The organism is Saccharothrix sp. BKS2 (genome assembly GCF_047689505.1).
In the GTDB taxonomy this organism is placed as follows: Bacteria; Actinomycetota; Actinomycetes; order Mycobacteriales; family Pseudonocardiaceae; genus Actinosynnema; species Actinosynnema lopnurensis.
The window spans coordinates 1-230,686 of record NZ_JAUQOL010000008.1 but is presented as its reverse complement, the minus strand read 5'-3'; the positions used below and the strand labels follow the sequence as shown (position 1 = coordinate 230,686).

Below are 230,686 nucleotides of genomic sequence, written 5' to 3'. Positions count from 1 at the left end.
GGGCGTAGGCCAGGTCCTCGACGGTGGTGTCCGCGGCGGGCAGGCGCAGGGCCGTGCTGGTGACCTCGCGGTAGCGGCCGTGGGCGGCCCGCGCGCTCTCGGCCAGCAGCGGCAGCAGCGGTTCGACCTCGGGCGGGTGCGGGGAGTCCGGCAGCCACTCGACCGAGCCGACCAGGTACGGCGCGCTGTCCTCGTCCACCTCCAGCAGGCGGAACCGCCTGCCCCCCTTGGTGGTCAGGTCGAAGCGCCCGTCGGGCAGCCGCTGCGCGTCCTGGAGCACGGCGGTGCAACCGACCGGGTGCAGCGCCGCCGCGTCCCCCTCGCCGACCTCCCACCCCTGCTTGATCGACACCACGCCGAACGTGCGCTCCGGCACCGCCCCGCTCACCAGGTCGACGGTCAGCTGGCGGTACCTGGGCTCGAACACGTGCAGCGGCAGGGACGCCCCGGGCAGCAGCACGGTGCCCAGCGGGAACAGGGGGAGCGTCGTGGTCACGGTCCCAAGTTACGTGTGGAGGGTGGCCGCAGCACGGCGAACGGGTCGGTGACCCGCATTTCGCCCGAGACGAAGCGGAACAGCGCCGCGGGCCGCCCGCCCGCCGGACCGGGGGGAGCGGTGGCCCCGGTGGGTTCCAGGAGACCGCGGCGGGACAGCACGCGTTGCAGGTTCGTCGCCGAGACCTTGTAGCCCAGCGCCGCCGAGTACAGCGAGCGCAGCGCCGAGATGGTGAACTCCGGTGGCGCCAGGGCGAAGCCGAGGTTGGTGTAGGAGAGCTTGGCGGCCAGCCGGTTGCGGGCGCGGGCGCAGATGGCCTCGTGGTCGAACGCCGTGGGCGGCAGGGCGTCGACCGGGTGCCAGCAGGTGTCCGGGGGCACCACGGGGTCGATGTGCGAGGGCACCAGGCCGAGGAACGCGGTGGCGATGACGCGCGCGCCGGGCACGCGGGCCGGGTTGCTGAACGCGGCCAGCTGCTCGACGTGGGACAGCTGCCGCACGTCGACCTTCTCCGCCAGCTGCCGCCGGATGGAGGTCTCCACGTCCTCGTCGTCGCCGAGGCCGCCGCCGGGCAGTGACCAGCGGTGAGCGTGCGGTTCCCGACCGCGCTGCCACAGCATGACCTGGAGTGACCCGGCTCTCACCTGGAGCACTGCGGCCACCACCTCATGTCCCGCGAGACCCACCCGGTGATACTATCGACCCTGTTTTCGACCGATAGGCGAAAACTGGCTCAAGGAGGAAGCATGGTCGCTACCGCCTACGTGGAGCGGGCCTCGGACGGCGCTTACGACGGCATCGCGCCCGACGCCGACTGGCGGGACGAGGTGCTGGAGCTGGCGCGCCGGCGGGACGCGGTCATCCTCGCGCACAACTACCAGCTGCCCGAGATCCAGGACATCGCCCACCACACCGGTGACTCGCTGGCCCTCAGCCGCATCGCGGCCGCGAGCGACGCGTCCACCATCGTGTTCTGCGGCGTGCACTTCATGGCGGAGACCGCCAAGATCCTGGCCCCGCACAAGACCGTGCTGATCCCGGACGAGCGCGCGGGCTGCTCGCTGGCCGACTCGATCACCGGCGAGCAGCTGCGCGCCTGGAAGGCCGAGCACCCCGGCGCCGTGGTGGTGTCCTACGTGAACACCACCGCGGAGGTGAAGGCGGAGACCGACATCTGCTGCACCTCGTCGAACGCGGTGGACGTGGTGGCCTCGATCCCGGCCGACCGGGAGGTGCTGTTCCTGCCGGACCAGTTCCTCGGCGCGCACGTCAAGCGCGAGACCGGCCGGGACAACCTGCGCATCTGGGCGGGCGAGTGCCACGTGCACGCGGGCATCAACGGCCCCGAGCTGGCCGAGCGGGCGGCGGCGAACCCCGACGCCGACCTGTTCATCCACCCCGAGTGCGGCTGCGCGACCTCCGCGCTGTACCTCGCGGGCGAGGGCGCCGTGCCCGCGGACAAGGTGAAGATCCTCTCGACCGGCGACATGATCACCGCCGCCCGGCGCACCAGCGCGAAGTCCGTGCTCGTGGCGACCGAGATCGGGATGCTGCACCAGCTGCGGCGCGCCGCGCCGGAGATCGACTTCCGGGCGGTCAACGACCGGGCGTCGTGCCGGTACATGAAGATGATCACGCCCGCGGCCCTGCTGCGCTCGCTGCGCGAGAACCGCGACGAGGTGCACGTGGACCCGGGTACGGCGGAGCGCGCCCGCGGGGCCGTGCAGCGCATGATCGAGATCGGGAAGCCCGGCGGCGGCGAATGACCGGCGTCCTGTGGGAGGCCCGCGCCGACCTGGTCGTGGTGGGCACCGGGGTGGCCGGGCTGACGGCGGCGCTGCGCGCGCGTGAGCTGGGGCTGCGGGTCCTGGTGGTGACCAAGGCGTCCGGTTCGGACGGCAACACCCGGTGGGCCCAGGGCGGCGTCGCGGTGGTGCTGCCGGGCGAGCACGACGAGGACGACTCGGTGGACGCGCACGTGCGCGACACCCTCGTGGCGGGCGCGGGCCTGTGCGACGAGGACGCGGTGCGGGCGATCATCGCGGGCGGGCCCGCGGCGGTGACCCGGCTGCGCGAGCGCGGCGCGGTGTTCGACGCCGCGCCCGACGGCCGGCTGGCGCGCACGCGGGAGGGCGGGCACTCGGCGTTCCGCGTGGTGCACGCGGGCGGCGACGCGACCGGCGCGGAGGTCGAGCGGGCCCTGCTGACCGCGGCCTCGGACGGGCTGGTGCCCGTGCTGGAGGACCACGTCGCGGTGGACGCGGTGCGCACGCCGCTGGGGCAGGTGTGCGGGCTGCTGGTGCTGGACGGCAACGGCGTGCCCGGTGTGCTGACCGCCCCCGCGGTGCTGCTGGCCAGCGGCGGCCTGGGCCAGCTCTACCAGGCCACCTCCAACCCGGAGGTGGCGACCGGCGACGGGCTGGCGCTGGCGCTGCGTGCGGGCGCGGTGGCGGCCGACGTGGAGTTCGTGCAGTTCCACCCGACCGTGCTCTACACCGGGCGCGGCGCGCGCGGCCGGTGCCCGCTGGTCACCGAGGCGGTGCGCGGCGAGGGCGCGGTGCTGGTCGACGCGACCGGCGCGCGGGTCATGCGCGGCGTGCACCCGCTGGAGGACCTGGCGCCCCGCGACGTCGTCGCGGCGGCGATCACCCGGCACCTGGCGGGCGCTCCCGGCGGCGTGGACGACCACGTGTTCCTCGACGCCACCGGCGTCCCGGGGTTCGCGGAGCGGTTCCCGACCGTGCGGGCGGCGTGCGCGGCGGCCGGCGTCGACCCGGCGCGCGAGCCGATCCCGGTGGCGCCCGCGGCGCACTTCGCGTGCGGCGGCGTGGTGTCCGACGTGGACGGCCGCACCGGGGTGACCGGTCTGTACGCGGCGGGCGAGGTGGCGCGGACCGGGCTGCACGGCGCGAACCGGTTGGCGTCCAACAGCCTGCTGGAGGGCCTGGTGGTCGGCACGAGGGCGGCCGCGGCGGTCGCGGCGGACCTGGCGATGGGCGTGCTGGCGCGCTGCTCCGGCACCGCCGAACTCCCGGTCGCGCCGGTGGCGGACCGGGACTCGCTGCAACGGGTGATGTCCCGGTACGCGGCGATCGGCCGCGACGCCGAGGGACTGGCGGTGGTCGGCTCGGTGCTCGACCTGTCCACCGCGGACCGCGTGCTGGGCACGCGGGAGCTGGTGGAGGACGCGGCGCTGACGGTGGCGGCGCGGGCGCTGATCGCGGCGGCGGCCGAGCGCGAGGAGTCGCGCGGCTGCCACGTGCGCACCGACTTCCCGGCGCGGGACGACGCGCGGGGCGCGCGCAGCCAGGTGGTCCGGCTCAACCCCTCGGGTCAGCCCGTGCTGGCCGACCCGGTGGCGGCGGCGAGAGGAGTGGCATGACGGTGGACAACCCGCTCGCGGGACCGGTTCCCGGGCTCGACCCGGACGACGTGCGCCGGGTGATCGCCGCGGCGCTGGCGGAGGACCTGCGGTACGGGCCCGACGCCACGACCGAGGCGACCGTGCCCGCCGACGCGGTGGCGGTGGCGGAGGTGACGCCCCGCGCGGCGGGCGTGCTCGCCGGCCTGCCCGTGGCGCTGGAGGTGTTCCGGCAGGTCACCGAGGTGGAGGTGCTCGAGCAGCGGACCGATGGCGACAAGGCCGTGCCCGGTGAGCCCGTGCTGGTGCTGCGGGGTCCGGTGCGCGGGCTGCTCACCGCCGAGCGCACCGCGCTGAACCTGGTGTGCCACCTGTCCGGGATCGCCACGCTGACCGCCGCGTGGGTGGCGGAGGTCGCGGGCACGAAGGCGGCGATCCGGGACTCCCGCAAGACCCTGCCCGGGTTGCGGCTGCTGGAGAAGTACGCGGTGCGGTGCGGCGGCGGCGTCAACCACCGGCTGGGCCTCGGCGACGCGGTGCTGATCAAGGACAACCACGTGCGGGCGGCCGGGTCGGTGCGCGCGGCGATGGCCGCCGTGCGCGCGCACGCGCCGCGGTTGTCGTGCGAGGTCGAGGTGGACTCGCTGGCGCAGTTGGACGAGGCGGTGGCGGAGGGCGCGGAGCTGGTGCTGCTGGACAACTTCACCGTGGCCGACTGCGCCGAGGCCGTGCGGCGCGCGGGCGGGGTGCGGCTGGAGGCGTCCGGCGGGCTGACCCTGGACGTGGCCCGCGCCTACGCCGGGACGGGGGTGGACTACCTCGCCGTGGGTGGGCTGACGCACTCGGCGCCGGCCCTCGACCTGGGGCTGGACCTGCGGTGACGCGACCGCGCCCGTGCCCGTGGGGGTGCGGGCGCGGTCGGGCCTGGCCGGTCGAGGTCAGTACCGGCCCGCGTCAGGACCGGCCCGCGTCAGTACCGGCCGGGGTCGTCGGTCGCGGGCCGCTCCAGCCGGTCGTGGTCCCCGCCGCGCGGGTCGGGGGTCAGGTCGTAGTACGCGCACAGCTCGTCCTGCTGCTCCCGCGACATGTGCTGGTCGGAGACGTCGATCCGCGGCGCGCCCCGCACCGTCCGCTTGGCCAGGGGCACGGTGATGGTGCCGGTGCCCACGGTCGCGTCCCGGATCGGGACGAACGTCTCCCTGAGCCCGAGCAGGCCGGTGTGCACCGACGCCCACACGGGCCGCCCGTCGCGGTCGTCGAGCCAGATCTGCTTCACCGCGCCGATCCGCTCGCCGCGCTCGTCGATGACCTCGCACTCGTACAGGCGGTCGACTTCGGCCTGGTCGCTCATGGCCGGGTTCCCTTCGCTGTCGTGGACCTGCGACAGAGGGCTTCCCGGCCTGCTCGCGCGGTTCGCCGTGGGCCACCCGCACGGGTGATGAGCCTCCCCCGGAAGGGTCAGAGCCTGCGGTTCACCAGCACCGGCAGGGTGCGGCGCGCCTGCTCGACGCTGCCCGCGTCCACGTCGACCAGGACCATCCCGGGCTCCGCGCCCAGTTGCTCGACCACCGCGCCCAGCGGCGAGGCCACCGTGCTGAACCCGATGCCGGTCGGCGCGCCCCCGTCGCCGGTCGGCGCGCCCCCGTCGCCAGCCCCCTCGGGACCCGCCGGGGGTTCGGCCTGGCCGCACGCCAGGACCCACGACGTGCAGTCCAGCGCGCGGGCGCGGACCAGCAGCTCCCACTGCTCCCGCTTGCCCGGACCGGCGCCCCACGACGCGCACAGCAGCACGGCCGTCGCGCCCCGGTCGGCCAGGGACCGGAACAGCTCGGGGAACCGCACGTCGTAGCAGGTGGCCAGGCCGAACACGATGCCGTCCACGGCGAAGACCACCGGCTGGGCGCCGGGCGCGACGGTGCGCGACTCGGCGAAGCCGAACGCGTCGAACAGGTGGATCTTGTCGTACCCCGAGTGGTGGCCGCCGCCGGTGACCAGCAGGGTGTTGGCCACCCGGCCGTCCGGCGCCGGGGTGAACATGCCCGCCACGACGACCACGCCGTGCTCCTCGGCGATGCCGCGCACCGCGCCGGCCCACGGCCCGTCCAGCGGCTCGGCCACCGGGCCGAGCGGCACGCCGAACCGGCACATGGCGGCCTCCGGGAACACCACCACCCCCGCGCCCCGCTCGGCGGCGCGCGCGGTCTCGACGCGCACCAGGTCGAGGTTGGCCGCCGGGTCGGCGGAGGAGGTGATCTGGCACAGGGCGACGCGCATACCTCCCACTCTAGGTAGTGTCGGGTTCCGTGCGCCCCCTCCTGCCCACGCTCGTCGTCGCCGCCCTCCTCGCCGCCGCGGGGTGCACGGGCGACACCACACCGAGCGCGGCGGGCACCCCGGACGGCAGCGCGCTCGTGCTGGCCGACGCGGTCGAGCCGACCACGCTGAACCCGCTGCTCGGCTACGGCCGCGAGGGCGTGTCCAAGATCTACGACGGCCTGGTCGAGCACCGCGCGGACGGCTCCGTGGGGCCCCGGCTGGCCGCCGAGCCGCCGACCCCCGCCGCCGACGGCCTGAGCTGGACCGTCCAGCTGCGGCGGGACGTCGCGTTCACCGACGGCACGACCTTCGGGCCCGAGGACGTGGTGGCCACCTACCGGGCGCTGCTGGACCCGGCGGCCGGTTCGACCGAGCGCGCCGCCTACGACGGGCTGACCGGCGTGGAGCAGCTGGACGCGGACACCGTCCGGTTCACCCTCGCGCGGCCCCGGGCGGCGTTCCCCCACCTGCTGGTGCTCGGCATCCTGCCCAGCGAGGCCCTGGGCGTGCCGCTGGCGGACGTCACCCCGGTCGGCACCGGCCCCTACCGGCTGGTCGAGTGGGCCAGGGGCGACCGGATGGTGCTGGAGGCCAACGCCGCCCACTTCGGCGGCGAGCCGGAGATCCGCAAGCTGACCGTGGTGTTCGTGCCGGACGACAACACGCGCGCCCAGCGGATGCAGGCGGGCGAGTTCGACGGCACCGAGCTGCCGCCCCGGCTGGCCGCCGCGTTCGGCAACGCCAACGGGATGCGCGTGCTCACCCACCGCAGCGCCGACCTGCGCGCGGTGACCATGCCCGCGGGCCCGGTGACCGGCGACGGCGCCATCCGGATGGCGCTCAACCACGCGGTCAACCGCAAGGGCCTGGTGGACAACCTGCTCGGCGGCAAGGGCGCCCCGGAGAGCACGCCGGTGCCCGCCGCGCTGCCGGAGTTCGTCGAGACCGCCGCCGAGTTCACCCACGACCGGGCCCAGGCCGAGCTGCTGCTCGACCAGGCGGGCTGGTTGCGCGGCCCGGACGGCGTGCGCGCGCGCGACGGCGTGCCCGCCCGGTTCACGCTCATGTACCCGATCGGCGACGTGGTGCGCGCCGACCTGGCCACCGGGTTCGCCGCGGACGCCAAGGCGGTCGGCGTGGAGGTGCAGCTGGCCGGCCTGGGCTGGGACGCCATCCCGGCCCGGCTCGGCGCGGACGCCCTGCTGCACGGCGGCGGCAGCCCGTTCGACCCCGACCTGGCCGTGCACCAGCGGCTGCACACCGGCAACCCGTGGGGCTACGCGAACCCGCAGGTGGACGCGGCCCTGGACGCCGGGCGGTCGCTGCTGGACCCGGCCCAGCGGGCGGCGGCGTACAAGCAGCTCCAGCGGGCGTACGTGGCCGCGCCGGGCATGGTCGTGCTGGCCTCGGTGCAGCACACGTACGTGGTGCGCGAGAACTGGAACGGTTACCAGGAGGTCGTGGACCCCTACACGCGCGGCGCGCTGTCGTGGGGGCCGTGGTGGAACCTGGAGAAATGGACGCCCCGCTAGCCCACCCGGAGGACCGCACGTGATCGCTTTCCTCGACTCGGCCGGTTCGTCGCTGCCCCCGCGGGAGGTGCTGGACGAGGTCGTCGGGCACCTGCGGCGGGAAGCCGAGATCGGCGGGTACGCGGCCGCCCGGGAACGCGCGGACGACCTGGCCGCGGGGTACGGCGTGCTGGCGGAGCTGCTGGGCGCCGAACCCGACGAGATCGCCTTCACCGACAGCGCCACCCGGTCGTGGCTGGCCGCGTTCGACGCGGTGCCGCTCGGCCCCGGCGACCGGGTGCTGATCAGCGAGGCCGAGTACGCGGGCACCGCGATCCCGATCCTGCACCGCGCCCGCGAGGCCGGGTACGAGGTCGACGCGGTGCCGTCCGACGCGAGCGGCCAGCTCGACCTGGAGGCGCTGGAGGAGGCGCTCGACGAGCGGGTCAAGCTGGTGTCCCTGGTGCACGCGCCCACCAACAGCGGCCTGGTCAACCCGGTGCGCGAGGTGGTCGAGGCGGCGCACCGGGTGGGCGCGCTGGTGCTGCTGGACGCGTGCCAGTCGATCGGCCAGCTGCCCGTGCGGGCCGACGAGCTGGGCGCGGACCTGATCTCCGGCACCGGCCGCAAGTGGCTGCGGGGCCCCCGCGGCACCGGCGTGCTGGTGGTGCGGCGCGCGGCGGCCGACCGCCTCCGGCCGCGGCTGGTGGACCTGCACGGCGCCGAGTGGGTGGGGCCGCGCGAGGTGCGGCTGCGGCGGGACGCGCGGGTCTACGAGATCTGGGAGTCGAGCGTGGCCGACCGGCTGGGCCTCATCGCGGCGGCCCGGCACGCGCTGGCCCGGGGGCTGGACGGAATCGAGCGGGAGGTGGCCGAGCGCGCCGGGAGGCTGCGGGAGGGGCTGGCCGCGCTGCCCGGGGTGGCGGTGCACGACGTGGGCGTGCGGCGGTCCGGCATCGTCACGTTCACCGTGGCGGGGGTCGCGCCGCAGGAGGTGCGGGACCGGCTGGCCGCCGAGGGCGTGGTGGTGAGCACCAGCGGCGCGTCGTCCACGCTGCTGGACATGGGCCGACGCGGGCTCGACGAGGTGGTGCGGGCGTCGCCGCACTACTTCGTCGAGCCCGCCGAGCTGGATCAGGCCCTGGCGGCCGTCAGCAGGTGCGCCCGGTGATGCGCGGGACGCAGTCGGTGTAGTCCAGCAGCAGCTGGACCGCGGTGTCGTTGCGCGAGGTCTGGGCGGCGATCAGGGTGTCGCGCGGGTAGAAGCCGCTCGTGCCGCTGGCCGACCTCGGGTACATCTCGAAGGTGTAGCTCCAGATCTTGTGGGCGGCCCACATCCAGTCGTCCACCGAGCCGTCGGTGATGTAGAGGTCGCTGGCCTGCTGCGGGGTGTACCCGTTCAGCGAGGCCATCCGCCGGCCCATGGTCTGGAACACGTTGGCCTGGGTGGCGTCGAGGCCGGCCGCGGTGTCGTTGTAGGTGTAGCCGTACGGCCAGAGGATCAGCTCCGAGAACGTGTGCCAGTCGATGTGCGACTTGATCTGCTGCACACCGCCGACCACTCGGCTGTTGGTGAAGTCGCGGACCCGGGCGACCTCCGGCGCCGAGAACGCCGCCGTGCCGCGGTAGGTGTCGCTGGACCCGCTGCCGCTGGAGCCGCCGCAGCAGCCCCACTGGTGGCCCCAGTTGCGGTTGGGGTCGGTGCCGGTGGCGGTCGAGTTCGGCTGCCGGTTCTTGCGCCACGCCCGGAACGAGCCGGTCGCGATGTCGTACTCCGCGCCGTCCGGGTTGACGCTGGGGATGACCCAGATCTCCCGGCTGTCGACCGTGCTCTTGATGGCCGAGTTGGACGCGTAGTTGTCCGTGTACCGCTTGATGATGTGCAGGCACATCTCCACGGTCAGGTGCTCGCGGGCGTGCTGGTTGCAGGTGAACAGCGCCTCGGGCTCGGACTCGTCGACCGAGGGGTTGTCGCTGATCTTGACCGCCCACAGGTCGCGGCCCTGGTAGGACTTGCCGATGCTGCGCAGCGAGACCAGGTTCGGGTGGTCCGCCACGGCCTGGTTCAGCTCGGCGGTCATCTCCGCGAAGTTGTGGTAGCCGGTGTAGCCGGACGGGAAGTCCTGCGCGCCGACCTCGCCGGTCGGGTCGGTGAAGTCCGCCTTGCCCAGGTCCGCGAGCTGGGCGTCCGCGTCACCGAGGTTGTTCAGGGGCAACCCGGTGGCGCGCAGCAGCAGGTGCTGGCGTGGTTCGGCGATGACGGTGAGCTTGTCGCCGGTTTGACCGAGCACGTCGACCCCGGTCCGGGCGATCTTCGTGCGGGCCTCCGGCGTGGTCGCGGTGACCTCGAAGACGGTGCGCTGGGGTGCCTGGGCCGTCGCCGGCTGCGCGGACCCGGTGTGCAGGGGGAGCACCAGGGTTGCGCTCGCGACCAGCGCGGCGGCCACGAGGCCGCGCCGCTTGGTGAACATGGAGCCTCCATCATGGGCAGGGTTGCGACGGAGATGTGCCCACGCAGCGTTGCCCTTCGATCACGGATCGAGGTAGCCCCCGTTGGTCGGGTTCACCACATCGGTCCCGGGCTGACAGTTGACGGAATTCGCGACCGCTTACCCTTGGACCATGCTCAACCGCATCGACCTGCGAGGTCGGGTCCCGTCCGCCGCCGAACTGCGCGCCGCGCTGCCGCGTGCCGAGGTCGACGTGGACGCGGTGCTGCACCACGTGCGGCCGATCGTGGAGGACGTCCGGGACCGCGGCGTCGAGGCCGTGCTGGAGCACACCGAGCGGTTCGACCACGTCCGCCCCGCCGCCGTCCGGGTGCCCGCCGCCGAGCTGGAGCGCGCGCTGGTCGAGCTGGACCCGGCCGTGCGCGCCGCCCTGGAGGAGTCCGTCGCCCGCGCCCGCCGGGTCCACGCCGACCAGCGCCGGACCGACACGACCACCCAGGTCGTGCCCGGCGGGACGGTGACCGAGCGGTGGGTGCCGGTCGCCCGGGTCGGCCTCTACGCGCCCGGCGGCCTGGCCGTCTACCCGTCCACCGTGGTGATGAACGTGGTGCCGGCGCAGATCGCGGGGGTCGGGTCGCTGGTGGTCTGCTCGCCGCCGCAGGCGGAGTTCGGCGGCCTGCCGCACCCGACGATCCTGGCCGCCGCCGCGCTGCTCGGCGTGACCGAGGTGTGGAGCGCGGGCGGGCCCATGGCGATCGCCCTGCTGGCCTACGGCGGCACGGACACCGACGGCTCGCCCCTGGAGCCCGTCGACGTGGTGACCGGGCCCGGCAACATCTACATGACCGCGGCCAAGCGGCTGCTGCGCGGCCTGATCGGCATCGACTCCGAGGCCGGGCCCACCGAGATCGCGATCCTGGCCGACGAGACCGCCGACCCGGTGCACGTGGCCGCCGACCTGGTCAGCCAGGCCGAGCACGACACGCTGGCCGCGAGCGTGCTGGTGACCACCTCGGTGGAGCTGGCCGACGCGGTGGACGTCGAGCTGGAGCGGCAGGTCGGCGCGACCAAGCACAGCGAGCGCGTCCGCACCGCGCTGCGCGGCCGGCAGTCCGGCACCGTGCTGGTGTCGAGCGTCGACGAGGGCCTGCGGGTGGTCGACGTGTACGCGGCCGAGCACCTGGAGGTCCAGACCGCCTCCGCCCGCGAGGTGGCCGCCCGGGTGCGGGCGGCCGGCGCGGTGTTCGTGGGCGCGCACTCGCCGGTGTCGCTGGGCGACTACTGCGCGGGCTCGAACCACGTGCTGCCCACCGGCGGCTGCGCGCGGCACTCGTCCGGGCTGTCGGTGCAGACCTTCCTGCGGGGCATCCACGTCGTGGACTACAGCGAGGAGGCCCTGCGCGAGGTCGCGCCGCACGTCGTGGCGCTGGCCAACGCCGAGGACCTGCCCGCGCACGGCCAGGCGGTCACCGCGAGGTTCGGCGGATGAGGCCGGTCGGGGAGCGGGTGGAGCTGAGCGACCTCCCCCTGCGGGAGGACCTGCGCGGCCGCACGCCCTACGGCGCGCCGCAGCTCGACGTGCCCGTGCGGCTGAACACCAACGAGAACCCGTACCCGCCGTCGCCCGCCCTGGTCGAGGACGTGGCCAAGGAGGTCGCGGCGGTCGCGGCCGAGCTGCACCGCTACCCGGACCGGGACGCGGTGGCGCTGCGCGAGGACCTGGCGGCCTACCTGGCGTCGGCCACGGGTGTGCCGCTGACCGCGGCCAACCTGTGGGCGGCCAACGGGTCGAACGAGATCCTCCAGCAGGTCCTCCAGGCGTTCGGCGGGCCGGGCCGCACGGCGCTGGGCTTCGAGCCGTCGTACTCGATGCACCCGATCATCGCGGCGGGCACGCGCACCGAGTGGGCGCCCACGCCGCGCCGCGCGGACTTCTCGCTGGACGTGGCGCGGGCGGCGGAGGTCATCGCCGAGCGCGCGCCCGACGTGGTGTTCGCGACCAGCCCGAACAACCCGACCGGGCAGAGCCTGCCGCTCGACGACCTGCGCGTGCTGGTCGAGGCCGCGCCGGGCGTGGTCGTGGTGGACGAGGCGTACGCGGAGTTCTCCTCGCGACCGAGCGCGGTGGGGCTGCTGGCCGAGCACCCGGCGAAGCTGATCGTGAGCCGGACCATGAGCAAGGCGTTCGCGTTCGCGGGCGGGCGGCTGGGCTACCTGGCCGCCGCGCCCGCCGTGGTGGACGCGCTGCTGCTGGTCCGGCTGCCCTACCACCTGTCCGCGCTGACCCAAGCGGCGGCGCGCGCGGCCCTGCGCCACGCGCCGGAGACCCTGGGCTCGGTGGCGAAGCTCGCCGCCGAACGGGACCGGGTGGTGGCCGAGCTGTCCGAGCTGGGCTTCTCGGTCGTGCCGAGCGACGCGAACTTCGTGCTGTTCGGCTGGTTCACCGACACGCGGGCCGCGTGGCGGTCCTACCTGGAGCGCGGTGTGCTCATCCGGGACGTCGGCATCACCGGGCACCTGCGGGTGACGGTCGGCACCCCGGCGGAGAACGACGCGTTCCTCGCGGCGAGCAAGGAGGTTGACCGGTGAGCCGGGTCGGCAAGGTGGAGCGGACCACCAGGGAATCGTCGGTGCGCGTCGAGGTGGACCTCGACGGGACCGGGCAGGTCGAGATCGCCACGGGGGTGCCGTTCTACGACCACATGCTGACCGCGCTGGGCGTGCACGGGTCGTTCGACCTGGTGGTCCGGGCGACCGGCGACGTGGAGATCGACGCGCACCACACCGTGGAGGACGTGGCGATCGTGCTCGGGCAGGCGCTGCGCGAGGCGCTGGGCGACAAGAAGGGCATCCGCCGGTTCGGCGACGCCTGGATCCCGATGGACGAGACGCTGGCGCACGCGGCGGTGGACGTGTCCGGCCGCCCGTACTGCGTGCACGTGGGCGAGCCGGAGCAGTTCAACGCCTTCACCATCGGCGGGAACTACCCGTTCGTGCTCAACCGGCACGTGTTCGACTCGCTGGCGTTCCACGCGGGCATCGCCCTGCACGTGCGCGTCGAGTACGGCCGCGACCCGCACCACATCACCGAGGCGCAGTTCAAGGCGATCGCCAGGGCGCTGCGCGCGGCCGTAGAGCCGGACCCCCGCGTGGGCGGCGTGCCCTCCACGAAGGGTGTGCTCTAGGTGTCGAAGGAGCTGGTCGTCCTCGGCCTGCTCGCGCTGGCGGGGTTCCTGGGCGGTGGGGTCTACAGCACGTGGAAGACCGCCCGGGGCCTGTCGGTGGTGCTCGCGGTGCTGACCGCGCTGGCCCTGGGCGGCGTGCTGCTCTGGCTGCTGTAGGGGCTCACGCCGGGTGTTCGCGCAGGTAGGCGGGCGGCACCGCGGCGGCCAGCCACACGCCGTTCGCGCTCACCCGGAACTCGTGGCCGGCGGCGCGCATGGCCGCCGCGTCGACCTCCAGCACCACCGGCCTGCCCCGGCGCGACCCGACCCGCACGGCCGTCTCCACGGTCGCCGACAGGTGCACGTCGTGCCGGCTCATGGGCCGCAGCCCGTCGCGCAGGATGTCGGGCAGCGCCGCGCCCACCGTCCCGTGGTAGAGCACCGCGGGCGGCTCGGCCGCGGCCAGGCCCAGCTCCACGGGCACGCTGTGGCCCTGGCTGGCGCGGATGCGCCCGTCGACCACCTCGTAGCGCTTCTTGTCGTTGAGCGCCACGACCTCCAGCACGCGGTCCCGGCCCACGCCGAGCGCCGCCACGAACTCGTCCAGGTCCACCCAGCCGGCCGCGTCGAGCACCAGGCCGGCCCGCCCCGGGTCGTGGCGGAGCACCTTGGACATCCGCTTCGACAGGCGGGTCATCTCTTTTTCCTGCACCGACCCAGTCCAGCACGCCGCCGCAAGCGGTTTCCTACAGCCCGCCCTCGCTGGCCGGCTTGAGCTTCGGCGCGCCGGGGCCGTTCGCGGCCTGCTCGTCCTGGAAGTTGTGCAGGTAGCAGCTGCGCAGCGACAGGCACCCGCACCCGATGCACGAGGTCAGCCGGTCGCGCAGCCGCTGGAGCGCGTCGATCCGCGCGTCCAGCTCGGCCTGCCAGGTGGTGGACAGCCTGCTCCAGTCGGACTTGGTCGGCGTGCGGCCGTCCGGCAGCGCGGCCAGCGCCTGCTGCACGTCCTCCAGCGAGAGCCCCACCCGCTGGGCGGTGCGGATGAACGCCAGCCGGCGCAGCACCGACCGCGCGTACCGGCGCTGGTTGCCCGCGGTCCGCTCGGACGCGATGAGCCCCCGTTCCTCGTAGAACCTCAGGGCGGTGTGCGGCACGCCGCTGCGGTCGGCCACCTGGCCGATGGTCAACGTGTCGGGCAACTTGCTCACGTGCCCATCCTATGGGTTGACTTCGACTTAAGTCGAGGTTGTTCGCTGGGGTCATGGCAGTTCCGAGCGAGCCGGCGCACGCGCAGCTGCGCGCGTTGTTCCGGCGGATGACCGGGGACGAGAAGCACGAGTGGGCGGCCGCGTCCACCCTCGACGTGCTGTGGGTGCTCTACGACCGGGTGCTGGACGTCTCGCCGGACCGGGTGGACGACCCGGACCGCGACCGGTTCCTGCTGTCGAAGGGGCACGGGCCGATGGCCTACTACGCGGTGCTGGCGGCCAAGGGCTACCTGGAACCGTCCACCCTGGACGACTGGACGGCGTGGGACTCGCCGCTGGGGCAGCACCCGGACCGCGTGCTGGTGCCCGGCGTCGAGATCGGCAGCGGGTCGCTGGGCCACGGCCTGCCGATCGCCGTCGGCACCTCGCTGGGCCTGCGCCTCCAGGGGCGCGCCGCCCGGACGGTGGTGCTGGTCGGCGACGCCGAGCTGGACGAGGGCAGCAACCACGAGGCGATCGCGCTGGCCGGCCGGTTGGCGCTGGACCGGCTCACCACCGTGGTGGTGGACAACGAGTCCGGCACGCACGGCTGGCCCGGCGGCGTGGCGCGCCGGTTCGAGGTCGAGGGGTGGCAGTCGTCCACTGTGGATGGAAGGGACCAGGGCGCGCTGCACGCGGCGCTCACGCGGGAGCACACCGGACGGCCGCTGGTCGTGGTGGCGCGGATCGAGGAGGGGCGATGACGACCATGCGGCAGGTGTTCGTGGACACCGTCGAGGAGGTCATGCGGCACGACCCGCGCGTGGTGGTGGTGATCGCGGAGATCTCGCGCGACGCCTTCCGGCCCCAGGACCGGCTGATCAACGTCGGCATCCGCGAGCAGGCCATGGTCGGCGTGGGCGCGGGGCTGGCGCTGGCCGGGCTGCGGCCCGTGGTGCACAGCTACGCGCCGTTCCTGGTCGAGCGGCCGTTCGAGCAGGTCAAGCTGGACTTCGGGCACCAGGACGTGGGCGGGGTGCTGGTCGGCATCGGCGGCTCCTACGACGACCCGGCGTGGGGCCGCACGCACCAGGCGCCCGGCGACGTGGCGCTGCTCGACACGCTGCCCGGCTGGACCGTGCACGTGCCCGGCCACGCGGGCGAGGTGGAGCCGGTCGTGCGGGCCGCGCTGGCCGGTGACGACCGGGTCTACCTCAGGCTGTCCCTGCGGCAGAACGCCGCGCCGCTCCCGGTGGTCGAGGGGTTCACCGAGGTGCGGCGCGGCGGGCGGGGCGTGGTGGTGGCGGTCGGGCCGCTGCTCGACACCGCCCTGGCCGCCACCGAGGGGACCGACGTGACCGTGCTGTACGCCTCGCGGGTCCGCCCGTTCGACGCCGCCGGGCTGCGCGCGGCCGTCGGGCGGACCGGCCGGGCCGACGTGCTGCTGGTCGAGCCCTACCTGGAGGGCACGTCCGCGCACCACGTGGCCGAGGCGCTGGCCGACGTGCCGCACCGGCTGCGGTCGCTGGGCGTGCGGCGGGACGCCGAGCTGCGCGCCTACGGCACCGCCGAGGACCACGACTCGGCGCACGACCTCGACGTGCTCGGCGTGGCCGCGGCCGCGCGTCGGATGTTCGGCCACCCGGCGGCTGCGGCATGATCCCTACCCGTGAGCGTGCCGAGAACCCTGATCTGGACACCCGCGCCGACGGCGGAGCTCCAGCTGAACCTGCACCGCGCGGTCGTGGGCCCGGCCGCGCTGGTCCCGGTGACGTCCGGGACGGTGCTGCTGCCGCGCAGGCAGATCGGGTTCCCGGCGGCGCTGCGGTTGGCCGAGCAGGTGCGCCGGACCGGCGTGCCCGCGCTGCTGGTGCGCTGGAGCCCGGCCGGTGAGGTGTGGACGGACGGCGAGGCGGCCGGCTACACGGGGGCGCCCCGCCGGCTGGTCGGGCTCGTCCGCTGGTGGCGGCTCGACGCCCGGCCCGGCCCGGCGGACCTGCCCGGCGACGTGACCGAGGTCAGGGCCCTGGTCGACGAGGGCCGCGCGGACGCCTGGGTGACCAACCTCCCGTCCGGGGCGGGCCTGCCGATCAACACCGTGCTGCCCGTGGTGCCCGTGACGCAGGGCGGCTCACCGCTGGCCTAGTAGCCTGGACGTTGTGGCACGAGTCGTCGTTTTGGACTACGGATCCGGCAACCTCCGCTCCGCCGAGCGCGCGCTCCAGCGCGTCGGCGCCGAGGTGGAGGTCACGGCGGACCACCGGGCGGCACTCGACGCCGACGGCCTGGTGGTGCCCGGCGTGGGCGCGTACGCGGCGTGCGTGGAGGGCCTGAACGCGGTCCGGGGCGGCCGGCTGATCGGGCAGCGGCTGGCCGGCGGTCGCCCGGTGCTGGGCATCTGCGTGGGCATGCAGGTCCTGTTCGAGCGGGGCATCGAGCACGGCGTGGAGTCCGAGGGCTGCGGCGAGTGGCCGGGCACGGTCGAGCGGCTGGAGGCCCCGGTCGTGCCGCACATGGGCTGGAACACGGTCCGGGCGCCGGGAGGGACCCGGCTGTTCGCGGGCCTGGACCCGGACACCCGGTTCTACTTCGTGCACTCCTACGCGGTGCGCCGGTGGGAGCTGCCGGAGGGCGGCCCGCTCAGGGCGCCGCTGGTGACGTGGTCCTCGCACGGCGGTGACGACTTCGTCTCGGCGGTCGAGAACGGGCCGCTGTGGGCGACCCAGTTCCACCCGGAGAAGTCCGGCGACGCGGGCGCGCACCTGCTGGAGAACTGGCTCGGCACCCTCAACTAGGCTGTTCGCGTGACCTTCACGCTGCTCCCGGCCGTTGACGTGGCCGATGGCCAGGCGGTCCGGCTCGTCCAGGGCGAGGCCGGCACCGAGACCTCCTACGGCGACCCGCTGGACGCCGCGCTCGCCTGGCAGCGCGACGGCGCGGAGTGGGTCCACCTGGTGGACCTCGACGCCGCGTTCGGCCGGGGGAGCAACCGCGAGCTGCTGGCCCGGGTGATCGGGCGGCTCGACGTGAAGGCGGAGCTGTCCGGCGGCATCCGCGACGACGAGTCGCTGGCCGCCGCGCTGGCCACCGGTTGCGCGCGGGTGAACCTGGGCACGGCCGCCCTGGAGGACCCGGTGTGGTGCGCGAAGGCCATCGCCGAGCACGGCGACAAGGTCGCGGTCGGCCTGGACGTGCGCATCGGCGAGCGCGGCTACCGGGTGGCCGGGCGCGGCTGGACCACCGACGGCGGCGACCTGTGGGACGTGCTGGAGCGGCTGGACCGCGACGGCTGCGCCCGCTACGTGGTGACCGACGTGAGCAAGGACGGCACGCTCCAGGGCCCGAACGCGGACCTGCTGCGCGAGGTGTGCGCGCGCACCGACGCGCCGGTCATCGCCTCCGGCGGGGTGTCCAGCGTGGCCGACCTGGTGGCGCTGGCCGCGCTGAACCGGGACGGCGTGGAGGGCGCGATCGTGGGCAAGGCGCTCTACGCGGGTGCGTTCACGCTCCCGGACGCACTGGCCGCGGTCCGCGGCTGATCGCGGCCTCGATCGTCGCCACCACGTGGGCCTCGGCGGCCTCCCTGGTCACACCCGTGGCCAGCAGGACCTCGGCCGCCGTGCCCTCGCCGACGGCGAGCAGGCCCAGCAGCACGTGCTCGGTGCCCACGAAGCGGTGCCCGAGCCGCAGCGACTCGCGCACGGCCAGCTCCAGCACCTTCTTGCAGCGGGCGGTGAACAGCTGCTGCGCGGGTGGCTGCCTGCCGGTCGGGTCCAGCGCGTTGAGCAGCACCAGCCGCGTGGTGCCCTCGGACGCCTCCAGCGCGGCGATCGTCTTGGCGGCCAGCCCGCCGGACTCGTCGAGCAGGCCCAGCAGGAGGTGCTCGGTGCCGATGCGCTCGCTGAACCGGGCGTGGTGGCGGGCCAGCACGACGACGCGGCGGGCCCGGTCGGTGTAGCGGTCGAAGCTCGGCCTGAGCTCCGCCGACTCCTTGGGCACGAACCGCTTCTGCGCGGCCTGCTTGGTCACGCCGATGCTCTCGCCGATGTCGGTCCAGCTCGCGCCCGCCCGCCGCGCCTCGTCCACGAAGTGGCCGATGAGGTGGTCGCCCAGCTCGTCCAGCTCGCCGCTGAGCCGCACGGCGGCGGTCAGCCGGCCCAGCACGTCCCCGTGCTCCGTCGCGACCGCGACGATGAGGTCGGTGAGCTGGACCGGCGTGGTGACCATCCGTCAACCCTAGGTTGACGCTGTCGGGATCGTCAACCCGTGGTTGACGGTGTCGGATCGTCAGCCCGTGGCCGAGGGCGTGATCTCGATGCCGACCGTGCCCTCCCGGCCCCGGCGCAGGCGGCTGCCCAGCAGCGTGAGCCGCCCGAACACCCCGTACTTCTTCGCGATCAGGTCCCGCACGCGGTCGCTGTCGGCCCGGTCGAGCAGCCGCGCCCGCCCCGGCACCTGCGGACCCGTGGGGTTGCCCCGCACGTCGCAGGGCCCGACCTCGACCTCACCGCTGCGGCGGATGCGCTTGACCTTGCCCGCGTCGGCCGCCGACCAGGCGTAGACCGCCCCGCCGTCCCCGACCACCCACACGGGGGTGGGCACGGGCGTGCCGTTCTTGCGGTACGTCGTCAACAACAGGTACTTGCCGTCTCCCAGGCCCATGCCCGCACACGGTAAGGGCCCCGCCCGGACGATGCCGGACGGGGCCCTCACTGACCGATCAGGTCAGATAACCGTGACGTTGGTGGCCTGGGGGCCCTTGGCGCCCTGACCCACGTCGAAGCTCACGCGCTGGTTCTCCTCCAGGCTGCGGTAGCCGCCGCTCTGGATCTCCGAGTAGTGCACGAACACGTCCGCGCCGCCGTCCTCGGGGGAGATGAAGCCGAAGCCCTTCTCCGAGTTGAACCACTTCACGGTGCCGTTAGCCATTTTTCTCCTCATACCACTTCCAGCGGGGCGGACGCACCCACTGCGGCCGGTCCGGGCGTATGGACCTCAGAGGAGTCACACGCTCAAACGCCGTTTCGCGAGCGTGAAGACACGACACAAAACCTACGACCTCCATCAGTTAACCACACTTCGCCCAGGATTGCCGGCCCCCCGGTCTCGCGCCGCCCGATCGGGGGCGCCCCGTAGGCTTTTACCCATGTCAGTAGCGGTGCGCGTGATCCCCTGCCTGGACGTCGACCGGGGCCGGGTGGTGAAGGGCGTCAACTTCACCGACCTCGTCGACGCGGGCGACCCGGTCGAGCTGGCGCGGGTCTACGACGCCGAGGGCGCCGACGAGCTGACGTTCTTGGACGTGACGGCCTCGTCGGGCGACCGCGAGACCACGTTCGACGTGGTCCGCCGCACCGCCGAGCAGGTGTTCATCCCGCTCACCGTGGGCGGCGGCGTGCGCAGCGCCGACGACGTGGACAAGCTCCTGCGCTCGGGCGCGGACAAGGTGAGCGTGAACACAGCCGCCATCGCCCGCCCCGAGCTGCTGGGCGAGCTGTCCCGCCGGTTCGGCGCGCAGTGCATCGTGCTGTCGGTCGACGCGCGCCGCGTGCCGGGGGGCGAGCGGCCGACCCCCTCGGGCTTCGAGGTCACCACGCACGGCGGCCGTCGGGGCACCGGGATCGACGCGGTCGAGTGGGCCGCGCGCGGCCAGGAGCTGGGCGTCGGCGAGATCCTGCTGAACTCCATGGACGCCGACGGCACCAAGGCCGGGTTCGACCTGGAGCTGATCCGGCTCACCCGCGCGGCCGTCGACGTGCCGCTGATCGCCAGCGGCGGGGCCGGGCAGGTCGACCACTTCCCGCCCGCCGTGGCCGAGGGCGCGGACGCGGTGCTCGCGGCGAGCGTGTTCCACTTCGGCGCGCTGCGCATCGGCGAGGTCAAGCAGGGCCTGCGCGACGCGGGCGTGGAGGTCCGGTGATGCTGCGCGACGCACCCGTGGAGGCGCGGGTCGCCATCCTGATCGGCACGGCGGGCGCGCTGGCGTTCGTGCTCATGGGGCTGGTCCAGGCGCAGGTGGAGGCCGACTCGTCCTGGCTGCGGTTCCCGGTGATCATCGCGGTGCTGGAGCTGCTGGCCGTCGCCGGGCTGGCGGCCGGGCCGCGTCCCGCGCGGCTGGTCGCCGCCTGCCTGTTCGGCCTGGTGGGGCTCATCCACCTGCTGGCCGTGCTCAACGACGGTCCAGTGTGGTTGCGCGTGCTGTCCGGCGTGCTCTCCGCCGCCCACGTGTTCGCCGTGGTGCTGCTCAACACCCGGCCCGCCCGGCTCCACTACTCCGGAGGACAGCGGTGACCAGCGCGCTCGACCCGTCCATCGCCGCCCGGCTCAAGCGCAACGCGGACGGCCTGGTGTGCGCGGTCGCCCAGCGGCGCGGCACCGGCGAGGTGCTGATGGTGGCGTGGATGGACGACGAGGCCCTGCACCGCACGCTCACCACCCGCCGCGCCACGTACTACTCGCGCAGCCGGCAGCGGCTGTGGGTGAAGGGCGAGACGTCCGGGCACACCCAGCGGGTGCACGAGGTGCGGCTGGACTGCGACGGCGACACCGTGCTGCTGACCGTGGACCAGGAGGGCGCCGCCTGCCACACCGGCGACGCCACCTGCTTCGACGCGGACGTGCTGCTCAGCTGACGTGGCCGGTGCCGGTGCCGGCGTGGTCGGTGCCGATGTCGCCGGTCAGGTAGCGCTGGAGGGTCGGCGCGATCGCCCGGACCACGGTGTCCACGTCCGCCGAGGCGAGCGGCTCGAACCGCACCACGTACCGGACCACGCCCATGCCGAAGATCTGGCTGGCCAGCAGGGTGGCGCGCAGCTCCGCGTCCGGCGCGCCCAGGTGTGACACGAGCCGCTTGAGCAGGACCTGCACGAAGAACCGCCGCAGCACCTCGGCGACCTGCTCCTGCGAGGTGATGCTGCGCACCATGGCCGCGAACTGCCCGCCCCCGGTGGCGTCCCAGATGGCGATGAAGTTGCGCACGATCCGCTCGCCGACCTCCTCCCGCGGACCGTCGAGCAGGCGTTCCACCAGCACGTTCGGGTCGATCGGCACCTGGAGCACGGCCTTGGCGAACAGGCCCTCCTTGCTGCCGAACCAGTGGTTGACCATGGCCGCGTCCACGCCCGCCCGCGCCGCGATGGACCGCACGGTCGCGCCCTCGAAACCACGCTCGACGAACACCTCGCGGGCGGCGGTCAGCAGGGCGGCCTTGGTGTCCTCGCCGCCGGCCCGGCGGCCCCGGCGCTTGGGTTCGGTTTGTCGCGGGCTCTCGTTCACGTCACCATCATGGGCGAAACCGGACATTTTTTCAACGTGTGATGAAATAGGGCGCCCCGGGGTCGCCCCCGCCCACCGGGCCCGAGGACGCCCCGCGCCCACCGGGCACAATGGCGCCCATGGTGAGCGTCATCGGTGCAGGCACCGGTCTGGGCGAGATCAGCCCCACGCGCGAGGAGTTCCGCGAGCTCGCCGCCCAGCGGCGGGTCGTCCCGGTGGTGAGGCGGCTGCTGGCCGACGCGGAGACACCCGTCGGGCTGTACCGCAAGCTCGCGGCCGACCGGCCCGGCACGTTCCTGTTCGAATCGGCGGAGAACGGCCGGTCCTGGTCGCGCTGGTCGTTCGTCGGCGCGCGCAGCGCGGGCGCGCTGACCGCCACCGGCGGCGAGGCGTACTGGCAGGGCCAGCACCCCGTCGGCCTGCCCGAGGGCGGCGACCCGCTGGCGGCGCTGCGCGAGACCATCGAGGTGCTGCGCACCGACCCGCTGCCCGGCCTGCCCCCGCTGACCGGCGGCATGGTCGGCTACATCGGCTACGACGCCGTGCGGCGGCTGGAGCGGCTGCCGTCGCTGGCGGAGGACGACCTGCGGCTGCCCGAGCTGGTCATGATGCTGGCCACCGACCTGGCGGCGCTGGACCACCACGAGGGCACCGTCACGCTCATCGCCAACGCCATCAACTGGGACGACTCGCCGGAGCGCGTGGACGCCGCCTACGAGGACGCCGTGGCGCGCCTGGAGCGGATGACGCGGGACCTCCAGTCGCCCGCGCCGCCCACGGCCGCCGTGTTCTCGCGGCCCAAGCCGGAGTTTACCCGCCGCCGGACGCCGGAGGAGTACCGCGGCGTGGTGGAGCGGGCCAAGGAGGCGATCCGCGCCGGCGAGGCGTTCCAGGTCGTGCTGTCGCAGCGGTTCGAGATGCGGACCACCGCCGACCCGCTGGACGTCTACCGCGTGCTGCGCACGTCCAACCCCAGCCCGTACATGTACCTGCTGCGGCTGGAGGACTTCGACATCGTCGGGTGCAGCCCGGAGTCCCTGGTCACGGTGCGGGACGGGAAGGCGACCACGCACCCCATCGCGGGCACCCGGTGGCGCGGCGTGGACGAGGAGGAGGACGCGCTGCTGGAGAAGGACCTGCTGGCCGACCACAAGGAGCGGGCCGAGCACCTGATGCTCGTCGACCTGGGCCGCAACGACCTGGGCCGGGTGTGCAAGCCGGGCTCGGTGACCGTGGTCGACTTCTTCAAGGTCGAGCGCTACTCGCACGTCATGCACATCGTGTCCACGGTCAGCGGCGAGCTGGCCGAGGGGCGCACGGCGTTCGACGCGGTCGCGGCGTGCTTCCCGGCCGGCACCCTGTCCGGCGCGCCCAAGCCGCGGGCGATGGAGCTGATCGAGGAGCTGGAGCCGACCCGCCGCGGGCTCTACGGCGGGGTGGTGGGCTACCTGGACTTCGCGGGCGACGCGGACACCGCCATCGCGATCCGGACCGCGCTGATCCGCGACGGGGTGGCGTACGTGCAGGCGGGAGCGGGCATCGTGGCCGACTCGGACCCGGTGGCAGAGGACAACGAGTGCCTGAACAAGGCCGGTGCGGTGCTGTCGGCGATCGCGACGGCGGGGACCATGGCCCCGGCGGCGGAACCGGCTCGTGTCTGATCCGGAGCGGTCGGGGGCCGGGCCCCACCCCAGCGCCGCCCCCGACCCCGATCCCGCCCCCGACCAGGCCGCCAGGCGCGCCCGCGCCGCCCAACGACGTCCACTGTGGATCGTGGTGGCCCTGCTCGTGGCGGCCGCGGCCGCCCTCGGGGGCGCCTCCGGCCTGACCTGGGACGCCGCCGCCGACCTCGACGGCGGCGACGTGGTGCCCGCCCTGGTCCCCCTGGCGCTGCTGTGCCTGGCCGCCATCGCCGCCGCGGTGGCGCTCGGCGGGTGGGCGCGGCGCGCGCTGGGCGGCGTGGTGCTCCTCGCGGGCGTCGCGGCCGGGGTCCAGGGCGTCGGGGCCGACGGCCCGCTGACCGGGCGGGGCCTGGTCCTGGCGGGCGCGGCGCTGGTGGTGGCGGCCGGCGCGCTGCTGCTCGCGCGGGGCGCGGCGATGCCGAAGCTGGGCGGCGGCTACCGGGCGCCGGGCGCGGTCGAGCGCACCGCCGATCCCGAGCGCGAGCTGTGGAACGCCCTGGAGCGCGGCGACGATCCCACTGATCGGGACTGACCCCCGGGCGCCGCACGTTCGCGCACGTCGGCTCGCGAGGGCCCCGGTCAGCAGCGCGAACAGCGCGACCCCGGTGGCCCGAGCAGGTGCGTCACGGGGTTAGCATCCTCGTGGCGGGAAGGGGAGCATGACGTGCGGGAGCTTGCTACTGAACCGGAAGGTCCGACGGGGTCGAGCGAGGTGCTCGGATGACCACCGTGCTCGAATCGATCATCGAGGGAGTCCGGGAAGACCTCGCCCAGCGCGAGGCCGCGCTGCCCTTCGACGTGCTCAGGGAGCGGGCGACCAAGGTGGCCCCGCCGCAGGACGTGATGGCGGCCCTGCGCAGCCCCGGGGTGGGCGTGATCGCCGAGGTCAAGCGGCGCAGCCCGTCCAAGGGTGAGCTGGCCGACATCCCGGAGCCCGCCGACCTGGCGGTGCAGTACGAACTCGGCGGGGCGCGGTGCATCAGCGTGCTGACCGAGCAGCGCCGCTTCGGCGGGTCCCTGGCGGACTTCGACGCGGTGCGCGCGGCGGTGCGCGTCCCCCTGCTGCGCAAGGACTTCATCGTCAGCCCCTACCAGGTGCACGAGGCGCGCCTGCACGGCGCGGACCTGGTGCTGCTGATCGTGGCGGCGCTGGAGCAGAACGCCCTGGTCTCGCTGCTGGACCGGGTCGAGTCGCTGGGCATGACCGCCCTGGTCGAGGTGCACACGGCCGAGGAGGCCGACCGCGCGCTGGAGGCGGGGGCGAGCGTCATCGGCGTGAACGCCCGCAACCTGCACACCCTCCAGGTCGACAAGGACGTGTTCGGGCGGATCGCGCCGGGCCTGCCCTTCGACACCATCAAGATCGCCGAGTCCGGGGTCACCGGTCCGGGCGACCTGATGGCGTACGCGGGCGCGGGCGCCGACGCGGTGCTGGTCGGCGAGAGCCTGGTGACGAGCGGCGACCCCAAGGTCGCGGTGAACAAGCTGGTGACGGCGGGCTCCCACCCCGCCTGCCCCCGGCCCAGCCGGTAAAAGGAGAAGGCGCATGTCGCGCGGCCAGTTGGCTCCGACACCACACGACCCGGACGAGCGGGGCCACTTCGGGCCGTGGGGCGGCCGGTTCATGCCGGAAGCCCTCATCGCCGCGGTGGACGAGCTCGCCGCGTTCTACGAGGAGGCGCGGGTCGACCCGGAGTTCCTGGACGAGTTCGCCAGGCTGCTGCGCGACTTCGCCGGCCGCCCGTCGCTGCTCACCGAGGCGCCCCGGTTCGCCGAGCACGCGGGCGGCGCGCGGATCTTCCTCAAGCGCGAGGACCTGAACCACACCGGCTCGCACAAGATCAACAACGTGCTGGGCCAGGCGCTGCTGACCAAGCGCATGGGCAAGAAGCGGGTCATCGCCGAGACCGGCGCGGGCCAGCACGGCGTGGCCACGGCCACCGCCTGCGCGCTCATGGGCCTGGACTGCGTGATCTACATGGGCGAGGTCGACACCGAGCGGCAGGCGCTCAACGTGGCCCGGATGCGGCTGCTGGGCGCCCGGGTCATCCCGGTGTCCAACGGCTCGCGGACCCTCAAGGACGCGATCAACGAGGCGCTGCGCGACTGGGTCGCCAACGTCGACGACACGCACTACCTGCTGGGCACCGCGGCGGGGCCGCACCCGTTCCCGGTGCTCGTGCGCGACTTCCACCGCGTCATCGGCGTCGAGGCCCGGCAGCAGGTCCTGGAGAAGGCCGGCCGCCTGCCCGACGTGGTGGCCGCGTGCGTCGGCGGCGGGTCCAACGCCATCGGCATCTTCCACGGCTTCATCGACGACCCGTCCGTGCGGCTGGTGGGCCTGGAGCCCGGCGGCGACGGCGTCGAGACCAGCAGGCACGGCGCCACCCTCACCAAGGGCACGCCCGGCTCGCTGCACGGCGCGATGTCCTACGTGCTCCAGGACGCCGACGGGCAGATCGCCGAGGCGCACTCCATCTCGGCCGGCCTGGACTACCCGGGCGTCGGTCCCGAGCACGCCCACCTCAAGGACACCGGCCGCGCCGAGTACCGGCCGGTGACCGACGCCGAGGCCATGGACGCGTTCGCCCTGCTCTCGCGCACCGAGGGCATCATCCCGGCGGTCGAGTCGGCGCACGCGCTGGCCGGCGCGCTCAAGCTCGGCCGCGAGCTCGGGCCCGAGGGGTTGATCCTGGTGAACCTGTCGGGCCGGGGCGACAAGGACATGGACACCGCGATCAAGTGGTTCGGGCTGGGGGTGGACTCGTGAGCGGGCTGGGTTCGGTCTTCGAGACCTGTCGGGCGGAGTCGCGGGCGGCCCTGATCGGGTACCTGCCGGCGGGCTTCCCGACCGTCGAGGGCTCGCGGGACGTGCTGCGCACGATGGTGTCGGCCGGCTGCGACGTGGTCGAGGTGGGCCTGCCGTTCTCCGACCCGGTCATGGACGGCCCCACCATCCAGCGCGCCGCCGAGCAGGCGCTGCGCGGCGGGTTCCGGGTGCGCGACCTGTTCGGCGTGGTCGAGTCGGTCACCTCGGCCGGCGGGCGCGCGGTGGTCATGACCTACTGGAACCCCGTGCTGGCCTACGGGGTGGACCGGTTCGCGCGCGACCTCGCGGCGGCGGGCGGGCTGGGCGTCATCACGCCCGACCTGGTGCCGGACGAGGCCGAGGAGTGGATCGCCGCGAGCGACGCGCACGACCTGGACCGGATCTTCCTGGTCGCGCCGTCGTCCTCGGAGGAGCGCATCGCGATGACCGCGCGGTCGTCGCGGGGCTTCCTGTACGCGACCTCGGTGATGGGGGTGACCGGCGCGCGCGACGTGGTGTCGTCGGCGGCCCCGGCGCTGGTCGAGCGGGTGCGCGCGCACACCGACCTCCCGGTGGGCGTGGGGCTGGGCGTGCGCAACGGGGCGCAGGCGGCGGAGCTGGCGGCGTTCGCGGACGGGGTCATCGTGGGGTCGGCGTTCGTGTCCGCGGTGGCGGACGACTCGGTGGCGGCGCTGACCGAGGAGCTGGCCGGCGGGGTGCGCCGCGCGGCGGCGGCCGTGTAGCGCGCCCGGGTCCGGACGACCCGTCCCGGTAACAATCGAGCTGTCGCCGCGGAGCCGGTCGGAGCACCCACTACGGTGGTCCCGTGGTGACGACTTACCTGGCGACGATCCCGAGCCCGGACCAGGGCGTGTGGCAACTGGGACCGATCCCGCTCCGCGCCTACGCGTTGTGCATCATCCTCGGCATCGTCCTGGCCATCTGGTGGGGCGAGCGCCGCTGGGTGGCCAGGGGCGGGCTGAAGGGCGAGGTCACCGACATCGCCGTCTTCGCGGTCCCGTTCGGCCTGGTCGGCGGCCGGCTCTACCACGTGGCGACCGACTACCACAAGTACTTCGGCGAGGGTCGCAACCCGCTGGACGCGCTGGCCATCTGGAACGGCGGCCTCGGCATCTGGGGCGCCATCGCCCTGGGCGGCGTCGGCGCGTGGATCGGCTGCCGCCGCAAGGGCATCCCGCTGCCCGCCATGGCCGACGCGCTCGCGCCCGGCATCGTGGTCGCCCAGGCGATCGGCAGGCTCGGCAACTACTTCAACCAGGAGCTCTACGGCGGTCCCACCACGCTGCCGTGGGGCCTGGAGATCTACGAGCGGGTCGACCCGGAGACCGGGTTCAAGGACGACCTGGCCGGCGTGGCGCTGGACCACACCCCGATCGAGATCGTGCACCCCACGTTCCTCTACGAGCTGCTGTGGAACCTGGGCGTGGCGCTGCTGATCGTGTGGGCCGACCGCCGGTTCCGGCTGGGCCACGGCCGGGTGTTCGCGCTCTACGTCGCGGGCTATACAGCGGGCCGGTTCTGGATCGAGCTGATGCGCACCGACCCGGCCACCGAGGTGTTCGGGCTGCGGATCAACGTGATCACCTCCGTGGTGGTCTTCCTCGGCGCGGTCGTCTACTTCGTCCTGGCCGCCAGGCGGGGTCCGCGGGAGGTGATCGTGCGGAGCGAGTCGCCCACCGGCGACACCGGGTCCGACGGCGCGACCGACGACGGTGACGCGACCCCCTCCGACCCGGACGCCCCGAACCCCTCAGGGTCCTCCGCCGCGAGCGAGGTCAGCACGGTGCCGCGGACCGGGACCGAACCGGCGACCAGGCCCGCGGACGCCGGCGACAAGCCGGAGCAGTAGCGGGTATGCGCATCCTCGTCGTCGAGGACGACGACCGGGTGGCGCGCGGCCTGCTCACCGCCCTGCGCCACGCGGGCTACGAGGTGCACCGGGTCGCCACGGCCGCCGCGGCGCTGACGGCCCAACCGGCGGACGTCGTGCTGCTGGACCTGGGCCTGCCCGACGGCGACGGCCTGGACGTGCTGCGCGAGCTGCGCCGCCGCACCGGCACGGCGATCATCACGGTCACCGCGCGCGGCGAGGAGCGGGAACGCGTGCTGGGCCTGCGCCTGGGCGCGGACGACTACGTGGTCAAGCCGTTCGGCACGGCGGAGCTGCTGGCGCGCATCGAGGCGGTCCTGCGCCGCACCCGCGCGGCGCGGGCGGCCGAGCGCGAGCACGAGGTCACGCTGGGCCCGCTGACCCTGGACCCGGCCGGCCGGGAGGCCCGGATCGACGGCGAGCCGGTGCCGCTGACCCGCAAGGAGTTCGACCTGCTCGCCCTGCTGGTGGCGCGGGCGGGCACGGTGGTCAGCCGCGACCTGATCGTGGACCAGGTGTGGCAGGCGCACTGGGAGGCCCCGTCGCGCACGCTCGACACCCACATCGCGGCGCTGCGCGGCAAGCTCGGCGGCGCGCTGCGGATCGAGACGATCCGGGGCGTGGGCTACCGGGTGGCAGCCCACGCCTGAACCGGCGTCACCAGGTGTGGGCGACGTCCACCACGAGGCGGTCGGTCAGCACGAGCACGCGGAACGGCAGCCGGGCCCGCACCCCCATGCCCACGGTCGTGGTGCCCTCCCACGACCCGGCCCACACGACCTGCCGGAACGTGGTGTAGCCGGTCACGTCCACCAGCTCCATCGGGTCGTCGTACTCGTAGGTCGGGTCGAAGTTCTCGTCGTAGGCCGGCGAGTAGGTGGTGACCTGGATCTTCCCGCCACCCCGCACCGGGATCGGCTCGCCCGAGGCGTCGTGGGTGATCTCCGGGACGTACCTCGCGCTGTACCCGCCGGGCGTGCCGGCGATGTCGAACACCAGCCGGTCGTAGCACTCGTGCCGGCCGGCCCGGATGTCGGTCAGGTACGGGGCGTGACCCTCGTACAGGTACTTGTCGCCGGAGCCCCAGTCGACCGGCGCGCAGGCCGCCGGGGCCGCCGGGGCCGCGGGTGCGACCAGCACCAGCCCGAGCACCGCCGACAGCACCGCCGAGATCGTGCGCAACATGTGAGTTCCCCCTGACGCGGGCTCCCCTGCCCGCAGTGTGGATTGTGACACGCATCACCCGGTTGGGGGTGCCGATCGGGGAGTTCACCCGATCCGGGGCGTCACCAGGTGTGGGCGACGTCCACCACGACCCGGCCGGGCAGCGTGAACACGCGGAACGGCAGCACCGCCCGCACGCCCAGCCCCACCGTGGTCTGCCCCTCGAACGACCCGGCCCACGCGACCTGCCGGAACGTGGCGTAGCCGGTCACGTCCACCAGCTCCGACCGGTTCGCGGGCACGTAGGTCGGGCCGCCGCTGTCGTACGCGGGCGAGGCGACCGTGACCCGGAGCTTGCCGTCGCCGCGCAGCGGCACCGGCTTGCCCGAGCCCTCCTGGAGGACCTCGTCGACGTACTCCACCCAGTAGCCGTCGTTCACCCCGCCGAAGTCGAACACCAGCCGGTCGTAGCACTCGTGCTGTCCCGACCGGATGTCCGTCAGCGTGCCCTGCCCGGTCGGCCACTGCGACTTGGCCCCGCTGCCCCACCCGGTCTCGCACACCGCGGCCGAGGCGACCGCCGGGGCGACGACCGCCACGGGCACGGCGGCGGCCACGACCGCCGCGAGCACGACGGCGACTTTGCGTAACATCCCGTTTCCCCCTCCTCGGGGCCACGCGGCCCCCCGGGAGGTATGACGCGCCTCACCCCAGGGAGGTTGCCCGCGTGCTGCGCCGCCTGCTCGTCCTGATCGTGCCGCTGCTGGTGGCCCTGGTGGCGGCGCTGGGCGTGCCGCTGGCGTTCGCGGTGGCGCAGCGCGAGAGCCAGGAGACCTACCTCGACCGCCTGGGCGACGCGAGCCGCTTCGCCTCGCTGGCCGAGAACGCCCTGGCCTCCGACCGGCTGACCGCGCTGCGCGACGAGCTGATCCGCTACGACCAGCTCTACGGCATCGAGGCCGCCCTGATCGGCGCGGACGGCGACGTCGTCGCCTCGTCCCGGCAGGGGTTCGACCGGGCCGGCGACCCGCACGTGGCCACCGGCCTGGAGGCCGCGTTCAGCGGTTACCGGGGCGAGGCCGAGCAGTTCATCTGGCCGTGGGAGCGGGTGGACCTGGTCGTGGTCGAGCCGGTGGGCCGGGACAGCGAGGTGGTGGCGGCGGTGGTGACCGTCTCGCCCACGGAGGGGCTGCGGGCGGCGATCCTGCGCCAGTGGGGCGTGCTGGCCCTGATCGGCCTGGTGCCGATGCTCGCGGTGGTGGCGGTGGCCTGGCCCATGTCGCGCTGGGTGCTGCGCCCGGTCCGCAGGCTCGACGAGGCCACGGCCGCGGTCGCGGGCGGCGAGCTGGACGCGCGGGCCGACGAGGTGGGCGGCCCGCCGGAGCTGCGCCGCCTGGCGGCCAGCTTCAACGCCATGGTGGACGTGGTCGGCCGGGCCCTGCGCCGCCAGCGGGCGTTCGTCGCCGACGCCTCCCACCAGCTGCGCAACCCCCTGGCCAGCCTCCGCCTGGCGGTGGACAACCTGGCACCGCACCTCACCGACGAGGCGGGCCGCGAGGCGCAGCGCATCGCCGCCGACGAGGCCGAGGAGATGGGCCGCGTGCTGGACGCCCTGCTGGCCGCCACCCGCCTGGACAGCGCGTCGGCCGCCGAACCGGTCGACGTCGACAGCCTGCTGGCCACGCACGTCCCGGGGTGGCGGGCCCTGGCGGGGCGGGTCCGGCTGGTGGTGGACGTCCCGCCCGGCCTGCGGGTGCTGGCCCCGCCCGGCGGCCTGGGCAGCGTGCTGGACGAACTGGTCGGCAACGCGGTCCGCCTGTCCGGCGCGACGACCATCCGGCTGTGGGCCGAGCGGACCGGCGACCACACCGAACTGCACGTCACCGACGACGGCACGGGCCTGACCGCCGACGAGCGCGCCGCCGCCCTCGGCCGCTTCTGGCGCGCACCGAGGCACCAGAACGTCGCGGGCACCGGTCTGGGCCTGTCGATCTGCGCTGAACTGGTCGCCTCGGCGGGCGGCGAACTGGTGCTGCGCCCGACCGGACCGCACGGTGTGGACGCCGTGGTCCGGCTCGGTGCCGCCGGTCGGTAGGGGAGGGCACCGGGAGCGCTCCACCGCCCGGAGCGGGACGACCGCGTGGCGCGGGACGACCGCGTGGCGTGGGTCCACCGCCCGGCGGGGAACTACCGCTTGGTCGCCCGGAACCAGCGCGCCGCCCCGTGGTGCAGCGGCACCTTCCCGGTCGCGATCCCGGTGCGCACGTTGATCCGGCTCGCCTCCGGGTGCCCGGCCGCGATGCGCCCGGACTCGGTGAACACCGTCCGCGTCACCAGCTCCACCAGGTCGTCGTCCAGCGAAGTCCGCGCCAGCAGCAGGTTGGGCACGGCGAAGGTCCGGCACGGCCCCAGGTCGCCGTAGGTGGTGGCCGGGATGGTGGCCGGCACGTACGGGCCCGGGTACGCCTCGGCCAGCCGCACGGCCTCGTCGGGCAGGTTGAGCAGGCGCACCGGGACCGCGCGCAGCACGTCGTCGATGGCCGGGGTGGGGATGCCGGTCAGCGCCAGCAGGGCGTCGACCTCCCCGGCGGCCAGCCGGCGGGCGGCCTCGCTGTGCGCCATGTTCCGCGCGTCCACCCGGATGCCCAGCAGGTCGAGCAGGCGGGAGCCGGTGAACTCCGAGCCCGAGCCCACCGGCCCGAACGACACCGGCCGCCCGGCCAGGTCCGCCAGCGAGCGCACCGGCGACGAGGCGGGCACGGCCACCTGGAGGAAGCTGTCGTAGAGCCGGCCGACGGCGCTGATGCCGCCCGCGTCCTCGGCGCTGAGCGGCGCCCCCTCCAGCGGGTCCAAAGAAGACAGTCCCAGGTGGACCTCGCCCTCGCGCAGCAGCCGGACGTTCTCCACCGACGCTGCGGTCGGCCGGGCCCGGACCCGCGTCGACGGCAGCCGGTCGGCCAGGGCCGCCGCGAGCGCGCCGCCCACCTCCTGGAACACCGCGCCGTCCGGGCCGGTCGCCAGCACCAGCTCGTCGAGGGCCGGCGCGTCGGTGGACGTGCAGCCGGGCACCCCCGCCGCGAGGGCGGCGAGCAGCACCGAGCGCCGGGGGACCCGCACGCCCGCAGACTAGTCCCACCGGTGGGTGAACGGCGCGTTACGTCAGGGGGACCTGAAGTTTCCGGTGGGCTCCTTGTCCCGGGCGCGGCCTGTGCCCAGGATCACCCACCAGACCCGAGCGCCGAAGCCCCTGGAGGAGACGTGGTCAGCGCGCAAGCCCGTGAGCGCAAACCGATCTACCGGCACCTGTACTTCTGGGTCCTGGTGTCGATCGTGCTCGGCATCGTGGTCGGGTACGCCTTCCCCGCCCAGGCGTCCGGCATGAAGTGGCTGGCCGACTTCTTCGTCGCCCTGGTCAAGGTCGTCATCGCCCCGACCATCTTCTGCACGATCGTCGTCGGCATCGCGGGCCTGGGCAACCTGGCCAAGGCCGGCGGCCTGGCGCTGCGGACCATCCTGTACTTCACCGCGATGACCACGGTCGCGCTGGCCATCGGCCTGCTCGTGGTCAACGTGGTGCAGCCCGGCCACCACGGGCCGCCCATCCCGATCGACGAGGACGCGGCCTCCGGCACCCTGGAGGACGCCAAGACCGCCGAGACCGGCATCACCGGCTTCATCCTCGGCCTGGTGCCCAAGTCGTTCCTCGGCGCGTTCACCGACGGGCAGCTGATCCAGGTGCTGGTGGTCGCGGTCCTGGTCGCGGTGGCCGTGGCCGGCATGGGCAAGCGCGGCGAGCGGGTCGTGCAGGCCCTGGACACCGTCGCCAAGGTGATGTTCGGCGTCATCAAGATCGTCATGTACGCGGCGCCGATCGGCGCGTTCGGCGGCATCGCCTACACGATCGGCAAGTTCGGCGGCACGATCCTGGGCAAGCTCGCCTGGCTGATGGGGTCGTTCTACGCCACGTGCCTGCTGTTCGTCCTGGTCGTGCTCGGCGGCGTGGCCCTCTACGCCGGGTTCTCGATCTTCAAGTTCCTCCGCTACATCAAGGACGAGCTGCTGATCGTGCTGGGCACCTCGTCCAGCGAGTCGGTGCTGCCCCGGATGCTGGTCAAGCTGGAGGCCGCGGGCGCGGACAAGTCCGTGGTCGGCCTCACCATCCCGACCGGCTACTCGTTCAACCTGGACGGCACCTGCATCTACCTGACCATGGGCGCCATCTTCATCGCCCAGGCCACCGGCCACGACGTCTCGCTGGGCACCCAGATCGGCCTGCTGCTGTTCATGCTGCTGGCCAGCAAGGGCGCGGCGGGCGTCACCGGGGCCGGCCTGGTCACGCTGGCGGCCTCGCTCAGCGCGTTCGAGGCGAACAGCGCCATCCCGGCGGTCGGCATCGCCCTGATCGTGGGCATCGACCGGTTCATGTCCGAGGCGCGGGCCATCACCAACGTCATCGGCAACGGCGTGGGCGCCCTGGTCGTGGCCCGCTGGCAGGGCCAGCTCGACCGCGACCAGCTCAGGCGGGTCCTGGACAACCCCACCGAGGTCGACGTGGACGCCCTGATGGACCGCCAGCACGGTGACGACGACGGGTCCGCCGACCGCGAGCCCGCCGCCGCCGGCCACCGCTAGGCGCCGGGGTCGGGACGCACCGGGGCCGAACGGCGGTCCCGGTGCGTCCGCTCGCCGCACGCCCGTCGGGGCCGCTCAGGCGCGTTGTGCCGGACGCGCCCGGGGGTACCCGAACGGGTGCGGAGCCGTGTCAGGAGGGTCTCAGCGAAGCCCTCGGGAGGAGGGGCGGGGCGTATGCTTAACAACGCGTAACAACGCCGGCCCCACTGTCGCTCCGCGGGGTCGAATCGTTACACGTTGATGACCGAGATCACAGTAGTGGTGGTGTGGTTCGGTTTCACGACTGTTAAAGTCGCGTCAACACGCGGGCCATCGTCGTCCCGTGCCCAGCACCCGGATTCCCAGGACCTGGACACGAGGACTAGTTCGTCAGCCAGGACGACGAAGGAGGTCTGCGCAGTGATCTTCTCCGCCATCCCGTCCCCGCAGGGGCTCTACGACCCCACCGCCGAGCGCGACGCCTGCGGTGTGGCGATGGTCGCCGACATCCGGGGCCGCCGGTCGCACGACATCGTCGTCGACGCGCTCACCGCGCTGGCCAACCTGGAGCACCGCGGCGCGGCGGGCGCCGAGCCGACCAGCGGCGACGGAGCGGGCATCCTGCTCCAGACGCCCGACGCCTTCCTCCGGGAGGTGGTGGGCTTCGACCTGCCCGAGGCGGGCGCCTACGCCGCGGGCATCGCGTTCCTGCCCGCCGACGAGGGGGAGCGCGCCAGGGCGGTCGAGCTGACCGGCCGGATCGCCGCCGAGGAGGGCCTGGAGGTCCTGGGCTGGCGCGACGTGCCCACCGACCCCGACCACGCCGACGTGGGCCCCACCGCCCGCTCCGTGATGCCGCACTTCGCCATGGTCGTGGTGCGCGCCGAGGCCGACCGGCGGGGCGTCGAGCTGGACCGCCTCACCTTCGCCCTGCGCAAGCGGGTCGAGCACGAGTCCGAAGCCGCCGGCGTCGGCACCTACTTCCCGTCGCTGTCCGCCCGCACCCTGGTCTACAAGGGGATGCTGACCACGGGCCAGCTGCCCGCGTTCTTCCCGGACCTGCGCGACGAGCGCCTGGCCAGCGCCATCGCCCTGGTGCACTCGCGCTTCTCCACCAACACCTTCCCGTCGTGGCCGCTCGCCCACCCCTTCCGGTACGTGGCGCACAACGGCGAGATCAACACCGTCCGCGGCAACCGCAACCGGATGCGCGCCCGCGAGGCGCTGCTGGCCTCCGACGTCATCCCCGGCGACCTGACCAGGCTCTACCCGATCTGCGACCAGGACGGATCGGACTCGGCGAGCTTCGACGAGGTGCTGGAGCTGCTGCACCTCGGCGGCCGCAGCCTGCCCCACGCGGTGCTGATGATGATCCCCGAGGCGTGGGAGAACCACGCCTCGATGGACCCCGCGCGCCGCGCGTTCTACGAGTTCCACGCCAGCCTGATGGAGCCGTGGGACGGTCCGGCCTGCGTCACCTTCACCGACGGCACCCTGGTCGGCGCGGTGCTCGACCGCAACGGCCTGCGCCCGGCCCGCTGGTGGCAGACCGCCGACGGCCGCGTGGTGCTGGCCAGCGAGACCGGCGTGCTGGACGTCGCCCCGGAGCAGGTGGTCGCCAAGGGCCGCCTCCAGCCCGGCAAGATGTTCCTGGTCGACACCGCGCAGGGCCGCCTGGTCGACGACGACGAGGTCAAGTCGCAGCTGGCCGGCGAGCTGCCCTACGACGAGTGGCTGCACGCGGGCCTGCTGGAGCTGGACGACCTGGCCGACCGCGAGCACGTCGTGCAGAGCCACGACTCCGTGGTCCGCCGCCAGCTCACCTTCGGCTACACCGAGGAGGAGCTGCGGGTCCTGCTCGGCCCGATGGCGGTCAACGGCGCCGAGCCCCTGGGCTCGATGGGCACCGACACCCCGGTGGCCGCGCTGTCCCAGCGCTCCCGCCTGCTCTACGACTACTTCGCGCAGAGCTTCGCCCAGGTCACCAACCCGCCGCTGGACGCGATCCGCGAGGAGATCGTCACCAGCGTCTCCCGGGTGATGGGCCCCGAGCAGAACCTGCTGGAGCCGAGCGCGGCGAGCTGCCGCCACATCAAGCTCACCTACCCGGTCATCGACAACGACGAGCTGGCCAAGCTCATCCACATCAACGACGACGGCGACCTGCCGGGCTTCGCCTGCACCGTCCTGTCCGGACTGTACGAGGTGGACGGTGGCGGCCCCGCGCTGGAGGCGGCCGTCGAGCGGGTGCGCCGCGAGGCGTCCGAGGCCATCGCGAACGGCGCCCGCACCCTGGTGCTCTCCGACCGCGACTCCGACCACCGGATGGCGCCGATCCCGTCGCTGCTGCTGGTCTCCGCGGTGCACCACCACCTGGTGCGCACCAAGGAGCGCCTGCGCGTGGCGCTGGTCGTGGAGACCGGCGACGCCCGCGAGGTGCACCACATCGCCGCGCTGCTCGGCTACGGCGCCGCCGCGGTGAACCCGTACCTGGCCTTCGAGACCATCGAGGACCTGATCAACCAGGGCGCCATCACCGGCATCGAGCCGCGCAAGGCGGTCCGGAACTACGTGACGGCCCTGGTCAAGGGCACCCTGAAGATCATGTCCAAGATGGGCATCTCCACCGTCGGCGCGTACACCGCCGCCCAGGTCTTCGAGGCCGTGGGGCTGTCCAAGGACCTGCTGGCCGAGTACTTCACCGGCACGGTGTCCAAGCTCGGCGGCGCGGGCCTGGACGTGCTGGCCGAGGAGGTGGCCCTGCGCCACCGCCGCGCCTACCCGGACAACCCGGCCGCGCGCGTGCACCGCCGGCTGGAGGTGGGCGGCGAGTACGCCTACCGCCGCGAGGGCGAGCTGCACCTGTTCACGCCCGAGACGGTGTTCCTGCTCCAGCACGCCACCAGGACGGGCAAGGAGGACGTCTACCGCCGCTACACCGAGGAGGTGGAGGCGCTCGCCCGCCAGGGCGGCACGCTGCGCGGCCTGTTCACCCTCAGGACCACCGGCCGCGCGCCGGTGCCCATCGAGGAGGTCGAGCCCGTCTCCTCGATCGTCAAGCGCTTCAACACCGGTGCCATGTCCTACGGCTCGATCTCGGCCGAGGCGCACGAGACGCTGGCCATCGCGATGAACCGGCTCGGCGGCCGGTCCAACAGCGGCGAGGGCGGCGAGGACCCGGAGCGCCTGTACGACCCGGAGCGGCGCAGCGCGGTCAAGCAGGTCGCGTCCGGCCGGTTCGGCGTGACCAGCGAGTACCTGGTCAACGCCAGCGACATCCAGATCAAGATGGCGCAGGGCGCGAAGCCCGGCGAGGGCGGCCAGCTGCCCGGGTACAAGGTGTACCCGTGGATCGCGCGCACCCGGCACTCCACGCCCGGCGTGGGCCTGATCTCGCCGCCGCCGCACCACGACATCTACTCGATCGAGGACCTGGCGCAGCTCATCCACGACCTGAAGAACGCCAACGAGCAGGCCCGCGTGCACGTCAAGCTGGTCAGCGAGCTCGGCGTCGGCACGGTCGCGGCGGGCGTGGCCAAGGCCCACGCGGACGTCGTGCTGATCTCCGGCCACGACGGCGGCACCGGCGCGTCCCCGCTCAACTCGCTCAAGCACGCCGGCACGCCGTGGGAGGTCGGCCTGGCCGAGACCCAGCAGACGCTGCTGCTCAACGGCCTGCGCGACCGGATCACCGTGCAGGTGGACGGCGCCATGCGCACCGGCCGGGACGTCGTGGTCGCGGCGCTGCTGGGCGCCGAGGAGTTCGGCTTCGCCACCGCGCCGCTCATCGTCGAGGGCTGCGTGATGATGCGGGTCTGCCACCTGGACACCTGCCCGGTCGGCATCGCCACCCAGAACCCGGAGCTGCGCAAGCGCTTCACCGGCCAGGTCGACCACGTGGTCAACTTCTTCCACTTCGTCGCGCAGGAGGTCCGCGAGCTGCTGGCCGAGCTGGGCTTCCGCACCGTCGACGAGGCCGTGGGCCACGCCGAGCTGCTGGAGACCGACGCGGCCGTCGAGCACTGGAAGGCGTCGGGCCTGGACCTGACGCCGGTGTTCGCGGTGCCGCGGACGCCCTACCGGACGGCCAAGCGCAAGGTCCGCGAGCAGGACCACGGCCTCGCGCAGGCCCTGGACCGCACGCTGATCCAGCTCGCCGAGGCGGCCCTGGAGGACGCCCACCCGGTGCGGCTGGAGCTGCCGCTGCGCAACGTCAACCGCACCGTCGGCACGCTGCTCGGCGCGGAGGTGACCCGCCGGTTCGGCGGTGACGGCCTGCCGGACGACACGATCCACGTGACGTTCACCGGCTCGGCCGGCCAGTCGCTGGGCGCGTTCGTGCCGCGCGGCATCACGCTGGAGATGATCGGCGACGCCAACGACTACGTCGGCAAGGGCCTGTCCGGCGGCCGGGTCGTGGTCCGGCCCCACCCGGACGCGCCGTTCGCCGCCGAGCAGCAGGTCATCGCGGGCAACGTGATCGGCTACGGCGCCACGTCCGGCGAGATCTTCCTGCGCGGTCGCGTCGGCGAGCGGTTCTGCGTGCGCAACTCCGGCGCGCTCGCGGTGGCCGAGGGCGTGGGCGACCACGCGTTCGAGTACATGACCGGCGGCCGGGCCGTGGTGCTCGGGCCGACCGGCCGGAACCTGGCCGCGGGCATGTCCGGCGGCATCGCGTACGTGCTCGACCTCGACCCGGCGGCGGTCAACACCGCCATGGTCGAGCTCCAGCGGCCGAACGGGGACGACCTCCGCCGGCTGCGCGACGTGGTGGAGAAGCACCACAAGCTCACCGGATCCACCGTGGCCGCGTCGCTGCTCGGCGACTGGCCCCGGCGGTCCGCCGCGTTCACCAAGGTCATGCCCGGTGACTACCAGCGCGTGCTCGAGGCGATGAGGCTCGCCCGCGCGGAGGGCAGGGACGTCGACCAGGCGATCATGGAGGCTTCCCGTGGCTGACCCGTACGGTTTCCTCAAGCACCCCCGCCAGGACGCGAAGAAGCGCCCGGTCGCCGACCGGGCGGCCGACTGGCACGAGGTCTACCTCGACCCCGGCGCCGAGGCGCGCGACCAGCAGGTGCGCACCCAGGCGGCCCGCTGCATGGACTGCGGCATCCCGTTCTGCCACTCCGGGTCGGCCGGCTGCCCCCTGGGCAACCTCATCCCGGAGTGGAACGACCTGGTCCGCCGCGGCGACTGGGAGCTGGCCTCCGACCGGCTGCACGCGACGAACAACTTCCCGGAGTTCACCGGGCGGCTGTGCCCCGCGCCGTGCGAGGCGGCGTGCGTGCTGTCGATCAGCCACGACGCCGGCGGCCCGGTGGCCATCAAGCGCGTGGAGCAGACCATCGCGGACGTGTCCTGGGAGCAGGGGCTCGTGCGGCCCACCCGGGCCCACGTGTCCTCGGGCCGGAAGGTCGCGGTCGTCGGCTCCGGCCCGGCCGGCCTGGCCGCGGCCCAGCAGCTGACCCGCGCCGGCCACGAGGTCACCGTCTTCGAGCGGGACGACCGGCTCGGCGGGCTGCTGCGCTACGGCATCCCCGAGTTCAAGATGGAGAAGAAGGTCCTCGACCGGAGGCTGGCGCAGCTCCGCAACGAGGGCACCAGGTTCGTCACCGGCTGCGAGGTCGGCGTGGACGTCACCGTGGAGCAGCTGCGCGAGCGGTTCGACGCCGTGGTGCTGGCCGTGGGCGCCCTGCGGGGCCGGGACGACCGGACCACCCCGGGCCGCGACCTCGACGGCGTCCACCTGGCCATGGACCACCTGGTGCCCGCCAACCGCGCCTGCGAGGGCGACGGCGCGCCGGCGATCGACGCGGCCGGCAGGCACGTCGTCGTCATCGGCGGCGGCGACACCGGCGCCGACTGCTACGGCACGGCGGTGCGCCAGGGCGCGGCGTCGATCGTGCAGCTCGACCAGTACCCCACGCCCCCCGCCAAGCGCGACGACGAGCGCTCGCCGTGGCCGGTGTGGCCGTGGGTCCTGCGCACCTACCCCGCGCACGAGGAGGCGGGGGAGCGGCGGTTCGCCGTGGCCGTGGAGGAGTTCGTCGGCGACGAGGCGGGCCACGTGCGGCAGATCAAGCTGCGCAAGGTGCGGGTGGAGCGCGACGCCTCGGGCCGGCGCGTGGTGGTGCCGGTGACGGAGGAGGTGGAGCTCCTCCCGGCCGACCTGGTGCTGCTCGCCATCGGCTTCGAGGGCGTGGAGCACATGCCCCTGCTCGACGGCCTCGGCCTCCGGCTGACCTCGCGCGGCACCATCTCGTGCGGTTCGGACTGGCAGACGCAGGCCCCCGGCGTGTTCGTGTGCGGTGACGCCCACCGGGGCGCGTCCCTGGTGGTGTGGGCGATCGCGGAGGGCCGCTCGGTGGCCAACGCGGTGGACACCTACCTGACGGGTTCGTCCGACCTGCCGTCGCCGGTGATCCCCAACCAGCTCCCGCTCGCCGTGGTGTAGGTGTCCCGGCACCACCGATCGCCCCCGACAACGGCGTCGGGGGCGATTTTTTTTTTCGCGGTCGAGCCCGGCGATCGGGGGGCGCGGCGTTCCGGGTTCGAGTTCGGTTCCCGCCGCCGCCGCCCGAATTGCTCCGCACCGGTCCGCGCCTCATCCGAACGACGCGCGCTTGATGCCCCCGGTCGGGCCTTGAGATGCTCGCGCACATGTCCACGTTCCCGGTCGTGTCCGCCGAAGACGTCATCGACCAGCAGGTCCGGGTCCAGTTCGAGGCATTCCTCGACGAGCACCGCGGTGCGCTCAACAGGTGCCTGGACGGGCTGACCGAGGAGCAGGCGCGCCGGTCGCTGGTGCCCTCCCGGACCACGCTGCTGGGCCTGGTGAAGCACGCGACCTTCGTCGAGAGGGTCTGGTTCGACGAAGCCGTCACCCGCCGGTCCCGCGCCGAGATCGGCATCCCCGCGACACCGCACGAGTCGTTCGTCCTCGACGAGGACGACACCATCGCCACCGTCCGGCGAGCACACCGGGACGCCTGTCGGGCATCACGCCGCGCGACCGCGTCCCTCGGGCTGGACGACGTGGTCCACGGCAACCGCCGCGGCCCGCTCCCGCTGCGCTGGGTGTACCTCCACGTGCTGCGCGAACTCGCCCAGCACTGCGGGCACGCCGACATCCTGCGCGAACAGCTCGTGGGCGAGTAGCGCGGAGCACCCGCACCCGCTGCCGACCATGATCGCGCACCTGGACCAAGCGGTCTGAGCCGCTCGACGACCCGGCTCGTCAACGGCTGACCGCGCGGTCCGCCAATGCGCTCATCCCGTGCTGCCGAGCAGCGCAAATTTCCTTCACCGAGGTATCGGGACGGCCCGCGGCCCCCTCCAGCACGCCGTTGGCACCCACTCCGCAGAGGAGACCCAGTGAAGACCACCAGATCAGTCCTGCGCATCGCGACGCTCGCGTCCGGCGCGCTGCTGACCGCGTCGATCCTGGCGCCGGCGGCATCGGCCGCACCCGCCCCGGCGGGCCCCGCCAGGTCCGCCGAGCACGCGGTCAGCGACACCGGGGGCGTCACCCTGTCGGCGACCGCGCCCAGTGGGCTGCGCGGCATCGACAGCTACCGGGGCACGGGCTCGACCAGGGACGCCGTGAAGGACGGCGCCCGCGCCGTCCCCGCCGGCCACCGCATCCAGGGCTACCGGTCGCCCACCGGCGACGACTTCGGCACCCAATCCATCATCGGTGACGACAACCGGACCCGGGTCAACCCGACCACCGGCTTCCCGGCCCGCGCCACGGTCCTCATCACCCGGACCGTGAACGGCGTGGAGAACCAGCACTGCACCGGCTGGATGTTCAGCGACGACCTGGTCGTGACCGCCGGCCACTGCGTCTACAACCAGACCAGCGGCTGGTACACCGGGCAGCTCCGGTTCTACCCCGGCGCCAACGGCACCGGCAGCCGCCCGTACGGCGGCTGTTCCGCGACCACCCTCCGGTCGAACACCGGCTGGACCGTCGACGGCAGCGCCGACGCCGACTACGGCGCCGCCACCCTCGACTGCACCATCGGCAACACCGTCGGCTGGTACGGCGCCTACTGGACCACCGCCTCGCTGAACGGCACGTCCACCACCATCCAGGGCTACGGCGGCGACAAGGCCCAGCAGCAGTGGACCCACAGCGACCAGGTCCGCGTCAGCGACAGCCTGCGGCTGCGCTACGACAACGACACCGTCGGCGGCAACAGCGGCAGCGCGGTCTACACCGTCCGGGCGCCGGGCTCCTCGGGCTGCTCCGGCCAGTGCTCGCTGGCGGTCCACGCCTACGGCACCGGCGCCGACGGCCACAACAGCGGACCGCGCATCACCGAGAGCCGGTTCACCCTGATCGCCGGCTGGCGCTGAGCCGACCGGTCCGGCGCCGAGCCAACCCACCGCACCCCCGGTTCCGTCCTGGGCACGGAACCGAAGGGAGCAGAGCAATGGGACACGTCAAGGCAGTGCTGCTGGTGGGCCTCCTGGTGCTGGGCGGGTGCGGCGGTGAAGCGGGCACGTCCTCGTCCGACGGCGGGTCCCCGCGGACCCCGTCCGCCCAGGTCGCCATCACCGGCACGGTGGTGGACGACGCCGGCCGGCCCGTCGAGGGGGCGCTCGTGCAGCCGAAGTCCGTCGACGACCCGCCCCAGCCGGTACCGGAGTTGGCCGTGATCTCCGGTCCCGACGGCCGCTACGAGTGGAACCTGCCCGCCGGTCGCTACGAGTTCACCGCGACCAAGGGCGACCGGACCGGCCCGCCGGTCCAGGTCACCGCCTCGACCGGCACGATCGACGCGACCCAGGACGTACCACTCCGCCTGTCCTGAGGACGCGCCTCGGCGAGGTGTTCCAACGGTGTGCCTCGGCGAGGTGCTCCGACGACGTGGGCCCCGAACACCGCGTTCGGGGCCCACGCGCGTCCCGGCCTCACGCGCGGGCGACCACCCGCACCGAGCGGATGTCGCTGACCAGGAACTCCCGGGCCTCCCCGCGCGGCCCGCACGTCGCCGTGAGGTTCCCCGAGGCGTGGTCGACCGGCGTGATCACGTGCTTGACCGCCGTGCGCGGCCCGTTGGCCACGGCAACCTCCACCGAGGTCCGCGTGACCAGCGCCTCCGCCAGCAGCAGCACCTCCGAGTCGCGCAGCACCAGCGACTGGTCCCGCAGCAACCGCACCGCCCCCATCCGCCGCGACTCCGCGCAGGGCGGCACGTACCACTGCCGTGGCCGCTCCCGGTCCACCAGCGCCACCGCCAACCTGCTCAGGTCCTGCTCGCCCAACGGCTCGCCCCGACGCCCGTTCCCCCACCCGTCGACCACCCCGCCACCCCGGCGCACCGGCGGCGGGGTGGCCCGCTGCCGCGGCACCCGCGCCACCACCGGCGCCCCGTCCGCCCCCGCCGACGCCGGCGCGTACCCGGCCGCCCGCAGCAGCGCCAACGTCTCCGCCACGGGCTTGGCCGAGGCCAGCACGGTCGGACCGAGCGGCCGCAACCCCAGCGACGCCAACGACCGGCGCGCGGCGATCTCCGCCAGCAGCACCGGGTCCGCGGTCCGCACGCAGCACGCCACCGGCACCACCGTGATCCGCCCGTGCTGCCGCGCCACCTCCCGCACCAGGTCCGCCAGCGCGGCGGGCACCCCGTGCGCGGCCACCGCCCCCAACCGGGCCAGCAGCGCGTCCGGCTCGTGCCCGAGGTCCAGCGCCCGCCGCACCCCGGCCCCGCCGAACCTCCACACCCCGCCGGAGCCACCGGCCTCCTCGGCGACCAGCTCCAGCACCGCGCTCAACTCGCGGTCCGGCAACCCCTCCACCACGGCCGTCAGGTCCGGCCGCAGGTCCGCCGTCGACACCGAGGGCGGCACGAACCGCCCGGCCACCGCCGCCACGCCACCCGCACCCGCCGCACCACCCGCCGCCGCTACACCACTCGCACCCGCCGCACCACCCGCACCCGCCGCCGCACCCGCCCCGCCCTCCAGCAGCACCCGCCCCAACGAGGTCAACGCGCCCAGCGCCACCAGCCCCAGCGACTCGGCCTCCACCAGCACGGCCTCCGCCACCCCCGCCCCCCACACCGCAGGCCGCGACCACGCCAGCTCGGCCACCACCTCGTGCCGGTGCTCGAACGCCTCGTCCGGCCCCAGCTCCGCGTACCGCGCCAGCACACCCCGCCGCGCCCGGCCCCCGCTGTCCGACGGGGACGGCTCCACCACCGCCTGCCGCTGCCTGCCCGGCACCCCCGCCAACCGCGGCCACGCCTCGACCAGCGCGGCCAACCGCTCCGCCGTCGGCGCGGCGCGCCACGCGTCCGACCGGGTGGTGGGCAGCAGCCACCCGCCCTCCGCGGCCAGCAGCCGCACCTCCACCGCCAGCTCCACCCACAGCCGCACCCGCGCCTCCTCCGCGCGCAGCACGCCCGCGATCCGGCGCAGCTCCCGCAGGCCCAGCCCGCTGCGGCAGGCCACCGGCTCCAGGTCGCAGAACGCGAGCAGCCGCGTCATCCCGTCCACCGTGGACGTGGCGGGCGCGATGCCGGCCCGGTCGGCGTAACCCCGGTGCTGCGCGGTCCGGCGCGGCAGGCGCGGCGCGGGCGTGATCCGGCGCGCCGGCTCGTCCAGCAGCGGTCGCAGACCGGGCGAGCCGACCACGCCCCTGCCCGCCGGCCACACCAGGGCGCGGGCGCGCAGCTGCGCCAGCACCCGCTTGAGCTCCGCCCGCGCGGCCTTCCCGTTGCAGCGCAGCTGCTCGGCGACCGCCTCCACGTCCGCCCGGCCGCCCAGGCGAGCCACCGCGTCCAGCACGTCCCGGGCCCCCTGGTCCAGCCCCTCCACCGCGATCCGCAGCGACGCCGTGGCGGTCAGCTCGTCGGCCAGCGCCCGCAGCGAGTGGGGTCGGGTCCGGGCGGCGTCCTCCCGCGAGGACAGCACGTCCCGGATTCCCTGCACGTCGAGTTCCCGCAGCCAGGCCACGAGGGCCGCTTTCCTACCCACTCGGCTGATTATGCACAGAACGTGACGACCCGGTGATGCAAAGCTATAGCACTCCCCAATAAGGCACGAATGGCCGAACGTAAGCTTGGTGCCGTGGAATTCAGCGGCTTCGGCGAACACGCCATCGACTTCTACGACGGTCTCGTGGTCGACAACTCGAAAGCGTACTGGGAGGACAACAAGCACCTTTACCACGCGGACGTGCGCGTGCCCATGGAGGCGCTGCTCGCGGCCCTGGAACCGGAGTTCGGGAAGGGAAAGGTCTTCCGGCCCTACCGCGACGTGCGGTTCAGCAAGGACAAAACCCCCTACAAGGACCATTGCGGCGCGGTCGTCGAACCCGGTCGCGGCAGCGGCGCGCACTACGCGCAGATCGGCCCGGAGGGGTTGTTCGTCGCCGGCGGGTCGTTCGCCATGGCCCCCGACCAGCTCGCCCGCTACCGGGAGTCGGTCGCCGACGACCTGCGCGGCCGGGCGCTGGAGCGGGTGCTCGCCCGGCTGGTGGGCCAGGGGTGGGAGCTGCGCGGGGACAGGCTCAAGCGCGCGCCCCGGGGCACGGACCCCGAGCACCCCCGGATCGAGCTGCTCAAGCACAAGCGCCTGTACGTGGCGAAGGTCTGGCCGCCGGACGACGTGCTGCACGAGCCCGGGTGCCTGGACCGCGTGCACGAGGGGTGGCGCCAGGTGACCCCGCTGGTCGACTGGTGCAACGACCACGTCGGCCTGACCGAGGTGGGCTTCCGCCGGTGACCGGGCCGCGCCCTGCCCCCGGCCCTTGCCCTCGCGCCCTGCCCCCTACCCCCCGGGCCCGACCCTCGCCTCAGGTCCGCCCCGCGCCCGCGTCGGGCCCCGTCCCCTCTCCCTACTCCCGTCCCCTCTCCCTCCCCACCGGCAGCAGCCGGAACACCAGCAGCCCGACCCCGATCCCGGCGACGTCCACCAGCGCGTCGAGCACGTCACCCCCGCGGCCCAGCGCGGTGATGAGCCACTGCAACACTTCCGAGACCGCGGCGTAACCAACCAGCCCCGCCGCCAACCCCGCGACCGGCAGCCGCGCGTACCGCCCGGTGGCCGTGAGCAGGGCGAACAGCAGGCAGTGGACCACCTTGTCGGTGCCCGGCGGCGAGTCGGGCACTCCTGACTGGGGGGTGAACAACACGATGACGCTGAGCAACGCCGCGATCACGAACGGAAGGATTCTGGCACCCACCTGGCAGATTCTGCCCGTTCCGCGGAGATTACCCCCGGGTACATCCTGATCGGTCCAGTGACAGGGACTACTCTGCACAGACGTGAGTCGACGCGCGAAGATCGTCTGTACGCTTGGTCCCGCCACCGCGACCGAGGACAAGGTCAACGAGCTGGTGGCGGCCGGTATGGACGTGGCTCGGATGAACTTCAGCCACGGTAGCCATGCCGACCACAAGCAGGTCTACGACCTCGTCCGCGCAGCGGCCGACGTGTCGGGACGGGCGGTCGGCATCCTCGCCGACCTCCAAGGGCCGAAGATCCGCCTGGGGCGATTCGCCCACGGGCCGGTCGAGTGGCGCACCGGGGACGTCGTCCGGGTGACCGTCGAGGACGTCGCGGGCACCCACGACCGAGTCTCCACCACCTACAAGCAGCTGGCGCAGGACGCCAAGGTCGGTGACCGACTGCTGGTGGACGACGGCAAGGTCGGCCTGGTCGTGGTCGACATCGACGGACCGGACGTGGTCTGCGAGGTCACCGAGGGCGGCCCGGTCAGCAACAACAAGGGCCTCTCGCTGCCCGGCATGGACGTGTCCGTGCCGGCGCTGTCGGAGAAGGACATCGAGGACCTGGAGTTCGCGCTGCGCCTGGGCGTGGACTTCATCGCCCTGTCGTTCGTGCGCTCGCCCGCCGACATCGACCTGGTGCACCAGGTGATGGACCGGGTCGGCAACGGCCGCAAGCCGGTCATCGCCAAGATCGAGAAGCCCGAAGCGGTCGACAACCTCGAGGCCATCGTGCTGGCCTTCGACGGCGTCATGGTCGCCCGCGGCGACCTGGGCGTGGAGCTGCCGCTGGAGTACGTGCCGCTGGTGCAGAAGCGGGCGATCCAGATCGCCCGCGAGAACGCCAAGCCGGTGATCGTGGCCACCCAGATGCTGGACTCCATGATCACCAACTCCCGGCCGACCCGCGCCGAGACCTCCGACGTGGCGAACGCCGTGCTGGACGGCGCGGACGCGCTGATGCTGTCCGGCGAGACGTCGGTCGGCCGCTACGCGATCGAGTCGGTCAAGACCATGGGCCGGATCATCGAGGCCGTGGAGACCGAGTCCGTGGTGGTCCCGCCGCTGACCCACGTCCCGCGCACCAAGCGCGGCGTCATCTCCTACGCGGCGCGCGACATCGGTGAGCGGCTGAACGCGAAGGCCCTCGTGGCGTTCACCCAGTCCGGTGACACCGTGCGGCGGCTGGCCCGGCTGCACACGCACCTGCCGCTGCTGGCGTTCACGCCGGAGCCCAGCGTGCGCAGTCAGCTTGCTCTCACCTGGGGCACGGAGACGTTCCTGGTGCCTAAGGTGGACTCGACCGACGGTATGGTCCGCCAGGTCGACCAGTCGATGCTGTCCATCGGCCGCTACCAGGCCGGTGACCTGATGGTCGTCGTGGCCGGCTCGCCGCCCGGCACCATCGGCTCGACGAACCTCATCCGGGTGCACCGCCTGGGAGAGGAAGACCACGCTTAGGAGATGACGTGACCGAGGCTGCCCGCGCCGCGGCTTCCGCCGGTTTCTCGGACGTTCCGCTGGACGCCGACGGCGTGCCGCACGGGCAGCCCGTGCTCGACCGCCTCGTGGCGCTGCTCGACCTGGAGCGCATCGAGGAGAACATCTTCCGCGGGGTGTCGCCCGCCGAATCGCCCGTGCGGGTGTTCGGCGGGCAGGTGGCCGGGCAGGCCCTGGTGGCCGCCGGTCGGACCGTGGACCCGGGTCGGCGGGTGCACTCGCTGCACTCGTACTTCATCCGGGGCGGTGACCCGACCGTCCCGATCGTGTACGAAGTGGACCGCATCCGTGACGGGCGGTCGTTCACCACCCGCCGGGTGGTCGCCGTGCAGCACGGCAAGGCGATCTTCTCGCTGTCGGCGTCGTTCCAGCTCGACGAGCCGGGCCTGGACCACCAGGACCCGATGCCGTCGGTGCCGCCGCCGGACTCCCTGCCGACCTACGCCGAGTCGGCGGCCGGGTACCTGGACAAGGTGGGCATGGCCCGCCTGCCCAGGCCGGTCGACATCCGGTACGTGACCCAGCCGCCGTGGCGGGCGCGCGAGGACGGGCCGGGCGAGGCGCGCAGCCAGGTGTGGATGCGCGCGGACGGCAAGCTGCCCGACGACGACCTGCTGCACGTGTGCGTGCTGGCCTACGCCTCGGACATGACCCTGCTCGACTCGGTCCTGGTCCGCCACGGGGTCTACTGGGGCACGGACAAGGTGCTGGGCGCGAGCCTGGACCACGCCATGTGGTTCCACCGCCGGTTCCGCGCGGACGAGTGGTTCCTCTACGACTGCGCGTCGCCCTCGGCGTCCGGCGCGCGGGGCCTGGCGACGGGCCGCTTCTACGCCCGCGACGGCAGCCTGGTGGCCACGGTGGTCCAGGAGGGCCTGCTCCGCGTGGTGCGGTAGGCCCCCGGGCTCACCCCTCTCCCCGCAGCGCCTCCCACAGCGCCCGCACGTGGGGCTCCCTCGTACCCTCGGCCCCGATGGCGACGCGGACCGCGAACCGCCCGTTCACCGTCGTGTGCGTGACGAACGCGTCGCCGCTCGCGTTGACCCGCTCCATCGCCGCCCGCGTGGCCCCGTCGCCGTCGCGGTGGGCGAGGGTCACCAGGGACAGCGTGCGGGGCGCGGCCAGCTCCCACCCCTCGTCGGCCCCGACCCAGGACTCCAGCAGCGCCGCCAGCTCCACGTGCCCGCGCAGGTGGGCCCGCACGCCCTCCAGCCCGTACCAGCGCAGCACCGACCACAGCTTCAGCGCCCGGAACCGGCGGCCCAGCGGGATCTGCCAGTCGCGGTAGTCGACCACGGCGCCCGACTCGGTCGCGGTGTTGCGCAGGTACTCGGGGAGGATGGTCAGGGCGTCCACCAGCACGTCCGGGTGGGCCGTCCAGAACAGCGACAGGTCGAACGCGGTCAGCATCCACTTGTGGGCGTTCGCGGTGAACGAGTCGGCCAGCTCGACGCCGTCGAACAGGGGGCGGAACTCCGGGCACAGCGCCGCCGGCCCGGCCCACGCCGCGTCCACGTGCAGCCAGGCGCCGTGCTCGGCGCACAGCGCCGCGACCTCCCGCACCGGGTCCACCGCGCCCGTGCCCGTCGTGCCGATGGTCGCGCACACGAGCACCGGCCGCCGCCCCGCCTCCACATCGGCCTTGAGCCGCGCCGCCAGCGCCCCCGCGTCCATCGCCGACGTCGCCGGGTCCACCGGGATCGACCGCACGGCCTGCTCGCCGAGCCCCGCCATGCGCGCCGCGCGCTCGATCGACGAGTGGGTCTGCGAGGACACGTAGACCGTCTCCGCGCCGTCCACGCCGGACTGGCGCCACTTGCCCCCGGATGCCCGGTGCAGCGCCGCCAGCAGCGCGACGAGCGCGGCCGACGACGCGGTGTCCTGGATGACCCCGCCGCCGAGGAAGCGCTCCGGCAGGCCCATGGCGCCCACCAGCTCGTCCATCAGGTGCTGCTCGACCTCGGTCGCGGCGGGGGAGGTGGACCACAGCATCCCCTGCACGCCCAGGCCGGACGACAGCAGGTCGCCGAGCACGGACGGCAGCGACGCGTTGGACGGGAAGTAGGCGTAGAACCCGGGGTGCTGCCAGTGGGTCGTGCCGGGCAGCACCACCCGCTCCAGGTCGGCCAGCAACCCGGCGAAGTCGCCGCCCGCCTCGCTCAACCCGCCGAGCTGCCCGCGCACCCACCCCGGCTCCACCCGGGACCGGACGGGGAACTCCTCGACCCGCGCCCGGTAGTCGGCGATCCAGTCGACCACCTGGTGCCCGACCCGCCGAAACTCCTCAGCATCCACCTCCCCAAGCTAACCCCGTGCGAGTCGTACCTCCAGACCGCGCGAGTCGTACCTCCAGACCCACCGTGTCGTACCTCCAGACCCACCGTGTCGTACGTTCCGGCCCCCCGAGTTCAGCGTTCGCGCACCCCCAGGCCGGACGCGAACGTTGAACTCGGGGGTCCTGGACGTACGACACGGCCGACCGGAACGTACGACTCGCGGGGTCTGAACGTACGACTCGCGGGGTTCTTCGGGGTTTTGGTTATGTTGGCGGGCGGTGGCCGTCTTCGGTGGGTAAGCCCAACTCGGCCGGGAGGATCGGTATGCGCACACCAGGTGACGCCGAGGCGGTCAAGGCCGCCCAGCGCGGCGAACCGGGCGCGTTGGACGCGCTGGTGGCGGCCTACCTGCCGCTGGTCTACAACGTCGTCGGGCACGCCCTCGGCGGGCACCCCGACACCGACGACGTGGTCCAGGAGACCATGCTGCGCGCCGTGGACGGGCTGTCCCGCCTGGAGAAGCCCGAGTCGTTCCGCTCCTGGCTGCTGGTCATCGCGATGAACCAGGTCCGCGACCGGCACCGCCGCAACCAGCCGCTGCCCGTCGACCACGAGGTGCTCGACCGGGCCGACCCCGGCGCGGACTTCGCCGACCTCGCCATCACCCGCCTCCAGCTCACCGGCCAGCGCCGCGAGGTCCTCGCGGCCACCCGCTGGATCGGCGACGACGAGCGCGAGGTGCTCTCGCTGTGGTGGCTGGAGCAGGTCGGCCGGATCACGCGCGCCGAGCTGGTCAAGGCCCTCGACCTCACCCCGCAGCACGCCGCCGTCCGGGTCCAGCGGATGAAGGCCCAGCTCGACTCGGCCCGCGTGGTCGTGCGCGTGCTGGCCATGCCCCGGTGCGGCGAGCTGGCCGAGGTGGTCGCGGACTGGGACGGCCACCCCGGCGCGCTGTGGCGCAAGCGGATCGTGCGGCACGCCCGGGAGTGCCGGCGCTGCGGGCGCGGGTTCGACGACCTGGCCGCCGTGGACGGGCTGGTGGCCCGCATCCCGCTGGTGCCGGTGCCCGCCGGGTTCGACCTGCTCGACCCCGCTCCGCTCGACCCCGGGCTGGTGGACCCCGGGCTGGTGGACGGGCAGGCGACGGCCACCCCGAACACGATCACCTCGAACACGATCACCCCGACGCCGCTCAAGCCGTCGTTCTGGGCGCACGCGGCGGCCAAGCCGCTGGTCGCGGCGGTCGCGGTGGCGGTGGTGGTGGGCGCGGTCGCCCTGCTGCCGCCCGAGCAGGCGCCCCGCCCGGTCCCGGTGGCCGCGCCGATCACCGCGACGACCACCACCCTCGTGCCCGCCACCGCGTCGAGCCAGGCGACCACGACCACCACCACGACGACGACCACCACGAGCCCCACCTCCCCCACCCGACCGGTCGTCGCCGCGCCACCCGACCCCCTCCCGGCCGCCAGGTCGATCAAGAAGGGCGTCAGCACCTGGCACTTCGACGGCGTCGGCCGGGCGCTGTCGGACGTCGGCGCGGGCTGGTTCTACAACTGGGCCACCACGCCGGAGGGCGTGCAGGCGCCGGGCGTGGAGTACGTGCCGATGATCTGGGGCGCGAAGACCGCGACCCCGGCCAACCTGGAGGCCGTGAAGGGGCAGGGCACCACGCTGCTCGGCTTCAACGAGCCCGATCTGGCCGAGCAGGCGAACATGTCCGTCGAGCAGGCGCTGGACCTGTGGCCGAGGCTCCAGGCGACGGGGATGCGCCTGGGCAGCCCGGCCGTGGCCTACGGCGGCGACCGGCCGGGCGGCTGGCTCGACCGGTTCCTGACCGGCGCCCGCGAGCGCGGCCTGCGGGTCGACTTCATCACGCTGCACTGGTACGGCTCGGACTTCGGCCCGGCCGCCGTCGGCCACCTGAAGGGCTACCTGGACGCCGTGCACGCCCGCTACGGCCTGCCGGTCTGGCTCACCGAGTACTCGCTGATGGACTTCTCCGGCGGCGGCGTGCGCTACCCGGACGACCGGCAGCTGGCCGATTTCGCGGGCGCGTCGTCGCGGATGCTCGAAGGTCTGCCCTACCTGGAGCGCTACGCGTGGTTCGCGCTCCCGGCCGACAAGCCCGGCACGGGCCTGTACGCACCCGGCGGCACGCCCAACGCCGCCGGGCAGGCGTACCGCGCCACCGGGTGAGGTGACCCCCGTCGCCGCCGGTCGTGCGGTGGTGACGGGCACCGGCCCGCCCGCCACGACCGGTCGTGCGGTCGCGGCGGGCGGGCCGGTCGCGTTGGGGGCGAACGGGCCGGGCAGCGAACGGATCGGCAGCGGTGGGCTGGGCAGCGGTGGGCTGGGCAGGAGTGGGCCGGCAGCAGTGAGCCGGGCGGCGGCAAGCCGGGCAAGCAGGGTGGCCGCCGGCCGGTCAGTCGAACAGCGGCTGCCAGCGGCCGTCGAAGCCGCCGTTGGCGGGCAGGTGCCAGCCGGGCGCCAGCCACGTGCCGACCTCGCGGCTCCGGGCGTCGTCGATGCCGCCGGAGTGCACGAAGTACTCGTGCTGCCGCCAGTACGCGCCGTGCGAGGCGGGGTCGCCGCTGACCGCGCCGCGCGTGCGGCCGAGGCTGTCGACGCCGGTGCCCGCGAACCCGCCGAAGTCGTCGCTGCCCGACGGCGTGTCCTCGTCCAGCTCGGCCGAGTAGGCGCCGAAGAACCAGGCCTTGGACAGGTAGCCCTCGCGGCCGTCGGTGAGGTCGGACGCGGCGTTGTCGCGCGATTGGTTGTAGAACCGCCGGCGACCGGTCCCGATGCCCAGCGCGGGCGTCTCGAACCACACGTCCACGACGTCGGTGTCCAGCCAGTGCCGCCGCCAGTCACCCTGCGACCAGTGCGACGGGACGATGTCGGCGAGGTCCTGGAGCTCGTAGGTCAGCCGCTTGACCGCCGGCCACCGCACCGTGGTGCCGTTGTCGACTCGACTGGCCTGCGTCGCGGCGTTGGCGCCGGTCAGCGGCACCGCCCCGAGCGCGGCCACCGCGCCCGCCGAGCCGCCGGGCACGAACGCGTAGTGCACGTTGCGGTCGTCGCCCGACCCGGAGATGCCGACCTCCGCCTCACCACCGGCCAACCGCCCGGCGATCTCCGACCACGGGTCGGTGACGTAGCGCAGCTCGTGCCCGTGCGGGCCGATGTCCGGCAGGTCGAAGTCGCTCTCGTCGGCCTGCCACAGCAGCAGGTGGCGGCCGGTGGCGGTGTCCAGGAACCGCACGTCCGGGTCGGTGGACCGGCGCATGACGTGGTCCTTGTGGTGGGTCACGGTGGCGTTGGCGAAGGACTCGCCGGCGGACCCGGGGGTGCCGGTCACGCCGCGCACCACGATCTCGACGCGCTCCCAGTCGTGGATCTCGTCGCCGTCCTTGTCGGCGGCGTTGTAGACGTGGTAGAGCAGCACGAGGGACTTGGCGCCGCCCTCGGTGAACTCCAGCAGCGCGGTGTAGAGGGTGGGCCGGACCTGCCAGTCCGGCCGCGCGCCCGCGACGTGCTGGTCGACCTCCAGCCAGTGGGCGCGGTTGGTGGCGTAGTCGCCGTCGCGGTCGAAGTCGAAGTTCGTCAGCCAGTCGCGGCCCTGCTTGCCGTTGTTCTCGTCGCCGCGCTTGAGGACGACCGGCGCGTAGTGCGACAGGTAGGCCCGGCGCTGGGCCGCGGTCAGGGTCCAGGCGGCCGAGACCTGCTGAGCCGAGACCTGCTGAGCCGACACCTGCTGAGCCGAGACCTGCTGAGCCGAGACCTGCTGGGCCGACGTCTGGTGGGGCGCCACGAGGAACGTGGCCAGGACCGCGGTGGTCAGGGTGAGCACGCGGAGTCTCATGCGCCGATGGTCCTGCGCCGCCGGGCGCGTCGCGCGCCCGGCGGCGCCGGGGGTTCGGGATCACGCGCGGAGGGGCCCCGCCGGCCGCCGCCAGTGGTGTGGGCGGGGCCCCGTCGCGTCACCGGCCGGGGTCCGCCCGCCGGTGGCCTGGTGGCGGGGACCCACCGGGGTCCCCGCCGCTGTTCACGGGGTTCAGGCGAAGGTCCACTTCTGGTTGGCCGCGCCCGTGCAGGTCCACAGCTGGAGCCGGGCGCCGTCCGCGCTGGTGTTGCCGGTGACGTCGACGCACTTGTTCGCCGCCGGGTTCACCAGGTCGCGGCCCGCCGTGGCGGTCCACTGCTGGTTCGGGGTGCCGCCGCACGACCACAGCTGGAGCTGCGCGCCGTCGCCGGTGCCCCGGTCCTTCACGTCCAGGCACTTGCCCAGCGCGCGGACCGTGCCGTCGCCGGGGCGGGTCCACTGCTGGGCCGCGGAGCCGTTGCAGGTGTAGAGCTGCACGGCCGCGCCGTCGGCGCTGCTGCCGCCCGCGACGTCGACGCACTTGCCGGCCAGGCCGGTGATGGTGCCGCCGACGGGCTGGGTGCCGCCGCCCGGGGTGCCCTGCCAGGTGAACGTCGCCGTGGTGCGCGCGGGCAGGGTGTAGGTGAACGCCTGGTTGCCCCAGTTCACCCGGATCGACTGGGCCGACGTGCCGCCGTTGTGGGCGATCAGCGCCTTGGAGCCGTCGGGGTTGCGGTAGGCCACGTTCTGCACGGTGCCGTTGGCGGTCGAGTCGATCCGGTGCGCGCCGGGCCGGACGAACTTGGTCAGGTGCCCGGTCGTGTAGTACTCGATCGTGTTGTCCACCTGGCCGGCCCGCGAGCCGCCCTCCTGGACCGTGACCAGGCCGGTGCAGGTGCCGCAGCCGCCGTTGTGCGGGCCCATGTTCTGGTTCAGCGCCAGGCTCCACTTGACCAGGCTGGAGCTCCAGTTGCGGGCGTAGTTGACGATGTCGGCCATGTCCTCGTTGTGCTGGTTCGAGATCCACGTGCCGCCGGAGTGCTCGGTGCTGAACTGCTTCACGTTCGGGTACTGGTTGTGGACCTGCGTGCCCACGGCCGGGTCACCGAAGTAGCCGTGCCAGGCGATGCCGCCGAACAGGGGGTCGTTGCGCACGGCGGCGTCGTTCAGCACGCCCGAGCCGAAGTTGGCGTAGTCGCCGTAGTTCCAGTCGTGCACCAGCACCTTGGTGTTGATGCCGGCCGCGCGGAACGCCGGGTAGAGGTTGTTCTTGGTGAACTCGGCCAGGCCCGCCGGGTTCCAGCTCATGCCGGGGTAGTTCATCGCGGTGGGGTTGGACGCCTGGCAGCAGTTCGGCTCGTTCTGCACGGACACGTAGTCGACCGGGATGCCCGCCGCCTGGTAGCTCTGCACGTACTTCACGAAGTACTGGGCGTACATCGGGGCGTACTCCCACTTGAGCCAGCCCATCTGGTCCATGCGGCCGTTGTCCTTCATCCAGCCCGGCGCGCTCCACGGCACGCCCTTGACCCGCAGCTGCGGGTTGAGCTGCTTGGCCTGCTGCGTCAGCAGCCGCACGTTCGTGTCGTAGCCGTTGGCGCCCCAGTCGTTGAGGTCGCAGCACGTGTCGTCCAGGGACACGTTGCCCGGCCGGGACAGGTCGGACGCCCCGATCGGGTTGCGCACGAAGGACAGGCCGATGCCGTCGACGGGGTGGAACAGCCTGCGCATCACCGCGTCCCGGGTGGCCGCGGAGACCGCACCGCCGCGCAGCAGGTGGGCGGTGGTGTCGGTGATCGACGCGCCGCCACCCTCGAACTGCTGGTAGCGGGTGTTCTCGTTGACGGTGATGGTGTGGGTGGCGCTGCCGCCGCTGGTGCTGAACGCGACGGACGGCTGCTGGGCCAGGCCCCGGGTGACCACCCGGCCGCCGCTGTCGGAGGTGGTGGTCAGGTGGACGTTGACCGTTTCGCCCGCGGCGACTGCGGCCGGTGAGGGCACGGCGGCCACGGCGGCGGCCGCGGTCAGGGCGGCTATCGCGGCGGTGGTGAAAGCCCGATGGCGGGTAGAGGGCACCTCGGACTCCTTTCACGACGGTGTGGGCAGGGTTCCGGCGGCTGTAACAAATGGAACTTTTGTGGAACGTGTCCGCAAGTGAAAGGAAACAATGGGTCGGTACCCGTGTCAAGGCCGCGCATTCAGCCCGGTAAATACCGGAAAAAGCCGCCCGGTCAGGAGTTCCGCACGGGTCCGGTGGAGGCCCTGACCACCAGTTCCGTGGCCAGTTCGACGTGCAGCGCCTCCAGTTCGTGCCGGTCGAGCAGGCGCACCAGCAGCGTCACGGCCATCCGGCCCATCTCCTGCAACGGCTGCCGCACGGTGGTCAGCCCCGGCACCGCGGCCCGGCTCAGGTCCAGGTCGTCGAACCCCGCGACCGACACGTCACCGGGCACCGACAGGCCGCGTTCCCGGGCCGCCCGCAACGCGCCGACGGCCATCTTGTCGTTGAACGCCACCAGCGCGGTCGGCCGTTCGGGCAGGTCCAGCAGCTCGCCGGCGGCCGAGTGGCCGCGCTCGTCGGTCGGCTCGTCCACGTGCCGCAGCAGCTCCGGCGACGGCAGCACGCCCACGTCCGACAGCGCCGCCGCGTACCCGGCGAGCCTGCCGTCGCTGGCCTGCCAGTCCCGCGGACCGCCGAGGACGCCGATGCGCCGGTGCCCCAGCTCCACCAGGTGCGCCATCAGCCGCCGCGCGCCCGCGAAGTGCGCCGCCGACACCGAGGCCACGTCGCGCGGCAGCTCGGTGCGCGGGTCCACCACCACGAACGGGAAGCGCCGGTCCCGCAGCCGGACCAGCTCGTCGGCCGGCTCCGGCGGCAGGATCAGCACCGCGCCGCCCACGTCCGCCCGGCCGGCCAGGTCCGGCAGCACCCGCGCCCGCTGCGCCGACGTGCCCGCGTCCAGCACCACCTGGTGGCCGTGCAGGGCCAGCGTCTCGGCCACCGAGGACACGATCAGTCCGAAGTAGTCGGTGAGCAGGTACGGGCAGCGCACGTAGATGGAGCCGGTCGGCTTGGCGCCGCGCGGCCTGGGCGCCCGCGCGCCCAGCTGGTCCACCGCCCTGAGCACCAGCTCGCGGGTGTGCTGGGCGACGTTCGCCTGGCCGTTGAGCACCCGGGAGACGGTGGCGATGGACAGCCCCGTCGCCCGCGCCACGTCCCGCACCGTCGCCCTGCTCATGCGCACCCCCGTCTTTCCACAGTTGTTTCACGATGTTACAGCCGCTCGGGGTGCACCCCGACCTTCGTTTTGAGGGGTCGGCGGTGCGTGCGCGCGAGCGCGAACTTCGGCAGGCTGTCCGGATGACCACCTCCGAGGCACCCGCGCGGATCGCCGTCACCGGGCTCGCCGTCATGGGCAGCAACCTGGCGCGCAACCTCGCCCGGCACGGCTACCGCGTCGCCGTGCACAACCGCACCGACGCCCGCACCAAAGCACTGATCGAGGAGCACGGCCACGAGGGCGACTTCGTCCCGGCGGGGACGCTGGAGGAGCTCGTCGCGAGCCTCCAGACCCCGCGCCAGATCATCATCATGGTCAAGGCGGGCGGGCCGACCGACGCCGTCATCGACGAGCTGGCGCCCCTGCTGGAGCCCGGCGACATGGTGATCGACGGCGGCAACGCCCACTACGCCGACACCCGCCGCCGCGAGGCGAAGCTCAGGGAAGCCGGGCTGCACTTCGTCGGCAGCGGCATCTCCGGCGGCGAGGAGGGCGCGCTCAACGGCCCGTCGATCATGCCCGGCGGGTCGGCCGAGTCCTACCGGCACGTGGGGCCCGTGCTGGAGGACATCGCGGCCAAGGTGGACGGCGTGCCGTGCTGCGTCCACGTCGGACCGGACGGCGCCGGGCACTTCGTGAAGATGGTGCACAACGGCATCGAGTACGCCGACATGCAGCTCATCGCGGAGTCCTACGACCTGCTGCGCCGCGTCGGCGGCATGACGCCGTCCGGGATCGCGGAGGTCTTCCGCGGCTGGAACAGCGGCGACCTGGAGTCCTACCTGGTGGAGATCACCGCCGAGGTGCTGGGCCACGCCGACCCCGACACCGGCGTGCCGCTGGTCGACGTGATCGCCGACGAGGCCGAGCAGAAGGGCACCGGCCGCTGGACCGTGCAGGAGGCGCTGGAGCTGGGCGTGCCGGTGACCGGCATCGCGGAGGCCGTGTTCGCCCGCTCGCTGTCCGGGCGGGTCGAGCAGCGCGAGGCCGTGCGCGACGCGTTCGGCGCCTCGGAGGTGCTCGCCTCCGAGCAGCTCGCGGGTGGGCTGGTCGAGGACGTGCGGCAGGCGCTCTACGCGTCCAAGGTCGTGGCGTACGCGCAGGGCTTCGACCAGATGCGCGCGGCGAGCGCCGAGTACGGGTGGGACCTGGACTTGGGCGCGATGGCCACCATCTGGCGCGGCGGCTGCATCATCCGCGCCCGGTTCCTCGACCGCATCCGCGAGGCGTACGACAAGAACCCGGAGCTGGCGTCCCTGCTGGTGGACGACTACTTCCGGGACGCGGTGCGGGCCGCCGAGGCGGCGTGGCGGCGGGTCGTCGTCGGGGCGGTCCAGGCGGGCGTGCCCGCGCCCGGCTTCGTGTCCGCGCTGGCCTACTACGACGCCCTGCGCTCGGAGCGGCTGCCCGCGTCGCTGGTGCAGGGGCTGCGGGACTTCTTCGGCGCGCACACCTACCGGCGGACCGACCGCGGGGGCAGCTTCCACACCCTCTGGTCGGGTGACCGGTCCCAGGTGGACGGCTGATCTCCGGGCTGTCGACGGCGGCCGGGGGCGTGACCGCTCCCGGCCGCTCGACCGCTTCGGGCGCTCGACCGCTTCGGGCGCTCGACCCGCCACGGCCGACTGACTCGCCGGCCCTGCCCGGCCGCCGCCACTCCGTGCCCGGCCTGCTCCACCGCGGCGTGCCGGCCCGCCTGGCCCTCACCCGCCACCCTCCCCGGCAACCCCGTCACCAGCCGTGACGAGCGGCCGTTGATCAACACGTCCGGGTGGAACCGCTGTCAGATCGCCCACATCGTCGTCATGATGGTGTCGACGCTGACCTTCAGCGACGCGGCTGTGCCGACACGTCCACTGTGCCGACACGGAGGTGCCACCGTGGCGACCACCCACCACCGCGCCGGGGCCGAGCGCCGACTCGTCACCCCCCGGCCGCGACCTCCGCTGCCCTTAGCCGCGCGCTGACCCCCGCCGCCCGGCCACCGCCCCGGCCACCGCGCCGGGTCCCGCGGCCCTCGGCCTGCGGCCCTCGGCCACCGCGCCGGAACTCCCCCCACCCCACCGCGACCCGCGCACGTCCGCGCGGGCCGACCACCCCCTGCTGCCTGGAAGGACCACGAGATGAACCGTCCGCGCCCCACCAAGTCCCACGCCGGCGAGCACACCACGGCCGGCCCACCGGGAGGGCTCGCCGCGGTGCTCCGCCACGACCTGCCCGCCTCGGTGGTGGTGTTCCTGGTCGCGGTGCCGCTGTCGATGGGCATCGCCGCCGCGACCGGCGCGCCGCTGGTGACCGGCCTGGTCTCTGCGGTCGTCGGCGGCCTGGTCGCGGGCGCGCTCAGCGGCGCGCCGCTGGCCGTCAGCGGGCCGTCGACGGGCATGGTGGTGATCACCGCGGGCATCGTCGCGGAGCACGGCTGGGCCGCCACCGCCGCCATCACGCTCGCCGCCGGTGTCGTCCAGGTGGCGTTCGGCCTGCTCAAGCTGGGGCGGGTGGCGCTGTCGCTGTCACCGGCGGTGGTGCACGGGATGCTCGCCGGCCTCGGCTTGAGCATCGCCGTCGGCCAGCTCGCCGTCGTCCTCGGCGGCACGGCCGCCACGACCGTGCCCGACAACCTGGCGCGGATGCTGACCACCGGGGTGAGCTGGGACGCCGTGCTGGTCGGGACGCTGACCGTCGCGGTGATGCTGCTGTGGCCGCGCCTGCCGCGGGCCGCGCTGGTGCCCGCGCCGCTGGTGGCCGTGCTCGCCGTGACGCCGGCGACCGGCGGGCTCGACGTGGCGCGCGTCGACCTGCCCGACGACCCGCTGTCCGGGCTGGTGCTGCCGCAGCTGCCCGCAGGGAGCCTCGGCGGCGTGGTGTTCGCGGTGCTCACGGTGGCCGTGGTGGTCAGCGTGGAATCGCTGCTGTCGGCCGTCGCGATCGACCGGCTGCACGACGGGCCGCGCGCCGACCTCGACCGCGAGCTGGTCGCCCAGGGCGCGGCCAACGCGGTGGCGGGCGCGCTGGGCGGGCTGCCGGTGTCCGCGGCGATCGCGCGCAGCTCCGCCAACGTGGCGGCGGGCGGGCGCACCAGGGCGTCCGCGGTGCTGCACGGCCTGTGGATCGCGGTGTTCGTGCTGGCGCTGGGGGCGGTGCTGGAGCTGATCCCGCTGGCCGCGCTGGCGGGTGTGCTGCTGGTGATCGGGCTGCGGCTGGTGGGCGTGCGGTGGATGCGGGCGCTGTGGCGGCACGGCGAGTTCAGCGCGTACGCGGTCACGGTGGTGGGCGTGGTGGTCCTCGGGCTGGTGGAGGGCGTGCTGCTGGGGGTCGCGGTGGCGGCGGTGCGGTCGCTGCACCGGTTGACCCGCGCGACGGTGCGCGTGGAGGCCGAGCCGGACGGTTACCGGGTGGTGGTGCGGGGCTCGCTGGTGTTCCTCGGCGCGGGCCGGCTGGTGCGCGGGCTGCGGTCGGTGCCGCTGGGGCAGCGCGTGCTGCTGGAGCTGCACCTCGACTTCCTCGACCACGGCGCGTACGAGGCGATCGACGAGTGGCGCACCGGCTACGAGCGGCTGGGTGGGCAGGTCGAGGTGGACGAGGTGCACGACACGTGGTTCAGCAAGGCCACGCGCGGCATCCCGGCGCTGCGCAAGACCCCGCTGTCGCCGCTGCCCAGGTGGTTCGCGCCGTGGTCGCACTGGCAGCAGCAGCGGGCGGTGACCGTGCCGAGGCAGCGCGACGACACCGACCCGATGATCCGCGGCATGGACGAGTTCGAGCGCACCACGGCGCCGCTGGTGCGGCCGTTCCTGGCGGAGCTGGCCGAGCGGGGGCAGCGGCCCCGGCAGCTGTTCATCACCTGCGCGGACTCCCGGGTGGTGCCGAACCTGATCACCACCAGCGGACCGGGCGACCTGTTCTGCGTGCGCAACATCGGCAACCTGGTGCCGCTGGGCGGTGACGCCTCTGTGGGCGCGGCGATCGAGTACGCGGTGGAGGTGCTGGCGGTCGAGACCGTCGCGGTGTGCGGCCACTCGGACTGCGGCGCGATGAAGGCCCTGGTCAACGGCTCTGCCCGGCCGGGCTCGCAGCTGCACGAGTGGCTGCGCGCCGCCGAGCCGAGCCTGATCCGCTTCCACGCGGGCGAGTCGGACCTGCCGGTGCTCGAACACCTGGCCGTCACCAACGTCGCCCAGCAGCTGGACAACCTGATGACCTACCCCGCCGTGCGCGAGGCCGTCGCCGCGGGCGCGCTGCGCCTGGTGGGCATGTACTTCGACATCTCCGCCGCCCGCGTCTACCTGGTCGACCCGGCCCAGGCCGCCCTGCGCCCGGTCCGCGCCTGACCGCGAGTCGAACGCTCAGGCCCACCGTGTCGAACGCTCACGACCCCCGAGTTCAACACTCAGGACCGACCGGGAGTGCGCGAACGTAGAACTCGGTGGGTCTGGGTGTTCGACACGGTCGACCTGAGTGTTCGACTCGCGCGGGGTCAGCCGGCTCGGCGGGCGTGTTCGCGACGGCCGGAGGGCTCGTCGTCGAAGACGGTGAGGCAGAGCTGGGTGGTCAGGTAGGCGCGGCACGGGGACGGCAGCCGGCGGCTCCACCAGCGGGTGCGGCAGGTGGGGCAGCGGCCGCGGTCGTCGGGGGTGTGCTCGTCCAGGAGGGCCTTGACGGCGGCCACCACCCGCGGCAGCTCGCTGCGGGCCAGGTCCGCCGCGGTCTCGTCGTCGCCGGTCGCCGCGAGGCGCACCAGCGTGGCCAGGTGTTCGTGCAGGGACTTGTCGAGCTGGCTGAAGACCGTGCCGGACACCCTCAGCGCTCCTTCCGGGGGCTCGTGTGCTCCAGCAGCCTGCTTCCGCTCCCCGGCCACCTGCAAGTTGCGCTACACGAATGGATGACGCCCCTTTGCTCCATCCGCGCACCGCCACAGACTGGGGGCCGATCAACGGACTGGGAGCTGATCAACGTCCCACGAGGAGGTGCGGATGTCCCGGGGGAGCAGCCCGACGCTGCGCAAGCGCCGGCTGGTCAGCGAGCTGCGCAGGCTGCGCGAGGCGGCCGAGCTGACCATCGAGGAGGTCGGCGAGCGGCTGGAGTGCTCCGCGTCGAAGATCAGCCGGATCGAGACCGGCAGGGTCGGCGTCACCCCGCGCGACGTCCGCGACATGCTCGCCGCCTACGGCGCGGACCCCGACACCCGCGACGAGCTGGTGCAGCTGGCCCGCGAGGCCCGCCGCCGGGCCTGGTGGGACGAGTTCGGCGACATCGCGCCCGGCCGCTACGTCGGGTTCGAGGCCGACGCCGAGTCCGTGCGCACCTACCAGGGCCTGGTGGTGCCCGGCCTGCTCCAGGACGAGGACTACACCAGGGCGCTCATCCGCAACGTCCTGCCGGGCGCCGCGCCGGCCGAGGTCGACCGCCGGGTCAAGCTGCGCAAGGCCCGCCAGGCCCTGCTGACCGAGGACGACCCGCTGCGCCTGGACGTGGTCGTGGACGAGGCGGCGCTGCGCCGGCTGGTCGGCGGCCGGGCGGTGATGGCGGCCCAGGCCCGGCGGCTGAACCAGGTCGGCGCGCTGCCGAACGTCACCCTCAGGGTTGCTCCTTTCGCCGCCGGCGGACACGCCGCGATGGACGGCCCTTTCGTGATTCTCACATTTCCGGGGAAACTCGACCCGGACGTGGTATACCTCGAAAGCGCAAGGAGTGACGTCTATTTGGAACAGCCCACCGACGTCGCCAATTATTCCAACATGTTCGAGCGGCTCTGCGCGGAATCGCTCGACCCGGCGGCCTCGGCCGCCCTGATCGAGCAGGTGGCGCACGAGCTCACCTGAACGAGGGGTGAACTGCCATGCAGCGAGAGTGGCGCAAGAGCAGCCGGTCGTCCGCGGGCGGGCCGGAGTGCGTGGAAATCGCGCTCGACCCGACGTGCGCCGGCGTGCGTGATTCGAAGAACCGAACGGGCGGTGAGCTGGGCTTCGGTTCGGCTCAGTGGTCGCGGTTCGTGTCGACCGCGAAGGACGGCGCATTCGACCTGGGCTGAACGACGCAGCGCGGCGGGGGCGCGGCGGCGCAACGGCGGAGGGCGAAAAGGGGAACGGAAGAGCGGAGCGGAAGAGCGGCGGAATGGAATAACGCGAGAGCGGAAGAACGGAAAAGGGGAACGGTCGGGGGGCGTGCCGGGGGGCGCGCCCCCGACTTCTGCCCGGGGTCCGTACGACCGTGCCCCGGTTCCTGCCCGCCTCGATCGCGGGCGCGGTGAGCCGGGCGGCGCCGCACATCGGCATCGGCATCGGCTCGGCCGCCGGCGCCTCGGCGAGGTACGTCGAGTCGGTGGTCAACGGCGCGATGTGGGTCCTGCTCGGCCTCGCCGCGGTGGTCGGCGCGGTGGTGCTGCGGCGCCGGCGCCGGGCCGCCACGGCCGGCGGAGGCGCGGGAGCCGGCGGAGGTCGCCTGAGGCGTCCGACGCGAAGGGGCCGCGGTCGGGGGTTCGGTCCCGACCGCGGCCCCGTTCACTGGGGGAGGGCAAGGGAGTCGAGCCACCCCCTACCGGGTGGCCCTCTCCGGTGGTCCTGAGGGACGAGGGCGGGCCGGCGTTCCGCCGCCGCGGGCTGGATGCCCCTTGCACGCCGGCACGCCCTCGTCGTTCTCGGAGACGGCCGGTGTTCGGCCGTCTGGTCCAACCTGCCCCACCGGGGTTCGCCCTGTGTGGTTGGTCGGACACGCTTAGCGTAAGAATGCGGCTACAGGACGACTGGAGCCCGACTGGAGTGATCTCCTGGGCTCCGTCGTGGCGAGGTACTCCGGTGGGGGATTCGGTCGGTGGACAAGGGTGGGGGGGAGCACTTGCGGTTCGAGGTGCTCGGCCTGCTCAGGGCGGTGCGCGGTGGCGCGGAGGTGGACCTCGGCGCCGCCAAGCAGCGCGCCGTGCTCACGGTGCTGCTGCTGGCCCGCAACACCCCGGTGAGCCGGGACCAGATCATCGGGGCGGTGTGGGGCGACCACCAGCCCAGCAGCGCGGTCAACCTGGTGCAGACCTACGTGGCCGGCCTGCGCCGCGCCCTGGAGCCCAGCCGCGCCCGCCGCGCGCCGGCCGAGCTGCTGACCTCCGTCGGCGACGGCTACCTGCTGCGGGTCGAGCCCACCGCGGTCGACCTGGACGACTTCGAGCGCGGCGTGGCGGCCGCGAACCGGCTGCGGGCCACCGGCGACCTGGTCGCGGCGGCCGCCGCGCTGGAGGAGGCCCTCGGCCTGTGGCGCGGTGAGCCGCTGGGCGGGGTCGCGGGCCTGTTCGCGGAGGTCGAGCGCGGCCGGCTGGTGGAGCGCCGGCTCGCCGTGCTGGAGGAGCGCGCGGAGCTGATGCTGCTCATCGGGCGCGGCGCGGAGCTGGTGCCGGCGCTGACCTCGCTGGTGGCCGAGCACCCGCTGCGCGAGCGCGGCCACGGCCTGCTGATGCGGGCGCTGTGCCAGGCCGGGCGGCAGGCCGAATCGCTGGCCGCCTACCGCGAGGCCCGCCGGGTGCTGGTGGCGGAGCTGGGCGTGGAGCCCGGCCCGGAGCTGCGCAAGCTGCACCAGGCCGTGCTGGCGGGCGACAACCCGGAACCGGACCCGCCGACCCGGCCGATGACGCTGCCCGCCGCCGAGCCGGTCCAGGCGGTCCCCATCACGCCCGCGCAGCTGCCCCGCGCGTCGGTGTCCCTGATCGGGCGCGACGCGGAGCTGGCGCGGCTCGACGGCCTGCTGGCGGGGCACCCGGACGGCGGGCTGGTGCTGGTGGTGACCGGTCCGGCGGGGGTCGGCAAGACGGCGCTGGCGCTGCACTGGGCGAACCGGGTGCGCGAGGACTTCCCGGACGGCCAGCTCTACGTCGACCTGCACGGCTACGACCCGAACCGGGAGCCGCTGGGCGCGGGCGAGGTGCTCAACCGGTTCCTGCGCGCCCTGGGCGTGCCGTCGCCGGACATCCCGGTGAGCGTGGAGGAGCGGTCGGCGCTGTTCCGCACGCTCATCGCGGACCGGCGGATGGTCGTGATGCTGGACAACGCGCGCGGCTCGACCGAGCTGCTGCCGCTGCTGCCCGGCCCGCCGTCGTGCGTGGTGGTCACCTCGCGCCGGCGGCTGGTCGGCCTGGTCGCGCACGCCGAGGCCCGGCTGGTCGAGCTGGACATGCTGGACCTGGACGCGGCGGTGGCCGTGGTGGGCCGGGTGGCCGGGCGGGACGGCGCGGAGTCCGCCGCGCTGCGCCGGCTGGCGGTGCTGTGCGACGGGCTGCCGCTGGCGCTGCGGATCGCCGCGGCCCGGCTGGCGGTCTCGCCCGCGCTGAAGGTCTCGGAGCTGGTGACCGAGCTGGACGACGAGCACGGCCGGCTCGCCGCGCTGGGCCTGGAGGACGAGGACTCGACGGTGCGGGCGGCGCTGGACGCCTCGCGCCGGGCCCTGTCGCCGCTGCCCGCGCGCCTGCTGGCGCTGCTGGGCCTGCACCCCGGGCCGGAGGTGACGGCGTTCGTGGTCGCCGCCATGGCGCGCGTGCGGGTCGCCGAGGCCCAGCGCGCCCTGGACGCGCTGACCGCCGCGAACCTGCTGTCGGCGACCGAGGCCGGCCGCTTCGGCGCGCACGACCTGGTGCGCGTCTACACCAGGACGCTGGCCGCCGAGCTGGACGCCGCCGAGCGGCGCTCCGCCACCGGCCTGATGCTGGACTACTACCTGCACTGCGCGGACCTGGCGGACGGGCGGCTGCCGGTGGCGCGCGGCAACAGCGTGCGGGTGGCGCCCGAGCGCCCGCCCGCCGAGGTGCCGAAGCTGGCCGGCTCCGCCGAGGCGTTCGCCTGGCTGGACGCCGAGCAGGGCAACGTCATCGCCGCCGCCGAGCTGGCCGCGGAGGGCGCGGAGCGGGCGTGGCTGGTGCACGCCTGGCAGCTGCCGTACACGCTGTCGCGGTTCTTCTGGCTGCGGGCCGACCGGTCGACGTGGCTGCGCACCACCGAGACCGCGCTGAAGGCGGCCACGAGGCTGGGCGACCCCGAGGCGAAGTTCGTGATGCTGTTCAACTCCGGCATCGCGCTGGCCCAGTTCGGCCGGGTGGACGAGTCGCTGGCCCGGCACCGCGAGGCGCTGGAGGTGGCGCGGGCGTCGGGTGACGCGAACGCGCAGGCACGGGCGCTGACCACGGTCGCGGACATGCTCCAGGGCCTGGGCCGGGTGGACGAGTCGGAGGCGTCCTACCGGGAGGCGCTGGAGGTGAGCCGGGCGGCCGGGTCGCGCTGGGCCGAGGCGAACGCCCACCACAACCTCGGGCTGCTGCACCTGGCGTCGTGCCGGTACGGCGAGGCGGAGAAGTGGCTGCGCACGGCCGTGGGCATGTACCGGGAGGTCGGCGAGCAGTGCGGCGAGTCGACGTGCCACACCGACCTGGCCATGGTGCTGCTGGAGTCGGACCGGCACTCGGAGGCGCTGGCGTCGGCGCGCACCGCGCTGTCGGTGGCCTCGGCGGCGGCCAGCCCGTACCACCAGGCGGTGTCGCACGACCGGCTGGCGGTGGTGCTCGACCGGCAGGGGCAGCCGGGCGCGGTGGCGCACTGGCAGCGGGCGTTGGCGCTGTTCACAGAGCTGAACGCGCCGGAGGCGGACCAGGTGCGGGCGCGGTTGGCGCGGGCGCGGGCGGGTACCGCGGTCTGAACCGCCGTGATCGGTTAAGTGGTCTGGACCTATTGCCAGGAAGGTCTAGACCTATTTACGTTCACGACGCTGCGTCGAGGTCGCCGCCTGGTGCAGGAGGTACCCGTCGTGTCCCGAAGAAAGCTGTTGCCGCTCCTGGCTTCCCTGGTCACCGCGGCCGGGTTGGCCGTGGCGGTCCTGTCCCCGACCACGGCCGCCGCCGCCGGTGAGGAGTGCCGCCCCGACGGCCTCCACCAGACGCCCGGCGTCGCCGTCCCGTACTGCTCGGTCTACGACACCGAGGGCCGCGAGCAGATGGGCGCCGGCCACGCCCGCCGCGTCATCGGCTACTTCACCAGCTGGCGGACCGGCCGCAACGGCACGCCCGCCTACCTGGCCACCGACATCCCGTGGACCAAGGTCACCCACCTCAACTACGCGTTCGCGCACGTCGACGCCCAGAACCGGGTGTCCGTCGGCCCCGACGGCCCGGACAACCCCGCCACCGGCATGACCTGGCCGGGCGTCGAGCTCGACCCGACCCTGCCCTACCGGGGGCACTTCAACCTGCTCACCAAGCACAAGAAGCAGCACCCGAACGTGAAGACGCTGATCTCCGTGGGCGGCTGGGCCGAGACCGGCGGCTTCCTCAACCCCGACGGCACGCGCAACGCCAGCGGCGGCTTCTACAAGCTCGGCGCGCAGCCCCAGGCCACCGTCGACGCGTTCGCCGACTCGGCCGTGGACTTCATCCGGAAGTACGGCTTCAACGGCGTCGACATCGACTACGAGTACGCCACCTCGAACAACCACGCGGGCAACCCGGACGACTCCTGGATCTCCAACGCCAACCGCGGCACGCTGTGGGCCGGCTACGAGAAGATCATGAAGACGCTGCGGGAGAAGCTGGACCGCGCCTCGGCCCAGGACGGCAGGCACTACCTGCTCACCGCGGCCGTGCCCGCCTCGGGCTGGCTGCTGCGCGGGCAGGAGGCGTACCAGGTCACCCGGTACCTGGACTACCTCAACATCATGTCCTACGACCTGCACGGCTCGTGGAACCACTTCGTCGGCCCCAACGCGTCGCTCTACGACGACGGCAAGGACGGCGAGCTGGCCGCCGGCGGCGTCTACACCGCGCCGCAGTACGAGGGCATGGGCTACCTGAACACCGACTGGGCCTACCACTACTACCGCGGCGCGATGCAGGCCGGCCGGATCAACATCGGCGTCCCGTTCTACAGCCGCGGCTGGCAGGGCGTCACCGGCGGCACGAACGGCCTGTGGGGTCGCGCGGCGCTGCCCGACCAGGCGAAGTGCCCGCCCGGCACGGGTTCCGCGGTCGGCTCGACCACCCCGTGCGGCAACGGCGCGGTCGGCATCGACAACCTGTGGCACGACAGCACCGCGGGCGGCGCGGAGGTGCCCAGCGGCGTGAACCCCATGTGGCACGCCAAGAACCTGGAGCACGGCATCACGCCGGACTACCTGGGGCAGCACGGCCTGGACCCGGCCAACGACCCGACCGACCGGGTGACCGGCACCTACCGCAGGCACTACGACAGCACGCTCACCGCGCCGTGGCTGTGGAACGCCGACAAGAAGGTCTTCCTGTCGACCGAGGACGAGGAGTCCATCGCGGCCAAGGCGAAGTACGTGGCGGACAAGGGCATCGGCGGCATCATGATCTGGGAGCTGGCCGGCGACTACCGCTTCGACGCCGCCAGGGGCCAGTACACCGTCGGCGACACGCTGCTCACCAAGATCGACGAGGGGCTGCGCGGCGCCGCGCCCTACGGCAACCGCAAGGCGTCCGGCGCCACGCCGACCGATGTGCTGGACGTGTCCGCCACCGTCTCCGGGTTCGCCCTCGGCGACAGCAACTACCCGATCACGCCCAAGCTCAGGATCACCAACAACTCGACCACCACCGTCCCCGGCGGCACGAAGATCGGTTTCGACTACGGCACCAGCGCCCCCGGCAGCATGGCCGACCAGTCCGGCTTCGGGCTGAGGGTCACCGCCAAGGGCCACTCCGGTCCCAACGTCGGCGGCCTGAAGGGCGACTTCCAGCACGTCGAGCTGACCCTGCCCACGTGGCAGCCGCTGGCGCCGGGCGCCTCGGTGGAGGTCGCGCTGAGCTACCAGCTGCCGATCGCCTCGCCGTCGAACTTCACCCTGACCTTCGGCGGCAAGTCCTACGCCATCGCCTCCGACCACCCGCGCGCCGGAGCCCGCGGCCCGGACCCGACCACGACCACCACGACCACCACGACCACCACGACGACCACGACGACCACGACCAGCCAGCAGCCCAGCTGCACCACGCCCGCGTGGGACCGCGCCAAGGTCTACAACGGCGGCAACGAGGTCTCGCACGGCGGCAAGCGCTGGCAGGCCAAGTGGTGGACGCAGGGCGACGAGCCGGGCGCCGGCGGCGAGTGGGGGGTGTGGCGCGACCTGGGCGCCTGCTGAGGATTCCCGAGTCCCCCTTACCCGCCGCCTGCCCACCCCTTACGGCGGCGGGTAAGGGAACCACCCCCTCGGACCACGTGGATTCCCGGTGCCCGCACGCGTCGCGCGGCGGCGGGCGGCGAGGTGAGGACGAGCGGAAACAGCCCCTGTGAGCCGGTCCGAGGTGTGACAACATGCCTGGTGTGGCACGCCTCGGTTCCGGAATTCCCCTGGTGGCGCGCAACCGGGAGCTGACCAGGCTCCGCGTCGCCCTCGGCGAGGCCGCCCGCGGCGAGGCCGGCGCGGTGCTGGTCGCGGGCGACGCGGGCGTGGGCAAGACCCGGCTGGTCGCCGAGCTGGCCGCGACGGCGGGCGAGGCGCTCGTGCTGACCGGCCGGTGCCTGGACGTCGGCGAGACCGGCCTGCCCTACGTGGCGTTCACCGAGGCGCTGGGGCAGCTGCGGGACGCCGGCCTGCTCGACGTGGAGGCCCGGCCCGCCCTCGGGCCGCTGCTGCCCGACCTGGCCCTGCCGGTCGGGCCCGACGGCGGCCGCGTCGTCTCCGGGTCGCCGTCGGTGCTGGTCGGCCACCGCCCGGAGCAGGACGTGGGCCGGCTCCGGCTGTTCGACGCGGTGCACGGGCTGCTCGGTGAGTTGGCCGGCCGGCAGCCGGTGCTGCTGGTCCTGGAGGACCTGCACCGGGCCGACGCCTCCACCCGCCACCTGCTCCGGTTCCTGCTGTCCCGGCTGCGCGCGCAGCGGCTGCTGGTGGTCGCCACCTACCGCTCCGACGACCTGCACCGCGGCCACCCGCTGCGGCCCCAGCTCGCCGAGCTGGTCCGGCTGCCCGCCGTGCGGCGGCTCGACCTGACCCCGCTGAGCGCGATCGACGCGCGGTCGCTCGTCACGGCGCTGTCCGACAACCTGCCCGACGACGTGGTGCTGGAGGCGGCTGAGCGCTCGGACGGCAACCCGTTCTTCGCCGAGGAGCTGGTCGCGGCCGCCGCGAGCGGTGACCGGCGGGTGCCCCGGACGCTGACCGAGGTGCTGCTGGGCCGGGTCGAGCGGCTCGGCGCGGACGCGCGGCACGTGGTGCGGGTCGCGTCGGTCGGCGGGCGGTCGGTGCGCCACGACCTGCTGCGCGACGTGGCCGGGATGGACGACGCGGTGCTGGACGGCGCGCTGCGCGAGGCGGTGCGGCACCACGTGCTGCTGGTCGAGCGGGGTGAGGTCCACGCGTTCCGGCACGCGCTGCTGCGCGAGGCCGTGCACGGCGACCTGCTGCCCGGCGAGCGGGTGCGGCTGCACGCCGCCTACGCCGACCGGCTGTCGTCCGCCGACGGGCGCGGCGCGGCGGCGGCGCTGGCCCACCACAGCCTGGAGTCGCACGACCTGCCGCGGGCGCTGCGGGCCTCGGTGGCGGCGGCGCGGGAGGCGCGGGCGGCCGGTGCGCCCGCCGAGGCGCTGCGGCACCTGGAGCAGGCGCTGGCGCTGTGGGCGGCGGTGCCGGGCGAGGCGCGGCCGCGGGGCGTGACGGAGTTGGCGCTGGTGCGGCGGGCGTCGTGGGCCGCGGGCACGGCCGGGCAGCCGGAGCGGGCCATCGCGTTCGCGCGCACCGGCACGCGGATCGTGGACGGGTCGGACCCGGAGGGCGCGGCTGAGGTGTGGCGGCGCCACGCGCAGGCGTGCGCGGTGCTGGAGGGGCACGAGGAGGAGGGCTACCGGGCGGTGGAGGAGGCGTGGCGGCTGGTCCGGGACCGGCCGGCGTCACCCGCCCGCGCGGAGGTGCTGGCCGCGTGGGCGGACCAGCTGCGGCACCGCCGCCGGTACGCCGAGGCGCGGGAGCGGGCCGGGCTGGCCGTGGCGGACGGGCGGGCTTCGGGGGCGGAGGCGGCCGTGGCGGACGCGCTGACCACGCTGGGGCTGCTGCCCGAGCCCGCGGGCGAGGTGCCCCGGGCGCTGGGGCACCTGACCTCGGCGGTGGCTCGCGCGACGGGGGCGGGGGCGGTGGGCGCCGAGCTGCGCGCCCGGTACTCCCTCGGGCTGCACCACTACGACCTGGGTGAGCTGACCGAGGCCGCGCGGGCGTTCGACGAGGGCGTGGCGCGGGCCCGGGAGACCGGGCTGACGTGGAGCACGTTCGGCCTGGAGCTGCGCATCCTCCAGGTGCTGACCAGGTACTGCGCCGGCGAGTGGGACGGGGCGGCGGACGCGGCCGGGCCGCCGGGTCCGCGGGTGTCGGGCACGGTGTTCGCGCGGCTCGCGGCGGCGGGCACGCACGTGGCGGTCGGCCGGGGCGAGTTCGAGCAGGCGGAGCGGGTGATCGGGCAGCTGCGCCCGGACCGGCACCGCGACCCCCTGATCGCACTGGTCGCCGGGGGCGCCGGGGCCGAGCTGGCGCTGTGGCGCGGGCAGCCGGAGGTGGCCGTGGAGCGGGTCGCGGTGGCCGTGGAGCGGTCGCGGCGGGAGGACGGGTGGTTCCTGGCGGGGATTCGGCCGGCGGCGCTGGGCATCGCCGGGTACGCCGACCTGGCCGGGCGGGCGCGCCGGCAGCGGGAGCGGGGGGCCGAGGCGGCGGCGGTGGCGGCCGGGCGGGAGCTGCTGGCGCACGCGCGGGCGACGGCGGAGCGGGGGGTGCCGCGAACGGGGGTGCTGGGGCCGGAGGGGCGGGCGTGGCTGGCGCGGGCGGTGGCCGAGGGGTCGCGGCTGACCGGGCCGGGTTCGCCGGAGCTGTGGCGGGACGCGGTCGAGGGCTTCGGCTTCGGGGCGGTGTTCGAGCAGGCCGTGTGCCGGTGGCGGCTGGTGGAGGCGCTGCTGGGCGCGGACCGGCGGGACGAGGCGGTGGGTGAGCTGCGGGCGGCGGCCTCGGTGGCCGACCGCCTGGCCGCCGCCCCGCTGCGCGCCGCGCTGGACCTCGTGGCGCGACGGGCCCGGGTGTCCCTGCGCGAGGACGTCCCGCGCGACCGCGTGGACCCCTTCACCCCGCGCGAACGGGCCGTCCTGGAACTGGTGGCCCTGGGCCGCACCAACCGCCAGGTGGGCGAGGAACTCCGCATCTCGGAGAAAACCGTCAGCGTCCACGTCAGCCGCGTCATGGCCAAGCTGGGCGCCTCGCGCCGAGCCGAAGCCGTGGCCAACGCCCTGGACCGCGGCCTCCTCCCCCTCCCCGACTAACCCGCGAGTCGTACGTCCAGACCTCGCGAGTCGTACGTCCAGGACCCCCGAATTACACGTTCGCGTCGGTTCGGGCGGGGCTGTCGGGCGCGCGAATGTTGAACTCGGGGGTCCTGAACGTACGACACGGTCGACCTGGACGTACGACTCGCGCGTTCTGGACGTACGACACGCGGGGCCTGGACGTACGACTCGCGGGTCAGACTGGAGGGGGACGGTGGGTCAGACCCCGGGGGGAGGGGGATGTGGGCGGCGGGGTGACGACTGGGTAGGAGGGGTGGATTTAGCTTCGTTCCCGTTGGGTTGGTCTAGGGAATGAGGGAGCATGTCCGCACTGGTGTCCGACATCGGGACCGGCACCGCCGCCGCGGCCGCGAACCTGGTGAAGGTGTACGGCAAGGGCGACACGGCGGTGCGGGCGCTGGACGGCGTCAGCGTGGCCTTCCAGGCGGGTCGGTTCACCGCCATCATGGGCCCGTCCGGGTCCGGCAAGTCCACCCTGATGCACTGCCTGGCCGGGCTCGACAACGTCGACGAGGGCGCCGTGCACATCGGCGGCACGGAGATCACCTCGCTGGGCGACAAGGAGCTGACCAGGCTGCGCCGCGACCGCGTGGGCTTCGTCTTCCAGGCGTTCAACCTGCTGCCCACCCTCTCCGCGGAGCAGAACGTCCTGCTCGGCCTGGAGCTGGCCGGCCGCAAGCCCGACCGCGAGTGGTTCGACACGATCGTGGACGTCCTCGGCCTGCGCGACCGCCTCAAGCACAAGCCCAGCGAGCTGTCCGGCGGCCAGCAGCAGCGCGTGGCCTGCGCCCGCGCCCTGGTCGCCCGCCCCGACGTGGTCTTCGCCGACGAGCCGACCGGCAACCTGGACTCGCGCTCCGGCGCGGAGGTCCTCGACTTCCTGCGCATGTCCGTGCGCAAGCTCAACCAGACGGTGATCATGGTGACGCACGACCCGGTCGCCGCGTCCTACGCCGACCGCGTGGTCCTGCTCGCCGACGGTCGGCTGGCCGGCGAGATCCAGGACCCGACCGCCGACTCCGTGCTGTCCGCGCTCAAGCACCTGGGGGCGTGACCCGATGCTGCGCACGATCATCGCGGGTCTCCGGGCCCGCACCGCGCGGCTCGTCCTGTCCTCGATCGCCATCGCGCTCGGCGTCGCGTTCGTCACCGGCACCCTGGTGCTCGGCGACGCGATGAACGCGAGCCTGCGCGACGAGTTCGCCCGCAGCGCCCGCAACGTCGACGCCGCGGTCACCCTGTCCGGCACCACCGACGCCAGGGGCATCACGCCCCAGCAGCTGGACGCCATCCGCCGGGCGCCGGGCGTGGCGGGCGCCGACCCGCGCAACAGCGCCCCGGTGCCGCTGATCGCCGCGAACGGCAAGGCCAGGCAGGCGTACGCCACCCCGCTGGCCACCACGCCCGAGCTGCGCGAGTACGACCTCGACCAGGGCCGCTACCCGGACGCCGACGACGAGATCGCGGTCGACGCGCGCACCGCCGAGTCCGCCAAGCTCACCCTCGGCCAGTCCGTGGAGCTGCTGGGCGAGGACGAGTCGCGGCGCTCGTACACCCTGGTCGGCACCTACACCCAGGGCGGCTCCGAGATCGCCATGATGGGCGGGGACCACCTGGTCCTCACGCCCACCGCCTTCACCGGGTTCAGCCGCGACGAGCTGCCGTACGAGGTGGTGGTCGCGGCCGCGCCCGGCGTCTCGCAGCAGCAGCTGGTGGACGACGTCCGGGCCGCCGTCGGCGAGGACGGGCTCAGCTTCCGGACCGGTGAGGAGATGACCCGGGCGCAACTGGCGCAGATCAGCTCGCAGGCCGGGGAGTTCACCACGGTGCTGCTGGCGTTCGCGCTGATCGCCCTGGTCGTCGCGTCCATGGTCATCTACAACACCTTCACCATCCTGATCGCCCAGCGCACCCGCGAGCTGGCGCTGATGCGCTGCGTCGGCGCGAGCCGCGGCCAGGTGTTCCGCGGCGTGCTGGCCGAGGCCGTGGTCATGGGCCTGGTGGCGTCGGTGATCGGCCTGCTCGGCGGGCTGGGCGTGTCGGCCCTGCTCCAGAAGGTGATCAACTCGTTCAACGGCGGCTCGGGCGAGGTGCTCCTGCCGGTGGCGGGCACGACCGTGCTCGCCGCGTTCGCGGTCGGCACCGTGGTGACCGTGCTGGCCGCCGTGCTGCCCGCCCGCCGCGCGACCCGGGTCGCGCCGGTGGCCGCGCTGCGCAGCCAGCTAGACAGCGGCGAGGAGGTCGCCCGCACCGGCGTGCTGCGCGTGCTGACCGCCGTGCTGCTCACCGCGGTCGGCGTCGGCGCGATCGCCTACGGCCTGAGCCTGAACGGCGACGAGGTCGCGGCCTACATCAGCGGCGCGGGCACGATGGCGCTGCTCGGCGCGGTCCTGGTGCTCGGTCCGCTGCTGGTCGGCCCGGTCAACCGGGTGCTGGGCGCGCTGCCCCGGGCGCTGCTCGGCGTGCCCGCCAAGCTGGCCTCGGCCAACGCCGGCCGCAACCCCAAGCGCACCGCCGCGACCACGGCCGCGCTGATGATCGGCGTGACCATCGTGTCCCTGGTGACCGTGGTCGCCAACAGCGCCCGGGAGACGGCGAACGCCCAGGTCGACGAGCGGATGCCCGCCGACTACACGGTGACCTCCTCGGTCTGGGACCGCCCGCTGCCCGAGGAGCTGGCCGACCAACTGGCGGCCGTGCCGCAGGTCGCGGAGGTCGCGCCGACCACCACCGTCTACGCGGACCGGGCCTACTTCACCGGCATCGGCCGCGAGGCGCTGGGCAGCCTGTTCCGGCCCGTGGTGGTCAGCGGTTCGCTGGACGACCTCGTGGACGGCACGGTCGCGCTGCGCCAGGAGTACGCGGAGGAGCAGGGGCTGGCGGTCGGCTCGACGCTCGTGGTCGAGGGCATGGGCGGCGGCGAGCAGTCGCTGCGGGTGGTCGCCGTGGCCACCGGCAACCGCCTGGCCGACGGCGTGATGACGCTGGAGACCTCGCGGCGGTTCGAGAGGACCGCCGAGGGCTACGAGAGCATCATGATCAAGCTCCGGGACGGCGCGAGCGACGGCCGCGCGGCGATCGAGGCCATCACCGACGCCTCGCCGCTGGCGGTGCTGGACAGCGCGGCGGAGACCAAGGAGCAGCTGAGCGAACAGCTCGACCAGGTGCTGGCGTTCATCTGGGCGCTGATCGGCCTGGCCGTGGTGATCGCCCTGTTCGGCATCGCCAACACGCTCACGCTGTCGGTGCTCGAACGCACCCGCGAGTCGGCCCTGCTGCGGGCGCTCGGCCTCACCAAGGGGCAGTTGCGGCTGATGCTGGTCGTCGAGTCGATCCTGATGGCCCTGATGGGCGCGGTGATCGGTCTGGCGCTGGGCGTCGGCTTCGGCTGGGTGATCAACCGGTCGGTGTCCTCGGACGACGTCTCGATCGACCTGGTCGTCCCGTTCGGCCAGCTGGGCGTGATGCTCCTGGCCGCCGTGGTGGCGGCGGTGCTGGCCGCCGCGCTGCCCGCCCGGCGCGCCGCGCGGACCTCGGTGATCGCGGGGATCGCCGAGGCGTGACCCGCGGTGGCCCGCCTCCTCGTCGGGGGAGGGGCGGGCCACCGCGCGGGAGCGGGGGAACGGGAGCGGGGGAGCCGGGGGAGCGGGGAAAACTTCTGGCCCGCGCGTCCCACCGGGCCCCCGGGGCCCTCTAACCAGGTGCGGGGTGGCCCGAGCGAGGGCCGGGCCACCCCGCCTTTCTGTGATCACCTGCTGTGACAACCGGGTCACGCGTGGCACACGGAAGCGCTTCAGAAAGTTACGGAACGATGTCGTAGTCCCGGTCCCCGTTGACATCCCGGCCCGCTCGCCCAAGTGTGAGAGCGCTCTCATGAGAGCGCTCTCATGTCGTCGGGGCGAGAGCCGGCGAACGCGTCGAGGAGGACGGATGAGCAGGATCCCGGTCGGTCGGACGACGGCGGCGGTGGCCGTCACCATGGCCGCCACCCTGGTGGCCGCGTGCGGTGGCGGGGGAGGTGGCGCCGGCGACGACGGCAGGATCAAGCTGTCGATCGGGGTGTTCTCCGACTTCGGGTACGCCAACCTGATCAAGGAGTACCAGCAGGCGCACCCGAACATCGAGATCGAGCAGCGCACGGTCAAGATGGAGCAGCACCACACGCAGCTGGCCACCCAGCTCGCCGGTGGTCGCGGCGCGGCCGACATCGTGGCCATCGAGGAGGGCGCCATCGCCCAGTTCCGCCAGTCCAAGGACAAGTTCGTCAACCTGGCGGACCACGGCGCCAAGGAGCTGGAGGGCCAGTGGGCCCCGTGGAAGTGGAACCAGGGCACCGCCGACGGCGGGAACTTCGTGCTGGGCCTCGGCACCGACATGGGCAGCCTCGCCCTGTGCTACCGCCGCGACCTGTTCCAGGCCGCCGGCCTGCCCACCGAGCGCGAGGAGGTCGGCAAGCTGTGGCCGACCTGGCAGGACTACCTCCAGGTCGCCGACACCTTCACCGCCGCCACGCCGGACAAGAAGTTCGTCGACACCGCCCAGAACGTCTACAAGGCGATCCTCGACCAGACCGAGGAGGGCTACTTCGCCAAGGCCGACGACTCGTTCATCGGTGACTCGAACCAGAAGGTCGAGGACGCCTTCCGGCTGGCGGCCACGCTGGGCGAGAAGAAGCAGACCGGCGCGCTGGCCTCGTTCAGCCAGGACTGGAACGTCGCCCTCAAGCAGGCGTCCTTCGCCACCACCACCTGCCCCGCGTGGGCCCTCGCGCTGATCAAGGCGGGCGCGGGCGACGAGGCCGCGGGCAAGTGGGACGTGGCCGCCGCGCCCGGCGGTGGCGGCAACTGGGGCGGCTCCTTCCTGGCCGTGCCCAAGCAGGGCAAGCACCAGAAGGAGTCCTACGAGCTGGCCAAGTGGCTGACCGCGCCCGAGCAGCAGAAGCGGATCTTCAAGGAGACCGGCAACCTGCCCAGCGAGCCCGCCGCCTACCAGGACCCCGAGGTCACCGCGACCAAGAACGAGTACTTCAACTCCGCGCCCGTCGGCGAGATCTTCGGCAACTCCGCGGAGAGCCTGGAGCCGACCTACCGCGGCACCAAGGACTCGGTCGTCACCCCGGTGTTCAACAACGCCCTGTCCCGCGTGGAGAGCGGCAAGCAGTCCACCGCCGAGGCGTTCGAGCAGGCGGTCCGGGAAGCCCGGGAAGCGACGAAGTGACGGTCGCACCGGAGCGGACGGGGGCGGGACGGGGCAGCGCCCCCGTCCCGCCCCCCGCCGGGCGCGGGTCGTGGCGCGACCGGCTTGGCCGGTGGGACACCAGGTACACGCCGTACCTGGTCGTCGCGCCCTTCTTCGTGGTGTTCGGCGTCTTCGGGCTCTACCCGCTGCTCTACACCGCGTGGGTCTCGCTGCACGACTGGCAGCTCATCGACGGCAACCAGGGCTTCACCGGCCTGGCCAACTACACCGAGCTGCTGTCCGACGGGAACTTCTGGAACGCGCTGGGCAACACCGTCAGCCTGTTCCTGCTCGCCACCGTCCCGCAGCTGTTCGCCGCGCTCGGCCTGGCCGCCGTGCTCGACCGCGGGCTGCGCGGCCGGGCGTTCTGGCGCGCGGGGGTGCTGCTGCCCAACGTCATCTCGGTCGCGGCGGTCGCGCTGGTGTTCGCGCAGCTGTTCGGCCGAGACTTCGGCATCGTCAACCACCTGCTCGGCCTGGTGGGGATCGACCCGGTGGACTGGCGCGCCGAGACGTGGGCCTCGCACCTGGCCATCAGCTCCATGGTCATGTGGCGGTGGACCGGCTACAACGCGCTGATCTACCTGGCGGCCATGCAGTCGGTGCCCAAGGACATGTACGAGTCGGCCATGCTCGACGGCGCGTCCCGGTGGCGGGTGTTCTGGTCGATCACGGTGCCCAGCATCCGGCCGACCATCCTGTTCACCGTCATCGTGTCCACCATCGGCGGTATGCAGCTGTTCGTCGAGCCGCAGCTGTTCGACCCGGGCGGCACGGCCACCGGCACCGGCGGTGACGACCGGCAGTTCCAGACCCTGGTGATGTACCTGTACGAGAAGGGCTTCCGGCTGTTCGACGCGGGCTACTCGTCGGCCATCGCCTGGGTGCTGTTCCTGCTGGTGCTCGTGGTGGCACTGGTCAACTTCGCGGTGACGCGGCGCATCGCGTCGAAGGGGTGAGGCGGATGGCGGTCGTGGAGTCCCGCGAGGCGTCTCGCGAAACCCCGCGCGGGGCGTCGGGCGAGGCGCCCCGCCGGGCGCGCCGGGGGGCGTCGCGGTTCTCCGTCGCGCACGCCGGCCCGCTCGCCTACGGGCTGCTGGTCGTGGTGCTGCTCGCGTCGGTGTTCCCGCTGTACTACTCGTTCCTGATCGCCAGCAAGGACAACTCGGCGCTGGGCGACGTGGTGCCGTCGCTGGTGCCGGGCGGGAACCTGCTGGAGAACCTGACCCGGGTCTTCGACACCGTCGACTTCTGGCTGGCCATGCAGAACTCGCTGGTGGTCGCGGGCACGGTGGCGATCAGCAACGTCGTGCTGGGCACGCTGGCCGGGTTCGCGTTCGCGCGGCTGCGGTTCCGGGGCCGCAACTCGCTGTTCCTGGTCGTGGTCGGCACCTCGATGGTGCCCACGCAGCTCGGCGTGATCCCGCTGTACATGCTGATGTCCGACCTCGACTGGTACGGCACCCTCCAGGCGGTCATCGTGCCCGCCCTGATCGGCGCGTTCTCGGTGTTCTGGATGCGGCAGGCGTGCGAGGAGTCCGTGCCGTACGAGCTGGTCGAGGCGGCGCGGGTGGACGGCTGCAACGTGCTGCGGACGTTCTGGCACGTGGCGTTCCCGGCGGTGCGGCCGCAGGCGGCGGTGATGGGCATGTTCACGTTCATGACGGCGTGGAACGACTTCTTCTGGCCGCTGATCGTGCTGGACCCGAACGACAGCCCCACCGTGCAGGTGGCGCTCTCTACGCTGGCCAGCGGCTACTACACGGACTACTCGCTGATGCTGTCCGGCGCGTCGCTCGCGGTGCTGCCGGTCGTGGCGATCTTCGTCCTGCTGGCCCGCCAGATCGTCGGCGGGCTCATGCAGGGCGCGGTGAAGGGGTGAACTTCTCGGTGAACTTTCCGGTGACCACAACGGACCCGGCGCTCGACGTCGACCTGCTGCGCTTCCCGCCCGGCTTCACCTGGGGCGCGGCGACGGCGGCGTTCCAGATCGAGGGCGCGACCACCGAGGACGGCCGGGGACCGTCCATCTGGGACACGTTCGCGGCGCGACCGGGCGCGGTGCTGGGCGGCGACACGGGCGACCCGGCGTGCGACCACTACCACCGCTACGCCTCCGACGTGGAGCTGATGGCGTCGCTGGGCCTGGGCTCGTACCGGTTCTCGCTGGCGTGGCCGCGCATCCAGCCGCTGGGTTCCGGCCCGGTGGAGCCGCGCGGGCTCGCGTTCTACGACCGGCTGGTGGACGAGCTGCTGGGGCGCGGCATCCAGCCCGTGGTGACGCTCTACCACTGGGACCTGCCGCAGGCGCTGGAGGACCGGGGCGGGTGGCGCGACCGCGACACGGCCTACCGGTTCGCCGAGTACGCGCAGGTGGCGCACGCGCACCTGGGCGACCGCGTGCGGGAGTGGACCACGCTGAACGAGCCGTGGTGCTCGGCGTTCCTCGGCTACGCCACCGGCATCCACGCACCCGGCGTGGTCGACCCGAAGGGCTCGCTGGAGGCCGCGCACCACCTGCTGCTGGGGCACGGCCTGGCGCTGCGGGCGATGCGCGAGCAGGCGTCCGCGGAGCACCGGTTCTCGGTGGTGCTGAACTTCTGCGCGGTGATCGCGGAGGACGAGGAGGCGGCCCGCAAGGTCGACGGCCTCCAGAACCGGCTGTTCCTCGACCCGCTGGCCGGGCGGGGGTACCCGGAGGACGTGCTGGCCGACACGGCGTGGCTGGGGGACTGGGCGTCGGTGGTGCGGCCCGGTGACCTGGACGCGATCGCCGCCCCGGTCGACTGGATGGGCGTGAACTACTACAGCCCGACCCGGGTGGCTCGGGCCGAGGACCCGTCGGTGGTGGCGGAGGGGCCGTTCCCGGGTCTGCGCGGGGTGGAGTTCCTGCCGCCGGAGGGCGAGGTCACCGGGTTCGGCTGGGAGGTGCGGGCCTCGGCGTTCACCTCGCTGCTGCGGCGGCTCGGGCGGGACGTGGCCGTGCCGCTGGTGATCACCGAGAACGGGTCGGCGTTCCCCGACGAGCTGGTGGACGGCGAGGTGGTGGACGAGCGGCGGACCCGGTACCTGGTCGACCACCTGCGGGCGGTGCACGCGGCGATCGAGGCCGGGGTGGACGTGCGCGGGTACTTCGCGTGGTCGCTGCTGGACAACTTCGAGTGGGCGGCGGGGTACAGCCAGCGGTTCGGCGTGGTGCACGTGGACTACGCGACGCAGGAGCGGACCGTGAAGCGGAGCGGCCGGGTGCTGGCGCGGGTGATCGGCGCGAACGCCGTCCCGGCGCGGGGCTACGACCTGGGCTGATCGGCCTGGGCTGCCCGGTGTGCTCGACCGCGCCGGGCAGCCCGGACCACCCGGGGTGTCCGACCGCACCGGACCGCAGCGGACAGCACCGGCCACCTGGGGCCGACCGCGCCGCCCTACGGCGCGGACTCGCGCTTGACCAGCGACGTCGGCAGGACCTCCCGCCTCGCCTTGACCGGCTCGTCCCGCAGCAGCCTCAACAGGTGCGACACCATGTGGCGCACCTGCGCGGTGGTGTCCTGCCGCACGCTGGTCAGCGGCGGCGCGGTGTGGGGCGCGATCATCGGGTGGTCGTCGAAGCCCACGACCGCGACGTCCTCCGGCACCCGCCTGCCCGCCTCGCGCAGCGCGTCCAGCGCGCCCGCCGCCATGTGGTCCGAGGCGATGAACGCCGCGTCGAGGTCGGGCACGCGCGCCAGCAGCGCCTCCATCGCCCGCTTGCCGCCCTCGCGGGAGAAGCCGCCGTCCTCGGTCATCAGCGCGGTCTTCTCCTCGTCGGCCCCCACCGCCCGCTGCCACCCGGCCAGCCGGTCCCGCGCGGAGTGCTCGTCCAGCGGCCCGGTCACCGAGACGACCCTCGTGCGGCCCATCGCGAGGAGGTGCTCGGTGGCCAGCAGCCCACCGCCCTGGTTGTCGTGGTCCACCAGGTGCATCCCGCGCAGCGAGCCCCACGGCCGGCCCGCGTACACGACCGGCAGCGGCAGCTTCCGGGCGGTGGTCAGCACCTGGTCGCCCTTGTGCGGCGCGAACATCAGCGCGCCGTCCACGTGGCCGCCCGCCAGGAACCGCTCGGCCCGCGCCTGGTCCTGCGGCGAGTGCACCAGCATGAGCACCATCTGCACGTCGGCGTCGGCCAGCGCCCGCGCCGCGGACCGGATCAGCCAGGCGAAGTGCGGGTCGTCGAAGATCTTCGGCTCGGGCTCGGAGAACACCACGGCGACCGCGCCGCTGCGCCGCGTCACCAGCGCCCGCGCCGCGTGGTTGGGCTGGTAGCCGAGCGCCACCACGGCCGCCGTGACCGCCTCGTGCGCCTCCGGGCTGACCCTGGGGGAGGCGTTGAGCACCCGGGACGCCGTCGCCCGGGAGACACCCGCCCTGGCGGCCACGTCCTCCAGCGTGGGTCGGGTGCCTGAGTGCGACTGGACGGACACGGGCACCACTCCTCGGACGATCGCCTTACCGGCCCCAGCTTAGCCCGAGGCGACCTGCCGGGAAGCGCTCTCCGACTGCACCGGACCGGTGATGTCGGCGTGGCCCGTGGAGATCGACACCCGCAGCAGCCCGTCCTCCCGCCGGGACGAGTGGGCCAGGCCGGCGCGCGTCGCCGTGCGCGTCAACCCGCTCTCCGCGGGCAGGCACCAGCCGACCAGCTCCCGGTGCCCGGCCGCCCGCGCCGCGCGGGCCAGCGCGCCGAGCAGGGCGGTGCCCACGCCCCGGCCCTGCCAGGCGTCCTCCACCAGCAGCGACACCTCGGCGCTGTCCGGAGTGGACATCGGGAGGAGCTGGCCCAGCGCCACCACCCGATCGGCGCACTGCGCCACGGTGGTCGTGCCCCGGGGCGGGCTGAGCAGCCGGTGCAGCCACCGCCGGGGTACCGTCCGCATCCCCGCGTGGTACCGGTTGAACAGGGTGCCCATCGAGCACCGGGCGTGCAGGTCGGCCACGGCGTCCTCGTCACCCGTCCGGCCGGGCCGCAGCACCAGCGCCATCCCGTCGTCGGTCAGCAGCGCGGCCGGCTGCGGGACCGGGACTCCGCCGGTGGCCAGCAGGTCCAGCAGCGCCCGCGCCCGCGCCAGCTCGACCTGCGCGAACGGTGCCCAGCCGCGCCGGGCGACCACGACCACGCCGTTCCCCGCGACCAGTCGCGCGTGGTGCTCGTCCGGGTCGTCCGGGTCGTCCGCCGATCCGGGCACGACCACCACGGAGTCGGCCGCCAGCACCACCCGCAGCGCCTCGCACGCGGTGGCGGGGTCGCGCACCGCCTGCCCGGCCGCGCGCAGCGCCGCCGTCGGGGCGTCGACCAGGTCGCGCACGTCCGCGGCGGTGATGCCCGCGCACCGACCGCCCTCCGCGCGCACCTCGGCCACCAGGTCGGCGGGCAGCAGGCCGGGGGCGGCGCGCACGACCAGCTCGTCGACCACGCCGCCGGGCACCGGGATCACGGACAGGGCCAGCACGTTGCAGTCCCGCCCGGCCAGCCGGACGGTCACCCGGGCCAGGGCTCCCGGGCTGTCGTCCAGCTCGACGCGCAACCGCCAGGTCTTCGGTGTGGGCTCCATGCCCCCAGGCTGGTCGGCCGACGTTGCCGCCCGGCGACACGGGCGTTTCGGCTCCGTTGAGCCGGCGCCCGTCCCGAACGCTGAACTCACCGGGCCCGAACGTACGACACGCCGGGCCTGGACGTACGACTCGCGCGTGAGTCGTACGTCCAGGCCGCGTGAGTCGTACGTCCAGGACCCCCGAGTTCTTCACCCGGGAGTAGGTCAGTCGTCGCAGTGCGGTGGCGGCAGCGGGTTGAGGGGGCTGCACGGCCAGGCGGTGCTGCGGGCCGACGGCGTGGTGGTGGTCGTCGCCGGCGGCGCCTCGGTGGTCGGCTCGCGCTCGGGCGGCGGCGTGGCGGCGGGCGCCTTCGTCGTCGTGGTGGGCCTGGTGGTGGTCGTGGAGCTCGGCGTGGGGGACAGCGCGTCCAGGGCCGCCCCGCTCGACGACGCGGACGCGCTGGTCGAGGTGGAGGGCCGCTCGGTGATCCACGTGGAGACCGGCATGTCGGCCTGCTCCTGGTCGTTCACCCCGTCGATGTACACCCCGATGAGGACACCCGTCAGCGCCGACGCCGCCACGGCCAGGCCGCACGTCGCCCACAGCACCCGCACAGCGAGCCTCCTTCACAGAACGCACTTGTCGCGCGAGGTGAGCGGCTGAACAGTACCGCCCCGTGGTCGGAACCCGCTCCACGCCGGGCGCCCCGCCGCCGGTCCGCCCCGCTGAGCACGGGCTTTCCGCGCCGCCGCGGTCGACGAGCCGAGCGGCCCGGCGGTGCCGGCGCCCGGTTCCCCGCCGGCCGACCGCACCCGTTCACCAGGAGTATCGGCGGCCGGCGCGCCCAGGCTGATACACCCGATCGGGCGTCCTGCGGTGGGGCGAGCGCACGGCGTGCGGGGTGGTCCGGACCACGTGCCGGTTCCCGGGTCGTGGACGGGGTTCACCCCGGTTCCCCACGGGGTCGCACCGCCGCCAACCGCCGCTCCAGCGCCGCCGTGCCCAGCACGCGGGCCAGCACCAACCCCGCCCCGGACAGGCCCGCCACCAGCACCGACCCGGTCATGTGCCAGGTCGGCGCGTCACCCGCGCAGGCGAAGACGTCGGTGAACTTCCCGGTCGAGCAGGTGACGTAGGCGATCGGCGCGAGCGCGATGCCCGTCGCGGCCACCCCGCCGAGCAGGGCCGCGCCGAAGGTGCGCATCAGCGGGAACGCGGCGTTGGCCGCGGCGGCGGCCGAGATCGCGAACAGCAGCGGCACCGGGTGCGGGAACGGCCCGAACGCGGCGCAGCCGACCATCAGCGCGCACACGATCGCCAGCCCGGCCCGTTCGTCCACGCGGCGACCCTAACAACGCCGCCCGCCGCACGTCAGAACTTCGTAAGGCGGTTCGGGCCCCGCGCCGCCGTCCGTTTCGCCAGGGTTGTCCCCGAAGACGACTTCGGAAGGTGTGGGATGTCCAAGCGAGCAGTGGTGGTCGGTGTGGCGGGCGTCGTGGTGGTGGCGCTGGTGGTGGGTCTGTCCCTGTTCCAGCCGTGGCGGTTGTGGACGGACCGGACCGCCGACGAGGCGCTCCTGGTGCCGGTGAGCACCACGAGCGCGAGCACGAGCAGCGCCGCGGACCGGGCGGTTCCGACCACGTCGCCGCCGCCGGCGGGCCCGGTCGTGGTGGCCTCCGGCCCGTTCCGGGCGATCGGCTACGCCACCAGCGGCAGCGCCTCCCTGGTCCGGCTGCCGGGCGGCGGGCACGCGGTGCAGTTCGAGGCCCTGGACACCACGGACGGCCCCGACCTGTACGTCTACCTGTCGGCGCAGCCCGCCGAGGCGGAGGAGGCCGCGTTCGCCTCCGGCTTCACCAGCCTGGGCAAGTTGAAGGCGAACCGGGGCAACCAGGTGTACGAGGTGCCCGCCGGCACGGACCTGTCCGCGGTCCGCAGCGTCGTGATCTGGTGCCAGCGGTTCGCCGAGGGTTTCGGCGTAGCGCCGCTGGTACACGCCTGACACGCAGCGGAAACACGGAGTAGTGGTCTGGGCCACATATAGCCTTTTCGCCGTATTGACGTATCTGGTCTAGACCACTTAGAGTGATGGGTACCACAACGTCCCTCGTTGGTGGGCGGGCGGATGCCCCATCGACGAGGAGCCGGCTCACTGGGGTGGGCCACCCGTTGGCGGCGGCGCGGCACCGCCTCTCTCTCCCCACGCCGCGCCGTCGCCCACGGCACTTCGGGCGGCACGCCCGATCGGGCACACTGGACGGTGATGCTCACCCGGACCATCGCCATCCACTACGTGCACGCCGCCCTGCGCGGAGCCCTGCGCCGCGGCCACGCCGCCGGGGAGTTCCTGGGCCCGGCCGGCATCGGCGAGGCCCTGCTGGCCGACGGGCGGGCCCGCATCACCCCCGCCCAGTACACGAGGCTGGTCCAGGTGCTCTGGGAGGTCCTGGACGACGAGTTCATGGGCCTGGGTCCGCAGCCGAGCAAGCGCGGGACCTTCCCCACGATGTGCCTGCTCGCGGTGCACTGCGCCTCGCTGGAGGAGGCGCTCGGCCGCGGCCTGGCGTTCTACGGGCTGTTCGACGTCCGGCCCGCCATGGCGCTGGACGAGCGGGACGGCACGGCCGCGTTCACCCTGGACGCCGCGGGCGTGGACGACCCGGACCGGTTCCTGGTCGAGTCGCTGCTGGTGCTGTGGCACCGGTTCTCGTCCTGGCTGATCGGGCGGCGCATCCCGCTGCGCGGCGTCGACCTCGCCTACCCCGAGCCGCCGCACGCCGCCGAGTACCACCTGATCTTCGGCGCGCCCCTGCGGTTCGGCGCGCCGACCACCACGCTGCGCTTCGACACCCGCTTCCTGCGGATGCCGGTGGTCCAGGACGAGGCGGCGCTGAAGCGGTTCCTGCGGGGCTCGCCGGCCGAGCTGCTGTCGCGCCGCGACTACGGCGCGGACGCCTCCAGCCAGGTGCGCCGCGTGCTCGGCGGCGGGGTGTCCGGCCTGGACAACGTGGCCGCGCGCCTGGGGGTCAGCGCGCCCACGCTGCGGCGCAAGCTCGCCGCCGAGGGCACGTCGTTCCGCGAGGTGCGCGAGCAGCTGCTGCGCGACCAGGCGGTGGCGAGCCTGGTGCGCGGCGGCGAGTCGGTGGAGGAGCTGGCGCTGCGGCTGGGGTTCTCCGAGGCCAGCGCCTTCCACCGGGCGTTCAAGCGGTGGACGGGCAGCAGCCCCGGCGCCTACCGCACCGGGGCCGCCCCGCCGCACCGCGACGGCTGATCAGTACGCCTCGCCGCGCGCCGCGCGCTCGCGCAGCGACGTCGGCGGCCGGAAGCGCTCGCCGTAGGTGTCGGCCAGGTAGTCCGCCCGCTCCACGAACTCGCGCAACCCGTACGAGTTGACGAACTGCACCGTGCCGCCGCTCCACGGGGCGAAGCCGAACCCGAGGACGCTGCCCACGTTCGCGTCGCCCACCGAGGTCAGCACGCCCTCGTCCAGGCAGCGGATCGTCTCCAGCGACTGGATGAACAGCAGCCGGTCCTCCACGTCCCGCTCGGTCACGCCCGCGTCGGCCCCGGCCCAGCGCCGGAGCCCCGGCCACAGGAACTTCCTCCCGCCCTCCGGGTACTCGTAGAACCCGGCGCCGCCGGCCTTGCCGGTGCGCCCGCCGGCCACCAGCTCCTCCAGCACCGCGAACGCCGGGTGGTCGCCCAGCGCGCCGGCGTTCGCCGGGTCGTCGGCCAGGGTCTGGTCCCGGATCCGGAGCGGCAGGGTCAGCGTGACCTCGTCGGACACCGCCAGCGGGCCCACGGCCATGCCGGCGCGCCGGGCCACGTTCTCGACCAGCGCCGGCGCCACGCCCTCGGCCACCATCGACACGGCCTCGGTGACGTAGGTGCCGAACGTCCGCGAGGTGTAGAAGCCGCGGCTGTCGTTGACCACGATCGGGGTCTTGCCGATCCGGATCACGTAGTCGAACGCGCGCGCCAGCGTCTCGTCCGAGGTCTTCTCGCCGCGGATGATCTCCACCAGCCGCATCCTCGGCACCGGCGAGAAGAAGTGCAGGCCGATGAACCTGGTCGGGTCCGACACGGCCGAGGCCAGGCCGGTGATCGGCAGCGTGGAGGTGTTCGACGCGATCACCGCGTCCGGCAGGGCCGACGCCTCGGCCGCGGGCAGCACCCGGTGCTTCAGCTCCCGGTCCTCGAACACGGCCTCGATGACCAGGTCGCAGCCCGCCAGGTCGGCGTCGGAGTCGGTGGGGGTGATTCCGGGCGTGCCGCCCGCGCCCCTGCGGGCGGCCTCCAGCGTCACGTCCTTGAGCACGACCTCGATCCCGGCCTTGGCGCTGACCTCGGCGATGCCCGAGCCCATCATGCCCGCGCCGAGCACGCCGACCCTGGTCACCGCCGTCCGCTCGACCCCGGCCGGGCGGGACCCGCCCGCGGTGATCCCGTTGAGCTGGAACCAGAAGGTGTTGATCATGTTCTTGGCGACCTGGCCGGTGACCAGCTCGACGAAGTAGCGGGCCTCGACCACGAGCGCCGTGTCGAAGTCCACCAGCGCGCCCTCGACGGCCGCGGCCAGGATCCGCTCCGGTGCCGGGAACACGCCGTGGGTCTTCTTCCGCAGCACGGCGGGCGCGGCGGCCAGCAGCCCGTAGAGGTTGGGGTCGCCCACCCGCACGTCGGGCACGGCGTACCCGGGCCCGTCCCACGGCTGCACGGGCTCCGGGTTGGCCCTGATCCAGGCCCGCGCCTTCGCCACCAGCTCCTCGCGGGTGGCCGCCAGCTCGTGCACCATCCCGGCCTGGAGCGCCCGCGCCGGGCGCAGCTGCCTGCCCTCCATCAGCAGCGGCAGCGCCGGCTGCACGCCCAGCAGCCGCACCAGGCGCGTCACGCCGCCCGCGCCGGGCAGCAGCCCCAGCGTCGCCTCCGGCAGGCCGATCCTGATCCGGTCGTCGTCCAGCGCCACCCGATGGTGGCAGGCCAGCGCGATCTCGAACCCGCCGCCGAGCGCGGAGCCGTTGATCGCCGCCACGACCGGCCTGCCCAGCCGCTCCAGGCGCCGCAGCTGGCCCTTGATGTCCTCCAGGAACCCCAGCGCCTCGGCGGCGTTGTCCGGGGTGATCCGGACCAGCACGTTGAGGTCGCCGCCGGCGAAGAAGGTCTTCTTCGCCGAGGTCAGCACGACACCGGTGATCCCCTCGCGCTCGGCCTCCAGCCGCGCGACCGCCTCGCCCATCAGCCGGTGGTACTCGGCGTTCATCACGTTCGCCGAACCCGGCATGTCCAGGGTGAGCGTGACGATCCCCTCATCGTCGCGCTCGAAGTGGATGGTCATCTACACCCTCTCGATGATCGTCGCGATGCCCATGCCGCCGCCCACGCACAGCGTGGCCAGGCCCCGGCGCAGGTCCCGGCGCTCCAGCTCGTCGAGCAGGGTGCCGAGGATCATGCAGCCGGTCGCGCCCAGCGGGTGGCCCAGCGCGATCGCGCCGCCGTTGACGTTGACCTTCTCGTCGGGCAGGTCCAGCTCCCGCTGGAACCGCAGCACCACCGACGAGAACGCCTCGTTGATCTCGAACAGGTCGATGTCCTCGACGGTCAGCCGCGCCTTCTCCAGCGCCTTGCGGGCGGCGGGCGCGGGACCGGTGAGCATGATCGTGGGCTCGGTGCCGACCACGGCCGTGGCGGTGATCCGCGCGCGCGGCGTCAGGCCCAGCTCCCGGCCGATGCGGGCGCTGCCGATCAGCATCGCCGCCGCGCCGTCCACGATCTGCGACGAGTTGCCCGGGGTGTGGACGTGCTCGATGCGCTCGACGGCGGGGTAGCGGTCGATGGCCACCGCGTCGAAGCCCAGGTCGCCGTGGAAGGCGAAGGACGGCTTGAGCCTGCCCAGGCCCTCCATCGTCGTCTCCGGGCGGATCGCCTCGTCGTGGTCGAGGACCACCGCGCCGTTGCGGTCGACCACCGGGACCAACGACCGGTCGAAGTGCCCCTTGTCGCGGGCCAGGGTCGCGCGCTGGTGGGAGCGCAGCGCGTAGGCGTCCACGTCCTCGCGGCCGAAGCCCTCCAGGGTGGCGATCAGGTCGGCGCTCACGCCCTGCGGCACGAAGTGGGTGGCCAGGTTCGTCTCGGGGTCGGCCATCCACGCGCCGCCGTCGGAGCCCATGGGCACCCGCGACATCGACTCGACGCCGCCCGCGACCACCAGGTCCTCGAACCCGGACGCCACCTTCGCCGCCGCCAGGTTCACCGACTCCAGGCCCGAGGCGCAGAACCGGTTGAGCTGCACGCCCGCGGGCCGCAGGTCCCAGCCCGCCGCGAGCACCGCCGTGCGCGCGATGTCCGCGCCCTGCTCCCCGACCGGCGAGACGACGCCGAACACCACGTCGTCCACGGCCGAGGTGTCCAGGTCGTTGCGCCGGGCCAGCGCCGCGAGCACCCCGGAGGCCAGGGTGATCGGCTTGACCGAGTGCAGCGAACCACGCTTCCCCCGGCCACGCGGTGTGCGCACCGCGTCGAAGATCAAGGCTTCGCTCATGCTCCCCACGGTAGGGTCCGCGCCGGGGCGGGCCCATGACCGCGGCAGGTGACTTATTAGCTCACCTCGTACTCCATGACCTCGCTGTCGCCGTTCCCGACGAACCCGAGCCGCTCGTACAGCCGGCGCGCCACCCGGTTGCCCCGGAACACGCGCAGCCGCACGCGCGCCCACCCGTGCTCCCGCGCCCACGCCAGCACCTCGCCGACCAGCGCCGCGCCCACGCCCCGCCCCCGGAACTCCGGCTTCACCCACATCGAGTACAGGTACAACACGTCCGAGTGGTCTTCGTGGGGCACGCCGGCGACCAGCGCGACCGGCTCCGGCGCCTCCGCGATCACCTTCACCCCGCGCGCCGGGTCCAGGAACGCGCGCCACCACGCCTCGTCCACGCCCTGCTCGTGGGCCAGCGCCGCGCCGAAGGCCGCGGGGTCGCTGCGCAGTGCGGTGAGCCGGATGTCCCGCCACGTGGCCCAGTCCTCCGGCGTCAGCCGCCTCACCTTCACGCCGTCCAGTCTGGCGCACCGGTCTGACAATCGCGCTCACGATTTCCGACCGGAGTGGTCGGCCCCGGTCATGGCGGACCCGACCGGTCGGTGGCACCGTCGACACCATGCCGACTCGCCGTTCACCGTGGATGACCGAGGACCTGGACCAGCTGCGCGAGCTGGCCCGCGCGTTCTTCGCCAGGGAGGCCGTCCCGCACCAGGAGCGCTGGGCCGCGCAGAAGCAGGTCGACCGGGAGTTCTGGCACAAGGCCGGCGAGCTTGGCCTGATGTGCGCGTCGATCCCCGAGGAGTACGGCGGCGGTGGCGGCACCTTCGCGCACGAGGCGGTGCTGCTGGAGGAGCAGGCGCGGGCCGGCGACAGCTCGTGGGGCAACAGCGTGCACAGCGGGATCGTCGCGCACTACCTCCTCGCCTACGGCACCGAGGAGCAGAAGCACCGGTGGCTGCCGAAGCTCGCCTCCGGCGAGTACGTGGGCGCGATCGCCATGTCCGAGCCCGGCGGCGGGTCCGACCTCCAGAACATCCGGACGCGGGCGCTGCGGCGCGGCGACGAGTACGTGCTCACCGGCTCCAAGACGTTCATCACCAACGGCGCGCAGGCCGACCTGGTGGTCGTGGTCGCCAAGACCGACCCCTCCCAGGGCGCCACGGGCATCTCCCTGCTGGTCGTGGAGACCGCGTCCGCGCCCGGCTTCCGCCGGGGCCGCGTGCTCGACAAGGTGGGGCTCAAGGGGCAGGACACCGCCGAGCTGTTCTTCGACGACGTCCGGGTGCCCGCCGGGAACCTGCTGGGCACCGGCGAGGGCCAGGGGTTCGTCCAGCTCATGCAGCAGCTGCCGCAGGAGCGGCTGATCATCGCGGTGGCCTCCGTCGCGGGCATCGAGGCGGCGGTGGACCTGACCCTGGCCTACGTCAAGGAGCGGACGGCGTTCGGGCGGGAGCTGATCAAGTTCCAGAACACCCGGTTCACGCTGGCCGAGTGCGCCACCGAGGCGCGCGTGACCAGGGCGTTCGTCGACGAGTGCGTGGTCGAGCACCTGGCCGGTCGGCTGGACGTGCCCACGGCGGCGATGGCCAAGTGGTGGTCGACCGAGCGCCTGTGCCGGGTGGTCGACGAGTGCGTCCAGCTCTTCGGCGGCTACGGCTACATGACGGAGTACCCCATCGCGCGCGCGTGGGCGGACGCGCGCGTGCAGAAGATCTACGGCGGGACGAACGAGATCATGAAGGAAATCATCGCGAGGTCCCTCTAGGTGGCCGGGCCGCTGGAGGGGCTGGAGGTCGTCGAGCTGGCCGGGCTGGCGCCCGCGCCGTTCGGCTGCATGGTGCTGGCGGACCTGGGCGCGTCCGTGACCAGGGTCGACCGCGTCGGCGGCGCCGCGGCGGTGCCCGGCGACGTGCTCGGGCGCGGGCGCCGGTCGATCGGCGTGGACCTGCGCCGCCCGGAGGGCGTCGACCTGGTGCTCCGGCTGGTCGCGCGGTCGGACGTGCTGGTCGAGGGCTTCCGGCCGGGGGTGGCGGAGAGGCTGGGCGTCGGGCCCGCGCAGTGCCTGGCCCGCAACCCGCGCCTGGTCTACGGGCGGATGACCGGGTGGGGGCAGACCGGCCCGCTGGCCGACCGGGCGGGGCACGACATCAACTACATCGCGGTGGCCGGGGCGCTGGAGCCGATCGGCCGGGCGGGCGCGCCGCCGACCGTGCCGCTGAACGTGGTGGGCGACTTCGGCGGCGGCGGGCTGCTGCTGGCGCTCGGGCTGCTGGCCGCGGTGTACGAGCGGGACCGGTCCGGGCGGGGGCAGGTGGTGGACGCGGCGATGGTCGACGGTGCGGCGCTGCTGACCACGTTCCTGCACGGGATGTCGGCGGCGGGGGCGTGGCCGGGGGGCCGCGGCGAGAACCTGCTGGACGGCGGGGCGCCGTTCTACGACGTGTACGAGGCGGCCGACGGGAAGTACGTCAGCGTCGGGGCGCTGGAGGAGAAGTTCTACGTCGAGCTGCTGGCCGTGCTCGGGCTGGCCGACGGGGACGTGCCGAGCAGGCACGACCCGGCGAACTGGCCGGCGCTGAGGACCCGGATCGCGGCGGCGGTGGCCACCCGGACGCGGGACGAGTGGGCGGCGCTGGCGGAGGGGACGGACGCGTGCCTGGCGCCGGTGCTGGCCCCCGGCGAGGCGCCGGGGTACGGGCACAACGCGGAGCGCGGGGCGTTCGTGCGGGTCGGCGGGGTGGCGCAGCCCGCGCCCGCGCCGCGGTTCGACCGGACGCCGGCGGACGTGCCCGCGCCGCCGCCCGTGGTGGGTGAGCACACGGGGGTGGTGCTGGGGGAGCTGGGGTTGACGGTGGAGGAGGTGGCCGAGCTGCGGCGGGCCGGGGTGGTCGGCTGAGGGGGCTGGGTGGTTCGGCGGCCGGGTGGTCCGGCGGAGCCCGGGGCCTTCGACGGCCTGCTGAGGTGCCGGGTGCTCGGCGCGCGGGTGGTCGACGGCCTGCTGAGGTGCCGGGTGGCCGGGTGGTTCGGCGGAGCGCGGGGCGCGCCGACCTGGGCGTCTCGGCTGAGTTGAGCCTTCGGTGGCCCTCGCTCGCTCGCCTCACACCACCTCGCGGTGGGGTTCGCCCCATGGGGTGGCCCCGGTTACCGGGTCCCGTCCGCGTCGTTCCGGGTAATCCGGTCGTTCCGGTCGGTCCGGTGATCGTGAATGGGCGCGAAAAATCACCTGAAGAGGTGGTTAAAATAGCGGCGGCCGCCATCGGCCTTTGTCACGCTCGGTGCGTGAGCCGCCGCAAACAGGTGAGGAGCACTACGGACGTGATGGTGTCGCTCAACTCCGGGGTTCGTGCCAGGGGATGGGCGAGTGCCCGATACCTAGGTGATCGGCGGGACCGCTGGTCCCCTTGATCGTCCGTTCGGGTGACACCAGACGGGGTGAGGGTGCGGTTGTGTGGTCGCCGCGCCTGCCGGTCGGGGGATGCCGGTGGGTTGGAGGTTCGTCATCCGGGTGAATGAGGGACCATGTCGGGTGACGCGACGGGCACGGCACCTGCCGGCCCTGCCTTGTGAACGGACGGAGACCGATCAGTGAACGTCAAGAAGGTGCTGACGCTGGCGGCGGTCGCGCTGGTGCTGTTCCTCCTGATCACCCAGCCGAACGAGTCGGCCGAAGGTGTGCGCACCGGCCTCGGGTGGCTTGAGCAGGGCGCAGAGTCGATCATCACCTTCGTCCGCAGCCTCTTCGCCTAGCCCCACGGCCGGTCCGCTCAATGCGGTGACGGTCGGTGACATCAGGGCCTCTTCGTTGGACCGTACGGGTGGAATGAGGGCTATAACGCGCTGGTAACAGGGTTTTTGACAAACCGGGGTCTAGCGGTTGTCGGTACCCGCTAATACGGTGCGCTGCATTGGCTGATCTTCGACCGACGAGGAGGCAGAATGGTCGAGGACTCCGGAGTCGACGAGCTGCTGAGGCAGTGGGCGGCTGAGCGCTCGGACGACGCCGAGATGCAGGAGGTGAACCGGATCAAGGACGCGTGGCTCGCGGAAGCCCCGCCCTCTCCGGGAATCCCCGTGCAGCGGGCGAGTGGTGGTCCCCGGGGCCTGGTGCGGGTCGAGTCCGCGGACCCCGCCTACGTGGCGGCGATGCGGAAGCGGGCGCCCGAGGTGCCCGAGGCCCTGCTCGCGGCCGCGGCCAGCTACTGGCAGCTGGTGGGCGACCTGTCCGAGGCGGAGCAGTGGTGGGACGCGGGCATCAGCCCGCTGGACCAGCGCGCTCTGGACTACCGGGCGGCCGGGCTCTCGCCCGCCGACCTCGGTCGTCGGCTCGGGCCGATGACGGTGCTCCAGCACCTGCGTCGGGGGAGTGCGGCGGCCTGGTGCGTGGCCAGGTTGCAGAGGCAACGCCGGGACGGCGTCGCCTAGTCCGATCGAAGAAGGGACGGGCTCCTGTGGTCAGGGAGCCCACGCCCGAGGGACGGGCTCCTGTGGGAGGAGCCCTCGCCCGAGACCCCGACCGGGATCCGCAACCGGATCCCCTCCGGGATCTCCACCCCGGACCCCGTCCGGGATCCCCCGGGATCCCCGCCCGGCCCAGTCGCCGCTCGGGATCCCCGGTCCGGAAACCCCGGCCCCAGCCCCACCGACCCGTGCGCGCGGGTGAACCGGCAAGACCGGCAAACCCGACCGCCGACCCGGTCCGGCGGGCGAAGTACCCCGGCGGGCGAAGTACCCTGGAGGCGTGCCGGGCCTCATCACCCCCAAGCGAGTCGCCATCGCGCTGGTCTGCGTGGCCTCCCTGATCGTGTGCTGCGGTCTGGCCTACTGGCAGTGGGAGCGGTTCTCCCGGGCCGGCGGCACGTTCCAGAACCTCGGCTACGTCTTCCAGTGGCCCCTGTTCGGCCTCTTCCCCGCCTTCATGGTGTGGCGCATCCGCAAGCTGGACGCCCGGCGCAAGGCGGAGGCGGCCGGTTCACCGACCGACGACCGACCCGAGGAGCCGGTGGCGGAGCCGGTGGAGCGGGTCGTTACGGTTGGGCCCGTCAGGAGAGCGCGCGAAGACCAGGACGACGAGCTGGCGGCCTACAACCGGATGCTCGCCGAGTTGCACGCGCGGGACCAGCGGTGAGGCAGGGGTAGGGCGATGGACGGCGCGTTGACCAGGTTCCGGTTCATGGCTTACGTGGTCGGTGTCGGCCTGCTGCTGCTCGTGGCGGCCATGTTCGCCAAGTACGTGGGCGACTCCGAGACCATGATGCGGGTCGTCGGCCCGGTGCACGGCTTCCTCTACGCGGTCTACCTGGTGCTGACCGTCGACCTGGCGCTCAAGGCCCGCTGGTCGATCAAGGGCACGGCCCTGGTGCTGCTCGCCGGCACGATCCCGTTCGTGTCGTTCTACGCCGAGCGCAGGGTCGTGGAGGGCGTCCGGACCGGCAAGGCCCTGTGACCAGGGTTGACCGGACCCCCGGGCCCGCCTAGCGTCTGGCGGTACCAACTGAACACGGCCATCGACGTCGAGCGGGAGAGTCCCCGGGCAAGCCGGGGCGCCGAAGGAGCAACTCCTCCCCGGAATCTCTCAGGCACAGCTACCGCCGACGTGGGCAACTCTGGAAAGCAGGCGCCCCGGCGCGCCTCGCCCACGGTGCAAGCCGCCCCACGGCGGCGAAGCTCTCAGGCTCATGACAGAGGGGGAGGCTCACTCGACGAGGAGTCTCCGGTGGACCGTGCCATCCTTCACCCGTGCCCCGCCGACCCGACCGGTCGGCGCTACCGGCATGTCCGCACCCAGGGAGGACCCCGCCCGATGGAAAGCCGCCGCACGCCGCTGCACGCCGAGCACGAGGCGCTGGGCGCCATGTTCACCGACTTCGCGGGCTGGCGGATGCCGCTGCGCTACGACAGCGAGCTGGCCGAGCACCACGCCGTGCGCACGTCGGCGGGTCTGTTCGACCTGACCCACATGGGCGAGATCGTGCTCACCGGGCCCGGGGCGGGCGCCGCGCTGGACCACGCCCTGGTCGGGCACGCCTCCGCGATCGGCGTCGGCCGCGCCCGCTACACGATGATCTGCGAGGCCGACGGCGGCGTGGTCGACGACCTGATCGTCTACCGCCTGGGCGAGCAGGAGTACCTGGTCGTGGCCAACGCCTCCAACGCGGCCGTCGTGCACGGGGCGCTGGTCGAGCGCGCCGCGGGCTTCGACACCACCGTCGAGGACCGGTCCGCGGACTACGCCCTGCTGGCCGTGCAGGGCCCGAACTCCACCGCGATCCTCGCCGGCCTCACCCCCACCGACCTGTCGACGGTCAAGTACTACGCCTCCTACCGGACCGAGGTGGCGGGCCGGCCCGTGCTGCTCGCCCGCACCGGCTACACCGGCGAGGACGGCTTCGAGCTGTTCACCGCCCCCGACAACGCCGCACCCGTGTGGCGGGCGCTGCTGGAGGCGGGCGCGCCGCACGACCTGCGGCCCGCCGGCCTGGGCTGCCGCGACACCCTGCGCCTGGAGGCGGGGATGCCGCTGTACGGCAACGAGCTGGGCCGGGGCCGCACCCCGTTCCACGCGAACCTGGGCCGGGTGGTCAAGCTCGACAAGCCGGGCGACTTCGTCGGCCGCGAGGCGCTGGCCGCCGCCGCCGAGCGGGGCGTGGACACCGCCCTGGTCGGCCTGAAGACCACCTCGCGCCGCGCGCCGAGGCACGGTTACCCGGTGCTGGACGCGGCGGGCGACCCGATCGGCGAGGTCACCAGCGGCGCCCTGTCGCCGACGCTGGGCTACTCGGTGGCGATGGCCTACGTGGCCGTCGACCACACCCGGCCGGGCACGCCGCTGTTCGTCGACGTCCGGGGCAAGCACGAGCCGGTGGAGGTCGTCGCCCTGCCGTTCTACAAGCGCACCAGCTGACAGGAGAAAGATCCACATGTCCGAGCACTTCACCACGTCCCTCGCGGAGTTCGACCCGGAGGTCGCGAACGCGGTGGCCGCCGAGCTGCACCGGCAGCAGAGCACGCTGGAGATGATCGCCTCCGAGAACTTCACGCCGGTGTCGGTGCTCCAGGCGCAGGGGTCGGTGCTGACCAACAAGTACGCCGAGGGCTACCCGGGCCGCCGCTACTACGGCGGCTGCGAGAACGTCGACGTCGTCGAGCGGCTGGCCATCGAGCGGGTCAAGGAGCTGTTCGGCGCGGGCTTCGCCAACGTGCAGCCGCACTCGGGCGCGCAGGCCAACGCGTGCGCGATGTTCGCCCTGCTCCAGCCCGGCGACACGATCCTGGGCCTGGACCTGGCGCACGGCGGCCACCTGACCCACGGCATGCGGATCAACTTCTCCGGCAAGCTCTACCACGTCGTGCCCTACCACGTGGCCGAGTCCGACGGCCGGGTCGACATGGCCGAGGTCGAGCGGCTGGCCCTGGAGCACCGGCCGAAGCTGATCGTGGCCGGCTGGTCGGCCTACCCGCGCCAGCTGGACTTCGCGGAGTTCCGCCGCATCGCCGACGAGGTCGGCGCCTACCTGATGGTGGACATGGCGCACTTCGCCGGCCTGGTGGCGGCGGGCCTGCACCCCAGCCCGGTGCCGCACGCGCACGTGGTGACCACCACCACGCACAAGACGCTGGGCGGCCCGCGCGGCGGGGTGATCCTGACCAACGAGGCCGACCTCGCCAAGAAGATCAACTCGGCGGTGTTCCCGGGCCAGCAGGGCGGCCCGCTGGAGCACGTGATCGCGGGCAAGGCGGTGGCGTTCAAGCACGCCGCGTCGCCGGAGTTCGTCGACCGCCAGCGCCGCACGGTCGAGGGCGCGAAGATCCTCGCCGAGCGCCTGTCGCAGCCCGACGCGGCCGCGGCCGGGGTGAAGGTGCTCACCGGCGGCACGGACGTGCACCTGGTGCTGGTCGACCTGGTGGCGTCCGAACTGGACGGCAAGCAGGCGGAGGACCGGCTGCACGAGGTCGGCATCACGGTCAACCGCAACGCGGTGCCGAACGACCCCCGCCCGCCGATGGTCACCTCCGGCCTGCGCATCGGCACGCCCGCCCTGGCCACGCGCGGTTTCGGCGCGGCGGACTTCACCGAGGTGGCCGACGTCGTCGCGGCCGCCCTCCAGCCGTCGCCGGACCTGGCGGAGCTGCGGGCGCGCGTGGACGTGCTGGCGGCCAAGCACCCGCTGTACCCGAACCTGTGAGGGCGGTCCGGGTTCCCTGACCCCGGCGCCCGCCACGCAACGCCCTGATCCCCCGGCCAACCCCAGCCGGGGGATCAGGGCGTTCCGCGGTGGACCTCACGCGGCCGGTGCGGTCACCCCCGGAGGCAGGCACTCGACGTTCCGCTTGCCGTTGGGCTGCACCACGAACCACGTGCCACCGACGCCCTGGCCCTTCCACTGGCCCGGCGCCTCGTCCTTGGCGTAGGTGTAGAGCGGCCAGCCGTCCAGGGTGACCTGCTCGGAACCGTCGGCGCGCTCGACCGTCGACACCAGCTCCGGGTCGACGCCCCGGAGCTGCGGCTCGTCGCCGTTGGTCAGCAGCGGCGGCCAGGTGACCGCGCACTGGCCCTCGCAGTTGGACTTCGCCGGGTCCGGCGTGTCCTTGTCGAACCGGTACAGCGTGCGGCCGTCGCCGTCCTGCACGACATCGCCCATGCGCGGCACGCTCTTGCCGACCAGGGTGATCTGCGGACCGGCGGGCGCGGCCTGGGCCTCCGGCGCCGACGCCGCCTCCTCGACCGGGGCGTCCTCGGCCGCGTCCTCCTCGTCCGGGACGGCCTCCTCGCTGGTGGCGGGGGCCAGCGGCGCCTCGTACCCGTCCTGCGCCCCGGCGTCCACCAGTTCGGTCTGCGCCACGGTGGTGCCCCGCAGCACGGTGGTGTTGGACGTCCACACGACCAGCGCGAGCACGGCCACCAGGCCGGCCGCGACGGCGATGGCGACGCGGTTTCGTTGGATCACACTCAACTCCTCCTCGGTCCGTCGATCGCTCCAACGACGATTACGGCCCGGTCACGGCCCCGGTTCAGGTCGGGGCGGAATCCAGGGGTCGGGTGCCGGCCGGGACGATGCCGTTGACGCAACCGAGCGGTTGCCATACGGTCGCAACCGAACAGTTGCAACCGGAGGTTGTCGTGGGCTTTCCCGATCGCATCGAACGCACGCTCGAACTGGCCCACCCGCCGCGCGAGGTGTGGGCCGCGCTGACCACCGCCGAGGGGTTGAGCGGCTGGTTCGGCGAGGAGGCGACGGTCGACCTGCGCGAGGGCGGGGTGATCCGGATGTCGTGGGAGGGCGGCCCGGTGTGCGAGCTGCGCGTGGAGCGGGTCGAGGAGCCGTCGGTGTTCGCGTTCACCTGGCCGGTCTCCGGGCTGCCGGCGGACGACCCGCGCCGCACCTGCGTCGAGTTCCGGCTCGAACCGATCCCCGGCGGCACGCGGCTGCTCGTGGTCGAGGCCGGGTTCGCCCAGCTGGTGGAGGACGACCACGGCAAGGCGTACGACAGCCACGTGGAGGGCTGGACGAACGAGCTGGGCGAGCTGGTCGCCCACCTCGATGCGGCCTGACGCCGAGGCGATCGCCGAGCAGGTCTTCACCGCGTTGGCAGACCCGAGCCGGCGCGGGATCCTGGCCGAGCTGGCCGCCCGCGGACCCGCCACGGCCACGGACCTGGCGACCCGCCTGCCCATCACCAGGCAGGCGATCGCCAAGCACCTGGCCCTGCTGACCGAGGCCGGCCTGGTGACGGCCGAGCCGGGGGAGCGGCGCCGGGTCCGCTACCGGCTGCGCTCGGCGCCCATGCGGGTGGCCCAGCAGTTCCTGGCCGCGCTGGCCCGCGACTGGGACGGACCGCTCGGCGCGTTGAAGGACCACCTCGACCGGTCCGCCCGGACCGACCCGTGACCACCGACCCGTGACCACCGACCCGAGAGCGAGCACAGGATGAGGACACCCCCGATCGTCCCGCCGGCGGAGTGGGAGGCGGCGCGCCAGGCCCTCCTGGTGCGGGAGAAGGAACTCACCCGCGCCCGCGACGCGCTGGCCGCCGAGCGCCGGCGGATGCCCCGGCTGGCGGTCGAGCGGGACTACTCGTTCGACACGGCGCACGGCCCGCGGACCCTGCTCGACCTGTTCGAGGGCCGCCGTCAGCTGATCGTCTACCGCGCGTTCTTCGAGCCCGGCGTGTCCGGCTGGCCGGACCGCGCCTGCCAGGGCTGCTCGCTGGTCGCGGACCAGGTCGCCCACGTCGCCCACCTCAACGCCCGGGACACGACCCTCGTCTTCGCCTCCCGCGCGCCGCAGCCGGACATCGGGCGGCTGAAGGCGCGCATGGGCTGGACGATGCCCTGGCACACCACGACCGACGGGTTCGACGCCGACTTCGGCGTGGCCGAGTGGCACGGCACCAACGCGTTCATCCGCGAGGGCGACCGCGTGTTCCGCACCTACTTCGTCAACAACCGCGGCGACGAGCCGATGGGCGGCACCTGGAGCTACCTCGACCTGACCGCGCTCGGTCGGCAGGAGCAGTGGGAGGACTCGCCCGAGGGCTACCCGCAGGGCCCGCCCTACGAGTGGTGGAACCGGCACGACGAGTACGAGGCCCGCCCCGCCGCCCCGTCCGCCGCCGACACCGGGCCGGCCACCGAACCACCGGCCGGGTCGGCGACCTGTTGCGGCACCCGCTGAGCGGGGCCGCGCGGTGGACCACCCGGCACCCCCACCCCGCAGCGACCCCGCAGCGGGCACCGGGGCGGCCGTCGCGTTCGGCGGTCGCCGCGCGGTCGAGGCCATAGGGTGGGCGGGTGGGCAACGAGATCTCCTTCCCGCGCCAACAAGCGCGCACCCAGCGGTTCACCCTCGGCGCACCGCGGACCTTCACCGTCTCACCCGACGGCGCGAAGGTGTACTTCCTGCGCACCGCCGCGGCCACCAGCCGGGCGAACGGGCTGTGGGCCTTCGACACCGCGTCGCGGACCGAGTCGCTGCTGGTCGACCCCGGCGTCCTGCTGACCGACCCCGAGGACCTGTCCCCGGAGGAGCGGGCGCGCCGCGAGCGCAGCCGCGAGCAGGCCGCGGGTCTCGTCGGCTACTCGACCGACGCGGACGCGCGCCTGGCCGCGTTCGCGCTGTCCGGCAGGCTGTTCGTGGTGGAACTGGCCACCGGCGAGGTCCGCGAGCTGCCGGTCGCCGGTGCCGTCCTCGACCCCCGGCTGGACCCGACCGGCCGCCGGCTGGCCTACGTCGCCGACGGCGCGCTGCACGTGGTCGACCTGGGGACCGGCGAGGACCGGGTACTGGCCGCGCCCGACGGCCCCGACGTGACCTGGGGCCTGGCCGAGTTCATCGCCGCCGAGGAGATGGACCGCCACCGGGGCTACTGGTTCGCCCCGGACGGCGGGCGCGTGCTCGCCGCGCGCGTGGACAACTCGCCGGTGCTGCGCTGGCACATCGCGGACCCGGCCAACCCCGCCACCCCGGCGGCCGAGATCGCCTACCCCGCGGCGGGCACGCCCAACGCCGTGGTCGAGGTCGCGGTCCTGGGTGACCGCCGGGTCGACGTGGCGTGGGACCGCGAGGCGTTCCCCTACCTCGTCACCGCGTCGTGGACCTCCCACGGCCGGCCGCTGCTCCAGGTCCAGTCCCGCGACCAGCGCCGCGTCCTGGTGCTCGCGGTGGACGTCGAGACCGGCGCCACCGAGGTGGTCGCGGACGACACCGACCCGCGCTGGCTGGAGGTCGTGCCCGGCGTGCCGCGCTGGACGCCGGCCGGCGAGCTGGTGCGAGTGCTGCCCGTGGACGGCGCCAACCGCCTCGTGGTCGGGGACCGGGCGTGGACCCCGGACGGCCTCCAGGTGCGCGCGGTGCTCGACGTCGCCGAGGACGGCGTGCTGGTCACCGCCTCCGCGGACGACCCCACGCAGGTCCACGTGCACCTGGTCACCGCCGACGGCGCCACCCGGCTGTCCACTGAGGACGGCGTGCACGGCGCGGCCCGGGGCGGAGGGGTGCTGGTGCTCGTGTCGGCCGGGATGGACCACTTCGGCGCGCGGGTCACCGTGTCCACCGGCGGCGGGATCGGGAGCTCCGCCGAGACGCCCGTGCTGACCCCCGCGGTCCGGCTGCTCACGGTCGGCGAGCGCGACCTGCGCGCCGCCCTGCTGCTCCCGCGCGACCACGTGCCCGGCACGAGGCTGCCGGTCCTGCTCGACCCGTACGGCGGCCCGCACGCCCAGCGCGTCCTCGCCGCCCGCAACGCCTACCTCACCTCGCAGTGGCTGGCGGACCAGGGCTTCGCGGTGCTCGTCGTGGACGGTCGCGGCACGCCGGGGCGCGGGCCCGCCTGGGAGCGCGATATCGCGTTCGACCTCGCGGGCACCACGCTGGAGGACCAGGTGGACGCGCTGCGCGCGGTGGCCGCGATCGAGCCCGACCTCGACGTGACCCGGGTGGGCATCCGCGGCTGGTCCTACGGCGGCTACCTGGCGGCGCTGGCCGTGCTGCGCCGCCCGGACGTGTTCCACGCGGGCATCGCGGGCGCGCCGGTCACCGACTGGCGGCTCTACGACACCCACTACACCGAGCGCTACCTGGGCCACCCGGACGAGAGGCCGGAGGTGTACGACACCAACTCGCTCCTGGCCGACGCGCCGAAGCTGGAGCGCCCGCTGATGATCGTGCACGGCCTGGCCGACGACAACGTGGTGGCCGCGCACACGCTGCGGCTGTCCAGCGCGCTGCTCGCGGCCGGCCGGCCGCACACCGTGCTACCGCTGTCGGGCGTGACCCACATGACCCCGCAGGAGCAGGTGGCCGAGAACCTGCTGCTGCTCCAGGTCGACTTCCTCAAGCGGGCCCTGGGCTGAGGACGCGGACGGGGGCCGTGCCACCGAGGTGGTGCGGCCCCCGTCCGGTCGGGGGCTTCAGGCCCGCGAGTGCCGCACGCGGTAGGGCGGGACCGAGTTGCCGCGCAGCGCGAGCTCGTCGATCGTCTCCGGCCGGTACCCGGACCCCGGCAGCCGCTCGACCATCAGCGCGGTCGGGTCGGCCACCTCGTCGGCCCGGCCGAACAGGTAGGCCCACTCGTGCTCGTCCGAGCCGTAGTACGCCACCGTGCCGAACACGTCGGTGAACCGCTGCCACATGCGGACCAGCGTGGCGTTGCGCCACATCGTCTGGCAGCCCGCCTGGGACACCACGACGCCGCCCGGCGTGAGCAGCGCCTTGCACATGCGCAGGAACTCCTCGCCGTACAGGCGGTTGTGCTGCGCCTCCTCCTCGCGCTCGTCCGGCAGGTCCACCAGGACCACGTCGTAGCGCTCGGAGGTGGTGCGGATGTACTCGTACCCGTCGATGTACCGGACGCGGACGGGGCCCTCGCCCTTCTCCGCCAGGGCGAGCTCGTCGAGCGAGTAGCCGTAGGGCAGGTGCTCGGCGCACAGCTTCACGGCCTGCTCGTCGATGTCGATGTGGTCGACCACCGACGCGCCGGCGTCCACGGCCATCCGGCACACCACGCCCTCGCTCGACCCGATGACCAGCACCCGGTCGACGCGGTCCGCGAGCAGCAGCGCGGGGACCATCAGCGCCTCGTGGTAGGTCAGCTGGCTGAACTCGGTGCTCTGCCGGTCGTCGTCGCAGAACAGCGACAACCCCTGGGCGGTGCGGGCGATCACCAGGTGCTGGAACGCCGTGCGCGTGTCGACCACGACCTCGTCGACGTCCCAGTGCCTGGTCATCCCGGCCGCGAGCGGTTCGCGGATCAAGGCTTCTCCTCACCGACGAGCGCGGGCACGCGGGTGCCCCGCTCGATCATGTCCGTCCGCGTGGACGCGGCGCCCAGCGCCTCGGCCAGGAGCTGCACCGCGAGCGAGGGCTTGGCGCGCGTGCCGCACGTGAACACGTCCACGAACACCTTCCCGACCTCGGGGTAGGTGTGGATGGACGCGTGCGACTCCGACAACAGGGCCAGCACGGTGACCCCTTGCGGTTCGAACTGCTTGGAGACCACCTCCAGCACCGTGGCGTCCGCCTGGGTGAGCGCTTCGCCGAGCGCGTGCCGCAGGAACCGCTCGTCGTCCAGCAGTTCCGGGCTCACGCCCTCCAGCTCGGCCAGCACGTGCTGTCCTGCGAACAAGCCGACCGGCTCGGGCCCGCACGGGAGTTCGGACATCAATCACTCCAAACATCTTCAGGAGTTGCGAGGACAACCTGGAGCGCGCTCATCGCACGCAATAGGTGACCAGCGGCGGGAAGCCGTTGAAGGCCACGGACGAGTAGCTGGCCGTGTAGGCCCCGGCGCCGAGCAGGTCGACGTGGTCGCCGGCCCGCAGGTCCAGCGGCAACTCGTAGCGGGTGTGCTGGTAGAGCACGTCGTCGGCGTCGCACGTGGGCCCGGCCAGCACGACCGGGCCGGCCGGCCCGGTGGGCAGCGGCACGCCGTCGCGGACGCACACCAGCGGGTAGGCGATCGCCTCGCCCTCGGTCTCGGCCAGCCCGCCGTAGCGGCCGACGTCCAGGAAGACCCAGCGCCGCTCGTCCGCGGAGGACTTGCGCGACACCAGCACGACCTCGGAGCGCAGGAGCCCGGACTCGGCCACGACCGCGCGGCCCGGCTCGATCATGACCTCGGGGGAGAAGTCGCCGAAGTGGCGCCTGATCGAGGCGGTGATGGCGCTCGCGTAGTCGGCCAGGGGCGGCGGCTGCTCCAGGTACCCGGCGGGCAGGCCGCCGCCGAGGTTCAGCGTGGTCAGCGGCAGCCCCTCGGCGCGCAGCTTCAGCACGACCCCGGCGGCGTCGGCGATCGCGCCGTCCCACCCGCCCGGGTCGAGCTGCTGCGACCCGGCGTGGAACGCGATCCCGAGTGGAACCAGTTCCAGTTCCCGGCTCAACCGCAGGAGATCCGCCGCCATCTCGGGCGCGCAGCCGAACTTCTTCCCGAACGGGTAGGTGGACCCCTTGCTGTCGACCAGGATCCGCAGCAGCACCGACGCGCCGGGCGCGTGCGCGGCGATCGCCCGCACGTCCTGCTCGCTGTCGGACACGAACAGCCGCACGCCGCGCTCGTGCGCGTAGGCGATGTCCCGGGCCTTCTTGATGGGGTTGCTGTAGGAGATCGAGGCCGGCGCGGCGCCGCGCGCCAGGCACAGGTCGATCTCCGCGGGCGAGGCCACGTCGAAGCACGACCCCTCGGCCGCCAGCAGCTCCACCACCTCGGGCGCCGGGTTGGCCTTCACCGCGTAGAAGATCCCGACCCACGGCAGCGCGGCGCGGATCGCGGTGAACCGCTCGCGCACCGTGGGGAGGTCGATGACCAGGCAGGGGGTGTCCGGTGGATCTCGGTCCAGGAAACGACGAATACGAGCTGTTGCCTCGTGAAGCCGTTGATCGGCAAAGCTCTTCGTCATCTCGCTAGGGGTCCCCCTCCGCAGCCGTGGACTGGCACGGCCTGACCGTCTTCGGGCACGGCGGTCCACGGTACGCGCTGGAGGTGAAAAACGCGCTATCAGCCGGCGAAGTTGTGACGCAGCTCCACGACCGCGATCTCCGGCGGCGCGCCCACGCGGACCGGCGGGCCCCAGAAACCGGCCCCGTTCGAGGTGTAGACCTGGGTGCCGTCGACGGTCTCCAGACCACTGCGGACCGGCTGCTGGAGCCCGACCAGCAGGTGGAACGGGAACATCTGGCCGCCGTGCGTGTGCCCGGACAGCTGGAGGTCCACGCCGTGCTTGGCGGCCTCGCGCGCCTGCACCGGCTGGTGCGCCAGCAGCACCACCGGCCGGCTGGTGTCGCGCCCGTCCAGCGCCCGCGCGTAGTCCGGCGCGTCGTCGAAGGACTCGCCGTTGACGTCGTTGACGCCCGCGAGGTCGAACGCCGCGCCCGCGCGCTCGATCGCCAGCCGCTCGTTGCGCAGCGGGTTGACCCCGAGCCGCTCCAGCTCGGTCAGCCACGGCTGCGCGCCCGAGTAGTACTCGTGGTTGCCGGTGACGAAGAAGCTGCCGTGCGTGCTGGTCAGGTCGCGCAGCGGCGCCGCCGCCTCGCCCAGCCGCTCCACCGTGCCGTCGACCAGGTCGCCCACGATCGCCACCAGGTCCACCTGCTGCTCGTTGATCATCCGCACCAGCCGCTCGGTGTGGGAGCGGCCCAGCAGCGGTCCCAGGTGGATGTCGCTGACCACGGCGATCCGGTAGCCCGACAGCCGCGGGTCGAGCTTGCCCAGCGCGATCGGCACCCGGTTGATCCTCGGGTCGCCCAGCGCCTGCGTCGCGCCGTAGCCGACCACGCCCGCGGCGGCGACCCCGCCGGCCACGGCGAGCGACCGGGCGATGAACAACCGCCGGCCCGGGTCGACCCCGGGCGCCTCGGGCACCGGGGCGGCCACCGCCTCGGGCGCGCCCCCGGAGACCTCCGCGCCGACGGCCACCGGCACCCGCTGCTGCCGGCGCGCCGCCCGTACCAGCAGCAGCCGGGGCACCTCCAGCACGGCCAGCAGCAGGACCAGGTAGTAGGCCCCGGCGAGCCAGAGGTAGCCGGGCCAGCCGATCACCGCGTCGAACGACGTGCCCAGTCGGGTGACGGACAGCGCGGCCATCATCAGCACGTAGAGCACCACGAGCACGACCGTGCCGATGCGGCGCGCACGTCCCGGCAGGGTCGTGTCCCGCACGACGCGCTTCCAGACGTAGTAGTGCGCCGCACCCAGCACGACAGCGAGCAACAAGACGAACAAGCCGGTCCTCCCAGGGGTGATACGTCCAGTTTCCACGAATGTCGGACCGGACGTGCAACCCCCTGCGGGCCCGGAGGCGTGTCTACCCCGTACCGCAGTGGGGAGGGACACATGAGTGACCGGGACACGGCGTTCGCGGAGTACTTCGCGGCGCGGTCCGAGGCCATGCGCGGCACGGCGTACCTGCTGTGCGGCGACTGGCACCGGGCCGAGGACCTGGTGCAGGCCGCGTTCACCAAGCTCTACCTGGCCTGGCCGCGGATCGACCGGCACGGGGCACTCGACGCCTACGCCCGTCGGACGCTGGTCCGGACGTTCGTGTCGGAACTGCGCCGGGGGTGGTTCCGCCGGGAGCGGGTGGGCGGGCCGGCCGGCGAACCGGCCGAGGTCGCCCGGGGTTCGGCGGAGGACCGGCTGGTGCTGCTCGCGGCACTGGCGCGGGTGCCGCCGCGGCAGCGCGCCGTCCTCGTCCTGCGGTACTGGGAGGACCTGTCGGTGGGGGACACCGCCAGGGCGTTGGGCTGTTCCGAAGGAACGGTGAAGAGCCAGGCCGCGCGGGGGCTGCAGACGCTGCGCGGCCTGATCACCCCTCAGCAGGGAGAAAAGGTGCCATGAACGAGCACGAGCTGAAGGACGCGATGCGCGAGGCGGTGGTGGCGAGCAGCCCGCCTCCGCCGATGGACGCCGGTACCGCACTCGACCGGGCCCGACGGGCCCACCGCCGTCGCCGGGCCACCCGGGGAGGGGCCGTCGCCGGCCTCGCCGTGGTGGGCATCGCGGTGGGCGCGGTGCTGGTGCCGGACCTGGTCGGTGGGCGGGGGGCCGGGGTGCCGCCGGCGTCGTCGCCCTCCGGGGGGCCGCCGTCGGTCACCGGCACCGGGCTGCCCTCGGCCCCGGTGCAGGTCACCACGGGCGGGCCCCCGAGCCGGCCGCCGGCCGACCCGTCGGCGACCGACCGGTCCGCGGCCGACCCGTCGGGAACCCGCCCGTCGTGGCCCGACGGGCAGACCGACCGGACCGCGACCAGCGGACCCCGGGCCGACCGGGCCCGAGGGCTGCTCGACGACCTGGCGGCGGCGCTGCCCCCCGGGTTGCGGGCGGAGGACCGCACCCGCGTCGGCTACGCCGACCACGGCCCCATGACCCGCCACCAGGGGCAGTACGCCGACACGGTGGACGGCGCGCAGGTGTGGGAGTACACCGCCACCACGCCGGTCGTGCGGCCCGGTGAGCCGGGCGTGGCGGAGCTGTGGATCCAGGTGGAGACCAGGGGCAACAACCGGGTGGCGGGCGAGGCGTGCGAGGCGGCCACCCGGTACCCGTACCCGATCTCCGGCGGGACCTGCGAGGTCGTCGAGGTGGCCGGCCGGCGGGTCGGCGTGGTGACCGGGGCCGTGGCGGACCCCCTGCGCAACACCTACGAGTCGGCCGCCTTCCACCGGCACCCCGACGGCACGCTGGTGATGCTCGGGGTGGCCCGGGAGTACGGCGAGTCCGGGCACCCCGGGATGGCGTCCGTGCCGCTGGACGCGCGGCAGCTGGCCGCGCTGGCGGTCGACCCGAGGTTCCACCTGGACTAGCGGTCAGCCCGGGGAGGTCGGTGCGCCCGGCCTCCCCGGGCCCGGCCTCCCGGGAGTTCCTGCAGGTACCGTGCTGCTCGTCATGCGGACCCTGCTCATCGACAACCACGACTCGTTCACGTTCAACCTCTTCCACCACCTGGCCGAGGTGAACGGGCGGGAGCCGGTCGTCATCACCAACGACGACCCGCGGTTCCGGCTGTCCTGGCTGTCGTCCTTCGACAACGTCGTGATCTCCCCCGGGCCCGGCCGGCCGCAGGAGCCCGGTGACTTCGGGCTGTGCCGGGCGGTCGTCGAGCACGCGGAGCTGCCGCTGCTCGGGGTGTGCCTCGGGCACCAGGGGCTGTGCCTGGCGCACGGGGCGTCGGTCGGGTTGGTGACGCCCCGGCACGGGGTGGTGGACGAGGTTCGGCACACCGGGGTGGACCTGTTCGCCGGGCTGCCGTCGCCGCTGGCGGTGGTGCGGTACCACTCGCTGGCGGTGTCCGACCTGCCGCCGTCCCTGGAGGCCGTCGCGTGGGCGCCCTCGGACGGGGTGCTGATGGGGGTGCGGCACCGGTCGCGGCCGGCCTGGGGGGTGCAGTTCCACCCGGAGTCGGTGTGCACCTCGCACGGGCGGCAGCTGCTGGCGAACTTCCGGGACCTGACGGAGGGGGCGGCCCCGGAGGGGGCGGTCGCGCCTCCGGGCCCTGCTGCTGCGCCCGCCCCCGCGCCCCTGCCTGCCTCCTCCCCGCCCCCACCCCACGTGGTGCTGGTGCGGCGCGTGGAGGCCCACCCGCCGCCCGAGGACGTGTTCGCTGCCCTCTACGGGTCCTCCACCGACGCCTTCTGGCTGGACAGCAGCCTGGGGGGCCGGCGGGGCCGGTTCTCCGTGATGGGCGATGCCGGGGGCCCTCTCGCCCGCGTGGCGACCTATGACGTGTCCACCGGTCGGGTGACCGTTGACGGGGTGACGCACCCCGGGCCGTTCCTGGACTGGCTGGAGGCCGACCTGGCGGCGTGGCGGGTGGCGCCGCCCGACGTGCCGTTCGACTTCGCGCTCGGCTGGGTGGGCTACCTCGGCTACGAGCTGAAGGCGGAATGCGGAGGCGACGCGGCCCACCGTTCGGAGCAACCCGACGCCGCATTCGTGTTCGCCGACCGGGCGGTGGTTTTCGACCACGATTCCCGTCGCACCTACCTGTTGGCGCTGTCCGACGACGACGGCTGGCTGGACCGAACGGCGCAATTCCTCCACGGATTCACACCGGTGCCCGCCGAACCACCGTCACCCGCCCGTGCGGGAACGGCGGCGGCGCGGCACGGCCGGGCCCAGTACCTGAAGCTGGTGGCGGCCTGCCAGGAAGCCATCACGGCCGGCGAGAGCTACGAGGTGTGCTTGACCAACACCGTGACGTGGCGCGGCGAGGTCGACCCGTGGGAGGCGTACCGGTTCCTGCGCGCGGCGAGCCCGGCGCCGTTCGGCGCGCTGCTCCGTTTCGGTGTGCTCTCCGTGCTCAGCACTTCACCCGAGCGGTTCATCAGGGTCGACCGATGGGGTGTCGTGGAATCGGAGCCAATCAAGGGCACGCGACCGCGCGGCGCCACCGGGGCGGAGGACCGGGCTTTGCGCGAGTCCTTGGCGACCAGCCCGAAGGACCGGGCGGAGAACCTGATGATCGTGGACCTGGTCCGCAATGATCTGGGGCATAACGCGGAAGTCGGCAGCGTCGAGGTGCCCAGGATCTTCGAGGTGGAGAGCTACGCGACGGTGCACCAGCTCGTCAGCACCGTTCGGGCAAGGCTCCGTTCCGGCAGTTCCGCGGTGTCCGCCGTTAGGTCGGCGTTCCCCGGCGGGTCCATGACGGGGGCTCCCAAGATCCGGACAATGCAGATCGTCGACGGGCTGGAAGCCGGGCCCCGGGGGGTCTACTCGGGGGCGCTGGGTTACTTCTCGCTGTCCGGAACGGCCGACTTCAGCATCGTCATCAGGACGCTGGTGGTGGACCGGGACAAGGTGAGTTTCGGGGTCGGCGGGGCGGTCATCGCGCTGTCCGACCCGGTGGCCGAATTCGAGGAGACGGCCGTCAAGGCGACCGCCCTGCTCAGGCTGCTGGGCGTGCCTTTCCCGGGTCGCGGTTGACCCACTGACCAGCGGTTTCCCCTGCGGACGTCCGAGGGCGCCGCAGGGGAAAACCAGCCTCGCCGGTCAGGAGGCGTGCGCTTCCTGGAACTGGACGACCAGGCCCTGGGGAATGCGCCCGCGGTCGGAGATCTGGTGCCCCTGGGCGCGCGCCCAGTCCCGAATCGCCTGCGCCTGGGCCTTGTCACCAGCCTTTACCGTGCTCTTGCCGGTACCCTTGCGCTGCTTGCGGCCCCCCGCGCGGCGCGCCTTGGCGACGAAGTCGGCCAGGGAGTCGCGGAGCTTGTCCGCATTCTCCTTGGAGAGGTCGATGGAGTACTCCACACCGTCCAGCGCGAAGGTCACGGTCTCGGCGGCTTCGCTGCCGTCGAGGTCGTCGATGAGTTGGACGACGGTCTGCTGTGCCACTGTTCCTCCGTGTGTGCTCGCATAGCGCGTGCTGCCCTCGACTTGTGCAGCGCCACACGCTTCGAGACGACACCATAGTGCACGACCGGAATATTGCCTAACCTTTCGCGCTGAAATGTGGCTGATGCCCCCGGACGGGTCATTTCGCGAGCTAAACCACAGGTCGGAAATGTGAGCTGCCCGAACCCGTGCGCGTGGCCCGGGTCACACCCGGTCGAGTGGCCTATCCTGGGAGGAGATACCGCCCAGGGCAGGGAAGGCCGGGAGCGATGCACGGTTACACGGCGGACAAGGACGCGTACCTCAAGCGGCTCCGGCGGATCGAGGGGCAGGTCCGCGGGCTCCAGCGGATGATCGAGAACGACGACTACTGCATCGACGTGCTGACCCAGATCTCGGCCGCGACGAAGGCGTTGCAGGCGGTCTCCCTCGGGTTGCTGGACGAGCACCTCAAGCACTGCGTGGCGCAGGCCGTGGCCGAGGGCGGCGAGGTGGCCGACGAGAAGATCGCCGAGGCGTCCGCGGCGATCGGCCGCCTGGTCCGGTCCTGACGGTTCCCGCACCCGGTCCCGGAGCGGTCCGGCGCCGACGCGCCGCGCGCGGGGTTGCCGGGGGACGGGCGAGGTCGATCCAGTAGAGTGCTCCCGCCGGCCCCCGTAGCCCAATCGGCAGAGGCAGCGGACTCAAAATCCGTCCAGTGTGCGTTCGAGTCGCACCGGGGGCACCACCTCTGACCCGTGGTTGCCGCCGAAGGTGCCGATCACGCGTTGCTCCCCGGGCGCGGCCCGGGTATGAGCGGCCCGGGGCTTCCGGTGTGTCGAAGAGGTGTTCCGGGTGGATGACGACCGGTGCCCTCGTGCGGTCGGTCATGACTACGGGAATCCGCCGGGGAACCGCGCAGGCCATGTGCCAACCGGGAGGGGAACCGAGCCGGTTCGGGAAGTGCGCACGAGCGGAGCGCAACGGCGGATAACGCCTTTGCGGTCGGAGCTGAGCCGTTCTTCCCGCCTCGTAATCGGTGGTGCCGGCCCGGCAACCCCGGAGGCGGGTTCCCCGGGGCGATCACTCGTTGGTCGCACCCGGTGCGCGGACGGCCGTGACGTGGAGTTCGCCGTCCCGTGCCGCCGCGGCTCCCCCCGGCCGACCGACGACCGGCTGGGGTGCCCTCCCGAGTCCGCAGTCCACTGTGGACCGGAGAGGGTGCGGCGGGCGGGGGTCGGTGGGCCTCTAGGGTGATCCGCATGGGTGGATACACGGACGGGGAGAGCCGGACGCTGCGCACGGCCGTCTACGGCGCGATGGTGCTCGTCTCGGTGGCGGAGGAGGGCGCGCTCGACCAGGAGAGCCACGCCGGCATCCGGGCCATGGCGGTGCTGCCGCCGGGGGTGCGCGAGGCGGTGGACGCGGGTGCGCCCGAGCTGCCGGCGGGGTCGCCCGCCGACGTGGAGGACGGGGTGCTGGCCGCGTTGCGCGAGTCGGTGGCGCTGGTGGCCGGGCGGTCGGCGGTGGAGGCGGACGAGTTCGCGGCTGCCGTGCTCTCGATGTGCGAGGAGGTCGCGTCGGCGGACGGGCACGTGGGTCGGGAGGAGAGCGCGGTGCTCGGTCGCGTGCGGGTCGCGCTCGGGCTCGGCTAGTGCCGCGCCCCTGGACGTCGACCCGGTGACCGGCCGGGCTGCTTCCGCGGCTCGGTGTGCGGGAGGTGGTCGTGGGCCGTCGTCCGAGGGTGATCTCGGCCGACGCGGCGAGCACCAGGGCGCGGTCCGCGGCCGTCACGGTGGCCCGGCCGCGCCGTGCCCTAGTAGTCCAGTTCGAAGTCGCGGTGGTCGTCGGGGTCGACCACCGCGACGAGCTTGTTCCCGGGCCTCAGGCTCGGGTGGTACCGGGCGTCGTGCTCGGTCACGAACTCGGGCACGTCCGGGCCCTTGATCAGGAGCCGGACGCGGACCGTGGCGTCCTCGCTGATCGGCTCCATGGACAGGACCACGGCGGTCGCGGGCAGGCCCACCTCGTCCAGGCGCAGCAGCCGCCGCTTGGCGCGCGTGATACCGCGCCACACGGCGATGCCCAGCGGCAGGAGCACCGCGGTGAGCACGATGCCGATGGTGGCGCCGTCGTTGGCCGCGTAGACGATCGGTCCGGTGACCACCAACGCCACGGCGAAGAGGCGCAAGACCACGTTGTCGCCCCGGTTGGCCCCGCGTACTTCGACGAACCCGTCCTCCGCCATTCCGGCACCTTAAGCGGGTGGTGGGGTGCCGTGGGCCGGGTTGGCGCGGTTGCCGCCGGACGGCGGACGGCGTGAGACCTGGTGCCGCGTCACGCAACCTCGGCCGATCACCCGGCCGGACCGATCAACGGGTCGGCGTCCGGGAACGCGGCACCAGGTCCGCAGTGGCGCTCCCGGGGCCGTCGTCGTGTGGTGGGAGCGCGGTCCTGTCCCGCCGGCGTGACACCCCGATCGGTCCGGACCGCTGCGGCTCGGCCCGGTGGTTATTGCCGCAACCATTGGTTTTTCCCCGCGCCTGACACGGATGGGGGTATCCGTGCCGGCCCGGTCGCGCAGAGTTCGGTTGACGGCCCGAGAGCGCCGGTCCTAGCTTGGCCGAGGCCGGTCGAAATCGTGGGGATTCGCCGGTACGACGGCGCGGGCCTGGTCGCCCCGCTGTTCCCGCGGTGCCGACCCGGGGTTGATCCGTCTGCCGATCCTCGCCGGCCCGCACCGCGGCGGCGGGATCGGCATGCCGAGAGGGAGTGCGCGTGTGCGAGGCACGGGTGGAATTCCGGACTTTCTTCCTGGAAAACCGGAGGTGGCTGGTCCGACAAGCCTACGCGCTGTGCCGCGACTCGTACGAAGCGGAAGACCTGGCGCAATCGGCGTTCGTCAAGGTCTACCAGAGGTGGTGCTCCTTCGAGCGCCATTCTGAGTTGCGGGGTTACCTGAAGAGCGTGTTGCACAGCGTTTTCATCGATTCGCGCCGGCGGGCCGCCGCCCGCCGTGAGTTGCTGGGGGACGCGATCCCGGAGGAGCTGGCCGGCACGCCGGTGGAACCCGACCCGGTGGGGGCGCACGGTCCGGTGCTCCAGTCGCTCGGCCGCCTGCCCCGGCGGCAGCGGCAGGTGATCTTCCTGCGCTTCTGGTTGGACCTGGACACCGTGGAGACCTCCCGCGTGCTCGGCTGCACGCCGGGGTCCGTGACCAGCCAGACGAGCCGCGGGCTGGCCCGGCTGCGGGCGGTGCTGACCGGCGATCCGGCTCTCGTTATCTGATCGTTACCCGAATTCCTCAGTGTCGGCAGGTTCCCACCACGTGTTGGTCAGTGATGTCGGAACTTTTCGGCAAATTCAAGGGGGAGTCGCGGTGAAGAACAGCGTGAAGGTCGTCCTGGTCGGCCTGTTCGCCATCCTGGGCGCTTTGTTGCCGAACGTCGGCGCGGGTGCCGCGACGGCCGCTCCCGCCGCGGTCGCCGCGTCGGTCGCCGCCCAGGCGCAGGAGGAGATCCCGTGCGGTTATTTCGAGAACGCGGAAGCCGCTTACTACGGCCACTGCGGTGACACCACGGTCATGATCAAGGTCGACTACCACCACGGCTGGCCCTCGATGTACACCTGCGTCGGCCCGTGGACGCTCACCTACCTCGGTTCCGACGACGACGTCTCGAACGCTTTCTACGTCGGCCTGTGCTGATCCGCACCTGATCCGCACCTGATCCGGTCCTTTTCCGAGCAAATCCGATCGAGAACTCACCGGGAGCAACTGTGAAGAACAGCCTGAAGGCCGCCGCGGTCGGTCTCTTCGCCCTCGCGGGCGCGCTGGCGCCGGGCGCCGCCAACGCCGCGCCGGCCGACACCGCCCCCGCCGCCGCGGAGATGATCTGCGGTTACGCCGAGAACGCGGAGGCCGCCTACTACGGCCACTGCGGCGACACCTGGGTCCACATCAAGATCGACTACCACCACGGCTGGGCGTCGACCTACATGTGCGTGCCCCCGTGGTCGGAGACCCACCTCGGCTCCGACGACAACATCTCGAACGCCTTCTACATCGGCCTGTGCTGACGAGGTAGTCGAACCCTGCGGCCCACGCCGAACAGGCGCGGGCCGCGGTCGGCCGCGCGGGTCAGGCCACCCGCCACAGGGCGGGGACGTTCGGCGGCTCCCAGCCCGGCTGGGCGAGGTGCGCCTGGAGGCAGACGTACTCGACGCCGCCGTGGGTGACCCTCGCGCCGGGCGCGTAGCCGGTGCCCGCCGCCCACGTGCCGCCGCCCGGCTGGGACGGGGTGGTGGACGTGGTCGTGGTGGGGCCCGGCTGCTGCGGGACGTTCAGCACGAGGTCGAACACCGCCTCGCGCGCGCCGCCGACGCTGCGCACGGTCATCAGCAGGCGCGGGTCGAAGAGGGTGTCGGTGCTGTTGCGCGGCTCGCCCGGGAAGTACAGCTGCGTGGTCAGCACCGGGCGGCCGGGCGCCTGCACCTTCACGTGGACGTGCCGCGTCCGGCCCGGGTACAGCCCCGGCACGATCGTGGACAGGGTGAAGGCGCCGTTGGCGTTGGTGAACTGGTGGCCGCGGAAGCGGAAGCCCGTGTTGTCGTACACGCCGTTGACGTCGGCCTGCCAGAAGTCCAGCAGCGCGTTGGCGATCGGTTGGCACGCCAGGCCGAACACGTACCCGGTCACGGTCAGCCGGGTGCCGGGCGTGCCGGCGTCGACCAGCGACGTGCGGCGCGGCGAGTTCGGCTTGAAGTACGGGCCCTCCATCTGCGGCGGCGTCGGGTCGTCGCCGTCGTCGCACAGGGGGGTGGGCTCCAGCAGGCCGCCGCTCCCGCCGACGTCCCGCGCCAGCGCGGGCACGCCCATCATCGCGACGGGCAGCGCGACTCCCGCCGCGAGCGCGGCGCGCAGCACCGCCTTGCGGCTGAACCTCCGGTCGTCGACCTCGCCGCCGAGTGGTTCCTCGGGCGCAGTGCGGCCGCCGTCCGCGGATGCATCCATGACTGCTCCTCGTGGGGGGGTTGTTGGGGGTCCACGACGAAACTACGAGGACGCCTGGCCGGCGGACGATGGACGGAACCGGCCGGTCGTGGTGATCCTCGTGGGCGCTGTTGCCGCTGTTAACGGACGCCCGCGCCGCGCCGGAACCCACCGGGGCTCACCCCGGTCTCGCGCCGGAAGAACCGGCAGAAGTAGGCGGGGTCGGTGAACCCGACCCGGGCCGCGACCTGCCGCACGGCCAGGTCCGTCTTCGCCAGCAGCCGCTGCGCCTCGCGCGTGCGCGCCTCCCGGACCAGCTCGGACGGGGTGCGGCCGGTCGCCGCCTTCACCGCCTCGGTCAGGTGGCCCGGGGTCACGCCGATCCGCTCGGCGTAGGCGCGCACCGACCACGACGCGTGCTCGGCGCGACCGGCCAGCCGGGCGAACTCCCCGGCCACCGCACCGGCCCGCGCGGGCGCGGCGGCGGGGGTCGCGGGCAGCCGCGCGGCCCGCACCACCAGCACGTGCAGCAGCGCCCGCAGCACCGACCCCGCGCCCTCGGCGCCGCGCCGGTACTCCTCCTCCAGCTCGGCGAGCAGCCGCAGCATCCGGTGGTGGGTCGCCTCGTCCAGCGTCAGCCACGGCCGCTCGCCCAGGCGCCGCAGCAGCTCGCGGTCGGCGGGGTGGTCGAGCAGGAAGTCCTCGGTGAACAGCACGACGAACCCCTCCAGGTCCCGGGTGTCCGCCCAGTGGTGCACCTGACCGGGCGTGATCACGCACAGGTGCGGCGGGGCCAGCTCCCAGCGGGCCAGGTCGACCACGTGCGCGCCGGTGCCGCCGGTGACGTAGACGATCTCGTGGAAGGTGTGCCGGTGCGGGAACGCCGCCCGCGACATCGGGCCGATCGTGTCGAACGTGCCCACGGCGAACGGCAGCGCGTCGGGCGCCGGCACCTCCAGGCGGTGCACCGGCGGCACGCCCTCGCGCGGGGCCTGGCAGGGCGTTCCCGGCAACACGGTGGTGCCGCGCATCCTCGACCGTCCTCTCGGATGAAGGTCCAGACCAATTCCGGTGCACTCACCCTGGCACGGGCGGCGTTCCCCGGGAACGCGCCGACTGGCTGGACCTGCCGGCCGTGATCGGGAACGGGGCGGTGGTGGCCGAGGGGCGGTGGTGGCCGAGCGGAGCGGTGACCGGCTCGCCCGGGAGCACGTGCCGGCCGCGATCGCCACGGGGGAGCCCCGACCGCGCCGGCCCTGGACCGCGTGGTGGTCGGGCCCGCGGGCGGCTGCCGCTCAGCCCCAGTGGGCGGGGTGCCGCAGCCCGGTCGGCAGCCGGGTCCCCCGGTCGCCCCTCGCGGCGTCCACCTGCGCCTGGGTGAGGTAGAACGCGCCGGTCAGATCGGCCCCGGACAGGTCCGCCCCGCGCAGGTCGGCGCCGATGAAGTCCACCAGCCGCAGGTCGGCCCCGCGCAGGTCCGCGCCGATCAGGTAGGCGCCGCGCAGGCTGGTCGCGCGCATCCGCGCCCCGCGCAGGTCCTTGCCGATCAGGTCCGCGCCCCGGCGGTTGCGGCCCTTGCCGCGCACCAGCTCGCCGGCCCGCAGCAGCAGCTCGTTCGTCCGGCCCCAGTACGGGTCGACGTCCAGGGCCAGCAGCTCCGCGGGGGTGCCGCCGGCCAGCCGCTCGACCTCCGCGCGCAGCGCCTCCACCCGGGCGTGCAGGGGACGGGCGGGCGCCAGCTCCAGGGTCGCGGTCAGGTACCACAGCAGCTCGTGCAGCCGGCGCACCACGGGGAACACGTCGAACACGCGGTCGTCGCGCCGGGCCTCGCCGCCGAACGTCACCTGCACGACCTGCTGGCCCGCGCCGAAGCAGTCGTAGACCGTGCAGCCGGTGAAGCCGCTGCTCCGCAGCTTCGCGTGGATGCCGCAGCGGGAGTCCGCGCCCAGGTTCGGGCACGGGGTGCGGGCGGGCTTGTCGATCGCGAAGTCCTGGGACCGGGCGAACGCGGGCACCACGCAGCACAGGCCGACGCAGCGCGAGCAGTCGGCGCGCAGCTCGGTCACGCGCTCAACTCGTCCAGGATCTGCTGCCCGTACTTGGCCAGCTTGTTCTCCCCGACGCCGTTGACGGTGCCCAGCTCGGACAGCGTGGTGGGCCCGGACGAGGCGATCTGCCGCAGCGTCGCGTCGTGGAAGATCACGTAGGCCGGGACGCCCTGCTCCTTCGCGGTCGCCGCCCGCCACGCGCGCAGCCGCTCGAACACCGGCGTGGCCTCGGCGGACAGCTCCACCTGCGGCGCGGCGGCCTTGCCCGTCCGGGCGGTCTTGACCTTGGCGGCGCGCTCTGCCTCGCGGCGCATCACGACCCCGCGGCCCTGGAACAGCACCTCGTCGCTGGCCGGGGTGGTGACCAGCGTCGAGTACTCGCCCTCCACCTCGAGCAGGCCCTGCGCGAGCAGCTGCCGGACCACGCCGCGCCAGCCGCTCTCGTTCAGCTCGGTGCCGATGCCGAACACCTTGAGCTGGTCGTGGTCGTGCTGGATGACCTTCGCGGTCTTGCGGCCGAGCAGGATGTCGATGGTCTGCCCGGCGCCGAACTTCTGCCGCCGCTCGTTGCGCAGCCGCACCACCGTGGACAGTACCTTCTGCGCGGCCACCGTGCCGTCCCACGTCTCCGGCGGGGTCAGGCACGTGTCGCAGTTGCCGCACGGCGAGCCGGGCTGGCCGAAGTAGTTCAGCAGCTGGACGCGCCGGCACTCGACCGTCTCGCACAGCGCGAGCATCGCGTCCAGGTGCGCCATCAGCCGGCGGCGGTGGGCCTGGTCGCCCTCGGAGTCGTCGATCATCTTGCGCTGCTGCACGACGTCCTGGAGGCCGTAGGCGAGCCACGCGGTGGACGGCAGCCCGTCCCGGCCCGCGCGCCCGGTCTCCTGGTAGTAGCCCTCCACGGACTTCGGCAGGTCGAGGTGGGCGACGAAGCGCACGTCCGGCTTGTCGATGCCCATGCCGAACGCGATGGTGGCGACCATCACCAGGCCGTCCTCGCGCAGGAAGCGGGACTGGTTGGCGGCGCGCGTGCCCGACTCGAGGCCGGCGTGGTAGGGCAGGGCCCGGATGCCGTTCTGGTTGAGGAACTCGGCGGTCTTGTCCACCGAGTTGCGGGACAGGCAGTAGACGATGCCCGCGTCGCCGACGTGCTCGGTGCGCAGCAGCTCCAGCAGCTGCTTCTTCGGCTCGTTCTTCGGCACGATGCGGTACTGGATGTTCGGGCGGTCGAAGCTGGCCACGAAGTGCTTGGCGTCGGTCAGGTTCAGCCGCTCGGCGATCTCCGCGCGGGTGGCCTCGGTGGCGGTCGCGGTGAGCGCGACCCGCGGCACGTCCGGCCACCGCTCGTGCAGGTGCGACAGGGCCAGGTACTCGGGGCGGAAGTCGTGGCCCCACTGGGAGACGCAGTGCGCCTCGTCGATGGCGAACAGCGCGATCCTGCCGCGGTCCAGCAGCCGGGCGGTCTGCTCCGTGCGCAGGCGTTCGGGCGCGAGGTAGAGCAGGTCGAGATCGCCGGCCAGGAACTCGGCCTCGACCATGGCCCGCTCGTCGGGGAACTGGGTGGAGTTGAGGAAGCCCGCGCGCACGCCGAGGTCGCGCAGCGCGTCCACCTGGTCCTGCATGAGCGCGATCAGCGGCGAGATCACCACGCCGGTGCCCTCGCGCACCAGCGAGGGCACCTGGTAGCACAGCGACTTGCCGCCGCCGGTGGGCATGAGCACCAGAGCGTCGCCACCTGTGACGACGTGGTCGACGATCTCCTGCTGGTCCCCGCGGAAGGACTCGTAACCGAAGATCCTTCGCAGAACCTCTTGCGAAGCCATTGGCCGATCCTAGCCAGGACCACCGACAGGGCTGTGCCGGCGACCCCTGAAGACGTGGTCGCGGTGCCGGGCGAAGTAGCCGGCCGTGCCTTCGCGCCACGCCCCGGTCACCCGCCCCTCGACGAACGGCAGGTGGGAGGCCGGCAGGTCGGCGGGCAGCACCCGTCCGCACCGCGCGCACGGGGCGCCGGTCGCGCCGTCGAGCGGCAGGTCCCGCAGCGCGAGCGGCTCGTGCCGCGACACCCGGCCGCGCTGCCGGTGCCCGACCAGCGTCCCCAACGCCCGGAACAGCTCGTCCGCGCCCCACTCCCCGGGCTCGACCGGGGGCCGCTCGACGTCCACCACGGCGCCCACCGTGCCGGAACCCCGGCCTCCGCGTTGCGTCTACGCTGCGTCGGTGCCCTACACCGACGTCGGCGTGGACCACGTGCTCCGGGCGATCGCGCTGTTCGACCGCATCGGTCGCGAGAAGTTCCTCGGGGACCACCGCTACGAGAAGGCTCGCGAATACGTGCTGGTGCACAACGGTCGCGAGTACGACTCCAAGGCGATCGTCGGTGTCGCGCACGGGTTCATCGAGGGCCGGTCGCCCCTGCTCCCGAACCAGCTCAGCGGCGGGGCGAGCCACGCGGCGGGGCACCTGTGCGCCCTCGGCTTCGAGGTCCGGGGCATGGCGGCCGTCTCCGCCGAGGCGTTCCTCGGCGGTCTGCTGGCGGTCCACCGGGAGCACGTGGCCGGGGCGATCACCCTGCTGTGGGCGATCGGGCGCGCGGCCGACCGGGACGCGCCCCCGCTGCACCCCCGGGACGCGCTGCGCGCCGAGGTGGGCCGGCTGCTGGCCGACCACGGGCAGGCGGTCGACCCGGACCGGGTCGTCCGCGGCCTGGCGCGCCCCGGGCTGTGGGTGGCGGGGCGGGAGAGGGCGGGTTTCGCCGCGCCCCTGCACGGGAGGCTCCGGCGCGAGGTGCCGTTCCGCACCTGGACGGTCAACGCGGTGCGCTCCCGGCTGCTGGACGACTCGGTGGACCAGGAGGAGCTGCTGGCGGCCGTCGGGCTGGTCGAGCACGCCGCGGTGAGCGGGGCGACCCGCACGACCGGCGCCACCGAACGGCGTGGGCGCACCGGCTCGGTGATCGTGCGGAACCCGGCCAACGCGAAGCAGGTGAAGCGCCGGCACGACGACCGGTGCCAGTTCTGCGGCACCCGCCTGCGCACCGCCTTCGGCCACTACAGCGAGGCCGCCCACATCCGGGGTCTGGGCCTGCACGGCGGGCCGGACGAGCCGGCCAACATGCTGTGCCTGTGCGCGAACTGCCACGTCGAGTTCGACAACTTCGCCCTCTACGTGGACGAGGACGGCGTGGTGCGCCGCGTCCGCGACCGGTCGGAGGTCGGGCCGTTGCGCAGGCACCCCGAGCACTACATCGACGAGGAACACCTCACCTACCACCGGGAACTCTGCGTGATCGGCCCGTCACCCGCGTAGTGCGGTCGCGTGGGGGAGTGGACGGGGACGAGGCGAAAGTCCCGGTGCGACGAGGCTGACACGCCAGGGGCCGGGTACGCCGAGGAGCCCGAGTACGTCAGGGGGCGCAGCCGGAACAGCCGCTCCTCGCCCGACGCGGTGACGCCGCGTCGGGCGGCAGGCTCGGCACCGTGAAACCCCGAGCGCGCAAGACCTGGCTGGCGCTGCACGTCATCTCGTCCGTCGGCTGGCTGGGCGTCACCCTGGCGAACCTGGTGCTCGCCTCGGCCGCCTTCGGCGCGCCCCACCTCTACCGGGCCATGGCGCTGCTGGGCGACCTTGTGGTGCTGCCGCTCGCGCTGACCGCCCTGACCACGGGCGTCGTGCTGGGGCTGGGCACCAGGTGGGGCCTGCTGAAGCACCGGTGGGTGCTCGCCAAGTTCGCCCTGACCCTGGTCGCGGTCGCGGCCACGACGTTCTCCCTGCGGCCCGAGCTGCACGCCGCCGCGCGCGGGGTGGCCGGGGCGGGCACGAGCGTGCTGGCCGCGTCCTGCGTGTCGCTGGCGATCTACGTCTTCAGCACCGTCGTCTCGGTCTTCAAGCCCTGGGGGCGGACCCGCCGCCGGGCCTGAGGTCGGCCCGCCGGCGCGCCACGGTCGCCGCCAGCTCGACCGGGTCGCACCCGGCCAGGTGGTCGCGCACCGCGGCGTGCGGGAACCGGAACCCCTCGACCAGCAGCAGGCGGTCGCGGGCGGAGCGCAGCAGCGCCTTGCGCCGCAACGGGAACTCGTCCAGGGCGAGCGGGCGGGACAGCAGCTCGGCCACCGGGTCGAACGGGCGGTTGGCCAGTGGCGCCACGGCCAGCCCGACCAGCAGCCCGGTCGCCGGGCCGAGGGCCGCCAGGCGCACGTCGGCGCCGATCCCCGCGGCGAGCCCGGCGCCGGCCAGGCCCGCCACCGGTAACCAGCGCAGACCCGCGGCGGCCGGCCGGCCCAGGCCCGCCCACACAGCGGTCAACCCGCCGACGAACACCCCGGCGACCGCGCCGACCAGCAGGCCCGCGCCCAGCCCGGCCACCAGCTCCGGGGTCGGCCCGGTCAGCACCATCACCCCGGCCGATCCCAGCGCGCACACCACCGCCCAGTACCGGTCGCGGGTCCCGGCGTACGCGATGACCAGCGCCGTCACCACGACCAGGCCGAACACGACCGCCGCCGGCCGGCGGGCCACCTGACCGCCCAGCCACGCGCCCACCGCGGCCACCGCGCCGACCACCACCGCGCCGGCCGCGAACCCCACCGCCGCCCAGCGCTCGCCGCGGCCCGGCGACCCGTCCTCCGCGCCGCTCGCCGGGAAACCGCAGCGCGGCACCAGGATCGTGGCCACGGCGGCGAACGCGGCGGGCACCAGGCCCAGCCGCACGCCGACCACGGCGCCCAGCGCCACCGCCCCGCCCGCCAGCGCGCCCGGCGCGGCCCGCCGGAACAGCCGCCACACCGCCGCCTCGCCGACGAAGTCCAGCCACACCCCGCGCCGCGGCAACCGGGTGCGCGCGGCCAGGTCGTGCCGCCGCCGCGCGACCCGCGCCAGGAACCGCAGCGCGCGCACCACCCGCTCCGGGTCCCCGGGCCCGCGCGCGGCCGACTCGACCAGGTAGGTGTCGACGATCGCCCGGTACTCCGCCCGCCCCGCCCGGTACCCCAGCGCCAGCAGCCCGAACGCCAGCGGCGTGCGCACCTCGTCCGCCAGTTCGGGGTTCTTGAGCAACGCCTCGTGCAACCCGTCCAGCCGCGGCGCGCACGCCGCGACCAGGCCCAGCACGTCCTCGCGCCGCAGCGGCTCGACCCGCACCACCTCGCGGCGCGGCAGCCTCGCCCACGCGTCGCCGGGGTCGGTGGCGCACAGCACGAACGGCGTCGGCCCCAGCGCGGCGACCCGGTCCAGGCACTCGGCGCGGTCGGCCCCGGGCAGCTCGTCCAGGTCGTCGAGCAGCCACAGCAGCTCGCGCTCGCGCAGCCACCGCCGGGCGACCCGCGGCGCGATCCCGTAGCGGTCGGCCACCGCGCGCAGCAGCCACTCGCCCAGGTCCTCGGTGCGCCGCCACCCGGCCAGGTCCACCACCACCGGCACCGGCCGCAGCGGGTCCTCCCGCGCCGCCGCCACCAGCCGCTCGGCCAGCTCCAGCAGCAGCGTCGTCCGGCCCGAGCCCGGCTCGCCCAGCACCACCAGCGCGGTGCGGACGCGTCCCGGCAGGCGGGGCCCGACCCGGGGCGCGACCCCGAGCTTGAGCCGCACCTCCCCGGCCAGCGAGCCGTCGAGCCGCTCCCGGACGAACGCCTCCACGCGGTCCAGCGCGGCGGTCCGGTGCGCGGGGTGCGCGGGTCGCCGCCGCAGCAGCAGCGCCCGCAGCGGGTCCCACGCGGCGAGGCCGGCGGTGACCGCGGACAGCGCCGCGAGCGCGGGCCACAGCCACGCCGCGTACGGGCCGAGCACGTGCGGCGCGGAGCCGCCGGTGACCGTGTTGACCGCGACCGGCACCAGCACCAGGGCCGTCACGCCACCCGCGGTGATCAGGGCGGCCAGGCGGGACGCGCGCGCGAGCCGTCGGGTGTCCATGCCGCGTCCTCCCACCGGGTCGGGCACGACGGTAATGGCGTTCCGGGCGCGGTGGTAGCGGAGTTCCCGTGGTCAGGGGGTCACGGACCGTGCCCGGCTAGCCGGTCAGGAAGTCCACCAGCAGGCGGTTCACGGCGTCGGGCTGTTCGAGGTAGCCGTAGTGCCCGGCGTCGGCGACCTCCTCGTACCGCGCGCCGGGGATGGCGTCGGCCACCTCGCGCGCCAGGTGCGGCGGCAGCACGCGGTCGTCGGCGAAGCCCACGACCAGGCACGGCACCGGGATCCGGCGGTACGCGGCCAGCCGGTCGTCGTGCTCGTCGAGCTCCTGCTGCGCCCGGACGCCCCCGGACACGGCCGAGCCGCCGAACTCGAAGATGTCCAGCCAGTCGCGCACGCCATCGCCGCGCAGGGTCGCGGGGGACAGGTTCAGCACCGCGTTCACCGCCGCGTAGTACCGGCCGGGCAGGGTGATGCCCTTGTCGTGCAGGGCGCGCTCGCCCCGCGACAGCGCCAGCTGCATCGGGTCGTTGCGCCCCGCCGTGCCCAGCATCGCGGCCTTCGACACCAGCTCCGGGCGCGCCAGCGCCAGCTCCTGCACCACCCGCGCGCCCAGGGAGGTACCGACCAGGTGCGCCCGCCCGCCCAGCGACTCGACCAGCGCGGCGGTGTCGCCCACCAGGTCCGCCATCTCCATGCCGCCCGCGCACTCGTCGGTCGGCGGGATGCCCCGGTTGTCGAAGGTCGCCACCCGGAACCCGGCCGCCACCAGGGCGGGCACCTGGTGCGCGTGCCACACGCGCCCCGGGCTGCCGGTGCCCATCACCATCACGACGAGGTCGCCCTGGCCCCGCACCTGGTAGCTGAGGTTGATCCCGTTGAGCGCGACGACCGGCATGGCCCGCAGGCTACTGACCGGCCCCGCCCGGCCGCCACGAACCCGCCGCGCCCGGTCCCGCCGCCCGGTTAGGGTGGCGCGCATGAGGCGAGTGATCCTGTCGGGTTCCACCTTCGAGGAGCGGATCGGCTACGCGCGGGCCGTGGTGGACGGCGACTGGGTGCACGTCTCGGGCACCACCGGGTTCGACTACGCCACCATGACCATCGCCGACGACGTGGTGGCGCAGGCGGAGCAGTGCCTGGCCAACATCGGGTGGGCGCTGACCGAGGCGGGCGCCTCCTTCGCCGACGTGGTGCGGGTGACCTACTACCTGCCGGACGCGGCGGACTTCGAGGCGTGCTGGCCGGCGCTGCGCCGGGTGTTCGGCGAGGTCCGGCCGGCGGCGACGATGCTGGAGTGCGGCCTGTCCGACCCGCGGATGCGGATCGAGATCGAGGTGACCGCCCGCCTCGGCGGCTGACGCGGGCGGTCGGGGCCGGGGCTCAGCGCGGGCCGTGCGCGGGCCACTCGATCGCGGGGCAGCGGTCCATCACCACGTCGAGCCCCGCCGCGGTGGCGCGCTCGTAGGCGGCCTCGTCGACCACGTCGAGCTGGAACCACACCGCCTTCGCGCCGATCTCCACGGCCTGGTCGGCGAACTCGCCGGCGGCCTCGGACCGGCGGAACACGTCCACCACGTCGACCGGGAACGGGATGTCGGCCAGCGACGCGTAGCCGGGCTCGCCGTGCACGGTCTCGGCGGCCGGGTGCACGGGCACGACCCGCTTGCCGCACTGCTGGAGGAACCTGGCCACGCTGTAGGCGGCGCGGCCCGGCGCATTGGACAGGCCGACGACGGCCCACGTGTCGCCGGACGCCAGGACCCGGCGGATCTTCTCGGGATCACCCCACGGTTCACTCATCCTTCCAGCCTAGTCCGGCCGACGTGAACTTAATTCGCGTTACTCTCGGCCCAGCCGCCGCGCAGCCTTCGAGAGGACGCCTTGATGCGCGCAACCCGAACAGCCCTCGCCGTCACGCTGCTCGCCCTCCTCGTGCCACCCGCCGGCCACGCCGCCGCCGCCGCCGATCCCGTCGTCTACCTCCAGAGCGCGACGACCGGCCTCAACGCCGGCGTCTCGGGCACCTCGGTGCTCCAGCGCCGGCCCAGGGGCGACGAGGACCGCCAGCAGTGGACCTGGTCCGGCCGCACCCTGCGCGAGGGGGACCGCTGCCTCGGCCGCGCCGGCGACCAGGCCGTGACGCTGCCCTGCGACAGCCCCGACGCCCAGTGGGACGTGCTGCCCGACGGCGACCGGCACCGGTTGAAGGTGCCCGGGGCCGACCGGTACCTCGTCGCGAGCGGCACCGACCAGGTGCGGGTCGGCTCCGGCGCCGACCTCTGGTACCTCACACCGGTCTCGCCGGTCCTCACCCCCGCGCCGCCGGAGGGGCAGCGGCGGCTGGACCAGGTCACCTTCCTCACCGCCCACAACGCCTACGCCAACGGCGTGGACGGCGGCTTCGCCCCGCCCTTCGTCAACCTCGCGCCCAACCAGGCCCGGGGCCTCACCCGGCAGCTCGCCGACGGCGTGCGCGGCTTCCAGCTCGACGTCCACCACACCCCCGACGGCGCGATCCTCTGCCACAACAGCTGCACGCTGGTCAGCCGGCCGGTGGCGCTGTGGGTGGACGTGCAGCGGGTGGTGGACTTCCTGCGCGCCAACCCGACCGAGTTCGTCACGCTCTTCCTGGAGGACTACGTCCCCGCCGACGTGCTGCGCGCCGAGCTGAACCGGGTCGACGGCCTCGCGGACGTGCTGTTCCGGCCGGACCGGGCGGGCGTGCGCGCCACCGGCTGGCCCACCCTGGACGCCCTGCGCGCGGCGAACGACCGGCTGCTGATCTTCACCGACCGCACCCGCGCGGCCGACGGGGCGCTGCCGCGCGACAGCTTCGGCGTGATGTACCAGCAGGAGTGGACGGTGGAGAACCACTGGTCGATGGGCCCGGGGGTGGGCGGCTCGGACTGGTCCTGCCACAGCCGCTGGGGCACGCCGCTCAACCGCACCGAGCCCGGCTTCCGGCCGCTGTTCGTGATGAACCACTTCCGGGACGTGCCGTTCACCGGCACCGCCACCACCGACAACGGCAAGCTGGCCGACCGCGCCCGGCGCTTCTGCGAGCCCGCCGCCCGCAAGACGCCGACCTACCTGGCCGTGGACCACTACCACCTGGGCAACCCGGTGGCGGCGGTCCAGGCCCTGTCGGGGGCGCGGTTCTAGCCGCGCTCCTGACCGCCGGGGCGCGGCAGCCCGCAGCCGGGGGCGGTCAGGTCCACCCGACCGCCCCCGGTCAGGCAGGGCACCAGCGGGTGGGTCCGCTGCGCGTACCCGGTGCCCCGGCGGACGGTCACCTCGCCGTGCTCGTCCACCTCGCACGGGTTGTTCACCGTGCAGCGCTCACCGTTCTCGTTGCCGGTGTTGTTGATCGCCACCACCCGGCCGGTCGCCGCGTCGACCACCGGGGAGCCGGACGTGCCGGCGGTGGTGTCGCAGCCCGCCGCGTAGCGCAGGGAGCCGGCCCAGGTCCACCTGCCCTCGCGCAGCTCGTGCACGTACCCGTCCACCGCGCAGGAGTAGACCTCGCGCCAGTAGCCGGAGACCACGCGGATACCGGCGCCCGGCGCCGCCGGCTCCGGCGCCAGCTCCAGCGCGCTCGTGCCCATCGCCTCGACCTGGGCGTAGGTCGAGGTCAGCCGGTACAGCGCGACGTCGGTGCCCGACATGGTCGCGTAGGCCAGGCCCTGCGCCCGCACCGTGCCCAGGTCGCCCCGGCCGTCCCTGGCCAGCAGGGTGAAGGCGCGGTCGGACGCCTCCTCGACCACCACCTCGTCGGCGCCCATCATCCGCACGCAGTGCCCGTTGGTGAGCACCAGCGCCGGGTCCTCCGGCCGGTGCCCGGGTGGCCGGACCACGGAACCGGAGCAGCCGCGCAACGACACGACGCCGGTGAAGTCGACCTCGGTGAAGTCGATTTTCGGGGAGGCGGTGACCGGGGTGGTGGACAGGGGCAGCACGAGTGCGGCGGCGAGCACCGCGACCAGGTGGCGCATGGCGGTGATCAAAACAGCCGCGGCCGGGCCGCGCAGGTTCCGTCACCCGCCCGTGCCTCACCCGGACGGGGGTGATCACTCGCCCTTGCGGCCGTCCGCCAGCTCGCGCAGCAGGTCGAGGTGGCCGACGTGCCGGGCGGTCTCCTGCACGAGGTGCGCGAGCACCCAGCGGACCGTGCGCCCGTTGCCCCGGAAGTCGGCGCGCGTGCGGTCGTCCGGCCCCAGGCCGTGCAGCGCCTCGGCGGAGCGCTCCCACTCGGCGCGGTACCCGGCGATCACCGACTCGACCGTGTCGTCCTCGCGCGGCAGCCACGACGCGTCCGCGTCCTCGCCCCACAGCGACGGCGCGTCGGACCCGCCCACCTCGATGGACAGCCACCACCGCTCCACGGCGGTCAGGTGGCGCAGCACGCCCAGCGGCGTCACCACCGGGGAGGTGGGGATCGGCGCGCGGGAGGCGTCCGCCGGGTCCAGCCCCTCGACCTTGGCCACCGCGGTCAACCGCAGGAAGGTCAGGAACTCGGTCAGCAGCCGCAGCTCGTCCCGCGCGGCGGGGGCGGGCCACGCGCGTTCGTTCGAACTCATGTTCGAACCTTACGGTACCGCCGGGGCGAGGTCGCGCGCGCTCCCGTCACCCCGCCTTTGCTATCGTCGGCACCGGCGTGTGTGAGCAGACGTGAGGCTGGAGCCACCCCCCGGCAACCGGGTGGCGCGAATCCGCCGCGGGGTGGGGGCACCCCTGTTCACGAGCAGGACGATCGAGCACCTCGACCGACGCGTGAACCGCGTCCTTGTCACGCCGGGCCGGGCGGCGGGAGCGAGGACTGCCGTGGCACGCACGTCGTTGACCGAACAGCTCGTGGACCTCCGCCGGACCTACACCGGCGAGAACACCTCCCAGGCCACCCCGGCCGTCAAGGCCGTGCTGCGCGGCCTGCCCGCCGACCGGCGCGACCTCGTGGTCGACGCCCTGCGCGGTCGGGCCGACGCGCGCGGCCCGTTCCTGCCCGACGCCGAGGGGCACGACCAGCGCACGCTGGAGTGCGTGCTGCTGCGCGTCGGCCTCGACGCGGCCTCCCACCTCCAGCTCCGGCCGCCCGCGAGCATGTTGCGCCCCGCCCACGCCTTCCGCGCCGTCGAACCGCTGCCGCACCCGCGACTGCACCTCGCCGAGCACGCCGTGGGCCCGCTGCTCTACGAGCTGCTGCCCCGCCGGGACGGGGACTGGGTGGCGGGCGTGCCCGGCCTGCGCGTCACGCGCCACCCGCGCTCGGTGGAGCTGCGGCTCGTCGGTCTCGACGCGGCCGCGCACCTCGCGGGCGTGGACGACCGCGCGTGGGCCGAGGGGATGCGGTACGTGCGCAACCTGATGGCGGGCCGCGGGCTGCGCGGGGACTTCATCGACGGCCCGCTCACCACCGCCGAGCGGGACCACCTGGACGAGACGCCCCACCCGACCGGGGCGGGCAGCCTGGTGCTGCGCCGCTACCACGTGTTCGCGCGGGCGCCGTGGGTCCGGATCGCGGGCCGGGGCGGGCAGTTGTGGGTGGAGTGGCCGGAGGGCCTCGGCGTCGCGCGGGTGGCCGACCGCCTGCTGCACCCGGTGTTCGGCCTGCCCGAGGCGGTCGAGACGCCGGGCGCGCCGGGCGAGCTGGGCCTCTCCACCGGGTGGTACGACGTGTTCCTCCGGGAGGTCGAGCCGCCGGACCCGGCGAACGAGCCCGCGCTGGCCGCGATGGAGTGGCCGCGGGGCGTGACGGGCTGGTGGGAGCCGCCGCACGCGGTGCGGTGATCCCGCCGGAGGTGCCACGACCGGTGGTCGGGAACGCCGCCACCGGTAGCCGGGGGACACCACGGCCGACCGTCGGGGACACCGCCACCGGCCGCCGGAGGTGCCACGACCGGTGGTCCACCGATCGCGCGATCTTGTTGACGGTGGTCGTTCCCGGACCGGCTCCCGGGGACGACCACCGGCTGCGTTCAGCCGATCGGGGTGCGTCCGATGCGACGAAGTCGCGCTCGGTGGCCGTGATCACGGCCCGAGGTCGTCGGCGCGGGACCGCCCGCCGGTAGACTGCGCTTTCACCCGGCGCGTTCGCGCCGGCCCGCCGCCGAAGTGTCAGGAGGACCCCGGTGACCCAGCAGGCTGCCGAGGCCCAGCCCGAGGTCACGCCCCGACGCGTGCTCGTGGCCGAGGACGAAGCCCTCATCCGCCTCGACCTGGTCGAGATGTTGCGCGAGGAGGGCTACGAGGTCGCGGGCCAGGCCGCGGACGGCGACGAGGCGGTCACGCTCGCCACCGAGCTGCGCCCCGACCTCGTCATCATGGACGTGAAGATGCCGAAGGTCGACGGCATCGAGGCGGCCTCCGCGATCGCCGGCCAGCGCATCGCGCCGGTGGTCATCCTCACCGCCTTCAGCCAGCGCGAGCTGGTGGAGCGCGCCCGCGACGCCGGCGCGATGGCGTACCTGGTCAAGCCGTTCGCCAAGCGGGACCTGGTGCCCGCGATCGAGCTGGCCATGAGCCGGTTCGCCGAGCTCACCGCGCTGGAGAACGAGGTCGCCGGGCTCACCGAGCGGCTGGAGACCCGCAAGGTCGTCGAGCGCGCCAAGGGCCTGCTGATGACCAAGCAGGGCCTGAGCGAGCCCGAGGCGTTCCGCTGGGTCCAGCGCACCGCCATGGACCGGCGCACCACGATGAAGGCCGTCGCCGAAGCCGTCATCGAAAACTTCGGCTGAGTTCGGCCCTCCGCCCGCCCGGATACCACACCCGTTCCCCGTTCGGTTATCGGACGGGCATCGGGTTGATTGATTGGTTACAGCCCGCATTGATCCCGTGACCTGCGGCGATTTGAGCTGGATTTAAGATTGTTAACTGTGTGGCAATTCCGGTGACTACCGTCACGATGTGGACACAGAGCAGTAAGACCACCTGTTCACCGAACTCAACTGAAGCTACGTTCCTGCCCTAACCCAGCTCTCGTGTGAGGGCTCCGCCTACCGGCGGACTGGTTGGTGTCATGGGAGGTATTCCGGTGTCAGGAGCACGACTCGGCCGAGTTCTGGCGCTGGCGGCGGCATCGTCGCTGGTGCTCGCGGCGTGCGCGGGCGGCGGCGGGGGCGGCGGCGAAACGGGCGGGGACGCCTCGACGGTCAAGATCGGGTTCATGGGTGACCTCACCGGTGAGAACTCCGCGATCGTGATCCCGCCCTTCAACGGGGCGAAGATGGCCATCGCCGAGTACAACGCCAAGAACCCCGCGGTCAAGATCGAGCTGGAGGAGTACGACAGCCAGGGCAAGCCCGACCAGGCGACCTCGCTGATCACGCAGGCCATCGGCCAGGACAAGATCGTCGGCCTCATCGGCCCGGCGTTCTCCGGCGAGTCGAAGGCCATCGGCGCCCAGCTGGAGGAGAACAAGATCCCCAGCGTGTCGCCCTCCGCCACCAACCCGGGTCTGGCCGCCAACGGCTGGACCTACTGGCACCGCGTCGTGGCCAACGACGACGACCAGGGCCCCGGCATCGCGGAGTTCCTGGTCACGGCCAAGAGCCCGAAGAAGGCGTTCGTCCTGTCCGACGACCAGGAGTACTCGGTCGGCCTGGCGGACGCGGTCGCCAAGTCCTTCGAGGGCAAGGGCGTGACCGTCGAGCGCGACAAGTTCGCCAAGGACGCGTCCGACTACTCCTCGACCGTCACCAAGGTCGCCTCGTCGAACCCCGACGTGATCGTCTTCGGCGGCTACTACGCCCAGGCCGGCCGCCTGCTCAAGCAGCTGCGCGACGGCGGCGTGACCGCCACCTTCGCCTCCGGTGACGGCTCGCTGGACCAGCAGCTCGTCAGCGGCGCGGGCACCCAGGCGGCCGAGGGCGCCGTCCTCGCCTGCCCGTGCAACATCCCGTCGCCGGACGTGACCGGCCCGCTGAAGACGTTCTTCGACAACTACAAGAAGTCCGCCAACGCGGACCCGGCGATCTACTCCACCGAGGGCTACGACTCGGCGACCGCCTTCATCAAGGCCGTCGAGGCGGGCAACACCACCTCGGACAAGATCAACGAGTTCCTGAAGACGGTGAGCTTCGAGGGCGTCTCCAAGCCGATCAAGTTCAAGGCCAACGGCGAGCCGGAGAACAACTCCATCTTCGTCTACCAGGTCAAGGACGGCATCCTGAAGCTGCTCGGCCCGGCCGAGTCGGCCAAGCTCGAAGGCTGATCCCCGAGACGGAATCAGGCAAAGCAAGCTGAGCTGGGGAGCGGGAGTGTCGTGCCAACGACGGCTCCCGCTCCCCACCACTATGGCTAAGTTTCTTCCCCGCCCGTCTCGTGAGGCAAAGCTGTCATGGATGATTTTCTCAACCAGTTCCTACCCAGCACGGTGGGCGGACTGGTGTTCGGCTCCATCTACGCGCTGATCGCCCTCGGCTACACGATGGTCTACGGCGTGCTGCGCTTGATCAACTTCGCGCACTCCGAGATCTTCATGATCGGCACGTTCACGTCGCTCGTGGTGATCACGACCATCGCACCCGCGGCGCCGCTGACCGGGTTCGCGCTGTTCGGCGTGATGGTGTTGATCATCGTGCTCTCGGCGGCCGTATCCGGTGGCGCCGCGGTCCTGCTGGAGCTGGTGGCCTACCGGCCGCTGCGCAAGAAGGGCGCCACCCGGCTGACCGCCCTGATCTCCGCGATCGGCGCGTCGCTGTTCCTCCAGGAGCTGTTCGCGCTCGTCATCATCCCCTGGTTGACCGGCAAGCCCGGCCGCAACCAGCAGTCCGTGGCGCGCATCGTCGACCGCGACACGGTGTTCACCGTGGGCAACGCGGCGGTGCGCCTCGACCACATCATCGTCGTGGTCGCCGCGGTCATCATGATGGTCGCGCTGGACCGCCTGGTGAACCGGACCAAGATCGGCCGCGGCATCCGGGCCACCGCCCAGGACCCCGAGTCCGCCGTGCTGATGGGCGTCAGCATCGACAACATCGTGCGCACCACGTTCATGCTCGGTGGCGCGATGGCGGGCGTCGCCGGCGCGCTGTACCTGATGGAGTTCGAGAACACCGACTACCGCATCGGCTTCGTGCTGGGCATCAAGGCGTTCACCGCCGCGGTGCTCGGCGGCATCGGCAACCTGCGCGGCGCGCTGCTCGGCGGCATCGCGCTCGGCCTCGTCGAGAACTGGGGCGCGATCTTCCTGGGCTCCGAGTGGAAGGACGTCATCGCCTTCACCATCCTGGTGGTCGTGCTGATGTTCCGCCCGACCGGCATCCTCGGGGAATCCCTGCAGAAGGCCCGCGCATGAAAGGCAACGGAGTGACTGGCAACGCGAAGCCGTCGAGGCGGGTGGGCGCCCTGGTCGACGGCGCCCGCGACTGGTGGGAGCACGCGAAGACCTGGCAGCGGTACCTGGTGTACCTCGGCGCGATCGCCCTGGCGCTGGTGCTGCCCGCGCCGTGGATCGGCTCGTTCATGTCGCCGGGCGCCGACTGGACCACGGTGCTGATCTATCCGATCGGCACCTACATCCTGCTGGCGATCGGCCTGAACGTCGTGGTCGGCCAGGCGGGTCTGCTCGACCTCGGGTTCGTGGCGTTCTTCGCCATCGGCGGGTACTCGGTCGCCTACTTCGGCACCCAGTACGGCTGGAACTACTGGGCCACCGTGGCGTTCGGCATCCTCCTCGCGGCGGTGTCCGGCGTCATCCTCGGCGCGCCGACGCTGCGCCTGCGCGGTGACTACCTCGCCATCGTGACGCTCGGCTTCGGCGAGATCGTCCGCATCACGGCGAACAACACCGACGAGATCGGCGGCGCCCGCGGCATCACGAACATCCCGCACCCGACCGACATCCCGGGCGTCGTGGAGTTCAAGCTGCTGCCCGCGCCGTACTACTACCTGATGGTGATCGCGATCGTGCTGGTCATCATCTTCTCGGTGCGGCTCCAGAAGTCCCGCGTCGGCCGCGCCTGGGCCGCGATCCGCGAGGACGAGGACGCGGCCGAGCTGATGGGCGTGCCCACGTTCAAGTTCAAGCTGCTCGCGTTCGCCATCGGCGCCATGATCGGCGGCCTGGCGGGCGGTATCTACGCGGGCAAGGCGGTGTTCATCGAGCCGAACACCTTCCCGTTCATCCTGTCCGCGACGATCCTCGCCGCGGTCGTGCTCGGCGGTTCCGGCAACCTGCCCGGCGTGATGCTCGGCGCGTTCATCATCGCCTGGCTGCCCGAGCGGTTCCGCGAGTCCGAGTGGTTGACCAACCTGCTGGGCCGTGACCCGGCCGAGTACCGCATCCTGCTGTTCGGCGGCGTGCTGGTGCTCATGATGGGTCTTCGCCCGGAGGGCCTGCTGCCGTCGCGGCGGCGCAAGGCCGAGCTGCACGAGGGCACCGGCGGCATGGGCGCGATGGGCGCCGAGGTCGCGGGTCCGGACACCGAGGTCTCGACGGAGGCGGCCAAGTGAGCACTCCCGTCCTTCAGCTGGACAACGTCACCATGCGCTTCGGCGGCGTGGTCGCCCTCCGCGAGGCGCGGATCACCATCGCCCAGGGCGAGATCTTCGCCCTCATCGGGCCGAACGGCGCGGGCAAGACCACGGTGTTCAACGTGGTCACCGGCGTCTACGCGCCGACCGAGGGCCAGGTGCTGTTCAACGGGCAGCAGATCGAGGGCCACAAGCGGTTCAAGATCACCAAGATGGGCATCGCCCGCACGTTCCAGAACATCCGGCTGTTCCACAACATGTCGGCCCTGGAGAACGTGATGGTGGGCGCGGACGCGCACCACAGGACCGGTGCCGTCGGCGCGACGCTGAACCTGCCGTGGCACCGCAAGGAGGAGAAGCGCGGACGCGAGCTGGCGCGGGAGCTGCTCGACTTCGTCGGCATCCCCGGGCGGACCCACGAGACCGCGAAGAACCTGCCCTACGGCGACCAGCGCAGGCTGGAGATCGCGCGGGCGCTGGCCACGGACCCGAAGCTCCTGCTGCTCGACGAGCCGGCCGCGGGCATGAACCCGGCGGAGAAGGAATCGCTCCAGGTCCTCATCCGCAAGATCCGCGACAGCGGCCGCACCGTGCTGCTGATCGAGCACGACATGAGCCTGGTCATGGGCGTCAGCGACCGCGTGGCGGTGCTCGACTTCGGCCAGCTGATCGCAGAAGGGCTGCCGCACGAGGTGCAGAACGACCCGAAGGTCATCGAGGCGTACCTGGGGGTGTCCGAAGATGCTTCTTGAGATCAAGGACATCCACGTCCACTACGGCAAGATCGCGGCGATCAAGGGCATCAGCCTGGAGGTCGCCGACGGTGAGATCGTCTCGCTCATCGGCGCCAACGGCGCGGGCAAGACGACCACGCTGAAGACGATCTCCGGCCTGCGCCCGCTGACCAGCGGCAAGGTGCTGTTCAACGGCGCGGACATCTCCCGGATGCCCGGCCACAAGCGGGTCCTGGCGGGCATCGGGCAGTCGCCGGAGGGCCGGGGCGTGTTCCCCGGCATGACGGTGCAGGAGAACCTGCTCATGGGCGCCTACACCCGCAAGGACGACCTGAGCGCCGACCTGGCCGAGGTCTACGAGCTGTTCCCGCGGCTCGCCGAGCGCAAGAACCAGTTCGGCGGCACCATGTCCGGCGGCGAGCAGCAGATGATCGCCATCGGCCGGGCGCTGATGACCAAGCCGAAGGTGCTCCTGCTCGACGAGCCGTCGATGGGCCTCGCGCCCATGCTCATCGCGCAGATCTTCGAGATCGTCAAGGAGATCAACAACCGCGGCACGACCGTGCTCCTGGTCGAGCAGAACGCGCAGCAGGCGCTGAAGCTCTCCGACCGCGCGTACGTGCTGGAGACCGGCCGGGTGGTCAAGAGCGCACCGGGCCCGGAGCTGCTGGACGACCCCCAGGTGCGCGCGGCGTACCTCGGCGGTCACTAGTCCGGGGGTCCCGCCGGCCCGGCTACGGCCGGGTCAGCGGGATCTCCGTGCCCGTCGCGTCCTTCAGGTCGGTCAGCGTCGGCCCGCCGTACACGCGCAGCGACCGCGGCTCCGCGTCGGCGGGGATGTCGTAGTACACGTCGTACTCCAGGCGCACGTTCGCGCCCAGGTCCACCACGTCCGGCTGCCGCTTCACGAGCATGGCCTGCTCGTCCGGCGTGTGCTCGCCACCGCGGTCGTCGATCAGCACGTGCCTGCGGGCGGCGAACGACACGCTGCTGCGCCCGTTGTTGACCACGCTCATCCGGACCCGCGCGAACCGCCCCCGGGCGTGGTGCTCGGCGTGGCTCCCGATCAGCGTGGGCACCCCGCTGGTCAACCCGAGCAGGGTGAACGCCGTGTCCCCGTCCGCCGTGGTGGGCACCCGCAGCACCCGCTCGTCGGGCCGCGCCGTCCCCACCGGCACCGGATAACTCTCACGCCCAACGGCCGATCCCCCCGCTTCCCCCGCCCCCTCACCGGACCCCCCGCACGCCCCGCCCAGCACCAAGACCAACGCCACCACCACCGCGCGCCGCATACCCACCCCCGCGAGTCGTACGTCCAGGACCACCGTGTCGTACGCCCAGGACCCCCGAGTTCAGCGTTCAGGACCCCCGAGTTCAGCACTCGGAACCCCCGGGCACCACCCTCCCGGGTGGTCAGCGCTGCGGGGCCTCCTTGAGGAAGCAGGTCAGGCGGGCCGTGCACACGCGGCGTTCCCGCTCGTCGCTGATGGCGATCTCGTACGTGGCGGTGCTGCGCCCCCGGTGCACGGGCGTGCACACCCCGGTGACGACGCCCTCCGTGACGCCCCGGTGGTGCGTGCACGACAGCTCCAGGCCCACCGCCAGCCGCTCCGGCGCCGCGTGCATGGCCGCCGCGATCGAACCCAGGGTCTCGGCCAGCGCCGCGCTCGCGCCGCCGTGCAGCAGCCCGTACGGCTGCCGGTTGCCCTTGACGGGCATCGTCCCGACCAGGCGATCGGCATCCCATCGGGTGATCTCGATGCCGAGCTTGTCGGTCAGCTGCTCGTGGGCGGCCGCCGGGTCGGCGCCGGGCGTTTCCTCGGGTGATGTCGTCACGAACGTGCTCCACGGGTCGTCACGCGTCTGCTCCACGGGGTGCGGAACTGTCGGGCCCTCACCCTAGACTCGCCCCGTGAGCACTCCAGAAGCCTCCCGCCTGCTGCTGGTCGACGGCCACTCCATGGCCTACCGGGCGTTCTTCGCCCTGCCCAAGGAGAACTTCCAGACCGCGACCGGGCAGACCACCAACGCGGTGTACGGCTTCACCTCGATGCTGATCAACCTGCTGCGCGACGAGAAGCCCACCCACGTGGCGGTGGCCTTCGACGTCTCGCGCAAGACCTTCCGCACCGAGGCCTACGCGGAGTACAAGGCCGGGCGCAGCGCGACCCCCGACGAGTTCCGCGGGCAGGTCGACCTGATCAAGGACGTGCTGGGCACGCTGCGGATCCCGGTGCTCACCAAGGAGGACTTCGAGGCCGACGACGTCATCGCCACGCTCACGACGCAGTCGACCGACCTCGGTTGGGACGTCCTCATCTGCACCGGCGACCGCGACGCGTTGCAGCTGGTCAACGAAAAGGTGACGGTGCTGTACCCCGTCAAGGGCGTGTCCGAGATGGCCCGCTACACACCGGAACTGGTGCTGGAGAAGCAGGGCGTGCCGCCCGGCCTCTACGCCGACTACGCGGCGGTGCGCGGCGACTCCTCGGACAACCTGCCCAACACCCCCGGCGTCGGTCCGAAGACGATCGTGAAGCTGCTCACCCAGTTCGGGTCGCTCGACGGGCTGATCGACCACGTCGACGAGGTGCCGGGCAAGGTGGGCGACGCGCTGCGCGCCAACCTGTCCAACATCATGCTGAACCGGCGGCTCACCGAGCTGGTGCGGGACGTGGAGCTGCCCGCGGGTCCCACCGACCTGGAGGTCAAGCCGTGGGACCGCGACGCGGTGCACCGGCTGTTCGACGAGCTGGAGTTCCGGGTGCTGCGGGACCGCCTGTTCGCCACGCTGTCCACCGCCGAGCCGGAGGCCGAGGAGGGCTTCGAGGTGCGCGGCGGCGCGGTGCCCGCCGGCGGGCTGGCGGCCTGGCTGGCGGAGCACGCGCGCGGCGGCCGGGTCGGCGTCGCGTTCCGGTCCTCGGGCGGGGAGCTGGAGGGCCTGGCGTTCGCCGCGGTCGGCGGCGAGGGCGGGTACGTCGAGGTGGCCGCGCTCACCGAGGAGGACGAGAACGCGCTGGCCGCGTGGCTGGCCGACGAGTCGGCGCCCAAGGCGGCGCACGACCTGAAGCTGCCGCTGCGCGCGCTGCGGGCCCGGGGCTGGGCGCTGCGCGGCGTCACCAGCGACACCGCGCTGGCGGCGTACCTGGTGCGGCCGGGCCAGCGGTCGTTCAACCTCGACGACCTCGCGCTGCGCTACCTCCAGCGGGAGCTGCGCGCCGAGGACTCGGACGACAACCAGCTGTCGCTGCTGGCCGACGAGGAGGAGGAGCGGCAGAAGGTCGCCCAGGGCGTGATCGTGCGGGCCTTCGCGGTGGCGGAGCTGGCCGACGCGCTGGACGCCGAGCTGGTGCGCACCGGCCAGGAGTCGCTGCTGTCCGAGCTGGAGCTGCCGTTGCAGCACGTGCTCGACGAGGTCGAGGCGGTCGGCATCGCGATCGACGCCGAGCACCTGGCGGCGCTGGAGGCGCACTTCGCGGCGGGCGTGAAGCAGGCCGCCCAGGACGCGTACTCGGTGATCGGCCGGGAGATCAACCTCGGCTCGCCCAAGCAGCTCCAGGTGGTGCTGTTCGACGAGCTGAACATGCCGAAGACGAAGAAGACCAAGACCGGCTACACCACCGACGCGGACGCGCTCCAGAACCTGTTCGAGGCCACCGAGCACCCGTTCCTCCAGCACCTGCTCGCGCACCGCGACGTGACCAGGCTCAAGAGCACGGTCGACGGCCTGCTCAAGGCGGTGGCCGACGACGGGCGCATCCACACCACGTTCCACCAGACGATCGCGGCGACCGGGCGGCTGTCGTCGACCGACCCGAACCTCCAGAACATCCCGATCCGCACCGACGAGGGCCGGCGCATCCGCCAGGGGTTCGTGGTCGGGCCCGGGTACTCCGAGCTGATGACGGCGGACTACAGCCAGATCGAGATGCGGATCATGGCCCACCTGTCCGAGGACGAGGGGCTGATCGAGGCGTTCCGCAGCGGCGAGGACCTGCACACGTTCGTGGCGTCCCGCGCGTTCTCGGTGCCGACCTCCGAGGTGACCCCGGAGCACCGCCGCCGCGTCAAGGCCATGTCCTACGGGCTGGCGTACGGGCTGTCGGAGTTCGGGCTGGCGCAGCAGCTGCGCATCTCCGCGGTGGAGGCGCGGGAGCAGAAGGAGGCGTACTTCTCCCGCTTCGGCGGGGTGCGCGACTACCTGCACGAGGTGGTGGAGGTGGCCCGGAAGAAGGGCTACACCGAGACCATCCTCGGCCGCCGCCGCTTCCTGCCGGACCTCAACAACGACAACCGGCAGCGGCGCGAGATGGCGGAGCGGATGGCGCTGAACGCCCCGATCCAGGGCAGCGCGGCGGACATCGTCAAGGTGGCGATGCTGGGCGTGTTCCGGGCGCTGGTGGACTCCGGGCTGCGGTCGCGGATGCTGCTCCAGGTGCACGACGAACTGGTGCTGGAGATCGCCGAGGGGGAGCGCGAGGCGGTGGAGGCGCTGGTCCGCGAGCACATGGGCAACGCCTACGAGCTGTCGGTGCCGCTGGAGGTGTCGGTGGGCGTGGGCCGGTCCTGGGACGGCGCGGCGCACTGAGGGCGGGGTGGCCCGGCCGGGTGCGCCGGGCCGGCACGAGCCCGGGGCCGGGGCCGGGGCCGGGCCCAGCAGTGCCGGGCCCCGCTCCACCGCACCCGTCCCGGCGGGTGCGGACAGCCGTACTTCGCTCCCGGCGACGCTGCCCGATGATCGTGGTGGCGAACGGGGGACGGCGATGGTCGACAGGTCGGCACCGGGGTGGTCGCGGCTGTTCCTCCCGATCGGGGTGTTCCTCGGGGTTTTCGGGGTGTTCAACTTCGCCGAGCTGCCGCTGGGCTGGAAGGACCGCCAGGAGCAGGTCGGCCGCTACCTGGACGCCACGCTGGCCCTGGGCGCCGACTGGGTGATGCCGGTGATCTGGCTGGCCAAGCTGGTCGAACTGGCCCTGGGCCTGCTCGCCCTCGCCGCCACCGCGCGGCGCGACACCCGGTGGCTGGCCGCGGCGGTGGTCGGCTGGCTGGCGTGGTTCACCCTGTTCAGCGCCGTGGACGTGTGGGCGGCCGACCGGGTCGAGCTCCAGGAGCACACCGTCTACTTCGTCATGTTCGCGGTGCTGCTCGGCATGATCCACGTCGTCTCGGCGGTGGAGCGCTTCCTCGACGCGCGCCGGTGATCCGGGGCGGGCGGCCGGGTATCCGGCCTCCCTCCGGAGCAGTACCCCGGCAGCCACCGAGCCCGCGCAAGCGTTTGCGGCCAGCTGTGCCGGCCCGGACCCGCCGGCGCCCCGAATCCGTCCACTGTGGACCTGAGGGGTGCTCGGCGAACCGGTGCGCGCGGTGATCCATCAGCCCTGTGGCTGAGCCCGTTCGGGTGGATCTTCTTCGCTGGAAGGGTGACGAAGGTAACCTGATCGGGTGGCGTTCCTGGGATCAGCCGACGAGTTGCCGCACCCTCCGCGACGGGTGCTCGTGACCGGGACGTCGGGTTCCGGAAAAACGACCCTGGCCCGTTCCGTCGCGGCGTTGCTCGGAGTGTCCTGTGTGGAGATGGACGCCCTCTTCCACGGTCCGCAGTGGACCCCCAGGGCGGAGTTCCTCGCCGACGTCCGCCGGTTCGCCGACGGCTCGGCCTGGGTCACCGAGTGGCAGTACTCCGCGGCGCGCCCGCTGCTGCTGGAGCGCGCCGACACCCTGGTCTGGCTGGACCACCCGAGGCACGTGGTGATGCGCCGGGTGGCGGTGCGCACGGCGGTGCGCCGGTTCCGCCGCCAGGAGCTGTGGAACGGCAACGTGGAACCGCCCCTGCGCACGGTGTTCACCGACCCCGAGCACCTGCTGCGCTGGGCGTGGCGGTCCCACCACCGCACCGGCGAACGGGTCCGCGGGGTGGTGGCGGGCGAGCACGGCAACCGGCTCGCGGTGGTGCGGTTGCGAGGACAGCGTCAGGTCGACCAATGGCGGTCCGGCCCGTTGCGCCGGGCCGCGGAGCGGGGCGAGGAGTCGGTGCGATGAGCGAGCGGACGGCGTTGGTGCTGGGCGGCACCGGGATGCTGAAGGGCTGCGCGGACGAGCTGCTGGCGCGGGGCTGGCAGGTGGTGCTGCCGAGCCGCCGGGCCGAGGTGGGCCTCGGTCGGGCGGCGCGGGCCTCGCTGGGCACGCGCGGCCACGTGCCGCAGCAGGCCGGGCGGGCGCGGCCGGTGGTCGCGGACTGGGCGCGGCCGGAGGAGCTGGCCGAGCGGGTGCGGGCGGTGCTGGACCACCCCGCCGACCTGCTGGTGGCGTGGGTGCACGCGAGCTACCGGGACGACGTGCTGCGGGCCGTCGCGCCGCTGCTCGCACCCCGCGCGCCCGTGGTGGAGGTGCACGACAGCAGCACCGTCCAGCCGGTGCGCGGGATGCCGGACCCGGTGCTGGAGGGCCACCCGACGCAGCAGGTGGTGCTGGGCTTCGTCCGGCACGGCGGCTCGACCCGGTGGCTCAGCCACGAGGAGACCTCGGAGGGCGTGCTGGGGGCCGTGCACCGCGCGCTGGAGGGCAGACCGCCCTCGGTGCACCAGATCGGCGAGATCGACACCTGGGTGATGCGGCACTAGCCCCGACCGGGCTAACCCGGGCGCAGCCCCCGGACCAGCAGCAGCACCGATTCGCGCACCTCGGCGCGGCTGCGCTCGGGTTGGAACACCTGCCAGTCCAGCGCGATCACCAGCAGGGTGCCGAACAGCGCCGCGGCCGCCGTGCCGACCTCCACGCCCTCGGGCAGCCCGCCCGCGTCGGACAGCCGCTGCACCCGGCCGCGGATGATGGACACGATGTCGTCGCGCAGCAGGCTCAGCGTGCCGTGCCACTGCCCCGGCGTGCGCCACAGCTCGGAGACCAGCAGCTGCCCGAACGCCGGGTACTCGGCGAAGAACCCGAGCATCCCGTCCACCAGCGACGAGGCCGCCGCCTCGGTCCCGACCTCGTCCCCGGCCACCCGCAGCCGGTCCGCGAGCAGCTCCACGCCGTGCCTCAGCAGGGCGTCGACCAGCGCGTCCTTGCCGGCGAAGTTGTAGTAGACGGTGCCCTTGGCGACCCCGGCCTCGGCGGCGATCTCCTCCACGGTCACGCTCGCCGCGCCCCGCTCGCCGACCAGCCTCAGCGCGGCGTCGAACAGCTTCTGCCTGGTCACCGCGGTGCGGCCGGGACGCGCGCCGGTCACGGCACCGGTTCGGGTTCGAGGCGAGACGGGGTCCACACCCGCTGCTTATAGGCGGCGAACGTCGCCAGGGCAAGGCCCCCGATCAGGTGGGCGACCAGGACCGGGGCGTCCTCCTGGTTGAACTGACCGGTCAGTTCAACCAGCGAACCGCGAGGGGTCCGGCCGCAACTCCCGGGGGGTGTGACCTAGCGCAACGCGCCCGCCGGGCGCACCTCCCACATCGTCCACAGTGGACGGTAGCCCTGCCGGGGCCAGAACACCGAGGACAGCGGGTTCGGCGGGTTGTAGTAGAGGTAGGTGCCGACCGTGCCCAGCCGCGCCAGCTCGCGGTGCGCGAACGCCATCAGCTGCCGGCCCACGCCGCTGCCCCGCGCGCCCGGCAGCACCGACACGCAGTTCACGTAGCCCCAGCGGCCCGGCTGCAGGCGGGAGCCGGTCCAGTTGCCCGGCTCCGCGGTCACCACCGCGCACTCGACCAGCCCCACCGCCACGCCGTCGCGCTCGGCCAGCCACATCGGGCCGCCCGCGGCCAGCCGGTCGGCCAGCCCCCGCCGCTTGAGCTCCACCGCGTCCGGCCGCCGCACCGTGGAGCCGACCATCGACGAGTAGTGCAGCTCGGCCAGCGCCAGCGCGAGCACGGCCTCCAGGTCGCCGGGCGTGGCCCGGCGGATCGTCGCGACCCCCGCCACCGGCGGGCTCGGCCCGCGCCGCACCGCGATCACGGTCAGCGGCACCAGGCCGTGGTCGAGCAGCGCCCGGGTCGCCTCCGCGTCCCGGCTCGGCCAGGTCAGCACGCACGCCGAGTCGTGCTCGGCCGGCCGCGCCAGGTCCAGCCGCTTGCGCCAGGCGCGCAGCAGCGCGTCCATGCCCGCCCCGCCCGTGCCGCCCAGCAGCGGCGCCAGCTCCCACACCTCGGTCGCCGACCACAGGCGGGCGGGGGAGCGGCGCTCGTGCACCTGGTGGTGCAGCACCCCCGCGACCCGCGTGCCGTCCGGCAGGGCCGCGGTCACCACGTCCCCGTCCGCCGGGGCGGCCACCGCGGGCAGCAGCGGGTCGATGCTCGCGAACCGCGCGCTCTGCGCGTCCACCAGCACCCGCCCCACGGTCATGCCCGGGAGGCTACGGCTTCCGGGTGCGGAAGATCGCGGTGCCCGGGAACAGCCGGCCGCGCAGCGGGCTCCACTGGCCCCACCTGCGCGTGTGGCCCGCCGGCCACTCCGGCTCCACCAGGTCCAGCAGCTCCAGCCCCGCCCCGACGAGGGCCCGCACGTAGTCCCCGGTGGTCCGGTGGTGCTCCACGTACGTGGCCCGGCCCGACTCGTCGACCTCCACGTACGGCGTCCGGTCGAAGTACGACTGGGTCACGGTCAGCCCACCCGGTCCCGGGTCGTCCGGGAAGATCCACCTCATCGGGTGAGTCACGGAGAACACCCACGGCGCCCCCGGCCGCAGCACGCGGGCCACCTCGCGGAACACCTCGCCCACGTCCGCCACGAACGGCACGCCGCCGAACGCCGAGCACGCCGCGTCGAAGGACCCGTCCCGGAACGGCAGCTGGTCGGCGCTGGCCTGGACCAGCGGCACGTCGAGCCCGGTCGCCGCGTTGCCCGCGCGGGCGTGCCGCAGCATCCCGGCCGACAGGTCCAGCGCCACCACCCCGGCACCCCGGCCGGCCAGCCACCGCGCGCACGGCGCCGAGCCGCAGCCGACCTCCAGCACCCGCCGCCCGCGCACGTCGCCGAGGAAACCGGCGTCCGCCTCGCGGAGCCCCTCCGGGCACCAGACGAAGTCCGCCGCGCCGAGGAAACCGCCGTGCTCGGCGTGGTAGTCGTCGGCGTCGGCGTCCCACCACACCCGGTTGGCCACCCGCGACTCGTCGGCGTCGGCGCCCCGCTTGGCGATGCCGGTGGTGCCGAGCGCCAGTTCGGCGCTCGCGTGCTGGTCGGACACACTGCTCCATTCACGTGGACCGGTTTGCCCGGCGGTCGTCGAGCCGCGTACGATACCGCGTGCGTGGTGCGTTCGCGCTGCCCATGATCGGTGATCCCCTGGTGAGTCGGTCTTCGCGGTGGGGCGTGCCCTCCGCGAAGCGTTGAACCCGCAGGCCGAAACCCCAATCCGTACCGGAGCCACCTACCTAATGTCCACCGACACCACCACTGTCCCGGTTGCCGCTGCGCCGAAGCAGGTCGCCATCAACGATATCGGGACGGAGGAGGACTTCCTCGCTGCTATCGACAAGACGATCAAGTACTTCAACGACGGCGATATCGTCGAGGGCACGATCGTCAAGGTCGACCGGGACGAGGTCCTGCTCGACATCGGCTACAAGACCGAGGGCGTCATCCCCTCGCGCGAGTTGTCGATCAAGCACGACGTCGACCCCAACGAGGTCGTCAAGGTCGGTGACGAGGTCGAGGCCCTCGTCCTCCAGAAGGAGGACAAGGAAGGCCGGCTGATCCTCTCCAAGAAGCGCGCCCAGTACGAGCGCGCCTGGGGCACCATCGAGGCCCTCAAGGAGAAGGACGAGCCGGTCCGCGGCACGGTCATCGAGGTCGTCAAGGGCGGCCTGATCCTGGACATCGGCCTGCGTGGCTTCCTCCCCGCCTCCCTGGTGGAGATGCGGCGCGTGCGCGACCTCCAGCCGTACGTCGGCCGGGAGCTCGAAGCCAAGATCATCGAGCTGGACAAGAACCGCAACAACGTGGTCCTGTCCCGCCGCGCCTGGCTGGAGCAGACCCAGTCCGAGGTCCGCAGCGAGTTCCTCAACCAGCTGCAGAAGGGCCAGGTCCGCAAGGGCGTCGTGTCCTCCATCGTCAACTTCGGTGCCTTCGTGGACCTGGGTGGCGTCGACGGCCTGGTGCACGTCTCCGAGCTGTCCTGGAAGCACATCGACCACCCCTCCGAGGTCGTCGAGGTCGGCCAGGAGGTCACCGTCGAGGTCCTCGACGTCGACATGGAGCGCGAGCGCGTGTCGCTGTCGCTCAAGGCGACGCAGGAAGACCCGTGGCGCCAGTTCGCCCGCACCCACGCGATCGGCCAGATCGTGCCGGGCAAGGTCACCAAGCTCGTCCCGTTCGGCGCGTTCGTCCGGGTGGACGAGGGCATCGAGGGCCTGGTCCACATCTCCGAGCTGGCCGAGCGCCACGTCGAGATCCCGGAGCAGGTCGTGCAGGTCGGCGACGACGTCATGGTCAAGGTCATCGACATCGACCTGGACCGCCGCCGCATCTCGCTCTCGCTGAAGCAGGCGAACGAGGGCTTCACGCCGGACTCGGAGTTCGACCCGACCCAGTACGGCATGGCCGCCGAGTACGACGACCAGGGGAACTACATCTACCCCGAGGGCTTCGACCCGGAGACCCAGGAGTGGCAGGAAGGCTTCGACAAGCAGCGCGAGGAGTGGGAGCGGCAGTACGCCGAGGCCCACACGCGCTACGAGGCCCACATGAAGCAGGTCGTGAAGGCCGCTGCCGCCGAGGAGGAGGCCGCGGGCGAGACGAACTACTCGTCCGGTGGCGACGCCCCGGCCGCCGCGTCCTCCACGGGCGCCCCGGCCCAGGCCGGTGGCACCCTGGCCAGCGACGAGCAGCTGGCCGCGCTGCGGGAGAAGCTGTCGGGCGGCGCCTGATCGCTTGAGGTTCGCTGAACCTCCCGGTCGCCCCCTGCCCACCACGGGCAGGGGGCGATCCCCTTTTCCGGGGTCTCCGGTCCCCACCCAGAGTCACCAAACCATGACTTTTCGCCGCGAAACCATCCGATTGCGCTAGGTTGATCACCCTATGGGTGCGCGGATGGTGGGCCTCGTGGTGCTGGCGGTGCTGTGCTCGGCCTGCGTGTCCGAGCCGTCCCCGGCCGCGCCGCCGCCGCGGATCCCGACGATCCTGCCGCCCACCACGGTCACCAGGGTCCCGCAGATGGTGGACCGCGAGCTGCCCGTCGACTGCGAGCTGATCGTGCCGACCGACGTGCTCACCACCCACCTCGGCCACGAGCTGCCCGGCGAGCTGACGCAGGTCGTCGGCATCCCCGAGCCGTCCCTCGGCCGCACCGCCAAGATCGACTGCTACTACGGCGTCGGCCGGGGCCTCGCGACCGCCCCGGTGGTCATCGGCCTGGCCACCTACGTGGACGAGCCCACCGCCGCGGGCCGCGTCACCGACAGCGTGGACGCCGAGCGCCGCGAGGGCGCCACCGCCACGCAGGTCGACGTGACCAGGCACAAGGCGTCCCTGGTCACGACCAGGGACGAGCGGCTGCTCATCGGCTCCCTGGGGAAGACCACGTTCGTGGCGCGGGCCAAGGCCGGCGTCGTCCCGGACGAGAAGGTGGGCGCCGTCCTCGCCGCGCTGGCGCAGCAGGCGATGACCCCCGTCGAGGAGGACTGAGGGCCCCGCGGCCGGCAGGCTGTGCCCCATGTTGCGCGTGGGTCTCTCCGGGGGAATCGGGTCGGGCAAGTCGACGGTGGCGGGCAGGCTCGCCGAGCACGGGGCGGTGGTGGTCGACGCCGACCTGCTCGCGCGGGAGGTGGTCGAACCCGGCACCGAGGGGCTGGCGGAGATCGTCGAGGCGTTCGGCGCCGACGTCCTGGACGCCTCCGGCGCGCTGAACCGCCCGGCCCTGGCGGCGAGGGTGTTCAGCGACGAGGCGGCCCGCGCCACCCTCAACGGCATCACCCACCCGAGGATCGCCGCCCGCACCGCCGAGCTGATCGCCGCCGCGCCCGCGGAGGCGATCGTCGTGCACGACGTGCCGCTGCTGGTGGAGAACGGCCTCGCGCCGCTGTACCACCTGGTGGTGATCGTGCACGCGGACGTCGAGGAGCGCGTGCGGCGGCTGGTCGGCCGGGGGCTGGCCGAGGACGACGCCCGCAGGCGCGTCGCCGCCCAGGCCGACGACGAGCAGCGGCGCCGGGTCGCGGACGTGTGGCTGGACAACTCCGGCACCCCGGACGTGGTGCTGTCGCGCGTGGACGAGCTGTGGGCGGACCGGCTGGTGCCCTACGAGGCCAACGTCCGGCTGCGCCGCCACCGGGGGACCCCGCCGGTCGTGGTGCCCTACGACGGGACGTGGCCCGAGCAGGCCGACCGCGTCGTCGCCCGGCTCCAGGCGGTGGCCGGCGGCCGGGCGGTCGAGCACATCGGCTCCACGGCGGTGCCCGGCCTCGCGGCCAAGGACGTGCTGGACCTCCAGCTCGGCGTGCGGTCGCTGGAGGAGGCCGCCGAACTGGAGGACGTGCTGTCCGACGGGGGTTTCCCGGGTCTCGGCCTGAGCGAGGACACCCCCCGGAACCCCGGCGACGCGCCGGAGCTGTGGCGCAAGCGGCTGCACGTGGGCGGTGACCCGAAGCGCCGGGTCAACCTGCACGTGCGGGTCGAGGACGGCCCGGCGTGGCGGTGGGCGATCCGCTTCCGCGACTGGCTGCGGGCCGACGCGGCGGCACGCGCGGAGTACGAGGCGCTGAAGCTGGAGCTGGCCGGGAGGCACCGGGCGGACGGCCACAGCCTCGACTACGCCGACGCCAAGGACCCGTGGATGGCCGCCGCGACCGCCCGGGTCGAGGCGTTCTACAGGGGCGGCCAGGCGTCGTAGATGCCGCGGTGGGTCAGCCACGCCCGCAGGTCGTGGCGGTGCAGGCTGACCTCCTCCAGGGTGCGGTGCACGGTGCGCAGCGCCTGGTCGGCGTCGTCGGGCCCCAGCACGCGCCCGGCGACGGCGGCCGCGAACTCCTCGGAGCGCACGATCCGCGCGGTCGTGCCGCCCGGCACGGCCAGGCCCAGCAGCAGGTCCGTGGTGCGCCACGCGCGGCCGTCGCGCTGCACGCGGACCGCGCTGAGCACGCTCGGGCCGCTGCGGGCGTGCCGGGAGCGGGGTCGGTGGTGGGTGAGCCGCAGACCGAGCTCCGGCATCAACCAGGTGACCTCGGAATCCGAGAACGGGTCCTCGGGGGTGGGGCACTCCAACCGCAGCCCCCAGTCCTCGACCCGGCACGTGGACAGGAGTCGCGACGTGCCGCTGGAGTAGCTGCGAACTGCGCTGATGGTGTCGACCACGTCGACCAGCTGAGGTGTGATGACCGCTCCCACGCGATCCGAGGGTAGCCGCAGGTGTGCTCCGGGTAACTGTCCGGGTCGATTTGTTACATCACGGTCTGTGGTGTATGCGGTCTCTATCCGGTGACGGACTGGGATGGCGGTTGACCTGCATGTGTGACTGTCTGTATTAGCGCTGATGCCGGTTCGTGATCATCACCCGGGTGGGTGGCGCGGGTTGCCGGGGTGGGCGCGTGCTCCGGCGCCGGGTGGGAAAGGCGCGCAGGTGGGGAACCGTGCCCGCGCCGGCGCCACGGCCCGGCCGGGGCCCGCGGCAGGTGGGTCCGAAGGTGTGACGCGGCGCGACCGGCCGTTCGGCTACCCCCGGCGCCAGGTCGTGACCGCGCCCCGGGCGGCCAGCCAGCGCACCGCGTCGTGGCCGTGCGCGGCGATCCCGGCCACCGCGCGGTAGGTCGTCTCCAGCGCCCACTGGGCCCGCTCCGGCCGGATCAGCCCCCGGTCCAGGGCGGCCAGCAGCTCGTCGGTGTCCAGCACGGTCACCCCGCGCCCGGTGCGCACCACCAGGTCCAGGTACAGGTCGACGGTCTTCCACACCGACCCGCTGGAGCTGATCTCCACCACGTCCAGGTACAGGTCGTAGTCGCGCTCGCGGCCCGGGTGCCAGGTCCACCTGGTCACGCGCAGGCCGTGGCCGGGCAGCAGCCACGACTCGGTGTGCGCGATGTCCGGGTGGCCGGGCATCGGCCGGGCCATGTAGAGGCCGTGGGGTGCCAGCCGGTACTCGTCGACGCCGCGCAAGAACCCCTTCGGGTCGGTGTTGCTCTTGGCGTCGATGTCGAAGTACTCGATCTTCGGCGGGTGGATGTGCCTGCGGGTCCCGGCGGAGCTCGGCGTCACACGCCCGACCCTATGCAGCCCGACCCGTAGGACACTCACTTTTATCACCCGAAAGTAGGATGATCGCTTAGTCTGCGGGCATGTTCGGCATCATCCGCCCCTGCCGGAACCGCCTGGGCCCCGAGCTGCGCGAGGCGTGGCTGGCCCACCTGTGCGGCCTGTGCCTGGCGCTGCGCGACGACCACGGCCAGCTGGCGCGCGTGGTCACCAACTACGACGGCCTGGTCATCTCCGCCCTGGTGGAGGCGCAGGCCGGGCGCGCGCGACGGTCCGCCGGGCCGTGCGCGCTGCGCGGTATGCGGTCGGCCGACGTCGCCGTGGGCGCGAGCGCGCGCCTCGCCGCGTCGGTGTCCCTGGTGCTGGCGTCGGCCAAGGTCGACGACCACGTGTCCGACCGCGACGGCGCGTTCGCGCACGCCCCGCTGCGGGGCGCGGGCAGGGGGGTGGCCCGGCGCTGGGCGGCCCAGGCCGCGACCACCGGCGCCGACCTCGGGTTCGACACCGCCGTGCTGGTGGACGCCGTGCGGCGGCAGCCCGAGGTCGAGGCGGCGGCCGGGCCGGGGTCGTCGCTGCTCGCCGTGACCGAACCGACCGAGACCGCCGCCGGGGAGGCCACCGCGCAGACCGCGCTGCTGGCCGGGCGGCCCGGGAACGCGGCGCCGCTGCGCGAGGTCGGGCGGCTGTTCGGGCGGCTGGCGCACCTGCTCGACGCGGTGGAGGACCTGGCCGAGGACCGGGCGTCGGGCGCGTGGAACCCGCTGCTCGCGACCGGCACCCCGGTGGCGGAGGCGCGGCGGCTGTGCGACGACGCGGCGCTGGGGATCGAACTCGCCCTGCGCGAGGTGGAGTTCGCCGACGACCGGCTGGTGCACGCGCTGCTGGTGCACGAGGTGCGCGAGTCGGTCCGGCGGGCGTTCGGCGAACCGCACGGCCACTCGTCCCACGGCCACTCGTCCCCGGGCCACTCGTCCCCGGGCCACTCGGCACACGACGGCTCGCTCCACGACCACCCGCCCCGCAACTGCTCCTCCCGCGACGGCTCGCTCCACGACGGCTTTCCCCGCGACGGCGAACCCCACGACCACTCGCCCGGGGACCCGCGCGGCCCCGTGCCGCCGTTCGGCGCGCCACCCGGGACCTACTCGCCGCCGCCCGGCCACGTGCCGCCGCCCGGTTACGCACCCCCCGGCGCGACCGGCCCCGCCGGCCCGCCTCCACCCACCGGTCGCAAACCCCGCAAGGGCGGCGCCGACCCGGTGGGCCCCGGCAGCGGCCTGTGGTCCTGGCCGGAGCTGCGCCGACCGCCGGTCGGCCGGGGGTTCTTCGCGGGCTGCCTGGCGGTGCTCTACCAGTGCGGCACCTGCCAGTACTGCTGCCGCGACCCGCACCCCGGGCCGTGGAGCGGCAAGTGGCGCGAGGCGTGGTGCAACTGCGACTGCGGCCCCGACTGCAACTGCTGCAACTGCTGCGACTGCAACTGCTGACCCCGCCCGTTCCCCGCCACCCGCCCCCACCAGGGCGGACGGAAATTGTCAGACCCGAGGCGTACCTTTCTGGACGTGGCATTCCCTACCGAGATCCCGGTCAAGGCGCACTCGTCGCACCGTCCCGTCGGTGACATCCCCCGCACCGACGGGCGGTTCCGCGTGGTCAGCGACTACCAGCCGGCGGGCGACCAGCCCGCGGCGATCGCGGAGCTCGAACAGCGCGTCCGCGCGGGGGAGAAGGACGTCGTCCTGCTCGGCGCCACCGGTACCGGCAAGTCGGCCACCACGGCGTGGCTGGTGGAGAAGCTCCAGCGGCCCACGCTGGTGATGGCGCCCAACAAGACCCTGGCGGCGCAGCTGGCCAACGAGCTGAAGGAGTTCTTCCCCGACAACGCGGTGGAGTACTTCGTCAGCTACTACGACTACTACCAGCCCGAGGCGTACATCCCGCAGACGGACACGTACATCGAGAAGGACTCGTCGATCAACGAGGACGTCGAACGGCTGCGCCACTCGGCCACGATGAGCCTGCTGACCCGGCGCGACGTGATCGTGGTGGCCTCGGTGTCGTGCATCTACGGCCTGGGCACGCCCCAGTCGTACCTCGACCGCTCGATCCAGCTGGAGGTCGGCGGGGAGATCGAGCGCGACCTGCTGCTGCGCGCCCTGGTCGACGTGCAGTACGCGCGCAACGACATCGCGTTCAACCGGGGCACCTTCCGCGTGCGCGGCGACACGGTCGAGATCATCCCGGCGTACGAGGAGCTGGCCATCCGGGTCGAGTTCTTCGGCGACGAGATCGACAAGCTGTACTACCTGCACCCCCTGACCGGCGACGTGGTCAAGGAGGTCGAGGAGCTCCGCATCTTCCCCGCCACCCACTACGTGGCCGGCCCCGAGCGGATGGAGAAGGCCATCCGCAACATCGAGGAGGAGCTGACCGGGCAGCTGGCCAGGATGGAGCGCCAGGGCAAGCTGCTGGAGGCCCAGCGGTTGCGGATGCGCACCACCTACGACATCGAGATGATGCGCCAGGTCGGCTTCTGTTCCGGCATCGAGAACTACTCGCGCCACATCGACGACCGCCCCGCCGGCACCGCGCCCGCCACCCTCATCGACTACTTCCCGGACGACTTCCTGCTGGTGATCGACGAGTCCCACGTGACCGTGCCGCAGATCGGCGGCATGTACGAGGGCGACGCGTCCCGCAAGCGCAACCTCGTCGAACACGGCTTCCGCCTGCCCAGCGCGCTGGACAACCGCCCGCTGACCTGGGAGGAGTTCGCCGACCGGATCGGGCAGACCCTCTACCTGTCCGCGACGCCCGGCCCGTACGAGATGGGGCAGGCCGGCGGCGAGTTCGTCGAGCAGGTCATCCGCCCCACCGGCCTGGTCGACCCGCAGGTCGTGGTCAAGCCGACCGAGGGGCAGATCGACGACCTGGTGCACGAAATCCGCACCCGGACGGAGCGCGACGAGCGCGTCCTGGTCACCACCCTGACCAAGAAGATGTCCGAGGACCTCACCGACTACCTCCTCGAACTCGGCATCCGGGTCCGCTACCTGCACTCGGACATCGACACCCTGCGCCGCGTCGAGCTCCTGCGCCAACTGCGCCTCGGCGAGTACGACGTGCTGATCGGCATCAACCTGCTCCGCGAGGGCCTCGACCTCCCCGAGGTGTCGCTGGTGGCGATCCTCGACGCGGACAAGGAGGGCTTCCTCCGCTCCGGCACCAGCCTGATCCAGACGATCGGCCGCGCGGCCCGCAACGTCTCGGGCGAGGTCCACATGTACGCGGACCGGATCACCGACTCCATGCGGCACGCGATCGACGAGACCAACCGCCGCCGGGCCAAGCAGATCGCCTACAACGAGGAGCGGGGCCTCGACCCCCAGCCGCTGCGCAAGAAGATCACCGACATCCTGGAGCAGGTCTACGCCGAGGCCGAGGACGCGGTCGAGCCGGGTGGCTCGGGCCGCAACACGAGCCGGGGCAAGAAGCCCACGGGCGATCCGGGGGCCTCGGGCCGCAGCTCCGGCGTGCTGACCGACCGGGACACCAGCGGCATGGCGCGCTCCGAGCTGGCGGACCTGGTGCAGCAGCTGACCGACCAGATGATGAACGCGGCGCGCGAGCTCCGGTTCGAGCTGGCGGGCCGACTGCGCGACGAGATCCAGGACCTGAAGAAGGAACTGCGCGGCATGGACGCGGCGGGGGTGAAGTAAGAGGGCATGCCTAACTCGATCGAGTGGTCCCGACGGCCGTGATGTACGGAAACGCCGTTACGCTCATCGGTTGAGAAAGACGGAGCCCCGAGACCACCCAGCGACCCCCAAGCCCCACTGACCTGCCGACCCGCCGACCCAAGGCCCTGAGCCGGACCGCCACCCGGTGGTCCAGCCCAGCCCGCCGCCCAGCGACCCGACACGGACCGCCTCCCGGTGCTCCGGCACGGACCCGCCGCCCGGCGACCCGACAGGAACGGCCGCCTGGTGTTCCGGCACGGGACGGCCGCTCGGCGTTCCTGCACGAACTGCCGCCCGGCGGCGTGGCATGGCCCGCAACACCACGCCGCGCTGACGGCATCGGCGGCGCGCGAGTCCGCCACCAGCCCACTTCCACGGCACCTAAAGTTGCGCCATGACGCTCGACGAGGTCATCGCCCACTGCCTGGCCAAGCCCGGCGCCGAGGAAACCTACCCCTGGGGCGACGAGGAACTGGTCTGCAAGGTCGGCGGCAAGGCGTTCGCGTTCATCGGGCTGCCCAGCCACACCGTGGGGGTGAAGTGCGGGGTCAACGCCGAGGAGGCCGCCGAGTGGCGGGAGCGCCACCCCGACCACATCACCACCAGCGCTTACGTCGGCCGCTACGGATGGACCGGGTGGAGCTGGCGGGGTCGGTCCCGGCGGACGAGGTGCGCGAGCTGCTCGACGCCTCCTACGACGCCGTCGTGGCCAAGTTGCCCAAGGCCAAGCGGCCCTGACCGGTGGCAAGGCCCGAGAGGCGGCGAGGCCCCGGAAGGCGATAGGGCCCGAGAGGCGATAGACCCCGGGAAGGCGATAGGCCCCGGAAGTCGGCAAGGCCCGAGAGGCGACAAAGGCCCCGGAAGGCGAACCAGCCCTGAAAAGCCAAAACGGGGGCGCCGGGTGAGAACCCGGCGCCCCCGTCAAGATCCAGACCTCAGCTCGTGATGTCCTTCCGCGCGAACTTCCGCGCCGCCAACAGCATGAAGAACGCCCCGAAAGCCAACGCCGAGAACGCACCCCGCGCCATCTGCGACCAGTCCACGTCCGTCGACAGCAGGTCCACCCACGCCAACGCGTAGTGCGTCGGCAGGTAGTCCCGCAGCCCCTCCAGCGCCGTGATCTGGTCCAGGATCTGCGACAGGATCGACGCCAGCACCGCGCCGCCCACCGCACCCAGCGGCGCGTCCGTGGACACCGACAGGTACAGCGCCAACCCGGCCAGCCAGAACAGGTGGATCGAGATGTACACGACCGCCAGCGCCAGGCCGTAGACCCCGGTCCCGAACGACGCGGCCTCACCCGTGGGCGACACCGCCTCCCCGGCCCCGTACCAGAGCACGCCCACACCCAGCGCCACCGCGGGCAGCAGCACCATCGCGAACACCGACAGCAACCCGGACGCCAGCGCCTTCTGCCGCAGCAGCCGGTGCCTCGGCACGGGCGCCGCCAGCAGGTACTTCAGCGACGACCACGACGCCTCGGACGCGATCGTGTCGCCGAAGAACAGCGCCACGATCATCGGCAGCAGGAAGCTGCCCGACACGAACAGCGTCAGGATCACGAAGTTCACGCCGCTGGCCGTGGCCAGGTCGACGAAACCGCCCGACCGCCGGTTCTCCTGCGACTGCCCGACCTCGAACGCCACCACCAGGATGAACGGCAGCAGCACCAGGAACCCCAGCACCAGCTGCGTCCGCCGGCGCCGCAGCTGCCGCGCCAGCTCGACCCGGATGCGCAGGGTCTTCCCGGCCCGGTAACCGGCCTTGGAGCCGTCCGCCGCGACCTCCGACGACTCGGCCGCCGCGGCCGCGGTCAGGTCCGCGATCGCGCCAGGGTCGGTGTGCACCCCGTTGGACGCCCTGCTCGACGCCCGACTCGACGCCCTGCTCGACGCCCCACCGGAAGTCCCGCCGGAAGTCCCGCTCGACGTCCCGTTCCGCGTGCTCATTCGCCCACCAACTCCAGGAACGCGTCTTCCAGCCGCCGTCGCGGGCCGGCCTGGTCCACCGCCACGCCCGCGGCCACCAGGGCCTGCAACGCCGACGCCCGGGGCATGCCGTTGAGGCCGGCGTGGACCTGCTCGCCGTCCACGTGCACCTCGTGCACGCCGGACAGGCCGCGCAGCACGGAGGCCGCCTCCTCGGGTCGGTCGACCCGGAAGCTGGCCTCGCCGCCACCCGTCGCGATCTCCTCGACCGGACCGGCCGCGACCAGCGTCCCCTTGTGCATCACCACGACGTGCGAGCAGGTCTGCTCGACCTCGGCGAGCAGGTGGGAGGACACCAGCACGGTGCGCCCCGCCGCCGCGTAGCGGCGCAGCACCTCGCGCATCTGGTGGATCTGGGGCGGGTCGAGCCCGTTGGTCGGCTCGTCGAGCACCAGCAGGTCCGGCAGGCCGAGCATGGCCTGCGCGATCGCCAGCCGCTGCCTCATGCCCTGGCTGTAGGTCCGCACGCGCCGGTGCACCGCGTTGCCCAGGCCCGCGATCTCCAGCGCCTCCTCGACGTGCGCCTGCTCCTCTGGCCGACCGGTGGCCTCCCAGTACAGCCGCAGGTTGGCCGCGCCGGACAGGTGCGGCAGGAAGCCGGAGCCCTCGACGAACGACCCGATCCGGGACAGCACCGGCGCACCGGGGTGCACCCGGTGCCCGAACACCCGGATGCCGCCCTCGCTGGGCCGGATCAGGCCCATCAACATGCGCAGCGTGGTGGTCTTGCCCGCGCCGTTCGGCCCGAGCAGGCCCAGCACCTGGCCGTGCTCCACCCGGAACGACAGGTCGCGCACCGCGGTCAGCCCGCCGGGGTAGGACTTGGTCAGGCCCTCGATCACCAGCGGCACGCCCGCCAGCTCCGGGTCGACGTCCGCGGCCAGCCGCCGCCGGAACCACGCCACCACGGTCGCGATCACGCTCGCGATCAGCACGAGCCCGATGCCCCACAGCGCGCCGGTCGGCACGTCGCTGGTCGCGTTCACGCCCGGCACCACCGGCACCGACAGCGCGGGCGAGGCCAGCGACACCCGGTACGCGGCCGGCTGGGTGGCGTTGGCGTAAGCCTGGTCGGTGGTCGACACCACCAGCTGGAACCGGTGGTCGGTCTCCACCGGCCGCACCGCGCCGGGCAGCGTCACGGTCACCTCGACCGGCGTGCCGTCGGCGGGCAGGTTCGCCACCCGCACCGGCGCGACCGCCGAGCCGGGCAGCACCCGGACCCCGTTGGCGTCGGCGTCGTAGAGCTTCGCGAACAGCACCGCGCCCTCGGGCGGCACCGGCTGGCCGGGCACGGCGGCCACGCGCAGCCGCACCGCGGAGGCGCCGGTGACCAGCGTCTGCCCGGTCTGCGGCTCGCTCTGGAACACCGCGGTCTGGCCGGGCAGGTCGAGCGAGAGCCGCGAGGACAGCGAGCTGGACCGCGACACCACCGCCCCGAGGCCGGGCAGGCTGGACACGGCGGCCGGGTTGCCGCCCGCCGGGTTCACCACGAGCTGCTCGCGCCCGGACAGCGGCACGTCCACCCGCTGGACCGGGGCGGAGCCCGCCAGGCCGGGGTAGGCGGGCGCGACGACGTTGCGCAGCGACGGCGAGCCGCTGCTGCGGAACGCGCCGACCACGGTGTACTCGAAGCCGGTGCCGGGGTCCTCGCCCTCGCCGGACAGGTGGAACGCCAGCCAGTCGGCGATCTGCCCGCGCAGCTCCGGCCCCGGCGAGCCGCCGTCGTGGCCGCCGGAGTACCAGACGACCTTGACCTTCGCGCCGTTGGCGGCGATCTGGCGGGCGTTGGCGTCGGCCTGGTCGAGGCCGAACAGGGTGTCCTGCTCGCCCTGCACGATCATGGTCGGCTGCGTGATCCGGCCGGTGACCGCCGCCGGCGACGCACGGCGCAGCACCTCCAGGGCCTGCGGTCCGGCCCGGCCGGTGGTCGCGACCTCGGTGTAGGCGGCGCACACGTCGGCCTGGAAGCGGCCGCACGCGCCGGTGGCCGGGCCGGTCGGCCGGACGTCGTCCGGCGCGGCGGGCGTCGGCTGGGTCGCCGCGGCGGCCGCGCCGCCCAGGCCCTGGTCGTCGTCCTCCTGGCCGGGCTCGCTCGCCTCCTGGCCCGGGTTGGTGGCGTCGGCGCCGGACAGGCCCGCGGAGAAGAAGATCCCCGCCCACGACCGCTTGAACACGCCGTTGTCGGCGAACGCGCCGGGCGAGGGGGTCGAGGGGTCCACGCCGTCGGCGCGCGCCGAGTTCGGCAGCAGCGCCTGGGCCAGGTCGTTGTAGGTGATGACCGGGGCGATGGTGTCCACCCGCGGGTCCACGCCCGCCAGCGACAGCGCGAGCGCGCCGCCGTAGGAGCCGCCGGTCACGCCGACCCGGGGGTCACCGCCACCGTCGCGCTCGACCTCCTCGCGGGTGGCCAGCCAGTCGAGCAGCTTCTGGGCGTCGACGACCTCGTGGTCCAGCGAGTTCAGCGCGATCTGCCCGGTGCTGCGGCCGAAGCCGCGCGCCGACCAGGCGAGCACGACGAACCCGCGCTGCGCCAGCTCGGTCGCCTGGGCGGCGACGCTCGCCTTGCTGCCGCCGAAGCCGTGCGGGAGCAGGACGGCGGGCGCGGGGGTGCGCTCGGGGAGGTACAGGGTGGTGTCGATCTGCACGGTGCGGTCGCTGCCGGGGCTTTCCGGCACGTCGATCACCGCGTCGCGGGTGCTCACCGGGGGCGGTTCGTCTCCCTGGCGCGTCCAGACCACGGTGGCGCCCACCAGGGCTACCACGAGGACCAGCGCGGGGAGCGACCACCTGCCGCGGAGGCGGTTGAGGGGGGCCACGCAGTTGACCTTAGGTGTGATTGGCTGAGAACGGGCTGTGAGCACCGCGCCGGACTCTCAGCGTACGCCGGGCGGCAAAACGGACCAATCTGACTTGCAACACGACGCAGTCTGGTGCCGCTGATCACCCCGGGTGGCGCGAACCGGCGGTCATGGGTGAGACTATCCGCAGGTGGAGGGGAGTACTCCCTACACGGTGGTGTCGTCAGCACGGAACCCGGCGCGGGGTTCCCGGTGCCACCGGTCGGCGTCACGTGGAGCCGGCGGAGGAGACCTCCGGTCATTGGCGTGCGCGCTATGCACCGGAGGGTTGTCCCTATGTCTGTTCCCGTGTGGCTGTGGCTCGCCACGATCGCCGGTTTGATCGTGCTGCTCGCGATCGACCTCTTCATCGTCGACCGCAAACCGCACGAGGTCACCATCGGTGAAGCCGGTCGGTGGGTGTCCTTCTACATCGGTATGGCGATCCTGTTCGGGCTGGGCGTCTGGTACTTCGCGGGTGGCACCCCGGCGGGCGAGTTCTTCGCCGGGTACATCACCGAGTACTCGCTCAGCGTGGACAACCTGTTCATCTTCCTGATCATCATGAGCACCTTCAAGGTGCCCGCGATCCACCAGCACAAGGTGCTGCTGATCGGCATCCTGATGGCGCTGGTCATGCGCGGCATCTTCATCGCCGTCGGCGCGGCGGTGATCGCGCAGTTCAGCTGGGTGTTCTACCTGTTCGGCGCGTTCCTCATCTACACCGGCTACAAGCTCGCCTTCACCAACCACGACGACGACGGCGAGGAGTACAAGGAGAACATCGCCACCCGGGTGGTCCGCAAGGTGTACCCGGTGACCGACGGCTACCAGGGCGGCCGGTCGTTCGTGAAGATCGACGGCAAGCGGTTCGTCACGCCGATGTTCATCGTCATCGTCGCGATCGGCACCACCGACCTGCTGTTCGCGCTCGACTCGATCCCGGCGATCTTCGGCCTGACCAAGGAGCCGTTCCTGGTCTTCACCGCCAACGCCTTCGCCCTGATGGGTCTGCGGCAGCTGTACTTCCTGCTCGGCGGTCTGCTGAACAAGCTCGTCTACCTCTCCATCGGCCTGTCGGTCATCCTGGGCTTCATCGGCGTGAAGCTGATCCTGGAGGCGCTGCACACCAACTCGCTGTCGTTCCTCAACGGCGGCGAGCCGCTGCACGTGCCGACCGTGGGCATCGAGGTGTCGCTCTCGGTCATCATCGGCGTGCTGGTCATCACGACGGTCGCGAGCCTGGTCAAGGTCAAGCGGCACCCGGAGGCGGCCAAGCACGTCGGGGCGGGGACCGACCCCGGGAAGTGACGTTCTGTGAGCGTCAAAAACTCGTAAGCCTTGCTAAAGATACTTCGGGTAACGTGCTGGAGCGTGCGCCCCGATGATCTGCAGCAGCTGACCCTCCCCGGCTCCGTGACGGTTCGCGGCGACCTGGTGCTGGTGAACGTGACCACACCGGACGTCGCCGCGAACACCTACCGGGGCGGGCTGCACCGCGTGCCGCTGGACGGCAGCGGGCCCCGGCGCTGGACGTGGGCGGAACGCGACCTGGCCCCCCGGATCTCCCCGGACGGGCGCTGGGTCGCGTTCCTGCGCGTCGGGGAGCGGGGCGGGGCGCCCCAGCTGCACGTCATGCCCGCGGACGGCGGCGAGCCCCGCAAGCTCACCGACCTGCGGCTGGGCGCGGGCGCGCCGACCTGGTCGCCGGACTCCCGCCGCCTGGTGTTCACCTCGCGGGTGCCCGAGGCGGGCCGCTACGGCGAGCCCCGGGAGGGCGAGGACGCGGCCCCCAAGCCGGACGCCGAGGCCCCGCGCCACATCACCCGGCTCGACTACCGGATCGACGACGTCGGCTTCGTCGCCGACCGCCGCGCGCGGCTGTTCACCGTCGACGCGCTGGACCCCGAGGCCGCGCCGGTGGAGCTGACCGACGGCTCGTTCGCCGTGGCCGAGCCGACCTGGACCGCGGACGGCGAGCGGCTCGTCTTCGTGGCCGAGCGCGACCTCGGCGCGGTCGAGACCCTCAACACCGACCTGTACTCGGTGCCCGCGACCGGCGGCGAGCCGGAACTGCTGGTCCGGTCCGCGGGCCAGGCGCACTGCCCGGTCGCGCTGCCCGACGGCGGCGTGGTGTTCTACGGGGCCGAGTCCACCGGCGTGCACGCCGTCGCCCGCAACCAGGGCCTGTGGCGGTTCGACGGCGGCGAGCCGGTGCGCCTGACCGACACCGAGACCGTGGACTGCGAGAAGGGCTCCGGCCCGGCCGTGGTCACCGCGTCCGGCGTGCTGGTGGCGGTGCGCCACCGGGGCGCGGTCGAGCTGCGCCGGGTGCCGCTGGACGCCGCGGGCGCGACGCTGGACGAGCTGGAGCTGCTGGCCGGCGAGCGCGGCGAGGTCAGGTCCTTCGCCGCCGACGGCGACGTGGTCGTGGCGGTGGTGAGCACCCCGGACAACACCGGCGAGGTCGTGCTCGTGGGCGGCGGCCCGCTGACCGACCTCGGCTCCGCCGTGCCGCTGCGCCCGGCGGTCGAGCTGACCGGCGCCGCCCCCGACGGCTACCCGGTGCACGGCTGGCTCGTGCTGCCCGAGGGCGAGGGGCCGCACCCGGTGCTGCTGGCCGTGCACGGCGGTCCGTTCATGTACCACGGCTGGGGCTTCTTCGACGAGGCCCAGGTCTACGCCGCGGCCGGGTACGCGGTCGTGCTGCCCAACCCGCGCGGCTCCGCCGGCTACGGCCAGGCGCACGGCCAGGCCGTCATCGGCGCCTTCGGCACGGTCGACGTGGACGACGTCCTCGCGGTGCTCGACCTGGCCCTGGAGCGGCCGGAGCTCGACGCCGGGCGCGTCGGCGTGATGGGCGGCTCCTACGGCGGCTTCATGACCACCTGGCTGGCCGCGCACCACGGCGAGCGGTTCCGCGCGGCCTGGAGCGAGCGCGCGGTCAACGCCTGGGACTCGTTCTCCGGCTCCTCGGACATCGGCTGGTACTTCACCGAGGCGTACTGCGGGCCGGACCCCGCGGCGCACCGGGCGATGAGCCCGCTGACCCACGCCGGGAAGATCACCGTGCCGTTCATGGTCGCGCACTCCGAGCACGACTGGCGCTGCCCGCTGGAGCAGGCCCAGCGGCTGTTCGTGGCGCTGCGCCGCAACGGCGTCGAGGCCGAGATGCTGATCTTCCCGGGCGAGGGCCACGAGCTGACCAGGTCGGGCAAGCCGCGCCACCGGCAGCAGCGCTTCGACCACGTGCTGGCCTGGTGGGCACGCCACTTGGGCTGAAACAGCGGGAAAAGAGGGGCCGACGACCCCCGCGGGCGGCACACTGGGTCTCCCGCGGAGGGAGTCGAGATGGCGGTCCCGTCGAACTGGCCCGCAGGCACCTACCTGGACACGCTCTCACCGTCCGGTCGCACCACCCTGCTCGGCCTCGGCACGCCGAGGACCTTCCGGCGCGGCGAGGTGATGGTGCGCGAGGGCGACCGGTCGGACCACGTCGTGCTCCTGCTCCAGGCGCTGGTGAAGGTGACCCAGGCCCTGGACAACGGCCGCGTCGCGCTGCTCAACATCAAGGTCGGCGGCGACGTGGTCGGCGAGATGGCGTTCCTCAGCGGCGACCCGCGCTCGGCCACCGTGACCGCGTGCCTGGACACGCGGGCGCGGGTCGTCCCGGCCGCGCAGTTCCAGCGCTACCTGGTGGAGTTCCCCGAGGCGAACCTCGCCCTCACCCGGATGATCATGAACACGCTGCGCTGGAACCAGCAGCGCCGGGTCGACTTCAACGGCTACCCGGCCTCGGTGCGGCTGGCCCGCGTGCTGGACCACCTCGTCGAGGCGTACGGCAGGCCCGGACCGGGCGGCGTCAGCCTCCGGCTGGGCCTGACCCAGGGCGAGCTGGGGTCGCTGGTCGGCGTCGAGGAGGACACCGCGCGCCGCGAGCTGCGCGCCCTGCGGGACCGGGGCGTGATCAGCATGGGCTACCGGGTGATCACCGTGGTGGACCGGGCCGTGCTGCGCGGGATGGCCTCCTGACCGGACGGGCGACGGGAAACCCGGCCATCGCCCTGTTTCCGCCGGCCCGGTCGCGCGATGCTCGACGGGTGAAGCTGGACACGATGCCCCCGCTCGACGGACTCGTCTACCGCCTGGTGGTCGCCGTGGACGTCGAGGGGTACAGCAAGCTCGACGCCCTGGACCAGTCCCTGGTGCAGTCGAGGCTGGGCGAGGTGCTGGACCTGGCCGCCCAGGACGCGGGACTGGACCGCTCCCACTGGTACCGGCAGGTGCGCGGGGACGGTGAGCTGGCCGTGCTGCCCGCGGACGCCGACACGGCGTGGGTGATCGCCCACTTCACCGAGCGGCTCGCGGCGAACCTGGCCGAGCTGCGCCGCGCGGGCACCCCGATGCGGATGCGGGTGGCCATGCACTGCGGCACGCTGACCGCCGGCCGGTTCGGCCTGGTCGGGGACGCGCCCATCGTCACCTGCCGGCTGCTGGACGCCAAGGTGGCCCGCAAGGAGCTGGCCACCACCGGCTCCGACCTGGTGCTGGTCGTCTCGCAACGGCTGTTCGACGACGTGGTCCGCAGCCGCTTCCACGACCTCGACCCGTCCCGGTTCCGCGCCACCCGGTTCCGGACGAAGGGCGTGTCGTACGCGGGCTACCTCTGCCCGGGTCCGCCCAGACGGGGTTGAGCCGAAACCTGGCGAACGGCGCGGTCCTTGCGGCAGGCTCTGGCGGATGCAGTGGACCGTGCGGGCCGCCAGGCCCGACGACGCGCCGGAGATCGCCCGGATCAACGTCGAAGCCTGGCGGCACTCCTACCGGGGCGTCGTCGCCGATCCCGTGCTGGACCGGATGCTGCCGGAGAGCAGGCTGCCGGCGTGGACGAGGGTGCTGCGGTTGCCCGAACCCAGCCGGGTGTTCGTCGCGGTCGAGCCCGGCACCGGGCGCATCGGCGCCTACTGCGCGGTCGACGAGGTCCGGGCGACCACCGACGCGCACCCCGACCTGCACACCGGGCAGCTGGTCGCGATCTACGCCGACCCCCGCTACCACGGCACGGGCGCGGGGCACCTGGTGCACGAGGCGGGCCTGCGGCACCTGCTGGACCAGGGGTTCCGCTACGCGGTCCTGTGGGCGTTCCAGGACCACGCGCACAGCCGGGCGTTCTGCGAGGCCCACGGCTGGCGGCACGACGGGTCGGTGCACCGCGGCGAGCAGCGGCTGCCCGAGGTGCGCTACGGCCGGTTCCTGCCCGTGCCCCGCCGCAACCGGCAGGTCAATCAGGCGTAGCCGCCGGTTCGGGGCAGGTGCGTTCGGCCCGGGGCCAGCTCAGACCGGCCCGCTCAGCCCAACAGCGTGTAGTTCAGCTCCTCGCACACCCGCGCCAGGGGCAGGTCCAGTCCGGGGTGCTCCAGCGGCAGCAGCACGTCCGGCGAGGCGGGCAGCCCGGTGCCGCCCGGCGGGTCCCACAGGCACACCGCGGGCGCGCCGGAGTCCATCGACGAGCGGTACCACAGCCCGTCCAGCTCGGGGTGGGCCGCCCGGATCGCCCTGGCCCACTGCTGCGTCAGGTGCTTGGGCCCGGAGCTGATCTCCTGCGACGCGCCGACCCGCGTGGGCCACAGGCCCGCCAGGTCGAGCAGCCGCAGGGTGCGGCGGGGGCGCAGCACCACCATGAACGGGCTGCGCGTGCGCCGGTCCACCACCGCGGTGGCCTGGAACACCTCGGCCACGGAGGTGCGCATGGACAGGCCGAAGTACAGCACCCCCTGGTCGTGGGCGTGCGTGAACGAGCCGTCCGGCGACGGCGGTTGGGTGTCGAAGCGCGCGTGGGGCAGCGGACCGGTGTAGCGGAAGCTGTTCCAGCGCTGCGGGTGCAGGCCCTTGGCGGCGAACACGCGCACCAGGCGGGTGGCGCGGTGCACCGCGACCACGTCCTCGGTGCGGCGCAGGCTCGCCTGGAGCACGGCGGGGGCGGGCGGCTGGGGGAGCCGTGACATCTGCGTCCAGGGATCTCGGGGGCGGGGGGATTCAGGCGGGGGTGCCCAGTTGCGCGGCCAGCGCCGCCACCCGGCGGGGGTCCCCGCCCGCCAGCAGCCACTCCCGCGGCGTGGTGGGCGAACCGTCCACCGGCAGGTCCTCCTGCGCGGTCGTCATGAACCCGGCCACCACCAGCGCGGGCTGGTCGGCGGGCACCGCGGCCAGCACGACCTCCAGGCCGGGCAGCACGCCCGTGCCCGCGAACTGCCACGCGGGCAGCCGCCAGCTGCCGCGGTCCTTCCAGCCGACCAGCCGGCCGACGCCGAGGCGGTGCCGCACGCGGCTGGTGTCCACGCCCAGCTGCCGGGCGGCCTCGGCGACGGTCAGCGCCGAGTCGCGCAGCACGGCGTGCACCACCACGGTGCGCGCCCTGGCCTGGTCGTCGGCGACGCGGTGGGGGCTCAGGTCGAGCCCCACGTCCAGCAGCGCGTCGCGCTGGTCGGGCGGGAAGTAGCTCCCCGGGTCGGGGTGCGGTGGGGCCAGCCGCTTGGCGGCGTCGGCGACGAGGGACAGGAACTCGTCGGGGGTGACCTGAAGGCCGGCCTTCGCCAAGGCCGACGCCAGAGCGGTTGTCATGCGCACAGGGTATCCCGAGCGTGCGCTTTTGTGCGGGGAGATAGCTCGAATGTCGGAAGGTGCGAACGCTGCGCGCACAGGACGGCACACTGCGTGAGCAAAGTGCCCGGAGGGCCGGAACCCGGGCCTCACCCGACCGCTGGGAACCGCGCCCGCCGGACCACCGCCGGTGGGACCGGTCAGGCGTCCCCGGTGATCAGCGCGGCCGCGCGCTCGCGGGTCGCCTCGTCCACCTCGCCCAGCCGGAACCCGCGCGAGACGATGTGCTCGACCAGGTCCGGCTCCGGCGGCAGGCCGTGCTTGCGCAGGTAGTGCGGCACCGCGCCGGCCCAGATCCAGGTGCCGTCGGTGCGGAAGTCCAGCGGCACGTCCTGCTCGCCGGGCACGAACTCGTCCACGCCGAGGCCCGGCGCGGTCAGCACCACCGGCGCGCCCTCCAGGTATGTCAGCAGCGCCTCGGCCAGCCGCCGGTCGACCACCTGCCGGTTGACCACCGGGCGGTTCGCCTCGTCGAGCCCGTCGTAGACGTGCGCGGCGCGCAGCCCGCCCCCGGGCGCGGGCTCCGGCAGCGGCGGCAGGCCCACCCGCTGCCGCAGCCAGTCGGGGATCCGCTCGTCCTGTCGGGGGAACGCGCGCAGCTCGTCCTGGAAGCCGATCACCGGCGGCGCGTTGCGCCAGCGCGGTTCCTCGTCGGCGTTGAAGTCCACCGAGAACGCCGCGGGGGCCTCGATCCCGTAGACCGCGCTCAACCACGTGCCCCGGTCCGAGCGGTGCATCCCGGCGCGCAGCCGGCCGAACAGCCGCACCACGTCCATCGGCGGCCGCACCGGTCGCCACCGGCCGTCCGGTCCCGCGAACGCCAGGTCCACCTCGACGTGCCGCCCGGCCGCCCGGTACTCCGCCCGCACCCGCTGCCAACCCTGCGGCAGCGCGGGGAGCATGGCGCGGCCGAGGTGCTTGATGAGCCGGGTCTGCTCCTCTTCGGACAGCGGTGCGGCAGGCTCACCCGGCTGGCTCATGCGAAGAACACCCTCTCGGCTCCCCCCGGACACGGTCCGCTGATCCTAACGGCCGGACCAGGGCGCCGGGGCCGAGTCGGGCGACCCGCGACCAGCCCGCCCGCCCCGTCGAGCAGGGCGGACGGGGCCCGGTCCCGCACCCGGCGCGGTGGCCGCGGGCGGCGGGACCGGGCGCGCGGCCTAGTTCACCCCGAGCAGGTCCACCACGAAGATCAGCGTCTCGCCGGGCTTGATCACGCCGCCCGCGCCGCGGTCGCCGTACCCCAGGTGCGCCGGGATGACGAGCTTGCGCCGGCCGCCGACCTTCATGCCCGCCACGCCGCGGTCCCAGCCGGCGATGACGCGGCCACCGCCCAGCGGGAAGGAGAACGCCTCGCCGCGGTCCCAGGAGGCGTCGAACTGCTCACCGGTCGAGTGCGCCACGCCGACGTAGTGCACGTGCACGAGCTGACCGGGCGCGGCCTCGGGGCCTTCGCCGACGGTGATGTCCTCGATCACCAGGTCGGCGGGCGCGCTGCCCTCGTACGGCTCGACCACGGGCTTGCTCGGGGCCATTGTCGCTCTCCCTGTGCTCTCGCGCCGCGTCCGGTCGGACGCGGTCGGGACCTACTCAATCACGTGGGCGCGCGGGCGGCCGACCGGCCCGCCGGCCGCCGCGCAACCGTTCCGCCGCGCCGTTCCGTCCTGGGGTCATGACGCGAAAGTCCTGGGGAGGGCGGGCCGCGCTGCTCGCCGGCGCGGCGCTGGTGGCGGGGGTGAGCGCGGCCTCCGCCGTGCCCGGCGCGCAGGGGGATCCGCCGGCCGCGGCGCCGGTCGAGGCGGTGCCGGTCGACCTGGTGGCGTTCGACACGTGCGACACCGCGCTGGCCGGGCTGCGCCGCGCGATCGCGCCCCACGTCGGGGCGTACGGCCTGGGCGGGGGGTACTTCGCCGCGCAGGACGGCGGGGTGGCCGCCGACGCCAGGGCGGGTGCCCCGCCACCGGTCGCCGCCCAACAGGGGGCGACCCGGCGGGAGGCAGCCGCGGTGCCCGACGCCGCGCCCGAGCAGCCCGGTGCCCCCGGCCATTCGAGCACCAACGCGCACGAGGCCGGCGTGGACGAACCGGACCTGGTCAAGACCGACGGCGAGCGCGTCGTCACGGTGGCCGACGGCAGGCTGCGGGTGGTCGACGCGGCCGACCGGCGGGTCACCGCCACCCTCGACCTGCCCGGCGGCCACGCCTCCCAGCTGCTGCTGCACGGCGACCGGGCACTCGTGGTCGGCTCACCGGCGATGGCGATGCCGGGGTGGGGCGTCACGGACCTGCCCGCCGCCGACCCCGCAGGGCAGGGCTCCTCGATCACCCTGGTCGACCTCGCGGGGCAGGCCCGGGTGCTGGGCTCGCTGACCGTCACGGGCCGGTTCGTCGACGCCCGGCAGACCGGCGACGTGGTGCGCGTGGTGACGCACTCCGCGCCCCGCCTCGGGTGGGTGTACCCGACGGACGGCGGGGAGGTGGCGCGGTCGCTGATCCGGAACCGGGAGATCGCGGCGAGCGCGCCGATCGAGGCGTGGCTGCCGCGCTACGAGCTGACCGGCGCCGACGGGGCCCGCACGGAGGGCCCGCTGGTGGCCTGCGACCGGCTCAGCCACCCGGTCGAGCACCCGGCCACGTCGGTGCTGTCGGTGCTCACCTTCGACTTCCCCGGCGAGCTGGGTTCCGGCGACGCGGTGGCGATCACGGCCGACGGCGACACCGTCTACGGCACCGGCACGTCCCTCTACGTGGCCGACGACCACCGGCTGCGGCCGTCGGCGCGCGGCGCGGCCACCGCGTTCCCGACCACCGCGATCCACCAGTTCGACACCTCCCGGCCCGGCCCGCCCGAGCACGTCGCGTCCGGTGAGGTCCCCGGCGCGCTGCTCAACCAGTACGCGCTGTCCGAGCACGACGGGCACCTGCGCGTCGCCACCACGACGTCCGAACCGGGGCCCGTGGCCCGCAACTCCGCGCCGCGCGAGGTCGCCACGCAGAGCTCGGTGACCGTGCTCCGGCGCGCGGGCAAGGCGTTCGAGCAGGTCGGCAAGCTCGACGGGCTCGGCGTGGGCGAGCAGATCTACAGCGTGCGGTTCGCCGGCCCGGTCGGCTACGTGGTCACCTTCCGGCAGGTCGACCCGCTCTACACGCTGGACCTGTCCGACCCGGCGGACCCGCGCCGGGTCGGCGAGCTGAAGATCACCGGCTACTCGGCCTACCTGCACCCGGCGGGCGACGGGCGGCTGATCGGCGTCGGCCAGGAGGCCACCGCGCGCGGGCGGACCACCGGCACGCAGGTCTCCCTGTTCGACGTGTCCGACCCGGCCGCGCCCGCCAAGGTCGCGGGCCACCACCTGCCGGGCGCGTACTCGGAGGTCGAGTTCGACCCGCACGCGTTCCTGTTCTGGGACGACCTGGTGGTCCTGCCGGTGGTCGACGAGCGGGCCGGCGGCCTGCTGGTGCTGCGGCTGGACGGCGCCGGGTTCTCCCCGCTGGGCACGGTCCGGCACGGGGGCGCGGACGTCGACCCCGGTCCCCGGCGGGCGCTGGTGATCGGCGAGGAGCTGTGGACGGTGTCCGCGGCGGGCGCGGGCGTCCACGGCCTCGCCGACCTCGGTCAGCGGGCGTGGGTGCCGTTCACCTGAGCTGGTCGTGCAGCAGGCGGTGCGCCAGCACCGTGCCGCCCGCCATCGCCGCCGGCAGCACCACCAGGGCGGCCAGCGGCACCAGGCACAGCAGGTAGGCGGGCACGGCGAAGCCGAGCGTCACCGCCCGCCGCCTGCGCAGCACCTGCCTGCGCACCTTGAGGTCCAGGCCGCGCCGGGTGAACGGGATCGCGGTCAGCTCGATGCTCAGCAGCGTGGCGTTCACGCACACCGCGAGCACCGGCACCACCGTCTGCCCCAGCACCGGGATGAACCCGGCGATGAACAGCGGGATCGCGCACAGCACGGCCAGTCCCACCAGCAGCAGCCCGTCCCGCGCGCCCATCGCGGCCGACCGCAGCCACGTCACCTGCTCGGCCTCGGGCACGCCGCCGAGGTGCCGGTCCTCGACGGTCTCCGCGATGTGCTCGTAGAAGGGGCCGCCGATGATCAGCGTGATGGCGGTGAACAGCAGCAGTCCGACGGCCACGAACGCGCCGATCACGCCGAACCCGGCGGCGAACCGGGTGACCGCCCGCACCGTCGCGTTCCAGTCGTCGGCGAACGGCGTGAGCCAGGCGGCGATGTCGTCGACCCACACCGCGAGCCCGACCAGGCCGCCGATCAGCAGCACCGTGGTGAGCAGCGCCGGGACCGCCCCGATCAGCAACAGCTTGGGCGACCGGAACACCAGCCCGAACCCCTGGCCGAGCAACCCCACACCGGTCGAGAAGTCCCGCAGCGCCCTCATCACGGCCGGGAGCATAGCCGCGCGGACCGGGCGGGAGGGACGTACCGGACCGGACTCCCGGTGTGCGGAGCCTCACCGCCGGGGCCGGGTCCCGGGGCCGACTGCCGGGCGCCGGGTCGCGGGGCCGACTGCCGGGCCGGGCGCCGGGGCCGGGTCGCGTTCCGGCCGGGGCCGGGACTCCCGCAACGGCGGTGTGCCGGGCCGGGGAGCGGTGCCAGGATTCGGGATCTGCCCGCGGGAGGGGTCGACCATGCCACCGCACCACGACGGCCCGACCACCGGCCGCCCCGCACCGGCCCGCACCCCGGGACCGCTGCCGCCGCTGCCGCCGTCGCTGTGGGAGAGCCGCGAGGTCCGGCAGGCGGTGCGGGACCAGGCCCCGGGAGCCGTGGTGGCGGCGGCCCGGCGCGCGCACGGGCTGCGCCAGGACGAGCTGGGCGCGCTCGTCGGTTTTTCCCAGTCGGCCGTCTCCCGGCTGGAGTCGGGCAGCGACATCGCCTTCGACCTGCGCGTGCTGCGCCCGCTCCAACGGCTGCTGGGCATCCCGGCCGCCCTGCTGGGCCTGGCCGACGAGGGCGCCGTGCCGGACGCCGGCCCCGCGCGGCGGGTCCCGCCGGGGTTCGCCGACGCGCTCGACGGCTGGTCGGCGCGGACGCCGACGCGCTGAGGGCGTCGACCGGCCCGGGGCGTCCGCTGACCGCACGCGTATGCGTCTGCCGCATACGGGGGCTCCGATTCGGCATCGGCCCGGGGGCGCGGTCGCCACGCCGTCCCAGGATGGCGAGGTGACCGACGCGGGTCCCACGAGGGGAGTTGGTGGTTGACGTGAACGGCTCCCAGCGGGCCGAGGAGCCCGTGCTCCTCGTGCGCAGGCGCGGCGGCCCGACCGACGGGTGGGGGGACGGCTGCCACCTCGTGCCGCTGCCCGACGGCACCCGCTCCGCGCTGGTGGCGCTGTGCGGCGAGCGGATCGACGTCGGCACGGCGGAGCTGCTGCCCGAACCGGACGGAGTGCCCTGCGTGGCCTGCCTGGTGATCGGGGTCCCGATCGCGGGCGACTGACGTGGAAGGGCCCCGGACCGGTGCGGTCCGGGGCCCTGTCCGGCCACAGGGGTCAGCGGCGCCGGCGGAAGCTGAGGGAACGCGCGCCGGAGCCCACACCCGCCAGGTGCAGGGCGACGCAGAGCAGGCCGGCGAAGAGCAGCGCGCCGCTGTCCATCACGCCGAGCGAGGCGCCGGCGAGGTCCAGCAGGAACGCCAGCCCGAAGATGACCGCGGCGATGATCGCAAGCACTTGAGCCTCCCGGGGAGAGTTGTCGACCCCGAATTACCCGGCCCCAACCGCGCCGAAGCAGGCATTCGGACCAATTTGGAGCCCCGGGGTCGCGGCCGGTGGGCCTGCTCCGGGCGGCTCGTGGCGGTTCCGGCCGATCGGGTCGGTGCTCCTCCGGCGCGGCCCCGGTCAGCCCCCGGTCAACCTCGGCACGCCGTCGCCCGAGGCGGCCCAGGCCACCAGCCCGGCCACGTCCACCCCGTGCGGCGGGTCCTCGCGGTAGGGCTCGATGTTGCGGGCGCCGCGGGTCAGCAGTGCCGAGGCCCCGGACGGGTTGCCGCGCGCGGCGTGCGTCAGGCCGACGGCCAGTTGCGCCAGACCGCGCCAGAGCTCGCGCTCCGGTTCGGGCGCCACCTTCCAGGCGTCCTCCAGCACCTCGTGGGCGTGGAACGGGCGGCCGGTGTCGAGCAGCCGCTGGGCCTCGGCCAGGGCTTCGGCGGGCGGGCGCGGCACACCCTCGGGTTGGCGCTCCACCCCGGTGTCCCCGTAGGGCAGGGGGCGGCCGAGGCCGTCGCGCGGTCGCGCGTTGCGGGCCCGGCCCTGCTCGTCCCGGTCGCGAGGGCTGGTCGACATGCCTTGATCGTGGCACGAACCCGGCCCGAGCGGGGAACGGCGTGGCAGGTGAACGGGAAGTCCACTTCGGACCGCCCGGTGGACGGTCCGAAGTGGATGACGCGATCGGGTCGACCGGCCGGTGGGGTCAGACCCCGGCGATCGACTGGATCCACGACCGGTACCGCGTGACGTTGGTGTACGCGGTGGTGGTCTGCCGGTCGCTGGTGGAGGCCACGCCGACCTGCGCGCCGCCGGCCATCATCGGGCCGCCGGAGTCGCCGCCCGCCGTGATGCCGTTGCCGCGCCGGGCGCAGATGGCCGAGCCGCCGTAGGCGTCGGTGCACCCGCCGGTCACCGTCACGGTGGCGACCTTCAGGTACTGGGACTGGCAGTTGGCCTCAGAGCCGCACTGGGACGTGGCGCCCCAGCCGTAGACCTGCACGGACTGGCCCACGGTGACCGAACCGGCCGCGCCGAGCCGCGCGTAGGTCCCGGGCACGGAGCGGTCCAGCCGGACCAGCGAGAGGTCCGACGAGTGGTTGTGGACCTGCACGCCGTTGGCCACCGTGCCGCCGCTGCCCTGGTCGAGGCTGCCGATCCGGAACGACAGCCCGCCGCCGCTCACGCAGTGCTTCGCGGTGAGGATCCACGTCGGGGCGATGATGGTCGCGCTGCACGTCTGCCGGCCGTTCGAGAACAGCCGGGCCGCCCACGGGGCGTTGCTCGCGTAGCCGCCGCCGATGATGTACGGCGTGACCTCGCCGCCCGGCGCCGGCGCCGGGGCCGCCGAGCCGTTGGGCGCCAGGGTGAGCAGGGAGAGCAGCGCGGCTGCGAGCGCGGGGATCAGCCTGGTGAGTCGCAAGGGTTCCTCGTTTCCGAAGACACGCGATTTCTCGCGCACAGGGTGTCTTGGGTCACGGAATTCGTACCACTCGATCGGGTGAGTTGGGATATATCGAAAGAGTCATAACGTGAGTGCCATGCTCGTCGAACTGGCCATCGGGGACGCGTACGGCGCGGGTTTCGAGTACGCCGACCCGGACTACGTGACCAGGCACAACACCCTCGCCGGCTACGTGCGCAACCCCCGGCACCCGCGGCTCGCACCCGGCCACTACACCGATGACACCCAGCTGACCCTGGCGCTGGCCGAACTGCTCGTCTCGGGGGAGCCGTGGACGCGGGAGACCGTCGCCGAGGCGTTCGTGACCGCGTTCCACCGCGATCCGCGCGAGGGTTACGCGCGGGGTTTCCACGCATTCCTGGGCACCGTGCGGACGGGGGAGGAGTTCCTCGCGCGCATCCGCCCGGACAGCGACAAGAGCGGCGCGGCCATGCGGACCGCGCCGCTCGGGCTGCTGCCGACCCCGGCCGACGTGCTGCACCACACCGACGTGCAGGCCCGGGTCACGCACGACACCCCGGACGGCGTGGCCGCGGCGCGGGCCGCCGCGCTCGCCGTGCACTACTGCGACCGCGGCCTGGGCCCGGTGGCGTCGGTCGGCGCGTGGGTCGCCTACCGGCTCGGCTCCCCGGTCTGGGCGCGGCCGTGGCGGGGACCGGTCGGCCCGAAGGGCGTGGCGAGCACGCGGGCGGCGCTGACCGCGCTGGCCGCCGGCGGCACGCTGAGCGGGGTGCTGCGGGCGTGCGTCGCCTTCACCGGCGACGTGGACACGGTCGCGACCATCGCCCTGGCCGCCGCCTCGCGGTCGGCCGAGGTCGTCCCGGACCTGCCGCCGGTCCTGGTGGCCGGCCTGGAGAACGGCGCGTACGGCCGCGACCACCTCGCCGCCGTGGACGCCCGGCTGCCGTAGTGCCCGACCGGCTCGACCGGCTCCGGCCCCGCGTACCACGCGCCCGGCGCGCGAACACCCGGTCGACGAGCTCACCGCGAGTCCGTCGACCGGGCGCTCCTCGTCCCGCGGGACGTCGGGGGCGCGACGCCGCCCGCGCGGCGTCAGCCCGCGCGGGTGATCGGCATCAGCGGTCGCGCGTCCGTGGTCAGGAAGTCGGTGATCAGCGACGCGCACAGCTCCGGCCGCTCGAACAGCATCAGGTGCGAGGTGCCCGGCAGCACCGCGAGCTGCGCGCCCGCGATGCCCCGGTACATCGCCACGGTGTGCTCCAGGTGCACGATGTCGTCGTCGCTGCCCAGCACGAGCGTCGGCGCGGTGATCGCGGCCAGGTCCACCACCTCGTCGGAGTTCGCCGCCCGCGCGTACTTCTCCACCACCACCGGCAGGTGGTCCCGCCCGTCCGGCGACACCTCCGCGTACCGGTCGGTCAGCTCGGCGGGCAGCTCACCGCCCGGCTGCGGCAGGAACACCCAGCCGTCCCTGGCGAACGCGGTGTTCAGCACGACCAGCCTGCGCACCAGGTCCGGCCGCCGCTGCGCCAGGCCCAGCGCCACCACGCCGCCCGCGCTGAAGCCGACCAGGTGCGCCGGCCCGCCGACCACCCGCTCCAGGAACGCCGCCAGGTCGCCCGCCAGCACGTCGAGCTCCACCGGTCCCGGCACGTCCGGCGTGCGCCCGTGCCCGCGCCGGTCGACGGTGTGCACGCGGAACCGGTCCGCCAACCGTGCCAGGTTCGGCCCGAACTCCCGCGAGTCGCTGAACCCGCCGTGCAGCAGCACCACCGGCTCACCCCCGCCGCGCACCTCGTGCCACGTGCGCACACCGTTCACGTCCTCGTACACCGGTCCTCCTCGAAAAGGGCTTCACCCCCTGTTACGGGAGCCGGCGGGCAAACTCATCGGCAAACCGAAGATCGGGAACAGCCCGTCCCCGAGGCAGGTGGTCGACCCCACCTGCCACCCACCCGAGAACTCCACCAGCACCAGCGCGAACGGCCGGTACCCGCCCCGCTCGTCCGGCCGGTACTGGCCGAACGCGGGCACGCCGTTCGCCCACGTCCGCACCACCCGCGCGTCCTCGCACCCGCTGCCGCCGGCGGACAGCGCCGCCGCGATGTCGGCCTTCCCCCGCAGCCACCACGTGAACGGCGGCATGGTCATCGTGGCGTCCTCGTGCAGCAACGACACCAGCGCCGCCACGTCGTGCCGCTCGAAGGCCGCCGCGTACCGCTCCAGCAGGTCCTCGTCGACCGGGCCCAGCGGCTCCGGCCTGCGGTCGGCGATCCCGGCGCGGGCCCGCTGCAACGCGCTGTTCACCGACGCGACCGTGGTGTCCAGCAACCGCGCCACCTCGGCCGCGCGCCAGCACAGCACGTCCCGCAGGAGCAGCACCGCCCGCTGCCGGGGCGGCAGGTGCTGGAGCGCGGCCACGAACGCCAGCCGCACGCTCTCGCGGCCCACCACGACCTGGTCGGCGGGCAGCACCCGCTCGTCCGGGACCGGTCCCACCCACGCCGACGCGGGCAGCGGCTCGCCCAGCGGGGAACCCGGGGCCGAGGGCGAGGTCAGGTCCATCGCCACAGCCCGCCGCCGCGCGCTGCGCAGCGCGTCCAGGCACACGTTGGTGGCGATCGCGTAGAGCCAGGCCCGGAGCGTGCCGCGAGCCGGGTCGTAGGTCCCGCGCCAGGCCCGCACGAACGTCTCCTGCACCGCGTCCTCGGCCTCGAACGGCCCGCCCAGCATCCGGTAGCAGTAGCCGGTCAGCTCGACCCGGTGCGCCTCGAACTCCACCACGCCAAGGTAGACGCCGAGGTAGACTCCGGGGTGGCGCCCTCGACCCCTCGGTGCGACCCCCACGCGTGGCACGACCGCGTTTCGCCCGTCCCACGACTCCCCGAGGACCCCCATGCCCCGCACCTTCGCCGGCTCGCCCGTCCGCGACCTGCTCGCGCTCACCGCCCGCCCCGAGGTGATCTCGTTCGCGGGCGGCCTGCCCGCGCCCGAGCTGTTCGACGTCGAGGGCCTGCGCGCGGCGTTCGACCGGGCGGTGTCGCGCCGCTCCCTCCAGTACTCGCCCACCGAGGGCGACCCCGACCTGCGCGCCCTGGTCGCAGACCGGCTCACCCGGCGCGGCCTGCCCACCGGCGTGCCCGACCTGCTCGTCACCACCGGCTCCCAGCAGGCGCTGACCCTGGTGGCGACCGCCCTGCTGGAGCCCGGCGCGGTGGTCGCGGTCGAGGAGCCCACCTACCTCGCGGCGCTCCAGTGCTTCGGGCTCGCGGGCGCCCGGCTGGTGCCCGTCGCGTCCGACGAGCGCGGCGTGGACCCCGAGGCGCTGGCCGACGTGGTCGAGCGCGAGCGGCCGGAGCTGCTGTACCTGGTGCCCACGTTCGCCAACCCGACCGGCCGCACGCTGGACGCCGGGCGGCGGCGGGCGGTCGCGGAGCTGGCCGACCGCCACGGCCTGTGGGTGGTCGAGGACGACCCGTACGGCGAGCTGCGCTACCGGGGCGAACCGGAACCCGCGCTGGCGTCGTTCAGCGACCGGGTCATCCACCTCGGCAGCTTCTCCAAGGTCGGCGCGCCGGGACTGCGGCTGGGCTGGCTGCGCGCGCCCGGGTCGATCATGCGCACGCTGGTGGTCGTCAAGCAGGCGACGGACCTGCACACCTCCGCCGTCGACCAGGCCGCGGCGGCGGCCTACCTGGCGGCCAACGACCTCGACGCGCACATCGGCCGCCTGTGCGCGGCCTACCGGGAGCGGCGGGACGCGATGATCGCGGCGCTGCCGGGCACCGTGCCGGAGGGCACGCGGTGGACCGACCCGGACGGCGGGATGTTCGTGTGGCTGACCCTGCCCGGCGGGGTGGACACCGCGGAGCTGGTGCACGAGGCGCTGGCGCGGGACGTGGCGTTCGTGCCGGGCGCGTCGTTCCACGCGGTCACCCCGGACCACTCGACCCTGCGGTTGTCGTTCACCACCAACACGCCCGAGCGGATCGCCGAGGGGATGCGCCGGCTCGCGTCGGTGTTCTGACCGCGCGGTGTTCCGACCGCGCGTGACCCCGGCCCCCGGGCCGGGGTCACGCCGCCGGTTCGCCGTCGTGCACGACGTCCGCCCGCAGGTCCGACCCCGCCGCCGCCCGGACGCCGCGGACCGCCAGCCGGTCCGCGCGCTCGTTCTCCGGGTGCCCCGCGTGGCCCTTCACCCAGTGCCACTCGACCCGGTGCGGCGCGGCGGCGGCGTCCAACCGCTGCCACAGGTCGACGTTCTTGACCGGCTGCCGCCCGGAGGTGAGCCACCCGTTGGCCTTCCACCTGGCCAGCCACGAGAGCACGCCGTTGCGCACGTAGGTGCTGTCGGTGTAGATGCGCACCGAGGACGGTCGCTTGAGCGTCTCCAGCGCCTGGATCGGCGCCATCAGCTCCATCCGGTTGTTGGTGGTGGCCGACGACTCACCCCCGAACAGGTCGCGCTCGTGCGTCCCGTACCGCAGCACCGCGCCCCACCCGCCGGGACCGGGGTTCCCGCTGCACGCGCCGTCGGTGTAGATCTCGACCACCTGCTCCACGCGAGGACCATACCCACCGCGGGATCCGTTCGCGGACGAGCAACCGCGCCCGCCCGCGCACGCGGTCAATTCCGTACCCCCGGGCCCGCGTCGTGCCCTAGCCTGGCTCGCCGTCCAGTTCGGGGGAGCGCACGGCATGACGGCACAACACCGGGCGGCGGACCCGCGCCGCGTCCGGCGCAGGTTCACCGCGGCCACCCTCATCGACTCGTTCGGCAGCGGCCTGTGGCTGCCCTTCGTGCTGCTGTTCCTGGTCCACGGCAGGGGGATGGGCCTGACCGAGGCCGGTGGCGCGCTCAGCCTCGGCGCCCTGCTCGGCCTGGCCGCCGGCCCGCTGTCGGGGTCCCTGGTGGACCGCGCCGGCCCGGTCGCCGTGCTGGTGCTGGGCAACGTGGTGCGCCTGGTCGCCTTCGCCTGCTACCCGTCGACCTCGGCCACCTGGCAGGTGGTGCTGGTGACCACCCTGGCCGGCGTCGGCGACCGCCTGTTCTGGACCGCGAACGCGCCGGTCGTCACGGCCCTGACCACCGGTCGGGGCGCGGAGCGGCTCCTCGGCACGCAGACCGTCGCCCGCTTCCTCGGCGCGGGCCTGGGCGCGGGCGCCACCGCGCTGGTCCCCGTCGACGACCCGTCGACCTACGCCGTGCTCGCCTACCTCAACGCCGCGAGCTTCGGCGTGGCCGCCCTGCTGGTGGCCGGGGTCCGCACCCCGACCGGACCCGACGGCCGGGCCCCGGAGCGGGGCGGCTGGGGCGTCGTGCTGCGCGACCGCCCCTACACCGCCTTCTGCGCCGCGCACGTGCTGTTCACGCTCGCGAGCACCGGCAAGTACTCGATGCTGCCGATCCTGGTCCTCGACGTGCTGCGCGGGCCGCACTGGCTGCCGGGCGCGGCGCTGGGGTTGGGCACCGTCACCGTGCTGCTGCTCCAGCGGCCCGTGACCCGCCTGGCCGCCCGCTGGTCGCGCGGCACGGGGCTGGTCGCCGCGGCGGTGGTGTTCGCCTGCTCGTTCGCCGCGCTGGTCCCCGTCGCGGCGCTGCCGCCGGCGGGGGCGGTCGCGGTGGTGCTCGCGGTCAGCGTCACGTTCGCGTTCGCCGAGGCCCTGTTCGCCCCGCTGTCCACGGCCGCCGCCGCGGCCGCCGCGCCGCCGGGCGCGCAGGGGCGGGCGAGCGCGCTGTTCCAGCTCTCCTGGGCGATCCCGGCGGTCGGCGGCCCCGCGCTGTTCACCGCCCTGCTGGCGGCGGGCGCCCCGGTGCTGTGGACGACCCTGGCCCTGACCTCGGCCGCCGTCGTGCCCGCGGTCCGGCGGCTGCGGCGGTCGCCGACCCTCGGCCTGCACACCGCGCCCGCCCCGGTCGCGCGCCGTCCCGCCCGGGAACCGTGAGTCGTCCCTTCCGGGAACCCCGGGCCGTCCCGTCCGGAAACCCCGGACGGGACGGCCCGGGGCTCAGTTCCCGCGCCGCAGCAACGCGTTCGCCCCCACCGCGGCCACCACACCGCAGCAGCCCAGACCCAGCACCACCACCCGCAGCGCCTCGGTGAAGCCGTCCCCGACCAGGTGCCCGCCGCTCAGCGCCGTCAGCACCGAGCCGGCGGTGGCCAGCGCGACGGTCTCGGTGGCCAGGCGCGCGGTGTTGAACAGCCCCGCGGCCGTGCCCGCCCGGTCGGCCGGCGCGCTGGAGACGGCCAGCCCGTCGACCACGCCGGTGGTGAGGCCGACCCCCGTGCCGACCAGCAGCAGCGACAGCCACGGCGGACCCGCCGGGCCGGTGGCGACCAGCGAGACCACGCCGACCGAGGCCACCAGGACCGCGCCGGTCGCCAGCAGGCGCGGCGACCGCCGGGCCACCGCCGCGCCCGGACCGGGCAGCAGGACGGACGGGACGGTGAGCACGAGCATCCACAGCCCGGCCCGCGCCGGCTCCAGCCCGACGACGTCGATCAGGTACGACGGCAGGTAGACCAGCAGCGGGACCAGCAGGCCCATCAGGGCGGCCGCCACCAGCGAGTAGCCCAGGAAGGCCCGGTCGCGCAGCAGCGCGAGGTCGAACACCGGCGCGGACCGGCGGCGCTCGACCCGCACGAACCCGACCGCGCCCCCGACCGCGACCGCGCCGACCGCGAGCACCGCCGGGTGGGCGGGACCGAGCGCGGGTGCCTCGACGAACACCCAGATCACCGCGCCGAGCCCGAGCGTGAACAGGACCCCGCCGAGCCAGTCGACCTCCCCGCGCCCGGCACCCGGCCCGGCGGGCAGGGCGGGGCACAGCAGCAGCGAGAGGGCCGCGAGCACCGCCGGCACCCCGAACACGGCCCGCCAGCCCACCGCGTCGACGAGGAAGCCCGAGATGGTCGGCCCGAACGCCAACCCGGCGCCCAGGACGGTGCCCAGCGCCCCGAACACGCGGGTGCGCGCCGCGCCGTCGAACGTCGCCGCCAGCAGGGACTGCCCGGTCGCGGTGGCCACCGCGGCACCGGTCCCGGCGAGCAGGCGGGCGGCCACGAGCACGCCGACGTCCCGCGCGAGGGCGCACAGCACGCTGCCGACGAGGAACGCGGCGACCCCGGCGACGTAGAGGCGGCGCCTGCCCAGCCGGTCCGCGAGCGAGCCGCCGAAGGCCAGGAACGCGGCGAAGCACAGGTTGTAGCCGGTGACGACCCACTGGGCGCCGGTCGGGGAGACCCCCAGGTCACCGGTGAGGTCGGGCAGCGCCACCGAGGCGCCGGTGATGGTCAGGGGGAAGGAGGACAGGGCCGGCAGGACGGCCGCCGGCACGAGGAAGCGGCGGTTCACCCCGACCACCTGTCCGGGGTGGGGCGAAAACGGGTTCGCAAGGCAGAGCTCCGGGAATCGTCAACGGAGCCGGGGCAGCGCGAAGGGCCACACCGGCGAGGACTTCGCGGGTGCGGCGACGCTGCTCTTACGACCTGGGGTTCACGCCGCCGCTGAGGACGGCCACCCTGTCCGAGGCGGGCACGGGTCGATCCTAGGGGGAACCGGTTCGCCGCCGAACCGGTTTTGCCGGGGCGGGGCTCACCCCGCCGCGGCGATGCCGGCGGGACCCTCCCCGGCGTGCACGAGGTTGCCGTCCGGCGCGGCGCGGCGGCCGGTGCGGCAGGCGAGGTCCTCGGCCGGGTTGGTCCGCCCCACCCCACCCGGGAAGGGTGAATCACCCCAACGGTGAACAGCCTGTTGGGCGACTCGCCAGGGCGGGATGCGCCCAGCCCGGCGACAGAGGCTGTCGCCGGACCCGGTGCTCGGTTCCCGGTCCTCCGGACCGAGGGTGATCTGCGCAGCGACGGTTCGCCTCGCGCACGATCGCGTTGGGGCGAGCGGCCCTCGCGAATCCGGCCTCGTCGAACGCCTCGATCGAGCCGGGGTGTGAGCACCGGTCACGGCGCGTGCACCGGGACGGCGTTCAGCTGTCCCCGGCGTTCCGCGATAGTGGTCGCGTGAACACGACCGATCGCCGCCACACACGTGAAGCAGCCGCTGGCGCCTTGGCGGCCGAGTTCGAGAGCTGGACCACCGCGCGTGACGCCGACGCCGACCCCTTCGTGGTGGAGGTGGCGTTGGAGTGGCAGGTTTCGCGGGGTGGCGATCCCGCCCGGTGGGCTGCCGAGGACATCCAGGAATTGCTGGTCGAGTGGTTCCCGCGCAAGGTGACGATGAACCGGCCCGAGTGGCCGGGGGTGTTGTCGACGCTGCACCGCTGGGTCGATTTCCTGTCGGTCGCGCCGGTCGACCGGCCAGGCGATCCGGCCGCGTTGCACGCGGTGATCGATCAGGTCGCCCCGGTCTTCTTCGAAAGGATGGCCGACGAGCGCCACTGCGGACCGGCGAAGTTCTGGGCGACGCGCATGATCGAGCACGGCGTCGATCCGCAGGACGGTGAGGGTGTTCGTCGCTTCGTGGCGGCGGTCCAGGCCGGCGAGGTCGACTACGACCAGGACGTGCTGGCCGAGATCATGCGGCGCGGTGCGTTCGACGCCGGGATCGACCTGGTCGATCCCGGCGTCGACGAGGGTGCGGGACGTCACCTGCCGCCGGTGGTCCTGCCCTCCGACCAGGACCTGGCTGCCATGGCGCGTGATTCCGCCCTGGTGACCCGGCTCCGCGTGTTGGTGACGTGGGTGGGGGCGGGGCGCGCGTTGACGGCGACCAAGCGCCTGCGCGTCGCCGATGCCCGTGAGCTGGCCGGGCTGCTGAATGTGGACGAGCCCTATCTGGAGCGGGCCCGGAGCAGCGGGGACCTGCCGCAGGTGTCGCTGATGGTCGAGTGGGCCAAGGCGGTTCGCGTGCTCCGGGTGGTCAAGGGCCGGTTGGTGCCGGTAAAGAGCGCGGTCGGACTGCTCGACCGACCGCTGGACCTGTGGCGGCGGGCGTACGCGGCCTTCCCGGGGTTGGGGCCCGTGCTGTGCGCGCCCACGAGCTATTACGAGGCTCCTTCCCCGCTCGGGGAGGCCCTGCCCGAGGTGGCGCCCGGACTGCTGCTGGGCCTCTACACCGCGGGCGGGACTCCGTTGCCGGTGGAGTTGCTGGTCCAGGACGTTCGGAACCTGCTCTCCGAGCTGTTCGACCTCGACTTCGGCGTCGGAGGGCTCTTGGTCGACTTCCGCGAGCTGATGTGGCGCAGGGACCTCGACAACGTGCTTTCGGCGCTGGAGACGCTGGGAGCGGCGGAGGAGACGGCGGCCGCGGAGCCGTGGGAACTGGACGAGATCGCTGAGCTGTCCGGTGAGGAGAACCCTGATCCGAGGCTCGTGAGGTTGACCCCGCTGGGGTTGTGGGGCGTGCGGGAAACGTTGTCGGCGGAGGGCTTCGACGCGCCGACGACGGAGGAACTGGCCGAACGGCCGCTGGACCAGGTGTGCGAGGCCTTGCGGCACGCGGCCCCCGAGCTGGCCGAGTCGGTGATGGCGAACTGGGTCGGGGTCAGGGAAGCCGCTCAGGCGGCGGCCGAGTTGGCGGAGTGCTGCGCGGCAGGGCCGTCGCCGTCAGCCCGCCTGCTGGCCTGGTCAGGGCTGAGCCGCACGGGGGAGCCAGGCGTCGAACAGGCCCGCCGCCTGCGTGCCACCGGAGGAGTGCCTGGAGCCGTGGCCACCGAGTGGCTGGTTCGCCACGGCGAACTGGCTCCCAGTGCGGCGCGGAGGCACGAGATGATCCTCGCGCTGGCCGAGAACCTCGCCGCCAGGCACGAACACGACCTGCTGATCGACGAGCTGACCAGGCATCCGCTCGACGACCAGATCGGCTTCGCCCAGGCGCTGGCCGACACCGATCACCCCGACCGGTACGACATGCTGGCCACCATTTCCGAGCACCACCCTGACCGGGGCGCCGCAGCCGCGGCTCGTGCGGTCCTCGCCGATCGGTCCGGAGGGGCGGCCGGTGCCCACCCCCGCTGACGACTCCCGGGGAATCAGGTCGACATGCGGTGCCCCCGTCCGCGGCTGCTCGCCTCGGTCAGGCACTCCGTGAGGTCGGGCGATCCGTGCCGACTGCCCGACCTCACGTCGTGATCACCAACCCCGCGAACGCCACTCGTCCAGGTGAGGCCTTTCACTCCCCAGGGTGGAATCGTCCCCGTGCCCGGGGTAGAACCACGTCTCATCCGGCAGCACGTCGAACACCCGCGACGTCACGTCGTCGATCAGCGACGCGAAGTCCGAGGGCGACGTGGTCTTCCCCACCCCGCCCGGGAACAGCGAGTCACCGGTGAACAGGTGCGGACGGCCACCCGGGTCCCGGTACAGCAGCGCGATCGACCCCGGCGTGTGGCCGCGCAGGTGGACCACCTCCAGCGGCACCTCCCCGACCCGCACCACGTCACCGTGCTCCACCAGCACGTCCGGCGGCACCGGCAGCACCCCCGCGTCCAGCGCGTGCGCCACCGTGTTCGAGCCGTTCGCGCCCGCGACCGCCCCCAGCGCCCCCCAGTGGTCCGCGTGCTGGTGCGTGGTGACCACGGTCTTCAGCCTGGGCCGCTCCGAGGAGTGCCCGATCAGGTCCGACAGGCGCTGCGGGTCGGCCGCCGCGTCGACGAGGAGAGCCTCGTTGGTCGCGCGGCACACCAGCAGGTACGCGTTGTTGTCCATCGGGCCCACCGAGACCTTGGTGATGGTCAGCGCGTCGAGGGTGCGCCGGGCCGCCGGGCCGTCCGGTGACACGTGCCCCGTGTAGTCCTCTAGTACGTCCACAGTGGCCGACCGTAGTCGACCCGGCACACCCTTCAGGACCCGCACAGGTCGATCCCTTAGTCTTGGTAACGACCCCCGCCGCTCCGCAGATGTCGTTCGAATGGGGTTTTCCACCTCGTGCCTACCAAACGCCGGATCAACTGGGACGTGCTGCGCGTCCTGGCCGTCCTCTGCGTGGTCCTCCAGCACGCCACCCACGCGGGACCGGCGGCCCACCCCGAGATCAGCGCCCCCTCGTTCGCCTTCTCCCTGGAGTTCGGCGCGAGCGCGCTCGTGGTCATCTCCGCCTTCTTCGCCTGCGCGGGCCTGGCCAAGGGCGAACCGGCCCGCTTCCTGCGCAACCGCCTGGCCCGCCTGTTCCCCGCCTACCTCGCCGCCGCGGTCTTCACCTACGCCGTGGTCCGGTTGGCCGCTCCACCGGACTGGAGCCACGCCGGGCCGCGCGACCTGCTGCTCAACGCGCTGATGCTCCAGAACTGGTTCCCCGGCGTGAACCTGATCGACCACTCCTACTGGACCCTCCCGGTGCAGGTCACCGGCTTCGTCGCGGGCGCGCTGCTGGCCTCCCGGCTGCGGGGCGGGGCGCTCAAGGCCCTGCTGTGGACGCTCGTCGTCGCCCCCCTCGTCCTGCGTGAGCAGGCCGCCGAACCCGGTCTGCTCAACACCCTCTACAACGGCCTGGGCGCGCACCGCGGCCAGCTGTTCGCCATCGGCGTCGGCATCTGGCTGTGGTCCCGCTCACGGCTCGGCGACCACCACCTGTTCGCCCTGCTCACCTGCGCCCTGCTGGCCCAGGCCACGCACACCGAGGACCTGCGCTCGACCATCGGCCTGGGCGTGGTCCTGATCGGCGTGTGCGCGGCCGCGGGCGGTCCCGACTGGGACGTCGCCCCCGTGCGCGCGCTGCGCCGGCCCATCAGGTGGCTGGCGGGCATCTCCTACGGCGTCTACCTCGTGCACCAGGAGATCGGCTACTTCGTCATGGTGCGGGTGGCCTCGGTCACCCCGGGCCCGCTGGTGGAGCTGGCCGCGTTCACCACCTCCGCCGTCGTGCTGGGCTGGCTGCTGACCGCGCTCGTGGAACGCCCCGCCTACCGCGCCCTCACCGCGAACCGCCGCCCCGCCGTGGTCGGCCTGCTGCTCGCCGCTCAGAGCCAGCTGGGCAGCGCCGGCGCGGTCCCGGCCAACCGCTCGCCGCTGTGGCGGCCGGTCAGCCACCCCAGCACGTCGGCCGCCGCGCCGCTGACCAGCGGCGAGCCCTCGCCCGCCGAGCCGAGCGCCCAGTCCCGCTGACGGCCGTCCGGGAACTCGACCTCGATCCGCACCTCCGGCGTCCCGGGGTGGTCCGCGTAGTGGGCGGCGGCGTCCTCCAGGAAGCCCTCGACCAGCTCGGGCGGCAGGTCGGCGAACCCCACCCCGCGGTCGAGGTCGACCAGGTGGACCCACACCTCGCGCAGCCGCAGCCACGGCACCCGGTGCGCGCGGAACAGCCCCAGGCGCGGGTGGTCGACCTCGGCCTCCCACGCCCCGGTGGGCAGGTCGCGCGCGTAGGCGGCGAACCGCTGGCACGCCGCGTCCAGGTCCGCCCGCAGCAGCTGCGGCAGCCGGCCCGAGCCCTCCTCGATGTCGGCGTCCCGGTCGGCCCGGCTCAGGTACATGGGGTGCTCGACCCCGGTCTTCGCCCAGGTCAGGAGGTTGACCAGGGCATCGGCGTTGCGCGCCAGGTGCGTCACCACGTGGCCCCGGCTCCAGCCGGGCAGCAGGCTCGGTCCGCGCAGGTCGAGCTGGTCGAGCTCGGCCACCACCCCGTACAGCGCCTCGGTGGCCCGCGCCACCTCGGCCAGCCCGGCGGCCGCGTCCTGCGCCTCGTCCGGCACCGTGCCCGACTGCCCGCCCCGCGCCGCGGCGGACTGCTCGCGCGGCGCGGGTACGCTCGCCTGGGCGGATCGGACCTGTGCGGCATCAGTGAAGCTCATGGGCACCCCATCCCGCGTCTATGCGGCCGAACGGCCTATCGCCCCAGCGTAGGGGCGGCGACTACCCGTTGGTAGACCCGTTGGCGGCACGATCGCGGGAACTCGCCCACCCAGTCTTTGTCGGTGCCCGCACCTAGCATGGTGCACGCCCTCCCCGACAGACCCGGCCCGGTGGGTCCGATACGCTGCTTCGAACACCTGTTCGGGGGAAGGTCAAAAACCGAAGGGAAACGTTGTGGCCGACCGGCTCGTCGTTCGCGGGGCACGCGAGCACAACCTGCGGGGGGTGGACCTCGACCTGCCGAGGGACAGCCTCATCGTGTTCACCGGGCTGTCCGGCTCGGGCAAGTCCAGCCTCGCCTTCGACACGATCTTCGCCGAGGGCCAGCGGCGCTACGTCGAGTCGCTGTCGGCCTACGCCCGCCAGTTCCTCGGGCAGATGGACAAGCCGGACGTCGACTTCATCGAGGGCCTCTCGCCCGCGGTCTCCATCGACCAGAAGTCGACCAGCCGCAACCCGCGCTCGACCGTGGGCACCATCACCGAGGTCTACGACTACCTGCGCCTCCTCTACGCCCGCGCGGGCAAGCCGCACTGCCCCACCTGCGGCGAGGCGATCAGCAAGCAGACCCCGCAGCAGATCGTCGACCAGGTGCTCGCCATGGAGCAGGGCACCAAGTTCCAGGTCCTGGCCCCGGTCATCCGCGGCCGCAAGGGCGAGTACGTCGACCTGTTCGCCAACCTCCAGTCGCAGGGCTACTCGCGCGCCAAGGTCGACGGCGCGGTCTACGCGCTGGGCGAGGTGCCCAAGCTCAAGAAGCAGGAGAAGCACCACATCGCGGTGGTCATCGACCGCCTGGCGGTGAAGACGAGCGCCAAGCAGCGCCTGACCGACTCGGTGGAGACCGCGCTGCGGCTGGCCGACGGCCTGGTCGAGCTGGAGTTCGTCGACGTGGCGGAGACCGACCCGGGCCGGGTGCGGGGCTTCTCCGAGAACCTGGCCTGCCCCAACGGCCACCCGTTGGCGATCGAGGACCTGGAGCCCCGGTCGTTCTCCTTCAACTCGCCCTACGGCGCGTGCCCCACGTGCACCGGCATCGGCGTGCGCAAGGAGGTCGACCCGGAGCTGGTCGTGCCGGACGACGAGCTGTCGCTGGCCGAGGGCGCGATCGCGCCGTGGGCCTCGGGGCAGACCGCCGAGTACTTCACCCGCCTGCTGGAGTCGCTGGGCCTGACCATCGGCTTCCGCATGGACACGCCGTGGCGGCAGCTGCCCGCCAAGGTCCAGAAGGCGATCCTGCACGGCATCGACGAGCAGGTGAACGTCCGCTACAAGAACCGCTACGGCCGCGAGCGCTCGTACTACGCGAACTACGAGGGCGTCATCCCGTTCCTGGAGCGCCGCCAGGAGCAGACCGAGTCCGAGTACATGCGCGAGAAGTACGAGGGCTACATGCGGGAGGTGCCGTGCCCGGTGTGCCGGGGCACGCGCCTGAAGCCGGAGATCCTGGCCGTCACGCTGCACCACCGGACCAAGGGCGACCGGTCGATCGCCGAGGTCTGCTCGATGTCGGTGGCCGAGTGCTCGGACTTCCTCGACGGGCTGGAGCTGGCCAAGCGCGAGTCGATGATCGCGGGCGCGGTGCTCAAGGAGATCCAGGCCCGCCTGCGCTTCCTGCTCGACGTGGGCCTGAACTACCTGTCGCTGGACCGCGCCTCGGGCACCCTGTCCGGTGGCGAGGCGCAGCGCATCCGGCTGGCCACGCAGATCGGCTCCGGCCTGGTCGGCGTGCTGTACGTGCTGGACGAGCCGTCGATCGGCCTGCACCAGCGCGACAACCACCGGCTGATCGAGACCCTGACGCGCCTGCGCGACCTGGGCAACACGCTGATCGTGGTCGAGCACGACGAGGACACGATCCGCACCTCCGACTGGGTGGTCGACATCGGTCCCGGCGCGGGCGAGCACGGCGGCCACGTCGTGCACAGCGGCACCTACGAGACCCTGCTGAAGAACAAGAAGTCGATCACCGGCGCCTACCTGTCCGGGCGCGAGGAGATCCCGATGCCCGCCGTCCGCCGCCCGGTGGACCGCAAGCGGCAGCTGACCGTGGTGGGCGCGCGCGAGCACAACCTGCGCAACATCGACGTGTCGTTCCCGCTGGGCTGCCTGGTGGCGGTCACGGGCGTGTCCGGCTCGGGCAAGTCGACGCTGGTCAACGACATCCTGGCCACGGTGCTGGCGAACAAGCTGAACGGCGCGCGCCAGGTGCCCGGCCGCCACACCAGGATCAAGGGCCTGGAGCACGTCGACAAGCTGGTGCAGGTCGACCAGTCGCCGATCGGCCGCACGCCGCGGTCGAACCCGGCCACCTACACCGGGGTGTTCGACCACATCCGCAAGCTGTTCGCGGCGACCACCGAGGCGAAGGTGCGCGGCTACCAGCCCGGCCGGTTCTCGTTCAACGTCAAGGGCGGGCGCTGCGAGGCGTGCGCCGGCGACGGCACCATCACCATCGAGATGAACTTCCTGCCGGACGTCTACGTCCCGTGCGAGGTGTGCAAGGGCGCCCGGTACAACCGGGAGACGCTGGAGGTCCACTACAAGGGCAAGACCGTCGCCGAGGTCCTCGACATGCCCATCGAGGAGGCGGCGGACTTCTTCCAGCCGATCAACGCCATCCACCGGCACCTGCGCACGCTGGTGGACGTCGGCCTCGGCTACGTGCGGCTGGGCCAGCCGGCGACCACGCTGTCCGGTGGCGAGGCGCAGCGCGTGAAGCTGGCCTCGGAGCTCCAGAAGCGGTCGACCGGCAAGACGGTCTACATCCTCGACGAGCCGACCACCGGCCTGCACTTCGAGGACATCCGCAAGCTGCTGGGCGTGATCAACGGCCTGGTGGACAAGGGCAACACGGTGATCGTGATCGAGCACAACCTCGACGTGATCAAGACGTCGGACTGGTTGGTGGACATGGGTCCGGAGGGCGGTTCGGGCGGCGGCGTGGTGGTGGCCGAGGGCACGCCGGAGCAGGTGGCCGGGAACAGCGGCAGCCACACCGGCGCGTTCCTGCGCGAGTCGCTGCCCTCGGTGGCGGCGGTCGGCTGACGCGCACCCCGGGTGGTGGCCTGCGCCGCCACCCGGGATGCGTGAGCATGGTCGACATGTCGTTGAACTCCTACCGCTTCCGCAGCGCCTGGTGGCTCGACAGCACCCCCGGGCAGGTCTTCGACGTGCTCGCCGACCTGGGCGGTTACCCGCACTGGTGGCGCGAGGTGCGGGAGGCGCGCCAGGTCGCGCAGCGCGCGGCCGAGCTGCGGTGCCGGTCCCTGCTGCCGTACGACCTGGTGTTCGAGGCGCGGCACCACACCGAGGACCGGGACGCGGGCCTGCTGCGGGCCGACCTGGCTGGTGACCTCGACGGCACGGCGAGCTGGCGCGTCCTGCCGGACGGGCCGGGTGCGCGGCTGGTCTTCGAGCAGGAGGTGGTGGTGCGCAAGGCGCTGCTGCGCGCGTTGGCGCCGGTGGCCCGGCCGGTGTTCCGGTTCAACCACGCGCTGATGATGCGCAGCGCCGAACGCGGCCTGCGCACGTACCTGGCGGGTTTCCTGGCGGGGCGGCGGGAGCGGGTGACCGACCAGGTCGGGTAAGGCCGGGCCAGGCCGGCCGAGCTGGCCCGAGCCGAGCTGGCCCGAGCCAGATCAGCCAGGGCCGGGGCCGGCCAGGGCCGGGGCCGGCCAGAGCTGGGCTGGCCCGAGCCAAGTCGGCCCGAGCTAGACCGGGTCGGGTGGAACCGGCGGCACCAACCGCTCCACCAGCCGGGCCAACTGCTCCGCGTAGCGCTCGGTGAACTCCGCCGACCCGGGGTCCTCCCCGGTGATCCGCCGAGCCACCTTCGGCATGAACAGCGGCGCGGAAGCCGCCGCCACCAGGGCCAGCAGCAGGTGCGCCGGGTCCAGGTCGGCGGGCACCTCGCCGGCCTCCTGGCGCGCCCGCAGCGCGTCGACCTGGGCTCGCAGGAACCCGGTGTCGCCGTCGTCGTCCGGCGTGCCGTCGTCGCCCGACACGTTCTCCCACACCATCAGGCGGGCCCAGTCGCGCCGGTCCCGCGTGGACAGCACGAATCCGCGCACGACCTCCGCCAGCGGGCCCTCCGCGAGCTGCCCGCCCTCCTGCCGCCACCGGTCGGCCAGCTCGCGGTAGAGCCCCTCCTTGCCGCCGAAGTAGTACGAGATCAGCTGCTTGTTCACGCCCGCGCGGTCCGCGATGCCGCTGACGCGGGTCGCCGCGTAGCCCTTGGCGCCGAACTCGGCCACCGCCGCCTCCAGGATCCGCGCCCGGGTGCGCTCGGGATCGCGCTTGCGGTCGGCGGGGTCGGGTGATCGGCGCGGCACGGGCACCAAAGTAGCCGACCGGGCGCTGTCACCTCTCTGTTTGACTTAATCATCCAAACGGATGATAGTGCTCCCATGGGTTTTCACGTGGCGGTGGTCGGTGGCGGGATCGGCGGGTTGTGCCTGGCGCAGGGGTTGCGCCGGCACGGGGGTGGAGGTGTCCGTGCACGAGCGGGACGCGACACCGACCGACCGGCTCCAGGGCTACCGGCTGCACATCGACCCGGTCGGCGCGCGGGCGCTGCACGAGTGCCTGCCGCCGGCGGCGTGGGAGCGGTTCGCCGCCACCACCGGCCGGGGCGGCGGCGGGTTCGGGTTCCGCGACGAGCGGCTGCGGCGGCTGCTCGTCCTCGACGACCCGGACGCCGAGCCCGAGCGCGCGCACCACTCGGTCAGCCGGGTCACCCTGCGCGAGATCCTGCTCGACGGCCTGGGCGACGCGGTGCGGTTCGGCCGCCGGTTCACCCGCTACGAGCCCGAGGGCGGCCGGACCACCGCCCACTTCGCCGACGGCACGTCCACCCGGTGCGACGTGCTGGTGGGCGCGGACGGGGCCGGTTCGGCGGTGCGCGCCCAGCTCCTGCCGCACGCCCGGCGGGTCGACACCGGCATCACCGCCGTCGCCGGGCGCCTGCCGCTGACGCCGGGCACCCGCGCCTGGCTGCCGCCCGAGCTCCTGGCGCACGCCACCGCGGTGGTCCCGCGCGCCGCGGCCGGGATGTTCCTGGCGCCGCACGAACTGGACCGGGACGGCTACCTGATGTGGGCCTACGCCGCGCGCGACCTGGAGATCGGCGCGGACGGGCCGCGGCGGGCGGTGGCCGACCGGGTCCACCACTGGCACCCCGACCTGGTGCGCCTGGTGGGGGAGACGCCGCACGACACCGTGTCGCGGTGGCCGATCCGCACGTCCGTGCCCGTCCCGGCGTGGGAGCCGAGCCTGGTCACGCTGCTCGGCGACGCGATCCACAGCATGACGCCGATGCGCGGGGTCGGGGCGAACACGGCGCTGCGCGACGCCGCGGTGCTGTGCCGGAACCTGGTCGAGCGGGAGCCGCTCGCGGCCATCGCCGACTACGAGCGGCGGATGCGCCGGTACGGCTTCGCCGCGGTGGGGGCTTCGCTGCGCAGCGCGCGGCAGTTCGTGTCCGGCAACGCGGCCGGGAAGGCCGTCTTCCGCACCGCGCTGCGGGTGTTCGAGGCGGTGCCGCCGCTCAAGCGGGCCGCCTTCCGCGAGCGCGGCGCGGACCGGAGATCCTTCTGAACCGCCCCCCGCCCCGGTCCGTGTCGAGGTCGCACGGGACAACCAGGGGAGGTCCACCATGACACGCGACTTCGCAACCCTCGCCGCCGCTCTCGTCGGAACCGTCCTGCTCGGGGCGTGCGGCACGGTCGAGCGGACGGGCACGCCCTTGCCGCAGCAGTCGGTCGAACCCCGGTCCGCCGCCGGCGGCGACGCGCTGGACCCGGAGCTGACCACCGCCGTCGTGCCGGGTCTGGGCGCGGTGCTGGCCGACGGCGAGGGCCTGACGCTCTACCGGTTCGACGGGGACACCGCGCGGCCGCCGACGTCCGCCTGCGCCGGCCCCTGCACGGAGGAGTGGGTGCCCGCGCCCGCCGACGCGGAGGGCGTGCGGGCGCAGGGGGTGGCCGAGGACCTGGTCTCCACGCTCGTCCGCGCGGACGGCACGAGGCAGATCACCGTCGCGGGCTGGCCGGTCTACCGCTTCGCCGGGGACATCGCGCCCGGCCAGGCCGGCGGTCAGGGCACGGGCGGCACGTGGTTCGTCGCCGCGCCGGACGGCAGGAAGGCCCTGGCGCCCGCGTCCGGCCTGGCCCTGACCACCGCCTCGGTCGGTGAGCTGGGCACCGTGCTCACCGACGCGGAGGGCATGACCCTCTACCGCTTCGACGACGACTCCCCGGACCCGTCCCGATCGACCTGCGACGGCGGGTGCGCCGAGCAGTGGCCGCCGCTGGTGGTGGGTACGGAGAACTTCGAGGTGCAGGGCGTGGACCGGTCGCTGGTCGGTACGACCACCCGCGCGGACGGCGAGCTCCAGGTGACCGTCGCGGGCTGGCCGGTCTACCGCTTCGCCGGGGACCGGCTGTGCGGCGAGGCGAACGGCCACGGCCTCGACGACACGTGGTTCGCCGCCGCGCCGGACGGCAGCTACGCCGGGGGCTGAGGCCGCGCGGGGTCCGCGCGGCGGTGCTAGGTTGCCCGCTGTGGAGGACGACTTACCACCGGACGACCGCCCCCGACCGGACGCCGGGCCGGTGCACAACGAGCACCACGGCGTCTCGGACTTCGCGCTGATGGCCGGTTCCGTGCGGGGCGGTGTGCACCACCACGGCGTCGGTCGGCACGTGGTCACCCTGAGCCTGGCGGTCGTGGCCGTGGCGCTGGTCGTGGTCTTGGTGGCGGTGGTGCGGGACGATCCCGACCCGCCCCCGGCGGCCTCACCGACGACGAGCGCGCCCGCCGCGACCGGGACCCCGCTGGTGGTGGCGGTGCGGGCGCAGACCCACGACTGCCTGTCCGACTGGTTCACCACCAGGGCGCCCGCCGAGGTGCCGTCGGGGTCGACGTTCGACTACTCCCAGGAGTGGGACCGCAAACCCGGGATCGGGGACGGCGCGTTCGCGGACGCGGGCGGGTACCTGGTCACCCTCCAGGGCCTGGACCGGGAGCGCAGCGTCCAGATCACGGACGTGCGGGTGCGGTTCGTGCGACGCCTGCCCGCGCCGGCCGGGACGGTGCTCAACGCCCGGTGCGGTGGTCCCGGCGTCTACCGCGTCCTCGACATCGACCTGGACGCGGAACGCCCGGTCCCGGTCGGCGTGCCGCTCGGCCCGAAGGTGGTCGAGGCCGCCCGGAGCGGCGGGTGGCGGGTCGAGCCGGTCGCCTTCCCCTACCAGGTCTCCGCGATGGACAGCGAGAGCTTCCTCGTGCACGGGCGCACCGCGGCCTGCGACTGCTCGTGGGAGCTGGAGTTCCACTGGTCCTCGGGCGACCGGACCGGAGAGCTCGTCGTGAACGACAACGGCAGGCCGTTCCGGGTGGTCGGCGGGGCCAACTCGGTGCGGTGCTCGGTGCTGGGGGAGGTCGTCTGCTGATGACCAGGAGAGCGGTGAACGCCGCGCTGGTGTTCGTGTGCGCCCTGTCCCTGGCGGCCATCGGCGTGGCGCTCCTGCTGCGCGCCGAGCGCCCCGCCGCGGCCCCGCCCGGCACAACCGAGCCCACGGCCACGACGACCGGGCCCGCGACCGCCCCGGCCGCACCCGTCGCGGACACCTGCGGCGAGGTCGCCGAGGTCGACGCCTACGGCAGCCCGCTGCCGCCGGCCTGGCTGACGCACGTCCGCGGCGCCCACCGGGCCGCCTGCGACCGCAGCTACGGCGCGCTCGCGGAGCACATGGTCTCGCCCTACGAGACCTACCCGGACCACCCGGTCGAGCGGTCCGCCGCCGAGGTCACGGCCCGGTGGCGGACCGAGGACCCCGACGGCGCGCGGCTCGCCGTGCTCGCGGTGACCCTGGAGCTGCCCGGCCGGCTGGACCAGGGCGGCCTGGTCTACTGCCAGCCGCGCGGCGCGGGCGTGGTGTTCGCGCGCGGCACGGCCGACCGGCCGGGCGGGCTCAGCGCGTTCGACCTCGTGCACGGCGAGCTGTTCGACGTGCCCTCGTGCTGACGGCCTGACGGCCTGACGGCCGGCTAGACCACCAGGCTCAGCAGCGCGGCCACCACGAAGCCCACCACCGACAGGATCGTCTCCAGCACGGTCCACGTCTGGAGCGTCTCCTTCACCGACAGGCCGAAGTACCGGGACACGATCCAGAACCCGCCGTCGTTGACGTGGGAGGCGATGATCGAGCCCGACGCGATGGCCATGACCACCAGCGCCAGCTGCGGCTGCGAGTAGTCCAGCCCATCCAGCACGGGCGCCACGATGCCGGTCGTGGTCACGATCGCCACGGTCGCGGAGCCCTGCGCGATCCGCAGGCCGCAGCTGATCACGTACGCCAGCGCGATCATCGGCAGCCCCAGGTCGGACAGCGAGGTGGCGAGCACCTTGCCCACGCCGGTGGCGGCGAGCACCGCGCCGAAGAACCCGCCCGCGCCGACCACCAGCAGGATCATCGCCACCGGCCGCAGCGACGCGCCGGACAGCTCGGTGACCTGCTCGCGCGTCATGCCCCGGCGGAAGCCGAGCAGCCAGAACGCCAGCAGCACCGCGATGGTCAGCGCCACGGCGGGCGTGCCGAAGAACGTCAGCACGCCGTAGGGCAGGGAACCGCGCTCCAGCAGGATGCTGCCGAACGTGCCCGCCAGGATCAGCACCAGCGGCACCGCGATGATGCCCAGCACCAGCCCCAGCGGCGGCTCGCCCTTGGCCTGGTCGCCGCGCGCCTTCTCGGCCGCGGCCAGCATCTCCTCCGGCACCGGCACGTCCAGCCGCTTGCCCACCCACGAGGAGAACAGCACGCCGCCCACGAACCACGACGGGATGGCCACGGCCAGCGCCATGACGATGATCCAGCCCAGCTCGACGCCCAGCAGGCCCGCCGCGGCGACCGGCCCGGGGTGCGGCGGCATGAACGCGTGCATCACCGACAGGCCGGCCAGCAGCGGCATCGCGTAGAGCACGATGGACCGGCCGCTGCGCTTGGCGGCCACGTACACCAGCGGCGCGAGCACGAAGATGCCGATGTCGAAGAACACCGGCACGCCGAAGATCAGGCCGGCCAGGCCCATCGCCAGCGGCGCCCGCTTCTCGCCGAACGCGCGCAGCAGCGACCGGGTCAGCACCTCGGCCCCGCCGGACGCCTCCAGCACCGCGCCCAGCAGCGTGCCGAGGCCGATGATCGCCGCGACGTGCCCGAGGATGCCGCCGAAACCCTTCTCCAGCAGGGATTCCGACGCCTTCTGCGCCGAGCCCACCAGGGTCTCCACCGGCACGCCGGCGGCCAGCGCCACCAGCAGGCCGACGATGATCAGGGCGATGAAGGGCTCGACCCTCCACCTGATGATCATCGCCAGCAGGAGGGCGATGCTGAGCGCGGACAGCGTCAGCAGCCCTCCCGTCGAGTGCTGCAACCAGTCGATCATGCGCCGCTCCGGGGGTTTCGCAGTGACCTGCCGGGCAGGGCGTCGGTCCGCCCGCCCTCGTCGACCACGGGGACCCCGTTGACGACGACGTGGGTGATGCCCGCGGCGACCTGCCGGGGCTCGTCGAAGGTGGCCGTGTCGGCGACGGTTCCCGGGTCGAACAGCACGAGGTCGGCGGCGTGCCCCTCCCGCACCAGGCCCCGGTCGGCCAGCCGCAGCCGGCGCGCGGGCCGCCCGGTCAGGTGGTGCACGCACTCCTCCAGGCCCAGCACGCCCAGCTCGCGCACGTAGTGGCCGAGGTAGCGGGGGAAGGTGCCCCAGGCGCGCGGGTGCGGGCGGTCCCCGACCAGCAGCCCGTCGCTGCCGCCGGTGTGCCCGGGGTGCCGCATGATCGCCCGGACGTTGTCCTCGTGGCCGACGTGCATGAGGCACGAGGTACCCAGGCGCTCGGAGACCAACACGTCGAAGTACAGCTCGGCGGGCGGCCGGCCGGCGCGGTGGGCGGCCTCGGCCACGGACAGGCCGACCAGGTGCGCGTTCTCCTCCCGCCGCACGCCGTTGACCTCGATGGTCGCCCAGTCCACCGGCACGCCGTGGCAGCCGTCGGAGCCGGTCTCCTCGATCTCCGCGCGGATCCGCTCCCTGGCCGCCGGGTCGGTCAGGCGGGCCAGCGTGGCGTCCGGGCCGCCCTCGCCGGCCCAGCTGGGCAGCAGCGCGGACAGGTAGGTGGCGCCGGGCAGGTACGGGTAGGTGTCCAGGGTGATGTCCGCGCCGGCCGCGGCCGCGTCGTCCAGCAGCGCCAGCAGCTCGCCCGCCCGGCCCCGGTTGACCTCGAAGTTCATCGTGGCGTGGGCCAGGTGCAGCGGGCAGCCGGAGTCGCGGGACACGCGCACCATCTCCGCGTACGCCTCCAGCGCGCCCGCGCCGTAGCTGCGGTGGTGCGGGCAGTAGTAGCCGCCCAGTTCGCCGACCACCCGGCACAGCTCGGTCAGCTCCGCGGTGTCGGCGTACATGCCGGGGGTGTAGGTCAGGCCGGAGGACAGGCCCACCGCGCCCTCGCGCAGCGACGTCGCCAGCACCTCGCGCATCCGGTCCAGCTCGGCGGGCGTGGCGGGCCGGTCCTCGTAGCCCACGCACAGCACCCGCAGCGTGCCCTGGGGCACGAGGTAGGCGGCGTTGACCGCGATGCCCCGGTCCAGGCGGTCGAGGTACTCGCCCACCGAGCGCCAGTTCCAGTCGAACCCGGCCGGGTCGTCGTTCCACCCGGCCAGCTGGGCGCGCATCGCGGCCAGCACGTCGTCGTCGACGGGCGCGTAGGACAGCCCGTCCTGGCCCAGCACCTCCGTGGTCACGCCCTGGGAGACCTTGGCCAGGTGCGCGGGGTCGGCCAGCACCTGGAGGTCGGAGTGCGAGTGCATGTCGATGAACCCGGGCGCGAGCACGCGGCCGTCGGCCTCGACCACCCGCTTCCCGCCCAGGTCCGCGCCGATCTCGGCGATCCGCCCGTCGCGCACGCCCACGTCGGCCAGGTACCCGGGCGCGCCGGTGCCGTCCACGACCCGCGCGCCCCTGAAGACGATGTCCACGTCGCCGCCTCTCCCCGGAGTCCGGGTGCTCGGAAGTCGGGTGCCCAGAAGTCGGGTGCCCAGAAGTCCGGGTGGTCAGAAGTCCGGGTGGTCAGAAGTAGGTGCGCACCAGGTCCACCACGGTGGTGCCCTCGACCACCGGGATGAGCTGCCACTTGTCGAACACCGTGCACGGGTGGGACAGGCCCAGACCGACCCAGTCGCCCACCGCGACCTCGGAGCCGGGGGGCAGGGCGAGGAACGCGTGCTGGTCGTTGAGCGCGGTGACCTCGGCGTCGAGCGGCCGCTCCACCCCGTCGCGGCCGCGCACCACCTGCGGCTCGGGCAGGCCCTCGTCGAACGACGCGTCGCGCTTGCCCAGCGTCAGCAGCGCCAGGTCGTCCTGCGGCCGCGAGGTGACCTGGGCCCACGCCCGCAGCGCGCTGCGGAACGGCTCCGCGCCGGGGGTGCGGCCCAGCGGCGAGATGCCGCGGTAGAAGCCGTCGTCGTGGGTGACGTACGCGCCGCTGCGCAGCACCGGCCGCACCGGGAAGGGCCACTCCCGGGTGATCTTCGCGGCCACTTGGTCGAAGTACGCGCTGCCACCCGCGGTGACGATCGGTTCGTCCACCTCGAACAGGTCGGCGATCCCGACCGCGAGCGCGCGCAGGTCGTCCAGGTACAGGTCCACGACGGACAGCGACTCCACCGTGGCGTCGTGCGCCAGCGCGCCCTCGTACCCGCCGACGCCGGCCAGCCGCAGCGCCGGGCTCGCCCGCACCGCGCGGGCGACGGCCACCGCGCCGGCCTGGTCGCGGGCGCCGGTCCGGCCGCCCGGCGCGCCCAGCTCGACCAGCACGTCCACCGGCCGCTCCGGCGTGCCCAGCGCCTCGGTCATCCGCTCGACCGCCGCGGTGGAGTCCGCCCAGCAGGCGAACTCGAAGTCCGGGTCCGCGGCCAGCTCGCGCGCCAGCCACCGCAGCCCGGCCGGGTCGACCAGCTGGTTGGCCAGCAGCACCCGCCGCACGCCGAACGCCCGGTAGACGCGCAGCTGGCTGGTGTTGGCGGCGGTGATGCCCCACGCGCCGTGCGCCAGCTGGCGCGCGAACAGCTGCGGGGCCATGGTGGTCTTGCCGTGCGGCGCGAGCAGCACGCCGCGGTCGGCGCACCAGCGCGCCATGGTGCCCAGGTTGTGCTCCAGCGCCGCGGCGTCCAGCACCACCAGCGGTCCGACGAACCCGTCGGCGAACAGGTCGAGGCGGCGGTCGGCCACCTCCCCGACCGTCGCGCCGAACACGTCGGCGGGCAGGCCCTTGAACCGCCAGTCCACCCGGTCCCGGCGGATGGCGGCGACAGCGTCGAGGTCCACGTGCTCGCTCCTCACGTTGCATATTTCGCAACGGCTATTGCGCGATGTGATGTCAAAGTGTGTAACATTCGCTCGCCGCCCCGTCAATCGAGCGTGACCGTCAGACCTTTTTCCAGGAGGAGCGCCGATGCGGTTCGAGCTACCGGGGGTCGACCGTCCGGGTGGCGTGGTGTGCCTCGGCGAGACCATGGCGGTACTGGTGCCCGCCGAACCCGGCCCGGTGCGCGCGGTGGGCACCTGGCTGCGGGCGATCGGCGGCGCCGAGTCCAACGTGGCCGTCCACCTCGCCCGGCTCGGCGTGCGCAGCCGGTGGGTCGGCGCGGTCGGCGACGACGCGTTCGGCGGCGCGGTGCTCGACGCGGTGGGCGGCGCGGGCGTGGACGTGAGCGCCGTGCGGGTCGACCCCGAGCGGCCGACCGGCCTGTACGTCAAGGAGGCCGACGCGGCGGGCAGCCCCGTGCGCTACTACCGGCGCGGTTCGGCGGCCTCCGCGATGGGACCGGAGGTGCTCGACCGGCTCGACCTGGCCGGGGTGGCGCTGGTGCACGTCACCGGGATCACCGCGGCGCTCTCCGACAGCTGCCTGGCGCTGCTGCGCGCGGTGCTGGCCCGGCCCCGGGCGGCGCCGGTGTCGTTCGACCTGAACTGGCGACCCGCGCTGTGGCGCGACCGGGACCCCTCCGTGCTGCGCGAGCTGGCCAACGCGGCCGACGTCGTGCTGGTCGGGTCCGACGAGGCGCAGGCCGTGTGGGGCACCGGCGACCCGGACGGGCTGCGCGAGCTGCTGCCGGACCCGGCCACCCTGGTGGTCAAGCACGGCGCGCGGGGCGCCACCGCGGTGGAGGGCGGCGCGACGACGTTCCAGGAGGGGCTGCGGGTGGACGTGGTCGAGCCGGTCGGCGCGGGCGACGCGTTCGCGGCCGGCTACCTCGCCGCGCACCTGGCCGGCGACGAGCCCGCGCGCCGGTTGCGCGCCGGGCACCTCCAGGCCGCCGCCGCCCTGCTGACCAGGGAGGACGTCGGCGAACCGCTCCCGGCGAGCGTCACCGCGCCGCTGCTGGACGCGGACGCGCCCACCTGGGCCGCCGCACACCTGAGGAGACGTGGATGAGCCAGAGCCTGAGCCGGGCGCTGACCCTGGTCGGCCACCTGGCGACCGGGCCGAAGACGCTGGAGGAGCTGGCCGGCGTCGTCGGGGTCCACAAGTCGACGGCCCTGAGGCTGCTGCGCACGCTGGAGTCCCACCGGTTCGTGCAGCGCGAGGGCGTGCACCACTACCGGCTGGGCACCGCGCTGTTCGACCTGGCGCACCTGGCGCTGGAGGAGCGGGACGTGCGCCGCAGCGCCGAGCCCGCGCTGCGGGAGCTGAACGCCCGCACCGGCTACACCGTCCACCTCGCGTCCTACGAGGACGGTGAGGTCATCTACATCGACAAGTACGACAGCACCCACCCGATGCGCATGTACTCCCGCATCGGCCGCCGCGCCCCGCTGCACTGCACCGCCGTGGCCAAGGTGCTGCTGTCCGACCTGCCGGAGCCGCGCCGCCGCGAGGTCGCCGACGGCATCGACTACGTGCCGCTGACCGCGAACACCATCACCACCCCGGCCGCCTACCTGGCCGAGCTGGAGCGCGTGCGCGCCGCCGGCTACGCCGTGGACAACGCCGAGCACGAGGACTTCATCCACTGCGTCGCCGCCCCCGTGCGCGGCCCGCGCGGCGAGGTCGTCGCGGCCGTGTCGATGTCCGTGCCCAAGGTGCTGCTGGACTTCGACGGCCTGCTGGGCCACCTGCCCGACCTGCTCGCGACCGCGCGGGCGGCGTCTGTCGAGTGCGGCTGGTCGCCGCGCGACTGAGAGAGGAAACGCATGTCCAAGGTCGAAATCCGAACCGACTCCGCGCCCACCCCGGTGGCCGCCTTCTCCCAGGGCGTCCGCAAGGGCGGCATCCTCCAGGTGGCCGGGCAGGTCGCGTTCGACCCGGCCGACGGGTCGGTCGTCGGCACGACCGTGGCCGAGCAGACCGGGCAGGCGCTGCGCAACGTGGTCGCCGTGCTGGAGGCGGGCGGCGCCTCGCTCGCGGACGTGGTGATGCTGCGCGTCTACCTGACCGACACCGCCCACTTCGCCGAGATGAACGAGGCGTACGGGAAGTTCGTGACCGAGCAGCCGTTCCCGGCGCGCACCACGGTGTACGTGGGGCTGCCGGAGGGGTTGCTGGTGGAGATCGACGCCCTGGCCGTGGTCGGGTAGCGGCCGCTGTCAGTGGGGCGGGGCGTTCGGCGGCAGCTTCGCGTGCTGCACGTTCGCCCCGCTCAGGTCCGCCCCGGTGAGCACCGCGCCGGTCAGGTCGGTGTGCCGCAGGTCGGCCCCGGTCAGGTCGGCGCCCGCGAGGCTCGCCCCGCTCAGGTCCGCCCCGGCCAGGTCCGCGCCCGCCAGGCTCGCCTCGGCCAGCCGCGCGCCGACGAGCCGGGCGCCGCCGAGGTCCGCCTCGCTCAGGTCGGCCTCGCGGAGGTCGGCGCCGTCCAGGTCGGCCCCCTCCCACCCGGTGGTGCGCAGGCAGGTGCCCCGCAGGTCGGCGTCGCCGCTCCCGTGCCGCTTGCTCATCCGGGCGAGCACCCCCGCGATCACCCCCGTCTCGCCGACCGGGTCGACCGCCGGGTCGCACGGGCCGCTCGCGGGCCGCGCCGCCCGCGTCCGCAGGAACACCGCGAGCAGGTCGAACGCGTGGTCGGCCTCGGCGGGGTCCAGCGCGATCCGCTCCAGCGACAGCGCGCCGCTGATGCGCACCTCGGCCCGGTCCGAGGCCAGCGCCCGGACCGCCTCGGCGTACCGGTCGCCCAGCTGCCCCCGCGCGGTCAGCTCCACCTGGTCCCGGGTCACCTGGAGCGACATCCCGGCGAACACCAGCGCCACCACCGTGGCCAGCGAGGCGGCCAGCGAGGTCCGCTCGGCCGTCGACAGGGCCCCCCACCCCGCCGGCCGGTCGCGCGGGCGCTCCCGGAAGCGCCGCGACGCCAACCACAGCGGCCCGGCCGCGACCGCGCACCACGCGGCGGCCACCGCGACGTTCCGGCCGAACCACGGGCTCGGGGCCAGGAAGCGGGTCAGGTCCGCGGTCAGCAGCGCCAGCGCGGCCACCAGGACCGGCACCACCGCGACGACCGACGTCGCGGTGGCCAGCGTCAGCAGCCCCACGCGCGCGACGCGCCTGCGCCGGGAGATCCGCGCCCTGCGCCGAGCCCTGGGTGACCAGTCCGGTTTCGTCACGTGAGCAGGGTGCCGGCACCCCCGCTGTCCCGAATGGGCGACATCACGTACTTCTGCCGGTCGTTCTGCGTGGCGCCGGGGCGCCGGCCGGGGGTTGACTTGGCGCACCCCCGAGAGCACGGCACGGAAGGACCCGGCGATGGCGAGGAACGCATCACCGATCGGATGACCGCACCTCGGTGGCCCGGTCGCGGAACCCGCCGGCCGCGACCGGGTCGCCCAGGTCGTCGAGCACGTCGGCCAGCGCGTCCAGCACCGCCGGCAGCCGGTGGTCGTGGTGGGCCTCGGCCAGCTCGACCGCCCGCACCAGCTCGGGCCGCGCCGCCGCGGGGTCGCCGAGCCGGTGCAGCGCCAGGCCGCGCAGGTGGAGCGCGCCGCACCGGGTGGGTGCCGCGGACGACGAGCCCAGCGCGTCGTCCGCCGCCGCCAGCACCTCGGACCAGCGGCTGAGCCGCACCAGGCTGCCGGCCTGCCGGATCAGCAGCGTCCCGGCCATCTCGACCGCCATCACGGGCGCCAGGTCCAGCTCGCCCGACCGCACCCGGCCCAGCAGCTCCCGGTGCACCAGCACCGCGTCCTCGTAGTTCTCCAGCTCGTGCAGCACCAGCGCCAGGCACGACAGCGAGATGTGCTCGCCCAGCGGGTACCCGGCCCGCCGGAACAGCTCCTGCGCCCGCCGCGCGTCGACCCGCGCCTCCTCCAGCCGCCCGGACCGCAGCAGCGACACCGTCCGGTAGTGCACCGCCCAGCCCTGCTCGCGCAGGTCACCCGCCGCCACCGCGGCGCGCCACGCCTCGTCGTGCAGCGCCAGCGCGTCGGCGTACCGGCGCATCAGCACGGCCAGCGTCCAGGTCAGGAAGTTCAGCTGCACGGCCTCGTCCCGCACGCTGCCCAGCTCCCGCGCCGCGGCCACGCCCGCGGTGAACACCTCCTCCCACGTCTCGGCCCGGCCGCGCTGGTCGGAGTACCAGTGCATGGCCGTGGCCAGCTCCAGCACCTCCTCGTGCAGCGAGGCCGACCGCGCCCACCGCAGCGCGCCCAGCCAGTTCGCGGTCTCGGCGGTCAGCCAGGCTTCGGCGTCCTCCGGGCCGTGCAGCGCGCCCACCGGTGTGGTCCGCGCGTCCGGCCCGAAGAACCCGCCCGCCGCGACCGCCGTGCCGAGCAGCCAGTCCACCACCCGCCGCCGGGCCTGGCCGACCACCGGCGCGGCCTCCTCGTCGACCAGCCGCTCACCGGCGAAGACCCGGATCAGGTCGTGGAACACGTACCGGCCGGGCACCTCGGCGGTGTCCAGCAGGCTCATGTCGACCAGCTCCTCCAGGGTGTCCTCGGCGGCGAACCGGTCCACGTCGGCCAGCACCGCGGCCAGGTCCGGCCCGAAGTCCGCGCCGGGCACCAGCGACAACCTGCGGAACAGCACCGCCGCCTTGTCGCTGAGCTGCCGGTAGGACATCTCGAACGCGGTGCGCACCCGCAGGTCGCCCGCCGTCAGCGCGGACAGCCTGCGGCGCTCGTCCACCAGCTGCCCGGCCAGGTGCCCGATCGTCCACTTCGGACGGCTGGCGAGCCGGTTGCCCGCGATGCGCAGCGCCAGCGGCAGGTGCCCGCACAGCTTCGCCACCCGTGCCGCGGCCACCGGTTCCGCGCCGACCCGCGCCTGGCCCGCGATCGAGCCGAGCAGCCGGAACGAGGCCACCGGGTCCAGCACGTCCAGGCCGAGCCGGCTGCTCGCCTCCAGGCCGCCGAGCACCTGCCGCGAGGTCACCAGCACCAGCGAGGACCGGCCGGTCGCCAGCAGCGGGCGCACCTGGGCCTCGTCCGAGGCGTTGTCCAGCACCAGCAGCGTGGACCGCTCGCGCATCAGCGCCCGGTACAGGTCGGACCGCTCGGCCTCGCTGCCCGGGACCTGCTTCTCGACCACGCCGAGCGCGAGCAGCATCCGGTGCACCACCTCGGACGGGTGCAGCGGCCGCACGTCCATCCCGCGCAGGTTGAAGAAGAAGCACCCGTCGGCGAAGCGCGGCGCGAGCCGGTAGGCCGAGTGCACGGCCAGCGTCGTCTTCCCCGCGCCCGGCGGGCCGTGCACCACCACCAGCGACGTGGTGCGCGCCCGGTCGGCGACCTCGGAGAGGGCGACCAGCTCCTCCTCGCGCCCGGTCAGGTCCACGACGTCCGGCGGCAGCGCGGACGGCGCCACGTCCGGCGGGCGGCGCACGCGGCCCTCCTTGGCCGCGTCGAGCAGTTCGCGGGTCTCCGGTGCGGCCAGCGCCAGCACCCCCGCCAGGGCCTCGACCGTGCGGCGCTGCGGCCCCTTCGCCCGACCGCGCTCCATGTCGCTGATCGCCCGCACGCTGACCCCGGACCCCTCCGCCAACTCCTCCTGGGTCAGCTTCACCCGCAAACGGTGCGCGCGCAGCAAGTCACCGAACGTCGTCCCCACACCACGACATTAATGGTCTGGCGGACCACACCCGTCCCGTGGCCTCGCCGACGGGCGCACCAGGGCAACCGGCCGGCCCGTCCTTCCCGGTCGGTGCCTGCGGGGACCTGCCGGACCGGCGGGTCGGACTGATAAGACTTCGACATGAAGTGGTACGCGGACCGACCCGCCCGCCTCGCGCGGCAGGTGGTGGCCGACCTGCTGGCCGTGGCGTGGGTGTGGTTCTGGGCGGTGTCGGCGTCGGCGGCGGGTGACGCGGTCCGCGCCCTGCGCGCGCCGGGCGACCGCCTGGCCGACGCGGGCCGGAACCTGAGCGACACGTTCGGCGAGGCAGCGGCCAACGCGCGCGACGTGCCGCTGGTCGGCGGTCGGCTGGGTGAGGCGCTGGACCGGGGCCGCAACGCGGGCGGCACGCTGACCGACGCGGGCGCCACCCAGGTCGAGGCGGTGGAGACCTCGGCGCTGTGGCTCACCGTCGCGCTGATCGTGGTGCCGGTGGCGTTCCTGCTGGTCACCTGGCTGCCGCTGCGGCTGCGGTTCGCCCGGCACGCGGCGGCGCTGCGCCGTTTGCGCGACCGCGGCCGGACCGACCTGCTGGCCCTGCGCGCGTTGAACGCCCTGTCGCCCGGCGACCTGGCGGCGTTCCCGGAGGACCCGGCGGAGGGGTGGCGGCGGGGGGACCCCGAGGTCGTCGAGGCCCTGGCGGCGCGCCTGCTGCGGGCGGGCGGCGTACGGCCGTGACCAGCCGGCGGGCCTGACCAGCGCGCCCTGACCAGCGCGCCCTGACCAGCGCGCGTTCTGCGCAGCCGCGTGCCCTGCCCACCCTGCGGCCGCACCCGGTCGAGCACGGGGCCGGGGTCGTCGAACGACCCCGGCCCCGCCGTACCACCTACCGCGTCACCTACCGCGTCATCTGCCGCTCACCCGAGCCGGTGCCAGAACACCTGTCCGGACGGCCCGTAGAGGACCAGGTTGGAGTCGTCCTGCACGACCAGCCGGTCGGCCGCCGTGCCGTGGGTGGAGGTGTGCCACTTCGCCACGCCCGCGGCGGTGTAGACGACGAAGTTGCCGTCCTGCTGGAGCACCGCGTGGGTGGCCCCGGTGCCGTGGGTGGAGGTGTGCCACAGGGCCTGGCCGCCGGCCGCGTAGAGGACCAGGTTGCCGTCACCCTGCATGACCAGCGTGTACCGGCCGTCCCGCGAGACCCTGGTGTCGCCGATCTGGAGGCTCTCGCCGCGGACCAGCGTGTCGCGGCCCGGCTGCGGGGGCGGGCCGGCGGCGGTGTGGAGCAGCAGGTTGGGCGAACCCGTGCCCGGGTTGACCACCTTGTTCGGCGTGGCAGCGCCCACCAGCGCGTCCCGCACCGCCTGCGGGGTGGCGCCGGGGTTGCCGGCCAGCAGCAGCGCCGCGGCGCCCGCGGCGTGCGGCGAGGCCATGGACGTGCCGCTGATGCTGTTGGTGGCGGTGTCGCCGGTGTGCCACGCGGAGGTGATGCCGACGCCCGGCGCGAACAGGTCGGTGCAGTTGCCCCAGTTGGAGAACGTCGCCCGGTTGTCGGCCGTGTCCGTGGCGTTGACCGTGATGGCCTCCGCCACCCGCGCGGGGGAGAAGGAACACGCGTTCGCGTTCGAGTTGCCGGAGGCGACCGCGTAGGTCACGCCGGACGCGATGGAGTTGCGCACGGCCGCGTCGAGGGCCTCGTTGGCGCCGCCGCCGAGGCTCATGTTGGCCACGGCGGGCTTCTGCGCGTTCGCGGTCACCCAGTCCACGCCCGCCACGACGCCCGCGATGGTGCCGGAGCCCGCGCAGTTGAGCACCTTGACGCCGTGCAGGCGGACGGCCTTGGCGACGCCGTGGGCGTTGCCGCCGACCGTGCCGGCGACGTGGGTGCCGTGGCCGTTGCAGTCGGAGTTGTTGCCGTCGCCGCTGGTGTTGACGTCGAAGGTGGCCCGGCCGCCGAAGTCCGCGTGGGTGGTGCGGATGCCGGTGTCGATGATGTAGGCGTGCACGTTGGCCGCCGTGGTGGCGTAGCTGTAGTTCCGGTTCAGCGGCAGGTCGCGCTGGTCGACGCGGTCCAGGCCCCAGGACGGCGGGTTCGGCTGGTCCGCCAGCAGCCGCACCTCCCGGTCCTGCGCGACGTACTCGACCGCCGGGTCGGCGGCGAGCACGCGGGCGGCCCGCTCGCTCATCCGCGCGGCGAACCCGTGCAGGGCCGCGCCATAACGATGCGTGACTTCCGCGTCCACCTTTTCCGCGAGTGCTTGAACACCAATGGAGTCTTTTACCACCACGATGTAACTACCGGCCACCGCACCGGGTGCGCCGGCATCCCTGACCACCCCTTCGGCGGCCTGCGCCGGTGCCGCCACCAGCGTCAACGCCGCGGCCGTCACCACGGCCGCACCGATACCGATCACCCGTTTCCGGGGCGCGCGAAACTCTTCCATCGAACCCGTTCTCCCTCCAGCAGGGTAAGAGGCCAAGCAGTTCGCGCGAACTCCCCGACCCTATTCACCCCACCGCCCCGCACCCCACCTTTCCCGCACACCCACCTTCGGCCCCCCGCGCGAGTCGTACGTCCAGGACCACCGTGTCGTACGTTCAGGACGGGTGAGTTCAGCGTTCAGACAGCCAAACCTCCCCGGAGCACCTCGATCGGGTGATTCGGGGAGGTTCGGCGGAGGTCCGGCCGGAGGTCAGTAGACGGGGCCGGTGTACTTCTCGCCCGGCCCCTGGCCCGGTTCGTCGGGGTAGGCGGACGCCTCGCGGAAGGCCCGCTGGACCGACTGGAGGCCGTCGCGCATGGGGGCGGCGTGCGGGCCCAGGTACTCGGCGGACGCGGTGACCAGGCCGGCCAGGGCGGTGATCAGGCGGCGGGCTTCGTCGAGGTCGCGGCGCGGGCTCGACGCCGGGTCCTCGTCCGCCAGCCCGAGGCGCTCGGCGGCCGAGGACAGCAGCATGACCGCGGCCTTGCTGATCACCTCGACGCTGGGGACGTCGGACAGCTCGCGGACGTTGTTCGGAGGCAGGTCGGTCACGGGCCCATTCTCGCAACCCCGCCGCGGGACTCGCCGGTTCGGGGGTTGACAAGACGGTCTGCTACCATCTTTCGAGCGACCAGTCCCCACCCGTGTGGGGACGGCAAGTGGAGCCCCGCTCCCACCCGCGTCCGCCGCTTCGAGCAGGTGGCCGGGTCCGGTCCTGCGAGGGGTGGACTGCGCCCTTCGTTGTGCGATCGGTCGGAAGCGGGCCTCACACCGGGCAGGTGTGGGGCCTCTTGTCTTCGGCGCACAACGAGTTACAAAGGACGTGAATGACAAGTCCCTCGAACCGAGGTGTTCCCGTGAGCACCGAGCCGCGCATCAACGACCGCATCCGCGTGCCCGAGGTTCGACTGGTCGGGCCGAACGGCGAGCAGGTCGGGATCGTTCGCATCGAGGACGCCCTCCGACTCGCCCAGGAATCGGATCTCGACCTCGTCGAGGTCGCCGCGCAGGCTCGGCCGCCGGTTTGCAAGCTCATGGACTACGGCAAGTACAAGTACGAGAGCGCGCAGAAGGCCCGTGAGTCGCGCCGCAACCAGCAGTTGACGGTCATCAAGGAGCAGAAGCTCCGCCCGAAGATCGACCCGCACGACTACCTGACGAAGAAGGGCCACGTGGCCCGCTTCCTGTCGCACGGGAACAAGGTCAAGGTGACCATCATGTTCCGCGGCCGTGAGCAGTCCCGGCCGGAGCTGGGCTACCGACTGCTGCAGAAGCTCGCGGAAGACGTCGCGGAGCTGGGGTTCGTCGAGTCCAACCCGAAGCAGGACGGCCGCAACATGATCATGGTGCTGGCCCCCCACAAGACCACGAAGACGCGCCCGGTGAAGCAGGACGCCCAGGCGGAGCAGGACGCCCAGGCGGACTCCGTCGAGGAGTGATCTCCCGGCCCTCGGGCCGGTGACCTCCCGGGCCCCTCGCCGGGCCCGGGAGCAAACACGGCCGCCGCCACCCCGGTGGCTGCACGAGACCAAGGACGACAAATGCCCAAGAACAAGAGCCACAGCGGGACCTCCAAGCGCGTGAAGGTCACCGGCAGCGGCAAGCTGATCCGCGAGAAGGCCGGCAAGCGCCACCTGCTGGAGAAGAAGTCCAGCAAGCTGACCCGCCGCCTCTCCGGGACGACCGACGTCGCCAAGAACGACGCGTCGCGCATCAAGAAGCTGCTGGGCATCTGACACCCGCCTCCCCCCGTGAACACCGGGGCCTGACCGGCCCCACGAGATCGACAGGATGGACCCGTGGCACGCGTCAAAAGGGCCGTGAACGCCCAGAAGAAGCGCCGTACCACCCTTGAGCTCGCCAGCGGCTACCGCGGCCAGCGTTCGAGGCTGTACCGCAAGGCCAAGGAGCAGGTGCTCCACTCGCTCAACTACGCCTACCGGGACCGTCGCGCCCGCAAGGGTGACTTCCGGAAGCTGTGGATCCAGCGCATCAACGCGGGTGTCCGGGCCAACGGCATGACCTACAACCGCTTCATCCAGGGTCTGCGCCTCGCGGGCATCGAGGTGGACCGCAAGATCCTGGCCGACCTGGCCGTCAACGACGCGGGTGCGTTCACCGCGCTGGTGGAGGCCGCCAAGGCCGCCCTGCCCAGCGACGTCAACGCGCCGCTCGAGGACAAGGGCTGAGCGGGAACGACCGCGCGCCACGACCCGGGGATGCTCCGTTCACCGAACGGACTCCCCGGGTCGTTGCCGCTAAGCGGTTGACCAGGCGTTCCGGTCGCGACCGCGCGGAGCGCTTCCTCGCCGAGGGCGCGCAGGCGGTGCGCGAGGCCCTGGCCTGGGCCGCCGCCGGGCGCGGTCGGGTGCACGAGTTGTTCGTCACGGACGCCGCGGCGGCGCGCAACCCCTCGCTGGTGCGGGACGCGGTCGACGCCGGGGTGCCGGTGAGCGCGGTGACGGACCGGGCGGCCGCCGCGCTGTCGGAGACGGTGACCCCGCAGGGCGTCGTCGCGGTGTGCTCGCCGGTGGACGTGCCGCTGGCGGTGGCGCTGGGTGACGGCGCGCGGTTGGTGGCGGTGCTGCACGGGGTGGCGGACCCCGGCAACGCGGGCACGGTGGTGCGCGTCGCGGACGCGGCCGGCGCCGACGCGGTGATCTTCGCGGGGGACGCGGTCGACCCCCACAACGGCAAGTGCGTGCGCGCGTCCACGGGCAGTGTGTTCCACCTGCCGATCGCGCGGGCGCGGGACGCGGGGGAAGCCTTCGCCGCCCTGCGCGGGGCCGGGTTGCGCCTGGTCGCCGCGGACGGGTACGCGCCGGAGGACCTGGTGACCGCCGACCTGCGCGGTGACCTGGCCGCGCCCACGGCGTGGGTGTTCGGCAGCGAGGCCCACGGCCTGCCCGACGACGTGGTCGACAGCCTGGACGCCGCGCTGAAGGTCCCGATCTACGGCGGCGCGGAGAGCCTGAACCTCGCCACGGCGGCGGCGGTCTGCCTGTACGCCTCGGCTCGCGCCCAACGTGCCTGAACGTAGAACTCAGGGGTCCTGAACGTTCGACACGGTGGTCCTGAACGTTCGACTCGCGGGGTCTGAACGTACGACACGACCGGTCTGGGCGTACGACTCGCGGGGTCTGGGCGTACGACTCGCGCGGTTTGGGTGTGTGACCTGCGGGGAGGTGGGTGGGGAGTGGGGCCCACCTCCCCTGCGGGTCAGGCGTTCAGGCGGGTGTGGAGGGCTCGGAGCAGGGGGTCCGCGGTGGTGGGCTTGGACTGGGTGCGCAGGGCTTCCTCCAGGATCGCGGCCGCGTCGCCGAGGATCTGGGGCGGGGTGTCGTCGGTGATGAGGGTGCCCGCTCGGCGGGCCTCGGCCTCGGCGTTGGCCGGGTCGCCCGACTGGAGGAGGAAGCGCGCGCCGCGCACCACCAGGAACGCCTGCCAGTCGGCGTCGCCCAGGCGGGCCGCCAGTTCCTCGGCCACGCCGTTCTGCTCGACCGCCTCCGCGTGCTCGCCCGCCTGGCTGTGCAGGAACGCCCGGATCGCGGCGATGCGCGCGGTCAGGTGGGTGCGGTGGTCCGGGTCCTCCACCTGCGGCAGCAGGACCTCGGCGGCGGTCAGGGTGGCGGCGCACTCGCCCGCCTCCTCGTCGGGCAGCGCGGCCGCCGCCTCGACCAGCGAGCCCGCGGCCTCGGCGAACTCCTCGACCTCCTGCCAGGCGGTCGCCGCGCCCTGGTAGGCCGAGGCGGCCTCCGGGCCCCGGTCCAGCCGCCGCAGCACGCCGGCCAGCTGGTCCAGCACCATCGCCCGCCGGCCCGGCTCGTCCGGCTGGACCAGGCCCAGCGCGGTCTCCAGGTGGCGGCGCGCCGACTCGGTCTCGTCCAGCCGCGCGCACACCTGGCCCAGGCGGTAGCGGATGGGCACGACCACGTCCGGGTCGACCTCGTCCGTGTCGATCGCGCGGACCGCCTCCTCCAGCGCCTCCGCGGCCTCCACGAACCGGCCCGACTTCAGGTAGCCGCCGGCCAGCGCGTAGCACGCCTTGGCCACGTCGTCCGGCACGCCCAGCTCGTGGCCCGCGGCGACCGCGTCGCGCAGCTCCACCAGGTGCTCGGCCTCCAGGTCCAGCCGCTGGATCGAGGCCGCCCGCTGCCGGTGCGCCTCGGCCGTCCACGGCCCGCGCGGCGTGCCGAACGCCTCCACGAACCGCGTGCCCGTCGCGAGCGCGGCCTCGTCGCCCCGCACGGTCTGGATCTTCAGCAGCAGCCGCAGCGCGTCGAACCGCACGGACGAGGACGGGTCCTCGGCCAGCACGGCGGTCACCTCGGCCTGCGCCTCGTCCAGCTCGCCGGAGGCCGCCAGGTGCTGCGCCCGGTCGCACCGCGCCCGGGACACCAGCTCCGGCACCTGCGCCCGCGCCAGCTCCAGCGCCTCGACCGCCAGCTCGACCGGCTGCTCCTCGTCCTCGTCGACCTCGGCCAGCAGGTCGGCCAGCAGCAGCCTGGTCAGCACCCGCGTGTACGGGGTGCCGGTGGCGTCCGCCTCGGCCAGGCACGTGCGCGCCAGCCCGACGCCGCCCTCCTCGGCGCGCAGCACGGCCCCCCGCGCCCGGTACCGGTTGGCCAGGTCGTGCTCGCCGCACGCGGCCAGCCGGTCGACCGCCGCGTCCAGCTCGACCAGCACCTCCTCCCTGGGCAGGGTGTGGCCGCCGACGATCGCCCGCCGGGCCGCCACCAGCGCGCCCAGCGACTCCGGCAGCAGCGGGTCGAGGTCCGGCGGCAGCGAGCGCAGCAGCCGCATCCCGGCGGTGAACTCGCCCCGGTCGAACGCGTCGCACATCCGCCGCGCCAGCTCCACCGGGTCGCCGAGCTCCACCGGCTCCTCGTCGGACAGGGCGGGCACGGGCGTCCGCGAGGCGGCCGGCACCACCAGCGGCACCGGCGCCGTGTCGGGCGTGGCCAGGGTCTCCCGGACGCGCCGGGTCACCGCGTCGGAGCCGTTGCGCCGGTCGAACCGGGCCGCGATCTCCAGCGCCCGCGCCTCCAGCAGCGCGCGCAGCTCGGGCGCGGTCAGCACCTCGGCGCGCCCGTCCACCGGTACGGCGAACTCCTCGTCCCCCGGCACCCGGCTCAGCAGCAGCGCCGCGCCGGCGGCGAAGTGCATGGCCCGCGACGGGCTGGTCGAGTGGTGCACCCGGTGCAGGTGGCCGCGCAGCAGGTCCACGCCCCGCCGCACGTTGTCCGAGGTCGCGCAGAACACCAGGTGGTCGTCGAGGTAGCCGCCCACCAGGTCGTCGCGCACCAGCCGGTGCGCCACCACGTGCGCCTGCCGGGCCCGCTCCAGGTCGCCCAGCGCGACGAACGCGGGCGTCAGCGTGGTCAGGATGCCCTGCGGCTGGGTGGCGCAGCCGGTCTCCCGGTCCAGCTGGTGCTCGGCGTGCGCGACCGCCTCGGCGAGGCGGCCCTGCCGGATCAGGTGCCCGGCCTGCTCCTCGACGACGCACGCCTCGCAGTCGCTCATCGGGCCGCGCTCGGCCGCGAGGTAGCGCGCGAAGTGCTCCCGGTACGCCTCGTCGTCGCCGGTGTGCGAGGCCAGCTCGGCGCGGGCGCCGTGCACGGGCTGCGCCGAGTACCCGAGCCGCTGGTAGCGGGACGCGAGCTGGTCGACGAACGAGCCGATCTGCGCCAGCGTGAACCTCGGGTCGGCGAGCAGGCCGGACACGATCCACTTGTGCGCCCAGTCGAAGCTGTGCAGCTCCCACTCGTCGAAGGAGGTCGGGTCGCGCTGCTCCGCCGTGCCGCACCACGCGAACGGCGCCAGCATCAGGTCGTAGCGGCCGAGGTCGTAGGCGGAGCGGATCAGCGCGATCCGGCAGCTCACCCCCAGCGGTAGGTGGTCCGCGGCGTCGGCGGCGCGGGCCGCGCGCTCCAGCGCCTCGTGCCTCGGCATCCCCTCGGGCATGTGGTACGCCTCGACGAACTGCCGTTCGGCGGCGCCCTTGTCCTGGCTCATCGGTCTTCTCCCACGGCGCGGTCCAGCAGTTCCAGGAACGAGCGGTTCAGCGCCGCGGTGTCCTTCGGGCGCATCGGTCGGCGCGCCTGGAGCAGGGCGTGCACGTACAGCGATTCGACGGTCAGCTCCACCAGCGCCGGGTCGTTGAGCTGCGTCAGCCGCCGCACCAGCGGGTTGCGGCAGTTGAGCACCAGCCGCTGCGCGGCGTCCGAGGAGGGCTCGGCCAGGCTGCCCAGCAGCTCCGCCCACAGCGGGTCGGCGTCCTCGCCCGTCTGCTTGGCGTCGCGCCTGCGCTCCGCCTCGACGTTGGTGACCAGCAGCGCCGGCAGCGAACCCGGGTCGAAGTCGCGCGGCACGGCCTCGCAGTCGTGCCGCTCCAGGACCTCGCGGGCCTGGTCGAGGCGGGTCCGCAGGGCGCGGTCCAGCTCCGGGTCCGGGTCGTCGAGCGCGGCCAGCACCTCGCCCGGCGCCACCCGGCGGGCGGCGGTCGGCCCGTCCAGGGCGACCAGCCGCTCCATGATCTCCACGTCGTAGGCGTAGCCCGCGTCGACCAGGCCCATGCCCTGCGCGTGCGCGACCGGCGCGAGCTGCCGGAACTCGTCCACGTCCGGCACGTAGGCGACCGTGCCGTGCCGGCGGCGGAACTGGCGCAGCGACTGGGGCCCGTCGGTGGTCTCGAACGGCAGCCACCGCTCGACCAGCCGCAGCATGTCGTCGTCCACCCTGGCCAGGGACTTGATGCCCAGGTGGTGCGCGTCGAGCAGGGCCCGGGTGCGCTCGGGGCTGGTCGCGTCCAGCCGGACCAGCCAGTCCCGGACCTGGCGGCCCAGCTCCTCGCGCACCGCGAGCAGCGTCTCGTCCTGGTAGAGCGACTCGCGGCTGGCCGTGGGGCGCAGCGACGTCGAGTCGACCACGCAGCGCACGAAGTACGCCCACTCCGGCAGCAGGCCCTCGATGGCGTCGCCGACGAGCATCCGCTTGAGGTAGACGCGGTGGGACTGCCGCGCGCCGGGGTGCACGCCGCGCGGCAGCACGTAGGCGACGCCGCGCAGGCCGACCGCGGGCACCTCGACCGGGATCGCGTCGAACGGCGCCACGCCCAGCACGCGCTCGCCGTAGGCCGCGGCGTCGTCGAGCCAGGGCAGCTCGCCGAGCGTGACGACCTCGTGGTCGATCCGCACGGTCACCGGCAGCAGCTCGCCGTACTCGGTGACCAGGGCGCGCACCACGTCCTTCTCCAGCCAGTGCTCGGAGTCGCGGTGCGGCACGAGTTCGATGGTGGTGCCGACCTCGGCGCGCGCCGAGTCGTCGACCTCCACCTCGTAGCTGCCCGTCGCGTCCGCGGTCCAGCGCACCGCGGGCCCGCCGCGCGCCGACCGGCTGGTGAGGCTGATGCGCTCGGCGACCAGGAACGCGGACAGCAGCCCGACGCCGAACTGGCCGAGGAAGCCCTGGCGGGCGAAGCCCAGGTCGTCGCGCTTGGACGTGCGGCCCAGCGTGGAGAGCAGGTCGTGCACTTCGCGCTCGGTCAGGCCGATGCCGGTGTCGGAGATGCGGAGGGTGCCGCCGGCGGACTCGATCGGCTCGATCACCACCTCGCCGGGCGCGTCCGGCTGGAGCGCGCGGCGGGCGGTGATGGCGTCCACCGCGTTCTGGAGCAGCTCGCGGGCGTAGACGCGCGGGCTGCTGTAGAGGTGGTGGCTGAGCAGGTCGATGATCCCGCGCAGGTCGACACCGAAGGTGTGGGCCATGGAGTGGAGTTCACCTCGGGTCAGGTACGTGGGACGAACGATTCTAGGGTCGGTCTGGCGGCTGGTGACCCGGTTTTGTGCTGATCGCTCGCCGGTGTCCTGCGCGCGGTGATCAGACTGCCACGGCGCACCGACAGTTCCGGCTCGGTCCGGTTGCGATCCGGGATCGCGGGCGACGCGGCCGCCGGGGGCGCGCGGGCGGGACCTCCTCGTCCCCGCCGCGACCCGACCGGGCGGCGGTGACGGGTGGTGGCGCCCGATCACCTAGGATCGACCCGCTAACCACCTGTTGTCCGTGACGGGAGCTGTCCACCAACCATGTCCGGAGCCAACGACCCCTACGACCCGAAGCAGGTCGCGGCGCTCTCCCCGGAAGCGCTCGGCACGGCGGTCGAGCAGGCTCGGGAGGCGTTCGCCAAGGCGGCCGACCTCGACGAGCTCGCCGCCGTGAAGCCGAGCCACCTGGGCGACCGCTCGCCGGTGCTGCTGGCGCGCCGCGAGATCGGCGCGCTGCCGCCCGCGGCGAAGGCCGACGCGGGCAAGCGGGTCAACCAGGCCCAGCAAGAGGTCAAGCAGGCGTTCGACGAGCGCCGCGCCGAACTCCAGGTGGAGCGCGACGAGCGCGTCCTCCGCGAGGAGGCCGTCGACGTCACCCTGCCGTGGGACCGCGTCCCGCGCGGCGCGCGCCACCCCATGAGCACGCTGGCCGAGCGCATCTCGGACGTCTTCGTGGCCATGGGCTGGGAGGTCGCCGAGGGCCCCGAGGTCGAGGCCGAGTGGTTCAACTTCGACGCGTTGAACTTCGGCAAGGACCACCCCGCCCGGACCATGCAGGACACCTTCTACGTGGCCCCCGCCGACTCCGGCCTGGTCCTGCGCACGCACACCAGCCCGGTCCAGGCGCGCAGCATGCTGGACCCGGACCGCGGGCTGCCCGTCTACGTGGTCTGCCCGGGTCGGACGTTCCGGACCGACGAGCTGGACGCCACCCACACCCCGGTCTTCCACCAGGTCGAGGGCCTGGCCGTGGACCGGGGGCTGACCATGGCGCACCTCAAGGGCACGCTCGACGCGTTCGCCCGCGCCATGTTCGGCGAGGACTCCCGCACCCGGCTGCGCCCGAGCTTCTTCCCCTTCACCGAGCCGTCCGCCGAGGTGGACGTGTGGTTCCCGGAGAAGAAGGGCGGCGCGGGCTGGGTCGAGTGGGGCGGCTGCGGCATGGTCAACCCGAACGTGCTGCGCAACTGCGGCATCGACCCGGACACCTACTCCGGCTTCGCGTTCGGCATGGGCCTGGAGCGCACCCTCCAGTTCCGCAACGGCCTGCCCGACATGCGCGACATGGTCGAGGGCGACGTCCGCTTCACCCAGCCCTTCGGAACGGAGGCATGACGGTGCGCATCCCGGTCACCTGGCTGGTCGAGAACCTGGAGTTCGCCGAGACCCCGACGCCGGGGCAGCTCGCCGACGCCTTCGTGCGGATCGGCCTGGAGGTCGAGGACGTCCACGAGCTCAACGGCGTGACCGGCCCGCTGGTCGCGGGCCGCGTGGTCGAGATCGAGGAGCTCACCGAGTTCAAGAAGCCGATCCGCTACTGCCGGGTGGAGGTCGGCCCGGACCAGGTCAACGGCATCGTCTGCGGCGCGTCGAACTTCCGCGAGGGTGACACGGTCGTGGTGGCCCTGCCGGGCGCGGTGCTGCCCGGGGACTTCGCCATCGCCGCCCGCAAGACCTACGGCCGGACGAGCGAGGGCATGATCTGCTCGGCCCGCGAGCTGGGCCTGGGCGACGACCACCTCGGCATCATGGTGCTGCCCAGCGGCACCGCGCAGCCCGGTGACGACGCGGTCGAGCTGCTGGGCCTGGGCGACACCGTCATCGAGGTCGCCCCCACCCCGGACCGCGGCTACGCGTTCTCCGTGCGCGGCCTGGCCCGCGAGCTGGCGTGCGCGTTCGACGTGCCGTTCCGCGACCCCGGCCTGGCCGAGATCCCCGAGGCCGAGGGCGAGGAGATCGCCGTCTCGGTCGAGGACGCCGCCGCGTGCCCGCGCTTCACCGCGCGCCGGGTGACCGGCGTCGACCCGACCGCGCCCACCCCCTGGTGGATGCGCCGCAGGCTGATGCTCGCGGGCATCCGCTCGATCTCGCTGCCGGTCGACATCACCAACTACGTGATGCTGGAGCTGGGGCAGCCGCTGCACGCGTTCGACGGCTCCGCCGTGCGGGGCGACCTGGTGGTGCGGCGCGCGCGGCCCGGCGAGAAGCTGACCACGCTGGACGAGCAGGTCCGCGAGCTGGACCCGGACGACATCGTGATCGCCGACGACAGCGGCGTGATCTCGCTGGCTGGCGTCATGGGCGGGGCGAGCACCGAGGTCCAGCCCGACAGCTCGGACATCCTGCTGGAGGCGGCGAACTGGGACCCGGCCTCCATCGCCCGCACGGTGCGCCGCCACAAGCTGCCCAGCGAGGCGGCCAAGCGGTTCGAGCGCACCGTGGACCCGGCGCTGGCGCCGGTGGCGCTGGAGCGCGCCGCCCGGCTGCTGGACATGTTCGGCGAGGGCGCCATCCGGCCCGGCCGCACGGACGTGGGCGGCGTCGCGCAGCCGGCGCCGGTGTCGATGCCGATCAACCTGCCCGACCGGGTCGCCGGGGTGAACTACGCGCGCGGCGTGACCGCGCGGCGGCTGGGCCAGATCGGCTGCCAGGTCGAGGTCGGCACCGGGGACGACGGCGCGACCATGGTCACCGCGGTGCCGCCGACCTGGCGCGCGGACCTCACCCAGCCCGCTGACCTGGTCGAGGAGGTGCTGCGGCTGGAGGGCTACGACACGATCCCGTCGGTGCTGCCGCCCGCGCCGGCCGGTCGCGGCCTGACCGAGCAGCAGCGCCGCCGCCGCACGGTCGCGCGCGCGCTGGCCGAGCAGGGCTTCGTCGAGGTCAAGCCGTTCCCGTTCCTCTCGCCCGCGATCTTCGACGCGCTGGGCCTGCCGGCGGGCGACGTGCGGCGGACGACGGTGAGCGTGCTCAACCCGCTGGAGGCGGAGAAGCACGCGCTGGCCACCACGCTGGTCCCGGGGCTGCTGGAGACCGTGCAGCGGAACCTGGCCCGCGGTCAGCGGGACCTCGCGGTCTACGCGGTGGCGCAGGTGACGCTGCCGCGCGCACAGCCGGTGCCGATGCCGGTGGTCGAGGTGGGCGCGCGGCCCTCCGAGGCGGAGCTGGCCTCGCTCCGGGCGGCGCTGCCGCACCAGCCGGTGCACGTGGCGGCCGTGCTGGCGGGCCACCGCGAGCAGCCGGGCTGGTGGGGCAAGGGCCGGCCGGCCGACTGGGCGGACGCGGTGCAGGCCGCGCGGCTGGTCGGCCAGGCGTACGGGGTGGAGCTGAGCGTGGTCGCCTCCGACCTGGCGCCGTGGCACCCGGGCCGGTGCGCCGAGCTGCGGGTCGGCGACTGGCCGGTGGGCCACGCCGGCGAACTTCACCCGAAGGTGGTGGAGGCGCTGGGCCTGCCGAAGCGGACCTCGGCGTTCGAGCTGGACCTGGACGCGCTGCCGCTGTCCGACCACCGGCCCGCGCCGGTCGTGTCGGCCTACCCGCCGGTGCTGCTGGACGTGGCGGTGGTGGTCGGCGCGGACGTGCCCGCCGCGCGGGTGGAGCGGGTGCTGCGCACGGGCGGCGGCGAGCTGCTGGAGGACATCCGGCTGTTCGACGTCTACACCGGCGGTCAGGTGGGCGAGGGCAAGCGGTCGCTGGCGTACTCCTTGCGCTTCCGCGCGCCGGACCGCACGCTGACCGTGGACGAGGCGACGGCGGCGCGCGACGCGGCCGTGGCCGCGGCGGCCGAGCGCTTCGGCGCGGTGCTGAGAGGCTGACGCGAGGGCCCCGGAGCCGCACTGGTGCGGCTCCGGGCTGCTCCGGTGCGGCTCCGGGTCTGGTCCGGCCGGGTGAACTCCGGTGGGACCGGCAGGGGGAGAAAGTGCAGTTCAGACTGCGTCAAGTGACGTGTCAAGAGGCCCAAAGACCCCTATTTCCGGGCCGGCTTGGTCCTTGCGCGGATGTTGAACGTTCTCCAAGATTGGTTCCGCGGCCCGCTGGGCCGAGGGGCGAAGCGATGAACCGCCGGGCGAGTCTGGTCGCCGGTCCGACGGGGAGCTAGCGGCGAACCCACCGCCTGGTGCAGCAATCCTAGTGAGGTTGCCTCATGCGCAGTTTGGGTCCGCGGATGGAGATCGCCGTCGCCTCGACGATCCTCGGGGTCGGGGCGGCCGTCGTCGCCGCCATGCACCTGACCTGGCCGGAACCCGACCTGCCCGCGATGGCGTACTCGGTGAGCAACGCCGAGGCCGGGGTGGCGGGCCTGGAGTCGTTCGGCATCGACGACGTCTCGGGCGCGGCGGTGGAGCTGACGCCGGGTGGCGAGGGCGCGCGGCTGGTGCGGCTGTCCAACCCCAACACCGTCGACATCGTGGTGCTGAGCCTGGAGGCCGAGCCGGGGCAGCCGCTGGACGAGGCGCACAACCGGGTGCCGGGCTGCCCGTCCGGGGTGCTGACCGTGGTGCCGATGCCCGAGCCGGTGCTCATCCCGCCCGCCGGGTCGGTCGACGTGGAGATGGTCGTGCAGATCGCGCAGGACGTGCCGGACGCGTGCACCGACCTGGTCTTCCCGCTGACCTACTCGGGTCGCGCCGCCCGGGGCTGACCGGGTGACGGCCCGAGCCGGCCGGCGCCGGCTTCTCCCGGCCCTGGTGAGCGCACGCAACCCGGCGGGTCGACGCCCGCGGCGGCACGCGTGCCCGGTTCGTGTGCGAGGCTTCCGGGCATGAGCGCGTACGACTACGACCTGCTCGTCATCGGGTCCGGCCCGGGTGGGCAGAAGGCCGCCATCGCGGGCGCGAAGCTGGGCAAGAAGGTCGCGATCGTGGACCGGGACGACATGGTGGGCGGCGTGTGCCTGAACACCGGCACCATCCCGTCCAAGACCCTGCGTGAAGCCGTCATGTACCTGACCGGCATGAGCCAGCGCGAGCTGTACGGCGCCAGCTACCGGGTCAAGCAGGACATCACGATCTCCGACCTGCTGGCCCGCACCCGGCACGTGATCGGCCGCGAGGTCCAGGTCGTGCGCGCGCAGCTGCACCGCAACCAGGTCGACCTGCTCACCGGCACGGCCCGGTTCGTCGACCCGCACTCGGTCGCGATCGAGGGCGCGAACCGCGGCGAGCACCACGTGGTGACCGCGGACAAGGTCGTGGTCGCGGTCGGCACCCGGCCCGCGCGCCCGGACCAGGTGGACTTCGACGAGGTCCGGGTGCTCGACTCCGACGAGGTGCTGTCGCTGGAGGAGATCCCGTCGTCGCTGGTGGTGGTCGGCGCGGGGGTGATCGGCATCGAGTACGCGTCGATGTTCGCCGCGCTCGGCACCAGGGTGACCGTGGTCGAGCAGCGGGAGCGGATGCTCGACTTCTGCGACCCGGAGATCGTCGAGTCGCTGAAGTTCCACCTGCGCGACCAGGCGGTGACCTTCCGGTTCGGGGAGAAGGTCGTCACCGTCGACGTGTCCGAGACCGGCACGGTGACGACGCTGGCCAGCGGCAAGCGCATCCCGGCGGCCGCGGTGATGTACTCGGCGGGCCGGCAGGGCAACACCGAGGCGCTGGACCTGGCCAAGGCGGGCCTGGAGGCCGACCGGCGCGGCCGGCTCCAGGTCGACGAGCACTACCGCACGCCCGTCGAGCACATCTACGCGGTGGGCGACGTGATCGGCTTCCCGGCGCTGGCCGCCACGTCGATGGACCAGGGCCGGCTCGCGGCCTACCACGCGTTCGGCGAGGAGGCCCGCGAGCTGACCGGGCTCCAGCCGATCGGCATCTACACCATCCCCGAGATCTCCTACTGCGGCGCGACGGAGGCCGAGCTGACCTCGTCGGCGGTGCCGTACGAGGTGGGGCTGGCCCGGTACCGGGAGCTGGCGCGGGGGTCGATCGTGGGCGACGCCTACGGGATGCTCAAGCTGCTGGTGTCCACTGTGGACCGCAAGCTGCTCGGCGTGCACCTGTTCGGCACCGGGGCGACCGACCTGGTGCACATCGGGCAGGCGGTGATGGCGTGCGGCGGCACCGTGGACTACCTGGTGGACACCGTCTTCAACTACCCGACGCTGTCGGAGGCGTACAAGGTGGCCGCGCTGGACGCGACGAACAAGATCCGCGCGCTCCAGCGGTTCGGCGGGACCGGCGCCTAGGCACGCGGGCCGGGCGCGACGGGCGCGCCCGCGCGTTCACCGCGAGTAGCACGGGGCGGCCGGGATCTCACCTGGGCGAAGCTGCCGCGTCACCCCCGCGGCCGGCTACGGTCCTCCCAGGACCCCCGGGAGGCCGCCATGCCGACACCGCCCCTGCACATGCGACGAGCCGGGTTCGACCCCGTGCCGGAACTCTCGGCGCTGCGGGACGGGGACGTCCGGCTGGTGGACCTGCCGCAGGGCGACCGGGTGTGGCTGGTCACCCGGATCGCGGACGTGCGCGAGGTGCTGGGCGACCCGCGCCGGTTCGGCAACTCGGCCCACCACGTCGTGCCGGGCGCGCCCGCGCTGTCCGAGGAGGAGCTGGCCGCGGTGCGGCCGGGCAACCCGCTGGCGTTCGACCCGCCCGAGCACACCCGGCTGCGCCGGCTGGTGGCCGGCGAGTTCACCGGCCGCCGGATGCGGGCGCTGGAGCCGTGGGTCCACGAGGTGGTGCGCGACCGGCTCGACGCGCTGGAGCGCGCCGGGTCGCCCGCCGACGTGGTGGCGGGCTTCGCGCTGCCGGTCCCGTCGCTGGTGATCTGCGAGCTGCTGGGGGTGCCCTACGCCGACCGGGACGCCTTCCAGGACCGCTACACCCGCTTCTTCGACATCTCCCTGCCGCCCGAGCGGCGACTGGCCATCGCGCTGGAGTCCCGCGCCTACCTGGCCGAGCTGGCCGACCGGGCGAGGTCCGCGCCGGGGGACGACCTGCTCGGCGCGCTGGTCCGTTCCGACCTGCGGGAGGAGGAGGTGGTCGGCCTGGTCGACCTGCTGCTGCTGGCGGGGCACGAGACCACGGCGAACATGCTCTCCCTCGGCGTGGCGGTGCTGCTGGCGCACCCCGACCGGCGGGCGGCGCTGCTGGCCGCGCCGGAGAACGCGGTGGAGGAGCTGCTGCGCTGGCTGACCGTCGTGCACACCGGGGTGCCGCGGGTGGTCACCGCCGAGGTCGAGCTGGGCGGCCGGGTCCTGGCACCGGGCGACCTCGTGGTCTGCTCGCTGCCCGCGGCCAACCGCGACCCGGACCTGGTGGCCGACCCGGACGAACTGGACCTGGCGCGCGGGGCGGGCAGCCACGTGGCGTTCGGGCACGGCGTGCACCACTGCCTGGGCGCGCCCCTGGCGCGGATGGAGATGCGCGTCGCGTTCACGGCGCTGCTGACCCGGTTCCCGGGGCTGCGCGTGGTGTCGCCCGAGCTGCGCTTCCGGGACGAGCAGGTCGTCTACGGGCTGGAGGAACTGCTCGTGGCGTGGTGACGGACCCATGACGGACCCATGTCGGGGCGAATACATGTTTGAGTGACGATGCACTAGCGTGCATACTTATCCGCATGACGTTGCGGATCGCGGTAGCCGGGGCCAGTGGCTACGCCGGGGGCGAAGTCCTGCGGCTCCTGCTGGGCCACCCCGAGGTGGAGATCGGCGCGCTGACCGCCGGTGGGAACGCGGGTACCCGCCTGCTGGCCCACCAACCCCACCTCCTGCCCCTGGCCGACCGGGTGCTCACCGAGACCACGGCCGCCGAGCTGGCCGGTCACGACGTCGTCTTCCTGGCGCTCCCGCACGGCCACTCGGCCGAGCTCGCCGCGCAACTCGGCGACGACGTGCTGGTCGTCGACTGCGGCGCCGACCACCGGCTCACCGACCCGGCCGCCTGGGAGCGCTGGTACGGCGGCGAGCACGCGGGCAGCTGGCCCTACGGCCTGCCCGAGCTGCCCGGCCGGCGCGACGAGCTCCGCGGCGCCCGGCGCGTCGCCGTCCCCGGCTGCTACCCGACCGTCTCCTCCCTGGCCCTCGCCCCCGCGATGGGCCTGGTCGAGCCCGAGGTCACCGTGGTCGCCGTCTCCGGCACCTCCGGCGCGGGCAAGTCGCTCAAGCCCGGCCTGCTCGGCTCGGAGGTGATGGGCTCGCTGAGCGCCTACGGCGTCGGCGGCGCCCACCGGCACACCCCGGAGATCACCCAGAACCTCTCCGCGGTCGCGGGCCGCGAGGTCAGGGTCTCCTTCACCCCCGTCCTGGCCCCGCTGCCCCGCGGCATCCTGGCCACCTGCTCGGCCACCCTCACCTCCGGCGAGGACGTCCGCGCCGCCTACGAGCGGGCCTACGCGGACGAGCCGTTCGTGCACCTGCTGCCCGAGGGCCACTGGCCCACCACGGGCGCGGTGCTCGGCTCCAACGCCGTCCAGCTCCAGGTCACCGTCGACCGCGACCTGAACCGGCTCGTGGTGGTCGCGGCGATCGACAACCTGGCGAAGGGCACCGCGGGCGCGGCGGTGCAGTGCATGAACCTGGCGCTCGGCCTGCCGGAGACCACCGGCCTGTCCACCGTGGGAGTAGCTCCGTGAACCGCAACAGAGGCGTCACCGGCCCGAAGGGCTTCCGAGCCGCCGGCGTCGCGGCCGGCATCAAGGACTCCGGCGCGCTCGACCTCGCGCTGGTCGTCAACACCGGACCCGGCCAGGCCGCGGCCGGCGTGTTCACCACCAACCAGGTCAAGGCCGCGCCCGTGCTGTGGTCGCAGCAGGTGCTCCGGGAGCGCCGGCTGCACGCCGTGGTGCTCAACTCCGGCGGCGCGAACGCGTGCACCGGTCCCGAGGGCTTCCAGGACACCCACGCCACCGCCGAGAAGGTCGCGGAGGTGCTCGGCGTCGGCGCGGTCGAGGTCGCCGTCTGCTCCACCGGCCTGATCGGCGAGCGCCTGCCCATGGACTCCCTCAGGGCGGGCGTGGAGAAGGCCGCCCAGGAGCTGGCCGACACCGACCGGGCCGGACTGGACGCCGCCACCGCCGTGATGACCACCGACACCCGTCCCAAGCAGTCGTGGCGGGAGCACCCGGACGGCTGGTCCGTCGGCGGCTTCGTCAAGGGCGCCGGGATGCTGTCGCCGAACATGGCCACCATGCTCAGCGTCATCACCACCGACGCGGTGCTGGACGGCGACGCGCTGGACGCGGCCCTGCGGCGGGTCACCGCCCGCACCTACGACCGGCTCGACGTGGACGGCGGCACGTCCACCAACGACACCGTCCTGCTGCTGGCCTCCGGCGCCTCGGGCGCCACCCCGGACCCCGAGGAGTTCGCGGGCGTCCTCGAAGCCGTCGCGCACGACCTGGTCAAGCAGCTCCAGGGCGACGCCGAGGGCATGACCAAGCAGGTCTCGATCACCGTCACCGGCGCGCTCACCGAGGCCGAGGCGGTCGAGGTCGCCAAGACCGTCGCCGAGGACAACCTGGTCAAGACCGCGCTGTTCGGCTCCGACCCCAACTGGGGCCGCGTCGCGATGGCCGTCGGCCGCTCGCGGGCAACCGTCGACCAGCACAAACTGGGGATCACCATGAACGGCGCCACCCTGTTCGCCGACGGCCACAAGGCCGCCGACCGGAGCGAGGCCGACCTGTCCGGCGTCGACGTCGAGATCCTGGTCGAGCTCAACCTCGGCGACGGCGCGGCGACCGTGCTCACCACCGACCTGTCCCACGGTTACGTCGAAGAGAACAGCGCGTACAGCTCATGACCGACCCCCGGGCCAAAGCGGAGGTCCTCATCGAGGCGCTGCCCTGGTTGCAGCGCTTCCGGGGCGCGGTCGTGGTCGTCAAGTACGGCGGCAACGCCATGGTCGACGACGGGCTGAAGCGCGCGTTCGCGCAGGACGTGGTGTTCCTCAAGCTCGCCGGCCTGCACCCGGTCGTGGTGCACGGCGGCGGGCCGCAGATCGCGGCCATGCTCGCGCGGCTGGGCATCGAGAGCGAGTTCCGCGGCGGCCTGCGCGTCACCACGCCCGAGGCCATGGACGTGGTCCGCATGGTCCTGGTCGGCCAGGTGCAGCGCGAGCTGGTCGGCCTGGTCAACGAGCACGGCCCGTACGCGGTGGGCCTGTCCGGCGAGGACGCCCGCCTGCTCACCGCGGCCCGCCGGCCGGCCGTCGTGGACGGCGAGCCGGTCGACATCGGCCTGGTCGGCGACATCGTCGGGGTCAACCCGGACGTGGTGCTCGACCTCGTCCGAGCTGGCCGCGTCCCGGTGATCTCCTCCGTCGCCCCGGACGCGGACGGCGTGGTGCACAACGTCAACGCCGACACCGCGGCGGGCGCGGTGGCGGTCGCGCTGAAGGCCGAGAAGCTGGTGGTCCTCACCGACGTGGAGGGCCTCTACGCGGACTGGCCGGACCGGGGCTCCCTGCTGCGCCGGGTCCACGCCGGGCGGCTGGAGGAGATGCTGCCCGACCTGGACAGCGGGATGGTGCCGAAGATGGAGGCGTGCCTGCGCGCGGTGCGCGGCGGCGTGCCCGAGGCGCACGTGATCGACGGGCGGCAGGCCCACTCGGTGTTGCTGGAGGTCTTCACCTCCGACGGTGTCGGAACGACGGTCCTGGGGGACGAGGCATGAGCGAGCACCAGCAGCGGTGGCGGGCCGCGATGATGGACAACTACGGCACACCCGGGCTCGCGCTCGTCCGCGGCGAGGGCGCGCACGTCTGGGACGCCGACGGCAACCGCTACCTCGACCTGCTCACCGGCATCGCGGTCAACGCCCTCGGCCACGCCCACCCGGCCGTCGTCGCCGCGGTGACCGCGCAGATCGCCAAGATCGGCCACACCTCCAACCTCTACATCAACGAGCCCGCGCTGGCGCTCGCCGAGCGGCTGCTCGACCTGGCCGGCGTGGACGGCGACGGCCGGGTGCTGTTCTGCAACTCCGGCGCCGAGGCCAACGAGGCCGCGTTCAAGCTCAGCCGCCGCACCGGCCGCACCAGGGTCGTCGCCACCGAGGGCGGGTTCCACGGCCGCACCATGGGCGCGCTGGCGCTGACCGGCCAACCCGCCAAGCGGGAGCCGTTCGAGCCGCTGGTGCCGGGCGTCGCGCACATCCCGTTCGGCGACGTGGCCGCCCTGGAGGCCGCGATCGACGACGAGACCGCCGCGTTCGTGGTCGAGCCCATCCAGGGCGAGAACGGCGTGGTCGTGCCCCCCGAGGGCTACCTGGAGGCGGCGCGGCGGATCACCGCCGAGCACGGCGCCCTGCTGGTGCTCGACGAGGTGCAGACCGGTGTCGGCAGGCTGGGCACCTGGTTCGCCTTCCACCAGGCCGGGATCGTGCCGGACGTGATCACCCTGGCCAAGGGCCTGGGCGGCGGCCTGCCGCTGGGCGCGTGCATCGCGGTCGGCCCGGCCAAGGACCTGTTCGCGCCCGGCCAGCACGGCACCACCTTCGGCGGCAACCCGGTGTGCTGCGCCGCCGCGCTCGCCGTGCTCGACACGATCGCCGCCGACGGCCTGCTGGAGCACGCCGCCGCGGTCGGCAAGGAGATCGCGACGGGCGTCGAGCACCTGAACCACCCGCTCATCTCCGGTGTGCGGGGCGCCGGCCTGCTGCTCGGGATCACGCTGCGCGAGGCGGTCTCGGCGAAGGCCGCGGCGGCCGCGCAGCGGGCCGGCTTCTTGATCAACCCCATCCAGCCGGACGTCCTCCGGCTGGCCCCGCCCCTGGTGCTCGACGAGGCCGACGCGCACCGCGTGGTCGACGGGCTCCCGACCTGGCTGGAGTCCTGACGTGGTCCGGCACTTCCTGCGCGACGACGACCTCACCCCCGCCGAGCAGGCCGAGGTCCTGGACCTGGCCGACACGTTCAAGGCAGACCGGCTGGGCGCCAAGCCGCTGGCCGGGCCCAAGTCGGTGGCGGTGATCTTCGAGAAGAACTCCACCCGCACCAGGCTGTCGTTCGAGGTGGGCATCACCCAGCTCGGCGGCCACCCGGTGATCATCGACGGCCGGTCCATGCAGCTGGGCCGGGAGGAGACCATAGAGGACACCTCCCGCATCCTGTCCGGCTACGTGGACGCGGTGGTGTGGCGGACCTTCGCCCAGAAGCGCATGGAGGCGATGGCCTCGGTGTCCCGCGTGCCGGTGATCAACGCGCTGACCGACGAGTTCCACCCCTGCCAGGTGCTGGCCGACCTCCAGACGATCCGGCTGCGGCACGGCGGCCTCGCCGGCCTCACCGTCACCTACCTGGGCGACGGCGCGAACAACATGGCGAACTCGATCCTGCTCGGCGGGACCACCGCGGGCATGAACGTCCGCATCGCCGCCCCCGAGCACTTCGTCCCGCAGCCGTGGGCGCTGGAGGCCGCCTCGAAGCGCGCCGCGGAGACCGGCGGCAGCGTGTCGGTGGTGGTCGACCCGCGCGCGGCCGTGGACGGCGCGGACGTGCTGGTCACCGACACCTGGACGTCGATGGGCCAGGAGAACGACGGCCGCGACCGCGTCGGCCCGTTCCGGCCCTACCAGGTCAACCGGGAGCTGGTGGCGTCCACCGGCGTGCGCACGACCGTGCTGCACTGCCTGCCCGCGCACCGCGGCTGGGAGATCACCGACGAGGTGCTCGACGGCCCGGACAGCGCGGTCTGGGACGAGGCCGAGAACCGCCTGCACGCCCAGAAGGCCCTGCTGGTGTGGTTGCTGGAGCGCTCGCGGTGACCCGGACCGCGCGGCAGGCCCGCATCGTCGAGCTGATCTCCCAGCGCGCCGTCCGCAGCCAGTCCGAACTGGCGAAGACGCTGGCGGTGGAGGGCATCGAGGTCACCCAGGCCACGCTGTCGCGCGACCTGGACGAGCTCGGCGCGGTGAAGCTGCGCGGTCCCGACGGCGGCGCGCCCGTCTACGTCATCCCCGAGGACGGCAGCCCGGTGCGCGGCGTGCAGGGCGGCACCACCCGCCTGGTGCGGGTGCTCGGCGAGCTGCTGGTGTCGGTGGACCACTCCGGCAACCTCGCCGTCCTGCGCACGCCACCCGGCGCGGCCCAGTTCCTGGCCAGCGCGCTGGACCGGGCGGCGCTGCACGACATCGTCGGCACCATCGCCGGCGACGACACCATCCTCGCCGTGGCGAGGGAACCGCTCACCGGGGCGGACCTGGCGGCCCGCGTGACCGCGCTGGCCGCGGGGGAGCAGCCGGACGACGACCAGGGCTGAGCGGACCGGTCCGGGGCGGCCCAGACGGGGGGCGGACCGGACCGGACCGGGGTGGGGTGGGGCGGGGCGGCCAGACGGGGCGGACCGGAGCAGACCGGACCGGACCGGGCAGGGCGGGCCACACCAGGGCGGGGCGGCCCAGACCCAGGGCGGCCCAGACCCGGGGCGGCCCGGTCCGGCGCGCCACCGCCGCCCGCGCCCGGTCGGGTGCCGCCGGCGCCGCGCCCCGGCCGGTCGTGGTACGACTGGCCCCCACCACCCGACGAGGGCGGTACCCGGGCCGACCGAGGGCCCCACCGAGGGCCCACCGAGCAAGATCGCAGCGAAGAGGATTTGACCAAGTGAGTTCTTTGTGGGGCGGGCGGTTCGCCGGTGGACCGGCGGAGGCGATGGCGCGGCTGTCGCTGTCCACGCACTTCGACTGGCGACTCGCCCCCTACGACATCAGGGGCTCCCGCGCGCACGCCCGCGTCCTGCACGACGCCGGCCTGCTGACCGCGGACGAGCTGACGCGGATGCTGGCCGCGCTCGACGCCCTGGAGACCGACGTCGCCTCCGGCGCGTTCACCCCCGAACTGGCCGACGAGGACGTGCACACCGCGCTCGAACGCGGCCTGATCGACCGGGCCGGGCCCGAGCTGGGCGGCAAGCTGCGCGCCGGCCGCTCCCGCAACGACCAGGTGGCGACGCTGTTCCGGATGTGGCTGCGCGACGCCGCCCACCGCGTCGCCGACGGCGTGCTGGACGTGGTGGACGCGCTGGCCGGCCAGGCCGCCGACCACCCGACCGCGGTCATGCCCGGCCGCACGCACCTCCAGTCCGCGCAGCCAGTGCTGCTCGCGCACCACCTGCTGGCCCACGGCCAGGCCCTGCTGCGCGACGTGGACCGGCTCCGCGACTGGGACAAGCGGGCCGCCGTGTCGCCCTACGGCTCCGGCGCGCTGGCCGGCTCGTCGCTGGGCCTGGACCCGGGCAAGGTCGCCGCGGAGCTGGGCTTCGACGGCCCGGTGGAGAACTCGATCGACGGCACCGCGTCCCGCGACTTCGCCGCCGAGATGGCGTTCGTGCTGGCCATGATCGGCGTGGACCTGTCCCGGATCGCCGAGGAGGTGATCATCTGGACCACCGCCGAGTTCCGCTTCGCGGTGCTCGACGACGCCTGGGCCACCGGCAGCTCGATCATGCCGCAGAAGAAGAACCCCGACGTGGCCGAGCTGACCCGCGGCAAGTCCGGCCGGCTGATCGGCAACCTCACCGGCCTGCTGGCGACGCTGAAGGCCCAGCCGCTGGCCTACAACCGGGACCTCCAGGAGGACAAGGAGCCCCTGTTCGACTCGGTCGAGCAGCTGGAGCTGCTGCTCCCGGCCCTGACCGGCATGATCGCCACGATGCGGTTCGACACCGACCGCCTGGCCGAGCTGGCGCCCGCCGGGTTCACCCTGGCCACCGACATCGCCGAGTGGCTGGTGCGGCAGGGCGTGCCGTTCCGGGTCGCCCACGAGGCCGCGGGCGAGTGCGTCCGCGCCGCCGAGACCCGGGGCGTCGGCCTGGACGAGCTCACCGACGAGGAGTTCGCCGCGATCTCGCCCGCGCTCACGCCCGAGGTGCGCGACGTGCTGACCGTGGAGGGCTCCATCGCCTCCCGCGACGCCCACGGCGGCACCGCACCCGACCGCGTCGCCGAGCAGCTCAAGCGGCTGCGGGACCGGGTGTCCGTTGCCCGGCGCGCCTAGGCGGCTCACCGAGGCGGAGCTGGCCGTCGACCCGGTCGACGCCGCCCGGCTCCTGCTCGGCTGCGTCGTCGAGGCCACCCGGCCAGACGGCGTGGTGGGCGTGCGGATCGTGGAGGTGGAGGCGTACCGGGGCGGCGACGACCCGGCCTCCCACTGCTACCGCGGGCGGACCCCGCGCAACGACGTCATGTTCGGGCCCGCGGGGCGGCTCTACGTGTACTTCGTCTACGGGATGCACTTCTGCGCCAACGTCGTGTCGCTCACCGACGGGGTGCCCGGCGCGGTGCTGCTGCGCGCGGGCGAGGTGGTCACCGGCGTCGGGCTCGCGCGGGCCCGACGCCCGGCCGCGCGCAGCGACGCGGAGCTGGCCAAGGGCCCGGCCCGGCTGACCGGTGTGCTCGGCCTGACCCGCGAGGACAACGGGCTCGACCTGACCGCGGCCGACTCGTCCGTGCGGCTGCTGGCGGGCGACCCCGTGGACCCAGACGAGATCCGCACCGGGCCGCGCGTGGGCGTGGCCGTCGCGGTGGACGTGCCGTGGCGCTTCTGGGTGGACTCGCCCGCGGTCAGCTCCTACCGCCGCGGCACCCGCCGCACCCGCTGACCAGGTCCTCCCGCCCCGGAGCCGGTCTGGTCCGGCTCCGGGGCGGGAGGACGACCGTCAGAGTTCGCCGAACACGTAGGTGCCGGGTGCGTCCTCGTCGTCCCCGGCCCAGAACTCCACCCAGTGGCTGACGAACTCGGACTTCGAGATCCACCCGTCGCCGTCCAGGTCGAGGCGGGTGAACCCGACGTCGGTCGGCGCGTCGTTCCCCGTCCACGCGTGGATCAGGCGGGCGTACTCCGCCGCCGACACCCGCCCGTCGCCGTCCTGGTCCACCGCCTCGAACATCGACTCGGCGGTGGCCACCACGAAGTCCAGCATGGTGCCCAGGTTGTCGACCGCGGCGAGCACCTCCTCCAGCGTGAGCTTCTGGTCGCGGTTCTCGTCGGACGCCGCGTGCAGCGCGTCCCACCAGCTCATCATGATCTCGCGCAACCGGTCCGCCCCGTCCCCGTCCCGGACGGCCGCCCACCGGTCGGTCAGCGCCTCGAAGTCCGCGCGCTCCAGGAAACCGTCGCCGTTCACGTCCATCGCGGTGAACACGATGGAGGTCTTCTTCCGCTGCAAGTCGCTGGCCACGCAAGCCAACTTGGTCGGGGAAGCCGGGAAGGACAATTGACCAGCCGGGGCAAACCTGTGTGCGTGCGAGTGAACGCCGCCGTGACGGTCGGTAGTGCCAGGCCGGGGGAGCGGGGGAGCGGGCCGCGTCGAGGGGCGTTGATCGACCGCCGGACCGCCCGGCGCCCCCGCCCGCCGCACTGCCCGGCCCACCGCTTGCCGCCCCGCCCTGCGCTACTCCCCTCCCTGCCCCGCCCCACTCGCCCGCCGCCCTGCCCTGCCGCCCCACTCAGCCCGCCGCCTGGCCCGCCGCCCGCCACACCACCTGCGGCCCCACCCGGCCCCCCACCCCCCGTCCGCAGGCCCTCGTTCGCCGGCCTGAGCAGGTGCGGGACAATGGCCCCGTGAGCGAGCACATCCTCGACGAGCTGTCCTGGCGCGGCCTGATCGCGCAGTCCACCGACCTCGACGCACTCCGGGAGGACCTGGCCTCCGGCCCGCTCACCCTCTATGCCGGCTTCGACCCGTCCGCGCCCAGCCTCCACGCCGGCAACCTCGTCCCGCTGCTCATGCTGCGCCGCTTCCAGCGCGCCGGGCACCGGCCGATCGTCCTCGCGGGCGGCGCCACCGGCATGATCGGCGACCCGCGCGACGTCGGCGAGCGCACCCTCAACTCCGAGGACACGGTCAAGGACTGGGTCGGCCGCATCCGGGGCCAGCTGGAGCGGTTCGTCGAGTTCGACGACGGCCCGACCGGCGCGGTCATCGTCAACAACCTCGACTGGACCGGCGACATGCCGGTGCTGGAGTTCCTCCGGGACGTCGGCAAGCACTTCTCGGTCAACGTCATGCTCGCGCGCGAGACGGTCAAGCGCCGGCTCGACGGCGACGGCATGTCGTACACCGAGTTCAGCTACCTGCTCCTCCAGTCCCACGACTACCTGCGGCTCCACCGCGAGTACGGCACCCGGCTCCAGGTGGGCGGCTCCGACCAGTGGGGCAACCTGGTCGGCGGCGTCGACCTGATCCGCAAGGTCGAGGGCCGCTCGGTGCACGCCCTGACCGCGCCCCTGGTCACCGACGCCGAGGGCCGCAAGTTCGGCAAGTCCACCGGCGGCGGCAACGTGTGGCTCGACCCCGCGATGACCTCGCCGTACGCCTGGTACCAGTACTTCGTCAACGTGGGCGACGCCGACGTGGTCCGGTACCTGCGGATGTTCACCTTCCTGACCCGGGAGGAGATCGCCGAGCTGGAGCGGCAGACCACCGAGGCGCCGCACCTGCGGGCCGCGCAGAAGAAGCTGGCCGAGGAGTTCACCAACCTGGTGCACGGCGAGCACGAGACGCGCCAGGTGATCGCGGCGAGCCAGGCCCTGTTCGGCCGGGGGGAGCTGCGCGAGCTGGACGCCTCGACGCTGGCCGCCGCGATGGCCGAGGTGCCCACCGGCGAGGTGAGCCCGGCCGAGGAGCCGACCATCGTCGACCTGCTGATCACCTCCGGGCTCGTGGACAGCAAGGGGGCGGCGCGGCGCACCGTCAAGGAGGGCGGCGCGTACGTGAACAACGTGAAGGTCACCGACGAGGAGTGGCGTCCCGCCCCGGAGGACCTGCTGCACGGCGAGTGGCTGGTGGTCCGGCGGGGCAAGCGCAACACCGCCGGGGTGCGGGTGCGCTCCTGACGCGCTGACCTGCGCAAGAGGCTCGTCGACGGCCGCCGGTCCCCCGAGGACCGGCGGCCGTCGTCATCTTCTGGTGTGATCGCGGTCACATTGTTGCGCGGGAAGGGGGTCCGATAGCGTGGGGTGCAGTGCTGCACGGGCTGCTGACCTGCGGTTTCGGTCCGTGGAGCGGTGCTGTGCCCCCGATTTGACCCTGCCTTCCCCTGCGTGTAACTTTCTCCATGTCAGCGCGGAACGGGCCGGGAAGCCGGAACGGAGTGCGGCAGGTCACGAACCAAGCTCCCGCCGAGTGTGGTAGAGTGGGTGACCTTGAAGCGGAAGACCCAGTTGCGGCCCTGAAGGGCCTTGCGACCAGGGCGTCTGGTTTCACACAAGCTTTGAATGAATCACAAGCCTCCGAGCGAGCCGCGTGAAGCGGTGCGTGACGATGTGCGCGTGTTCTTTGAGAACTCAACAGCGTGCCGAATAGCCAGTAAATTTATGATCCTCGTCAAGAGGATTCCTTTGA

209 protein-coding genes, 1 tRNA gene, 2 pseudogenes and 2 riboswitches (1 of these 214 cut by a window edge) are annotated in these 230,686 nt (G+C 73.7%); of the genes and pseudogenes, 133 read left to right on the top strand and 79 right to left on the bottom strand.

Going from position 1 to position 230,686, the window contains the following annotated elements; translation table 11 throughout:
* Both Q5530_RS18955 and Q5530_RS18950 read right to left on the bottom strand, forming a co-directional pair.
* Positions 1-496, bottom strand: partial view of an LON peptidase substrate-binding domain-containing protein gene (locus tag Q5530_RS18955; RefSeq protein WP_380633866.1) — the 5' portion only. The gene continues 179 nt to the left of window position 1, outside the view; only the first 496 of its 675 coding nucleotides appear in the window; its start codon is at positions 494-496; the stop codon falls past the left edge of the window.
* Positions 493-1,182, bottom strand: coding sequence for an NUDIX hydrolase (locus tag Q5530_RS18950; protein ID WP_415363941.1), 690 nt, complete (start codon positions 1,180-1,182; stop codon positions 493-495). The genes Q5530_RS18955 and Q5530_RS18950 overlap by 4 nt, the downstream gene beginning before the upstream one ends.
* Positions 1,183-1,242: 60 nt before the next feature.
* On the opposite strand from Q5530_RS18950, the gene nadA reads away from it, so the two are divergent.
* From nadA to nadC, 3 genes are read left to right on the top strand one after another with little or no spacing between them, the layout of a single operon-like run.
* The gene (gene nadA, locus Q5530_RS18945; protein ID WP_415363939.1) at positions 1,243-2,262 is read left to right on the top strand and encodes a quinolinate synthase NadA; all 1,020 of its coding nucleotides are present in this window, start codon (positions 1,243-1,245) and stop codon (positions 2,260-2,262) included.
* Positions 2,259-3,878 (top strand): L-aspartate oxidase, encoded by a 1,620-nt coding sequence (locus Q5530_RS18940; protein WP_415363937.1) that lies wholly within the window; start codon positions 2,259-2,261, stop codon positions 3,876-3,878. The genes nadA and Q5530_RS18940 overlap by 4 nt, the downstream gene beginning before the upstream one ends.
* Complete coding sequence (nadC, locus tag Q5530_RS18935; RefSeq protein WP_415363936.1) at positions 3,875-4,738, top strand: carboxylating nicotinate-nucleotide diphosphorylase; 864 nt, start codon at positions 3,875-3,877, stop codon at positions 4,736-4,738. Before Q5530_RS18940 ends, nadC begins: the two co-directional genes overlap by 4 nt.
* Positions 4,739-4,827: 89 nt before the next feature.
* Here nadC and Q5530_RS18930 read toward each other — a convergent pair whose 3' ends face one another.
* Positions 4,828-5,208 (bottom strand): PRC-barrel domain-containing protein, encoded by a 381-nt coding sequence (locus Q5530_RS18930; protein WP_415363934.1) that lies wholly within the window; start codon positions 5,206-5,208, stop codon positions 4,828-4,830.
* A 107-nt stretch (positions 5,209-5,315) separates the two neighbouring features.
* On the bottom strand, positions 5,316-6,131 hold the full coding sequence (locus tag Q5530_RS18925) for a carbon-nitrogen hydrolase family protein (protein ID WP_415363933.1): 816 nt from the start codon (positions 6,129-6,131) through the stop codon (positions 5,316-5,318).
* Between the two features lie 29 nt (positions 6,132-6,160).
* Between Q5530_RS18925 and Q5530_RS18920 the strand changes: the two genes are divergently transcribed.
* Together Q5530_RS18920 and Q5530_RS18915 are read left to right on the top strand one after the other, a co-directional pair.
* A complete protein-coding gene (locus tag Q5530_RS18920; protein WP_415363932.1) occupies positions 6,161-7,705 on the top strand; it encodes an ABC transporter substrate-binding protein in 1,545 nt (514 codons plus the stop codon).
* Between the two features lie 19 nt (positions 7,706-7,724).
* A complete protein-coding gene (locus tag Q5530_RS18915) occupies positions 7,725-8,855 on the top strand; it encodes an aminotransferase class V-fold PLP-dependent enzyme (protein WP_415363930.1) in 1,131 nt (376 codons plus the stop codon).
* Here the strand turns inward: Q5530_RS18915 and Q5530_RS18910 are convergent.
* Complete coding sequence (locus Q5530_RS18910) at positions 8,836-10,155, bottom strand: M14 family metallopeptidase (RefSeq protein WP_415363929.1); 1,320 nt, start codon at positions 10,153-10,155, stop codon at positions 8,836-8,838. The two genes, Q5530_RS18915 and Q5530_RS18910, sit on opposite strands and share 20 nt — an antisense overlap.
* A 151-nt stretch (positions 10,156-10,306) precedes the next feature.
* Between Q5530_RS18910 and hisD the strand changes: the two genes are divergently transcribed.
* From hisD to Q5530_RS18890, 4 genes are read left to right on the top strand one after another with little or no spacing between them, the layout of a single operon-like run.
* Positions 10,307-11,623 carry a histidinol dehydrogenase gene (gene hisD / locus Q5530_RS18905; protein WP_380633885.1) on the top strand — a complete coding sequence of 439 codons (1,317 nt, stop codon included), beginning with the start codon at positions 10,307-10,309 and terminating at the stop codon, positions 11,621-11,623.
* Complete coding sequence (locus tag Q5530_RS18900) at positions 11,620-12,723, top strand: histidinol-phosphate transaminase (protein WP_415363927.1); 1,104 nt, start codon at positions 11,620-11,622, stop codon at positions 12,721-12,723. Before hisD ends, Q5530_RS18900 begins: the two co-directional genes overlap by 4 nt.
* Positions 12,720-13,319, top strand: a complete 600-nt coding sequence (hisB, locus tag Q5530_RS18895; RefSeq protein WP_380633888.1) for an imidazoleglycerol-phosphate dehydratase HisB — start codon at positions 12,720-12,722, stop codon at positions 13,317-13,319. The genes Q5530_RS18900 and hisB overlap by 4 nt, the downstream gene beginning before the upstream one ends.
* Positions 13,320-13,475: a hypothetical protein gene (locus Q5530_RS18890; RefSeq protein ID WP_380633889.1), complete on the top strand. Its 156-nt coding sequence runs from the start codon at positions 13,320-13,322 to the stop codon at positions 13,473-13,475. It begins immediately after the preceding gene.
* Positions 13,476-13,479: 4 nt separating this feature from the next.
* On the opposite strand, the gene Q5530_RS18885 is transcribed toward Q5530_RS18890, so the two are convergent.
* Both Q5530_RS18885 and soxR read right to left on the bottom strand, forming a co-directional pair.
* Entirely contained in the window at positions 13,480-13,995 is a 516-nt protein-coding gene (locus Q5530_RS18885) for an RNA 2'-phosphotransferase (protein WP_415363925.1), read from the bottom strand.
* Positions 13,996-14,044: 49 nt separating this feature from the next.
* Complete coding sequence (gene soxR / locus Q5530_RS18880) at positions 14,045-14,506, bottom strand: redox-sensitive transcriptional activator SoxR (protein ID WP_415363923.1); 462 nt, start codon at positions 14,504-14,506, stop codon at positions 14,045-14,047.
* Between the two features lie 53 nt (positions 14,507-14,559).
* Between soxR and Q5530_RS18875 the strand changes: the two genes are divergently transcribed.
* From Q5530_RS18875 to priA, 5 genes are read left to right on the top strand one after another with little or no spacing between them, the layout of a single operon-like run.
* Positions 14,560-15,249 carry a transketolase gene (locus tag Q5530_RS18875; RefSeq protein WP_415363921.1) on the top strand — a complete coding sequence of 230 codons (690 nt, stop codon included), beginning with the start codon at positions 14,560-14,562 and terminating at the stop codon, positions 15,247-15,249.
* The gene (locus Q5530_RS18870; RefSeq protein ID WP_415363919.1) at positions 15,246-16,145 is read left to right on the top strand and encodes a transketolase family protein; all 900 of its coding nucleotides are present in this window, start codon (positions 15,246-15,248) and stop codon (positions 16,143-16,145) included. Before Q5530_RS18875 ends, Q5530_RS18870 begins: the two co-directional genes overlap by 4 nt.
* Positions 16,146-16,154: 9 nt before the next feature.
* Positions 16,155-16,631, top strand: coding sequence for a hypothetical protein (locus Q5530_RS18865; RefSeq protein ID WP_415363917.1), 477 nt, complete (start codon positions 16,155-16,157; stop codon positions 16,629-16,631).
* A 13-nt stretch (positions 16,632-16,644) separates the two neighbouring features.
* Positions 16,645-17,280, top strand: coding sequence for an imidazole glycerol phosphate synthase subunit HisH (gene hisH, locus Q5530_RS18860; RefSeq protein ID WP_380633899.1), 636 nt, complete (start codon positions 16,645-16,647; stop codon positions 17,278-17,280).
* 9 nt (positions 17,281-17,289) lie between these two features.
* Positions 17,290-18,024: a bifunctional 1-(5-phosphoribosyl)-5-((5-phosphoribosylamino)methylideneamino)imidazole-4-carboxamide isomerase/phosphoribosylanthranilate isomerase PriA gene (gene priA, locus Q5530_RS18855; RefSeq protein ID WP_380633900.1), complete on the top strand. Its 735-nt coding sequence runs from the start codon at positions 17,290-17,292 to the stop codon at positions 18,022-18,024.
* On the opposite strand, the gene Q5530_RS18850 is transcribed toward priA, so the two are convergent.
* The 3 genes from Q5530_RS18850 to Q5530_RS18840 form a co-directional block, all read right to left on the bottom strand.
* Positions 17,987-18,712 (bottom strand): Clp protease N-terminal domain-containing protein, encoded by a 726-nt coding sequence (locus Q5530_RS18850; protein WP_415363914.1) that lies wholly within the window; start codon positions 18,710-18,712, stop codon positions 17,987-17,989. The two genes, priA and Q5530_RS18850, sit on opposite strands and share 38 nt — an antisense overlap.
* A gap of 60 nt (positions 18,713-18,772) precedes the next feature.
* Positions 18,773-19,147: a PPOX class F420-dependent oxidoreductase gene (locus tag Q5530_RS18845; RefSeq protein WP_415363912.1), complete on the bottom strand. Its 375-nt coding sequence runs from the start codon at positions 19,145-19,147 to the stop codon at positions 18,773-18,775.
* Between the two features lie 63 nt (positions 19,148-19,210).
* Positions 19,211-19,414, bottom strand: coding sequence for a cold-shock protein (locus Q5530_RS18840; RefSeq protein ID WP_344034944.1), 204 nt, complete (start codon positions 19,412-19,414; stop codon positions 19,211-19,213).
* Positions 19,415-19,631: 217 nt separating this feature from the next.
* Here Q5530_RS18840 and hisF point away from each other — a divergent pair, with 217 nt between their 5' ends.
* From hisF to hisI, 3 genes are read left to right on the top strand one after another with little or no spacing between them, the layout of a single operon-like run.
* Positions 19,632-20,405, top strand: a complete 774-nt coding sequence (gene hisF / locus Q5530_RS18835; RefSeq protein WP_415363910.1) for an imidazole glycerol phosphate synthase subunit HisF — start codon at positions 19,632-19,634, stop codon at positions 20,403-20,405.
* Complete coding sequence (locus Q5530_RS18830) at positions 20,405-20,776, top strand: hypothetical protein (RefSeq protein ID WP_415363909.1); 372 nt, start codon at positions 20,405-20,407, stop codon at positions 20,774-20,776. Before hisF ends, Q5530_RS18830 begins: the two co-directional genes overlap by 1 nt.
* Positions 20,773-21,117 (top strand): phosphoribosyl-AMP cyclohydrolase, encoded by a 345-nt coding sequence (gene hisI, locus Q5530_RS18825; RefSeq protein WP_380633909.1) that lies wholly within the window; start codon positions 20,773-20,775, stop codon positions 21,115-21,117. Before Q5530_RS18830 ends, hisI begins: the two co-directional genes overlap by 4 nt.
* Here the strand turns inward: hisI and Q5530_RS18820 are convergent.
* Positions 21,110-21,787 carry a TetR family transcriptional regulator gene (locus Q5530_RS18820; RefSeq protein WP_415363907.1) on the bottom strand — a complete coding sequence of 226 codons (678 nt, stop codon included), beginning with the start codon at positions 21,785-21,787 and terminating at the stop codon, positions 21,110-21,112. The genes hisI and Q5530_RS18820 overlap by 8 nt on opposite strands.
* A gap of 92 nt (positions 21,788-21,879) precedes the next feature.
* Between Q5530_RS18820 and Q5530_RS18815 the strand changes: the two genes are divergently transcribed.
* The 7 genes from Q5530_RS18815 (at position 21,880) to Q5530_RS18785 (ending at position 28,792) form a co-directional block, all read left to right on the top strand.
* Positions 21,880-23,421 (top strand): anthranilate synthase component I, encoded by a 1,542-nt coding sequence (locus tag Q5530_RS18815; protein WP_380633912.1) that lies wholly within the window; start codon positions 21,880-21,882, stop codon positions 23,419-23,421.
* On the top strand, positions 23,414-23,974 hold the full coding sequence (locus Q5530_RS18810) for a Trp biosynthesis-associated membrane protein (RefSeq protein WP_415363905.1): 561 nt from the start codon (positions 23,414-23,416) through the stop codon (positions 23,972-23,974). The genes Q5530_RS18815 and Q5530_RS18810 overlap by 8 nt, the downstream gene beginning before the upstream one ends.
* Positions 23,975-24,162: 188 nt before the next feature.
* The gene (trpC, locus tag Q5530_RS18805; RefSeq protein ID WP_415363904.1) at positions 24,163-24,975 is read left to right on the top strand and encodes an indole-3-glycerol phosphate synthase TrpC; all 813 of its coding nucleotides are present in this window, start codon (positions 24,163-24,165) and stop codon (positions 24,973-24,975) included.
* A gap of 13 nt (positions 24,976-24,988) precedes the next feature.
* A complete protein-coding gene (trpB, locus tag Q5530_RS18800; protein WP_415363903.1) occupies positions 24,989-26,212 on the top strand; it encodes a tryptophan synthase subunit beta in 1,224 nt (407 codons plus the stop codon).
* Complete coding sequence (trpA, locus tag Q5530_RS18795; RefSeq protein ID WP_415363901.1) at positions 26,209-26,994, top strand: tryptophan synthase subunit alpha; 786 nt, start codon at positions 26,209-26,211, stop codon at positions 26,992-26,994. Before trpB ends, trpA begins: the two co-directional genes overlap by 4 nt.
* Positions 26,995-27,080: 86 nt before the next feature.
* A complete protein-coding gene (lgt, locus tag Q5530_RS18790; protein WP_415364188.1) occupies positions 27,081-28,121 on the top strand; it encodes a prolipoprotein diacylglyceryl transferase in 1,041 nt (346 codons plus the stop codon).
* 5 nt (positions 28,122-28,126) lie between these two features.
* Positions 28,127-28,792, top strand: a complete 666-nt coding sequence (locus Q5530_RS18785) for a response regulator transcription factor (RefSeq protein WP_415363900.1) — start codon at positions 28,127-28,129, stop codon at positions 28,790-28,792.
* A gap of 7 nt (positions 28,793-28,799) precedes the next feature.
* On the opposite strand, the gene Q5530_RS18780 is transcribed toward Q5530_RS18785, so the two are convergent.
* Together Q5530_RS18780 and Q5530_RS18775 are read right to left on the bottom strand one after the other, a co-directional pair.
* A complete protein-coding gene (locus tag Q5530_RS18780; protein WP_415363898.1) occupies positions 28,800-29,327 on the bottom strand; it encodes a hypothetical protein in 528 nt (175 codons plus the stop codon).
* A gap of 101 nt (positions 29,328-29,428) precedes the next feature.
* Positions 29,429-29,959: a hypothetical protein gene (locus tag Q5530_RS18775; RefSeq protein WP_415363896.1), complete on the bottom strand. Its 531-nt coding sequence runs from the start codon at positions 29,957-29,959 to the stop codon at positions 29,429-29,431.
* A gap of 74 nt (positions 29,960-30,033) precedes the next feature.
* On the opposite strand from Q5530_RS18775, the gene Q5530_RS18770 reads away from it, so the two are divergent.
* Complete coding sequence (locus tag Q5530_RS18770; RefSeq protein WP_380633923.1) at positions 30,034-31,401, top strand: ATP-binding protein; 1,368 nt, start codon at positions 30,034-30,036, stop codon at positions 31,399-31,401.
* Positions 31,402-31,493: 92 nt separating this feature from the next.
* Here the strand turns inward: Q5530_RS18770 and Q5530_RS18765 are convergent, their stop codons facing one another.
* Positions 31,494-32,423 carry a TAXI family TRAP transporter solute-binding subunit gene (locus Q5530_RS18765; protein WP_415363894.1) on the bottom strand — a complete coding sequence of 310 codons (930 nt, stop codon included), beginning with the start codon at positions 32,421-32,423 and terminating at the stop codon, positions 31,494-31,496.
* A gap of 141 nt (positions 32,424-32,564) precedes the next feature.
* On the opposite strand from Q5530_RS18765, the gene dctA reads away from it, so the two are divergent.
* The 6 genes from dctA (at position 32,565) to Q5530_RS18735 (ending at position 42,739) form a co-directional block, all read left to right on the top strand.
* Positions 32,565-33,938, top strand: coding sequence for a C4-dicarboxylate transporter DctA (gene dctA / locus Q5530_RS18760; protein WP_415363893.1), 1,374 nt, complete (start codon positions 32,565-32,567; stop codon positions 33,936-33,938).
* 399 nt (positions 33,939-34,337) lie between these two features.
* Positions 34,338-38,876 (top strand): glutamate synthase large subunit, encoded by a 4,539-nt coding sequence (gene gltB / locus Q5530_RS18755; protein WP_415363891.1) that lies wholly within the window; start codon positions 34,338-34,340, stop codon positions 38,874-38,876.
* Positions 38,869-40,374, top strand: a complete 1,506-nt coding sequence (locus tag Q5530_RS18750) for a glutamate synthase subunit beta (RefSeq protein WP_415363889.1) — start codon at positions 38,869-38,871, stop codon at positions 40,372-40,374. Before gltB ends, Q5530_RS18750 begins: the two co-directional genes overlap by 8 nt.
* A gap of 206 nt (positions 40,375-40,580) precedes the next feature.
* Positions 40,581-41,078 carry a DinB family protein gene (locus Q5530_RS18745; protein ID WP_415363887.1) on the top strand — a complete coding sequence of 166 codons (498 nt, stop codon included), beginning with the start codon at positions 40,581-40,583 and terminating at the stop codon, positions 41,076-41,078.
* Positions 41,079-41,294: 216 nt separating this feature from the next.
* A complete protein-coding gene (locus Q5530_RS18740) occupies positions 41,295-42,281 on the top strand; it encodes a trypsin-like serine peptidase (RefSeq protein ID WP_415363885.1) in 987 nt (328 codons plus the stop codon).
* A 77-nt stretch (positions 42,282-42,358) separates the two neighbouring features.
* Complete coding sequence (locus tag Q5530_RS18735; protein WP_415363884.1) at positions 42,359-42,739, top strand: carboxypeptidase-like regulatory domain-containing protein; 381 nt, start codon at positions 42,359-42,361, stop codon at positions 42,737-42,739.
* Positions 42,740-42,839: 100 nt separating this feature from the next.
* On the opposite strand, the gene Q5530_RS18730 is transcribed toward Q5530_RS18735, so the two are convergent.
* On the bottom strand, positions 42,840-44,906 hold the full coding sequence (locus tag Q5530_RS18730; RefSeq protein ID WP_415363883.1) for a helicase-associated domain-containing protein: 2,067 nt from the start codon (positions 44,904-44,906) through the stop codon (positions 42,840-42,842).
* A 93-nt stretch (positions 44,907-44,999) separates the two neighbouring features.
* On the opposite strand from Q5530_RS18730, the gene Q5530_RS18725 reads away from it, so the two are divergent.
* Positions 45,000-45,656, top strand: a complete 657-nt coding sequence (locus tag Q5530_RS18725; protein WP_415363881.1) for a DUF2461 domain-containing protein — start codon at positions 45,000-45,002, stop codon at positions 45,654-45,656.
* A 112-nt stretch (positions 45,657-45,768) separates the two neighbouring features.
* Here Q5530_RS18725 and Q5530_RS18720 read toward each other — a convergent pair whose 3' ends face one another.
* A complete protein-coding gene (locus tag Q5530_RS18720; protein ID WP_415363879.1) occupies positions 45,769-46,092 on the bottom strand; it encodes a VanZ family protein in 324 nt (107 codons plus the stop codon).
* Positions 46,093-46,198: 106 nt separating this feature from the next.
* On the opposite strand from Q5530_RS18720, the gene pyk reads away from it, so the two are divergent.
* Both pyk and tesB read left to right on the top strand, forming a co-directional pair.
* Positions 46,199-47,623, top strand: a complete 1,425-nt coding sequence (gene pyk, locus Q5530_RS18715) for a pyruvate kinase (RefSeq protein ID WP_415363877.1) — start codon at positions 46,199-46,201, stop codon at positions 47,621-47,623.
* Between the two features lie 8 nt (positions 47,624-47,631).
* Entirely contained in the window at positions 47,632-48,558 is a 927-nt protein-coding gene (gene tesB / locus Q5530_RS18710; protein WP_415363875.1) for an acyl-CoA thioesterase II, read from the top strand.
* A gap of 10 nt (positions 48,559-48,568) precedes the next feature.
* On the opposite strand, the gene Q5530_RS18705 is transcribed toward tesB, so the two are convergent.
* Entirely contained in the window at positions 48,569-49,957 is a 1,389-nt protein-coding gene (locus Q5530_RS18705; RefSeq protein ID WP_415363873.1) for a pyridoxal phosphate-dependent decarboxylase family protein, read from the bottom strand.
* Between the two features lie 305 nt (positions 49,958-50,262).
* Here Q5530_RS18705 and Q5530_RS18700 point away from each other — a divergent pair, with 305 nt between their 5' ends.
* Entirely contained in the window at positions 50,263-52,134 is a 1,872-nt protein-coding gene (locus Q5530_RS18700; protein ID WP_415363872.1) for a sigma-70 family RNA polymerase sigma factor, read from the top strand.
* 226 nt (positions 52,135-52,360) lie between these two features.
* Here the strand turns inward: Q5530_RS18700 and Q5530_RS18695 are convergent, their stop codons facing one another.
* From Q5530_RS18695 to Q5530_RS18685, 3 genes are all read right to left on the bottom strand, one after another.
* Positions 52,361-53,800, bottom strand: a complete 1,440-nt coding sequence (locus Q5530_RS18695) for a hypothetical protein (protein ID WP_415363871.1) — start codon at positions 53,798-53,800, stop codon at positions 52,361-52,363.
* 192 nt (positions 53,801-53,992) lie between these two features.
* Positions 53,993-55,876, bottom strand: coding sequence for a ricin-type beta-trefoil lectin domain protein (locus Q5530_RS18690; protein ID WP_415363869.1), 1,884 nt, complete (start codon positions 55,874-55,876; stop codon positions 53,993-53,995).
* 155 nt (positions 55,877-56,031) lie between these two features.
* Positions 56,032-57,039: a LacI family DNA-binding transcriptional regulator gene (locus Q5530_RS18685; protein ID WP_415363867.1), complete on the bottom strand. Its 1,008-nt coding sequence runs from the start codon at positions 57,037-57,039 to the stop codon at positions 56,032-56,034.
* A 122-nt stretch (positions 57,040-57,161) separates the two neighbouring features.
* Between Q5530_RS18685 and gndA the strand changes: the two genes are divergently transcribed.
* Both gndA and Q5530_RS18675 read left to right on the top strand, forming a co-directional pair.
* On the top strand, positions 57,162-58,607 hold the full coding sequence (gene gndA, locus Q5530_RS18680; RefSeq protein WP_415363865.1) for an NADP-dependent phosphogluconate dehydrogenase: 1,446 nt from the start codon (positions 57,162-57,164) through the stop codon (positions 58,605-58,607).
* Between the two features lie 597 nt (positions 58,608-59,204).
* A complete protein-coding gene (locus Q5530_RS18675; RefSeq protein WP_415363864.1) occupies positions 59,205-61,409 on the top strand; it encodes a SulP family inorganic anion transporter in 2,205 nt (734 codons plus the stop codon).
* Positions 61,410-61,555: 146 nt separating this feature from the next.
* Here Q5530_RS18675 and Q5530_RS18670 read toward each other — a convergent pair whose 3' ends face one another.
* Positions 61,556-61,876, bottom strand: a complete 321-nt coding sequence (locus Q5530_RS18670) for a hypothetical protein (RefSeq protein WP_380633950.1) — start codon at positions 61,874-61,876, stop codon at positions 61,556-61,558.
* A gap of 175 nt (positions 61,877-62,051) precedes the next feature.
* Here Q5530_RS18670 and Q5530_RS18665 point away from each other — a divergent pair, with 175 nt between their 5' ends.
* The 11 genes from Q5530_RS18665 to Q5530_RS18615 all read left to right on the top strand — a co-directional run bounded on the left by Q5530_RS18665 (position 62,052) and on the right by Q5530_RS18615 (position 80,918).
* Entirely contained in the window at positions 62,052-62,900 is an 849-nt protein-coding gene (locus Q5530_RS18665; RefSeq protein ID WP_415363863.1) for a helix-turn-helix domain-containing protein, read from the top strand.
* A 17-nt stretch (positions 62,901-62,917) separates the two neighbouring features.
* The gene (locus tag Q5530_RS18660) at positions 62,918-63,109 is read left to right on the top strand and encodes a DUF397 domain-containing protein (RefSeq protein WP_380633952.1); all 192 of its coding nucleotides are present in this window, start codon (positions 62,918-62,920) and stop codon (positions 63,107-63,109) included.
* A gap of 779 nt (positions 63,110-63,888) precedes the next feature.
* A complete protein-coding gene (locus Q5530_RS18655; protein ID WP_415363862.1) occupies positions 63,889-66,744 on the top strand; it encodes a BTAD domain-containing putative transcriptional regulator in 2,856 nt (951 codons plus the stop codon).
* Between the two features lie 108 nt (positions 66,745-66,852).
* Positions 66,853-69,198 carry a chitinase C-terminal domain-containing protein gene (locus Q5530_RS18650; RefSeq protein ID WP_415363860.1) on the top strand — a complete coding sequence of 782 codons (2,346 nt, stop codon included), beginning with the start codon at positions 66,853-66,855 and terminating at the stop codon, positions 69,196-69,198.
* A gap of 173 nt (positions 69,199-69,371) precedes the next feature.
* A complete protein-coding gene (locus tag Q5530_RS18645) occupies positions 69,372-72,350 on the top strand; it encodes a helix-turn-helix transcriptional regulator (RefSeq protein WP_415363859.1) in 2,979 nt (992 codons plus the stop codon).
* Between the two features lie 325 nt (positions 72,351-72,675).
* Entirely contained in the window at positions 72,676-73,428 is a 753-nt protein-coding gene (locus tag Q5530_RS18640; RefSeq protein ID WP_415363857.1) for an ABC transporter ATP-binding protein, read from the top strand.
* A gap of 4 nt (positions 73,429-73,432) precedes the next feature.
* Positions 73,433-75,937 carry an ABC transporter permease gene (locus Q5530_RS18635; protein ID WP_415363856.1) on the top strand — a complete coding sequence of 835 codons (2,505 nt, stop codon included), beginning with the start codon at positions 73,433-73,435 and terminating at the stop codon, positions 75,935-75,937.
* A gap of 367 nt (positions 75,938-76,304) precedes the next feature.
* A complete protein-coding gene (locus Q5530_RS18630) occupies positions 76,305-77,591 on the top strand; it encodes an extracellular solute-binding protein (RefSeq protein WP_415363855.1) in 1,287 nt (428 codons plus the stop codon).
* Between the two features lie 116 nt (positions 77,592-77,707).
* Positions 77,708-78,571: a carbohydrate ABC transporter permease gene (locus Q5530_RS18625; RefSeq protein ID WP_415364186.1), complete on the top strand. Its 864-nt coding sequence runs from the start codon at positions 77,708-77,710 to the stop codon at positions 78,569-78,571.
* Positions 78,572-78,576: 5 nt separating this feature from the next.
* Positions 78,577-79,494 carry a carbohydrate ABC transporter permease gene (locus tag Q5530_RS18620; protein WP_415363853.1) on the top strand — a complete coding sequence of 306 codons (918 nt, stop codon included), beginning with the start codon at positions 78,577-78,579 and terminating at the stop codon, positions 79,492-79,494.
* Between the two features lie 20 nt (positions 79,495-79,514).
* Positions 79,515-80,918, top strand: coding sequence for a GH1 family beta-glucosidase (locus tag Q5530_RS18615; protein ID WP_380633965.1), 1,404 nt, complete (start codon positions 79,515-79,517; stop codon positions 80,916-80,918).
* A gap of 116 nt (positions 80,919-81,034) precedes the next feature.
* Here Q5530_RS18615 and Q5530_RS18610 read toward each other — a convergent pair whose 3' ends face one another.
* The 4 genes from Q5530_RS18610 to Q5530_RS18595 all read right to left on the bottom strand — a co-directional run bounded on the left by Q5530_RS18610 (position 81,035) and on the right by Q5530_RS18595 (position 84,516).
* Entirely contained in the window at positions 81,035-82,069 is a 1,035-nt protein-coding gene (locus Q5530_RS18610; RefSeq protein ID WP_380633966.1) for a LacI family DNA-binding transcriptional regulator, read from the bottom strand.
* Between the two features lie 39 nt (positions 82,070-82,108).
* Positions 82,109-83,197, bottom strand: a complete 1,089-nt coding sequence (locus Q5530_RS18605) for a GNAT family N-acetyltransferase (protein WP_415363851.1) — start codon at positions 83,195-83,197, stop codon at positions 82,109-82,111.
* Between the two features lie 204 nt (positions 83,198-83,401).
* Positions 83,402-83,791: a hypothetical protein gene (locus Q5530_RS18600; RefSeq protein ID WP_415363849.1), complete on the bottom strand. Its 390-nt coding sequence runs from the start codon at positions 83,789-83,791 to the stop codon at positions 83,402-83,404.
* A 329-nt stretch (positions 83,792-84,120) separates the two neighbouring features.
* Positions 84,121-84,516 carry a hypothetical protein gene (locus Q5530_RS18595; protein WP_415363847.1) on the bottom strand — a complete coding sequence of 132 codons (396 nt, stop codon included), beginning with the start codon at positions 84,514-84,516 and terminating at the stop codon, positions 84,121-84,123.
* A gap of 117 nt (positions 84,517-84,633) precedes the next feature.
* Here Q5530_RS18595 and Q5530_RS18590 point away from each other — a divergent pair, with 117 nt between their 5' ends.
* The gene (locus Q5530_RS18590; RefSeq protein WP_415363845.1) at positions 84,634-85,179 is read left to right on the top strand and encodes a DM13 domain-containing protein; all 546 of its coding nucleotides are present in this window, start codon (positions 84,634-84,636) and stop codon (positions 85,177-85,179) included.
* A 261-nt stretch (positions 85,180-85,440) separates the two neighbouring features.
* Positions 85,441-86,448, top strand: coding sequence for an AraC family transcriptional regulator (locus tag Q5530_RS18585; protein WP_415363843.1), 1,008 nt, complete (start codon positions 85,441-85,443; stop codon positions 86,446-86,448).
* On the opposite strand, the gene Q5530_RS18580 is transcribed toward Q5530_RS18585, so the two are convergent.
* Genes Q5530_RS18580 through Q5530_RS18570 form a run of 3 tightly spaced genes read right to left on the bottom strand, consistent with a single transcriptional unit; the run spans position 86,449 to position 90,221 of the window.
* Positions 86,449-88,512 (bottom strand): 3-hydroxyacyl-CoA dehydrogenase NAD-binding domain-containing protein, encoded by a 2,064-nt coding sequence (locus Q5530_RS18580; protein WP_415363841.1) that lies wholly within the window; start codon positions 88,510-88,512, stop codon positions 86,449-86,451. It lies immediately after the preceding gene.
* Positions 88,513-89,715, bottom strand: coding sequence for an acetyl-CoA C-acetyltransferase (locus Q5530_RS18575; protein WP_415363840.1), 1,203 nt, complete (start codon positions 89,713-89,715; stop codon positions 88,513-88,515).
* Between the two features lie 56 nt (positions 89,716-89,771).
* A complete protein-coding gene (locus Q5530_RS18570) occupies positions 89,772-90,221 on the bottom strand; it encodes a GNAT family N-acetyltransferase (RefSeq protein ID WP_415363838.1) in 450 nt (149 codons plus the stop codon).
* A gap of 107 nt (positions 90,222-90,328) precedes the next feature.
* On the opposite strand from Q5530_RS18570, the gene Q5530_RS18565 reads away from it, so the two are divergent.
* The 8 genes from Q5530_RS18565 (at position 90,329) to glyA (ending at position 97,895) form a co-directional block, all read left to right on the top strand.
* Positions 90,329-91,477, top strand: a complete 1,149-nt coding sequence (locus Q5530_RS18565; protein WP_415363837.1) for an acyl-CoA dehydrogenase family protein — start codon at positions 90,329-90,331, stop codon at positions 91,475-91,477.
* Entirely contained in the window at positions 91,478-92,608 is a 1,131-nt protein-coding gene (locus Q5530_RS18560) for a CaiB/BaiF CoA transferase family protein (RefSeq protein ID WP_415363835.1), read from the top strand.
* Positions 92,609-93,297: 689 nt separating this feature from the next.
* Entirely contained in the window at positions 93,298-93,459 is a 162-nt protein-coding gene (locus Q5530_RS18555; RefSeq protein ID WP_380633983.1) for a hypothetical protein, read from the top strand.
* 189 nt (positions 93,460-93,648) lie between these two features.
* Complete coding sequence (locus Q5530_RS18550; RefSeq protein WP_380633984.1) at positions 93,649-94,134, top strand: helix-turn-helix transcriptional regulator; 486 nt, start codon at positions 93,649-93,651, stop codon at positions 94,132-94,134.
* A 316-nt stretch (positions 94,135-94,450) separates the two neighbouring features.
* Positions 94,451-94,837, top strand: coding sequence for a hypothetical protein (locus tag Q5530_RS18545; protein WP_415363833.1), 387 nt, complete (start codon positions 94,451-94,453; stop codon positions 94,835-94,837).
* Positions 94,838-94,852: 15 nt separating this feature from the next.
* On the top strand, positions 94,853-95,155 hold the full coding sequence (locus Q5530_RS18540; RefSeq protein ID WP_380633987.1) for a DUF3817 domain-containing protein: 303 nt from the start codon (positions 94,853-94,855) through the stop codon (positions 95,153-95,155).
* A gap of 62 nt (positions 95,156-95,217) precedes the next feature.
* A riboswitch (glycine riboswitch) is annotated at positions 95,218-95,309 on the top strand.
* Position 95,310: 1 nt separating this feature from the next.
* Positions 95,311-95,401, top strand: a riboswitch (glycine riboswitch).
* A 111-nt stretch (positions 95,402-95,512) separates the two neighbouring features.
* Complete coding sequence (gene gcvT, locus Q5530_RS18535) at positions 95,513-96,613, top strand: glycine cleavage system aminomethyltransferase GcvT (RefSeq protein WP_415363831.1); 1,101 nt, start codon at positions 95,513-95,515, stop codon at positions 96,611-96,613.
* Between the two features lie 16 nt (positions 96,614-96,629).
* Positions 96,630-97,895 carry a serine hydroxymethyltransferase gene (gene glyA / locus Q5530_RS18530; RefSeq protein WP_415363829.1) on the top strand — a complete coding sequence of 422 codons (1,266 nt, stop codon included), beginning with the start codon at positions 96,630-96,632 and terminating at the stop codon, positions 97,893-97,895.
* Positions 97,896-97,991: 96 nt separating this feature from the next.
* Here glyA and Q5530_RS18525 read toward each other — a convergent pair whose 3' ends face one another.
* The gene (locus Q5530_RS18525; RefSeq protein WP_415363828.1) at positions 97,992-98,657 is read right to left on the bottom strand and encodes a hypothetical protein; all 666 of its coding nucleotides are present in this window, start codon (positions 98,655-98,657) and stop codon (positions 97,992-97,994) included.
* A 173-nt stretch (positions 98,658-98,830) separates the two neighbouring features.
* Here Q5530_RS18525 and Q5530_RS18520 point away from each other — a divergent pair, with 173 nt between their 5' ends.
* From Q5530_RS18520 to Q5530_RS18505, 4 genes are all read left to right on the top strand, one after another.
* Positions 98,831-99,262, top strand: coding sequence for an SRPBCC domain-containing protein (locus tag Q5530_RS18520; protein WP_415363826.1), 432 nt, complete (start codon positions 98,831-98,833; stop codon positions 99,260-99,262).
* Positions 99,252-99,599: an ArsR/SmtB family transcription factor gene (locus Q5530_RS18515; RefSeq protein WP_415363824.1), complete on the top strand. Its 348-nt coding sequence runs from the start codon at positions 99,252-99,254 to the stop codon at positions 99,597-99,599. Before Q5530_RS18520 ends, Q5530_RS18515 begins: the two co-directional genes overlap by 11 nt.
* 39 nt (positions 99,600-99,638) lie before the next feature.
* Entirely contained in the window at positions 99,639-100,385 is a 747-nt protein-coding gene (locus tag Q5530_RS18510; protein ID WP_415363823.1) for a DUF899 domain-containing protein, read from the top strand.
* Positions 100,386-100,501: 116 nt separating this feature from the next.
* Positions 100,502-102,562 (top strand): prolyl oligopeptidase family serine peptidase, encoded by a 2,061-nt coding sequence (locus tag Q5530_RS18505; protein WP_415363821.1) that lies wholly within the window; start codon positions 100,502-100,504, stop codon positions 102,560-102,562.
* Positions 102,563-102,619: 57 nt separating this feature from the next.
* On the opposite strand, the gene Q5530_RS18500 is transcribed toward Q5530_RS18505, so the two are convergent.
* From Q5530_RS18500 to Q5530_RS18485, 4 genes are all read right to left on the bottom strand, one after another.
* A complete protein-coding gene (locus Q5530_RS18500) occupies positions 102,620-103,462 on the bottom strand; it encodes a spermidine synthase (protein ID WP_380633999.1) in 843 nt (280 codons plus the stop codon).
* Positions 103,459-103,869, bottom strand: coding sequence for an adenosylmethionine decarboxylase (gene speD, locus Q5530_RS18495; protein ID WP_380634000.1), 411 nt, complete (start codon positions 103,867-103,869; stop codon positions 103,459-103,461). The genes Q5530_RS18500 and speD overlap by 4 nt, the downstream gene beginning before the upstream one ends.
* Before the next feature lie 49 nt (positions 103,870-103,918).
* Positions 103,919-105,103 (bottom strand): type III PLP-dependent enzyme, encoded by a 1,185-nt coding sequence (locus Q5530_RS18490; RefSeq protein WP_415363820.1) that lies wholly within the window; start codon positions 105,101-105,103, stop codon positions 103,919-103,921.
* A gap of 98 nt (positions 105,104-105,201) precedes the next feature.
* Entirely contained in the window at positions 105,202-106,425 is a 1,224-nt protein-coding gene (locus Q5530_RS18485) for a metallophosphoesterase (RefSeq protein ID WP_415363818.1), read from the bottom strand.
* A gap of 111 nt (positions 106,426-106,536) precedes the next feature.
* On the opposite strand from Q5530_RS18485, the gene Q5530_RS18480 reads away from it, so the two are divergent.
* The 3 genes from Q5530_RS18480 to pabB all read left to right on the top strand — a co-directional run bounded on the left by Q5530_RS18480 (position 106,537) and on the right by pabB (position 110,127).
* Positions 106,537-107,040: a SigE family RNA polymerase sigma factor gene (locus Q5530_RS18480; RefSeq protein WP_415363816.1), complete on the top strand. Its 504-nt coding sequence runs from the start codon at positions 106,537-106,539 to the stop codon at positions 107,038-107,040.
* A complete protein-coding gene (locus tag Q5530_RS18475) occupies positions 107,037-108,005 on the top strand; it encodes a hypothetical protein (protein WP_415363814.1) in 969 nt (322 codons plus the stop codon). Before Q5530_RS18480 ends, Q5530_RS18475 begins: the two co-directional genes overlap by 4 nt.
* 70 nt (positions 108,006-108,075) lie before the next feature.
* Positions 108,076-110,127 (top strand): aminodeoxychorismate synthase component I, encoded by a 2,052-nt coding sequence (pabB, locus tag Q5530_RS18470; protein ID WP_415363812.1) that lies wholly within the window; start codon positions 108,076-108,078, stop codon positions 110,125-110,127.
* Positions 110,128-110,193: 66 nt separating this feature from the next.
* Here pabB and Q5530_RS18465 read toward each other — a convergent pair whose 3' ends face one another.
* Positions 110,194-110,535 (bottom strand): histone-like nucleoid-structuring protein Lsr2, encoded by a 342-nt coding sequence (locus Q5530_RS18465; protein ID WP_033430611.1) that lies wholly within the window; start codon positions 110,533-110,535, stop codon positions 110,194-110,196.
* A gap of 269 nt (positions 110,536-110,804) precedes the next feature.
* On the opposite strand from Q5530_RS18465, the gene Q5530_RS18460 reads away from it, so the two are divergent.
* The 3 genes from Q5530_RS18460 (at position 110,805) to Q5530_RS18450 (ending at position 112,169) form a co-directional block, all read left to right on the top strand.
* Positions 110,805-111,086, top strand: a complete 282-nt coding sequence (locus Q5530_RS18460) for a metal-sensitive transcriptional regulator (RefSeq protein ID WP_380634010.1) — start codon at positions 110,805-110,807, stop codon at positions 111,084-111,086.
* A 99-nt stretch (positions 111,087-111,185) separates the two neighbouring features.
* A tRNA-Leu gene (locus Q5530_RS18455) sits at positions 111,186-111,262 on the top strand.
* 514 nt (positions 111,263-111,776) lie between these two features.
* Positions 111,777-112,169 (top strand): hypothetical protein, encoded by a 393-nt coding sequence (locus Q5530_RS18450; protein ID WP_415363809.1) that lies wholly within the window; start codon positions 111,777-111,779, stop codon positions 112,167-112,169.
* 161 nt (positions 112,170-112,330) lie between these two features.
* On the opposite strand, the gene Q5530_RS18445 is transcribed toward Q5530_RS18450, so the two are convergent.
* Positions 112,331-112,762, bottom strand: coding sequence for a hypothetical protein (locus tag Q5530_RS18445; protein ID WP_415363807.1), 432 nt, complete (start codon positions 112,760-112,762; stop codon positions 112,331-112,333).
* Between the two features lie 530 nt (positions 112,763-113,292).
* Here Q5530_RS18445 and Q5530_RS18440 point away from each other — a divergent pair.
* The 3 genes from Q5530_RS18440 to Q5530_RS18430 all read left to right on the top strand — a co-directional run bounded on the left by Q5530_RS18440 (position 113,293) and on the right by Q5530_RS18430 (position 114,591).
* Entirely contained in the window at positions 113,293-113,802 is a 510-nt protein-coding gene (locus Q5530_RS18440) for a SigE family RNA polymerase sigma factor (RefSeq protein ID WP_415363805.1), read from the top strand.
* 91 nt (positions 113,803-113,893) lie between these two features.
* Positions 113,894-114,220 carry a DUF6355 family natural product biosynthesis protein gene (locus Q5530_RS18435; RefSeq protein WP_415363804.1) on the top strand — a complete coding sequence of 109 codons (327 nt, stop codon included), beginning with the start codon at positions 113,894-113,896 and terminating at the stop codon, positions 114,218-114,220.
* Between the two features lie 71 nt (positions 114,221-114,291).
* On the top strand, positions 114,292-114,591 hold the full coding sequence (locus tag Q5530_RS18430) for a DUF6355 family natural product biosynthesis protein (protein ID WP_415363802.1): 300 nt from the start codon (positions 114,292-114,294) through the stop codon (positions 114,589-114,591).
* Between the two features lie 61 nt (positions 114,592-114,652).
* On the opposite strand, the gene Q5530_RS18425 is transcribed toward Q5530_RS18430, so the two are convergent.
* The 5 genes from Q5530_RS18425 to Q5530_RS18405 all read right to left on the bottom strand — a co-directional run bounded on the left by Q5530_RS18425 (position 114,653) and on the right by Q5530_RS18405 (position 119,720).
* Complete coding sequence (locus tag Q5530_RS18425; protein ID WP_415363801.1) at positions 114,653-115,525, bottom strand: carbohydrate-binding protein; 873 nt, start codon at positions 115,523-115,525, stop codon at positions 114,653-114,655.
* Positions 115,526-115,644: 119 nt separating this feature from the next.
* Positions 115,645-116,535 (bottom strand): helix-turn-helix transcriptional regulator, encoded by an 891-nt coding sequence (locus tag Q5530_RS18420; RefSeq protein ID WP_380634027.1) that lies wholly within the window; start codon positions 116,533-116,535, stop codon positions 115,645-115,647.
* Positions 116,536-116,799: 264 nt separating this feature from the next.
* A complete protein-coding gene (locus Q5530_RS18415; protein WP_415363799.1) occupies positions 116,800-117,570 on the bottom strand; it encodes a pentapeptide repeat-containing protein in 771 nt (256 codons plus the stop codon).
* Complete coding sequence (gene recQ, locus Q5530_RS18410) at positions 117,567-119,375, bottom strand: DNA helicase RecQ (RefSeq protein WP_415363797.1); 1,809 nt, start codon at positions 119,373-119,375, stop codon at positions 117,567-117,569. The genes Q5530_RS18415 and recQ overlap by 4 nt, the downstream gene beginning before the upstream one ends.
* Positions 119,376-119,384: 9 nt before the next feature.
* The gene (locus Q5530_RS18405; RefSeq protein ID WP_415363796.1) at positions 119,385-119,720 is read right to left on the bottom strand and encodes a hypothetical protein; all 336 of its coding nucleotides are present in this window, start codon (positions 119,718-119,720) and stop codon (positions 119,385-119,387) included.
* A gap of 52 nt (positions 119,721-119,772) precedes the next feature.
* Between Q5530_RS18405 and Q5530_RS18400 the strand changes: the two genes are divergently transcribed.
* Positions 119,773-120,861, top strand: coding sequence for an HNH endonuclease (locus Q5530_RS18400; protein WP_415363794.1), 1,089 nt, complete (start codon positions 119,773-119,775; stop codon positions 120,859-120,861).
* A 170-nt stretch (positions 120,862-121,031) separates the two neighbouring features.
* Entirely contained in the window at positions 121,032-121,472 is a 441-nt protein-coding gene (locus Q5530_RS18395) for a hypothetical protein (RefSeq protein WP_415363792.1), read from the top strand.
* On the opposite strand, the gene Q5530_RS18390 is transcribed toward Q5530_RS18395, so the two are convergent.
* Positions 121,438-123,456: a hypothetical protein gene (locus tag Q5530_RS18390; protein ID WP_415363791.1), complete on the bottom strand. Its 2,019-nt coding sequence runs from the start codon at positions 123,454-123,456 to the stop codon at positions 121,438-121,440. The two genes, Q5530_RS18395 and Q5530_RS18390, sit on opposite strands and share 35 nt — an antisense overlap.
* A gap of 97 nt (positions 123,457-123,553) precedes the next feature.
* Positions 123,554-124,351 carry an alpha/beta fold hydrolase gene (locus Q5530_RS18385; RefSeq protein WP_415363789.1) on the bottom strand — a complete coding sequence of 266 codons (798 nt, stop codon included), beginning with the start codon at positions 124,349-124,351 and terminating at the stop codon, positions 123,554-123,556.
* Positions 124,352-124,433: 82 nt separating this feature from the next.
* Between Q5530_RS18385 and Q5530_RS18380 the strand changes: the two genes are divergently transcribed.
* Complete coding sequence (locus Q5530_RS18380) at positions 124,434-124,814, top strand: RidA family protein (protein WP_380634039.1); 381 nt, start codon at positions 124,434-124,436, stop codon at positions 124,812-124,814.
* Between the two features lie 22 nt (positions 124,815-124,836).
* Here Q5530_RS18380 and Q5530_RS18375 read toward each other — a convergent pair whose 3' ends face one another.
* Positions 124,837-125,256, bottom strand: a complete 420-nt coding sequence (locus Q5530_RS18375) for a CoA-binding protein (RefSeq protein ID WP_415363787.1) — start codon at positions 125,254-125,256, stop codon at positions 124,837-124,839.
* Positions 125,257-125,340: 84 nt separating this feature from the next.
* Here Q5530_RS18375 and Q5530_RS18370 point away from each other — a divergent pair, with 84 nt between their 5' ends.
* Positions 125,341-126,618, top strand: a complete 1,278-nt coding sequence (locus Q5530_RS18370) for a phospholipase (RefSeq protein ID WP_415363785.1) — start codon at positions 125,341-125,343, stop codon at positions 126,616-126,618.
* Here the strand turns inward: Q5530_RS18370 and Q5530_RS18365 are convergent.
* Together Q5530_RS18365 and Q5530_RS18360 are read right to left on the bottom strand one after the other, a co-directional pair.
* Complete coding sequence (locus Q5530_RS18365) at positions 126,615-127,448, bottom strand: S1 family peptidase (protein ID WP_415363784.1); 834 nt, start codon at positions 127,446-127,448, stop codon at positions 126,615-126,617. The genes Q5530_RS18370 and Q5530_RS18365 overlap by 4 nt on opposite strands.
* A 75-nt stretch (positions 127,449-127,523) precedes the next feature.
* Positions 127,524-128,033, bottom strand: a complete 510-nt coding sequence (locus Q5530_RS18360) for a DinB family protein (RefSeq protein WP_415363783.1) — start codon at positions 128,031-128,033, stop codon at positions 127,524-127,526.
* Between the two features lie 244 nt (positions 128,034-128,277).
* Between Q5530_RS18360 and Q5530_RS18355 the strand changes: the two genes are divergently transcribed.
* From Q5530_RS18355 to Q5530_RS18325, 7 genes are all read left to right on the top strand, one after another.
* A complete protein-coding gene (locus tag Q5530_RS18355) occupies positions 128,278-129,240 on the top strand; it encodes a hypothetical protein (RefSeq protein WP_415363781.1) in 963 nt (320 codons plus the stop codon).
* Between the two features lie 341 nt (positions 129,241-129,581).
* Positions 129,582-130,187 carry an ANTAR domain-containing response regulator gene (locus Q5530_RS18350; RefSeq protein WP_380634048.1) on the top strand — a complete coding sequence of 202 codons (606 nt, stop codon included), beginning with the start codon at positions 129,582-129,584 and terminating at the stop codon, positions 130,185-130,187.
* Positions 130,188-130,483: 296 nt separating this feature from the next.
* Positions 130,484-131,662 carry a branched-chain amino acid ABC transporter substrate-binding protein gene (locus tag Q5530_RS18345; protein WP_415363779.1) on the top strand — a complete coding sequence of 393 codons (1,179 nt, stop codon included), beginning with the start codon at positions 130,484-130,486 and terminating at the stop codon, positions 131,660-131,662.
* A gap of 126 nt (positions 131,663-131,788) precedes the next feature.
* Positions 131,789-132,748 (top strand): branched-chain amino acid ABC transporter permease, encoded by a 960-nt coding sequence (locus Q5530_RS18340; protein ID WP_380634053.1) that lies wholly within the window; start codon positions 131,789-131,791, stop codon positions 132,746-132,748.
* On the top strand, positions 132,745-133,905 hold the full coding sequence (locus Q5530_RS18335) for a branched-chain amino acid ABC transporter permease (protein WP_415363777.1): 1,161 nt from the start codon (positions 132,745-132,747) through the stop codon (positions 133,903-133,905). Before Q5530_RS18340 ends, Q5530_RS18335 begins: the two co-directional genes overlap by 4 nt.
* 32 nt (positions 133,906-133,937) lie before the next feature.
* Positions 133,938-134,678, top strand: coding sequence for an ABC transporter ATP-binding protein (locus Q5530_RS18330; RefSeq protein WP_415364185.1), 741 nt, complete (start codon positions 133,938-133,940; stop codon positions 134,676-134,678).
* Positions 134,668-135,372 (top strand): ABC transporter ATP-binding protein, encoded by a 705-nt coding sequence (locus Q5530_RS18325; protein WP_415363775.1) that lies wholly within the window; start codon positions 134,668-134,670, stop codon positions 135,370-135,372. The genes Q5530_RS18330 and Q5530_RS18325 overlap by 11 nt, the downstream gene beginning before the upstream one ends.
* A gap of 22 nt (positions 135,373-135,394) precedes the next feature.
* Here Q5530_RS18325 and Q5530_RS18320 read toward each other — a convergent pair whose 3' ends face one another.
* Positions 135,395-135,838 (bottom strand): DUF4352 domain-containing protein, encoded by a 444-nt coding sequence (locus Q5530_RS18320; RefSeq protein ID WP_380634061.1) that lies wholly within the window; start codon positions 135,836-135,838, stop codon positions 135,395-135,397.
* Between the two features lie 235 nt (positions 135,839-136,073).
* On the bottom strand, positions 136,074-136,496 hold the full coding sequence (locus Q5530_RS18315; protein WP_415363772.1) for a hotdog fold thioesterase: 423 nt from the start codon (positions 136,494-136,496) through the stop codon (positions 136,074-136,076).
* 76 nt (positions 136,497-136,572) lie between these two features.
* On the opposite strand from Q5530_RS18315, the gene polA reads away from it, so the two are divergent.
* From polA to Q5530_RS18295, 4 genes are all read left to right on the top strand, one after another.
* Positions 136,573-139,248 carry a DNA polymerase I gene (gene polA, locus Q5530_RS18310; RefSeq protein ID WP_415363771.1) on the top strand — a complete coding sequence of 892 codons (2,676 nt, stop codon included), beginning with the start codon at positions 136,573-136,575 and terminating at the stop codon, positions 139,246-139,248.
* A 175-nt stretch (positions 139,249-139,423) separates the two neighbouring features.
* Positions 139,424-139,861: a hypothetical protein gene (locus tag Q5530_RS18305; RefSeq protein ID WP_415363769.1), complete on the top strand. Its 438-nt coding sequence runs from the start codon at positions 139,424-139,426 to the stop codon at positions 139,859-139,861.
* A 241-nt stretch (positions 139,862-140,102) separates the two neighbouring features.
* Positions 140,103-140,699 carry an AAA family ATPase gene (locus Q5530_RS18300; protein WP_415363767.1) on the top strand — a complete coding sequence of 199 codons (597 nt, stop codon included), beginning with the start codon at positions 140,103-140,105 and terminating at the stop codon, positions 140,697-140,699.
* Positions 140,696-141,280, top strand: a complete 585-nt coding sequence (locus Q5530_RS18295) for a hypothetical protein (protein ID WP_415363765.1) — start codon at positions 140,696-140,698, stop codon at positions 141,278-141,280. The genes Q5530_RS18300 and Q5530_RS18295 overlap by 4 nt, the downstream gene beginning before the upstream one ends.
* Positions 141,281-141,291: 11 nt before the next feature.
* Here the strand turns inward: Q5530_RS18295 and Q5530_RS18290 are convergent, their stop codons facing one another.
* From Q5530_RS18290 to Q5530_RS18280, 3 genes are all read right to left on the bottom strand, one after another.
* Positions 141,292-141,885, bottom strand: coding sequence for a TetR/AcrR family transcriptional regulator (locus Q5530_RS18290; RefSeq protein WP_415363764.1), 594 nt, complete (start codon positions 141,883-141,885; stop codon positions 141,292-141,294).
* A gap of 185 nt (positions 141,886-142,070) precedes the next feature.
* Positions 142,071-142,994 (bottom strand): GNAT family N-acetyltransferase, encoded by a 924-nt coding sequence (locus Q5530_RS18285; protein WP_415363762.1) that lies wholly within the window; start codon positions 142,992-142,994, stop codon positions 142,071-142,073.
* A 10-nt stretch (positions 142,995-143,004) separates the two neighbouring features.
* A complete protein-coding gene (locus Q5530_RS18280; protein ID WP_415363760.1) occupies positions 143,005-143,835 on the bottom strand; it encodes a class I SAM-dependent methyltransferase in 831 nt (276 codons plus the stop codon).
* A gap of 190 nt (positions 143,836-144,025) precedes the next feature.
* On the opposite strand from Q5530_RS18280, the gene rpsA reads away from it, so the two are divergent.
* From rpsA to coaE, 3 genes are all read left to right on the top strand, one after another.
* The gene (gene rpsA, locus Q5530_RS18275) at positions 144,026-145,516 is read left to right on the top strand and encodes a 30S ribosomal protein S1 (RefSeq protein ID WP_380634079.1); all 1,491 of its coding nucleotides are present in this window, start codon (positions 144,026-144,028) and stop codon (positions 145,514-145,516) included.
* 163 nt (positions 145,517-145,679) lie between these two features.
* The gene (locus Q5530_RS18270; RefSeq protein ID WP_415363758.1) at positions 145,680-146,273 is read left to right on the top strand and encodes a hypothetical protein; all 594 of its coding nucleotides are present in this window, start codon (positions 145,680-145,682) and stop codon (positions 146,271-146,273) included.
* Between the two features lie 28 nt (positions 146,274-146,301).
* Positions 146,302-147,477 (top strand): dephospho-CoA kinase, encoded by a 1,176-nt coding sequence (gene coaE, locus Q5530_RS18265; protein ID WP_415363757.1) that lies wholly within the window; start codon positions 146,302-146,304, stop codon positions 147,475-147,477.
* On the opposite strand, the gene Q5530_RS18260 is transcribed toward coaE, so the two are convergent.
* Positions 147,453-147,971, bottom strand: a complete 519-nt coding sequence (locus tag Q5530_RS18260; protein WP_380634087.1) for a DUF402 domain-containing protein — start codon at positions 147,969-147,971, stop codon at positions 147,453-147,455. The two genes, coaE and Q5530_RS18260, sit on opposite strands and share 25 nt — an antisense overlap.
* Before the next feature lie 324 nt (positions 147,972-148,295).
* Positions 148,296-148,835 carry a DUF402 domain-containing protein gene (locus Q5530_RS18255; RefSeq protein ID WP_415363755.1) on the bottom strand — a complete coding sequence of 180 codons (540 nt, stop codon included), beginning with the start codon at positions 148,833-148,835 and terminating at the stop codon, positions 148,296-148,298.
* An 80-nt stretch (positions 148,836-148,915) separates the two neighbouring features.
* On the opposite strand from Q5530_RS18255, the gene Q5530_RS18250 reads away from it, so the two are divergent.
* From Q5530_RS18250 to Q5530_RS18240, 3 genes and pseudogenes are all read left to right on the top strand, one after another.
* Positions 148,916-150,319 carry a DUF5685 family protein gene (locus tag Q5530_RS18250; protein WP_415363754.1) on the top strand — a complete coding sequence of 468 codons (1,404 nt, stop codon included), beginning with the start codon at positions 148,916-148,918 and terminating at the stop codon, positions 150,317-150,319.
* 75 nt (positions 150,320-150,394) lie between these two features.
* Positions 150,395-152,551, top strand: a complete 2,157-nt coding sequence (gene uvrB / locus Q5530_RS18245; protein ID WP_415363752.1) for an excinuclease ABC subunit UvrB — start codon at positions 150,395-150,397, stop codon at positions 152,549-152,551.
* A 415-nt stretch (positions 152,552-152,966) separates the two neighbouring features.
* A pseudogene (locus Q5530_RS18240) lies at positions 152,967-153,146 on the top strand (MmcQ/YjbR family DNA-binding protein); the annotation flags it as partial.
* Positions 153,147-153,507: 361 nt separating this feature from the next.
* Here Q5530_RS18240 and Q5530_RS18235 read toward each other — a convergent pair.
* Together Q5530_RS18235 and Q5530_RS18230 are read right to left on the bottom strand one after the other, a co-directional pair.
* Positions 153,508-154,419 (bottom strand): ABC transporter permease, encoded by a 912-nt coding sequence (locus Q5530_RS18235; RefSeq protein ID WP_380634097.1) that lies wholly within the window; start codon positions 154,417-154,419, stop codon positions 153,508-153,510.
* 98 nt (positions 154,420-154,517) lie between these two features.
* On the bottom strand, positions 154,518-157,379 hold the full coding sequence (locus tag Q5530_RS18230; protein ID WP_415363750.1) for an alpha/beta fold hydrolase: 2,862 nt from the start codon (positions 157,377-157,379) through the stop codon (positions 154,518-154,520).
* A gap of 318 nt (positions 157,380-157,697) precedes the next feature.
* Here Q5530_RS18230 and Q5530_RS18225 point away from each other — a divergent pair, with 318 nt between their 5' ends.
* The 5 genes from Q5530_RS18225 to Q5530_RS18205 all read left to right on the top strand — a co-directional run bounded on the left by Q5530_RS18225 (position 157,698) and on the right by Q5530_RS18205 (position 162,695).
* A complete protein-coding gene (locus tag Q5530_RS18225; RefSeq protein ID WP_380634102.1) occupies positions 157,698-158,711 on the top strand; it encodes a TerC family protein in 1,014 nt (337 codons plus the stop codon).
* A gap of 63 nt (positions 158,712-158,774) precedes the next feature.
* Complete coding sequence (locus tag Q5530_RS18220) at positions 158,775-160,682, top strand: S9 family peptidase (RefSeq protein WP_415363748.1); 1,908 nt, start codon at positions 158,775-158,777, stop codon at positions 160,680-160,682.
* A 69-nt stretch (positions 160,683-160,751) separates the two neighbouring features.
* A complete protein-coding gene (locus Q5530_RS18215; RefSeq protein WP_415363747.1) occupies positions 160,752-161,432 on the top strand; it encodes a Crp/Fnr family transcriptional regulator in 681 nt (226 codons plus the stop codon).
* Between the two features lie 68 nt (positions 161,433-161,500).
* On the top strand, positions 161,501-162,094 hold the full coding sequence (locus Q5530_RS18210) for a hypothetical protein (RefSeq protein WP_415363745.1): 594 nt from the start codon (positions 161,501-161,503) through the stop codon (positions 162,092-162,094).
* Between the two features lie 46 nt (positions 162,095-162,140).
* Positions 162,141-162,695 (top strand): GNAT family N-acetyltransferase, encoded by a 555-nt coding sequence (locus Q5530_RS18205; RefSeq protein ID WP_380634108.1) that lies wholly within the window; start codon positions 162,141-162,143, stop codon positions 162,693-162,695.
* Between the two features lie 53 nt (positions 162,696-162,748).
* On the opposite strand, the gene Q5530_RS18200 is transcribed toward Q5530_RS18205, so the two are convergent.
* The 4 genes from Q5530_RS18200 to Q5530_RS18185 form a co-directional block, all read right to left on the bottom strand.
* Positions 162,749-163,405, bottom strand: coding sequence for an RES family NAD+ phosphorylase (locus Q5530_RS18200; RefSeq protein ID WP_415363743.1), 657 nt, complete (start codon positions 163,403-163,405; stop codon positions 162,749-162,751).
* Positions 163,406-163,436: 31 nt separating this feature from the next.
* The gene (locus Q5530_RS18195; RefSeq protein ID WP_380634112.1) at positions 163,437-164,021 is read right to left on the bottom strand and encodes a DNA-binding protein; all 585 of its coding nucleotides are present in this window, start codon (positions 164,019-164,021) and stop codon (positions 163,437-163,439) included.
* 179 nt (positions 164,022-164,200) lie between these two features.
* On the bottom strand, positions 164,201-165,040 hold the full coding sequence (locus Q5530_RS18190) for a hypothetical protein (protein WP_415363741.1): 840 nt from the start codon (positions 165,038-165,040) through the stop codon (positions 164,201-164,203).
* 180 nt (positions 165,041-165,220) lie between these two features.
* A complete protein-coding gene (locus tag Q5530_RS18185; RefSeq protein WP_380634118.1) occupies positions 165,221-165,595 on the bottom strand; it encodes an FKBP-type peptidyl-prolyl cis-trans isomerase in 375 nt (124 codons plus the stop codon).
* 137 nt (positions 165,596-165,732) lie between these two features.
* Between Q5530_RS18185 and Q5530_RS18180 the strand changes: the two genes are divergently transcribed.
* Positions 165,733-167,703: a beta-propeller domain-containing protein gene (locus Q5530_RS18180; RefSeq protein ID WP_415363738.1), complete on the top strand. Its 1,971-nt coding sequence runs from the start codon at positions 165,733-165,735 to the stop codon at positions 167,701-167,703.
* On the opposite strand, the gene Q5530_RS18175 is transcribed toward Q5530_RS18180, so the two are convergent.
* Positions 167,696-168,454: an EI24 domain-containing protein gene (locus Q5530_RS18175; protein WP_415364184.1), complete on the bottom strand. Its 759-nt coding sequence runs from the start codon at positions 168,452-168,454 to the stop codon at positions 167,696-167,698. The genes Q5530_RS18180 and Q5530_RS18175 overlap by 8 nt on opposite strands.
* 250 nt (positions 168,455-168,704) lie before the next feature.
* On the opposite strand from Q5530_RS18175, the gene Q5530_RS18170 reads away from it, so the two are divergent.
* Both Q5530_RS18170 and Q5530_RS18165 read left to right on the top strand, forming a co-directional pair.
* Entirely contained in the window at positions 168,705-169,121 is a 417-nt protein-coding gene (locus Q5530_RS18170) for a helix-turn-helix domain-containing protein (RefSeq protein ID WP_415363736.1), read from the top strand.
* A gap of 149 nt (positions 169,122-169,270) precedes the next feature.
* On the top strand, positions 169,271-169,516 hold the full coding sequence (locus Q5530_RS18165; protein WP_415363734.1) for a hypothetical protein: 246 nt from the start codon (positions 169,271-169,273) through the stop codon (positions 169,514-169,516).
* Positions 169,517-169,568: 52 nt separating this feature from the next.
* Here Q5530_RS18165 and Q5530_RS18160 read toward each other — a convergent pair whose 3' ends face one another.
* The 3 genes from Q5530_RS18160 to Q5530_RS18150 all read right to left on the bottom strand — a co-directional run bounded on the left by Q5530_RS18160 (position 169,569) and on the right by Q5530_RS18150 (position 171,204).
* Positions 169,569-169,748, bottom strand: a complete 180-nt coding sequence (locus Q5530_RS18160) for a hypothetical protein (RefSeq protein WP_380634126.1) — start codon at positions 169,746-169,748, stop codon at positions 169,569-169,571.
* Positions 169,749-169,916: 168 nt separating this feature from the next.
* On the bottom strand, positions 169,917-170,360 hold the full coding sequence (locus tag Q5530_RS18155; protein ID WP_415363732.1) for a DUF309 domain-containing protein: 444 nt from the start codon (positions 170,358-170,360) through the stop codon (positions 169,917-169,919).
* 127 nt (positions 170,361-170,487) lie between these two features.
* Positions 170,488-171,204, bottom strand: a complete 717-nt coding sequence (locus Q5530_RS18150) for a S1 family peptidase (RefSeq protein WP_415363731.1) — start codon at positions 171,202-171,204, stop codon at positions 170,488-170,490.
* Between the two features lie 118 nt (positions 171,205-171,322).
* Between Q5530_RS18150 and Q5530_RS18145 the strand changes: the two genes are divergently transcribed.
* Positions 171,323-172,156, top strand: coding sequence for an ADP-ribosylglycohydrolase family protein (locus Q5530_RS18145; RefSeq protein ID WP_415363729.1), 834 nt, complete (start codon positions 171,323-171,325; stop codon positions 172,154-172,156).
* Positions 172,157-172,299: 143 nt separating this feature from the next.
* On the opposite strand, the gene Q5530_RS18140 is transcribed toward Q5530_RS18145, so the two are convergent.
* The gene (locus Q5530_RS18140) at positions 172,300-173,040 is read right to left on the bottom strand and encodes an alpha/beta fold hydrolase (protein ID WP_415363727.1); all 741 of its coding nucleotides are present in this window, start codon (positions 173,038-173,040) and stop codon (positions 172,300-172,302) included.
* A 21-nt stretch (positions 173,041-173,061) separates the two neighbouring features.
* Positions 173,062-173,988, bottom strand: coding sequence for a sigma-70 family RNA polymerase sigma factor (locus Q5530_RS18135; protein ID WP_415363725.1), 927 nt, complete (start codon positions 173,986-173,988; stop codon positions 173,062-173,064).
* A gap of 115 nt (positions 173,989-174,103) precedes the next feature.
* On the opposite strand from Q5530_RS18135, the gene Q5530_RS18130 reads away from it, so the two are divergent.
* On the top strand, positions 174,104-175,234 hold the full coding sequence (locus Q5530_RS18130; RefSeq protein WP_415363723.1) for a PLP-dependent aminotransferase family protein: 1,131 nt from the start codon (positions 174,104-174,106) through the stop codon (positions 175,232-175,234).
* A 46-nt stretch (positions 175,235-175,280) separates the two neighbouring features.
* Here Q5530_RS18130 and rnhA read toward each other — a convergent pair whose 3' ends face one another.
* Positions 175,281-175,769: a ribonuclease HI gene (rnhA, locus tag Q5530_RS18125; protein WP_415363721.1), complete on the bottom strand. Its 489-nt coding sequence runs from the start codon at positions 175,767-175,769 to the stop codon at positions 175,281-175,283.
* A 136-nt stretch (positions 175,770-175,905) separates the two neighbouring features.
* Between rnhA and Q5530_RS18120 the strand changes: the two genes are divergently transcribed.
* Positions 175,906-177,153: an MFS transporter gene (locus tag Q5530_RS18120; protein ID WP_415363719.1), complete on the top strand. Its 1,248-nt coding sequence runs from the start codon at positions 175,906-175,908 to the stop codon at positions 177,151-177,153.
* A gap of 63 nt (positions 177,154-177,216) precedes the next feature.
* On the opposite strand, the gene Q5530_RS18115 is transcribed toward Q5530_RS18120, so the two are convergent.
* The gene (locus tag Q5530_RS18115) at positions 177,217-178,563 is read right to left on the bottom strand and encodes an MFS transporter (RefSeq protein ID WP_415363718.1); all 1,347 of its coding nucleotides are present in this window, start codon (positions 178,561-178,563) and stop codon (positions 177,217-177,219) included.
* A 659-nt stretch (positions 178,564-179,222) separates the two neighbouring features.
* Between Q5530_RS18115 and Q5530_RS18110 the strand changes: the two genes are divergently transcribed.
* Complete coding sequence (locus tag Q5530_RS18110; protein WP_415363716.1) at positions 179,223-181,178, top strand: hypothetical protein; 1,956 nt, start codon at positions 179,223-179,225, stop codon at positions 181,176-181,178.
* 114 nt (positions 181,179-181,292) lie between these two features.
* On the opposite strand, the gene Q5530_RS18105 is transcribed toward Q5530_RS18110, so the two are convergent.
* On the bottom strand, positions 181,293-181,970 hold the full coding sequence (locus tag Q5530_RS18105; protein ID WP_415363715.1) for an MBL fold metallo-hydrolase: 678 nt from the start codon (positions 181,968-181,970) through the stop codon (positions 181,293-181,295).
* A 117-nt stretch (positions 181,971-182,087) separates the two neighbouring features.
* Here Q5530_RS18105 and Q5530_RS18100 point away from each other — a divergent pair.
* Positions 182,088-183,029: pseudogene (locus tag Q5530_RS18100) on the top strand (acyltransferase family protein); the annotation flags it as partial.
* Between the two features lie 89 nt (positions 183,030-183,118).
* Here the strand turns inward: Q5530_RS18100 and Q5530_RS18095 are convergent.
* Positions 183,119-183,946 (bottom strand): maleylpyruvate isomerase family mycothiol-dependent enzyme, encoded by an 828-nt coding sequence (locus Q5530_RS18095; protein ID WP_415363714.1) that lies wholly within the window; start codon positions 183,944-183,946, stop codon positions 183,119-183,121.
* A 235-nt stretch (positions 183,947-184,181) separates the two neighbouring features.
* Between Q5530_RS18095 and uvrA the strand changes: the two genes are divergently transcribed.
* A complete protein-coding gene (uvrA, locus tag Q5530_RS18090; protein ID WP_415363713.1) occupies positions 184,182-187,055 on the top strand; it encodes an excinuclease ABC subunit UvrA in 2,874 nt (957 codons plus the stop codon).
* Between the two features lie 47 nt (positions 187,056-187,102).
* A complete protein-coding gene (locus tag Q5530_RS18085; protein ID WP_415364183.1) occupies positions 187,103-187,597 on the top strand; it encodes an SRPBCC family protein in 495 nt (164 codons plus the stop codon).
* 123 nt (positions 187,598-187,720) lie between these two features.
* Here the strand turns inward: Q5530_RS18085 and Q5530_RS18080 are convergent, their stop codons facing one another.
* Entirely contained in the window at positions 187,721-188,341 is a 621-nt protein-coding gene (locus Q5530_RS18080) for a TetR/AcrR family transcriptional regulator (RefSeq protein WP_415363711.1), read from the bottom strand.
* A 163-nt stretch (positions 188,342-188,504) separates the two neighbouring features.
* On the opposite strand from Q5530_RS18080, the gene Q5530_RS18075 reads away from it, so the two are divergent.
* The 4 genes from Q5530_RS18075 to Q5530_RS18060 are packed head-to-tail and all read left to right on the top strand — an operon-like array spanning position 188,505 to position 192,036.
* A complete protein-coding gene (locus Q5530_RS18075) occupies positions 188,505-189,605 on the top strand; it encodes an FAD-dependent oxidoreductase (RefSeq protein ID WP_415363709.1) in 1,101 nt (366 codons plus the stop codon).
* Positions 189,606-189,663: 58 nt separating this feature from the next.
* Complete coding sequence (locus Q5530_RS18070) at positions 189,664-190,530, top strand: hypothetical protein (RefSeq protein ID WP_415363707.1); 867 nt, start codon at positions 189,664-189,666, stop codon at positions 190,528-190,530.
* 31 nt (positions 190,531-190,561) lie between these two features.
* Positions 190,562-191,461 carry a hypothetical protein gene (locus Q5530_RS18065; protein ID WP_415363705.1) on the top strand — a complete coding sequence of 300 codons (900 nt, stop codon included), beginning with the start codon at positions 190,562-190,564 and terminating at the stop codon, positions 191,459-191,461.
* A complete protein-coding gene (locus Q5530_RS18060) occupies positions 191,461-192,036 on the top strand; it encodes a hypothetical protein (RefSeq protein ID WP_415363703.1) in 576 nt (191 codons plus the stop codon). Before Q5530_RS18065 ends, Q5530_RS18060 begins: the two co-directional genes overlap by 1 nt.
* A gap of 23 nt (positions 192,037-192,059) precedes the next feature.
* On the opposite strand, the gene Q5530_RS18055 is transcribed toward Q5530_RS18060, so the two are convergent.
* From Q5530_RS18055 to Q5530_RS18045, 3 genes are all read right to left on the bottom strand, one after another.
* A complete protein-coding gene (locus Q5530_RS18055; RefSeq protein WP_415363701.1) occupies positions 192,060-193,454 on the bottom strand; it encodes a GntP family permease in 1,395 nt (464 codons plus the stop codon).
* On the bottom strand, positions 193,451-195,040 hold the full coding sequence (locus Q5530_RS18050) for an N-acyl-D-amino-acid deacylase family protein (RefSeq protein WP_415363699.1): 1,590 nt from the start codon (positions 195,038-195,040) through the stop codon (positions 193,451-193,453). Before Q5530_RS18050 ends, Q5530_RS18055 begins: the two co-directional genes overlap by 4 nt.
* Positions 195,041-195,131: 91 nt before the next feature.
* Positions 195,132-196,388 (bottom strand): amino acid deaminase, encoded by a 1,257-nt coding sequence (locus Q5530_RS18045; RefSeq protein WP_415363697.1) that lies wholly within the window; start codon positions 196,386-196,388, stop codon positions 195,132-195,134.
* Positions 196,389-196,515: 127 nt separating this feature from the next.
* Here Q5530_RS18045 and Q5530_RS18040 point away from each other — a divergent pair, with 127 nt between their 5' ends.
* The 3 genes from Q5530_RS18040 to Q5530_RS18030 are packed head-to-tail and all read left to right on the top strand — an operon-like array spanning position 196,516 to position 198,641.
* Positions 196,516-197,499, top strand: a complete 984-nt coding sequence (locus tag Q5530_RS18040; protein ID WP_415363695.1) for a sugar kinase — start codon at positions 196,516-196,518, stop codon at positions 197,497-197,499.
* On the top strand, positions 197,496-198,245 hold the full coding sequence (locus Q5530_RS18035) for an IclR family transcriptional regulator (protein WP_380634181.1): 750 nt from the start codon (positions 197,496-197,498) through the stop codon (positions 198,243-198,245). The genes Q5530_RS18040 and Q5530_RS18035 overlap by 4 nt, the downstream gene beginning before the upstream one ends.
* A 12-nt stretch (positions 198,246-198,257) precedes the next feature.
* A complete protein-coding gene (locus Q5530_RS18030) occupies positions 198,258-198,641 on the top strand; it encodes a RidA family protein (protein ID WP_380634184.1) in 384 nt (127 codons plus the stop codon).
* A gap of 9 nt (positions 198,642-198,650) precedes the next feature.
* On the opposite strand, the gene Q5530_RS18025 is transcribed toward Q5530_RS18030, so the two are convergent.
* Together Q5530_RS18025 and Q5530_RS18020 are read right to left on the bottom strand one after the other, a co-directional pair.
* Entirely contained in the window at positions 198,651-199,658 is a 1,008-nt protein-coding gene (locus Q5530_RS18025) for a pentapeptide repeat-containing protein (protein ID WP_415363693.1), read from the bottom strand.
* Positions 199,659-199,812: 154 nt separating this feature from the next.
* Positions 199,813-202,098, bottom strand: coding sequence for an ATP-binding protein (locus Q5530_RS18020; protein WP_415363691.1), 2,286 nt, complete (start codon positions 202,096-202,098; stop codon positions 199,813-199,815).
* Between the two features lie 144 nt (positions 202,099-202,242).
* Here Q5530_RS18020 and Q5530_RS18015 point away from each other — a divergent pair, with 144 nt between their 5' ends.
* On the top strand, positions 202,243-202,839 hold the full coding sequence (locus Q5530_RS18015; protein WP_415363690.1) for a hypothetical protein: 597 nt from the start codon (positions 202,243-202,245) through the stop codon (positions 202,837-202,839).
* Between the two features lie 179 nt (positions 202,840-203,018).
* On the opposite strand, the gene Q5530_RS18010 is transcribed toward Q5530_RS18015, so the two are convergent.
* Together Q5530_RS18010 and Q5530_RS18005 are read right to left on the bottom strand one after the other, a co-directional pair.
* Entirely contained in the window at positions 203,019-204,344 is a 1,326-nt protein-coding gene (locus Q5530_RS18010; RefSeq protein WP_415363689.1) for a S8 family serine peptidase, read from the bottom strand.
* A gap of 450 nt (positions 204,345-204,794) precedes the next feature.
* Positions 204,795-205,136, bottom strand: a complete 342-nt coding sequence (locus tag Q5530_RS18005) for a DUF1844 domain-containing protein (RefSeq protein ID WP_415363688.1) — start codon at positions 205,134-205,136, stop codon at positions 204,795-204,797.
* 275 nt (positions 205,137-205,411) lie between these two features.
* Here Q5530_RS18005 and infC point away from each other — a divergent pair, with 275 nt between their 5' ends.
* The 4 genes from infC (at position 205,412) to Q5530_RS17985 (ending at position 207,618) form a co-directional block, all read left to right on the top strand.
* The gene (gene infC / locus Q5530_RS18000; protein ID WP_415363686.1) at positions 205,412-206,023 is read left to right on the top strand and encodes a translation initiation factor IF-3; all 612 of its coding nucleotides are present in this window, start codon (positions 205,412-205,414) and stop codon (positions 206,021-206,023) included.
* A gap of 102 nt (positions 206,024-206,125) precedes the next feature.
* Positions 206,126-206,320: a 50S ribosomal protein L35 gene (gene rpmI / locus Q5530_RS17995; protein ID WP_380634196.1), complete on the top strand. Its 195-nt coding sequence runs from the start codon at positions 206,126-206,128 to the stop codon at positions 206,318-206,320.
* A gap of 63 nt (positions 206,321-206,383) precedes the next feature.
* Positions 206,384-206,773 carry a 50S ribosomal protein L20 gene (rplT, locus tag Q5530_RS17990; RefSeq protein ID WP_380634198.1) on the top strand — a complete coding sequence of 130 codons (390 nt, stop codon included), beginning with the start codon at positions 206,384-206,386 and terminating at the stop codon, positions 206,771-206,773.
* The gene (locus tag Q5530_RS17985; protein WP_415364181.1) at positions 206,770-207,618 is read left to right on the top strand and encodes a TrmH family RNA methyltransferase; all 849 of its coding nucleotides are present in this window, start codon (positions 206,770-206,772) and stop codon (positions 207,616-207,618) included. Before rplT ends, Q5530_RS17985 begins: the two co-directional genes overlap by 4 nt.
* A 185-nt stretch (positions 207,619-207,803) precedes the next feature.
* Here Q5530_RS17985 and Q5530_RS17980 read toward each other — a convergent pair whose 3' ends face one another.
* Positions 207,804-210,599, bottom strand: coding sequence for a hypothetical protein (locus tag Q5530_RS17980; RefSeq protein WP_415363684.1), 2,796 nt, complete (start codon positions 210,597-210,599; stop codon positions 207,804-207,806).
* Positions 210,596-212,350, bottom strand: coding sequence for an HSP90 family protein (locus tag Q5530_RS17975; RefSeq protein ID WP_415363682.1), 1,755 nt, complete (start codon positions 212,348-212,350; stop codon positions 210,596-210,598). Before Q5530_RS17975 ends, Q5530_RS17980 begins: the two co-directional genes overlap by 4 nt.
* A gap of 318 nt (positions 212,351-212,668) precedes the next feature.
* Between Q5530_RS17975 and pheS the strand changes: the two genes are divergently transcribed.
* The 13 genes from pheS (at position 212,669) to Q5530_RS17910 (ending at position 227,941) form a co-directional block, all read left to right on the top strand.
* On the top strand, positions 212,669-213,742 hold the full coding sequence (gene pheS / locus Q5530_RS17970; protein WP_380634202.1) for a phenylalanine--tRNA ligase subunit alpha: 1,074 nt from the start codon (positions 212,669-212,671) through the stop codon (positions 213,740-213,742).
* 2 nt (positions 213,743-213,744) lie between these two features.
* Complete coding sequence (pheT, locus tag Q5530_RS17965) at positions 213,745-216,222, top strand: phenylalanine--tRNA ligase subunit beta (RefSeq protein WP_415364180.1); 2,478 nt, start codon at positions 213,745-213,747, stop codon at positions 216,220-216,222.
* A gap of 329 nt (positions 216,223-216,551) precedes the next feature.
* A complete protein-coding gene (locus tag Q5530_RS17960) occupies positions 216,552-217,049 on the top strand; it encodes a hypothetical protein (RefSeq protein WP_415363681.1) in 498 nt (165 codons plus the stop codon).
* A gap of 120 nt (positions 217,050-217,169) precedes the next feature.
* A complete protein-coding gene (sthA, locus tag Q5530_RS17955) occupies positions 217,170-218,591 on the top strand; it encodes a Si-specific NAD(P)(+) transhydrogenase (RefSeq protein WP_415363680.1) in 1,422 nt (473 codons plus the stop codon).
* Between the two features lie 138 nt (positions 218,592-218,729).
* Positions 218,730-219,890 carry a cytochrome P450 gene (locus tag Q5530_RS17950; protein WP_415363679.1) on the top strand — a complete coding sequence of 387 codons (1,161 nt, stop codon included), beginning with the start codon at positions 218,730-218,732 and terminating at the stop codon, positions 219,888-219,890.
* Between the two features lie 74 nt (positions 219,891-219,964).
* Positions 219,965-220,978 (top strand): N-acetyl-gamma-glutamyl-phosphate reductase, encoded by a 1,014-nt coding sequence (gene argC / locus Q5530_RS17945; protein WP_415363677.1) that lies wholly within the window; start codon positions 219,965-219,967, stop codon positions 220,976-220,978.
* Positions 220,975-222,147 carry a bifunctional glutamate N-acetyltransferase/amino-acid acetyltransferase ArgJ gene (gene argJ, locus Q5530_RS17940; RefSeq protein WP_415363675.1) on the top strand — a complete coding sequence of 391 codons (1,173 nt, stop codon included), beginning with the start codon at positions 220,975-220,977 and terminating at the stop codon, positions 222,145-222,147. The genes argC and argJ overlap by 4 nt, the downstream gene beginning before the upstream one ends.
* Positions 222,144-223,019, top strand: a complete 876-nt coding sequence (gene argB / locus Q5530_RS17935) for an acetylglutamate kinase (RefSeq protein ID WP_415363674.1) — start codon at positions 222,144-222,146, stop codon at positions 223,017-223,019. Before argJ ends, argB begins: the two co-directional genes overlap by 4 nt.
* Positions 223,016-224,182 (top strand): acetylornithine transaminase, encoded by a 1,167-nt coding sequence (locus tag Q5530_RS17930; protein ID WP_415363673.1) that lies wholly within the window; start codon positions 223,016-223,018, stop codon positions 224,180-224,182. Before argB ends, Q5530_RS17930 begins: the two co-directional genes overlap by 4 nt.
* A 1-nt stretch (position 224,183) precedes the next feature.
* Positions 224,184-225,110, top strand: coding sequence for an ornithine carbamoyltransferase (argF, locus tag Q5530_RS17925; protein ID WP_415363672.1), 927 nt, complete (start codon positions 224,184-224,186; stop codon positions 225,108-225,110).
* A complete protein-coding gene (locus Q5530_RS17920; RefSeq protein ID WP_380634219.1) occupies positions 225,107-225,604 on the top strand; it encodes an arginine repressor in 498 nt (165 codons plus the stop codon). The genes argF and Q5530_RS17920 overlap by 4 nt, the downstream gene beginning before the upstream one ends.
* Positions 225,605-225,993: 389 nt before the next feature.
* Positions 225,994-227,337 (top strand): argininosuccinate lyase, encoded by a 1,344-nt coding sequence (argH, locus tag Q5530_RS17915; protein ID WP_380634253.1) that lies wholly within the window; start codon positions 225,994-225,996, stop codon positions 227,335-227,337.
* Complete coding sequence (locus Q5530_RS17910; RefSeq protein ID WP_415363671.1) at positions 227,321-227,941, top strand: DNA-3-methyladenine glycosylase; 621 nt, start codon at positions 227,321-227,323, stop codon at positions 227,939-227,941. The genes argH and Q5530_RS17910 overlap by 17 nt, the downstream gene beginning before the upstream one ends.
* 57 nt (positions 227,942-227,998) lie before the next feature.
* On the opposite strand, the gene Q5530_RS17905 is transcribed toward Q5530_RS17910, so the two are convergent.
* A complete protein-coding gene (locus Q5530_RS17905) occupies positions 227,999-228,520 on the bottom strand; it encodes an EF-hand domain-containing protein (RefSeq protein WP_415363670.1) in 522 nt (173 codons plus the stop codon).
* Between the two features lie 383 nt (positions 228,521-228,903).
* Here Q5530_RS17905 and tyrS point away from each other — a divergent pair, with 383 nt between their 5' ends.
* On the top strand, positions 228,904-230,178 hold the full coding sequence (tyrS, locus tag Q5530_RS17900; RefSeq protein WP_415363668.1) for a tyrosine--tRNA ligase: 1,275 nt from the start codon (positions 228,904-228,906) through the stop codon (positions 230,176-230,178).
* Positions 230,179-230,686 lie beyond the last annotated feature (508 nt).

Coding starts and splice junctions, on each gene's coding strand:
- Q5530_RS18385 (WP_415363789.1), bottom strand. CDS start 124,351: ATGCCGGTCGTCGCGCTCAACGGGATCAACCTCAGCTACCAGGTGCGG.
- Q5530_RS18185 (WP_380634118.1), bottom strand. CDS start 165,595: ATGGCCCCGAGCAAGCCCGTGGTCGAGCCGTACGAGGGCAGCGCGCCC.
- rpmI (WP_380634196.1), top strand. CDS start 206,126: ATGCCCAAGAACAAGAGCCACAGCGGGACCTCCAAGCGCGTGAAGGTC.
- Q5530_RS18565 (WP_415363837.1), top strand. CDS start 90,329: ATGCCGACTCGCCGTTCACCGTGGATGACCGAGGACCTGGACCAGCTG.
- Q5530_RS18145 (WP_415363729.1), top strand. CDS start 171,323: ATGCTCGTCGAACTGGCCATCGGGGACGCGTACGGCGCGGGTTTCGAG.
- Q5530_RS18830 (WP_415363909.1), top strand. CDS start 20,405: ATGCTGCGCGACGCACCCGTGGAGGCGCGGGTCGCCATCCTGATCGGC.
- Q5530_RS18695 (WP_415363871.1), bottom strand. CDS start 53,800: ATGAGACTCCGCGTGCTCACCCTGACCACCGCGGTCCTGGCCACGTTC.
- Q5530_RS18195 (WP_380634112.1), bottom strand. CDS start 164,021: ATGACAACCGCTCTGGCGTCGGCCTTGGCGAAGGCCGGCCTTCAGGTC.
- Q5530_RS18420 (WP_380634027.1), bottom strand. CDS start 116,535: ATGCGCGGCACCACCGTGTTGCCGGGAACGCCCTGCCAGGCCCCGCGC.
- Q5530_RS18445 (WP_415363807.1), bottom strand. CDS start 112,762: ATGGCGGAGGACGGGTTCGTCGAAGTACGCGGGGCCAACCGGGGCGAC.
- Q5530_RS18085 (WP_415364183.1), top strand. CDS start 187,103: ATGGTCGACATGTCGTTGAACTCCTACCGCTTCCGCAGCGCCTGGTGG.
- Q5530_RS18380 (WP_380634039.1), top strand. CDS start 124,434: ATGAGGCGAGTGATCCTGTCGGGTTCCACCTTCGAGGAGCGGATCGGC.
- Q5530_RS18845 (WP_415363912.1), bottom strand. CDS start 19,147: ATGGGCCTGGGAGACGGCAAGTACCTGTTGTTGACGACGTACCGCAAG.
- gcvT (WP_415363831.1), top strand. CDS start 95,513: ATGGAAAGCCGCCGCACGCCGCTGCACGCCGAGCACGAGGCGCTGGGC.
- hisD (WP_380633885.1), top strand. CDS start 10,307: ATGCTCAACCGCATCGACCTGCGAGGTCGGGTCCCGTCCGCCGCCGAA.
- argB (WP_415363674.1), top strand. CDS start 222,144: ATGACCGACCCCCGGGCCAAAGCGGAGGTCCTCATCGAGGCGCTGCCC.
- Q5530_RS18550 (WP_380633984.1), top strand. CDS start 93,649: ATGGTCGAGGACTCCGGAGTCGACGAGCTGCTGAGGCAGTGGGCGGCT.
- Q5530_RS18665 (WP_415363863.1), top strand. CDS start 62,052: ATGTCCCGGGGGAGCAGCCCGACGCTGCGCAAGCGCCGGCTGGTCAGC.
- Q5530_RS18120 (WP_415363719.1), top strand. CDS start 175,906: ATGACGGCACAACACCGGGCGGCGGACCCGCGCCGCGTCCGGCGCAGG.
- Q5530_RS18155 (WP_415363732.1), bottom strand. CDS start 170,360: ATGTCGACCAGCCCTCGCGACCGGGACGAGCAGGGCCGGGCCCGCAAC.
- Q5530_RS18660 (WP_380633952.1), top strand. CDS start 62,918: ATGCAGCGAGAGTGGCGCAAGAGCAGCCGGTCGTCCGCGGGCGGGCCG.
- Q5530_RS18170 (WP_415363736.1), top strand. CDS start 168,705: ATGCCACCGCACCACGACGGCCCGACCACCGGCCGCCCCGCACCGGCC.
- Q5530_RS18540 (WP_380633987.1), top strand. CDS start 94,853: ATGGACGGCGCGTTGACCAGGTTCCGGTTCATGGCTTACGTGGTCGGT.
- Q5530_RS18635 (WP_415363856.1), top strand. CDS start 73,433: ATGCTGCGCACGATCATCGCGGGTCTCCGGGCCCGCACCGCGCGGCTC.
- Q5530_RS18885 (WP_415363925.1), bottom strand. CDS start 13,995: ATGACCCGCCTGTCGAAGCGGATGTCCAAGGTGCTCCGCCACGACCCG.
- Q5530_RS18425 (WP_415363801.1), bottom strand. CDS start 115,525: ATGGATGCATCCGCGGACGGCGGCCGCACTGCGCCCGAGGAACCACTC.
- Q5530_RS18330 (WP_415364185.1), top strand. CDS start 133,938: ATGCGCTTCGGCGGCGTGGTCGCCCTCCGCGAGGCGCGGATCACCATC.
- Q5530_RS18475 (WP_415363814.1), top strand. CDS start 107,037: ATGAACGAGCACGAGCTGAAGGACGCGATGCGCGAGGCGGTGGTGGCG.
- Q5530_RS18870 (WP_415363919.1), top strand. CDS start 15,246: ATGACGACCATGCGGCAGGTGTTCGTGGACACCGTCGAGGAGGTCATG.
- Q5530_RS18200 (WP_415363743.1), bottom strand. CDS start 163,405: ATGTCACGGCTCCCCCAGCCGCCCGCCCCCGCCGTGCTCCAGGCGAGC.
- Q5530_RS18340 (WP_380634053.1), top strand. CDS start 131,789: ATGGATGATTTTCTCAACCAGTTCCTACCCAGCACGGTGGGCGGACTG.
- Q5530_RS18930 (WP_415363934.1), bottom strand. CDS start 5,208: ATGAGCGACCAGGCCGAAGTCGACCGCCTGTACGAGTGCGAGGTCATC.
- Q5530_RS18450 (WP_415363809.1), top strand. CDS start 111,777: ATGGGTGGATACACGGACGGGGAGAGCCGGACGCTGCGCACGGCCGTC.
- Q5530_RS18940 (WP_415363937.1), top strand. CDS start 2,259: ATGACCGGCGTCCTGTGGGAGGCCCGCGCCGACCTGGTCGTGGTGGGC.
- sthA (WP_415363680.1), top strand. CDS start 217,170: ATGAGCGCGTACGACTACGACCTGCTCGTCATCGGGTCCGGCCCGGGT.
- Q5530_RS18735 (WP_415363884.1), top strand. CDS start 42,359: ATGGGACACGTCAAGGCAGTGCTGCTGGTGGGCCTCCTGGTGCTGGGC.
- Q5530_RS18850 (WP_415363914.1), bottom strand. CDS start 18,712: ATGGTCACCACGCCGGTCCAGCTCACCGACCTCATCGTCGCGGTCGCG.
- Q5530_RS18175 (WP_415364184.1), bottom strand. CDS start 168,454: ATGAGGGCGCTGCGGGACTTCTCGACCGGTGTGGGGTTGCTCGGCCAG.
- infC (WP_415363686.1), top strand. CDS start 205,412: ATGACAAGTCCCTCGAACCGAGGTGTTCCCGTGAGCACCGAGCCGCGC.
- Q5530_RS18815 (WP_380633912.1), top strand. CDS start 21,880: ATGGTGAGCGTCATCGGTGCAGGCACCGGTCTGGGCGAGATCAGCCCC.
- Q5530_RS18785 (WP_415363900.1), top strand. CDS start 28,127: ATGCGCATCCTCGTCGTCGAGGACGACGACCGGGTGGCGCGCGGCCTG.
- nadC (WP_415363936.1), top strand. CDS start 3,875: ATGACGGTGGACAACCCGCTCGCGGGACCGGTTCCCGGGCTCGACCCG.
- Q5530_RS18605 (WP_415363851.1), bottom strand. CDS start 83,197: ATGGAGCCCACACCGAAGACCTGGCGGTTGCGCGTCGAGCTGGACGAC.
- Q5530_RS18630 (WP_415363855.1), top strand. CDS start 76,305: ATGAGCAGGATCCCGGTCGGTCGGACGACGGCGGCGGTGGCCGTCACC.
- trpB (WP_415363903.1), top strand. CDS start 24,989: ATGTCGCGCGGCCAGTTGGCTCCGACACCACACGACCCGGACGAGCGG.
- Q5530_RS18675 (WP_415363864.1), top strand. CDS start 59,205: ATGAACCGTCCGCGCCCCACCAAGTCCCACGCCGGCGAGCACACCACG.
- Q5530_RS18215 (WP_415363747.1), top strand. CDS start 160,752: ATGGCGGTCCCGTCGAACTGGCCCGCAGGCACCTACCTGGACACGCTC.
- Q5530_RS18620 (WP_415363853.1), top strand. CDS start 78,577: ATGGCGGTCGTGGAGTCCCGCGAGGCGTCTCGCGAAACCCCGCGCGGG.
- Q5530_RS18070 (WP_415363707.1), top strand. CDS start 189,664: ATGACACGCGACTTCGCAACCCTCGCCGCCGCTCTCGTCGGAACCGTC.
- Q5530_RS18585 (WP_415363843.1), top strand. CDS start 85,441: ATGCTCACCCGGACCATCGCCATCCACTACGTGCACGCCGCCCTGCGC.
- Q5530_RS17930 (WP_415363673.1), top strand. CDS start 223,016: ATGAGCGAGCACCAGCAGCGGTGGCGGGCCGCGATGATGGACAACTAC.
- pheS (WP_380634202.1), top strand. CDS start 212,669: ATGTCCGGAGCCAACGACCCCTACGACCCGAAGCAGGTCGCGGCGCTC.
- Q5530_RS18370 (WP_415363785.1), top strand. CDS start 125,341: ATGCGCGCAACCCGAACAGCCCTCGCCGTCACGCTGCTCGCCCTCCTC.
- Q5530_RS18285 (WP_415363762.1), bottom strand. CDS start 142,994: ATGACCGTGGGGCGGGTGCTGGTGGACGCGCAGAGCGCGCGGTTCGCG.
- Q5530_RS18900 (WP_415363927.1), top strand. CDS start 11,620: ATGAGGCCGGTCGGGGAGCGGGTGGAGCTGAGCGACCTCCCCCTGCGG.
- Q5530_RS18875 (WP_415363921.1), top strand. CDS start 14,560: ATGGCAGTTCCGAGCGAGCCGGCGCACGCGCAGCTGCGCGCGTTGTTC.
- Q5530_RS18295 (WP_415363765.1), top strand. CDS start 140,696: ATGAGCGAGCGGACGGCGTTGGTGCTGGGCGGCACCGGGATGCTGAAG.
- Q5530_RS18780 (WP_415363898.1), bottom strand. CDS start 29,327: ATGTTGCGCACGATCTCGGCGGTGCTGTCGGCGGTGCTCGGGCTGGTG.
- Q5530_RS18775 (WP_415363896.1), bottom strand. CDS start 29,959: ATGTTACGCAAAGTCGCCGTCGTGCTCGCGGCGGTCGTGGCCGCCGCC.
- Q5530_RS18060 (WP_415363703.1), top strand. CDS start 191,461: ATGACCAGGAGAGCGGTGAACGCCGCGCTGGTGTTCGTGTGCGCCCTG.
- Q5530_RS18190 (WP_415363741.1), bottom strand. CDS start 165,040: ATGAGCCAGCCGGGTGAGCCTGCCGCACCGCTGTCCGAAGAGGAGCAG.
- Q5530_RS18180 (WP_415363738.1), top strand. CDS start 165,733: ATGACGCGAAAGTCCTGGGGAGGGCGGGCCGCGCTGCTCGCCGGCGCG.
- Q5530_RS18515 (WP_415363824.1), top strand. CDS start 99,252: ATGCGGCCTGACGCCGAGGCGATCGCCGAGCAGGTCTTCACCGCGTTG.
- Q5530_RS18040 (WP_415363695.1), top strand. CDS start 196,516: ATGCGGTTCGAGCTACCGGGGGTCGACCGTCCGGGTGGCGTGGTGTGC.
- Q5530_RS18250 (WP_415363754.1), top strand. CDS start 148,916: ATGTTCGGCATCATCCGCCCCTGCCGGAACCGCCTGGGCCCCGAGCTG.
- Q5530_RS17975 (WP_415363682.1), bottom strand. CDS start 212,350: ATGGCCCACACCTTCGGTGTCGACCTGCGCGGGATCATCGACCTGCTC.
- Q5530_RS17960 (WP_415363681.1), top strand. CDS start 216,552: ATGCGCAGTTTGGGTCCGCGGATGGAGATCGCCGTCGCCTCGACGATC.
- Q5530_RS18745 (WP_415363887.1), top strand. CDS start 40,581: ATGTCCACGTTCCCGGTCGTGTCCGCCGAAGACGTCATCGACCAGCAG.
- Q5530_RS18490 (WP_415363820.1), bottom strand. CDS start 105,103: ATGACGAAGAGCTTTGCCGATCAACGGCTTCACGAGGCAACAGCTCGT.
- Q5530_RS18375 (WP_415363787.1), bottom strand. CDS start 125,256: ATGAGTGAACCGTGGGGTGATCCCGAGAAGATCCGCCGGGTCCTGGCG.
- Q5530_RS18925 (WP_415363933.1), bottom strand. CDS start 6,131: ATGCGCGTCGCCCTGTGCCAGATCACCTCCTCCGCCGACCCGGCGGCC.
- Q5530_RS18335 (WP_415363777.1), top strand. CDS start 132,745: ATGAAAGGCAACGGAGTGACTGGCAACGCGAAGCCGTCGAGGCGGGTG.
- nadA (WP_415363939.1), top strand. CDS start 1,243: ATGGTCGCTACCGCCTACGTGGAGCGGGCCTCGGACGGCGCTTACGAC.
- Q5530_RS18700 (WP_415363872.1), top strand. CDS start 50,263: ATGCGCACACCAGGTGACGCCGAGGCGGTCAAGGCCGCCCAGCGCGGC.
- Q5530_RS18130 (WP_415363723.1), top strand. CDS start 174,104: ATGCCCCGCACCTTCGCCGGCTCGCCCGTCCGCGACCTGCTCGCGCTC.
- Q5530_RS18030 (WP_380634184.1), top strand. CDS start 198,258: ATGTCCAAGGTCGAAATCCGAACCGACTCCGCGCCCACCCCGGTGGCC.
- Q5530_RS18640 (WP_415363857.1), top strand. CDS start 72,676: ATGTCCGCACTGGTGTCCGACATCGGGACCGGCACCGCCGCCGCGGCC.
- Q5530_RS18840 (WP_344034944.1), bottom strand. CDS start 19,414: ATGGCTAACGGCACCGTGAAGTGGTTCAACTCGGAGAAGGGCTTCGGC.
- Q5530_RS18480 (WP_415363816.1), top strand. CDS start 106,537: ATGAGTGACCGGGACACGGCGTTCGCGGAGTACTTCGCGGCGCGGTCC.
- Q5530_RS18820 (WP_415363907.1), bottom strand. CDS start 21,787: ATGTCCGGTTTCGCCCATGATGGTGACGTGAACGAGAGCCCGCGACAA.
- gndA (WP_415363865.1), top strand. CDS start 57,162: ATGACCACCTCCGAGGCACCCGCGCGGATCGCCGTCACCGGGCTCGCC.
- Q5530_RS17950 (WP_415363679.1), top strand. CDS start 218,730: ATGCCGACACCGCCCCTGCACATGCGACGAGCCGGGTTCGACCCCGTG.
- Q5530_RS18205 (WP_380634108.1), top strand. CDS start 162,141: ATGCAGTGGACCGTGCGGGCCGCCAGGCCCGACGACGCGCCGGAGATC.
- Q5530_RS18325 (WP_415363775.1), top strand. CDS start 134,668: ATGCTTCTTGAGATCAAGGACATCCACGTCCACTACGGCAAGATCGCG.
- Q5530_RS18590 (WP_415363845.1), top strand. CDS start 84,634: ATGTCCAAGCGAGCAGTGGTGGTCGGTGTGGCGGGCGTCGTGGTGGTG.
- Q5530_RS18305 (WP_415363769.1), top strand. CDS start 139,424: ATGGTCGACAGGTCGGCACCGGGGTGGTCGCGGCTGTTCCTCCCGATC.
- Q5530_RS18035 (WP_380634181.1), top strand. CDS start 197,496: ATGAGCCAGAGCCTGAGCCGGGCGCTGACCCTGGTCGGCCACCTGGCG.
- speD (WP_380634000.1), bottom strand. CDS start 103,869: ATGTCCGAACTCCCGTGCGGGCCCGAGCCGGTCGGCTTGTTCGCAGGA.
- argH (WP_380634253.1), top strand. CDS start 225,994: ATGGCGCGGCTGTCGCTGTCCACGCACTTCGACTGGCGACTCGCCCCC.
- coaE (WP_415363757.1), top strand. CDS start 146,302: ATGTTGCGCGTGGGTCTCTCCGGGGGAATCGGGTCGGGCAAGTCGACG.
- Q5530_RS18910 (WP_415363929.1), bottom strand. CDS start 10,155: ATGTTCACCAAGCGGCGCGGCCTCGTGGCCGCCGCGCTGGTCGCGAGC.
- Q5530_RS18390 (WP_415363791.1), bottom strand. CDS start 123,456: ATGGACACCCGACGGCTCGCGCGCGCGTCCCGCCTGGCCGCCCTGATC.
- Q5530_RS18015 (WP_415363690.1), top strand. CDS start 202,243: ATGAAGTGGTACGCGGACCGACCCGCCCGCCTCGCGCGGCAGGTGGTG.
- Q5530_RS18685 (WP_415363867.1), bottom strand. CDS start 57,039: ATGAGCAGGGCGACGGTGCGGGACGTGGCGCGGGCGACGGGGCTGTCC.
- Q5530_RS18055 (WP_415363701.1), bottom strand. CDS start 193,454: ATGATCGACTGGTTGCAGCACTCGACGGGAGGGCTGCTGACGCTGTCC.
- glyA (WP_415363829.1), top strand. CDS start 96,630: ATGTCCGAGCACTTCACCACGTCCCTCGCGGAGTTCGACCCGGAGGTC.
- Q5530_RS18510 (WP_415363823.1), top strand. CDS start 99,639: ATGAGGACACCCCCGATCGTCCCGCCGGCGGAGTGGGAGGCGGCGCGC.
- Q5530_RS18645 (WP_415363859.1), top strand. CDS start 69,372: ATGCCTGGTGTGGCACGCCTCGGTTCCGGAATTCCCCTGGTGGCGCGC.
- Q5530_RS18460 (WP_380634010.1), top strand. CDS start 110,805: ATGCACGGTTACACGGCGGACAAGGACGCGTACCTCAAGCGGCTCCGG.
- Q5530_RS18365 (WP_415363784.1), bottom strand. CDS start 127,448: ATGCGCCACCTGGTCGCGGTGCTCGCCGCCGCACTCGTGCTGCCCCTG.
- Q5530_RS18360 (WP_415363783.1), bottom strand. CDS start 128,033: ATGAGTTCGAACGAACGCGCGTGGCCCGCCCCCGCCGCGCGGGACGAG.
- Q5530_RS18095 (WP_415363714.1), bottom strand. CDS start 183,946: ATGAGCTTCACTGATGCCGCACAGGTCCGATCCGCCCAGGCGAGCGTA.
- Q5530_RS17980 (WP_415363684.1), bottom strand. CDS start 210,599: ATGAGCCAGGACAAGGGCGCCGCCGAACGGCAGTTCGTCGAGGCGTAC.
- Q5530_RS18580 (WP_415363841.1), bottom strand. CDS start 88,512: ATGACCATCCACTTCGAGCGCGACGATGAGGGGATCGTCACGCTCACC.
- trpC (WP_415363904.1), top strand. CDS start 24,163: ATGACCACCGTGCTCGAATCGATCATCGAGGGAGTCCGGGAAGACCTC.
- Q5530_RS18575 (WP_415363840.1), bottom strand. CDS start 89,715: ATGAGCGAAGCCTTGATCTTCGACGCGGTGCGCACACCGCGTGGCCGG.
- argC (WP_415363677.1), top strand. CDS start 219,965: ATGACGTTGCGGATCGCGGTAGCCGGGGCCAGTGGCTACGCCGGGGGC.
- Q5530_RS18225 (WP_380634102.1), top strand. CDS start 157,698: ATGTCTGTTCCCGTGTGGCTGTGGCTCGCCACGATCGCCGGTTTGATC.
- recQ (WP_415363797.1), bottom strand. CDS start 119,375: ATGGCTTCGCAAGAGGTTCTGCGAAGGATCTTCGGTTACGAGTCCTTC.
- rpsA (WP_380634079.1), top strand. CDS start 144,026: ATGTCCACCGACACCACCACTGTCCCGGTTGCCGCTGCGCCGAAGCAG.
- hisF (WP_415363910.1), top strand. CDS start 19,632: ATGTCAGTAGCGGTGCGCGTGATCCCCTGCCTGGACGTCGACCGGGGC.
- Q5530_RS18270 (WP_415363758.1), top strand. CDS start 145,680: ATGGTGGGCCTCGTGGTGCTGGCGGTGCTGTGCTCGGCCTGCGTGTCC.